Source organism: Bradyrhizobium sp. USDA 4532 (genome assembly GCF_024171315.1).
Lineage (GTDB): Bacteria > Pseudomonadota > Alphaproteobacteria > Rhizobiales > Xanthobacteraceae > Bradyrhizobium > Bradyrhizobium australafricanum.
Genome location: NZ_JALJZN010000001.1, coordinates 1519789 through 1743626 on the forward strand (window position 1 = coordinate 1519789; position 223838 = coordinate 1743626).

Below are 223838 nucleotides of genomic sequence, written 5' to 3' on the forward strand. Positions count from 1 at the left end.
GGTGGCTCGCAATGACGGCGAGAATTACGGCCGCAGGATCGCTGCGCCCGTCGTCGCCCGGCTCTCCAGGTCGATATGCGCCTTGGCCGCATCCTTCAGCGCATAGGCGTGGTTGATCGGCACATGCAGCTTGCCGTTGATCACGGCGGCGAACAGCGTGTCGGCGCCTTCGAGCAATTCCTTGCGGGTGCCGACATAGTCGTTGAGCTTGGGCCGCGTCGCGAACAGCGAGCCGTGGTTGTTGAGCTCGGCGAGCGGGAACGGCGGTACCGGGCCCGACGCGTTGCCGAAGGAGACGAACAGACCGCGTGGCCTGAGGCAGGACAGCGATCCCGGGAACGTGGTCTTGCCGACGCCGTCATAGACGACGTCGCAGAGCTCGCCGCGGCTGATCTGCTTGACGCGTTCGACGAAGTTCTCCTCGTTATAGAGGATGACGTGATCGCAGCCATTGGCGAGCGCGAGATCGGCCTTCGCCTTCGAGCCGACGGTACCGATGACATGCGCGCCGAGCGCCCGCGCCCATTGGCAGGCCAGCAGCCCGATGCCGCCCGCCGCGGCGTGGATCAGCACGCGATGGCCGTGCTCGACCTTGAAGGTCTTGTGCAGGAGATACCAGACCGTGAGGCCCTTCAGCATCAGCACGGCGCCCTGCTCGTAGGTGATATGGTCGGGCAGCTTGACGAGCTTGTCGGCCGGGATGACGCGCTCGGACGCGTAGCCGCCGAGATTGTAGTAGTAGGCGACGCGATCGCCGGGGTGGAAATTGGTCACGCCCGGACCCACGGCCAACACCTCGCCTGCAGCCTCATTGCCGGCAATGAACGGCAGGCCGGGCGCCTTGTAGAGGCCGGTGCGGAAATAGACGTCGATGAAGTTCAGACCGACCGCATGCTGGCGGATCCGGACCTCGCCCGTCCCCGGCGCGCCCACCTCGACGTCCTCGTAGGTCAGGACTTCCGGGCCTCCCACCTGGTGCACGCGCACAGCCTTGGTCATGTCGTCGCTCCCCTCAATATCAGCGTCAAGCGAGCGAATGCCATCGCGGCCGGCTTGTCAACCAAGCGGGCCGGAACCGGCTACGCCACGTTCCGGAAAAGTGGGAAGCGGCTTTCCCTCGCGACAAACGCGCTGCGTTTGCGCGGAGATCATGCCCATCAGCGCGCCGGCTTCCTGCGGTTGCGCTTGGCCATGACGTTGAACGCCTCGACCGCGGCCGAGAAGGCAATCGCGAAATAGATGTAGCCGCGCGGAATGTGGAATTTGAAGCCGTCGGCCACCAGCGCCACGCCGATCAGCACCAGGAAGGCCAGCGCCAGCATCTTGGTGGTCGGATGCTCCGCGACAAACCGCGCCACCGGTCCCGACGAGATGTACATGATGACGCAGGCGATCACGACCGCCGCGATCATGATCTCGATGTCCTGCGCCATGCCGATCGCGGTGATGATCGAATCCAGCGAGAACACCAGGTCGATAATGATGATCTGCACGATCACCCAGAAGAACGCGCTGGCGCTCGGCCTGTCGCCGGCTTCCGCCTCGCGCGCCTCGACCTCGCCGTGGATCTCATGGGTCGCTTTCGCGATCAGGAACAGGCCGCCGCCGATCAGGATGATGTCGCGCCACGACAGCGCGACGTCGCTGACTGATATCACCGGTTGGGTCAGCCCGATCAGCCAGACCAGGATCGAGAGCAGCAGAATGCGGAACACCAGCGCCAGCAGCAGGCCGATCTGCCGCGCGCGCTTGGCCTGCGCCGGCGGGATCCGCGACACGATCACCGACAGGAAAATCACGTTGTCGATGCCGAGCACGATCTCGAGCGCAGTCAGGGTCAACAGCGCCGCCCAGGCTTCCGGGCTGGTGATCAGTTGCATCATGCTCTGAAGGCTTTCATCCGGCGGATCACGGTATCGCTGCCGATGATGTAGACGGCGATGGCGCAGAGACCGAAGGTGATCGGGGCTCCGACCACGAAATCGTTGGCGAGCGTGTACATGCCGAGCAGCGCCCATGCGCCGAGCAGCCACAGCGTCAGCCAGCGCAGCCGCACCACACGCAGCGGATGCAGCACGTGGAACGGCGCGAAGGTCAGCACGATCAGGAGCGCGACCACGATCGTCGACAGCACGGGCGGCAGATGCAGCAGGAACAGGTAGAACGCCGCCGCATTCCACAGCGCCGGGAAGCCGCGGAAATGGTTGTCATCGGCCTTCATGCGGCGGTCGGCGAAATACAGCGCGCTGGAGACCACGATGCCGATGCCGAGGATCGGCGCCGCCAGCGGCAGCAGCATGCCGCTCGCGGTGATCGCATAGGCCGGCACGAACACATAGGTGACGAAATCAACCACCAGGTCGAGCACCTCGCCCGACCAGTTCGGCTGCAGCCGCACCACGTCGAGCCGGCGCGCCAGCGGGCCGTCGATCCCGTCGATGATGAGCGCGACCCCGAGCCAGGCGAACATGTTGGCCCAGTGCTCGCGCACCGCCTCCAGCATCGCCAGCAGCGCGACCCCGGCGCCGAGCGCCGTGAAAATATGAACGGTGAATGCGGCGGTCCGCATCCGTTCTGGCAACGCATCGGGCTGGCTCGAATGCTCCATCGGCCGAGTGCTATCAGGAATCGGACCGGTTTGCATATGCGGTCTTGCGGCGTTCCGCCGCGCAAAGCGTTGGAGACTCTTGGTGGTTACCGATGGCTTGAAAATCGGGCCAAGCATGTCAAATGTCCTGATATGACCGACAGCTCGCTGGATTATGACGTTATCGTAATAGGCGGCGGTCCGGCCGGATTAACGGCTGCGATTGCCCTTGCCGACGCAGGTGCGCGGACTGCGCTGCTGGCGCGCCGCGCGCCCTATGCCGACAACCGGACCACCGCGCTGCTCGGTGCCTCGACCGATATCCTGGATCGGCTCGACGTCTGGCGGCGCTGCAGCGACCGAGCGGCGGCGCTCAAGACCATGCGCCTCGTCGACGACACCGGCCGCCTGATCCGTGCGCCCGAGGTGCGCTTTTCGTCCGATGAGATCGGCCGCGAGCAATTCGGCTTCAACATCGACAACCGCTCGCTGGTCGCGGCGCTCGAGGACCGCGCCGGCGAAATGTCCGCGCTGACGCGGTTCGACGATGAAGCCGCCTCGGTGCGGCCGGACGATGCCGCGGTTACCGTGGTGACGCGGCAGGGCCAGTCGCTTCAGGCCCGGCTCGTGGTCGGTGCCGACGGGCGCAATTCATTGTCCCGCGAGGCCGCCGGCATCGAGGTGACAAGCCGCGAGCTCGGGCAGTCCGCCCTCACCTTCAACGTCACCCACACCCGGCCGCACCACAACATCTCGACCGAGTTCCACACCGAGCACGGCCCCTGCGTGTTCGTGCCGCTCAGCGGCGTCAGAAGCAGCGTGGTCTGGGTCTCGGCGCCCAAGGAGGCCGAGCGGCTGATGGCACTCGGCGACGACGAATTGTCGCTCGCCGCCGAGCGGCAATCGCATTCGATCCTCGGCCGCATCGAGGTCCAGGGCGGCCGTCACGTGTTTCCGCTCGCGATCGAGCGGCCGCGGCAATTCGCCAAGGACCGGATCGCGCTGGTCGGGGAATCCGCCCATGTGCTGCCGCCGATCGGCGCGCAGGGCCTCAATATGGGACTGCGCGATGCCGCCGATATCGCCGAGATCACCGGCCAGGCGATCGGTCGTGGCGAAGATCCCGGCGCGCCCAATGTGCTGTCGCGCTACCAGGCGGCGCGGCGCCCCGATGTCGCCAGCCGGACCTGGGCGATCGACATCGCCAACCGGTCGCTGCTGAGCGATTTCCTCGGCATGCAGACGGCGCGTGCTGCCGGCCTGCATCTGCTCGGCGCATTCGGCCCGTTGCGGCGCCTGGCGATGCGCGAAGGCCTCGCGCCGTCGTGGCGGCGGTGAGCAAAGCGTTTTCGAGCGAAGTGGGTACCGGTTCGCGTTAAGAAAATGCGTCAAATAAGAAGCGCGCCGATCAGGGAAACACCAGCCGTCCGCTCTGGATGAACCACATCACGCTGGTCAGCGTGACCACCGAGGCGAAGGTGCCGATCAGCACCGCGACCGACGCCGGCTCGATCCAGGTGTCGTTCTGCCGCGCGATCACGAACACATTGAGCGCCGGCGGCAGCGAAGCCATCAGCACCGCTGTCGCGGCCCAAGGCTGCGCGAACGGGCCGAACAGCAGCATCAGGCCGAACGCCAGCAGCGGATGGATCAAAAGCTTGATCGCGACCACGCCCGGGACCTCCCACGGCACCCGCTCGAACGGCCGCAGCGCCACCGTGATGCCGAGCACGAACAGCGCTGTCGGCGCGGCGGCGTTTTCCAGGAACTGGATGGTGCGATCGAGCGCGACCGGGATCGGGATGTGAAACGCGGCGACCAGCGCCCCGAACACCGCCGACATGATCAGCGGGTTCTGCACGATCTGTCGCAGCACCACGCCGAGTGCGTGCAGCAGCGAGGGATGGTCGCGGTCGGTGAGCTCGATCAGCAGCGGCACGATCGAGAACAGGAAGATGCTGTCGCAGCAGAAGATCAGCGCCGTCGGCGCCGCCGCCTTGGCACCGAGCACGGCGAGCGCGAGGCCAGGCCCCATATAGCCGATATTGCCGTAGGCGCCCGACAGGCCGGCCAGCGTCGCCTCGCGCAGCGTGAGCCCGCCGATCAGCTTGCCCGCGACCATCGCCAGGAAGAATGCGAGCACGGTTCCGAGCGTGGTGGCGATCAGAAATGGCGGGTTGTTCAGCTGCGCAAACGGCGTCTTGGACATGATCCCGAACAGCAGCGCCGGCAACGAAACGTAAAGCAGGAAGAAATTCATCCAGGCGAGCCCGCTCTCTGGCAAATCCTTGGCCTTGCCGCACGCATAACCGATGAAGATCAAGCCGAAATACGGCAACGCCAGATTGAGGATATCGATCATTCTGAAAGTAGTTTCTCGGCCGGATTTCGGGTCGTTTTTGCAGGGCTGGAATCGGTAAAGCGCGGGTTAATTCGGACCTTAGCCCCTAGCATCGGCCACAATGTTGGTCTATCGACGAGCCATGATCAAAGCGCGCACCGCCAAGTTTCAGATCGGGCAGATCGTCCGTCACCGGGTGTTCTCCTTCCGGGGCGTGATTTTTGATATCGACCCGGAGTTCAACAACACCGAGGAATGGTGGCTGTCGATCCCCGAGGACATGCGGCCCCACAAGGACCAGCCGTTCTACCATTTGCTCGCGGAAAACTCGGAGACCGAGTACGTCGCCTATGTCTCGGAGCAGAACCTCTTGCCCGACGAGTCCGGCGAGCCGATCCGGCATTCGCAGGTGGCGGAGATCTTCATCAAGGATAAATCGGGCGGCTACCGTCCGCGCAATCCCTCGCTGAACTGAGGTCCGGCGGCGCTCCGGCGAATGCCACGGCGTTCGCGCTGCCACGCTCACACCCCCTCGCGCCTGGCCAAGACAACCGCGATCGCCCAGACAACAAATCCCGCCAGCGCCAGCCCCGCGCCGACGAGGCCGGTCGACGTCCAGCCATAGCCGGCTGCGACCGCCATTCCGCCGAGCCACGGACCCAGCGCATTGGCGACGTTGAAGGCGGAGTGGTTGAGCGCCGCGGCGAGGCTCTGTGCCTCGCCCGCGACGTCCATCAGGCGGGTCTGCAACACGGTGGCGAGCGCCCCGCCCAGCCCGATCAGGAACACGTCGGCGGTCAGCGTCCAGAAATTTCCGGCCGCCAACGGATAGAGCGCGAGCGTCGCCGCCGACCACAGCAGGAGCCCGCCCGCGGTTGCCATCAGCGCGCGGTCGGCGAAGCGCGGCACGATGATGTTGCCGGCGGTGAGGCCGGCGCCGAACACGCATAGCGTGACCGGCACCAGCGCGGGCGAGGTGTGGGTCACCGCCAGCATGGTCGAGGCCAGGTAGGTGTAGACCGAGAACAGCCCGCCGAAACCGATGGCGCCGATCGCCAGCGTCAGCCAGACATGCTTGCGCCCGAGTGCCGACAGTTCGCGCAGTGGGCTCGCCTTGCTGTTGGCGGCATCACGCGGGGCGAAGATCAGGACCAGGACCGCGGTCAAGAGCGCGAGGCCGGCGACGATCGCGAAGGCCCAGCGCCAGCCGATCGCCTGCCCGACCCCGTTGGCGAGCGGAACGCCGATCGTGGTCGCGATGGTGAGCCCCAGCAGCACGCGGCCGACAGCCGCCGTGCGCTTGTCTGTCGGGACCAGCGAGGCCGCGACCAGCATGGCGATGCCGAAATAGGCGCCGTGCGGCAGCCCCGCCAGGAAGCGCAGCGCCAGCATGGCGTGATAATCGGGTGCGAGCCCCGAAAGGCCGTTCATCAGCGCGAAGAAACCCATCAGCGCGATCAGCAGCGTCCGCCGCGTCATGCGCGCCGACAACACCGCGATGACCGGCGCACCGACGACGACGCCGAGCGCGTAGGCGCTGATCGCGTGGCCGGCCTGGGGCTCGCTGACGTGCAGGTCGTGGGCGAAGAACGGCAACAGGCTCATGGTCGCGAATTCGGCGATGCCGATTGCGAAGCCGCCCATCGCCAGCGCGAGATGGACGATGCCGGGATGAAACGTTCCGGGGACGTTGTCCTGGCTGACGCGAACGCCAGCATCGACCGAAGCACCGCCGGCCGGCTGCTCCCGAGGCCGGGAGCGCAGTTCCCGCCGCTGCGTGCCGGCTTGCTGGGACATTGCGCGACTTCCATGACTGCGAGCGGCGGCCAGGATTCGCGGAAGAACCACGCGCGCATTCGCGCATCGAAGGCGCCGTTCGCGCTTTCGTCTGGCCTCCCGTATCGGATTTATGATTGTGCTTCGACGCCGGATTGGTCCGGACAAGGCACCAACGATGCGCGCTCATCGCGCGACGCAATCGAAGCACCCTTCGACGACCATCGCACACGATCTGCGCAATCACCAGCGCAGCAGGCTGCCAGCAGCCAGTCTGTTTCGCATGACAAAAAAGGCGCCCTTCCGGGCGCCTTTTAATCGCGATGATCTCGCGTTTTCTCGAACGCGTGATTGAAGTGCTTACTTGGCCGCCGGGTTGGCCGGCGCCGGAGCCTGCGCAGAGCCACCGCCGGCGCCTTCCAGCTTCTTGCGCTGCTCTTCGGCGCGCTTCTGCAACTCTTCCTGCAGCTTCTTCGAGTTTTCCTCGAACACCTTCGGATCGGTCGGCGGGCCGTCATAGGCCTTGGCGAATTCGGTGTTGAGCGGCAGCGGCAGCGTCAGCGGCGCGCCGTTGGAATTGATCGCCTGGACCACGAGGTTCTGGCCCTTCTTCATGTTGGCGATCAGCTCGGGCGTTGCTTCATAGTCGGACATGCAGCCGTTCTGGAAGCAGATCACATAGGGCGCCTGCTGCGGCGGGTTGCCGTCGACGATGATGCGGGTGCCGTGCACGAGCTGCATGCCGAGCGGCAGCGTGACGCGCAGGATCTTCTTCGGCTCGCCTTCCGGCTCGATGATCACGGCGGCGATCACCGGCTGGCCGGACTCGATGCGGCCGTCCTTGCCGGTGAAGCAGACCTGCTTGGCGTTGGCTTCCTGGCCCTTCAGGCAGAACTTGGTCCAGGGGGCGTAGATCAGCTGGATCTGCTGATCCTGCGCCGGCGGCTGGGCGGCCGCATTGGGCGGCTGGCCGGCGGCCGGTGCTTGGGCGGGCGCCTGGGCTGCCGGAGCCTTCGGAGCTGCCTTGGGTGCCGCCTTGGGCGCAGCCTTCGGTGCCGCAGGCGCCGGCGCTGCCGGCTGCTGGGCCCGAGCGGCAGGAACCAGGAGCGCTGCAGAGAATGCCGTCGCCGCCATCAGGGCAACAATTCGCCCATGCGGCCGGACCGGGGCGGCCAAGATACGGAAATTCATTGCGGAAAACCCTTTCTGAACGGAAGCCCGAAACCGCTGCAGGCGCCGACACATAGCCGTTTGGGCGGCTGTCTCCTAGTCAATTGAGGCGGATACGTGACAGGCGTTCCCGCCTTCGAATTGCACGCCTTCAATACAGCGGCGCGCGGAAAGATCAATGCCGACAAGCGGATTTGCGCCCATCTCGCGGCGAGTTTCAGCGGCCTGTGATAAACCTCCGGACGTGACGTTTCGCGAATCAAATCCGGCGCCTCACGCACGTGTTCCCGGGCACACTTGGCGCGCCGCATGGGCCGCCATCTGGCTGGTGTTGGGATTCCTGGGCTTGGGAGTCCTGACGAGCGGGCTGGTCCCTGCGGCCGCCGCCGAGAGCCACGCCATCGCGATGCATGGTGCCCCCGCGCTGCCACCCGACTTTACCCACCTGCCCTATGCCAATCCCGACGCTCCCAAGGGCGGCCGCCTGGTCCAGGGCGTGATCGGCACCTTCGACAGCCTCAATCCCCTGATCATCAGGGGCATCGCCGTGCAGCAGGTCAGGGGCTACGGCTATGAGCGCGGTTATGTCTACGAAAGCCTGATGGCGCGGGGCAATAACGAGCCGTTCACGCTGTACGGCCTGCTCGCGCGCAGCGTCGAGACCGACGACGCCAGAAGCTATGTGACATTCCACATCGATCCACGCGCCCGCTTCTCGGATGGCCGGCCGGTACTGGCCGACGACGTGCTGTTCTCGCTGGCGCTGCTGCGCGACCATGGCCGTCCGATGCACCGCCAGTATTATTCGAAAGTCGCAAAGGCCGAGGCGCTCGACTCGCTCACGGTCCGGTTCGATTTCGGCGGCGTGGCGGACCACGAATTGCCGCTGATCCTCGGCCTGATGCCGATCCTGCCGCGGCACGCCATCGACCCCGAAAAATTCGAGGAAACCACCTTGGCCCCACCGATCGGGTCCGGCCCCTACCGCGTGACGGCGGTCAAGCCCGGCGCCAGCGTCACCTTCACGCGCGACCCCAATTATTGGGGCCGCGACCTGCCCATCAACCGCGGCCTCTGGAACTTCGACGAGATCAGGCTCGATTACTACCGCGAGGCCAACGGCATGTTCGAGGCCTTCAAGCGCGGCCTGTATGATTTCCGGACCGAGACCGAGCCGTTGCGCTGGCACGACGGCTATGACTTCCCGGCGGCGCGCAACGGCGAGGTGATCCGCGACACCATCAAGATCGGCACGCCGCGGCCGTCCGAATTCCTGGTTTTCAACAGCCGGCGGCCGAAATTCGCCGACCTGCGGGTGCGTCAGGCACTGGCGATGCTGTTCGATTTCGAATGGGTCAACCGCAACTATTATTTCGGACTGTTCTCACGCGCCGGCGGTTTTTTCGCCGGATCGGATCTGTCCGCCTATGGCCGCCCCGCCGACGATCGCGAGCTCGAGCTGCTCAAGCCATATCTGTCGCACATCCAGCCCGATATCCTCGACGGCCGCTATCGTCTGCCGGTCACCGACGGGTCGGGGCGCGACCGCGGCCTCCTGCGCACTGCGCTCGCGCTGCTCGCCGAGGCGGGCTACGCGCTCGACGGCACGGTCTTGAAGCAGCGCTCGACAGGGACGCCGCTGCGCATCGAGATCCTGGTGACGACGCGCGAGCATGAGCGGATCGCCCTCGCCTATCAGCGCGACCTGAAGCGGGCCGGCATCGAAGCCGCGGTGCGGGTGGTCGACGCGGTGCAGTTCGAGCAGCGCCGGGTCGGCTATGACTTCGACATGATCCCCATCCGCTGGGACCAGTCGCTGTCGCCGGGCAACGAGCAGTGGTTCTACTGGAGCAGCCAGGCCGCCGATGTGCCGGGCACAAGGAATTACATGGGCGCCAAGGATCCCGCCATCGACGCCATGATCGCGGCGCTGCTCGCGGCGCGCGAGCGGCCGGCCTTCGTCTCGGCGGTGCGGGCGCTGGACCGGGCCCTGATGTCGGGCTTCTACGCTATCCCCCTATTTAACTTGGGAGAGCAATGGATCGCGCGCTGGAATCGGATAGAACGGCCTTCGACCACGGCGTTGACGGGCTACCTGCCGGAAACCTGGTGGCAGAAGCCCGCCGCGCAGTCCAAGTGATTTCCAAGTGATTTGCGACCCGATGCGGCATGACCTGGTCCGATCGAAGCGATGCAACCGACGTTGAACCTGTGAACCAGTCGATCACCTCGCCAACGCTCGATACCTTGTTCAAGCGCATTTTGGCGCGGCAACCCGAGGCGCTGGCGCTGGTCGACCCGCTCAACAAGCAGCGCATCACCGGACAGACCCGCAAGCGCCTGACCTATGCCCAGGCCGACCGCGCGATCTCGGCGATCGCCGCCCACTTCGTGCAGAGCGGATTGCCGGCCAACACGGTGATCGCCGTGCAGCTGCCCGGCACGGTCGAATTCGCCTTGACCGTCCTTGCCGCGCATCGGGTCGGCCTGGTGGTGGTGCCGCTGCCGCTGCTGTGGCGGCAGGCCGAGCTGACGTCCGTGCTCAACCGCACCGCGGCGCGGGCGATCGTCAGCTGCGGCCGGATCGACGGCGTCTCCTATGCCGACATCGCCATGAACGCCGCGGCCGAAGCGTTCTCGATCCGCCATGTCTGCGGCTTCGGGACCGATCTGCCCGAAGGCATGGCGTCGCTCGACCAGGCGATCCTGGAGGACTCCCGGGCCTCGCGCCCGATGATCCAGGACGGCCGCAAGCCGGCGCTGATCTCCTTCGACGTCACCAGCGAAGGTCTTCGTCCGGTGCCGCGGGCGCATTTCGGCCTGATAGCCGGCGGGCTCGCGATGTCGCTGGAGAGCGATCTGCCGCAAGGCGCCACCATCATGTCGGCATTCGCGCCGATGTCGTTCGCCGGCATCTGCGCGTCGCTGGTGACCTGGCTGCTGTCGGGCGGAACGCTGGTGCTGCACCACCCGTTCGACGAGGAAGCGTTCGAGACCCAGTTCAACGATCACACCTGCAACACGCTGATCGCGCCGGCGCAGCTCGTACTGCGGCTCGACGAGCGCGGCCTGTCGGAGCGCCTGCCCAGCCTGCGCACCGTGATTGGCCTCTGGCGTACGCCCGAGCAGGTTGCCTCCAGCGCGCACTGGAGCTCGCGGCGGGTGACCATGACCGACGTCTATCTGTTCGGCGAGGCCGGGCTGTTCGGCGCCCGCCGCACCGCCGAGGACGGATCGCCGGCCGTGATCAAGCCGGGGCCGCACAGTGCGCCGCGCGAAGCGCCCGGCGCATCGGTCGCCGGCGAGATCCTGCTGACGCCGAAGGGCACGCTCGGCCTGCGCGGCCCGATGGTGCCGGTCGCCGCCTATGCGCCGCCGCCTCCGCCCGGCGACAGCCTGATCGCGCCGCCGCCGCGCGATTTCGTCGACACCGAATATGCCGCGCGGGTCGATCGCGCAACCGGGGCCGTCAACATCACCGCGCCGCCGTCGGGGGTGATGACGGTCGGCGGCTACCGCTTCCTCGCCCAGGAGCTGCAGGAATGGTCGCGCCGCCTCGGCCAGGGCGCGCTGCTCACCGCATTGCCGGACCGTCTCAGCGGCCACCGGCTGGCCGGACGGGCACAGGACAATGCGCGCGCCCGCGACGCTCTCACAGAACTTGGGCTTAACCCTTTGATGGTCGAAGCATTTCGCGACCGTGGCGGCGCCGGGTTGAGTTAAAATCTTATCATTGTGTTAGTCTTATCATTGTGTTGACGCCGCATTAAGCCATGCGAACTAGCATCGCAGCCGTTGCTGATCTTAAGCATTGGTTTTCGAGCGTTCGAATGTCCCAGCAAGGTCCGGTCCTCATCGTATCGGCGTCGACAAAGCCGTCGTTTGCCGCAGCCCTCGATGAGACGAAACTCTTCCCGGTCGTGGTCACCGACTGGAACGAGGTCGGACGGGCCATCGAGCAGGTCAAGCCGGCCGCGATCATCGCGGCCGCCGAGGGGGTCGACTTCGTCACCCTGTCGGGCCTCGCCAAGCGCGCCGCCGCCCGTGCGCCGTATCTGCCGCTGATCGCGGTCGATCCCGCGACCACCCTGCCCGACACCGTGATCGCATTCTTCCAGAGCAAGGGTCTGCCGGATCGGCTGGTCGCCCGGCTCAACGCGTCCTTACGCGTTCGCGCGCTGCATTCTACCGTGATGCGCCGCCTGGTGCCGCCGGCACCGATCGCCCTGTCTGACATCGATCCGATCGGAGAGGCCACCGCGCTGTTGATCGGCCGCGGCGGCGCCTACCCGACGCTGTCGGTCGCGCTCGGCGAACGCGCCGGTGTGGTCGGCGCACTGAGCATCGAGGCCGCCGCCAAGCATCTCTCGAGCCGCGACATCGACGGCATCGTGCTGGCGGAAGGCTTCACGCCGCGGGTGATGGATGCGTTCCTGACCGTGCTGACCGAGGATGTCCGCTTCCGCCCGTTGCCGGTGATCGTCGCCTCGGGCGAGCTGACGCCGCGATACGAGCTGCCCAATCTCGAGATCGTCACGGCCGGGCCGACCCGCATCGCCGACATGGCGCTGCCGATGATCCGCCAGCACGCCTTCGAGGCGCGGCTCGGCCGCATGCTGAAGGCGATCGACGCCAAGGGCCTGATCGATGCCCGCACCGGCCTGCTCACCAAGGCCGCGTTCGAGCGCGACTTCGCGACCGCGGTCTACCAGACCGCCGAGCGCGGCGGCGCGCTCTCGGTGGCACGCTTCACCTTCGACAACACGCAGCCGCGCGCGCAGTTCGACGGCGCGCGGATCATCAGCCGGCTGATGCGCCGAGCCGATTTCGGTGCCGTGCATGACGAGCGCTCGCTGGTCGTGGCATTCGCTGGCACCGACCTGCGCAACGCGCAGGCGATCACGCGGCGATTGGCGAGCGTCATGCGCCACACCCAGAACGGCCGCCGCGACGCCCGCGCCGAGCCCGCCGTCAGCGTCGCAACGCTGATGCCGGGCGATTCCGCACTCTCGCTGCTGGGGCGGCTGTTCGGAGCGCCGGAGCGCGCGGCGTCGTAAGGCCCGCGGATTTTAGGGCACGGTCATCGCCGGCGTAGCATGACCGATCAAGCCGCTGCGATTTCAGTCCGGCAACAGCCCCATGCCCGCGGCAAGCAGCACGAGAGCCTCCATGATCATATGGGCGCAGAGCTGGGCGGCCATCCCCTGAACGTCCTGTGGCGGGCTGACCGTGTTGAAATCCATCGCGACGATATTCAAGCCTGAAAGGCTGCGCAGCAATTCGATCCCCTCGCGGGCCGACAGGCCTCCCCAGGCGGGCGTGCAGACGCCGGGAGCAACCGATGGATCGAACACATCCATGTCCCAGCACAGATAGACCGGCCGCGCGCCGACGACCTGGCTGAATTCCGCGACGGTCTGCGCGAAACCGCGCCGCATCAGCTCCTCGATCGTGACGACGCGAAATCCGAGCGACCGCGTATGTTCGAGCACACCCGGGCAATAGGTGAAACCGCGCACGCCGATGTGCCAGGATCGGCCGGCGTTCACCACGCCTTCCTGCGCCGCGTTGGTGAACTGCGTGGCCGCATTGTACCGATCGTCCGGCGTATACGGATATGCATCGGTATGGCTGTCGATATGCAGTGCGACGAGATCCTTGTGATACCGGGCGGCGGCGCGCATCAGCGGAAGCGAGACCGAACCGTCGCCGCCGATCCCGACCGGCACCGCGCCAAGCTCGAGAATCCGGCCAGCGGCAGCCTCGATCTTGACAAAGGCGTCTTCGATGCGTCCCGGCACCAAGGCAACATCGCCGGCATCGACTGCACCCAGCAATGACAGCACATCGACGTCGGCGAGCGACGGATGATAGCGGCGAATGAGCCGCGACTCCCGCCGGACCTCCAGGGGACCTTGCCGGGCGCCGACGCGGAACGGATGCGTGCCGCAATCGAACGGCACGCCGAGCACGGCAGCGCGGCTGCCCGGCCGCGGTAACCCCGCCGGCAATCCCATGAATGTTTCCGGACCCACGAAACCCGCCACGTCGCTCATTCTCTGTTCTCTCTTGTCAGCATGTCGAGGGCGGTCAGCGCGTGCACGCGCGACACCGTCGCCAGTTCGGCGATGTCAGCGTACTCGTCCGGCGCGCCCATGTTGTGAGGTGTCGGTCCATAGACGACCGTCGGGATTCCGGACATGCGAAACCAGCGCGCATCGGAGCCGCCGACGCGCATGTTGATCGCCGGCGCCCTGCCGATGATGTCCGTCGCCGCAGTTGCGCAGCGCGTGACGATCTCGTCACCGGGGCCGGTGTGATTGGGTTCGAAACAGCGCAACACGCGCCATGTGATCCCGGGCAGATCGAGCACCTCTCGCAACAGCGCCAAAACAGCTTCCGACGTGACGCCGACCGGCAGACGCAGGTCGATGGCCGCTCGCGCCTGGCTCGGCACCAGGTTCGGTGACGAACCGCCACTCACCGTTCCGATGTTGACTGTGACGCTCGACAGGACGTCGGCTTCGCCGGCGCCGCACAACGGTTCGGAGACAGGCCTTGCGCGGCGGATGGCATCCGCCACATTGACCGGCATCACAACCGCCAGGCTGCGCAGCTTACTCACTCTGTCCAGCGCTTCGCGCAAGCGATCGATCGCATTGATGCCGAGATGGACATGCGCGCCGTGCGCCGCGTAGCCCTCCGCCTCGATCTCGATCCAGAGGAATCCCTTCTCGCCGAAGCGCAGCACCATCGGCGAACCGGCGTCGCCAATGATCACGGCGTCTCCGCTGGCATGGGAGACCTGGTCGAGCAGGTATTTGGTGCCATACGGACCCATGCTTTCCTCGTCGCCGGCGAGCGTCAGCACCACCTCTCCCGCCCATGCCTCGCGCTGCTCGGCCAGTGCGGCCATCGCGGCCATTGATGCCGCAATGCCGCCCTTCATGTCAGCCGCGCCGCGGCCGTAAAGGCGGCCGCCCACGACCTCTCCGTCGGGATTGACCGACCAACTCATCCGCTCCCCCAACGGATAGGTGTCGAGATGGCCGTTGAACACGATGCGGCGGCCGGGGGCATGGCCTTTGATCCGCGCGACGACGTTGACGATCTCGGCTGTCCCCGGATGCAGCTCAACCGCAACGCCCGGCACATGCGCCCTGAGGAGATCGGCCGCCAGCGCCGCGACGGCGCGTGTGTCGCCGTCCGGATTTGGCGACGCCACTCCGATCAGCCGCATCGCCAGCTCGACGACCTGGCTGGTCCGATCGCTCGAAACCGCGCGGCGAACTCGATCAACGTTGTGCAAGGCGCGCTTCCCATATGCGGATTGAGTGGGTGAGCGGCCAGCAGATCGCGAAATACACCACCGCGATGAAGGTGAATATTTCCAGCGGCCTGAACGTTGACGACGACAACTCCATGCCGCGCCGCGTGACCTCGCCGACCGACACCACGGACGCAAGCGAGGAATATTTGATGAGCTGGACGAAATTGGCGGCCAGCGGCGGCAGCACGCTGCGAATCGCCTGCGGGCCAACGATCCGCACAAAGCTCTGCGCGGGCGTCAGGCCGAGCACCTGCGCCGCCTCGCGGTGCCCGACCGGAACGGTCTGGATGCCCGCCCTGAAGACCTCGGAGATGAACACCGCCGAATAGAGCGAGAGACCGAGGATCGACGCGGCCAGCGCATCGATCCTCACATTGAAGACGATCGGCAGCACGTAATAGACCCATAGCAGCTGCACGAGGATTGGCGTATTGCGGACGATTTCGCCGACCGAAAGCGCGATGATGCGCGCGATGCAGAAGCGGGACATCTGCATGATCGCGATGACGAGCCCCAACAGGGTCGCCACCACGAGCGTGACAATTGAAATGAAAAGGGTCATTTCCATGCCGGAGGCAAGAAAGCCCAGATTGTTCGGGATGACGTCCCAGCGAAAGCTGTAGCTTTGCATCTGATGTCTCAGGGCGCGACGATCGGTCCGAGCTTGTTCTTCTCGGCGGCGGCCTTGAGCCGGCCGTCGAGCTTGATGGTGCGTACGAACAGGTTCACGTAGTTCAGCCAGATCTGGTCACCCTGGTTCATGACGTACGCGTAAGGCGTCACGGACAGGTTTTCCGGCGGCGCCACCGTCGTAGTCCAGTCGAACTGGGCATTCATTTTGATCGAGGCCGGATAATCGGTCATGACGACGTCGACGCGTTGCGCCATCAGCTCAGCCTGGGTCGTGGCGGGAGGTGCGACCGCGACGGTCTTGGCGTTCTTGAAGTAGGACCGCATGAAGTTCTCGACATAGCTGCCGAGCGAGACGCCGGCGTTGACGCCCGGCTTGTCGATATCCGCCCAGGATGTGATCGGGCCGCCTTTGCGCACGACGGCATAGACGCCGCTCGTCAGATACGGGTCCGAGAACGCGACGGCCTGCGCACGCTTCATCGTCGCCCCGACGCCGAACATGCCGAGATCGCATTTGTTGGCCTGCAGGTCGGCGATGAAACTGCCAAAGCTGGTCTCCACATAGTCCAGCTTCACGCCCATGTCCTTGGCGAGTTCCTTGGAGAGATCGATGTCGATCCCCTCGAGCTGTCCGCTATCTGGATTGCGGAACGAAATTGAATAGTACATCGGCCAGATGCAGACCCTGAGTACCCCGCTCTTGGTGATCTCGTAGAGGCGCGACTGCGTCTGCTGGGCAGCCGCCGGCGTCATCGAGAGAAAGAGCGCGCAAACGAAGGCAAGTCGGCGCAGATTTGGCATGAGCTTCAATCTCCTGTCGTGCAGTGATCACTCGTCAAACTGATTGAGAAAGCGCTTGGCGCGCTCGGTTGTCGGCCGTTCGAAAAAGGCGGCCGGCGTGCCGTGCTCAACGATCATCCCCTCGTCCATGAACACGACATGGCTCGCCACGCGGCGGGCGAAGCCCATCTCGTGCGTCACCACGAGCATCGTCATGCCTTCGAGCGCGAGCGTGCGCATGACCTGCAGCACCTCGCGGCGAAGTTCGGGATCGAGAGCCGACGTCGGCTCGTCGAACAGGAGTATCTTCGGCTGCATGGCAAGCGCCCGGGCGATCGCGACGCGTTGTTGCTGGCCTCCGGACAGCCTGGCCGGATAGGCATCGCGCTTCGCCTCCATGCCGACCTTCTGAAGCAGCCGTTCGGCCGTGACGACCGCCTCATCCCGGCTGACCCCGCGCACGCGCATCGGGGCCTCGATGATGTTTCCCAGCACCGTCATGTGCGGCCACAGATTGAACTGCTGGAACACCATTCCGATTTCCGGCCGCACCTTGCGGGCAGCGAGCCGCACATCGGACGATGGCCGGGCCTGCGAGACCGTCGCCCCCTCCATCACGACGCGCCCGTCGGAAGGAGCCTCCAGCAGCGCCATGCATCGCAGAAGGGTCGTCTTGCCTGAGCCGCTTGGACCGATGATGCAGGTCGACTGCCCGGTGCCCAGCGCAAGATCCACGCCGTTCAGAACGGTGTGGGCGCCGAAGCGTTTGACCACCGCTTCGGCGGCCAGGACCGACGCGGCGCACGATGCGTGGCTTGTGTTCATCCCCGCAGACCCTCCAGACGACTTCATCTCGAAACATAAGCAAATATAATGCCAATGCTCGTCACGCTCAGATTGCGGTAACATTATCTGGAATTTCGCCGGCGTGGTGTGCGAAAATTCCTTGTATTATTGGCGTTTCCCTTCATGCTCATACCACGAGCGACATCGAAACGATATATAGATATTGGTTATGGATCGGCGTCTTGTTGAGATTTTTCATGCTGTTATGCAGCATCGATCGGCAACCGAGGCCGCGCGTGCACTCGGGGTATCGCAGCCGGCTGTGAGTGCGGCCTTGAAACGGCTGGAGGCAGATGTCGGGTTTGCGCTGTTTCGCCGGGAGAGCCGCCATATCGTGCCTACGCCGGAGGCGCATCTGTTGCACAATGAAGCGATCCGGGCGCTCGCCGGGTTTGCCGAACTGGAGGACGCCGCTGCCGGAATCTCCGCAGGCAAGCGCGGCGTTCTGACGATCGCGAGTCCGGGACCTGGGATAGTCTGGCTTCCAGGCGTCGTCAGCCGCTTCCAGCGCGAGCGCCCGTCAACAACGATCAGGCTCCTGACCCGAAGCTCCGAGAATGTCCGGAGCCTGGTGTCGGCACGTGCATTCGACTTCGGAGTCGCCGAGCCGCCGTTCGACCGCACCAATGTCGTATTGCGGCGCTACCGAATGTCCCTGGACTGCGTGATGCCTGCAACGCATGCACTGGCTGACCGGAAAGTCGTCACTCCCGATCTTCTCGAGCGACATGATCTGATCATTACCTCGCAGAGCCGATCGACCTATGCCGCGGTATCTCGCGCCTTCGAAGCCAGCGGTACGCCGTTTCATCCGGCGATCGAGTGTGAATTCTTTGCCGTCGCGCTCAACCTCGTCATCGATGGCGCGGGTGTCTGCCTCGTCGACGCGCTCAGCGCGTCCGAAACGCTCAGGCGAACCAGCGGAGCGAGCAAGCTTGTCGTCCGCCCCTTCGCGCCGGCGATCCACTACGAGGTCGGAGTCCTGAAGCCGACGATCGGCGAACTCAGCGTTCTCGCCGAGCAGTTCCTGAAACTGCTCGACGACCACGTTGCGCCCTATTTGATCCGATCCTGAGCCGAGGCCTGCGTCGGACCGCGTGTTAAGCCGCCTTCTTGCTCTCGGCGAGGTTGGCGAGCTGGCGCAGGATCTCGGTGGTGCCGGCGAGCCGCTCTTCCGGAGTATCCCATTCCTGGAAGAACACCACCTTCATGTCGGGCCGCACCTTGGCGGCCTGGCCGTGCTGGCGGATGAAGCTCACCAGCCGCTCCGGATGGGCAAAGCTGTTGTCGCGGAATGCGATCACGGCGCCCTTCGGGCCGGCGTCGACCTTCCCGACATTGGCCCTTCGGCAATAGGCCTTGATCGCCGCGACCTTGAACAGATAGCGCACCTCGTCCGGCAGCACGCCGAAGCGGTCGCGCATTTCGGCGGCGAAGGCGTCGATGTCCTCGTCGGTGTCGAGATCGGCGAGCCGGCGATACAGCGACAGCCGCACGCTGAGGTCGTTGACATAGTCATCGGGGATCAGGACCGGCATGCCGATCGTGATCTGCGGCGACCAGCGGTCGGCGGCCGGCTCGGCGACGCCGGCCTTGAGGTTGACGATCGCCTCCTCCAACATCGACTGGTACAGCTCGAAGCCGACTTCCTTGATGTGGCCGGATTGCTCTTCGCCGAGCAGATTGCCGGCGCCGCGGATGTCGAGGTCGTGCGAGGCGAGCTGGAAGCCGGCGCCCAGCGTCTCCAGCGACTGCAGCACCTTGAGCCGCCGCTCCGCCTGCGCCGTGATCTTCTGCTGTGCCGGCAGCGTGAACAGCGCATAGGCGCGCAGCTTGGAGCGGCCGACGCGGCCACGCAGCTGGTAGAGCTGGGCGAGGCCGAACATGTCGGCGCGGTGCACGATCAACGTATTGGCGTTCGGGATGTCGAGACCGGACTCGACGATCGTGGTCGAGAGCAGGATGTCGTACTTGCCGTCGTAGAACGCGGACATGATGTCCTCGATCACGGTCGGCGGCATCTGGCCGTGGGCGACCGCGACCTTCATCTCCGGCACGTTCTTGTCGAGGAAATCCTTGACGCCGGCGAGGTCTTCGATCCGCGGCACGACATAGAACGCCTGCCCGCCGCGGTAGCGTTCGCGCAGCAGCGCCTCGCGGATCATCAGGGGATCGTGGGGCGCGACGAAGGTGCGCACCGCAAGGCGATCGACCGGCGGCGAAGCAATGATCGAGAGCTCGCGGACGCCGGTCAATGCAAGCTGAAGCGTGCGCGGGATCGGGGTCGCCGACAGCGTCAGCACATGGACCTGGGCGCGCAACTGCTTCAGCCGCTCCTTGTGGCTGACGCCGAAATGCTGCTCCTCGTCCACGATCAACAGGCCGAGGTCCTTGAACTTGATGGTCTTGCCGAGCAGCGCATGGGTGCCAACGACGATGTCGACGTTGCCGTCGGTGAGCCCCTTCTTGACCTGGTTGAGCTCCTTGGTCGACACCAGCCGCGAGGCCTGCGCGACATTGACCGGGAAGCCGCGGAAGCGCTCGGTGAAAGTACGCGAGTGCTGACGCGCCAGCAGCGTGGTCGGCACCACCACCGCGACCTGCCTGCCCTCCAGCGCCACGGCGAACGCCGCGCGCAGAGCCACCTCGGTCTTGCCGAAGCCGACATCGCCGCAGATCAGCCGGTCCATCGGGCGGCCGATCTCGAGGTCCTTCAAGGTCGAGGTGATGGCCCCGAGCTGATCCTCGGTCTCCTCATAGGGGAAGCGCGCACAGAACTCGTCATAGACATGCGGCTGCAGCGGGAATTTCGGCGCCTCGTGCAGCTGCCGCTCGGCCGCGATCTTGATCAATTCGCCCGCGATCTCGCGGATCCGGTTCTTCAGCTTGGCCTTGCGTGCCTGCCAGCCGCCGCCGCCGAGACGGTCGAGCTCGACATTGGCGCTGTCGGAGCCATAGCGCGACAACAGCTCGATGTTCTCGACCGGCAGGAACAGTTTTGTTTCGGCGGCATAATGCAACTCGAGACAGTCATGCGGCGCGCCGGAGACTTCCAGCGTCTGCAGCCCGACGAAGCGGCCGATGCCGTGCTCGACATGGACCACGAGATCGCCGGTTGCAAGGCTCGTCACCTCCGAGATGAAATTGTCGAGCTTGCGGCTCGCCTTGCGCGGCCGCACCAGGCGGTCGCCGAGAATGTCCTGCTCGCTGATGACGGCGAACTCGTCGGTCTCGAAGCCGGATTCCATGCCGAGCACCGCCAGCATGGTTTCGTTGCGCGGCGTCGCCTGCACGATCCGCCAGGTGTTGACGCTGGTCGTGTTCAGGAGCTTGTGGTCGCGCAGCATCGCGCCCATGCGGTCGCGCGAGCCCTCGCTCCACAACGCGATCACCACCTTCTTGCGCTGTGACTGCAGCGCGCCGACATGGCCGACCACGGCCTCGAACACGTTGACATTGCTGTCGGCGCGTTCGGGGGCGAAGTTGCGGCCCTGCCGCGCGCCGGCGTCGAACACGTCGGGCGTGCCTTCGGGCACCGCGAACGGCGTCAGCCGCGCCAGCGGCGCATCGCCGAGCAGCTTGGTCCATTCGGCCTCGGTCAGATAGAGCTGGTCCGGCGGCAGCGGCTTGTAGACCGCGCCGCTGCCCGGATGCTCCAGCGCCTCGCGCCGTGCGTCATAGTAGTCAACGATCTGCGAGAAGCGTTCGCGCGCTGCGTCCTCGCCCTGCGGCTCGATCGCAACCGTCGCCCCGTCGAGATAATCGAACAGCGTGTCCATCCGCTCCTGGAACAGCGGCAGCCAATGCTCCATGCCGGGGTGACGCCGTCCCTCGGAGACGGCTTCATAGAGCTGATCGTCGCGCCCCGGCGCGCCGAACGCGGCGACATAGCCCATGCGGAAACGCCGGATGGTTTCGGTGGTGAGCTGGAATTCCGACACCGGCACGAGATCGAGCCCGCGCATGTCGAGTAGCGTGCGCTGGGTCTCGGCATCGAAGGTGCGGATCGATTCCAGGCTGTCGCCGAAGAAGTCGAAGCGCACCGGCTGGTCGAGGCCGGCCGGAAACAGATCGAGGATGCCGCCGCGCACGGCATATTCGCCGGGCTCGCGCACCGTGGACGAGCGGGTGTAGCCATTGTGCTCGAGCCAGGCCACGACCGAATCCATCGGCACCACATTGCCGGGCGCAACCGACAGCGCTTGCGCTGCGACCTGATCGCGCGCCGGGACCCGCTGCACGGCCGCATTCACCGTGGTGAGCACAATCAGCGGCTTGTCGCTGCCGACCAGCCGCGACAACTTGGCCAAAGCGGTGAGCCGTTGCGCCAAAATGCCGGAATGCGGCGAGACGCGGTCGTAGGGCTGGCAGTCCCAGGCCGGAACCTGCATCACGGCGATATCGGGCGCAAAGAACTCCAGCGCGCGGGCGAGCTGCTGCATCCGCGTGCCGTCACGGCACACCACGGCAAGGCTGACCGCCGGCCGCTTCGGCTGCGCCGCGATCGCGCGCGCCAGGTCGGAGATGACGAGCCCTTCGGCGCCCTCGGCGACGTTGGCGATGGTCAGCACCCGGCCGGGCGCGAGCATCGCGGCCGGTGATTTCATCGGCTGTTTCATGCGCTGGGATCCGCGACCCGGAACGACTTGATGCGGGCAAACAGCGCGGTGGCATATTCGGACGGCAGCACCTTGTCGCCGGTCAGCGCCGCATAGAGGTCGGGATCCGGGACCTCGATCAAATGCTCGAGCTCGCTGAGCTCGTGATCGGACAGCTCGCCAATGGTCGCGTCGGCGAAGCGGCCGAGGATCAGGTCCATCTCCCGGGTGCCGCGGTGCCAGCAGCGAAACAAAAGCCGCTTGCGGCGGTCATCGAGCCCGCTGCTCGATCGTGTCGATCCCGTCATGTCCCAAAATCCATCCAACGCCAAAAGCCCGGACGTGCCGGGCGGGCTTGATATAGCCATGGCGATGGCCGATGTCAGCCCTCATTCGCCGCGTTTTGGGGTTTCCCTGGGCGCATGCCGTCATTGCCGGGCTTGCGCGCCCGTCGAAGTCTTGGCGTAGACGGGACCGGCCGACATCAGCTCCAAAAAAAGACGTGGATGCCCGGCACAAGGCCGGGCATGACGGTGTGAAACGGTCTTGGATTCGTCGATGCGCCCAGCCCTGCTCAATCCGCTGTTTGCCCAGGTCACGACCCTGCAAGGGGTCGGCCCGAAGCAGGACAAGCTGCTGCGCTATCTGCTCGACCGCAGCGAGACGCCGCGGCTGGTTGACCTGCTGCTGCATCTGCCGGCGAGCGTGATCGACCGCCGCGCCCGGCCGAAGATCCGCGACGCCGCGGTCGGAACCATGGTGACGCTCGAGGTCACCGTCGACCGCCATCGCCCGCCGCCGCCGCGCAATTCGCGCGCGCCCTACCTTGTCTATGCCAGCGACGACACCGGCGACGTCGTGCTGACCTTCTTCCGTGCCCAGCCCGGCTATGTCGAGAAGCTGCTGCCGGTCGGCGAGAAGCGCTACGTCTCCGGCACGCTGGCGATGTATGACGGCATCCCGCAGATCGTGCATCCCGATCGCGTCGTCGATGAAGCGGGCTTTGCAAAACTGTCCGGCATCGATCCGGTCTATCCGCTGACCGAGGGGCTTGCGATCGGCTCGCTCCGCCGCGCCATCGCGCAGGCGCTGACCAGGCTGCCCGAGCTGCCGGAGTGGATCAGCCCCGAGGTGCTGCGCCGCTGCAACTTCCCGCCGATCAGGGAGGCGCTGACCCGCGTGCATGTGCCGGTCGAGCTGACCGATATCCTGCCCGACGGTCCGTTCTGGTCACGTCTCGCATTCGACGAGCTGCTGGCCGGCCAGCTCGCGCTCGCCCTGATCCGCGCCACGCTGCGACGCCCCAGCGGTGTGCGCAACGCCGGCGATGGTCATCTGCGCCGGAAGATCATCGATGCCCTGCCCTATGCGCTGACCAGGTCGCAGCAAGAGGCGGTCGCGGCAATCATCGCGGACCTGCAGCAGCCGGTGCGGATGCTGCGCCTCGTGCAGGGCGATGTCGGTTCCGGCAAAACCGTGGTGGCGCTGCTGGCTGCCGCCGCGGTTGCGGAAGCCGGCAAGCAGGCCGCGCTGATGGCGCCGACCGAAATCCTGGCGCGCCAGCACATCAAGACCATCGCACCGCTCGCCGAGAGCGCTGGCCTACGGGTTGCGATCCTCACCGGCCGCGAGAAAGGCAAAGAGCGCCGCGAGCTGCTGGCACAGCTCGAGGCCGGCGAGATCGATCTGTTGGTCGGCACCCACGCACTGATCCAGGACGACGTGATCTACAAGGCGCTGGCGCTTGCCGTGGTCGACGAGCAGCATCGCTTCGGCGTCCGCGAACGGCTCGCGCTGACCTCCAAGGGCGAGGCCGTCGACGTGCTGGTGCTGAGCGCCACCCCGATCCCGCGCACGCTGGTGCTCACATACTTTGGCGACATGGACGTCTCGGAGCTGCGCGAAAAGCCCGCCGGCCGCCAGCCGATCGACACCCGCGCGGTGCCGATGAGCCGGATCGAGGACGTCATGGACGGCGTCGGCCGCGCGCTCGGCGCCGGCAAGCTGGTCTACTGGATCTGCCCGCTGGTCGATGAATCCGAGGCCGAGGGCACCGAGCATCTCACCAACGCGACCGAACGTTTCGAGAGCCTGCAGAAGCGGTTCGGCGATCGCGTCGGTCTCGTGCACGGCCAGATGAAGGGCACCGAGAAGGACCGCGTGATGACGCAATTCGCCGCGCACGAGATCGGCCTCCTGGTCGCGACCACGGTGGTCGAGGTCGGCGTCGACGTGCCCGCGGCGACCATCATGGTGATCGAGAACGCCGAACGTTTCGGGCTTGCGCAGCTGCATCAATTGCGCGGGCGCATTGGCCGCGGCTCGGAGGCCTCGACCTGCCTGCTGCTCTACAAGGAGCCGCTCGGCGAGATGTCGAAGGCGCGGTTGAAAGTGATCCGCGAGACGACGGATGGATTCCGGATCGCCGAGGAGGATCTGAAGCTGCGCGGCGAAGGCGATGTGCTCGGCATCCGCCAGAGCGGCCTGCCCGGCTACCGCATCGCGCGCTCCGAAGTGCACGGCCAGCTCATCACCCAGGCCCGCGACGAGGCGCTGCGGATCATGAAGGACAACCCGAAGCTGAAGGGCGAACGCGGCGAAGCGCTGCGCGTCCTGCTCTACCTCTACGAACGCGACGAAGCCGTGCCGCTGATCGGCGCGGGGTAGCGGCCAGCCCCGTCATTGCGAGCGCTCTACCCAGCGTCATTGCGAGCGCAGCGAAGCAATCCATCGTTCCGCATATGCGGAAGCGTGGATTGCTTCGTCGCTCCGCTCCTCGCAATGACGGTATATACTTGCGGCTGGGGGACATCATGAAACAACCATGCGTCTACATCTTCGCCAACAAGCGTCACGGCACCGTTTACATGGGCGTTACCGCAACGCCCAAGCGTGCGTTTGAGCATCGCGAGGGATTGGTGAAGGGCTTCTCGGCCAAATATGGCTGCAAGATTCTGGTCTGGTACGAATTGCACAAAACCATGTACAACGCGATCACTCGTGAGAAGCAGATCAAGGCCGGCAGCCGCGCGAAGAAGATTGCGCTGATCGAGGCGCTGAATCCAGATTGGAACGACCTCTACGAGACGCTGATCTAGGTGTGCTCATCGCCCCTTCCCGCCGTCATTGCGAGCGTAGCGAAGCAATCCATCGGTCCGCATATGTGGAATCATGGATTGCTTCGTCGCTTCGCTCCTCGCAATGACGAGGATGGAGTTGGGCCTCTTATTCGACCTTGGCCGGCGCGGGCTGAGTTGCCGGCTGCAGCGAGGCCTGGTTGGTCGAAGCCTGGCTCGCAATGCGCGCAGCATTGGCCATGCCGGCGAGCGCCGCGGCGCGCTTCTGATCGGCGGTGCCGCCGGGCTGCACCACGCCGGCGGACATGATCAGCGTCGCGGCATCCTCGGTGCTCATTTCGATCTCGATGATCTTGCTCTTCGGCACGTAAAAGAAGAAGCCGGTGGTTGGGTTCGGCGCGCACGGCAGGAACACCGAGATGTGCTCTTCCGCTCCGGGCAGGCTAGCGGCAAGTTCGGCGCTCGGCGCCTGCGAGATCAGCACGATCGACCACATGCCGGGCGAGGGAAACTCGACGAGGCCGACGCGGCGAAAGCTCGAGCCGTTGCCGGAGAACAGCGTTTCGAACACCTGCTTGAGGCCACGATAGATCGCGCGCACCGCAGGGATGCGGCCAAGCAGCCGTTCGCCGAGATCGACCAGGGTTCGCCCGATCAGATTGGCGGTGAGGAAGCCGAGCAGCGTAAGCGCGATGACCGCGACGATCAGGCCGGAACCCGGCAGCCCGAATGGCAGATAGGTTTCCGGCCGGTAGGCCGTGGGCACGAACGGCCGGACCAGATTGTCGACCCAGTTCACGAACCACCAGGTCAGATACAGGGTGATCGCAACCGGTCCGGCCACCACGAGGCCGGTCAGGAAATAGTTGCGAAACCGCGCCATCAGCCCGCGCGGGGCATCCGGGGGCAATTCACCGGTCGAGGCGGGAGGCACTTGGTTGGAGGTCATTGCGGTTCCAGGGTCGTCGAAGCGGCCGTAGTCCACCACCCAGCTAAGCCATTCTGTCGCATTTTTGAAGGGCCGCGTGAAGCCGCGGCTTGCGACTATTCGACCGTGACCGATTTGGCCAGATTCCGCGGCTGGTCGACATCGGTGCCCATCACGACAGCGGTATGATAGGCGAGCAGCTGCACCGGAACGGCGTAGACCATCGGCGCGAAGGTCGCCCCCATGTCCGGCATCACGATCGTCACCAGCGACTGGATGGTCGCCTCCGCCGCGCCCTTGGCGTCGGTCATCAGGATGATCTTGCCGCCGCGGGCGGCGACCTCCTGCATGTTGGAGACGGTCTTCTCGAACACCTTGTCGTAGGGCGCGATCACCACGACCGGCATGTGCTCGTCGATCAGCGCGATCGGCCCGTGCTTGAGCTCGCCGGCGGCGTAGCCCTCGGCATGGATGTAGGAGATTTCCTTCAGCTTCAGTGCGCCCTCCAGCGCCAGCGGATAGCTGGTGCCGCGGCCGAGATAGAGCACGTCGCGAGACTTCGAGATCTCGCGCGCCAGCTTCTCGATCTGCACTTCAGTGGTCAGCGCTTCCGACATCAGGCGCGGAATCTCGACAAGGCCATGCACCAGCTTGGCCTCGTCGGCATCGGACAGCTCGCCGCGCGCCTTGCCGGCGGCGACCGCGAGCGAGGCCAGCACCATCAGCTGGCAGGTGAACGCCTTGGTCGAAGCGACCCCGATCTCGGGACCGGCGAGCGTCTGCAGCACGGTCTCGCTCTCGCGCGCGATCGTCGAGGTCGGCACGTTGACGACCGAGAGCGTGTGCGCACCCTGCGCCTTGGCGTAGCGCAGCGCCGCCAGCGTGTCGGCGGTCTCGCCCGATTGCGAGATGAAGATCGCAAGATCGCCCTTGCGCAGCGGTGCCTCGCGGTAGCGGAATTCGGAGGCGACATCGAGCTCGACCGGTAGCCGCGCCAGCCGCTCCAGCCAGTATTTCGCGACGAAGCCGGCATAGCTCGCGGTGCCGCAGGCGGTGACCGAGACGCGCTGGATATCCTTGAAGTCGAACGGCAGCTTCACCGGCATGGTGACGCGCTCGGTCGCCATGTCGACATAGCGCGCCAGCGTGTGCCCGACCACTTCGGGCTGCTCGTGGATCTCCTTCGCCATGAAGTGACGGTAGTTCGCCTTGTCGACCAGCGCCGTTGCCGTCGTGTGCTTGATCGCCTCGCGGTGGACGATGGCGTTGTCCTTGTCGAAGATCGTGGCGCCCTTGCGATTCAGCACCACCCAATCGCCGTCCTCGAGATAGCTGATCGTATCGGTGAACGGCCCGAGCGCGATCGCGTCGGACCCGAGAAACATCTCGCCTTCGCCATGGCCGACCGCGAGCGGCGGGCCGTTGCGGGCGCCGATCATCAGGTCATCCTCGCCGGCGAAGATGAAGCCGAGCGCGAACGCGCCGCGCAGCTGCGACAGCACCGCCCTCACCGCATCGATCGGCTTGACGCCGCCCTTCAGCAGATTGTCGACCAGATGCACCACGACCTCGGTGTCGGTCTCGGTCGAGAACGCCGCGCCCTTGGCCTCGAGTTCCTCGCGCAGCTCGCGGAAATTCTCTATGATGCCGTTATGCACCACGGCGACGCGCTCGGTGGCGTGCGGGTGCGCGTTGTTCTCGGTCGGCCGCCCGTGCGTGGCCCAGCGGGTGTGGCCGATGCCGGTATGGCCGCCGAGCGGCTTGGCCTCGAGCCGGGCCTCGAGATTCTTCAGCTTGCCTTCGGCGCGGCGCCGCGCCAGGCCGCCATTCTCCAGCGTGGCGACACCCGCGGAATCATAGCCGCGATATTCGAGCCGCTTGAGCGAATCCACCAATTGCTCCGCGACCGGAGCGCGTCCAAGAATGCCGACGATGCCGCACATGCGGTTCAATGTCCCCAAAAATCGCCGAAAATTTGCCAAAGCGGCGACACGGTCCCTTAACGGGAATCGCCGGCCGCAAGATACTCAATAATTATTGCCGATTGCGACAGTCTTAAACGGCAAGGTTGATGCGAAAGGCTGGTTAATCGGGGCTAACCATTTTGGCAAGAGCGCGTCAGCGCGGATCCGCCGGCGCGGGCCACGGTTTCGCCTCCCAGATCGTGGTCCATTCCTGACCCGCGCCGCACGCAGGCGCGCTGACCTCGACGCGAACCACGACAAAGCTTTCGCGATTGGTCACGTCTAGCCGATAGACATGCCGCAGGTGTGGGCTGGGACACAGGTCCGATCCGGTTTCGGCCTGAAACAAGCCGGCCTCCTCCCTCCATGTGATGAAACCCGGAGTGTCCGTCGTACCGAAGCCGTTCAGCGCGACGTACGGAAATTCCATCGGCTTTGGTCTGCTGACTCGGAAAGATCGAACGCGCGATGCGATCCGGTCACGGAAAGCCGACAGAACATCAGCGCGAGACGGTGCCCGGCCACTTTCATGAAGCGAACCGGCAACTTTTCGATGTCATCACTGTATTTGCAGCCGGATTGCTCGGCCGCAAGCGCGAGCATCCTTGGCACCAAGGCCGGATCGGAAATTTCAAAGTCCGTGCGTCCATTGGCAAGGCTGCTCCATTCGCGAAGCGCCTCGCGTCGTGCATTGATGCTCGCAGTTTCGTCGCCGCGCGCGACCGACACGAGCGGCGGACCGGCCGTGAGAAGACCTCCGAGCAGCACCTTGATCAATCCAGCGATCAGCCGCGCGCTCACGGTTCCCATCCCCGGCCACGCAGCCAGACCTCGCGGCACGTAACCAGCATGCCGAGCAGTCCGTTCTTGAGGAAAAACAGATAGAGCGCGAACAGCAGCACGAAGCTGGGCCGATCGTCGCCCCAGGAAACGAACTCAGGTTGGTCGTGTGTCTTCCGGGACAGCACCGCCAACTGTCCGGTCTCGGCCCATTGGTAGAGTCGTGCGGCGCTGAAGTACGTCACCAGGCTGCAAAAGACGCCAATCAGAACGGTCGCGGCATGTTTGCGCATGCCGTGTTTTGCCTTGTCGCCTCCTAAGAGCGATGAAACCGCAGACGGCAAACGTCGTTAACCGCATCAATATGTCATTAACGCCTTTCGGCGAGGCCAGCCGACGCTGGCGGTAGTCGACGCTCCCGGGACGCCCTAATGCTCCACCCGGTAGAGCCGCCATCGCTCCGGCACGCCTTTGAGCTGGTGCGCGCCGCGGTCCTTGAAGCGGATTTCGGACTTTGACATCAGGTCCTTGACCGCGCTCGAGACCAGCACTTCGCCGGCCCGCGCTTTCGCCGCGACGCGCGCGCCGATGTGAAACGCAAGCCCGATCACCTCCGCGCCACTCACCTTGTATTCGCCCGCGTGCAGTCCGACCCTGATCTCCAGCCCCAGCGTGCGCACGGACTCGCGGATCGCGGTCGCGCAACGGATCCCGGCTGCCGGCGCGCGGAACGTCGCCAGCAACCCGTCGCCCGTGGTCACGACTTCCTTCCCCCGCAAGGCCTTCAGCTCCCTGCGCACAGCGACATAGTAGTGGTTCATCACCGTCGCCCAGCGCGTGTCGCCGAGCCGCGCGGCCTTTTCGGTGGATCGGACGATATCGACATAGAGGATCGTGGCGAGCGCCTGCTTGAGCTGCGAGTCCCGGTCGGTGGTTCGCCGCCGGTTAGCGATATTCCCAGCCAGCGGTTCATAGCGATGGCTGCGTCGCCGCGCGATGGCGGCCTTGGTGTAGTCCTGGGCGCGCTGCACCGTGCGGCAGCGAATGGTTTTTTCCTGCGGTGGAAACGTCCAGTGGACCTTTCGCCTGTCGCCCGCGCCATCAACCTGCACGGCGCCCCATTTCAGGAAAACCGTCGAGCCGGCCCGTCGAATGCACCATGCCTTCGACGTGTATCCGGAAACGTTCGACTGATGGACTCCGATGCGAAGGAATTTTGGCATGAGCGTCCGGCCGATCGAAGGTCGTTTGGCAGCCTACCCAGGGTAAAGCGTAGCCATACATTCCCGCGTTGGCAACGTTGCAGGTTTGCGGTGTCAGTAGCTCGTGATCTGTCGCCTGTTTGTAGCTCGTGAAGTGTCGTGTTTTCGGTGCTCCGGAACAAGGGGGGCGCGATGGGCACGGCATCCATTCACGAGGGTGTACGACGGATGCGGTTTTCAGATTTGCTGGATCGGACGGAGGCGAAGGAACTGACGCAGGAGGCAGCTTCGGAGGTTCTTGGGATCAGTGTTCGGACGTTTCAACGCTGGGCGGAGCGCTATGAGGCGGAGGGCGACGACGGGCTTGTCGACCGCCGGCTGGGGCGTCGTTCGCCACGGCGGGCGCCGGAGGAGGAGCTGGAACGGATGCTTGCGCTGTACCGGGACAAGTACGCGGACTTCACGGTGAAGCACTTCCACGAGCAGATGCAAAAGCGGCACGACTATGTGCTGGGCTATACGGTGACGAAGCTGGCGCTGCACGCGGCGGGGCTGGTGCGGAAGGCTCCGAAGCGTTCGGCGCACCGCAAGAAGCGGCCGCGGCGGCCGCTTCGGGGCATGCTGCTGCACCAGGACGGATCGCGCCACGTTTGGATCGAAGGCCTGCCCGCGAGGGACCTGATCGTCACGATGGACGATGCGACCAGCGAGATCTACTCGATGGTGCTGGTCGAGGAAGAAGGAACGGCCTCGACCTTCCAGGCCTTGCGCGAAGTGATTGGCGAGCATGGCCTGTTCTGCGCGCTCTACACCGACCGCGGCAGCCATTATTTCCTGACCCCAAAAGCTGGCGAGAAGGTCTCGAAGACGCAACAAACCCAGGTGGGACGGGCTTTGTCGCATCTTGGGATCGAGCATATCGCAGCCTATTCGCCGCAGGCGCGCGGGCGCTCCGAGCGGGTGTTCGGCACCTTGCAGGACCGGCTGCCGAAGGAGCTGCGGCTTGCCGGGATCACGACGGTTGAGGCTGCCAACGCGTGGCTGAAGGCGCATTACATCCCCGGGCACAACGCCGCGTTTGCGATCAAGCCCGAACAGGAAGGCACGGCATTCGTGGCCGACCGGCATGAGGCCTGGCGCGAGGCGCTGTGCGTGATCGAGGAGCGAACCGTCGCCAACGACAATACCGTTGCATGGAACGGTCGGCGGCTGCAGTTGCCGCAGAGCCGGCTCAGACCTCACTTCGTCAAGGCCTTGGTGCGGCTCCATGAGTATCCCGATGGCACCGTCAGCGTGTTCCTTGGACCGCATCGATTGGCGAGGTTTGCGCCTGACGGACAGCAGATCAGCCCCGACGCGCTTCAGCCTGGCGGCGTGCTCGGAGCCGTCAAGGACAAGCCCTGGCGGGCGCGCAAGCGCGCGTCCTTGACCGCTCCTGCGCGCGCCGCCGTCGAGAAAGTGCGGGTCGGGGCGGAGAAACGGGCTTCAAGTCGAACAAAGAAACTCACCCACAGGGCTAAAACCGCCACAACAGCCGTGGCATGATCAATCAGGGAAAGCCGTCCCCGCCTTCCGGCTCCCCTGCAAATCAGACACGAAGGCGACAGATCACGAGCTACAAAAACACGACATCTTCACCCGCTACGGACACGTTGCAGGTTTGCGGACTATCGAGAATGCCGGACCGCGATGTCCGCGTCGGGTCCCGCACGCGGACGAAGGATCGTGTGAGGCAGCACCAAGGCTTCGTCAGCTCCGGAGGTCGCGGCCCTGCCCATTCGATGCAGCGTCGGCATCGACCGACAGAATTGCCGCGTCTTGCACGTCCGCTATCGGCTGCTCTGGATCGCGGAATCGAGCCGGGGTCAACCGGCTGCGGTCGACCGTCACGCCGAAGATGTCGAAGCGGTTGTAGTAACCGACCACGTCGTGAAACTGTTTCGGCTCGACGCAGCGATTGAGATCGATCTCCGCGTAGGCGATCCCCTCCTCGTCCTGCAATCCATCGCCGAAGACGCTGCCGGTCGGATCGACGAAGAAGCTCGCCGCACGTGGTGTCTGGTCGATCACGTCGGCGATCGTTCGATCGCGTTCAATGAGGAAGGCGCGCAGTGCCTGGTCCATGTAGCCGGCGGTGACGATCCCGAATACCTTGGCTTCGAAGCAATGGGCGCTGGCCCGGATGCGGTTGGCGGCCACGTTGTCGAAATTGCCGCCGCCTGCCGGGCGCCGGGTGGGCCACATCGGCGGCCAGCTCGAAATGTGCACCTGCTCGCCCTGCGCCATCAGCGCGAAGCGGGCCAATGGGTTGGTATTCTCGCCGCAAATCAACCCGCCGATCCGGCCCTGCCGCGTCTCCGCGACCTTGAGGCCCGCACCATCCCCTGACGACCACACTAGCTTCTCATAGAAGGTCGGAACCAGCTTGCGGTGATGGATGAGAATTTCTCCGGTCTCGCCGATCAGCAGGTTCGAGTTCCACAGCCCCCCGACGCTGACGGCCGAGCGCTCGCTGATGCCGATCGAGACCGTGACGCCGAGGGCGCGCGCCTCGGCGCAAAGCCGCGCCACTTCCGGTCCGTCCGCCAGCACGGATTGCTCCGCCATGCGCACGAACAGATCGTGGTTGTCGATTGGAGGCCACAGCGCAGCCCAGACCGGAAAGGCGGGAATATAGGTTTCGGGAAACGCGATCAGCGCGGCGCCGGCCCTGGCCGCCTCGCGAATGATGGCGATCGCCTTTTCGGTGGTCGCCCAGCTGTCGAGGAAGACGGGCGCGGCGTGGACGGCAGCAGCCTTGAAACGAGGAAGCATGTCGAAAATCCCGGCTAGGACTAGGGGAGCGAAGCGGTATCATCCCTGGCTTGCCGGCGTGCATGGGAATTGTCGCAAGGTCGGTTGCGAAGGATCGGAACCGCCACGCGCTGGAACGGGAATTGCTTTGCTGACAAGGGCCGCAATTTCAACGGCCGCAACCGGGAGGCAGGTGATGTTCGACACGATCAACTGGGACGATCTGCGGGTGTTTCTCTGCGCCGCCCGCGCCGGGAATTTGAGCCAAACGGCAAAGCGGCTGCGGCTCGACCATTCCACCGTCAGCCGGCGCATCGCCCAGATGGAAGCTTCGCTCGGGGTTGCGGTGTTCGAACGCCACCGCACCGGGCTCAAGCTGAACGAAGTCGGCGAGCGGCTGTTGCGCCATGCCGAGCGGGTCGAGAGCGCGGTGATCGCGATCCGCGAGGAGGCCAGCGCCAGCGACACCCAGGAGCTCGTCGGGACCGTGCGGCTCGCCACCATGGAGGGGATCGCCTCGCTCTATCTGGCGCAACGCTTTGCCAAGCTGCGACGCACCGCGCCACAGCTCACCGTCGAACTCGTCACGTCCGCCCAGACGGTCTACGTTCATAAGCGCGAGGCCGATCTGTTCGTGTCCTTCTTCCGGCCGCCCGGTCCGGGCCTGATCTCGGAGCGCATCGGCAAGTTTCGGCTCGGGCTATTCGCGAGCCAGGACTATCTCGACCACCACGGGATGCCCGCAAGCCTGCGCGACCTGCAGGATCATTGGTTCGTGTCCTATATCGAGGACCTGATCCAGGTCGACTCGGTGCGCTGGCTCGCCGATGTCATCGAAGAGCCGAAAATCGCCTTCCACTCCAACAGCATGATCGCGCAGATGAACGCCGCGGCGGGCGGCCTCGGCATCGTGATGCTGCCGAGCTTTGCCACAAGGGACCGGCCCGACCTGATACCGGTGCTGCCCGCTCTCACCGGCACCGTTCGCGAGGTCTGGCTCAACGTCCACAGCGACCTGCAATTCGCCCCGCGCATCCGCGCCGTCCGCGCCTTCCTGAAAAATACCCTGAAGCAGGATCCCGACATGCAGGTCACGCTGGCCGATGTCGTGCCGCAGCCGCGCACAGCAGATTGCAAAAATCCATAATTCCCTTCCGTCAGCCCCCGGCTGAAGCTCGTTCGATTGGCGCAAGCAGAGCGCGCTGAGTTTTTGAGGGAGCCGATATGAACGTGGTTATTCCCGGCAATGCCGATCCGGCGCCGAACGGCGGCGCATTGGCCAAGAAGCAGGCCGAGAAACTGGCCAAGAAGCGGCTGACAGTCGCGCTCGTTCTGAGCGTTGCGATGATCGTGATCTATTTCGGCTTCATGGGGCTTTTCGCGTTCGACAAGCCGCTGCTCGGCACCATTCTGATGCCCGGCCTGTCGCTTTGCATTGTGCTCGGCCCGCTCGTCATCATCTCTTCCTTCGTGCTCTGCCTGGTCTACGTGCTGTGGGCGAACCGGGTGTTCGACGCAGGCGTTCGCGAGCTTCGCTAAGGGGACAGGCAAATGGGCAGCAGCACGCTTTCGATCGGGTTCTTCTTCGCCTTCATGGCGTTGACGCTGGCGATCACCTATTGGGCTGCGCGGCGCACGCGCACCACCGAGCACTTCTTTGCCGCCGGCGGCCAGGTCACGCCGTGGCAGAACGGCTGGGCACTCGCGGGAGACTTCCTGAGCGCCGCGGCCCTGCTCGGAATTGCCGGCATCGTCACCTCGAACGGCTTCGACGGCATGATCTATTCGATCGGGTGGCTGGTCGGCTGGCCGATCATTCTGTTCCTGATCGTCGAGCCATTGCGCAATGTCGGCCGTTTCACCTTCGCCGACGTCGTGGCCTATCGCCTGCGCCAGCGCCCGGTGCGCCTCGCCGGCGCCATCGGTACACTTGCCGTGATCCTGTTCTACCTGATCGCCCAGATGGTCGCGACGGGATCGCTGATCAAGCTGCTGTTCGGCCTGCCCTACACCTGGTCGGTCGTCGTCGTCGGCAGCGTCATGCTGGTCTATGTGCTGTTCGGCGGCATGTTGGCGACGACCTGGGTGCAGGTGGTCAAGGCTGTGCTGCTGATGGGCGGCGGCATCCTGCTCGCCCTCCTCGTGTTGACCCATTTCGACATGAACCCGCTGAAGCTGTTCGCCGCGGCATCCGAGAAATACGGCACCAAGGTGCTGCAGCCGGGATCGAAGGTGGTCTCGGGTCAATGGGATGCCATCTCGCTCGGGCTCGGCCTGATGTTCGGAACCGCCGCGATGCCGCATGTGCTGATGCGGGCCTACACGGTGAAGGATTCCAAAGCCGCACGGCTGTCGATCCTCTATGCCACCGGCCTGATCGGCGTCTTTCATCTCATGGTCTTCATCATCGGCTTCGGCGCCATGGTGCTGGTCGGCGCCGAGGCGGTGGCCAAGGCCGGCGGCGGCGGCAACATGGCAGCGCCCCTGCTCGCACTCACCGTCGGCGGCAACGCGTTCTTCGGCTTCATCTGCGCGGTCGCGTTCGCGACCATGCTTGCCGTCGTCGCGGGGCTGACGCTGTCGGGCGTCGCCACGCTCTGCCACGACGTCTGGACCAATGTGATCAGGAGCGGCACCGCTTCGGAAGCCGAGCAGCTCAAGGTCGCGCGGGTCGCGACGGTTCTGATTTCCATCCTCGCCATCGGCCTGGGCATCGCGTTCGAAGGCCAGAACGTCGCGTTCATGGCGGGACTTGCGTTCTCGATCGCCTGCGCCGCCAACTTCCCTTCGCTCGTGCTCGCCATCACCTGGCGCCGCTTCACGACGCCTGCTGCCGTGGCGAGCATCCTCGTCGGCACACTGAGCTCGCTGGTGCTGATCTATCTGTCCCCGACCATCCAGGTCGACATTCTCGGCAAGCCGCTCGCCGCGGTCGAGCATCAATGGTGGTTCGTGTCGCTGCGCAATCCCGCGATCATCAGCATGCCGCTATCCTTTGCGGTCGCGATCCTGCTGTCGCTGGTGACACGGGAGAAGAACGCAAACCTCGCCTTCGACCAGATGCAGCGGCGCATCCTGCTCGGACCGGTAGAGCCGAACACCGACGAGCCGCGCCAGGCGAAGAATGCGGCATGAACCGGGTCAACCGATCGACGTTGCGATCAGCCCGTTGCGAACCCCGTCACCCGATGCGCATATGTGACTCACAGATCGCGCAACACATACAGTGTCGTCCCGGCGAAAGCCCATAGGCGCTAAGATAGTTTGATCATAGTCTGATAGTGGCGCTTATGTCTGGGTGGCTCGCGTAGATGTCGCCGGAGAGCGTGACTGGCTCTGCAGAGTAGAGCGATTGCGGGCTGTGGAATGATCGCTTGCCGTAGCGAAGCGACGAGCTGGCGCAGCAGACGCCACGTCACTGGGTGGGTCAGGCGGCGTCGGCCAAGCGGGGAGAGTCTTCGAGTTCGTCGACGAGCGGCTCGAGCAATAGAATGATCAGCAGATGAGCGAGGATATGGGGTCTGGCGGACCGCTCGTCGGTTCCGGGAGGTCCCTTCAGGCCAATCAGGCTTTTCAGCCGCTTGAAGCCGAGCTCAATGCGCCATCGCAGCCGATAGAGGGCGAGGATATCTGCAGTCGTGAAGTCCTCTGGCCTGAGTGAGGTCACCAGGATCACCCAATCTGCGGCGTCAAGTGTTTGCCTGGAGAGCTGATGACCTCCCTTTTGTGCAGTCCGGCGCGCCTTGCGTCGCGCAGCCGCAGCAGCTTGCGCCGGCTTCTTCGCGGCAACCAGACGCACTGCGAGCGGCGGCGCACCTGACTTGCGCTTTATCCAAATCGGCCGATCGATCAGGCCACGCGCCGAGGCGTTGCGCAGTTCGGCAGTGAGGTCAACAAGATTACCTTCGGCATCGAGCCAGCGCGCGCTCTTCCAGCCGGCCCGGATCACGAAGTCCGCATCGGCATCGACGAGATGCGCCATGCGCTCCGGTTGCAGATAGGCGCGATCGGCAAGACGGATCTCACCGGCAACCGCCGGTATCCGATCCAGCGTCTCGCCCGCTCGCTGATCGGTCAGTTCGAAGTGACCAAAGCGCTCCTGCGGAAGATCGAACGCGCTATGGATACGCCACACTGCGTTCTTGTTCCTGCCGCTCGTCCCAGCCTTGGGGACCGTCGTGGCGTCAACAATACGGATCAGACGACCGCGGCTCGCCTTCGGCGCCGCGGCGGCAAGCGCCTGCTCGACCAAGATTGCCAGCCAATCTCCGCACTGACGTAAGCGATACAACAGAGCCACGTTGGAGATATCGACAAGCCCAACCGACGTGGCCCATGCCGCCGTCAACCGCAGCCCTTTCTCACCAAGGCAATAAGCCAAGATCAGGCGCAGCAAGTCGACCGCATTGCTGATCTCCCGCGGACGGACAAACGCCTTCGTCTTGCGCGCGCTAATGTTCAGAGCCTCGGCTCCGCCAAGTCGGGCGACAACGCGCGCCCAATCTTTGTTCACAAGCGATTCGTGTGCCATTCCATCTTGGAATCACAAGCGAATCCAAGGCGCAAATCCTATTTTAGCGCCTTTGGGCGAAAGCCGGGACCCATAACCACCGACGGTCATTGCTTCACGATGCTGGAACGACGAGTCCTGTCCCCAACTTCCGCCGCGGAATATGGATCCCGGCTTTCGCCGGGATGACATTTTATGGTCGAGACAGGCTCGCAAATATGTCGCGAGAAGATCACTTCCCCTTCGCCGCCTTCTCCTTCAGCTTCGCCGTTCGGTAGCGCGCGGCGCCGCCTTCGCGGATGGACTGCTCGCTGCGCTCGAGCGCCATCGCATCGTCGGGAACATCCCTGGTGATCACGGAGCCCGAGCCGATATAGGCGCCCTTGCCGATCGTGACCGGCGCGACCAGCGACGTATTGGTGCCGATGAAGGCGCCCTCGCCGATCAGCGTCTTGTGCTTGAGGAAGCCGTCATAGTTGCAGGTGATGGTGCCGGCACCGAGGTTGGAATTGGCACCGACATGGGCGTCGCCGACGTAGGAGAGATGGTTGACCTTGACGCCGGCCTCCAGCCTCGAACCCTTGGTCTCGACGAAATTGCCGATCTTCACGCCGTCGCCGAGCGAGGTGCCGGGCCGCAGCCGCGCGTAGGGTCCGAGCTCCACCTTCTTGCCGATCGTGGCTTGGGTGATGTGCGAGAAGGAATGGATCACGGCGCCGTCGTCGATCGAAACGCCGGGTCCGATCACCACGAACGGCTCGATCGTGACGTCCTTGCCGAATTTGGTGTCAGCGGCGAGATAGACCGTCTCCGGCGCGATCAGGGTCACGCCGGCCTCGAGCGCCTGGTTGCGCAGCCGCGCCTGCATCACGGCCTCGGCCTCGGCGAGCTGCGCCTTGGTGTTGATGCCGCGCACTTCGTCTTCGCTGGTCTCGATCACGACGGCCTCCAGTCCGAGTTCCCTGACAATGCCGACGGCATCGGTCAGATAATATTCGCCCTTGGCATTGGCATTGCCGATCTTCTCGATGATCGCGAGCGCCTTCCTGCCGTCGAACGCCATCACGCCGGCATTGCACAGCGTGATCTTGCGCTCTTCGGCACTGGCATCGGCCTGCTCGCGGATCGCAACCAGCTTGCCGTTCTCGACCACCAGGCGGCCGTAGCCGGTCGGGTCTGCGGCATGGAAGCCGAGCACCGCAAGCGCCGCGCCGTCGCGCAGCGGCGCGCGCATGCGGGCGAAGGTCTCGGCCGAGATCAGCGGCGTGTCGCCGAATGCGATCAAGAGGTCGTCGGCGCTGCGGGCGATCGCCTCGCGCGCCGCCAGCACCGCATGCGCGGTGCCGAGCCGCTCGCGCTGCACGAAGGTCTGTGCGTCGGGCCGCACCCGACGCACCTCGTTGGCGACCGCCTCGTGGTCCGGGCCGATCACGACCGCCAGCTGCGACCCCTCGCCGGAGGCCGCGGCGTTGAGCACGTGCGCCAGCAGCGGCTGCCCGGCCACGGGGTGCAGCACCTTCGGCAGCGACGAGCGCATCCGCGTGCCCTCACCGGCCGCAAGAACCACTGTCAGGCTCGTTCGCGCAGTCATTCGCAATCCTCGATGTCGCGCGCAGTTCGCTGCGCAAAGCTGTCTTCGAGGCCGTCTTTAATTGTTTTCCCCGGCAGAAGAAACCGATTCGCCTCCGTGGCGCTCCGGATTCAAGTTCCCGGTCCATTTCCTGTTAATCTTTGCCTCGTGATTCGGCGGGCCTTGAGGAGGGCCAAGCGGGCTTTGGCCAAAGATCGCGACAATCTGGCGGCGGAATTCGACACCGAGAGCACCACCGGCTTTTTGGCCGAGGAGGATGCTCTGGATCGCCGCATGCTGTGGCGGCTCGGCTCGTGGGGCGTTGCCGCGGTCGGCGCCGTCACCGTCGCGGTGATGGCCAACCAGTCGGCGTTGACGCTGCGGCGCGACCAAGTTGCCGCAGCGGACCTCGCGCGACAGGCCCAGCAGTTGCAGACGCTGGCGAAGGAGAGCCACAACGAGACGCGCCGGCTGGCGTCTGCGATCGATACGCTCAACGGCGACCGCGACCGGCTGTATTCGCGCGTCACCACGCTGGAGCAGGGCCTCGACTCCGTGACCGGCGCGATCGCCAGGCAGCCGCCGGCACCATCGCCCTTGGCAGCGCCCGGTACCTCGCCCGCAACCGCCAGTTCGTCGCCCGCCGCCTCCGCGCCAACCGTTGCCGCCGTCGCAACGATGCCGACGGTCGCATTGGACAAGCCGGCGGCGATCGACAAGCTGCCCACAGCCGGCGACAGCAAGGCGACTGGGCCGATCGAGAAGCCGGTTGCGGCGGCCGAAAAGCCGGCAACGGCCGACAAGAAACCCGCGTCCGCGCCCGCCAAGCCGCAGGCCGCCGCGGAGAAGCCGCCAGCCTCCGACAATTCGCCGCCGAATTCCGCCACGGCCGCATCGATCGCAAGTCCAATGAGCGCCGCCGCGGCCGGCGCCGAGGATGCACCCGCTGCGCCGGTGCCGGTCGCGGACAAGCCGCTTGTCGACAAGCCGGTCCTGGCATCGCTCGATCCTGCGGCGAACAAGGCAACCGAAACCGTCAAGCCGCCGACCGCCAACGATGTCACCGTCGCACCGATCCCTCCGCTGGTGATCACAGCGGATCCGGACGCCGAGGACGATGCGCCGCAGGCACAGATCCACCGCACCGAGTTCGGCGTCGATCTCGGCACGGCCAACTCGGTCAATGGACTGCGCGCGCTGTGGCGCGGCCTGTTGAAGTCGAAGGCCAACGCGCCGCTGGCGGCGCTGCGGCCGATCATCGTGATCAAGGAGAGCAGCAACGGGCTCGGCATACAGTTGCGCCTGGTGGCCGGACCGCTGAACGACGCCGGCACCGCAGCCAGGATCTGCGCGGGCCTCAGCCTGGTGCAGCGGACCTGCGAGACGGCGATCTATGACGGCCAGCGACTGGCCCTCAACGAGCCGGCCGCCGGAGCCAAGCCGGCGCCGTCGCATCGCCGGGCCGTGCCGAAGCGCGCCGTCGCGCCGCCGCAGCAGCAGCAGCAGCAGCCGGTCGCCGAGGACAAGAAGCCGGAGCCGACCACGATCTCCTCGATATTCCGGCGGAACAGCCAATAATCATGTGAGCCAAGGGATTGTGGCCGGATTTTCAACCGATTTCGATGCTCCGACCGAACTTGTCCCGCAACCCGATCCCGACCATAGTGCCGCGATGACAAAACCTCCGTTCCGCCTCTCCCCCTATCAGGTCCAGTTCCTGATGGTCGTGGGCTTCGTCACCGTCGGCTACGCGCTCTACGTGCGCTATCTGGCAATCGAGTTCTCTCCCGTTGCGCTGGCCTGCGACGCCGGCGCGCAGACCATGCTCTGCAAGGCTCGCGCGCTGTCGACCGTACTGTTCAAGAACTCGGTGTTCGGGATCACCGCGCTGGTAATCGCGGTGCTCAACCTGACGCGGCCGTCGATCGTGCTGCTCACCGTCGGCTTGATCGCTGCGGGGCTCGGGATCGTGCTCTACAATGTCGTGCTGTCGGGGCTCGCGATCGGGCTGTTCATCCTGGGTTTTGCGCGGCCCGCGCCCGCCACAGCGTAGCGGCGAGCAAGAGGTACATCACGCAGGTCCAGTCCGACTGCCAGTTGATCGTGCCCTCGTTGTAGATCGTGTAGCCGGCGGCGATCACCAGCAGGCCGGCGAATACGGATTCCGCGAGCGGCCGGATGCCTTCCTTCGGACGGTTGAGCATGGTCAGGAGCGCGAATGGCACCACCGCCATGGTCAGCGAGGCATACGGGAAATCGCGGTAGCGCGGATCGAAGGTAAAGCCGAGCGCGGTTTCGGCAGCAATCACCGTGGTGATGATCAGCACAATTGCCAGCGCCGCGCCGATCACGCCCTTGCCGCGATAGTCGCGCGGCCCGACCAGCTCCAGGAAGGTCGGCAGCGACCGCCCGGCGATCAGCGCGTGAGCCGTCAGCAGCGGCGCGGCAATGCCCGCTGCGAGCAGCACGCCCCAATGCAGCCAGCCGCCGACGCCGTAGCTCTCGTAATACATCTTGTCGCCGGCAATCCCGAGCAGCGCCCCCGCCGTCGTGGCCGAAATGGCGACCGCGATCCAGGCCGACGGCCGCGGCGTCCAGGGCCGGCGGCGCAGCGTCAGCCAGGCCGCGAGGAATGTGGCGACGGACAGCGCCATGCCGCCCGCCATCTGCAGCTTCCAGTCCGGATAGTTCGTGATAGCAACGCCGGGCGGATATTTCACCTGCCGCTTGACCGAATCGAACAGGCCCCAATTGCCGCCGACGGTGCCCTCGAGCTTGCGCTTCCAGGGCTGGTCGTAGGCCTCGATCAGGTTGACCCGAAAGCCCTCGCGCTTGGCGAGGTCGAGGATCTCGGACACCACCCGCGCCTGGTTGGTGCGCGACGGCAATGCGCCCTCCCGCATCCGCCCCTGGCTCGGCCAGCCGGTCTCGCCGATCAGGATCTCCTTGCCCGGGAATGTCACCGCGATCCGCTTGCGGATATCGTCGACATGCGCCGCGGCGTACTTCGCCTTGACCGGGATGTCCTCCCAATACGGCAGGATGTGAATGGTGACGAAATCGACCGCGTCATAAATCTCGCGGTTCTTCACCCAGTATTCCCAGACGTCGGCATAGGTGACGGGAAGATTGCCCGCCGCCGCCTTCACTGCGCGGATGTTGCCGGCAAGATCGGTGGCGGTCATCTCGCCGCGCAGCAGCACCTCGTTGCCGACGATCAGCGAGGTGACGACGCCGGGATACTCCTTGGCGAGCCGCACCGCGATCGCGATCTGCTGCAAATTCTTGAAGCGGTTGCTGCTGAGCCAGATGCCTTGCATCACCTTCAGCCCGACCTTGGCCGCAACGCCGGGGACCTGGTCGAGGCCGTTCTCGATCGAATAGGTGCGCACGCAGTCGGTGACCTTGGCGAGATCGGTCAGATCCTGCTCGATCTGCTCGACTGGAATCTGCGTGGTGGGATCAAGCGGCGTCTGCGCGCCGCGGAACGGCGTATAGGACACGCATTGCAGCTTTGCAGCGGGATCGATCGGCGCGCGCACGAGCGTAATCGGCGTGGCGAGCCACCACCACACGGATGCAATCACGGCGAGCGAGATCAGGAGAAGCGCCAGCGGCGTACGAAGCGAAATCGGTTCCATCCTCCGGGGGACCGTCGAATTAGCCGGTCACAGCCCATCTGCCAAGAGCGGGATTAGGTCAATACCATGGTTGTCCTGCGACAGTTTTGCGCTGGGTCGATAAAGTTGTGAGTTTGCTGGACAAAATACCAAATTCCAGTCATCAGATTTCGCCAGAGTCTCCGCCGCACTGGAGACCTATTTGGACGGCATCACGCGAGCCGTTAGGATGATCCCGCGGGGGCAGGAACATTATCGGGGAATACATGCGTCGACGGCTGCTTGAGTTGAAGAACACTACTTTGCGCCATCTTGCCGTAACGGGCCTTGTCACGGGCCTTGCGCTCCTCATTGGGGCCGGCGGCGCGTTCGCCCAGAGCGGCACGCCGAATCCGCCGGATCAGGCGAAACAGCAGCCTGGACAGCCCGACGCCAACGCAAATGCCGCACGGGAAGCCAACCAGCGCAAGGTCGAGGAGTTCGTCGAGGCCCAGCAGGCCATCAACGGCCCGGCCGGCAACCCGGAATGCGTCTGGCTCGGCCGCCGCGTCGTCCGCTTGATGTGGAACGACGACCTCGATACCGCGTTCCGCCATCTCGACCTCTACGACCGGTTCGGCTGCCCCGGCGGCCACGTCCAGGCGGCGTTCCGCTGCCTGACCCGGTTCGGCGCCCAGATCGACGACAAGGTCCGCGGCAGCCTCGACGGCCGCATCCACGCCTGCTGGATCAATCCGGGCGCGCAGCCCCAGGCCGCGGCCGCCGCCGCTGCTCCCACCCCGGCGCCGGCGACGGCCGGCACCGCCGCACCGGCACCGGCAGCCTCGCCCTCGCCTGCACCGACCCCGTCGGCGTCACCTGCGCCGGCGTCGAAATAGCCATATCCCGCGACCGGGGTCCGGCCGCGATTTTTTCGCGGCTGGAACGGCTTGCGCCCTTAAAACGCCATCGCGGCACACCAGTTGTTAAATCGGATGGCGGAGATATCTTTCCCTCCGCTGTCGTGTTGGTCGAACCCAGGGGACGGGTTCGCTTAGTCCTCAATCTCAGGCCCCGTATGGTTTAACCGCGATGCGCGCCGTCGTCGCCGTCCTGTTGCTTGTCACCGCCGCCCACGCCGCCCTGTGGGGTCTCTTCCAGGAGAAGCAGTCGGCGCCCGATTTCCGTGGCACGCTGCCGAGTCTGTCCTACGCTCCGTTCGAGTCAGGCCACACCGTCGCAGACGTTGCCGCCGACACCGAGAAGGTGCGCACCGACCTGCGAAAACTGTCCACGCTCACCAAAGCGGTCCGCCTCTATTCGTCGACGGAAGGCAACGAGCTGGTGCCGCCGGTCGCCGCCGAGTTCGGCATGAAGGTCACGGTTGGCGCGTGGATCGACAAGGACGCCAACCGCAACAACCGTGAGATCGAAGCCGCGATCAACCTGGCCAAGCGCAACAGCAACGTCATCGGCATTGTAGTCGGCAACGAAACCGTGTTCCGCGGCGAGCAGGTGCCGCTGGAAAACCTCGGCTCGGTTCCGGAGATCGGCGTGCCGCCCGAGGAGTCCGAGAGGATTCTTCGCGAGGAAGCGCAGCGTCTTCACGACGCGGAAATGCAGCCGGATGAAAACGGCAGCAGCGGCTTGAGCAAGCGCGCTGAAGCGATCAAGTGGGCAGTCGCCGAAAACAACGTGCACCGGCTGATCAAGGTGATCCAGCGGGTCAAGAAGTCGGTCAACGTCCCCGTCACGACCGGTGAAATCTGGAACATCTGGCGCGACCATCCGCAGCTCGCCAACTCGTCCGACTTCGTCGCCGCGCACGTGCTGCCCTACTGGGAAAACTTCACCGACAAGCAGGCGGTGGACCAGGCGGTCGACCGCTACAATTTGTTGCGCGACTCCTTCCCCGGCAAACGCATCCTGATTGCCGAATTCGGCTGGCCGAGCCAGGGCTACAATCTGCGCAGCGCCGTTCCCGGCCCGTTCCAGCAGGCCACCGTGCTGCGCAACTTCGTCACCCGCGCCGAAGCCATCGGCATGGACTACAACATCGTCGAGGCGATCGATCAGCCCTGGAAGTTCTTCGAAGGCGGCGTCGGACCCTACTGGGGCATCCTCAATGCCGACCGCGAGCCAAAGTTCGCCTGGACCGGTCCGGTCACCGATCCGAACTACTGGAAGATCGCGCTGGTCGCCGTCCTGGTCGGCCTGTTCATGTCGCTACCGATCCTGCGGCTGGACCAGCCGACCGTGATGCAGGCGCTGCTCTTGTCGGCGGCCGCCAACGGCGTCGGCGCCTGGGTCGCGACCGTGTTCTCGTACTGGACGACGCACTACTTCGTCTGGGGCTCGGCCTTCGCGCTCAGCCTCGGCCTGGTGCTGCTGGTTCCGCTGGTGCTGATCGCGATGGCGCGGATCGAGGAGATCGCGGCGGTGGCGTTCGGCCGCGGCCCGCGCCGGCTGATCGGCAAGAGCGCGCCGCTCGCGCCCGCCACGATCGGCGAGAACGTCAAGTTTCCGAAGGTCTCGATCCACATCCCGGCCTATTTCGAGCCGGTCGAGATGCTGAAGCAGACGCTCGATGCGGTGTCGCGGCTCGACTATCCGAACTTCGAGTGCGTCTGCATCATCAACAACACGCCCGATCCCGACTTCTGGCGGCCGATCCAGGATCACTGCCGGCTGCTCGGCGAGCGCTTCAAGTTCATCAATGCCGAGAAGGTGCAGGGCTTCAAGGCCGGTGCGCTGCGCATCGCGATGGACCGCACCGCGGCGGATGCCGAGATCATCGGCATCATCGATGCCGACTACGTCGTGCATCCGGACTGGCTGAAGGATCTCGTGCCGGCATTCGCCGATCCGCGCGTCGGCCTCGTGCAGGCGCCGCAGGAGCATCGCGACGGCGATCGCTCGCTGATGCACTACATCATGAACGGCGAATATGCCGGGTTCTTCGACATCGGCATGGTCCAGCGCAACGAGTTCAACGCCATCATCGTGCACGGCACGATGTGCCTGATCCGCCGCGCCGCGATGGACAAGGCCGGCGGCTGGTCCTCTGACACGATCTGCGAGGACACCGATCTCGGCCTCTCGATCCAGCAGCAGGGCTGGCTCACGCACTACACCAATGTGCGTTACGGCGAAGGCCTGCTGCCCGACACCTACGAGGCCTTCAAGAAGCAGCGCCATCGCTGGGCCTATGGCGGCTTCCAGATCGTCAAGAAGCACTGGCGGCGCTTCCTGCCCGGCGCCAGCCGGCTGACGCCGGATCAGCGCCGCGAGTTCTCGCTGGGCTGGCTGAACTGGCTCGGCGCCGAAAGCCTCGGCGTCGTGGTTGCGATCCTCAATCTGATCTGGGTGCCGATCGTTGCCTTCGCCGACATCGCGATCCCCGACAAGATTCTGACGCTGCCGATCATCGCCTCCTTCATCGTCTCGCTGGTGCATTTCGTCGCGCTCTACCGGCTGCGCGTGAACATCAAGGCCGGTCAGATGTTAGGGGCCATGATCGCGGCGATGAGCGTGCAGTGGACGGTGTCGCGCGCGGTGGCGCAGGGCCTGATCACCGAGCATCTTGCGTTCGCCCGCACCTCCAAGGGCGGCCTGTCGCGGATGTCGATCGAGTTCCAGGCGTTCTGGGAAGCCGTGATCGGCGTGTTGCTGCTGATCGGCGCCGTCGTGCTTGTCGTCACCAACGGCTACAAGCAGGTGCGCGAGATCTACATCTTCGCCGGCGTCCTGGTGTTGCAGAGCCTGCCATTCCTGGCGGCGGTCTCCATCGCAATCCTGGAGAATTCGCGGATCAACGAGTTCGCATTCTGGCGCAACAGCGCGATCCGCACCGCGGAACTGATCGGGTTGCGCCCGGTCAGCCTGCCCTCGGTCGCCGCCCCGTCGCAGCCGGTCGGCTCGGAAATCCGCCGCGACAACTGAGCCAACTTCAAGAAGCGGCCCTAAGCACAGGCGCCGGAACAGCAAATCCGGCGCGTCGGTGCACAATTGAGCGCCCGTCGGCTATTGACCCGATGGGCCCTGCCCCCTACACAGCGCGGGCTGGAGCACGATCCGGAGCGGTTCACCGCTGGCGTCCGGATCTAATGTTCAGGTGAGTGAGCGCGTAGCTCAGGCGGTAGAGCACGTGACTTTTAATCATGGGGTCGAGGGTTCGAGTCCCTCCGCGCTCACCAAACAAATTCTGTCCAGCCCGGAGACATGGGTAACAGGTCGTACCTAAGACATGGGTGACAGCCTCGTGCCGAACGGGTTGTCGCGGGGTTGCAGGGTTTTCTGCTCCAGGTCGAAGTATCCCAAATCATAGTGCATGAAGCTGACGAGCCAAATGCCGTCGTCGACCTCCTTGATGCCGAGTTTTAGTCCAGCCAGCACGGTGGAGAGGTTGATGCGCTTGCGATGCAGGCAGAGCCGTCCACAGGCGGTGACGAGCACCTCGCGATCGTGGAGTGGTCTCCTGCTTGAGCGTGAGGTGCATGCGCTCGTGACGGCCGTTCTGCTGCGGATGGCCGGGCTTGATGCGTTCGATGGCAATGCCAAGCCGCAGCCACCACACCGAGAGCTTTGAGAGATTGAACAAGGCGTTGGGACTGGCAAACGGCACGCCATTGTCGGAGCGAATGGCGCGCGGCATGCCGCGCTCACGGAACAACCGCTCGAAGGCCGCAATGGCCGGCTCCTCGCGGGTGGAATCGAGCGCTTCGCACAACAGCAGGAAGCGCGAGGCATGGTCGGTGACGGTCAGCGGGTAGCAATAACGGCCATTGCCGAGCTTGAACTCGCCCTTGAAGTCGGCGCACCACAGATCATTGGGTCCGGCCCCCGCGGACAGAGGCGTGCCGCGCGCGCGGTGGCGCGGCACGCCTGCGCGCTTGACCAGGCCATGGCGATCGAGAACCGCATGGATGGTGCTCTTGGCCGGAACCCGGATATCGCCGTCGAGCCGCCGGACCAAGAGCTCACGGATCTTGCGCGCGCCCCAGTGCGGTTTCTCGGCTTTGAGACGAACAATCAGGCCCTCGATTGGCTCGGGGAGCTGATTGGCATAGCGCACCGGTCGCCGCGACCGATCGCATAGCGCCGCCGCGCCCTGTTCCCTGTAGCGATCGAAAATCTTGTAGCCGGTCTTGCGGGACACGCCGAACTCCCGGCAGACGTCCGTCATGGCCTCCCCGTCCAGCAGACGGGCGACAAAGCGAAGGCGCTCTTCCATCACCGAACTCGCTTTCCACGGCATCCACACCTCCCGCAGAACAAAAGCGGAAAGTGTAACCCATGTGTCCGGTACGAAATGTCACCTATGTCTCGGGCCGCTCAGAGCTTCTGCGGAGGGTCGTCGAGGCTCTTCCCACGAGGTTGGATGCGGACGGAACAGCCTACATCAATGCTCTGTTTCCGAATCCTCCGGGAACGAAAATCAGGGATCATTTCGATGCTTGGCTTGAAGGCAATCTCACGGAGTGGGATGTGCTGGATCACACCTGGCCTGTGCCGGGATATCAAGATTTGTTCTCCGAGCAGCCATTCCAAGGTGATATGAGCGCGTGGCGCTTTGGCGTGGTGAGTATGCGTCGATCGCGGATTGGCCGGGGTTGGTGGAAGGAAGTCGCAGGCAATGGCCTGTTTTTTCGAGAGGACGGAAGTTGCAGCGTAATCGCTGATCACGATGCCTACGGGCCACCTGCTGGAATATCGTAGGACACGCGGAACACGGCATCACTCCCGGCAGACGTCCGCCATGGCCTCCTCGTCCAGAAGACAGGCGACAAAGCGACGGCGCTCTTCCATCACCGAACTCGCTTTCCACGGCATCCACACCTCCCGCAGAACAACAGCGGAAAGTGTACCCATGTGTCCGGTACGAGATGTCACCGATGTCTCGGGCCGCTGAAACCATTTGAGCCAAGTAGTCCCCCTCCCAAACATTCGCGAAATTTCCGTGTGGCAGTGACATCGCTCTCGTGGTGTTTGGAAGCCGGCCCGGGCCCTGGCGCCGGCTCTTGTTCTTAATTTTGTGTGAACCAAGCCACAGTTGTTCGGCGTGATCTTTAGTAGGTTTTCGGCGCTGGGGATTTCAGGGCCCAGAGGCTGGAAGAACAGGGCGCCGCCGGGACAACTCATTTCGGGCCCGGCGGCGTAATTTTTCGGGACGGTCAGAACTGCAATCCCAATGCTCGGACCAGACGCATTCGGACGCCAACGGCTCGTTGCTCTCCCTGTCGCAGTCATCACGTTCGGCGTCGCTTGCGTCGAGCCTGCCTGCGGTTCTCCGGACCGGTCGGAGGCGCGTGTATTCCGGCATGAGCCTTGCTCTTTAGGTGGCGCAGGAAATTTCAGTGTCCCGGTTCAGGAACAAGCTGTCGCCGGATGTGTCTTTTGGAGACGAGCAGCTGGATTCATTGGGAGGTATCGTTGAGATACGCAGCGCCCCTACAGTCAAGGTTTGTCGTTCGGAGAGGAAGCACCGACTGGATGGTTTATGATCGAGAGCTCAAGGGACCAGCGCAGTTGAAGAAAGACGGCCACTTCGCCGAGAAGCTGACGAAGGAACAGGCCGAACACATAAAGCAGGCCTTGACGGACGCCCTTGAGCCCGAGCCGTAGGCAGAGCTGGATCGAATACCCCGATCGGTGGCGACACAAACCGCGAACAGATGACATCTGTGTTACCTCGTAAGGTATATGAACAGAGTTGGGCAAAGCGAACGAGGCGCGGCGAAATGGCGGCGCATCGGTGGAGCAATTAGGCCCTTGCGAAATTCAGCTTTGGCCACGGGACGTTCTGAGCGGGCCACGTCGCCGTTGGAAGGGAACGATCGGGGAACAGCTCAAGGCACAACGAAAACCGCCCCCCTCACAAAGTTTACCCCCGCGCCGAGGGGGAGCGCGACGCATGACGGCGCAAGCGCGCCGTTCAGCGCACAATTCGGAGCGAACATTCGGAACGCTGCTGGAGTTCGGCCGTCAAGATAACGGCAGTTCGCCCTGACCGCCTGTCCAGTCGATGATATCGAGCTGCATCCCTCGCTTCAGCATCTCGGCCTCGAGGCTGCCGGCATGCCGTTTCCACTCGGGCGTCGCGCGGACGCGGAATTTTGGCTCTTCGCCGGCTGCCTCGAATTCGTCGTCGGCTCTGAGCGCACCGCGGACGGCTTCGTACATCATCTTCAGGCTGGCGTCGGTGAAGGCGCCGTAGTCCATCGGTCGTCTCCCTTGACACTGTGGGACGCAAAAGGCCGCCACGTAGTCACTCGTGGCGGCCTTCTGCTAGCGGCCCATCCAGATGGCCTGAAACGACGTTGCGTGAGTCGGGTTAATGAAACGTTGTTCGTGCGGCGCGCACTCAGATAGCGATGCGGTCGAAGTCGATGGCTATCCTGCTGTTCGGGAAAGTCCTCGTCGCCTCCGCCAGAATGTCCTCGTCCGGATAGCGGCCGGAGATGTGCGTGAGGACGAGCTGCTTGACCCCGCTCCGCGCTGCGAGCGCGGCGGCTTCGCTGGCCGTCAAATGCCCGTAGTCGCGCGCGATGGCCGCGTCGCGCTCGAGAAACGTCGCTTCGATCACCAGCACGTCGGCGTCCCTGACGTGTTCAGCCAGCCCCTCGGTTGTTTCAGCATCACCGACAATGACGAGCTTCTTTCGCCCCTGGGCCGGGCCAAGCACCTGCTCCGGATCGATGGTGCGACCATCGTCCAGCTTCGCCTGCCGCCCCTCCGCCAGCTCCCGGCGAACCGGCCCATCAGGCACGCGCAGCGCCAGAAGCCGGTCCGGGAGGAGATGCCGGCGTATCGCGCTCTGAAAGGTGAAGGCGAAGCTGTCCGTATCCCGGTGGCGGACGGGAAAGCAATCGACGGTGAATTCGCCGGCGTCGAGGACTCGCCCCTCGCTTAACGGCACCAGATCAAGCGGGATCGGCGCTCTGCCCTCGCCCCACAGGCCTGCCAGCATCCGGACGACGACATCGAGCGTGCCTGGCCCGGCATGAATCGTCATCGCATCCGAACTTTGCCGCAACCGGAGGGTCGAAAACAGCCCGGGGATGCCGAGCACATGATCGAAATGCCCGTGGGTCAGCAGCAGGTGATCAAGCCGTCGAAAGCCGGCGCCGCTCCGCAGCAGCTGGCGCTGCGTTCCCTCGCCGCAATCGACCAGAATACGACTGCCGGCTGCCTCGACGAGAATGCCCGGGTGATTGCGCTCGGGAGACGGCACGCTTGCCGACGTTCCCAGAAAAGTCAGCGAGAACATCGCAGCACCTCGCCTTCCGACTGCCGACGGCGCCACGCCGCCGAGATCGCGCAATCTGATGGCAGCGTCGCCCGATGTGTTCAAGCATCTCGATGCCGACGACGGTGGACCGAAAGGTCCTGAAGCCGGCGGCTTTAGGCGCAGACCGCATCCGCGCCATCGGGATCGGTCGTCGTGACCGGCGCCCTCGTCACGCCCTCAACCGGTCACAGCCTCAAGCATCGAAACAGCTGCGCGAGCGCGGTGTTGGCGGATTGCGCGCGCCGTTCGACGATTTCGGCCGCGGCGGCGTAGTTGCGCGCCAGGATCTGGAGCGCGCGGCGGGCATCCGGCAGCGTGGATTGCTCCGCCATCTCCAGGCACTGATGCTCGAAATATCTGAGCTCCTCAAGTTCGGTCATTCGCGAATCGTCCGATCGGGTCCTTACATTTTCGAACTCAGTGCGCCAGCGCCCTAGTGAAAGTTTGGCAAGTTTGTTGCGGGGGACGCGCAATCTGGTCGGAGTGTTTCTGGACGCATGATTTGATGACCACCGCTCCGTGACCGATGCGAGGGTGAGCCGCGCGGATCGACAAGCGCGTGCAATCGTCTCACAATGCGGCGGGCTCGCTTGGCGAGCCTCGGAACACACGCGGTTGGTGCGGTATCGAATTGGCTTTGTTGGACCGATGAGGAAACGCGATTGGGCTTTCGTGGCGGCCTGTGTGGCAGGCGCGCTGCTGTTCGGCGTCTGGAGTTTCCAGATGGGTATCGCGTATCATCGATCCCAGCACGGCGCGACCGACCTCTCCAGTTCGCACCGGCGGAGCCAGGACGGCGCGTCCGCGCACAGCCCGGCCCGGCCGAAGGCGGATGATGGCGATCAGGCCGGGCAGCCGCGATAGACGCCACGATCGCGTTCGTCACCGCCACATCGCGTCGGACTAGGCCCAAGCCAGGCCTGCCATGCCGGCGGCGCCATCGTCATCTGTCTTCGCATGCGTGAGCCGCCTGCGGCGCGTGCTGTCCTTGGCGCGACGGTGACGAACGCCAAACCTGTGCAGCGCCATCGGCACATGCTGCATCACGCCGCGGACGAGACCGATAGCCTGTCTGACGACCGCCACAACCGTCGCAACCCGGGTAAAGAAGCCGATCAGGAAGATCATCGAGAAAATGTCGATATAGGCCAGCACATCGCCGACCAGCATCAGCTCGGGAGGAAGCGGAATCCGGTGCCAATAGGCGCCGATCACGATCGCAACCGGGATCAGCGCGATCAGCTTCCGCAACGTCAGCCGATCGAGCAAGGCGGCGAGCTCAACGACCAGGATCTGCCACAGCCAATCGCCAAGCGCGGCCGGCTTGTCGATCGTCCAAGTTTGCCACAAACGCTGCCACATCGCCGCTCCGCCTCCCCTTGCGCGCAATACCGGCGCGCTACGGCTTCGACGACGCCTCGCTGCCGCTGCCCTCGTCTGCGGCGCCCTGCGCATCAGCCGGGTCGGCCGATGGAAAGATGCGCTCATAATTCGCACGCGCCTCGCGGATCAGACGCGCACGCTCGCGTTCGGACTTCGAGATGAACCTGATGATCTCGCCCATATTCGCTCCAAGGCAGAAAAAATGATCCGACCGTCAGCTATGCAACCATCGTGCCCGACGGTCGCTTGGCCCGACCTCCTTGCACCGCTCAGCGGAACGCCCGCGGCGCCAACCGCTGCTGGCTGAAGGCAACGCGCGGATTGATGCCGCAATAGGCGTCGCGGCCCGACGCGGATGCCTGGCACTGCTGATAGGTCTGGTAGCCGCAATAGCCGGGATATCCCTCCTGCCGGCCCTGGATGCACCAGGGATACTCGTAGGGATCGGCCGCCGCAGGCGACGCGGAACCGACAATCCAGCTCGTTCCGAGCGCCGCGAACGCCAGAATTGCCCAATTCGTCCTGCGCATGATCGTGTTTCCTTGCTCAATCCGGCTCCCAGCCGCTGATCTAGGTACGGCGGCAGGATCTGCGAGGTTTCCGGGCACCGCCTCAAGAAGCTGTGACGATGGCTCAAAGCCCGGTCGCGCCACGGTGAGGACCGGCTGACCGGTCATCGGCCCCCGCGGCCTCCAGACCCGCTGCCCGCCGGGCCATCCCAGCGCATGTAGTTAACCGGCGCCTAATCGCAGATGCCCGGTTGAAATGTACGACTTAAGCGCGCCGCAAGGCGGCTGCCCTAGTCTCCCGCGCGGCTCAATGGACGACGACACCCGGAGAGGGCTCGTCGCACGGGGGATAATCATGCGCAGCACGCTCATTGCTTCAATGATCCTGTCACTTGCGGCCGGAGCGGCCGTTGCCGGACCACGAATGTCGGGGGCGTCCGAGGCGGCACCAAGCAGCGTCGAGAAATATCGCGGCTACGTCTTCGATCTCTCCGAGAACGCCGACCGCAAGGACGTCACCAGCATCGCCGACATGGTCCGCCGCCAGCTCGACGTCGTGGAAACCGCGGGCTTCAGCCCGAAGGTGTTGCAGTTCTTCCATCGCGTGCCGATCGTTGCGAGCGAGATGGCGTGTCTCGACGAAGGCGCGGCAGCGGCCTGCTATGGCTTGACGCCGCCGGAATGGGACCGCGGCACGACCCGCGACGTCACCATCTGGGATCACGACAAGCAGCAATGGACCAATTCGGATCCGCTCGCGCTTGCGCTCGATTCCGGCATCGGCATCATCAGGATGCGTCCGAACATGATGCGTTACGCGAAGGACCCGGTGCTGCTGCACGAATTCCTTCACGCCTATCACGCGCGGCTGATGCCGAACGGCTTTGAGAACAAGGGCATCAAGGGCTTCCTCAGCCAGGCCAAATCGAAGGAGCTGTTCGCCAAGGAGGCCTATGCGCTGAAGAACCAGCAGGAGTTCTTCGCGGTGACGGCGAGCATCTTCCTGGCCGGCAAGGATTCCGAGCACGAACCCTATACGCGCGCCACGCTGAAGGAGAAGATGCCGGACTACTACAAGTTCCTCGTCGGCCTGTTCGGCGCCGATCCCGATGAAACCGGCGTCACGCCGGTCGCATCGGCCAACTGAGCCCGGTATCCCACAAAAAAACGAGGCCCGGTGTGCCTAGGAGACCGGGCCTCGTTTCTGATGTCCCCCGCCTCGTGGCGGATCAGGTCTTGTCGTTACGCGACCTTGTCCGCGCGATCCATCCCGGATGATTACGGGGTCGGGCGCGCGCCGGCCTCACTTGCTGTAGCTGTAGAACCCCTGCCCGGTCTTGCGGCCGAGATGGCCGGCGTCGACCATCTCCCTCAGCAGCGGCGCCGGCCGGTACTTGGGGTCGTTGAAGCCGGTGTAGAACACCTCCATCACCGACAGCATCGTGTCGAGCCCGATCAGATCGGCGAGCGCGAGCGGGCCGATCGGATGGTTGCAGCCGAGCTTCATGCCGGCATCGATCTCCTCGGCGGTGGCAATGCCTTCCTGCAGCGCGAAGATCGCCTCGTTGATCATCGGGCACAGGATGCGGTTCACCGCAAAGCCGGGGCTGTTCTTCGCCGTGATCGCCACCTTGCCGACTCGCTTGGCGAACGCTTCGGCCTTGGCGACGGTGTCGTCCGAGGTCTGCAGGCCCCGGATCAATTCGAGCAGCGCCATCACCGGCACCGGATTGAAGAAATGCATCCCGATGAAGCGGTCGGGACGATCGGTCGAGGCTGCAAGGCGGGTGATCGAGATCGACGAGGTGTTGGTTGCGACCAGTGCGCTCGGCTTCAGCCCCGCACAGAGATCCTTCAGGATCTTGACCTTCAGCTCCTCGTTCTCAGTCGCGGCTTCGATCACCAGATCGCAGGCGGCGAGCTTGGCCTTGTCGGTGGTCGCATTGATGCGCCCGAGCGTCGCGTCGCGATCGGCCGCGGTCATCTTCTCCTTGGCGACCAGCCGATCGAGACTGCTCCCGACCGTCTTCAGGCCGCGCTGGACCGCCGCGTCGGAGATATCCACCATGGTCACGCCGAGGCCTGCCGCCGCGCAGATCTGCGCGATGCCGTTGCCCATGGTCCCGGCGCCGATAATGCCAACCGTCTCAATCATTGCGTTCGTCCCTCGTCGCTTGCGTGGCCGCGCGGCCGCATCGTCAAAAACGGCGGACCGGAGGGGTCCGCGGATGGCGCATGAATAGCAGTCCGGCCGCACGGCCGATACAGCGGAGGCTGGTATTCCGGTGAGGTCTATTCGGGGCGCGGCGGGACAGGCCGCCGTGGCGGAACAGCGGGCCGCGGCGGCGATAGGGTGCGCGGCGGTTCGGCCGCGCGCGACGGTTCGAGCACGCGGTTAAATCGGACGATCCACCAGGCCAGCCGCCCGTAGCTGCGGCGCAGCGCCGATCCAAATCCCTCGTCGATGTCCTGGTCACGATCCATACCCCTATCAATAACGTGCATCCTTGAAGGAACGGTGAGCGCCATCACGTGCCGCGCCGGCAATCGTTAGGAAGCTGGCAACTATTTCGCGCAAGCCTCGGTTGACGGCGTGGGCGCCGTAATCTCCCGGATTGCGTGCGAGAGACATTGCGCCGCAGCATCGCCATGCCGGTGCGACTCGCATTTTGTTGATCGAATTTTCCGCGGCGCGCCGCGACACAAGGACATTAGACGACGAGGGCTACGCCCATGCTTGCTGAAAAATTCTTTTTGGTGCTCGAGACATTGCTCAACGGCCAGACCCATTCCGACGGAAGCCCCCGCGTGGTGAGCACCGCGCCCCACATCCCGGTCGAGCTTCCGCGCGAAGGCCAGCCGAAACGCAGCCCCCGCTAGGCCGCTTGCTGGCGGCAGGTGGTCGCCAAGGCCGATCTGGAGTCGCCGCGGCCACGTTGCTGCGGAATGCTGATCGCGACGTTTGCCTCCGCCAGTTGGCCCGTCGTGACGCACGAAGCCATTTGGCCGGAGCGGCTCCTCCGCTCGTGATCCAGCTCATACTACACCGCTCCCGCAACGACGTGGTGCCGCCGTGGACGATAAGACCGACAGCAAGACCGATTTCGGAAGCATCGCCGTCGCAATCTGCGTCGCCGCCTACATCGCGATCATGCTGGCTTATCTCGCCCAATACGATCTCGGCCTGACCGCCGCGCAGACGCGCCATCTCTCGATGCTCGCGGCGCTGTCCCTCGCGCTGCCGGTCGCGCTGGATTTGCTGCGCACCGGGCCCGGCGACGCTCGCTGACGCGGGCACGAACAAGCCTGCCGCCTCCGATCTGCCCTGCCGCAAACGCGCCCGCGCAACATAGCGCTAGGTGAAGCGACGCGAATCAGCGTTACTTTGCAACTGATCGCTTCGTGGGATTTGGCGGCATGACCCAGCCCGACGTGTTTGATCAGAAGGTTCTGGATCAGAACATTCGCGAACTGCAGGAATGGCTGCGCAAGGCCTGGCAGCAACTCGCGGACCCCTCGCTCACCGCCTTCTCCCGCCGCGAATTGCGCAACCAGATGAAGCAATGCAACGCCGATTTGCGCGTGCAACTGCAAGCCGCCTCCAAACGAATGCTGATGCAGCCCGCCTCATCGGGCAGGAGGTTCGCCAAGCCGCCGCTGCGGATCCTCGCCTAGGCATGATGCCAGCGCGCCAAAATGCCGCGATCTCCTGCTGCATGCTGGCCATACGCACCCTCTGCTTGTGCAGGGACGTCCGACAAGGCACAGCAAAACCGCTCCGGTATGCCTATATTGGGTCGTGTAGCGGCCAACGCCGCCAATGTTTAGGTACTCCCGTGCTATATCTGGAACTTGCGATCGTGGCGGTCTTGATCGTCGTCAACGGTCTGTTGTCGATGTCGGAGCTCGCGATCGTTTCCTCGCGTCCGGGGCGTCTCGCGGCGCTGGTCGAACGAGGCGTCAGCGGTTCGCGCCGCGCCCTTGCACTGGCCTCCGATCCCGGCAAGTTCCTCTCTACGGTGCAGATCGGCATCACGCTGATCGGCGTGCTGTCGGGCGCCTTCTCGGGCGCAACGCTCGGCCAGCGTTTGACGCAATGGCTGTTTGAGCTCGGCGTGTCCCCAAGTGTCGCCGACGCGGTCGGCGTCGGCCTCGTCGTCGGCGTGATCACCTATGCCTCGCTGATCGTCGGCGAGCTGGTGCCGAAGCAGATCGCATTGCGCGATCCCGAGTCGATCGCGGTCAAGGTCGCTCCGGCCATGACCATGATGGCGCGGCTGTCGCTGCCGCTGGTGTGGCTGCTCGACCGTTCCGGCAAGTTGCTGCTGTGGGTGCTCGGCCATCGCGAGGATGCACAGGACCGCGTCAGCGAGGACGAGATCAAGACGCTGGTGGTGGAGGCCGAGAACGCCGGTGTGCTCGAGCCCGGCGAAAAGGAGATGATCGCCGGCGTGATGCGGCTCGGCGATCTGCCGGTCGGCGCCGTGATGACGCCGCGCCACGAGGTCAGCCTGATCGACCTCGCCGCTCCCGCGGCCGAGATCCTGGCGACGCTGCAAAAGAGCAGTCACTCGCGCTGCGTGGTGTTCGACGGCAACCGCGACCATGCGCTCGGCATCGTGCAGGCCAAGGACGTGCTCGACGTCTACCTCGCGGGCCAGACGCCCGACATCCGCGCGCTGACGCGCGATGCGCCGATCATTCCGGAGACCGTCGACGCCCGCGACGTGGTCGCGATCCTGCGCGACTCCAGAGTGCATATCGGCCTCGTCCACGACGAGTACGGCACCTTCCAGGGCGTCGTCACCAGCGCCGACATCCTCGAGGCCATCGTCGGTGCCTTCCACACCGAGGAAGGACCGGCCGAGCCGGCCTATGTCCGGCGCGCCGACGGCTCCTACCTGATCTCCGGTTGGATGCCGGCGCTGGAATTCAGCGAGCTGCTCGGCATCACGCTGCCATCGCCGCGGCCCTACCAGACCGCGGCCGGCTTCCTGCTGCATGAATTCGGCGCGATCCCCGATGTCGGCGCGAAAACCGCCGCGCAGGGCTGGGAATTCGAGATCGTCGACCTCGACGGCCGGCGCATCGACAAGGTTTTGGCCAGCAAGCAGCCGGCGGCCTGACATTTGCCACCCGGCCGTCCTGTTGATAAGGGGCAAGACAGCGAAACAGGCCGCCGCGGTATGCTATCGGCATAGCGGCGGCCCGAGCAATCCCCGAGTAAACCCCACGGAATAGATCCCGATGCGCATTACCCTTGTCGGTTCCCGCCATTTCGGCGTGACGACCCTGAACATGCTGCGCGAACACCACGTCACGCTGGTCAGGGTGGTCGTCCATGACGGCGAGGACCGGCTGGCGGCAGCGGCCAGGGCGGCCGGCATCGAAGTCGTTGTCCAGGCTGATCCCAAGCTGGTGACGGCCGCCGAGATCGCGCCGGACACCGACCTGATCGTGACCGCCCACAGCCATGCCCGGGTCAGCAGGGAGGCGCTTGCCGCGTCCCGGCTCGGCGGCATCGGATACCACCCGTCGCTGCTGCCGCGCCACCGTGGCATCGCCGCGGTGGAGTGGACCATCAAGGAAGGCGATCCGATCGCCGGCGGCAGCATCTATCACCTCGCCGACCGCATGGACGCCGGCGCGATCGCCGCGCAGGACTGGGTGTTCGTCAAGAAAGGCGAGACCGCCCGCGAGCTCTGGGAGCGCGCGCTGGCGCCGCTCGGTTTGCGTCTGCTCGCCCAGGTCATCGACTATGGCAAGGTCAACGGCTCGCTGCCGGCCAAGGTCCAGGATGAGCAGTTCGCGACCAAGGCGCCGAATCTGAGCCCTGGCAAACACTAACCGAGCTAGAGTACAACAATACCTCGTTCGGAAAAGCCATGCTCGGATTTTCCGTTCCTGATCCGGAACCGAATTCACCATGATGTGTTTGAGTTCACAGGAACATTTGGGGACTCCCGCGACGCAGCAAATTTTGAACACATTGTGACAGGATAAGCCGCGTCATCACACGAAATTACAGGGATTTGATTCATGCGTTCGATCCGCATTCGCGACCTGATTTTGGTCACTTCGGTCGCTTCGGCTGCTGCCCTCACCGCTGCTCCCGTGTCCGCTCAGCAGCCTTATGACGGGCTTTGGAACGTCACCGTCGTCACCAAGACCGGCAGCTGCGAACCGTCGCAGAGCTCGACCGTGACCGTCGCTGAAGGAAAGATCTCGGCACAGGGCGCGGCGATCTCCGGCACCGTCGGCAGCGGGGGACTTGTGCGAGTCTCGATCAATGGTGCATATGCGAACGGACAACTCAGTGGCAACTCCGGATCGGGGAAGTGGAATGGGGCATCAGCTGGCGTACCATGCAGCGGCCGATGGGAAGCATCCCGTCAGTAAGATCACCAGCCTATCAAGTTTCTTTGCCATCGCGCGGCGGCCAGCATTTGCAGCCGCCGCGTTTTTCGTGACCGCACTCGCAAGTACCACGGGCCATGCCCAGTCCGGCCCGTTCGCCGGCATGGCGGGCACCTGGTCGGGCGCCGGCTCGGTCACGCTGGACGACGGCTCCAGCGAGCGCATCCGCTGCCGGGCGACGTATCACGTCGGCGGGCCCCGGATGACCATGAGCCTCACCTGCGCCAGCGACGCTTACAAGTTCAACCTAGCGGCCGATGTGCAGGCCGAAGGCAGCGTGGTCAGCGGCAATTGGAGCGAGTCCAGCCGCAATGTCAGCGGCTCGTTGCAGGGTCGCGGCGGCGGCGGCAACTTCCAGGTCGTTGCCAGCGCTCCCGGCTTCAACGCCGATATCTCGATGCGCACCACCGGCAACAAGCAGGCCGTTACCATCAGGGCTGACAGCCAGTTCCGCGGCGCCAGCATCACGCTGTCGAAGTAATCGATCCGAACTCCAACCTGGAAAGCCCTCGAGTCATCCCCGAGGGCTTTTTGTTTACGCCCCAGCGGTGCTATGCCGCAGGCACGAATGCGGTGACCTCGATCTCGACCTTGGCGCGCTGATCGACCAGCCCGTCGATATAGAGCAAGGTGGACGGCGGGAAATTGCGCCCGAGCGTCTCCTTCCACGCCGCGCCGATACCGGCGCCCGCGGCCTCATATTCGCTGCGGCTGGTCAGGTACCAGGTCAGGCGGACGATGTGCTCGGGGCCAGCACCGGCCTCATTCAACAGCTTGATGATGCGCTTCAACGCGGTGCCGACCTGGGCGGCCATCTCGGGGGCGTAGTCGCCCTTCTCGTCGCCGCCGGTCTGCCCCGCCAGCACGATCCACTTGCCGGGCGCGTCGAACGCGACACCGTGCGAGAAGCCGCGGGGTTTCGACCATTCGGCCGGTTGCAAGACGCGCATGAGCAGATCCTCCTTTTTGGCGTTCGTCATTCCGGGATGGCTCGCAGAGCCAGACCCGGAATCTCGAGATCCCGGGTTCGCCCGTTTCACGTGCGCCCCGGGATGACAGCGTAGTCGATGCTGCTTAGCAGAGATCGCGTGGGTGACGCATCACCGCGCAGACGGAATTGCGCGTTGCAAATTCATGGCAGCTCGCCGATACCGGGCACCCCTCCTCCGCCGTTCCCCGTCATGGATCGCACGCCCTCAAAGACCCGCGCAGCATTGTGGATGTCCGGCTGGCTCGCGCTGATGCTGATCGTGGCGGTGGCCGGCCGCGAGGCGACGCGCGAGGTCAACGTCTTCCAGCTGATGGCCGTGCGCGGCGTGCTCGGCTTCGCGATGCTCTATCCGCTGATCCACATGAATGGCGGGTTTGCGATCGTGAAGACGGCACGGGTGCACGTCCATATCGTGCGCAACCTGATCCATTTCTGCGCGCAGCTCGGCTGGTTCTTTGCGCTGACATTGATCCCGATCGGCCAGGTGGTCGCGATCGAGTTCACGATGCCGATCTGGACCGCGATCCTTGCGGCGAGCTTTCTCGGCGAGCGGATGACGCTGTGGAAGATCGTCGCGATGGTGCTTGGGCTGGTCGGCGTGTTCGTGATCGTGCGGCCGGCGGCCGGCGCGATCAATCCGGGCCAGCTGATCGCGCTCGCCGCGGCGGTCGGCTTCGGCATCTCGGTCGCCGTGGTCAAGTCGCTGACGCGGACCGAGCAGACGCTGACGATCATGTTCTGGATGCTGGTGGTGCAATCGCTCGCGAGCATCGGGCCTGCGGTCTATGTCTGGACCTGGCCGCCGCTCTCGACCTGGGGCTGGCTCGCCGTGATCGCGTTCTGCGGCACGTTCTCGCACTATTGCATGGCACGCGCCCTGCTCCACGCCGACGCCACTGTCGTGATCCCGATGGATTTCGTCCGCGTGCCGCTGACGGCGATCGCCGGCTGGCTGATCTATGCCGAAAGGCTCGATGTCTACACGGTGCTCGGCGCGGCCATGATCCTGGCCGGCAACCTCATGAACCTGAAACCGACCGCAAGGAAGCCGGCGCGCGCGAGGTGACGCTCGCGCCATGCGCGCGCAGCGTCGCCGCGCCCCGCCAGCCAAAGCCCGGGGATCGTCCCAGGCCTCCTGGTTTCGAAAGCGTGTTACTTTCCGGCGGCCTTGCGCAGCGCCGCGTTGATGCGATCCTGCCAGCCGGGGCCGCCCTCCTGGAAATACTCCAGCACGTCCTGATCGATCCGCAGCGTGACCTGCTCACGGACGCCGGGGACAGCGACGGTCTTTGGCACCGCGTCCGCGACCTTGGTGGTGGCGCGCTTGAACGCCGCCTCGGCTTCGCTGCGCGCATCGTTCAGGGTTCGCGGTCGCCTCGGCTGGTCAGCCATATGCTGGATTCCTGTGTCTCAGATTCCTTCAAACAGTACCGTAGAGAGATAGCGCTCCGAGAATGACGGCACAATCGCCAGAATGGTTTTGCCGGCGGTTTCCGGCCGCTTGCCGATCTGCAAGGCGGCAGCGATCGCGGCACCCGACGAGATACCGCCGGGGATGCCTTCGTTGCGCGCCAGCTCGCGCGCGGTCTCGATCGCGGTCGCACTGTTGATCTTGACGATCTCGTCGATCACCGAGCGGTCGAGGATGTCAGGGATGAAGCCCGCGCCGATGCCCTGGATCTTGTGCGGCGTATGCTGGCCACCCGACAGCACCGGGCTCTCTTCCGGCTCCACCGCGACGACACGCAATGATGGCTTGCGCGGCTTCAGCACCTGGCCAACGCCCGTGATGGTGCCGCCGGTGCCAACGCCGGCAACGAAGTAATCGATGTTGCCGCCGGTGTCGTTCCAGATCTCCTCGGCGGTGGTGCGGCGATGGATCTCGGGATTGGCGAGGTTCTTGAATTGCTGCGGCATGACAGCGTTGGGCGTCGTGCGCACCAATTCCTCCGCGGTCGCGATCGAGCCCTTCATGCCCTGCGCGGCCGGGGTCAGCACAATCTCCGCGCCGAGAAAGGCCAGCATCCGCCGCCGCTCGATCGACATCGATTCCGGCATGACGAGCTTGAGCCGATAGCCGCGCGAGGCCGCGACATAGGCAAGCGCAATCCCGGTGTTGCCCGAGGTCGGCTCGATCAGCACGGTGTCGGCGTTGATGATGCCGGCCTTCTCCATCGCCACGATCATCGCCGCGCCGATGCGGTCTTTCACGCTGGCTGCCGGATTGAAGTATTCCAGCTTGGCGAGGATCGTCGCGTTGACGCCAGCCGCCTGCGGCAATCTGCGCAGCCGCACGATCGGCGTAGAGCCGATCGCATCGACGATGGAGTCAAAGACGCGGCCGCGTCCGGGTTGCACTGCACTCGTTGTCGACGGCGCGTCCATCAAGCGGCTCCTGTAGCGGATGTGCTGGGAATATGCGGTCTTGTCTCATTAGAAGCAGCGCACCATGGCACGCAAGTGAGAAACCGCCGCAACGCGAATTCGTTGCATCGCAAAATAGAACCTACGCAAATAACGTAAAACCTACGCATTTGTGTTGCGACAAGGTCAAACAAATGGGTTTATATACTTTCGTCAGGTGCAGCTCAGAACGCAAAGGAGGTCACATGCCAGCTCTCGCTGAAGTTCTGTCGACCACAGCGTCCAGGCCCGATCCGCGCGGCTGCGATTTGCCGACCTGTCCGGTGTGTGCGGACTCCATGGTGGCGGCGGAAGCCTCCGCGTACCTGTTCGACAATTTGATCAGCTATCTCTGGACCTGCGACAACTGCGGTTACGGGTTCGTTACCAAACACGCGGTGAAACCGATCGTGTGCAACTGATCACACAGCTCATCTTGGAGCGATGTCACCGCGCGCCCAACCGGCGCGCGTTTTCGTTCTGAAGTCCTCGAACGTGCCGTTCGCCACCGCATCGCGGATGCCCTGCATCAGCTGCTGGTAGTAGGCGACGTTGATTTCGGACAGCAGCATTGCCCCAAGTGTTTCGCCTGATCGAACCAGGTGATGCAGATAGGCACGCGAATAGCCGCTCGCCGCCGGCCACGGGCTCTCTTCATCGAGCGGGCGCGGATCGTCGACGTGCCGGGCGTTGCGCAAATTGATCTGCCCGAAGCGGGTGAACGCCATGCCGTGGCGTCCGTTCCGTGTCGGCATCACACAGTCGAACATGTCGACGCCGCGCGCTACCGCCTCGAGGATGTCCTCCGGCGTGCCGACGCCCATCAGATAACGCGGCCGATCGACCGGGAGCGCCGGCGCGGTCTCCTCGATCATCGCCAGCATCACCGCCTGCGGCTCGCCGACCGCGAGCCCTCCGATCGCGTAACCGTGAAAGCCGATGTCGGTCAGCCCGCGTGCGCTGGCGTGCCGCAAATCCGGGACGTCGCCGCCCTGTACGATGGCGAACAGCATGTAGCCGTCCGGCGCCGCCTCGAAGGCGCGCTTGGAGCGCTCTGCCCAGCGCAGCGACAGCTGCATCGCGCGCTCGATGTCGGCGCGCTCCGCCGGCAACCGGACGCATTCGTCCATCTGCATGGCGATGTCAGAGCCGAGCAGCCGCTGCACCTCGATCGAGCGCTCCGGCGACAGCTCGACCTTAGTGCCGTCGATATGCGAGCGGAAGGTCACGGCCTTCTCGGTCACCTTGCGCAGCTCCGAAAGCGACATCACCTGGAAGCCGCCGGAATCCGTCAACATCGGGCCGCCCCAGCCGGTGAAGCGCTGCAGGCCGCCAAGCCCGGCAATGCGCTCGGCGCCCGGGCGCAGCATCAGGTGATAGGTGTTGCCGAGCACGATATCGGCGCCCGCATCGCGCACCTCGCGCCAATGCATGCCCTTCATCGCGCCCGCGGTGCCGACCGGCATGAAGGCGGGCGTCCGCACGAGGCCGTGTGGCGTGGTCAGGCGCCCGGTGCGGGCGGCGCCGTCGGTCGCCAGCAGTTCGAAATGATTGGGAAGAGTCATGCGGCTGCTTATTGCGTGTCGCCGGTGCCCGATCAACCCGTCGGATTGCGGCCCTCGCGCGACTTCGTGAACACGGACGACCGGCCGGATGCCGGCCTTGCATCATCAGCCCCGTTAAACAAAACGAAACAGTGTCGTTTTATGACGACAATAGAGCAACCGGCTTCCCGCAGCGACGTCGATCCGCGAACGTGACTGGCAGACATGGTCTTACCCCCTAGCGCCCGGCCCGCCGGCGCCGGCCTTTGGATAACGGCCGCCCGCGCGATCCGGCAAGCGATCCTGCTGTGCGGCCTCGCCTTGGCGCTTTCGGCCTGCAGCTCGCTGCCGCGGATGCCCTACACGGCCGCCGACGCCGCCAATTCGCGGGTGCTCGACCTCGACGGGCTGCGCCGCTATGCCGACGAGCCGGCGTCAAAATTCAAGCTCGAGAAGAGCGACCTCGCCCCGATCAAGACCTACCTCGCCCTCTCCGGCGGCGGCGCCGACGGGGCTTATGGCGTGGGCGTCCTCAACGGCTGGACCGCGGCCGGCAACCGCCCGGCCTTTTCGGTTGTCTCCGGCGTCAGCACCGGCGGACTGATTGCGCCCTTTGCCTTCCTTGGCCCGCGCTACGACGACACGCTGAAGGAGGTCTACACCTCGGGCATCGCGGAAAGCCTGCTGCAGGATCCGAGCCTGATGCGGGTGCTGTTCGGCTCCGGGCTGTTCGGCAACAAGCGGCTGCGCGAACTGGTGGCGCGTTACGTCGGTCAGGACATCCTGAGCGAGGTGGCGCGCGAAAACGCCAAGGGCCGAAAGCTCCTGATCGTCACCACCGATCTCGACACCCAGCGCACGGTGATCTGGGACATGGGGCGAATCGCCGCTGTCGGAACGCCCGAGGCGCTGCAGCTGTTTCGCGACGTGATGGCCGCCTCCGCCAGCATCCCGCTGGTGTTTCCGCCGATCATGATCGACGCCGAAGGCCAGGGCCGCCGGTTCCAGGAGATGCATGTCGACGGCGGCGTGACCGCGCCGGTGCTGACATTGCCGGATGCGCTGCTGTTCCGCGAGCGCGGCTGGCCCCCAACAGCCGCATGAACATCTACATCCTCGTCAACAAGAAGCTCGAGGGCAACTTCGAGCTGGTCTCGAACTCGACGATCGAGGTCGCCTCCCGCAGCATTTCCGCGATCACGCAGGCGCAGACACGCTCCGTGATCCTCTCGACCTATGACTTCGCCCGGCGCAACCGGCTGGGTTTCCATCTGTCCTACATCGAGCGCGGCTATCCGGCGCCGGAAACGCAGGGCTTCGACACCGCCTATATGCGCGCGCTGTACCAGTACGGATACGACAAGGCCGCCGCCGGGCAGGCCTGGACTGCAACGCCCCCTTAAGCGGCCTGCTCCCGGTACCGCGCGAATGGACGAATCCGCACGGCGCGGGTTATAGACCGGACAGACCCGTCCGATGCACAACGAGATGAATGGGCAAATGGGATTGACGGCAACCAAGGCCAAGGTGGCCAAGCGCGGCGTGATCAAGTCACGCGGCGGCCGGCCGACGCGGGACGCTGCGATCGAGCGCGACCAGCGGCTGATCGAGGTCGCCACCCGCCTGTTCCTCGAGCGCGGCTTCGATGCGACGTCGATCGACGCGGTGGCCGAGGCCGCCCGCGTCAGCAAGCCCACCGTCTACGGTCAGTATGGCGACAAGCGCGGCCTGTTCGCCGCGGTGCTCCGCCGCGAGATCGCCCGCTGGCTTGCCCCGCTCGCCGCCGCGGCAGCCGAAGCGCAGGCCGGCGGCAACTGCGACGGTTCGGTCGAGGAACGGCTGACCGAGCTCGGACGCCAGCTATTGGTGCTGAATTGCAGCGCCGACTCCATCGCTTTCAGCCGGATCCTGACCGCGCAGGCAATTAATTTCCCCGAGGTCGCCAAGCTTGCCGTCGACGAGGGCTGGTCGAAAGCGGTGTCCACCACGGCGGATTTCTTCGACCATCTGGTCGATAAAGGCGTTCTCGATCTCGAGGACACCACAATCGCCGCCGAGACATTTCTCAACATGGTGGTCGGCCACACCCACCGGATGGCAACATTCGGAATTCCGATCGACATGAAGACCGCCGAGACCCGGATGGAAGTCTCGATCCGGCTGTTTCTCGCCGGCGCCGTCGGGCCGCAGGACCGGCTTCGCGATGCGGCCAAAGAGGCGATCAAGGAAGCGACGAAGGCGCGCCGCCGCCCGGCCCGCTGACAGTTTTAGGATCGTTGCATCGCCTCACACGTTGTCGTGATGAGCCTTGAAGGAAACAGAACGAAACCGTATTGTTTAGTTGCAATGAGACGCGAAACCCAAGTTCAGCCCCCCAACGGTTTCGTGTCGCCTTGTCACTTCGATCGTCAGGACGGAGCTGCCGCCATCGCTCCGTCTGAACGTTCGGCGGCCGACCTCTGACTAACAAAGGTCGGCCGCACTTTCTCTGCCCGGGCGGCGGTTCGACGCGACGGATGCGACCATGACGACGGGACGATTACACGCACTGCGGCATTGGGTATTCGGCACGCGGCTGCTGGCAACCGCGCTCATTGCCCTGCCCTTCGCGACGCCGGCGCACGCGATCACGAGCTCAACGGCTGCAGCACTTACCCCGCAGGATAACGACACCGCGCTCGATGCGCACACGGTTCGCCGCGAGCTCGACAGCTTCCAGGCGGCCCAGATCTCGCTGCGCAAGGCGATGGCGATTGCGGAGGCGCTGCATTCCGGTTCGATAACCGCCGACATCAGCTTCGACGGCGCGTCGGAGCCTGCGGTCTACCGGGTCAAGACCATGCAGCAGGACCGCATCTGGCGGCACGCCATTGACGCGGCGACCGGCGAAGTGGTGGGTGGCGAGGCCGCCGCGCCGCTGAAGTCGCTCGGCACCGAAGACCGTGACAACCTCGCCGTGCTGAGGGCGCTCCGGCATCGCCTCGCCGACGCCGTGCGGGTGGCCGAGCGCACGACCTCCGGAAAGGCGATCAGCGGTGGCCTGATGCGCGAACGCGGCAAGCTCAATTTCGTTATCGTCGTGCTCGCCGGCAGCGACCTGAAAGAGGTGATCCTCGAACCGCCCGGCGCGCGCAGGCGCTGAGGCCGGCGCGGCACTCGCCAAGTTTTCTCTCGCCAAGTTTTCGCCCAAAAGCCGTTGACGGACGCCGATCTGTCCCGCATAAGTCCGCTCCATGATCACCGCGACCAAACGCACCAGCAAAACCACCAAGCCCTCCGGGGCCTCGGGAGGCGTGCGCGCGTAGTCGGTCGAACCGCATCATCTCTACCCGAAGCCCCGCCTGATGAAGGTCCGGGGCTTTTTTGTTGCCTGAAATACAACTCGAATGGAGGACAATGTGAGTAACGATCCCGTCGTCGCGATTGTCGGCGTCACCGGTGCCGTCGGCGCCGAATTCATCGCCACCATGGACAAGCGCGGCTTCCGCGTCGGCAAGCTGAAGGCGCTGGCGAGCGCCCGCTCGGCCGGCAAGACCATCAGCTTCCGCGGCAAGCCGATCGTGATCGAGGAACTGACCGAGCGCGCCTTCGAGGGCGTCGACATCGCGCTGTTCTCGGCCGGCAGCGGCATCTCCAGGAAGTTCGCGCCGCTTGCGGTGAAGTCCGGCGCCGTCGTGGTCGACAATTCCTCGGCGTTCCGGATGGATCCGAACGTGCCGCTGGTGATCCCCGAGATCAACGCCAACCGCATCCGCGACCACAAGGGCATTATCGCCAACCCGAACTGCGCCGCCATCACCGCGCTGGTGCCGCTGTGGCCGATCCACCAGAAGAACCGCATCAAGCGCGTGATCATCTCGACCTACCAGGCCGCGAGCGGCGCCGGCGCAGCTGCGATGGAGGAGCTCGTCGAGTCCACCCGCGCCAATCTCAACGGACAGGTCTACACCCCGAAGGTGATGCCGCACCCCTACGCCTTCAACCTGTTCAACCACAACACGGCGATCGATCCGGAGACCGGCTACAACGACGAGGAGACCAAGGTCATCAAGGAGACCCACAAGATCTTCGAGGACGAGAAGATCGCGGTCGGCGTTACCTGCGTGCGGGTGCCTGTGCTGCGCGCGCATTGCGAGTCGATCACCTTCGAATGCGAGAAGCCGATCACCGAGGACCAGGTGCGCGCGATGATGGCGCAGGCGCCGGGCGTCAAGGTCGTCGACGATCGCGCCAAGAACTACTTCCCGATGCCGATCGATGCCTCCGGCCAGGACGACGTGCTGGTCGGCCGCATCCGCAAGGATCTCAGCGACCCCAGCGGTCACTCGATCTCGATGTTCGTCGCGGCCGATCAGCTGCTCAAGGGCGCCGCCCTCAACGCGGTGCAGATCGCCGAGCTGCTGCCCGAACGCGCGATGGCGTGAATGCAAGAACCGTCATCCCCGCGCAATGGCGCAGCCATTGTCGCTGGAGGAGCCCGCGCGGCGGGCGTCTCGAAGGATGCATCGGCCCCAGTCGGGCCGTCGCCCTTCGAGGGCCGCTGAAGAAGCGGCCGCCTCAGGGTGACGGTGAAGCAACCGTGCTTGCGGAGCTAGCCTCGCGCGCGAAACAGCAAACACGCATCGCCATACGAATAGAACCGGTAGCCGTCCCTGATCGCATGCGCGTAGGCGCCCTGCATCGTCTCGAGGCCGGAGAAGGCCGAGACCAGCATGAACAGCGTCGAGCGCGGCAGATGGAAGTTGGTCAGCAAAATATCGACCGCGCGGAAGCGGTAGCCCGGCGTGATGAAGATCGAGGTTTCCGCCGCAAACGGCTCGATAGTGCCGTCGGCACTGGCGGCACTTTCCAGCAGGCGCAGCGACGTGGTGCCGATCGCGACGATCCGGCCGCCTTTTGCGCGCGCGGCATTCAAGGCGGAAGCGGTCTCGGCGGTGATGCAGCCCCACTCGGCATGCATCTTGTGCTCCGAGGTCTCCTCGGTCTTCACCGGCAGGAAGGTCCCTGCCCCGACATGCAGCGTCAGGCGGTGCAGCTCGACACCGCGGCTCTTCAGCGCGGCCTCCAAGGCCGGCGTGAAATGCAGCCCCGCCGTGGGCGCTGCGACCGCGCCCTCATTGGCGGCGAACATGGTCTGGTAGTCGCTGACGTCCTTCTCGTCAGGCTTGCGCTTGGAAGCGATGTAGGGTGGCAGCGGCGTGGCGCCGACATCGGCGATCGCCTGGTCGAGCATCGGACCATGGAACGAGAATGACAGCGTCACCTCGCCCTCCTGCCCCTTGGCCTCGACCTCTGCATCGAGATTGCCGAGCAGGCACACCCTGCCCTCATTGCCGAAGCGGATGGTGTCGCCGGGGCTGAGCTTCTTCGCCGGCTTCACCAGCGCCTGCCAGCGTGAGCCGTCGAGCCGCTTGATCAAGGTCGCCTCGATCTTCGGTTCGGTGTCGCGCCCGATGCGGCGGCCCTTGAGTTGCGCCGCGATCACCTTGGTGTCGTTGACGACGATCTGATCACCCGGCTCCAGCCACCGCGGCAGGTCGGCGATCGCGGCGTCGCGCAGCACGCCGCCCGGATGCACCACCAGCATCCGCGCGGCATCGCGCGGGCTCGCGGGGCGAAGCGCGATGCTTTCCGGGGGCAGTTCGAAGTCGAAGAGGTCGGTGCGCATGGCGGTGACTAATACTTCAGCGCCGTCATTCCGGGGCACGCGAAGCGTGAACCCGGAATCTCGAGATTCCGGGTTCGATGCTGCGCATCGCCCCGGAATGACGGAGTGTTTGACTTACGCCGCGTCGGCGGCCATGCGCGCCTTGACGATCTTGTCCGGATCCTTCACCGGCTCGCCGCGCTTGATCTTGTCGACGTTCTCCATGCCCTCGGTGACCTTGCCCCAGACGGTGTACTGGCCGTTGAGGAACGAGGCGTCGTCGAAGCAGATGAAGAACTGGCTGTCGCCGGAATCCGGATTGGCGGCGCGGGCCATCGAGGCGGTGCCGCGGACATGCGGCTCCTTGTTGAATTCGGCCTTCAGCTTCTTGCCGGAGCCGCCCATGCCGGTGCCCTGCGGGCAGCCGGTCTGCGCCATGAAGCCGTCGATCACGCGGTGGAATACGATGCCGTCGTAGAAGCCCTCGCGCACCAGCTCCTTGATCCGCGCGACGTGGCCGGGCGCGAGATCCGGGCGCATCTCGATCGTGACCGGGCCCTGGGTGGTTTCGAGGATCAGAGTATTTTCGGTAGCAGCCATGCTCGCTTCTCCTGGCTTCGGGGTGGATACTTCTTATTCCTGAACGGGATCGCGAATGGGCGGCCGGCGACTGCGCCGCCCAGGCTCTCGGTAAATGGCAACGGCGTGCAGCGTTGCAACGTCTCCATCACCGCGATCCGGTATGCAATCCGGTCGTTGTCGGTCGCCTCCTGCGATTCATAGCTGATCCTGGGATGCCCGAGGATCGCGCCCTCGCGGTTGAAGCTGACAATGACGGTGATGTCGATCGGGCCGGCCTTGTCTGCCGGCGGCGGCCGCCAGCAGCGGTGGATGGCAAGAACAACGTCCTTGATCGTATTGAGTTGCTCCGGCTCGGCCTGCACCGGTGCGGTCAGCGTCAGGCAAACCAGCGGCGCGGCGAACCAGGCGAGTGGTTTGCAGCGCGCCGCCATGCGGATCACTTGATGTCGGATGCGACCTGCACCTTCACCATCTTGTCGGGATCGGTGACGGCTCCACCAGGAGAGCCCGCAGACGCCTTCTTCAGCTTGTCGACCACGTCCATGCCCTGCACCACCTCGCCGATCACGGTGTACTGGCCATTCAGGCTCGGCCCGTCGGCGAACATGATGAAGAACTGCGAATTGGCGCTGTCGACGCTGTCGCCGCGCCGGGCCATGCCGACGATGCCGCGCTTGAACGGGACCTGGGAGAATTCCTGCTTCAGGTTCGGATATTTCGAGCCGCCGGTGCCGTTGAAGTTCTGGCCGTCGCCGGTCTGCGCCATGAAGCCGTCCATTACGCGATGGAACGGCACGTTGTTGTAGAAGCCCTCGCGCGCCAGCTGCTTGATGCGCTCGGCATGCTTGGGCGCGATATCGGTGCGCAGCTTGATGACGATGCGGCCCTTGGTGGTGTCGATCACGATCGCATCGGCCTTGTCGAGATTGGCCGGCAGCGGCTGTGCGACCGCGGGCACGACGCAGAGCAGCGCAGCAACGAATGCAAGAATGCGGATCATGGCAACTCCGGAGCTTTAACGTTGGGGTGTGGCAGGCCGCCGGGATCAGCCGGCGAACTTGGCCTTCAGGCTAGCTGCGACTGATGACGGCACGAATGAAGAGAAGTCGCCGCCCATCTGGGCGATTTGGCGCACCAGTGTGGCGGTGATCGGGCGGACCGCAACCGACGCCGGAACGAACACGGTATGCACCTCGGGCGCCATGGCCTCGTTCATGCCGGCAAGCTGCATCTCGTAATCGAGATCGGTGCCGTCGCGCAGGCCGCGAATCATCAGCGTGGCCTTGGCCGCGCGCGCCGCTGCGACCGTGAGATTGTCATAGGTCGCGCTCTCGAAGGCGCAGCCTGCCTGCTGGGCGATGGGGCCGAACACCTCATGGACCATGGCCAGCCGTTCCTCGGTGGAAAACAGCGGCTTCTTGCCGGGATGGACGCCAATGGCGACGATCAGGCGGTCGCAAAGGAAGACGGCCTGTTTCACCACGTCCAGATGGCCGTTGGTGACGGGATCGAAGGAGCCGGGATAGATCGCGATACGGGACATGGTCCCTCCTAACCCGCCCGGCTCTCCCCGGCAAGCCGCCCGGGTTCCATTGCTCGCTCGGAACAAATTTCCAGTCGTCCAGTGAACGAGTCCTGGGATGCCAGCGTCTACGGGGTGAATGTTTCGTCGGCCGTTGGCGGACGAAACAAAACCGGCCCGCGACGAAACCATTTCCCGCGGTGGCGAAGACACCAGGAAACTTGCGGCCGGTAGACATTGGACAACGAAACGACGGGCCCGGGCGGCCCGATCAACTGGGGACCGTCATGATCAAGGCACTTTCCGCCATCGCTGTTGCCGCGTTCATTGCCGCCGCGCTCACCGTGCTGCCGGGCTTTGCGCCGCAGGTCGAAGCCTCCACCCCGCAGCCGCTGGCCAAGAGCGACCGTCTCGACGTCCACCCGGTCGGCAAGGACTGCTCGCAGCAGGCCTGGCCGAATTTCGAGGCCGCGTGCCTGCGCAGCGCCGGCAACAAGACAGTGGTTCGCGAAGCCCGCCTGGTCACCGCCGACCGTACCCCGTAGCCCGTAGTCGAGCGACGTCCCTCGTCAGCCCGGCGTAAGGTCAGGCCGTCACACAAAACCCAATGGTAATTTGCGACGTCCCGTCGCAGACTATCGTCTAAGGCGCCCGGCCGGATGACCCGGCGCGCGCAAGACACCGGGGGATTGCCGTGACGAGTACGCCCGCCATCGTTTCTTCTGGCCACCCCCCGTCCAGTCCGATCCCGGTTGCCGTCACGCTCGGTGCCCTGGGCGTCGTCTATGGCGACATCGGCACCAGCCCCCTCTATGCCCTGAAGGAAGCCGCCAAGGCCGCCACCCATGGCGGTCCGCTCACCGAGAGCGCGGTGCTCGGCGTGGTCTCGCTGATCCTGTGGGCGCTGATCCTGATCATCTCGATCAAATACGCGATGCTGATCCTGCGCGCCGACAACCGCGGCGAAGGCGGCATCGTCGCGCTCTTGGCGCTACTCTCGGCGCGCAACGCGGCGCCCGGCACCTGGCGCGCCCATCTTCTGGTGGTCGGCCTGATCGGCGCCGCCCTGCTCTATGGCGACGGCGCGATCACGCCGGCCATCTCGGTGCTGTCGGCGATCGAGGGCCTCAAGGTCGACGCGCCCTCGCTGACCCCTGCGGTGGTGCCAATCACCGTCGTGATCCTGATCGGCCTGTTCATGATGCAGAAGCAGGGCACCGGCTTCATCGGGAGGATCTTCGGCCCGGTGATGCTGTTCTGGTTCGCCGTGCTGGCAGCGCTCGGCATTCACGGCATCGTCAAGGCGCCCGGCGTGCTGGTTGCGCTGAGCCCACTCTATGCATTCGATTTTCTGATCCATCAGGATTTTCACGTCAGCTTCGCCATCCTCGGCGCCGCCTTCCTCGCGGTGACCGGCGGTGAGGCGATGTATGCCGACATGGGGCATTTCGGCCGCTTTCCGATCCGGCTCGCCTGGTTCGCCGTCTGCCTGCCCGCTCTGGTGCTGAACTATTTCGGCCAGGCCGCGCTGTTGATCACCGACCCGACCGCGATCGAAAACCCGTTCTTCCAGCTGTCGCCGGACTGGTCGCATTACCCGCTCGTCCTGCTCGCGACCATTGCCACCGTGATCGCCTCGCAGGCCATCATCTCGGGTGTGTTCTCGCTGACCCAGCAATCGATCCAGCTCGGCTTCCTGCCGCGCATGCACATCGAGCACACCACGAGCGATGCCATCGGGCAGATCTACGTGCCGCTGGTGAACTGGCTGCTCGCCGCGGGGACACTCGGCGCGGTGCTCGCCTTCGGCACCTCGGACGCGCTCGCCGGCGCCTACGGCATCGCAGTGTCGCTGTTGATGGCGATCACCACGCTGCTTGCAGCGCTGGTCGCGATCCAGTGGGGCTATTCGCCCATCATCGTGATCGCCGTGAACGGCTTTTTCTTCATCATCGACGCGATCTTCTTTGCGGCGAACTCGACCAAGCTGTTCGAAGGCGGCTGGTTCCCGCTGCTGCTCGCCGCTGCGGTGGCCTTCCTGATGCTGACCTGGCGCGGTGGCGTGAAACTGGTCGAGACGGCGCGCAGCAAGCTGCGTCAGCCGGAAGAAGATCTGATCGAGACCGCGGTCAACAAGTGCCACAGCCGGCTGCCGGGCACCGCCATATTCCTCGCCTCCGCCCCTAACGGCGTGCCGCTTGCCTTGACCCAGTTCGTTAAGCACAACCACGTGCTGCACCAGCGCGTGCTGCTGGTCACCGTACAGATCGAGGAATCCCCCCGCATCCCGGACGAGGATCGCGTTGTGGTTCACGACGTCACCCCGGGCATCATCCGCGTCATCCTGCGTTACGGCTTCATGCAATATCCGACCGTTTACGAAGGGCTAAAGCTCGCCTGTCGTCAGGGCAAACTGCCCGGTCTCCGTCTGACCGATGTGACCTACTACATCGGCCGCGAGACCATCATCCCGCGGGAAGACATTCCGGGCATGTGGGTGTGGCGGGAATCGCTGTTCGCGTTCCTGCAGCGCAACGCCGAACGGTCGGCGGCGTTCTTCGGCGTGCCGACCGGACAGGTCGTGGAATTCGGGACGGAGATCGAGATCTAGTCCCACAGCCCGGATGCGGACATGTCAGACGATCCGCCTCTTCAGCTGAAGCCGCGGCTGGCGATTCCGATCGATCAGGCTCAGGCGATCATCGATCGGATTGCGCCAGGCGCGCGCGTGGCAGGCATCACCGAGCTACGCGGCGGCGAGATCAGCACGATCCTCCAGATCACGCGGGCTGACGCGCCAAGCTGCATCCTCAAGGTCTACCCCGCCCAGCTGCAATGGAAGATGGCGAAGGAGGTCTATGTCCTCGGTCTTCTGCGCGACGCCGGCATTGCCATTCCCCGCATCCTCATAGCCGACGACAGCCGCGCGCTGATCGACTTCAATTTTGTGCTGATGAGCAAGCTCGACGGCGTCGTGCTCGGCAACCGCGAGGCGGCGCCGACGGATCAGGAGCTGTTTTCGATCTACGCCGCCATGGGCACGGCACTCCGCCGTATCAATGGCATCACGCTCGACAGCTTCGGCTATATCGGCCCGCACGGCGTCTGGACGTCGTACCCGACCAACCGCGCCTACATGTCCGCGCAGTTCGCGCGGGCTCCCGATGGCCGCCTCGTCGGCGCCCGCGGGCATAATTCATTCGGGCAATCCCGCCCTCCGAAGCCCCTCGATCAACAGCTGCGCGTTTGGGTACCCGCCCCTGGCGATCATTGCGGAAATTGTAAAGGCGGGATCGAGCTGAAGCAGGAGCGCCGCCGCCTCGCGCGCCTCCGCGTCGCGTCCGAGATGAGCGAACGCGGACGCGAGACAACGGTAGGCCAGCGAATAGGAGGCATTCTGGCGCCGGCATTTATTCGCTGCGGCAATGGCCTCGTCAAAGCGGCGAAGCTCGATGAAGGCCATCCCCATCCCAACAAACGTGATGGGTAGCCGCGGGTCTAACGGGCTCAGGCGGATGGCGCGTTCAAAACTCCGGACCGCTTCATCGGGAAGCCCGGCAACTCTGTAGACGCTGCCTCTGGCGGTCCATGCGCGATATGAATTCGGATTGAGAGCGACCACCCGGTCGGCCAATTCGATCTCACTCTCACAATCGCCGACCATGTACGCCGAGGTGAGGGAAACCCAGGCTAATGTTTCCGCATCACCATCGTCGATGCTCAATGCCAGGCGAAGCAGCCGGACCGCTTCCTTGCGGTCAAATTGAGGATCGACGGCATGCCCCCAAAGGATGTTCTGCATGTGAGCGAGACCTGCCAGAGCGGCGACAAAGCCGAACCGGGGATCAAGCTCCAAAGCACGATGCGCCAGCCTGATCGCCTCGGCCAACCCGTCGGCGGTCATCAGGTAATGCTGCTGCATGGCGCGGAGATAGAAATCATAGGCGGTGAGGTTCTCTGGTCGCCGTGCCGACAGGCCGATTTCGATCTGCAGCAATTTTGGTTGAATGGCCGAGACGACGGCGACGGTCACCTCGTCCTGGAGAGCGAATATGTCCGTCAGGTCACGCTCGAACCTGTCTGCCCAGATGTGCGTTCCGGTAACCGCATCGATCAACTGCCCGGTGATGCGAACCTTCCCCGCGGCCTTGCGCACAGACCCCTCAAGGACATAGCGGACGCCGAGCCTGCGGCCGACCTCCTTGATATCGACCGCCCGGCCCTTGAAGGTAAAACTCGAATTTCGGGCGATCACGAACAGCCATTTGAAGCGCGACAGCGCCGTGATGATTTCCTCGACCATTCCGTCCGCGAAGTATTCCTGCTCGGGGTCGCCGCTCATATTCTCGAACGGCAGCACGGCGATCGACGGCTTGTCAGGGAGCGCCAGAGCTTGCGCGCTGTCGACCGGCGGCTCGGTCGGGGCGCTAGCGGGATGGCCCGCGTTTATCCTCAATCGCCACGCGCGCATCGGCTCAGCAATGTTCTTCAGGTTCTGCGAGCCCATGTCCTCGAACACGGCATCGACCTTGCCGCGGATTTGACGTTGCGCATCGTCCGAGATGCAGATCCCGCCGGGCTCCGCGATCCCTTCAAGGCGGGCGGCGATATTGACGCCGTCTCCAAAGATATCGTTTTCATCGACGATGATGTCGCCGACGTGGATGCCAATGCGGAATTCGATCCGCTTGAGTTGCGGCACCGTGGCATTTCGCTCGGCCATTCCGCGCTGGACCTCAATGGCGCAACGCACCGCATCCACGACACTGCCGAACTCGGCGAGCATGCCGTCGCCCGTGTGCTTGACGACCTTGCCACGGTGTTCGCTGATCTTGGGATCAGCGAGTCCACGCAGACACTCCCTCAGCCGGACGTGTGTCCCTTCCTCGTCCAGGCCGGTCAACCGACTATATCCGGCCACATCAGCCGCCAGGATAGCTGCAAGCCGCCGCTCAACGCGATGATCGGTCACAACGGCCTCCCGAAATCGGTAGATCCGCCGGACCCCATCAAAGCATAGGGCGTTGCCCTTGGGCTAGGGGCGTAAGGCAGGCCGCCGGATTTCGCGGAGCCTGTCAACGGGGCGCGCATGTTGTGCGCGCCCCGTTGGCTGCATTCGGGCTGGGGGTTCTCCGAAACGGCGGCGCTAGCCGCCGTTGCCGTTCTCGCCGTTTTCCTCTTCAGGAATGTGCTCGACCGAGACCACGTGCTCGTCCTCGGCGGTGTCGAACACGATCACGCCCTGGGTCGAGCGGCCGGCGACGCGGATATCGGCCACCGGGCAGCGGATCAGCTGACCCTTGTCGGTGACCAGCATGATCTGGTCGGCGTCCTCGACCGGGAACGACGCCACCAGGTTGCCGTTCCGGTTGTTGACGCTCATCGCGACGATGCCTTTGCCGCCGCGGCCGGTGGTGCGGTACTCGTAGGACGAGGTCCGCTTGCCATAGCCGTTGACGGAGACGGTCAGCACCACCTGCTCGGCCGCCGACAGTTCGGCATAGCGCTCCTGCGACAGCTGGATCGCATTCGCTGTCTCCTCGCCCTCGGCCTCGACCGGCTCCTCGGTCGCGGCCTCGCCGGCCACGGCGCGGCGCATCTTCAAATAGGCCGAGCGCTCGTCCGACGTGGTCTCGACATGGCGCAGGATCGCCAGCGAGATCAGCTTGTCGGCCTCGGGCAGCGCAATGCCGCGCACGCCCATCGAGGTGCGGCCGGTGAAGACGCGCACATCGGTGACCGGGAAACGGATGCACTGGCCGCCGGCGGCGGTCAGCAGCACGTCGTCATGCTCGGTGCAGATCTGGACGTCGACGATCGCCTCGCCTTCCCCGAGCTTCATGGCGATGATGCCGGAACGGCGCACGTCGACGAAGTCGGACAGCTTGTTGCGGCGAACGGTGCCGCCGGTCGTCGCGAACATCACGTCGAGATTGGCCCAGGAGGATTCATCCTCCGGCAGCGGCATGATCGTCGTGATGCGTTCGCCCTGCTCCAGCGGCAGGATGTTGATCAGCGCCTTGCCGCGCGCGTTCGGCGCGGCCATCGGCAGCCGCCAGACCTTCTCCTTGTAGACCTGGCCGCGCGACGAGAAGAACAGCACCGGCGTGTGCGTGGACGCCACGAACAGGCGCGAGACGAAATCCTCGTCGCGGGTCTGCATCCCGGCGCGGCCCTTGCCGCCGCGGCGCTGCGCCCGGTAGGTCGACAGCGGCACGCGCTTGACGTAACCCGCATGCGACACGGTGACGACCATGTCCTCGCGCTGGATCAGGTCCTCGTCCTCGACCTCGCCTTCCTGCTCGATGATCACGGTCTTGCGCGGGGTGGCGAACTGCTGCTTCACCTCGGCCAGTTCGGTCTTGACGATGCCCTGCACGCGGGCGCGCGAGCGCAGGATGTCGAGATAGTCGGCGATCTCGGCCGCGAGCTTGTCGAGCTCTTCGGAAATCTCGTCGCGGCCCAGCGCGGTCAAGCGCTGCAGGCGAAGGTCGAGGATGGCCCTGGCCTGCTCCATCGACAGCCGCAGCGTGCCGTCCTCGTTGATGCGATGCCGGGGATCGTCGATCAGCGTGATCATCGCCTCGACGTCGCGTGCCGGCCAGTCGCGTGACATCAGGGCCTCGCGCGCGGTGTTCGGATCGGGCGAGGTCCGGATGACGCGGATGATCTCATCGATGTTGGCGACCGCGATCGCGAGGCCGACCAGGATGTGGGCGCGGTCGCGCGCCTTGCCGAGCAGGAACTTGGTCCGCCGGGTCACCACCTGCTCGCGGAACGCGACGAAGATGGTGAGCAGGTCCTTCAGATTCATCGTCTGCGGACGGCCGGAATCCAGCGCCAGCATGTTGGCCGGGAAATTGGTCTGCAGCGGTGTGAATCGGTAGAGCTGGTTCAGCACCACGTCGGGCACCGCTTCGCGCTTCAGCTCGATGACGACGCGATAGCCGTCACGATCGGACTCGTCGCGCAGGTCCCCGATGCCCTCGATCTTCTTCTCTTTGACGAGATCGGCGATACGCTCGACCATCGTCGCCTTGTTCACCTGATAGGGAATCTCGGTGATGATGATCGCTTCGCGATCCTTGCGGATGGTGTCGATCGTCACCTTGCCGCGCATCACGATCGAGCCGCGGCCGAGGTGGTAGGCGCTGCGAATGCCCTGACGGCCGAGGATGACGCCGCCGGTCGGGAAGTCCGGTCCGGGAATGATGTCGATCAGTTCGTCGATCGTGAGCGCCGGATTGTCGATCAGCGCCACGCAGGCATCGACGACCTCACCGAGATTGTGCGGCGGGATATTGGTCGCCATGCCGACGGCGATGCCGCCCGCGCCATTGACCAGAAGGTTCGGGAACCGGGCCGGCAGAACCGACGGCTCTTGCTCGGAGTTGTCGTAGTTCGGCTGGAAATCGACCGTTTCCATGTCGATGTCGGCCAGCACGGCGAGCGCCGCCCGGGTCAGCCGCGCTTCGGTATATCGATAGGCGGCCGGCGGATCGCCGTCGACCGAACCGAAATTGCCCTGGCCGTCGATCAGCGGCACGCGCAGTGAGAAATCCTGCGCCATGCGGACCATCGCGTCGTAAATCGACTGGTCGCCATGCGGGTGATATTTACCGATCACGTCGCCGACGACGCGGGCGGATTTGACGTATTTCTTGTCCGGCGTATGTCCCTGCTCATGCATCGAATAGAGGATGCGCCGGTGCACCGGCTTGAGCCCGTCGCGCGCATCGGGCAGCGCACGCGACACGATCACGCTCATCGCGTAATCGAGATAGGACTTCTTCATCTCGTCGAGGATGGAAACGGGACGAATATCTGAGGGTCCCGGCGGCTCGCCGGGCTTGTGGTCGTCGTTATCGGACAAAGGGGAAATCCGGTCGGTTCTGCTGGGGAATCATATAGCCCATCAGGGGCCTGATAACCACCCTTGCGCGGCTCCGGCAAGCCGTTTTTCCGTTCGTTTTTTCATGCACTTACGGGTGGAGCACCGAGGTTCCGGCTGCCTGGTCGGGAAGCGCGTGGCGAATGGCGAATAGCGGATGGAAAAATCCCTATTCGCCACTCGCCAGTGGCAGTTCGCCTCGCCAGTCAGTGGCCGAAAACCACTGCGTGCATGATCCGCCCGGGCATCAAGGTGAACAGTCCGGCGATGAGCAGCGCGCCGAAGAAGATGCCGATCATCGTGAACCTGTGGCGGCGGACATTGTGGCTCCGTGCGGCCGTGACGCCGAGCGCCAGCATGGCGAGCGAGAAGATCGACAGCAGGTGGATCGGGCTCCAGGGACCGACCAGCTGGATCTGATGGATCCAGAACGAGCTTCCGGCGACCACCAGCATCAGGATCACCCAGATCCAGCCCAGGGTCCGGTGCGGCAGCGTGCCCTTGGGGGCGGCGAGCTGGATGGAGCCGAGCACGAAGGCGGCCATCGCGGCAAAGGCGTGGAGCAGGATCGCAGGCGCGGCGTCGAGCAATGGCGCGAGGCTCATGATGGCCGGCCCTCGGGTGAAGCTCGCGGCCAGGCATCAAATGCCGCAGGCCAATGTAAATATCATTTACATCAGGCTGTGTCAAAGTCCAGGGAACCCGCATCCCCTTACGTCGAACCACCGACGTTCTGACAGAGAGTTACCGGGTTATCCTCATATTCCACACGAGGAAATTGCTGGTGCCGATCGCAACGACCGTTCCGGGAAATGATCTTCACGGAACGGCGCCTGACGGAATCGACGGAAGCGCGACCGCTGCTCAGAACGGGATGTCGTCGTCCATGTCGCTGTTGCGGCTGCTGCCACCACCCGCGGCGACGGCGCGGCGCGGCGCCGAGCTGACTGGTCCGGCCGAACCGAAATCGCTGCCGCCATCATCGGAGAAGCTGCTGCCCCCACCGCCACGCCCGTCGAGCATGGTGAGGTTGGAGTTGAAGCCCTGCAGCACGACTTCGGTCGAGTACTTCTCGACGCCGCTCTGGTCGGTCCATTTGCGGGTCTGCAACTGCCCCTCGATGTACACCTTGGCGCCCTTCTTCAGATACTGCTCGGCGACCTTGCAGAGGCCCTCGTTGAAGATCACGACGCGGTGCCACTCGGTCTTTTCCTTGCGCTCGCCGGTGCCCTTGTCGCGCCAGGTTTCCGAGGTGGCGATGGAAAGGTTTGCGATCGGACGGCCGTCCTGCGTCCGCCGGATTTCCGGATCCTTGCCGAGGTTTCCCACCAGGATCACCTTGTTCACGCTTCCTGCCATCGCATCATCTCCACTCAAAAACCGGGCGTCCGGACATTCGGCCGCCACTCTCAACCTTCGCCACTTACGCCGCAGGCGTCGTGGATGACCCTATACGCCGGTGCCGGCTCGTCGCCTTTGCCGTCTCGCGGTTATCCACGGATATCGGGATATAGCACCGGATCCGGCATCGTTCCAGTTTTGTTCGCCACAACCATCCGTAGAAGCGGCGAGTGCCGTCAGAGCGGCAGTCGATCTCGGTGCAGGCCGACGCTCGGCAGCAAGATTTAGAAAAACAACAAACAAATCAGCAGCTTGCCTTATCGATACTTCTCCCGCGAGTGTTGCATTTGGGAGACTGCGTTTTCGGTTGAATCAGCGTATAGCTCCAACCATGGCGCGGGCGCTCGCGTCTGGGATCGTGCTTCGGGACCGTTTGGAAGCCGATCGGGGTGCTGGGGGATTGATAATGAAGAAGTTTTTGCTCGGTACGGTTGCTCTGATTGCGTTTGCTGCGCCTGCCGCGGCTGCCGATCTCGCTGCGCGCCCGTACACCAAGGCGCCGCCGCCCGTGGTTGCCCCGATCTATGACTGGACCGGCTTCTACATCGGCGCCAACGGCGGCTGGGGCTCGAGCCACAATTGCTGGGACCAGCTCCCGGCCGGCATCTTCCTCGCATCAGATGGTTGCCATGATGCAACCGGCGGCGTCGCCGGTGGCCAGATCGGTTATCGCTGGCAGGCTGGCGCCTGGGTGTTCGGCCTCGAAGCGCAGGGCGACTGGGCTGACCTGAAGGGCAGCAACAACAGCGCGATCTTCCCGGGCCTGTTCACCAACCAGTCCAAGATCGACGCGTTCGGCCTGTTCACCGGCCAGATCGGTTACGCCGTCAACAACGTGCTGCTCTACGCCAAGGGCGGCGCGGCGCTGACCGACAACCGCTTCAACACCTACTTCACCCCAACCGGCGTGCTGGTCGGCAGCGCCAGCGACACCCGCTGGGGCGGCACCGTCGGCGCCGGCATCGAAGTCGGCTTCGCGCCGAACTGGACCGCGGGCATCGAATACGACCACCTGTTCATGCAGGACAAGACCTATAACCTGATCGCCCCCAACGGCACGCTGAACAGCACCATCCGCGATCGCCAGGACGTCGACCTCGTTACCGTCCGCGTGAACTACAAGTGGGGTGGTCCGGTCGTCGCGCGCTATTGATCGCGCCAGGCCGATTGATCCAGACGAAAGGCCGGCCTCGCGCCGGCCTTTTTGTTTGCGCCTGTTTGTGCGCCGGCTTTTTCGTTGCGTGTGCACGCGCACCTCACCGGGGCCGTTTTCGGTGCGTTGTGGTTTCGCGGATACACACGTTCCGGCATTTCTCTGTAGAAGCACCAGCACGTCACGCGACACTGCTGTGACGCTCTCTTCAAGATATCTGAAGGGACAACAAGAAAATGGGACTGGGACTTTGAAAATGAGGACTGTTTTGCTGGCCTCGGCCGGCATGTTTGCACTGAGCGCTTTTGCACCGGCAATGGCCGCCGACATGGCGGCACGCGCGCCTTACGTGAAGGCTCCGCCGCCAGCCGCGATCTACAACTGGACCGGCTTCTACGTCGGTGGCTTCGGCGGCTACGCCAGCGAGAACTCCGGCACCCCGAGCATGGAAGGCGGCTTCGGCGGCGGCACCATCGGCTACAACTGGCAAGCCGGCAACATCGTGTACGGCCTCGAGGTCGACGCCGCAGGCGCTGACATCGACGCATCGGTCTCCGCGCTCGGCGTCACCGCCCGCAGCAAGATCGACTCGCTCGGCACCGTGCGCGGCCGCCTCGGCTTCGCCGTCGACAAGGTGCTGTTCTATGGCACCGGCGGTTACGCCTGGGCCAACAACGAGGTCAGCGTCACCGCGCTCGGCGTGACCGCCTCGCAGAGCAACTTTCACTCCGGCTGGACCGTCGGCGCCGGCGTCGAGGCGTTCATCGCGCCGCAGTGGTCGATCAAGGGCGAATACCTGTATCGCAGCCTCGACAGCGAGAACTATTTCGGCGTGCCGTCCGGTACGCTCGAGCTGCACAGCGCCCAGTTCGGCGTCAACTATCACTTCGGCGGCCCGATCGTCGCCAAGTACTAAGCCTGAGCGAATTGCCTGACCGCCATCGGCGGTCAGATCGCACTGGCCGGCCTAGCGCCGGCCTTTTTGCGTAAGCGCGTTTTCGAGCGAAGTGAATTGCGGTTCGCGTCAAGAAAACGCGTCACAGCAGGAATCCAGAGCTCCCGTTCCGATCCCATCGAAGCGGGAAAAGGCTCTAGCGGAACCGGCGCTGCTGACGGCTGCTGCCATCAGGCAAACTATCCGTTGATGGACGCGACTCAGCACTGGAAATTGTCGACCGTTCTTCCTACGTTCCAGTCTTCACACCCCATCGGCGCAAGGTCCCGGCATCACCGGCGATGCGCGCCCAAAAGGCGCCAAGCATGCGCCCGGAACTGTCGCTATGGATGAAGTGCTCAAGGCGAAGCGCCAACAGAACGCCGGCTCCTCATCGCGCGCCATCACGATCCGTGGCGCGCGCGAACACAATCTGAAGAACATCGACGTCGAGATTCCCCGCGACAAGCTCGTGGTGTTCACCGGCCTGTCCGGCTCCGGCAAATCGTCGCTCGCGTTCGACACCATCTATGCCGAGGGCCAGCGCCGCTACGTCGAATCGCTGTCGGCCTATGCGCGCCAGTTCCTCGAGATGATGCAGAAGCCGGATGTCGACCAGATCGACGGCCTGTCGCCGGCGATCTCGATCGAGCAGAAGACCACGTCGAAGAACCCGCGCTCCACCGTCGGCACCGTCACCGAGATCTACGACTACATGCGCCTGCTCTGGGCGCGCGTCGGCGTGCCCTATTCGCCGGCCACCGGCCTGCCGATCGAGAGCCAGATCGTCTCGCAGATGGTCGATCGCGTGCTAGCGCTGCCGGAAGGCACCCGCCTCTATCTGCTGGCGCCGGTCGTGCGCGGTCGCAAGGGCGAGTACAAGAAGGAGCTCGCCGAGTACCTCAAGAAGGGCTTTCAGCGCGTCAAGATCGACGGCACCTTTTACGAACTGTCCGAGGCGCCGGCGCTCGACAAGAAATTCCCGCACGACATCGACGTCGTGGTCGACCGCATCGTGGTGCGTCCCGACCTCGCCCAGCGCCTCGCGGAAAGCTTTGAGACCGCGCTGAAGCTCGCCGAGGGCCTCGCCGTGATTGAATATGCCGACGCGCCGGCGGCGGCCGCCCAGGACGACAAGAAAGAGGACAAGAAGAAAACCGCCAAAATCCACGACAAGAGCGGGCCCGAGCGCATCCTGTTCTCGGAGAAGTTCGCCTGCCCGGTCTCCGGGTTCACGATCCCCGAGATCGAGCCGCGCCTGTTCTCGTTCAACAACCCCTATGGCGCCTGTCCGGCCTGCGGCGGCCTCGGCGTCGAGCAGCATATCGACGCGGACCTGGTCATCCCCGACAAGGAGCTGACCTTGCGCAAGGGCGCGATCGCGCCCTGGGCGAAATCATCCTCGCCCTACTACATCCAGACCCTGACCGCGCTCGGCAAGCACTACAAGTTCACGCTCGACACCAAGTGGAAGGACCTCACCAAGAAGGTCCAGAACGCGCTGCTGCACGGCTCCGGCGACGACGAGATCAAGTTCTCCTATGAGGACGGCGTCCGCTCCTACGACACCAAGAAGCCGTTCGAGGGCGTCATCACCAACATCAACCGCCGCTACCGCGAGACCGAGAGCGAGTGGGCGCGCGAGGAACTCGGCAAGTATTTCTCCGACGTGCCCTGCGAAGGCTGCAACGGCCACCGCCTGAAGCCGGAGGCGCTGTGCGTCAAGATCGGCGGCAAGCACATCGGCGAGATCTCCGAGCTCTCGGTCAAGCGCGCCGGCGAATGGTTCGAGACGGTGCCGGAGGCGCTGAACGCGCAGCAGAACGAGATCGCAACGCGCATCCTGAAAGAGATCCGCGAGCGCCTGACCTTCCTGCTCGACGTCGGCCTGAACTACCTGACGCTGTCGCGCTCCTCCGGCACGCTGTCCGGCGGCGAGAGCCAGCGCATCCGCCTCGCCTCGCAGATCGGCTCGGGCCTCACCGGCGTGCTCTACGTGCTGGACGAGCCGTCGATCGGCCTGCACCAGCGCGACAATGCCCGCCTGCTCGACACCCTGAAGCGGCTGCGCGACCTCGGTAACACCGTGGTCGTGGTCGAGCATGACGAGGACGCCATCCGCCTCGCCGATTATGTGCTCGATATCGGGCCCGGCGCCGGCATGCATGGCGGCCACATCGTCGCCGAAGGCACGCCCGACCAGATCATGCGCAATCCGAAATCGCTGACCGGCAAGTATCTCACCGGCGAGTTGTCGGTGCCTGTGCCCGACCGGCGGCCGCCGAACCACCGGCGCACCATCAAGGTCGTCAACGCCCGCGGCAACAACCTCAAGAACGTCTCGGCCGAAATCCCGCTCGGCCTGTTCACCTGCGTGACCGGCGTCTCCGGCGGCGGCAAGTCGACGCTGTTGATCGACACGCTGTACCGCGCCATCGCCCGCAAGCTGAACAACGCCAGCGAGGGCGCGGCGCCGCACGACCGCATCGAGGGCCTCGAGCACATCGACAAGATCATCGACATCGACCAGTCGCCGATCGGCCGCACGCCGCGTTCCAACCCCGCGACCTATACCGGTGCCTTCACGCCGATCCGCGAATGGTTCGCCGGCCTGCCGGAGGCGAAGGCGCGCGGCTACGAGCCCGGGCGCTTCTCCTTCAACGTCAAGGGCGGCCGCTGCGAGGCCTGCCAGGGCGACGGCGTCATCAAGATCGAGATGCACTTCCTGCCCGACGTCTACGTCACCTGCGACACCTGCAAGGGCAAGCGCTACAACCGCGAGACGCTGGAGGTGCTGTTCAAGGGCAAGAGCATCGCCGACGTGCTCGACATGACGGTCGAGGAAGCCGCCGAATTCTTCAAGGCGGTGCCGCGCGTGCGCGAGACCTTCCAGACCCTGCACCGCGTCGGCCTCGACTACATCCATGTCGGCCAGCAGGCGACGACGCTGTCGGGCGGCGAAGCCCAGCGCGTCAAGCTGGCGAAGGAGCTGTCAAAGCGCGCCACCGGGCGCACGCTCTACATCCTGGACGAGCCGACCACCGGCCTGCACTTCCACGACGTCGCCAAGCTGCTCGAGGTGCTGCACGAGTTGGTCGCCCAGGGCAACACGGTGGTGGTGATCGAGCACAATCTCGAGGTCATCAAGACCGCCGACTGGGTCATCGACCTCGGCCCCGAAGGCGGCGACGGCGGCGGCGAGATCGTCGCCTGGGGCCCGCCCGAGGACATCGTCAAGGCCCCGCGCAGCTACACCGGCAAGTTCCTGGCTCCGGTGCTGAAGAAGGCGAACAGCAAGCCGAGGAAGAGCTCAGCGAGCGAGGCGGCGGAGTGACACAGGCCGGGTGAGCGAGCCGCAAACATTCATCTCGTTCGAAGATGAGGGCGCGTCGTCCCCTGCAGCGGTGCGCGCCAGCATCCTTGAGAATGTGACGAGCAAAGCGGCGCTCTTGGCCACGCTCGCTGCACAGCTCGAATTTCCCGGTTACTTTGGGAGCAATTGGGATGGGTTCGAGGAATGAATCCGCGATCTCTCGTGGTTGCCGCACGGTCCCGTGCTTGTAATGCATGCTGATGTGCGGCTGGTTGGCGACCTGCCGAACGCGATGACCTACGTTGCGATACTGAATGACGCTGCTCGCAAAATGTCAGGATCGAAAGACCATCCGCTTTCGGTTGCATTTCCCCTCAGATATCGCGACCAGGTCATGTGGCTGCTTCGAGCAGACCAGGCCCGTAGCAAGTAGCCTGGATGAGCGAAGCGATATCCGGGGCCTCTCGCGGCCAACAATGACCGGTCCCGCATATCGCTTCGCTCATGCGGGCTACACACTTAGCTCCCACGGCAGGTGGCGATCTGCCAGACGTTGGCCCAGGCATCCCGCACCATCGCGCGTCTGTCGCCATAGGGCGTATCCGCAGGCGGCTCGATCGATTCAGCGCCTGCCGCGATCGCCCGCCGATAGGTCTCGTCCGCGTCTCGAACATAGACGTAGAGAAAGGCCGACATCGCCTCGCGGACGCCTCCGCCGTCGCTGATCAGGATGATCGAGTCTCCGATCCGGATTTCCGTTGGCGCGCCGGAGCGCACTTTGCCCTGCGCATCGAAAACGTCTCGAAGAAATCTGGCCAAGCCAGTGAGGTCGCGGGTGACAATTCGCGGTATGACGGAAGGCCAGCCGGCGGGCTTGAATTGGGGCATGTGCCTGACTTAGTAGCCCGCATGACCGGAGCGATATGCGGGGTCTATCAGCCGAACAAGTTGACCGCTCCCGCATGTCGCTTCGCTCATGCGGGCTACGGTCTCTCAACCGCTCTGCTACACCGCCCAATAGTTCGGGTGCGTGTACGATCGCGAGCGGTCGCCCCAGTCGAATTCGTCGCCGTCGAATTCGGAGGGTCCTGACCGCAGATCATCCAGCGTCACCTCGGCCTCGAAGGCCTGCCGCACAGGATCGAATCGCAGCGCGGTCCATCTGACGGGATAGTGGTGGTGGGTACTCAGCACGCCTCCGGTCTTGATGATGGCATAGGCCACCGTTCCGCTCACCTTGTCGAGCATCAGCCGCTCGATCGACCCGAGCTTGGCGCCATCGCGCCCGAAGACGCAGACATGCTCGACCCGGTCACTGGGCACCAAGGTATGATGCATGGCATCCTCCCTGTGTTCCGCTTATTTGCCCGATAATATATGCCTGCCGCGCTGGTGAGCCAATGGGGCGCGGCTCGGCGACCGGCCGCAGGGGCCGGTTGGCTCTATCCTGCGGCGGCGGACGCTTGCACAATTTCGGAATAATAAAAACGTACCGCTGATTTGCCCGACGCGTCAAGTCGCTTTTCCGAGTCTCGACGGCAGCCTGCTCCTTTGCATGGGGTTGTTTTCGATATTTTGGGACACCCCACGCACCTTCCCCCTACTCCGTCCGTCTGAGGAACGCCCCGAACGCGCGCGGGCCGTCGCCGACCTTGACCTCGCCAATCACCTTCAGCTCGGCGGCGTCGATCATGCTCAGCGTGTTGCTTTCCCAGTTCGCGACCAGGATGCGCTTGCCGTCGGCGGTCGCCTCGATGCCTTCGGGGTAATCGCCGACCGTGATCCGCTTCACGGGCTGCAACGTCGCGAGGTCGAACACGCTGACCTTGCCGTCATACTGGTCGGTGACGAAGCCGCGGCCCTGCGCCAGCGCCACCGCGTAGGGGCGCAGGCCGACATGCACGCGGCCGATCTCGCGCGCGGTCGCGACGTCGATCACCGAGACGTCGTTGGTGCCGACATTGGCGGTGTAGGCACGCTTGCCATCGGCATCGATGGTGACACCAAACGGCCGACTCCCGACCTTCACGATCCCCCTCAGCTCGCGCGAGGCGGTATCGATGATGGAGACGCTGTCATCGTCGCGATCCGCCGACAGCAGCAGCAGCCCATCCGGTGTCACCGCCAGCCCGGACGGCGATGCACCGACCGCGATACTTGCGACGACACGCTGCTCTCTGGCATCGATCACCCGCACCGCGGCGGCGTACCAGTCGGCGACATAGACCATCGCGCCATCGGGCGCGACCGCGATGCCGAGCGGCCCGCCGCCGACATCGACCCGCCCCACGACCTTTCGCGCCGGCGCGTCGACCACCGTGACCGCCTTGGCATCCGGGCTGGTCACATAGGCGAAGCGGCCGTCATTGCTGACGGCAACGCCCGCCGGCTTGCCGCCGATCGCGATGGTCGCGACCGGCTTCGAGGTCGCGAGATCGACCACCGTGAGATCGTCGCTGAGCTGGTTGGTGACGAACGCCTCCTCGGCGCGCGCGGCGCCGAGGCTGGCAAGCAGCGCGACGAGCGCAATCGCGCGCACGGCTAAAGCCCGACGAGATTGGGACAAACCATCATCGCGCTTTAGCTCCTCGTCTTGAGCATGATCTTGTCGGAAAACCGCTTCGCACTTTTCCGGATCATGCTCAGGTCCCGCTCTCGATCTTCTTCTTCAGCGCTTCGAGCCCGGTCTTGTAGAGCCCGCTCACCGCCTTCACCGCGGCCTCGTCGCTCAGCTCCGGCGGCGGGTCGTTGTTGGGAAAGCCGCGATAGAACGCGCCGGCCCATTCCAGCTTCGACTTGCCGTCCGGCGCCGGCGACACCGTCAGCGTCGAGGAATAGTTGGTGACCGGCAGCACCTTCACGTCGACCGCCGTGATCCGGTACGAATAGCTCATCATCTCTGGTTCGTATTTGTAGAGCTCCTCGTCGATGGTAATGCCGGGCGCCAGTGTCAGCCGCCGTGTGGCGCCGATCTCGTTGCCCTTCTCGCCCTCGGTCTTGGCGACACCGGCAAGCCAGCTCATGTCCTGGAAATTGCCGATCACCGCCCACACCTTGGCCTGCGGCGCATCGATCTCGATGGATTCCCGCACCTTCTGGCGGGTCGGCCCATGAGCCCAAACGGCCCCCAACACGGCCAATGCCGCCACCACCACGAAAGTCCGTGCGATCGTCCGCCTCATCCTTGGTCCTCTCCCGATGTCTGTCGGCCCTGCGCCGCCTGGCGCATGCCGCAGTTTATGATTGGAGGTTCTAGACTAGACCGGCAACCTGCTTCTTGCACCAGAGCGAACTCGCACCCGCCGGCTTCCCCGGGAGGCAAGCCTGCCGGGCAGCGGCGTCAGTCCTCGATCGCCGCCTCGACGAACCCCTTGGGGTCGTCGCAGAACTCGCGCATCAGCCGGTAGTGATCGGTGTCCCTCAGGCCCACCGGCTCCAGCGCGTATTTGCTCAGCCGCAGCAGCGTCGCATTCGGATAGGCCATCAGCACCGGCGAATGCGTCGCCATGATCACCTGGCAGTGGCCGGTGCCGTTCATCCGGTGCAACAATTTGAGGAATTCGATCTGCCGCGACGGCGACAGCGCGGATTCCGGCTCGTCGAAGATGAAGATGCCCTGCCGCTGGCAACGCTCGTTGAAGAAGCGCAGGAAGCCCTCGCCGTGGGAATAGGACAGGAAGTTCGGCGGCACGTCTCCGACATCCAGCGCGGCCTCGTCGACGTAGCGCGCCACCGAGAAAAAACTCTCGGCGCGGAAGAACCAGCCATTCGTGATCTTAGGTAGCCAGCTGGCACGCAGCGCCGACGCAAGCGAGCCGCCCATCTTCTCAACGGCATTGCCATGGTCGACCGCGCGATAGCCCTTGCCGCCGCCGGCGTCGTCATAGCCGGCCATCACGGCGATGCCTTCGAGCAGCGTCGATTTGCCGGTGCCGTTCTCGCCGACGATGATCGTGATCGCCTTGTCGAAGCTCAGCTCGAAATCGTCGCGCAGCAGCGGCAGTACGAACGGATAGGCATCGCGGTTCGGAATTCGCGCAGGATCGAGCCAGACCCGCTTCAGATACGGCGCAGGCATGTTGATCGGGCGGTTTCGTCTGGCCATGTGCGCGGATCCGGGGAAACAATGGCGGGCGGCCCAGTTTATGATAAGAGCCCGCAACAATCCTAGATGGCCGGATGCCCCATGCCCAGCAAGTCTTACGCACTCTTCCGCAAGGCGATCCTCAACGAACAGCAAGCGGTCTGCATCTATGACGGCCGGCCGCGCGAACTCTGCCCGCACATCATCGGCCACAACAAGAGCGGTGAAGAGGTCGTGCTGGCCTGGCAGTTCGGCGGCTCGAGCTCGGGCCAACTGCCGCAATGGCGCTGCCTGCGGCTCGCTCACGTCAGCGACATCAGCCTGCGCAACGGCCCTTGGCACGAGGGCGGATCGCATCGCACCGAGCAGACCTGCGTCAGCGAGATCGACCTCGACATCAACATCCATGTCCGCAAGCGGAGGTGAGCGGCCCCTGCGCCCCCTGGTCAAGAGAGGGCGGCGAAGGCGGCAAGCCTCGGACAATTCATGTCGCGAGAATGCGGATATGTGACTCGCAGATCGCGCAACAAATTAGGTGTCGTCCCGGGCAAGCGAAGCGCGACCCGGGACCCATAACCACCGAAGGTCATTGTTGCATAACGCTTGAGCCACAGCTCGCTTCGACAACGAATGTCTGTGGTTATGGGACAGCGGAGGCCGCGGCGCGATATCGGCTCCGGCGAACGCCAGGACGACCGCCGGGAGAAAGCGCCCGCCCCTACGGCTGCTCCGCCTCCGCCAGCACCTCCAGCGCCAGCTCCATCGTCATCAGCACCGGATTGTCGCCGCGCACCAGGCGTCCCTCGGCGATGCCGCCGAGATAGTCGACCAGCGCGATGTCGAGCTCGGCATGCAGCCGGCCATCCGCGTCCGGTGCGATCTCGCCCGCGGTCACCGCGAGCTCGGTCGCGAACGGCACCACGCTGTGGCCGTCGGTGAAGACGGCGCCGATGGTCGAGCCGACGCCGCCATGCAGCCGCGCGCGCAGGATGCCGTGCTGGCGGCAGAAGGCTTCCAGCGCGCAGGCAAAATCCTGGTTCGGCCGCAGCCGCAGCGCGAAGGCATGGCTCGTGGTCCTGGCCCCACGCGGCTCGGCTGCGACCGGACCGAACAGCTTGAAATTGGTTTCGCTGTCCGCCTCGGCCAGGAACGTCGCGCCGTCAATCCCGAACGCGTTCACCTCGAACGGCTCGGCGACAATGGTTTCTTCCGGCAGCATGTGGCCGCCATTGAAACGGCCGTCGGCCTCAGTCCACAGGCCGTGGCAATGAAAGAACGGCGCGCCGTCGCGTTCGCCGAAGGTCAACGCCGCCAGCTTGAGCCGGGTCACGCCGTCGGGACGGAACGTGTCGCTGTAGAACGCAGCGTTGACGCCATCCTTCGACAGCGCCGGCATCACATAGGCGAACGGCCCGAGCGCGCCGCTTTTCGCGCTCAGGACGCCGCTGCAAAAGCCCTCCGCCGCAAAGCCGCGGCGCACGGCTTCGAGCAAGGGAATGCCGGCCTCGAGCACGAATGAAAAGGCGCGGCCGCGCGCCCTGACCCATTGGATGCGCTCTGGATGCGGAGCGCCAGGCTGGGCGATGCTGCGCATCGCCTCACGCGCCCGTCGATTTGGCGATCACTTCGAGCAGCCCGCGCGCCTCGAGCTCGTCGCGGATCAGCCGCTTCGGCACCTTGCCGTAGCCGGACTTCGGCAGCGCCTCCCAGAAGAAGAAGCGTTTCGGCATCTTGTAGCGCGGCACTTTTGGCGCGAGATGGGCGGCAAGCTCCGCCTCCGCGACCGCCTCGGTGCCCTCGCGCGCGACGCAGACGGCGACGCCGACCTCGCCCCAGAAGGGATCGGGCACGCCGAGCACCGCGACCTCGCCGACCGCGGGATGGGTCAAGAGCTTCTCCTCGATCTCGCGCGGATAGATGTTGGAGCCGCCCGAGATGTACATGTCGGAGGCACGGCCGGTGATGTAGACGAAGCCCTCCTCGTCCATGTGGCCGAGGTCGCCGGTGCGGAACCAGCCGTCGCGAAACGCCTTCGCATTGGCCTCGGGGTTGTCGTAGTAGCCCGCGAACACGCCGGGACCGATCACGCAGATCTCGCCGGTCTCGTGCGCCTTCAGCTCGCTGCCATCGTCGCCCTGGATCGAGACCTGCATCCCGGTGCGCTCGAAGCCGCAGGTGCCGATCCGCGCATGCGGCCCGTCCTCGGGATCGTGAAGTCCGGGCGGCAGCACCGTGATGTTGCCGGTGACCTCGCCGAGGCCGAAATACTGCACCAGCACGCCGCCGAGCTTGTTCAGCGCCGCCTTCTGGTCCTCGCGATACATCGGCGCGCCGGCGTAGATGATGTAGCGCAGCGAGGAATGGTCGTGCTGGTCGGCGGCGGGATGCTCGACCATCATCTTCAGGATGGTCGGCACCGTGAACATGTTGCTGACGCGATGCTTGGCGATCAGCCGGAAGGCTTCGGCGATGTCGAACTTCTCCGACGGCAGCAGGATGGTCGGCACGCCGCGCGCGGTCTGCACCAATTGATGTACGCCGGCGCCATGCGATAGCGGCGCCACCACCAGCGAGGCGTCCTCTTCCGTGGTGCCGGGCATCAGGTCAGCGAGATGGTTGGTGATGACGAAGGCCATCTGGCCATGGGTCAAGACCGCGGCCTTGGAGCGGCCGGTGGTGCCGGAGGTGAAGAAGAACCAGCAGGGATCGTCATAGTCGACGGCAACGTTCTCGACCACAGCGCCGGCGTGCTTGGCGATGACATCGCCGAGCGTCGCCTCGCCGAACGTGCCCTCCTCCCCGATCTGCCAGACGAATTCGAGCGCGGGATTGGCGGCCGCCTTGGCATGTTCGGGGAAGTCGGCGTGGCACAGAAACGCCTTGGCGCCGGAGGCCGCCGCGAGATAGGCGACCTCGTCCGGCATCAGGCGGAAATTGGTCGGCACCCAGACCGCGCCGAGCCGGAAGGCGGCGAACATCGACCAGAACATCTCGTCGCAGTTCTTGGAATGCACCAGGATGTGGTCGCCCTTGACGATGCCGCGCGCGGCCAATGCCGCCGCCAGCGCCGAGACGTTCTGGTCGATATGGCGCCAGGACCAGGCCTTCTCGTTCCAGATGAAGCCGGGGCGATCGCCGTGGCGGCGGGCGTTCTGGGTCAGGATGTAGGCGAGGTTCATGACCCGGCGCGATACCCGCGCGATCCCGCCGCGCGGCGCGGCAGCAGCCGTCCCGCTCATTGCCGCCCCGCCGATACGCACAACAGACAGGGCAAGGTCAGGACGATCATCGGGTGTTTCCTCGGTCAGAACCGGGCGTCTTCAAGCGCCGCAAGGGATTGGTACCGCCCGGTTTATCGCCAAGCCGCCGCCTTCGGCAAGGCCCGACGGGCGCGGCCCGATGATACCGCGCGCCGGCGGCGGTCAACCCGTTGTTTTCTGCCCAGCCCGCTACTGCGGGTGCTTGGCGAGTTCCTGCTCGCTCAGGTTCCAGTCCTGCCACAGCTGCAACGCGCCTATAAAGGCGACCAGCGCGCCGAGCAGGATGTGCCAGAACTGCAGCGCGTGGTCCTCGGCGTAACCAAAGACCATGGGCGATGCCATCAGCCAGAGACCGAGCAGGATGCTGGCCACCTCCTCCCAGCGGTGCAGCGCGACATATTCGAGCTGGGCGATGCCGAGCACCAGCATGCCGACGATGAAGCTGTTGAGGACGAGGTGGCTGCGCTCGATATCGACAGCGCCGCTCACCTGCATCGGAAACCAGGGCGAGACCATGATCAGCACGCCGAGCAGCATGCCGAGCCAGTCCTCCCAGGGACGGTGTGTGTTGAAGAAACGATTGTCCGACATGACGAACCTCCTCCGACAAGAGGCATACGTCGGCGGCCGGCTCCGCCACTCCGTACCAGACGACCATCCAGCCGCATCAGGGGCGTATGTCTGTCATCAAACGTAATCGAACTGCATCCATCCGCAAGGCCCGTCCCGCGTATGTGCGACACGGCAGGAGCGATCGTTGCCGGCAAGATGTCACCGCGCTCCGCCGAGCCGCGCCAGCGCTCCCTTGGCGCTCTGCAAATCGGGCTGCAGCTCGAGCGCCTTGCGGAAATCGGCCGCCGCGCCCTTCTTGTCGCCGAGCCGCAGCTTGGCCTGGCCGCGATTATTCCAGGAATAGACGTCGTTCGGATCGTATTGCAGCGCCTTGTCGTAATCGGCGAGCCCGCCCTTGTTGTCCCCTTGAAAGAGACGGATCATGCCGCGGTTGCGCCAGCCGCGCGCATCGGTCGGCGCGATCCTCGCAGCCTCGCCATAGTCGGCGGCGGCGCGATCGAGCTGCTCGGTATCGCGATAGACATTGCCGCGGTTGATGTAGGCGAGCACGTTGGGCTCGAGCTTGATCTCGGTGGTGAAGTCGGCGATCGCATGCGCCGCGTCGCGCTTGCGGTAGTAGACGAACCCGCGATTGCCATAGGCGGTGGCGAGCTGCGGATTGTATTTGATGGCGAGGCTGAGATCGGCCAGCGCGCGGTCGAGATCGCCCTTGTTGAGCCAGGCATCGCCGCGATTGTTGTAGGCCAGCGCAAATGCCGGATCGATGCGGATCGCCTCTTCGTAATCGGCAATCGCATGATCGAGATCGCGCTTGAAGGCGTAGACGCGGCCGCGATTGGTATAGGCGCAGGCGTAGGCGGGATCGAGCTTGATGGCCTCGTTGAGGTCGGCGAGCGCTGCATCGAGCTCGCGCTTCTCGGTCAGCCCATGGCCGCGATTGCAATAGGCCCCGGCCAGCCGCTTGCCGGTCTCGGTCTTGCCGTCGATCACCGTGGTGCAGGCGGCCACGCGGTCGCCGGGCGCCGTCGTCAGGCCGACGCAGGTCTGCCAGCTCGGATCGTCGCCGGCGGCGGCTTGCGGCGGGTCTGGAAGCGTCAACGCGGCGCCGAGCAACACGGCGGTCAGGCAGGCCAAAATGCGCATATCGTCAATCCACAAATGCCAATTTGCGGGTTGGTCGCGGCTTTGCATCGGCGGGTTCACACGCTTACATCAGGGCCTGCGAATCAACCGGGATTTTGCGATGGCCGCCGTCCGCGACAACAGGGACCAAAACCGCTTCGAACTCGACACCGAGGGCGGCCTCGCTTTCGCGAATTACCGGCGGACGCCCGCGGCCGTTATCATCACCCATACCGAGACACCGCGCGCCCTGCGCGGCCGCGGCATCGCATCGGAGCTGGTCAAGGGTGCGCTGGATCTGATCCGCGCCGACGGCCACAAGGTGATCGCCAGCTGCGGTTTCGTGGTGGATTACCTCAACAAGCATCCGGAATACGCGGATCTTGCAGGTTAGAGCCCTGCCCCTCAGACGATCTTGATCGACATGTCGGGCAGGCCCTCGAGCTTGCACAGCAACACGTCGCCCTTGACGACCGGGCCGACGTTCTCCGGCGTACCGGAATAGATGATGTCGCCGGCCTTCAGCTCGAAGGCCTCGGAAAGCTTCGCGATCTGCTCGGCGACGCTCCAGATCATGTTCTTCAGATCCGAGCTCTGCCGCACCGTGCCGTTGACCGCGAGCGATATCGCACCTTGCGTGAAGTGGCCGGTCTTATCAGCCGGATGGATCGGCCCCAGCACTGCGGCATGATCAAAGCTCTTGCCGATCTCCCACGGCTTCTTTTCCGCCGCCATGCCGTTCTGCAAATCGCGCCGCGTCATGTCGAGGCCGAGCGCGTAGCCATAGACGTGATCGAGCGCCTTGTCGGCCGGAATATTGGTGCCGCCGGATTTCAGCGCGGCGACCAGCTCGACCTCGTGGTGATAGTTCTTGGTCAGCGACGGATAGGGATGATCGGCGACCGTGCCGATCGCGACATTCTGGATCGCGTCGGTCGGTTTCTGGAAGAAGAACGGCGGCTCGCGGGTCGGATCGGAGCCGCGCTCGATCGCATGCGCCGCGTAGTTGCGGCCGATGCAGTAGATGCGGCGGACCTGGAACACTTCGCTGGCGCCAACGATCGGGATCGTCACCGCCGGTACCGGAAACATCGCCTTCGACGCGGTCTCGGCATGGGCCGGCGCGGATTGCGCGGCGGCGCCGGCCAGTGCGAGGGCGCCGGTCGCAAGCATCGTCCGGCGATCGAGATCAGTCATGAGCGTTCTCCTTCTTGTTCGCCGATCTATAGATGCTCGCCGATCCATAAAAAAGGCCCGCGCTGGCGCGGGCCCTGGCCGTGTGCGGGATGATGATCCGCTCAGTGCTTGATGTCCGGGGGCAGCTTGCCGCCATTGGCCGCGAGCTTCGTCATCACCTGCTTGTGCAGCCAGATGTTCATGCTGGCGGAATCGCTGGTGTCGCCGGAGTAGCCGAGCTCCTTGGCGAGCTCCTTGCGCGCCGACAGGCTGGAGTCGATGTCGAGCGCCTTCATCAGGTCGACGATCGAGGTGCGCCATTCGAGCTTCTCGCCCTTCGCGGCCACCGCCTTGTCGAGAATGGGGGCGACGTCAACGGACTGCGCGGGCGCTGCGCCGGCCGGCACCGCTGCAGGAGACGACGATGCACTGCCGGATCCACCGGCGGGAGCTGCGCTTGTGGCCGATCCGCCTGCGGGCGCGGCGCTGGCGCTGCTACCGAAGATCGCGCCCATGATTTTTCCGAAAATGCTCATCGTTCGCTCCCAAGACTGTTGAGATGTGAAAGCCAGACGGCGCTGGGACGCCTGACCGCGGTCGCAGTTGAAGTCTATAGCCCCCTCCATAGCTTGCCAATGCGACATTCACTTAAGCGTGAGTGCTTTTGCCACGGTTTGGGAGTAGCCTTGCCGAACAGTTCGCGACACGGCCAGTTCCCTGCTCTGTCTTTCGCGTCTGGCTTGATCGTGATCGCTTCGAGAGGCGGCAGGTTTGTGCCCGCGTGCCGGGCGCCAGATGCGACCGCCCAGAGGGAGACAACGACCATGGCCACGTCATACCAAGGCAATGTCAGTTCGATGACGCAGAGCGGACAAGGCGCCGCGTCTGCGCCGGTCATCCGCACCATCGGCCTGTCCGATTTGCATCATGCGCTGCGTCTCGGCTGGGAAGACTTCAAGGCGGTGCCAAGTCACGCCATCGTCCTCTGCCTGATCTATCCGGTGCTCGGCCTCGTGCTTGCGCGCACCGTGCACGGCTATTCCGTGCTGCCCCTGCTGTTTCCGCTGGCCGCGGGCTTTGCCCTGCTCGGCCCGTTTGCCGCCATCGGCCTCTACGAAATGAGCCGCCGCCGCGAGGACGGCGGGGAAGCATCTGCCTGGGATGCCATGGAGGTATTCCGCTCACCGTCATTCGGCGCGATGCTTGGGGTCGGAACGCTGCTTTTCGCACTGTTCGTGACCTGGATCGCCACCGCCCAGGCCATCTACACGGCGGTGTTCGGCTATGAGACCGCGGCCAACATTCCCGATTTTGCCGCGCGCGTGCTGACCACCCAGCAAGGCTGGTGGCTCATCGTGGTCGGCTGCGGCGTCGGCTTCCTGTTCGCGCTCGTCGCGCTTTGCATCAGCGTGATCGCCTTCCCCATGATGCTCGACCGCCAGGCGACCGCCGGCGAAGCCATGGTGACGTCGATGCGCGCCGTCGCACAGAACCCGGTGCCGATGGCGGCCTGGGGCCTGATCGTCGCGGTGCTGCTGGTGCTGGGCACGATCCCGTTCTTCCTCGGGCTTGCCGTGGTGATCCCGCTGCTCGGTCACGCCACCTGGCATCTCTATCGCGAGGTCATCGTCAAGGATCCGAATGCGCGGCCGGTGATCCCCGAACCGCGCGAGCGCAAGCCTGCCGCGGACTTCCCGGCCAATCTGTTTCCGTGGCGGCGCAGCGATCGCGGCTAAGCGCCGCTAACCCGGATTCGTAAACGTCAAAGCAACCGCCGGCCGATATGTTCGGCCGGCGGTTTGTCGTTCAGGATCGTCAAATGGGTGTGAAACTGGCGTGGCATTTGCAGCGCGGCCTGAGAAAAAGCGGCTCGGTCACGAGCCTTGTTTTGGCCGCTGTTGCCGCGAACATACCCGCCGCCTTGCGCGACCAATCGATGACATCGCAGACTCCGGAGTGAATTGCTTATGACCTCTCGCTCTTGCTTTCGCACGCTCGCCATCGGCGCGTGGCTCCTGACCTCGACGGCATCGGCGCTGGCCGCTCAATGCGGCACGGGCACGTTCGAATCCTGGCTCGACGATTTCAAGAAAGAGGCTGCGACGAAGGGCATTTCGCAGAACGCGATCCAGGCCGGGCTGGCTGGCGTCACGCAGGACAAGGCGATCCTCGCCCGCGACCATTCGCAGCAGGTGTTCAGCCAGACCTTCGAGCAATTCTCGAGCCGCATGGTGCCGCCGCGGCTCAATCGCGGCTCCGACATGATGAAGCGCTACGGCTCGGTGCTGTCGCGAATCGAGGAGGCCTACGGCGTACCGGGCGAAATCCTGGTCGCGATCTGGGGACTGGAGACCGATTTCGGCGTCAACACCGGAAAGTTTCCGACCATACGTTCACTGGCGACGCTCGCCTATGATTGCCGCCGCTCCGACATGTTCAAGGCCGAGTTGATGGATGCCTTGCGCATCGTCGAGCGCGGCGATCTGCCGCCGCAGGAGATGCGCGGCGCCTGGGCCGGCGAGATCGGCCAGACTCAATTCATGCCGTCGTCCTACATCAAGTTCGCGGTCGACTTTGACGGCAACGGCAAGCGCGACCTCCTGCACAACGTGCCCGACGTGCTGGCGTCGACGGCGAACTACCTGAAGAGCTATGGCTGGAAGAAGGGCAAGGGCTGGGAGCCCGGCAGCGAGAATTTTGCGGTGATCCAGCAGTGGAACAAGAGCGAGGTCTACGCCAAGACGATCGGCTACTTCGCCACCCAGCTCGCCAAGGCTCCGTAGCGCTTTCACACCAGCTTGCGTGGCGCAGCGAGCCAAGGACGAGGCCACCCTTCTGCTCTGACTAGATCAAAGCCGGTCCAGCTACGGATGAATCAAAAAGGGCCGACTGCCCCAGGCAATCGGCCCCTATCGCCATGATCAAAACCTACTTCGCCATGCTGGCTTCGGCAGCCTTGCTGAGATGCGCGCCGCAAGCACCCCACTGGTTGTTCAGCATCGCGTCCTGAGCGAGCGAGACTTCCTTCTCCGCCGCGAATTTGACCTCATTGTCAGCCATAGCTTCGACTGCAGCTTCGGTCTTGCCGAGATTGGCACCGCTGCAGCCGAGGCCCGCGTGATGACGATGCGCGGCCTGAGCGGGAGCGACAGCGTAGGCAACGGCAGCCACGGTGGCTGCTGCGATCAATGTCTTAATCATGGGATGATCCATCTGTTGTTCTTGGACAGATCCCAGCGTGATTGCGGAATCTGCGGAACGATTATTCGCTGTTCCCGACACCGTTCAGAATGAACTTCGCGCGATACAAACGTGATGAGCGCTGCGCGCGCATCGCGCATGCGTTGCATAGTGTTTTGATTACATGTCGGTAAGGAAGCGGCGCCGCAATAGCTTTGCTCGACGTGTTCACTTCAATCGAGCTGCACTTCCGATAATCAGCAGCGCGTTCGCGCGGCAGGCGAAAATCTGAGCGGGCGGGAGGGGCCGAACTACCTCCGAGGTCAATGCGACTGATTGACGCTGCGTCCGCCTAGGTGCCAACCCCATCATGCTATGAATATTAAATCATTCATACGGCAATATTTCGCATGCGAATCACGCATGGAACACGCCGCCGTGATCTGGCGTCAGACGCGTGCCATCCCTTGACCGAACGGTCTGTAATTACCATATGATCGGCGTAGTTCAAGTCACTACCATTCTTCTAACTCACTGATCTCAAGAAGATTTTGACGCCGTCGCCCGGCTCTGCGGAACTTTGGTCCACTGGACCTGGCTCGATGCGCCAAACGGTTAACCGGAACTTACCGCCGCTATGCGTTTTGAGCTTAGCTGCATCGCAACATCGGAACTACCGCACTGCACTATATCATCTATATTCACTTCAACGATGAGGCTTTTGAAAAGCTGAATCTGAATTACTAGGAGACTACCATGTTGCTCTCGCTCATCCGCATGATCCAGGCTTTCCGGGATTATCAGCGCAATGTCAGCGAACTGTCCCAGCTCAGCGATCGCGAACTCGCCGATATCGGCCTCGACCGCTCGGACATTCCGCGCGTTGCCGCCGGCACCTACAACGGCTAATCGGCCGCAAGCCATCTGCTAAACGGATAACGCCCGCCTCCACAGCGGGCGTTGTCGTTTGTGGTGCGGTTTCAGATGCATATGAGATCAAAACGCGCTAACGCTGCGCGATGACACCGCATCAATCCCCTTCCCAACCCGTGCACATCGTGGGCGCGGGGCTCGCCGGCTCGGAAGCCGCCTGGCAGGTCGCCAATGCCGGCGTCCGCGCCGTGCTGCACGAAATGCGCCCGCACCGGATGACCGAGGCGCATCGGACCGAAGGCTGCGCCGAACTGGTCTGCTCGAACTCCTTCCGCTCCGACGATGCCGCCAACAACGCGGTCGGGCTGCTGCACGCCGAGATGCGGCGGCTGGGCTCCCTGATCATGCGCTCGGCCGACGCCAACCAGGTGCCCGCCGGCGGGGCGCTGGCGGTCGACCGCGACGGCTTTTCGGCCGCCGTCACCAAGGTGCTCAACGAACATCCGCTGATCGAGATCAGCCGCGAGGAAGTCGCAGGGCTGCCGCCGGCCGACTGGAGCAACGTCATCGTCGCGACCGGCCCCCTCACCTCGGCACCGCTTGCCGACGCCATCAGGCTTCTGACCGACGAGAGCGCGCTGGCATTCTTCGACGCGATCGCGCCGATCGTGCACAAGGATTCCATCGACATGTCGGTGGCCTGGTTTCAGTCGCGCTACGACAAGGTCGGCCCCGGCGGCACCGGCGCCGACTACATCAACTGCCCGATGACGAAGGAGCAGTATGACGCCTTCGTCGCGGCGCTGCTCGACGGCGAGAAGGTCGACTTCAAGGACTGGGAGACCAACACGCCCTATTTCGACGGCTGCCTGCCGGTCGAGGTGATGGCCGAGCGCGGTCACGAGACGCTGCGCCACGGGCCGATGAAGCCGGTGGGATTGACCAATCCGCATAACCCGACGGTCAAGCCGTATGCGATCGTCCAGCTGCGGCAGGACAACAAGCTCGGCACGCTCTACAACATCGTCGGCTTCCAGACCAAGCTGAAGCACGGCGCGCAGCAGCGCGTGTTCCGCACGATCCCCGGCCTCGAGAACGCGGAGTTCGCCCGCCTCGGCGGCCTGCATCGCAACACCTTCCTGAATTCGCCGAAGCTGCTCGACGGTCAGCTGCGTCTGCGCGCGCAGCCGCGGCTGCGCTTCGCCGGGCAGATGACAGGCTGCGAGGGTTACGTCGAGTCGGCCAGCGTCGGCCTGATCGCCGGCCTTTGTGCCGCCGCCGACATGCGCGGTGCCGCGCTGACGCCGCCGCCGGCGACGACCGCGCTCGGCGCGCTGCTCGGCCACATCACCGGTGGCCACATCGAAACGATCGAGGCCGGTTCGCGCTCGTTCCAGCCGATGAACATCAATTTCGGTCTGTTCCCGCCGCTGGCCAGTGCGCCGACCAAGAAGCCGGACGGCTCGCGGCTGCGCGGCAACGAGAAGACCGTCGCCAAAAAGCAGGCGATCAGCGCGCGCGCGCTCGCCGATCTCGACCACTGGATCGCAGAGCATCTGCGCGTTGCGGCAGCGGCCTGACAGTCATGAGCTTGCCGAAAGACGATGACGCCACCCTGTCGGTGCGGTGGAGCCAGGGCGTGCTGCTCAAGCGCGACGTGTTCTCGACCGTCGAGCGCGGCCGCTTCCGCGCCGATGACGGCGAGGTCGACGGCGTGCTGCGCCGGCTCGATCAGGTGCCGTTCTGGTCGTTCGCCCTGGCGCTGCATCTGTTCTCCCGCGAGCGCCGCGCGCTGACCTTGGCGCGCGACCTCGACGTCGGGCCGAAGCTGTTGTGGGCCGGCCGTCGCGCGCTGGTCCGTGGCTTCATCGACGGCGCGGCGCTGCATCTGGCGAAGCCGCACGGCGACGTCGCCTATTTTCGTTCCGCCAAGGCCGCGTTGCGCAAGCTGCATCGCGCCGGCATCTGCCACAACGATCTCGCCAAGGAGCAGAACTGGCTGGTCGGCCGCGATGGCCGCGCCTACCTCACCGACTTCCAGCTTGCCGCCTGCTTCAAGACCCGCAGCCGACTGTTCCGCATCGCCGCCTATGAGGATCTGCGGCATCTGTTGAAGCACAAGCGCAGCTACGCGCCGGAGGCGTTGACGCCGAAAGAGCGCAAGGTGCTCGCAAAGAAGTCCGCGGTCGCCAGCATCTGGCTCAAGACCGGCAAGAAGGTCTATCAGGCGATCACGCGCGGCATCTTCAATTTCACCGACCGCGAAGGCGGCGGCCGGAGGCTGGTCAACGACGCCCCGGTATTGATCGATCTGATCCGCAAGAATCCGCAGGTGCGCGACACCGCGATCGTCGCCTTTGCCGACCGGCGCGTCGGCGTCGGACTCTACGCCTTCGTCGAGGCGGACCAGTCCGCGCTGGAAAAGACGCTGCGCAACGAGCTTACCGCGGCCAGGGGCGTCAAGCCGCCCGAACACATCCAGATCGTGCACGCGCTGCCGCGCGATGCCGCCGGCAAGCCGCGCACCGAAATCCTGCAGCTCGTCGCCATGAACCAGATCGACCTGATCGAACCGATGATGCGCAGCGACGCCGATCGCGAGTTCCTCAAGGACATCCTCGAGCAACGCAAGAATTTGCGCGACCGCTTCAATTTTGAAGTCGCCGAGATGGACCGGCCGGCGGGTTAGAGCGCGCTTGTCGGCGCGTGGCCCTCGACAAACGTGGCGCGAAGCTTCACTCTTTGCGAGGGGTAGCGCGCTCAAGGGACAAGTTTAATGCCACTCACCCGTGGCCGGATCGGGGGATACAATTCCGAACGACTGGCGTTCGGATTCACCATGATGAACGGCGACCAGGAAATCGAATGCCAGATCAGCGACGCCGCACTGGACGAGTTGGCCGGCACGCGTGGAACGGCGAGCATGGCGCGGCAAGCCCAGTTCGTTGCGCTGCGCGACGCGGTCGAACAGATCGCATCCGACATCTATGACAGCGGCCCGATGGTCAAGGGCAGAACGATCCGGATCTTCACCAAGCACATCTCGAAGGAGCAAAGCTAGCGACCGAACTCCTCCGTGCGCGCGGCTCGCCACAACGTCCAGAGTGTGCGCAGGCGTGAAACCGGCTTCGGCAGGAACGGGTCGTAGTCGTCCCTCCTCGCCCGGTTCAGCTCGCGCCTGACATGGGCGAGCGGCAGGAAGATCGGCCTCACGCCGGACGGGACATCCGCAAGCAGCCCGAATGCGGTCTTGAGATGGCCCTGGGCCTCATCCGCAAGCTGATCGATGGCGGCACGGATGTTCGGCGTCACCTTGCCGGCAAACACCTCCTCCTTGCTGCCGCCGTGCTGCTGCAGCAGCTGTAACGGCAGAAACAGCTGATGCCGTGAGGCGTCGCGTCCGAACGAAGCGATGACCTGCGCCATGCCCTGGGCAAGACCCGCATGACGGGCCAGGTGATCAATCGCCTCCGACGGTCGCGCCACCACGCGCGTAGCCTGCGAGAACAGCACTGAGGCCGTGGCGTCGAGATAGCCCTCGAGCGCGGCCAGCGACGGCATCGGGTCGTTGTAGAGATCGAACTGGTGCTCCTCGACCAGCTGCGAGAATGGCGAGACCGGCAGACGGTGATTTCGGATCGTGTGCAGCAGTTCTGCCGCGACCGGATTGCCCTCGACGCCGCCATGGCCCGCACCGGCCAGCATGTCGGTCCACCATTGCAGCCGCATCTCGCCGGGCAGCGGCTGGCTGACCTGCTCGTGCACGCGCGAGACCTCGATGTTGAAGGCATAGATCGCAAGCATCGCCCGCCGTTCCGGACCCGGCAAGAACAGGGTCGACGCGTAGCGTACGAAGTCATGGCTCCGCACCAGATCGGCGCAGAAGGCCGCGCCGTCCTTCGGTGCCTCTGTCGCGCTCATGGCACCGCGATCAGCGCCGCCGCGACGCGACGCCGCTCGCCCAGCATGATGTTGTAGGTGCGGATCGCGGGTCCCGTCTGCATCGGATCGAGCACCACCTGCACGGCCCGCAGGGCCTCGCGCAGGCCCTTTGGCGGGACCCAGACGTCGGTGCCGGTGCCGACGATCAGCGTGTCGATCGCATTGGCGGCCGCGAACACCTTTTGCAGCGAGTATTCGTCGATCTCCTGCGGCCTGGTGACCGGCCAGGCCCAGATCGAGTCAGGCAGGCACAAGAGCGAGCCGCGGTGCGACATATCGGCAAACGCGAAGCCGCCCTTGCCGTAGGCCTCGATCGGCGCCGACCTCGGAAGATGGGGAGCGTCCGAGGAGTTGCTCATGACCGGCTACTTCTTGGCTGCCGCCGTGTCCGGCTTCTTGGCCGGCGCGTCCTGCGCCGCGTCTCCACCCCGCGTGGTGTGAACACCGAGATAGATCAAAATCGGCGCCGCGATAAAGATCGATGTGTAGGTGCCGACCAGCACCACGCCGAACATCATGACCGCGGTGAAGCTGTGGATCGCCTGGCCGCCGAACAGCAGCAGCGCGAGCAAAGCCAGCGTCACGGTGACGTGGGTGATGATCGAGCGCGACAGCGTCGAATTGATCGATTCGTTCAGCAGCTGCGGCATCGGCATCTTCTTGTAGCGCCGCAGCATCTCGCGGATACGGTCGTAGATGACAACGGTATCGTTGAGCGAATAACCGAGAATCGTCAGCAGCGCCGCGATGCTGGTGAGGTCGAAATCGACCTGGGTGATCGACATGAAGCCGATCGTGAGCACGATGTCGTGGACGTTGGCGATCATGGCGCCGAGCGCGAACTGCCATTCGAACCGGAACCAAAGGTAGATCAGGATGCCCATGATCGCGAACATCAGGCCGATCATGCCGTAGGCCAGCAGTTCGCCGGAGACGCGCGGTCCCACCACCTCGACGCGACGGTAATCGACGGATTCGCCGAGCGCGCCGCGCACTTTCGTCACCGCATCCTGCTGCGCCTTGTCGCCGCCGGGCTGCTCGGCGACGCGGATCAGGACTTCCGCCGGACCGCCGAACTGCTGAAGCTGCACCTCGCCGAGGCCAAGGCCGTTCAAGGTGGTGCGCATCGCGGCGATGTCGGCGGTGCCGGATTTCGCCTGCACCTCCAGCAGCGTGCCGCCCTTGAAGTCGATGCCGAAATTCAGGCCGTGGGTGAAGAACAGCGTGATGGCAAGGATCGAGAGCAGCGCCGAGATCGGGAAGCTGATGCGGCGAAAGCGGGTGAAATCGAAATGCGTGTCGTCCGGCACGATGCGCAGCGGCGGCAGCAGGCCGAGCGCCGCGACCACGGTCAGGACGGCGATCAGGATGCCAAGGCCAATGAGAACGGTATGGGTCACAACAGGCCTCTCAGATCGGCACGGTTTGCGGCCGCTTCCACCGCACCCAGCCGGCGACGATCAGGCGCGTCAGGGTAAAGGCGGTGAACACCGTGGTGATGATGCCGATGCCGAGCGTCACGGCAAAGCCGCGGACCGGTCCGGTGCCGATGTAGAACAGCACGGCGGCGGCGATGAAGGTGGTGATGTTGGAGTCGAGGATGGTCGCCAATGCCCGCTTGAAGCCGGCGTCGATCGCCGAGATCGCGTTGCGGCCGCCGCGCAATTCCTCGCGGATGCGCTCGTAGATCAGCACGTTGGAGTCGACCGCGATGCCGACGGTCAGCACGATGCCGGCGATGCCCGGCAACGTCAGCGTGGCGTTGAGCAGCGACAGCAGTCCGAAAATCATGGCGACGTTGATCGCCACCGCGATGTTGGCGAACACGCCGAACAGCCGATAGGTGATCAGCATGAACACGATGACCAGGATCGAGCCGACATAGGCCGCGAGTTCGCCCTTCTCGATCGAGTCCTGCCCGAGGCCGGGACCGACGGTACGCTCTTCGATCACGGTCAGCGGCGCCGGCAGCGCGCCGGCACGCATCAGGATCGCCAGATCGTTGGCCGACTGCACGGTGAAGCTGCCGGAGATCTGGCCCTGTCCGCCGGTGATCGGCTCACGGATCACGGGTGCCGAGATCACCTTGTTGTCGAGCACGATCGCAAACGGCTGGCCGACGTTTTCGGCGGTCGCCTGCGCAAATTTGCGCGCTCCCGACGTATTGAACTTGAAGCTGACGATCGCCTCGCCGGTGCGCTGGTCAAAGCCGGGCTGGGCATCGGAGAGCTCGCCTCCGGAAACCAGAACCTGTTTCTTGACGACATACGGAACCGGCGGCGGTGACGCGCTCATCAAGAGCTCGGAGTCCGGTGGCAGGCGGCCCTGCTGGGCCTGGTCCGGCGACACCGAGCTGTCGACCATGCGGAATTCCATCTTGGCGGTCTTGCCGAGCAGCTCCTTCAGGCGCGTCGGATCCTGCAGGCCCGGCACCTGGACCAGGATGCGGTCGGTGCCCTGACGCTGGATCACCGGCTCGACCGTGCCGAGCTCGTTGACGCGCCGTTCGACGATCTGGATCGATTGCTCGATGGTCTGCCGGATGCGCTCGGTGATCGCGGCCTGCGGGACCCTCAGACGGATCAGGCCGCCGCCGGCATCGGCAACCTCGAGGCTGCGCTGGCCGCTGGAGCCGAGCAGGCCGCCGAGCGGCTGCGACAGCTCGCGGAGCTTCGACAACGCCGTCGCCTGGTCGCCTTCCTTGGAGATGCGGACTTCCACCGCGTCGTTACGCGTGTTGAGGCCGGTGTAGCCGATCTTGGCTTCACGAAGCACCTTCCGGACATCGTCGCGGATCTGGTCGAGCTTCTCCTTCTTCACGTAGTTGGAGTCGACTTCGAGCAGCAGATAGGAGCCGCCCTGCAAATCGAGGCCGAGGACCAGGCGCCGCTGCGCCCAGGCCGGCCAGGTCTTCACCTGCGCTTCGGGGAAGAAATTGGGCACGGCGCACAGGCAGACCACCAGCGCTGTCAGGATAATCCCCAGCGCTCGCCACCGCGTGAAATACAACATCGAGTTGACCCGTCAGATTCCAAAAAGGCGCCGCGGCAATCAGCTCGCGGACGCCTCGTCCTTGGCGTCGCCCTTCGCCGGCTCACCCTTGGTACGCACACCAGAGATCATCTGGCGCATCTGGCGCACGCGAACGCCGTCCGAAATCTCGAACTCGATCTGGTCGTCGTCGACCACCTTGGTCACCTTGCCGACCAGGCCGCCCGAGGTCACCACGGTGTCGCCGCGGCGGATGTTCTTCACGAGGTCCGCATGGTCGCGCACCTTCTTCTGCTGCGGGCGCAGAATCAGGAAGTACATGATGACGAAGATCAGCGCGAATGGCAGCAGCGACATCAACATGCTGTTGGTGTCACCAGTCGCTCCAGCCTGGGCAAACGCAGGAGTAATCAGCATTCGGACGATCCTCGGATAAGACGGGAAAGAACCGGCAGCGGCCTCGGATTCGGGGCGGTATGGCGGTCCGGACAAATTCGCGCGGACTATAGCGGCCGCGGTCCCAATTGCAACGTTAACGGACCTTCATTTAGGGCGCTTGCGGGACCGCCGCCAGCCCGATAAGGCTGCGCCGTCAGGAACTGGACAAATGCCGAAAAAAGCCAAGAAAACGACCAGTAAAACAACCCGCAAAACCACCCCCAAGGCTGCTGCCAAGCGCGCTGAAAACGCCGCGACAAAACGCCCGGTAACGGCGCTCGACGGCGCAGCGGCCGAGCGGATCGCGAACGCCCTGGAGGTCATCGCCAGCCGCCTCGCGGACGCCTCCCCGGCCCTCGATCCGGCCGAGACCTTCGGCGCCGCGGACGCCTTCGTCTGGCATCCGGACGGGCGCCTCGCCCCGGTGCCGCGCGTCAGCCGCGTCGAGATCGGCCTGCTCAAGGGCGTCGATCGGATGCGCGATATCCTGATGGAGAACACCGAGCGCTTCGCCGACGGCCTGCCCGCCAACAATGCGCTGCTCTGGGGCGCCCGCGGCATGGGCAAGTCGTCGCTGGTCAAGGCCACCCATGCCAGCATCAATCTCGACCGCAAGCCGGCCGACCGGCTGAAGCTGATCGAGATCCACCGCGAGGACATCGAGAGCCTGCCCGGCCTGATGGAGCTGCTGCGCAGCTCCTCCTTCCGCTTCATCGTGTTCTGCGATGACCTCTCCTTCGACGGCAACGATGCCTCGTACAAGTCGCTGAAGGCGGTGCTGGAAGGCGGCATCGAGGGGCGCCCCGACAACGTCATCCTCTATGCGACCTCGAACCGGCGGCATCTGCTGGCGCGCGAGATGATCGAGAACGAACGCTCGACCGCGATCAATCCCGGCGAAGCGGTCGAGGAAAAGGTGTCGCTGTCGGACCGCTTCGGCCTCTGGCTCGGCTTCCACCGCTGCAGCCAGGACGAATACCTCGCGATGGTGAGGGGCTATTGTGACCATTACGGCATCAAGATCGCCGAGGACGAACTCGAGCGCGAGGCGCTCGAATGGTCGACCACCCGCGGCTCGCGCTCGGGCCGCGTCGCCTGGCAGTACACGCAGGAACTCGCAGGCCGGCTCGGCGTGCGGCTTAGTGGCAATTAACAGGAAATGGGAGGCATAGCCCTCCCGTCATCGCCTGTGTAGCCCGGATGAAGCGCAGCGCAATCCGGGATCGGTGCACGCCGCGGGTGAGCTCCCGGATTTCGCTTCACTCCATCCGGGCTACGCGGCTGAGCGGCAAGTAATCGTCGCTGCAATCGTCAAAACAAAACGGGGGATGCTTGCGCCTCCCCCGCTGTCTTTGTTGTGAGACTTGGAAGTCCCTTGAAGTCCCGACGCGTAGCTTACGCGCCGTTGAGGAACTGGAGCGGATCGACCGGCGACGATCCCTTGCGGATCTCGAAGTGGAGCTGCGGCGAACCCGCCTCGCCGGACTGGCCCGACTTGGCAATTACCTGACCGCGCTTGATGGTATCGCCGCGCTTCACCAGGATTTCGCTCGCATGGGCGTAGGCTGTGACGTAGCCGTTGGAATGGCGAACCAGCACGAGATTGCCGTAGCCCTTCAGCTCATTGCCCGAATAGGCGACGACGCCGTCTTCGGCCGCTTTCACCGGCGTGCCCTCGGGCACCGCGACGTTGATGCCGTCATTGACCTTGCCGTTGGTCTTCGAGCCGTAGGCGGTGATGACCTTGCCGCGCACCGGCCAGCGGAAGGTCGGCAACGCGCCGGTGGCCTCGCTCGACTTGGTGACGACGGGCGCTTCAGCGGCGGCCGCCGGCTGCTCGACCGTCGCGGTTGGCTGGACCAGCCGCGCGCTCTGCTGCGGCAACGCGGTTGCAACAACCTTCGGGGCCGCGACCGCCGGCGCCGGAGCCACGGCAGCAACCGGCGCGGCGGCAACAGGTTGCGCAACGGGCGCGGGTGCCGCCATCGCCGTCTTGGCGCCGGGCACCACGAGCTTCATGCCGAGGCTCAGCCGGGCCGACTGGTCGAGGTTGTTGGCGCGGGCGAGCTCGGCCACCGGGATGTGGTGCTGACGCGCGATGCTGTGCAGCGTGTCGCCGCGATTGACATAGTGGACGCCGGCGGGCGCGGCTGCCACGGCGACAGGGCGCGCGGCCGGTGCGGCCATTGCCGGCGCCGCGGCCGATGCGGTCGGACGCGGAATGACCAGCTGCTGGCCGGGCGACAGCGCGCGCGGTCCCTTGTAGCCGTTGGCGCGCAGGATCTCGGCGGTCGAGACGTTGTAGCGGCGTGCCAGCACTTCCAGCGTATCGCTGGTGCCGACGATGATGGTGGTGCCGTTGTGCCCGGCAGGGGCTGCGGCGACCGAATGCGGAACGGTGCCGGTGGATTCGATCTGCGGACGCGCGGGCGGCGGCGTGTAGGACGAGACCCCGCGCCCTCCTCCGGAGACGCCGGCATTGCCATTGGCGACCGGATAGGACTGCGGCGCCGCTGCGACCGGCGGCGGCAACGGCTGTGACTGGTATTGCGAATACTGCGGTTGCGTTCGCGGCCGCGCGTATTGCGGCAACTCGCGCGGCGGCGGCGCCTGCTGCACGGTGCCGGTCGGCTGCGGATCAAACGCAAACGGATTTTGCGAGTAGGAGTTTTGCGAGAAGCGCGACGACATATCGGCGCTGCAACCGGCAAAAGCCATGGACATCAGCGTCAGCACCGCAACCTGCGGTACGCGACGCGAGCGAAGCAACTCAACAACCCCAGACATGGTTACTCACTCGTACGCAACAAAAGACTGTTTTGAGTAAACACGTACCGAGTAAATAACCGCTTAACCCTGCGAATAAGGCGTTGGTGCCAAGCAGCAAATCGCCAAATTTACAATTCGCGCGCGATTCCCGGCAACGCCGGCACAAAGCGGACGTCGACCAATTCCTTGCGGTCGAAGCGGTTCTCGGTCCGCACCACGCGGACGAGGGTCTGGATACCCTGATGCGGCCCGACCGGGGCGATCAGGATGCCGCCGGGTTCGAGCCGCTCCAAGAGCTTCTCCGGGATCTGCTCCATCGCCGCGGTGACGATGATGCGGTCGAAGTCGCCTGCCCCAGCCGGAACGTCGAAGCCGTCCCCGAGCAGCACCTCGATATTGTAATAACCCAGCTTTTCGAGGCGCTTGCGGGCGCCGTCGGCCAGCGTCCGGTAGCGCTCGATGGTCAGCACCTGCTTGCACAACCGGGACAGCACGGCCGCCTGATAGCCCGAGCCGGTGCCGATTTCGAGCACGCGATGGTCCTTCTGCAGTTTCAACTGCTCGGTCATGTAGGCCACGACGAAAGGCTGGCTGATGGTCTGCCCACAGGCGATCGCAAGCGCGCTGTCGCGATAGGCCTCGTTACGATCGCGCGGATCGACGAAGACCTCGCGCGGCACCTCCTCCATCGTACGCAGCACCGCCTGATCGCTCACCCCACGCCGCCGCAGGGTCAGCTGAAACATCATTTTCTCGGTCGGATCGGGGTTCACGGCCATGTTCATCAGCGTCTCTGGGCGGCAGCGCGGAATCTTGCCCTCTAGTGTGCTGAATGCGAAGTTCGTGCGATTTCGCGGCAGCCACTTTCACGAACTTCGCATTCATAAAGCACACTAGAATCATAAGTTTGCTAGTGTCCTTATCGAATCCGAAGTTCGCTCCGAAGGTGCGGCAAATGATGCGAACTTCGGATTCGGGACACTAGATGCCATTGAAATCCGAAATACCGCGTTAAGGAAAAATTTCCCGTCGCGTTTTGTTCCCGGCCAGGAACCATCGCCAGATTTGGCATTGGCGCCGGCCCGGCCCCCTCACATATAATTGGCGGCGATGCGCAGTTAACGTCTGGGTGGCGCAGATCAGGGCGCTCGTAGGGCCAACACACCTCGTTGGCTGTTGGGCAAATCTTGCGCAGCAAAGCCCGCCAGCGAGATGCGGAAAACGCTGTGGCGCGCCGGAAAAGGACCAATTCCCGAACGTTTGCATTGCGCGCTGTAATGTTATTTGCGAGCCTGATTCAGGGAAGGGCAAGGATTCCATCATGACAGCGATACGGCCGGCGGGCTGTTCAGTTTTCCTCGTAGAGGACGAGGTCATGATCCGGATGATGGTCGCCGATATGCTGGAGGAACTCGGCCATAGCGTTGCGGCCGAGGCCGGCGAGATCGGCGAAGCGGTCAAGCTTGCGCAATCGACCGAATTCGACCTCGCGATCCTCGACGTCAACGTCAATGGCAAGGTGATCACCCCGGTCGCCGAACTGATCAACGCCCGCAACCGCCCCTTCATCTTCGCGACCGGCTATGGCTCGTCCGGCCTGCCTCCGGAGTATCGCGACCGTCCGGCGCTGCAAAAGCCCTTCCAGCTGGAAACGCTGGCCCAGGTGATCTCCAGCGCGATGAAGGGCGCGCCGGTCTAGCCGCAAGTTGCGCGCGTAGCCCGGATGGAGCGAAGCGTAATCCGGGGACTTCACAATACGGGTTCCGGATTTCGCTTCGCTCCATCCGGGCTACAGATTCCCCGAGGATTACTTCAGCGTATCAATCAGCGTTTCCGAAAATGCTTCATCGGTGCGGTCGAGCCGCAGCGGTGTGACCGAGACGTAGCGCGCCGCAAGCGCGGCGAGATCGGTGCCTTCGGCCGGCGCATCCATCATCGCCGCGCGCTCGAAGCCGATCCAGAAATACGGATTGCCGCGTCCGTCGTGACGGCGATCGATCTTCAGGAACCCCTGATTGCGCTTGCCCTGCCGCGTGATCCGGATGCCCTTCACGTCATCGGGCATGCAGGACGGGAAGTTGACGTTGATCACGGTGTTCCTGGGGACGCCGGCGCCGATCACCTTGCGGATGATGTCGGGCCCGAATTTCAGCGCGGTGTCCCACAGCGGCGCATTGCGCGTCTCAATCGAGAATTCCTGCGACAGCGCGAATGACGGAAAGCCCAGAATGGTGCCTTCGAGCGCGCCGGCGATGGTGCCGGAATAGACCACGTCCTCGGCGACGTTGCGGCCCTTGTTGACGCCGCTCAGCACGAGATCGGGCAGCTTGTCTCCGAGAATGTGGCGCGCGCCCATGATGACGCAATCGGTCGGCGTGCCGCGCACCGCGAAGTGACGCGGGCTGACCTCGCGCAGACGCAGCGGATCGTTGAGCGACAGCGAATGCGAGACGCCGGACTGATCGAGCTCGGGGGCAACGATCCAGACGTCGTCGGACAACGCGCGTGCGATCTGCTCGACGACCTGCAGGCCTGGAGCATGAATGCCGTCATCATTGGTGCAGAGAATTCGCATCCGTCAAAGTGCCTTTTGTTCCGATTCGGCGCGGGTATCGGCTTCTTGAGTTGACTGTCGTCTTAACCGGCTAGGGCCGCGGAGGCAAACCTGGCGATGGCCCGCGCCATCGTGCCGACGTCACGCGCCATGGACGGACAAATCGCGCGCTGCCGGCGATCTTGCGCTCGAACACCGGCCAGGCTGCTCTGGCCGGCCGCCGAACAACCGCGATCACGGGCGTTGGCCGCGGCGCCTCCGGCACTTTGACCCGTGGGGTCTGACGCAGTTCGGCCCCGAGCCCCCGGGACGCGACAGCTTCTGACCTTGGAGGCTCGGGCTTGGCAGGTTCAGGCTTGGCAGGTTCAGGCTTTGCTTCAACCTTGGGAGCTTCAGATTTGAGAGCTTCAACCTTGGGAGCTTCAACCTTGGGCGGCTCAACCCTCCGAGCTTCCGGCCTGGCCGGCTCAAGAGCAATTGGTGCGGTTTGGCGAGGCTCGGGCTCGGGAGGCTTCGGAAGCTCCGACGTGGGGAGCTCGGACTTGATGGGATCGGCCGTGATGGGATCGGCCTTGGCCGGCGCGGTCGTGAGCGACTCAGCCTTCGGAGCTTGTAACGCGCGAGACTCAGCCCTGGACGGTTCGGGGGCGACCGAAGCCGCTTGGGGGAGCTCGGACCGCGCCGGCTCGACCTTCCGAGGCTCAACCCCGAGCGGTTCGGGTTTGAGCGGCACCGGAGCGAGCGCTTCGCCCGGCGCCGTCGCAGCCGATTTCGATTTCAGCCTGGCCAGCAGCTCCTCGATCGAGGGCACCGATGTCGCGTCAAGCGGCGCGCGCGGCGCGGCCGGCGGCGTCGCCCGGACCGGCGGTGGCGGCGACGCAATCGGTGCAGGTGGTGGCGGCAGATCTGCCGGCGCCAATTGGGCGAACTTGCCGCGCGCGATCTCCAGCGCCTTGTCGAAGTCGGGCCTGTCGATCCAGGCCTTCGATTGCACCTCGGTCACGCGCGCGTCCCACAGGCGCGCGGCCTCGATGTCGTAATAGCCCATCTGCTTCTGATTGATCAGCTGCAGACCGTGGCCCGTGACGGCCCATTGTCGACCTAGCCAGTGGATGTCACGGTGCAGCGGCATCGCACTGGCCCTCGCCTCACATGCCGTGCTCGATGACCTTGAGCCCGCCCATATAGGGCTGCAGCACATCGGGCACCGCGATCGAACCATCCTGCTGCTGATAAGTCTCCATGACGGCGATCAAGGCCCGCCCGACCGCCGTGCCGGAGCCATTCAGCGTATGCACGAAGCGCGGCTTGCCGTCGGGGCCGCGATAGCGCGCGTCCATGCGACGGGCCTGGAAATCGCCGCACACCGAGCAGCTCGAAATCTCGCGATAGGCGCCGCCATCGCCCTGCCCCGGCATCCACACTTCGATGTCGTAGGTCTTCTGCGCGGAGAAGCCCATGTCGCCGGCGCACAGCGTCATTACGCGATAATGCAGGTCGAGCTTTTGCAGAACCTGCTCGGCGCAGGACAGCATGCGCTCGAGCTCATCCTTGCCGGCTTCCGGCGTCGTGATCGACACCAGCTCGACCTTTGTGAACTGGTGCTGGCGGATCATGCCGCGCGTATCGCGTCCCGCCGCGCCGGCTTCGGCACGGAAGCAAGGCGTCAGCGCGGTGAGCCGCATCGGCAGCTCCTTCTCGTCGAGGATGGATTCGCGCGCGAGGTTGGTCAGCGAGACTTCGGCGGTCGGGATCAGGCCGAGGCGCTCGCTGCGCAGATCGGCATTCGGCGACGCGAGCAATTCGCCCTTGATCGCCCAGAACTGGTCGTCCTCGAATTTCGGCAGCTGTCCGGTGCCGAACATCACGGCGTCGCGCACCAGCAGCGGCGGATTGATCTCGGTATAGCCATGCTCGCCGGTGTGCAGGTCGAGCATGAATTGCCCAATCGCGCGCTCGAGCCGCGCCAGCCCCTTCTTCAGCACGACGAAACGTGCGCCGGACAGTTTCGCCGCCGCCTCGAAATCCATATAGCCGAGCGCGGTGCCGAGATCGTCATGCAGCTTCGGCGCAAAGCCGTAGTCGCGCGTCTTGCCGTACACATGGTGCTGGACGTTGCCGTGCTCGTCGGTACCGTCGGGCACCTCGTCGAGCGGCAGGTTCGGAATCGACGACAGCTCTTTGGTCAGCTGTTCATCGGCCGTCTTCGCCGCCGCCTCGAGTTCTGGCATCGTGGTCTTCAGCTCGGCAACTTCAGCCATCAGCTTGGCCGCGCGCGCCTCGTCCTTTGCCTTCTTGGCCTCGCCGATCTCCTTCGAGGCCGCATTGCGCCGCGCCTGGGCCTTCTCCGACGCCAGGATCGCCGCCCGCCGCTTCTCGTCAATCGCCAGCAGCGACGGCGACAGGGCCTCTAACCCGCGGCGCTTCAGGCCGGCGTCGAAGGCTGTCGGGTTGTCGCGGATCGCTTTGATGTCGTGCATAAGTCAGTCCTGGCAGGCTATGCGTAAGCAACCAACATTGCGTTGGCAAACTACGGTTTGCAGTTCCACTACCACGACCGTCATCGTCAGCGAAAGCGGGTGATCCAGCATTCCAGAGACGTCGGCGTGTCACCGAGAAGCCGCGGCGTACGGGATACCCCGCTTTCGCGGGGTATGACACCGACTGTGAGGTGAAATCACCCTATTCGGCCGGATTGGTCGCCCCGGACGACGCATTCGAGGTCGCGGCCTTCTTCTCCACGATCCGGACCGCGATAATGGCGCCCTCGTAGAGCGCGAGCAGCGGGATCGCGAGCGAGGCCTGGCTCAGCACGTCGGGCGGCGTCAGCACGGCGGCGATGATGAAGGCGATCACGATGAAGTAGCGCCGCTTCTCCTTCAGCATCTTCGAGGTGACGATGCCGATGCGGCCGAGCAGCGTCAGGATCACCGGCAGCTGGAACGCGATGCCGAAGGCGAAGATCAGCGACATCATCAGCGAAAGATATTCGCCGACCTTGGGCAGCAGCTGGATCTGCGCGGTCTCCGCGCCGCCGGCCTGCTGCATGCCGAGCGAGAACCGCACCAGCATCGGCAGCACAACGAAATAGACGAGCGCCGCGCCCATCACGAAGAACACCGGAGTGGCGATCAAATACGGCAGGAACGCGTTGCGCTCATGCCGGTAGAGACCGGGCGCGACGAATTTGTAGATCTGGGTGGCGACGATCGGAAACGAGATGAAGCCGGCGCCGAACAATGCGAGCTTCAGCTGGGTGATGAAATATTCCAGCAGCGCGGTGTAGATGAACTTCGAATTCTCCGGCCCCGCGATCCAGACGAACGGCCAGACCAGCACGTTGTAGATCTGCTTGGCGAAGAAGAAGCAGATGATGAAGGCCACGCCGAAGCCGAGCAGCGCCTTGATCAGCCGCGAGCGCAGCTCGATCAGGTGATCCATCAAGGGGGCCTTGCTGGCCTCGATGTCTTCGGCGCTCATGACGCCCTCGCGTCCTTGAGCGCGTCGGGCTGTACCGGCGTCACGTCCTGCGGCGCAGGCTCGGCCTTCACCTCATTGGTGATCGCAAGCGGCTCGCTGGCTGCCGCGTGCGCCTCGGCCTCGACGAAGGTTTCCGGCGTCGGCTCGACGGGAGTCGTGGGCGTCACCGGTGTGTCACTTGACGCCACCGGTGCGTCGATTGCGGACGCGACCTGCGCATCGACCGGCTTGTCGATCTGCAGGGCGTCGCTGACGTCCTTCTGCAGCGAGGTCATAATGTTGCCGTTGGTGATGCCGGTTGCGGCCTCCTTGACCTCGTCAAAGCTCTTTTTGAGGTCGGCCATCTCGGCCTCGCGCATGGCTTCCTGGAATTGGCCCTGGAATTCGGAGGCCATCTTGCGGGCCTTGCCCATCCATTGCCCGACCATGCGCAGCACGCCCGGCAGTTCTTTCGGGCCGATGGCGATCAGCGCGACGACCGCGATGACGACCAGTTCACTCCACCCGATATCGAACATGAATTCTTCCGCCTAAGCGCGCCGCCATCGGCCCCATCGCTCCTAACAGGATCTGGGGCTGCCGGCGCCTTTTCTCAATCGGCGTCCATAGCGCGTCTGTGCGACGGCGTCACCGTTTCGCGCAAGAAAAAACGTCGAAATATGCGTCAGTACAAGCGCGTTAGACGGCCTTGCTGCCGACGTCCTGGCGCGCGGCCGACGTCGCCGCATTGTGATCGATCGACTTGGTGGGCTCGGTCTTCTCGGCGACCTTGTCGTCGTCCTGCATGCCCTTCTTGAAGGCCTTGATGCCCTGGGCGACGTCACCCATCAGATCGGAAATCTTGCCGCGTCCGAACAGCAGCAGGACCACTGCGATCACGACGATCCAGTGCCAAATGCTCAACGAACCCATCCTGCAACCCTCCAGAAATGGCCGGCGGACCGGCCTGAACTTTGCCGGAAGGTAGGCCCGCGGGGTGTCAAAAACAAGGACCTCGGCCGCGGCAAATCGCTGTCGCGGCTACGTAATATTGCTAGGCTTAACCGGGAATATTCAGGCCTTCTCGCCCTTGTCCTCGGTGGCGGCGTCATCACCCGCGTGGTCGGCGCGGTCTTCCGGCTCGCCGGTGTCAGGTTCGGCCGCATCCGCGTCAGAGGGAACGTCCGCCTCGACCTCCGCTTGGGCGGTCGTTTCGACCTCAGCAGTCCCGACCTCATCAGTCGTTTCTGCGTCGGCCTTCGGTTCCTCGGCTTCCAGCTCGACGGCCGGCGCCAGCAGCAGTTCCAGCGTATCACCCGGCTCGAGCGGCTCCTCGTCCTCCCGCAGCGTCGCGTCATCCGACGGCGACGGAACGGAAAATCCGGTCGGCAGACGCGAGTCGAGCAGACCCGTGCCCTTCAGCTCCTCGAGCCCCGGCAGGTCGCCGAGCGCTTCCAGGCTGAACTGCGACAGGAACGCGTCGGTGGTTCCGAAGGTGAGCGGACGGCCCGGCGTCTTGCGCCGGCCGCGCGGGCGGATCCAGCCGGTCTCGAGCAGCACATCGATCGTGCCCTTCGACGTGACCACGCCGCGAATCTCTTCGATCTCGGCGCGAGTCACCGGCTGGTGATAGGCGACAATCGCAAGCACCTCGATCGCGGCACGCGACAGCTTTCGGGTTTCGGTGCTTTCGCGCGTCATCAGCCACGACAGATCGCCGGCGGTGCGGAACGTCCACTTGTTGGCGACACGCACCAGGTTGACGCCGCGCGGCGCGTATTCCGCCTGCAGCTGCGCGAGCGCCGCCTTGACGTCGACGCCGTCGGGCATCCGCTTTGCCAGCGTTGCCTGATCGATCGGCTCGGCCGATGCAAACAACAGGGCTTCCAGGAGCCGCAATTCCTCAGGACGCGCCACCGGATCCATAGGAGAAACCTCCTCCTCGGGCTCTTCTCTGCGCACTTCCGCCAAGCTTGCCATGGGCTTGCTCTCCTTCTTCCACTTACTCAACCGACAGGTCCGGCGCTGCCATTGCGGCCTGCGCTTGACGCTTTCGGAAATAGATCGGCGCGAACGCCTGCTTCTGGTTGATCTCCATCTCGCCCTCGCGAACCAGCTCGAGGGCGGCAGCGAAGCTCGATGCGAACACCGTCGCCTTCTGGGTGGGATCGGCGACGTAATTCATCAGATACTCGTCGAGGCAGCTCCAGTCCTCGGCGATGCCGACCAGCCGCTCCAGCGACGCACGCGCTTCGGCCAGCGACCATACGGTACGCTTTTGCAGATGAACCGTCGTCAGCACGCGCGACTGGCGCTGCGTGGCGTAGGCCGACAGCAGGTCGTACAGGGTCGCGGTGAACTTCGGATGCTTGATCTCGGCGATCGATTCCGGATTGCCGCGCGGAAAGATATCGCGCTGGAACTGGGGCCGGTTCATCAGCCGGTTCGCCGCCTCGCGGATCGCCTCCAGCCGGCGCAACCGGTTGGCGAGCGCGGTCGCCATTTCCTCGGCGCTCGGCCCCTCCGCGCTCGGCGGCTCGGGCAGCAGGAGCCGCGACTTCAGGAACGCCAGCCACGCCGCCATCACCAGATAGTCGGCCGCAAGCTCGAGGCGAATCTTGCGGGCAGCCTCGATGAACGAAAGATACTGGTCGGCAAGCGCAAGGATCGAGATCTTCGACAGGTCGACCTTCTGCTGCCGCGCCAGCGTCAACAGCAGGTCGAGCGGGCCCTCATAGCCCTCGACGTCGACCACCAGCGCCGGTTCGCCCTCGGCGAGGTCGGCCGGCCGCCCGGTATCAAACGAAAGAATTTCAGCGGTCATGCCGTCCCTACCCGATCCAACAACGCATCCAGTTCAGCCCGTGCCGCCTGCCGGTCGAGCGGCTCAGGCGGCTTGCGCGCGGCGAGCGTCGCCTTGGCGCGCTCAAGCGCCTTGCCGGTCAGTTCCGGCGTTTCGCGTGCGACCTCGCGCATCTCGTCAATATTGCCGTTGCAGTGCAGAACCATGTCGCAACCGGCGGTGACGATGGCGCGGGTCCGCTCGGCAATCGATCCGGCCAGCGCATTCATCGACACGTCATCACTCATCAACAAACCCTGGAACCCGATCAGGCCGCGAATCACCTGTTCGATGATTGTCGCAGAAGTCGTCGCCGGATGGACGGGGTCCAGCGCGCTAAACACAACATGTGCAGTCATGGCCATCGGCAGGTCCGCAAGCGGCTGGAACGCGGCAAAATCGGTCCGTTCCAGCTCGGCCCTGGCGGTATCAACGGTCGGAAGCCGGAAATGGCTGTCCGCTGTGGCCCGGCCATGGCCGGGAATATGCTTGAGAACCGGCAGTACCCCGCCCTGTTCCAGCCCGTCCGTGACCGCGCGGGCGATTGCCGCGACCTTGCCGGGTTCAGTTCCATAGGCCCGGTTGCCGATCACCGCGTCCGCCCCGGCCACGGGAACATCGGCCAAGGGCAGGCAATCGACGGTGATTCCGAGATCGGTCAGATCGGCCGCAATCAGCCGTGAACTGAGCCGGGCTGCCGCAAGCCCGAGCTTCGGATCGATGTCGTAGAGCGCCCCAAAGCTCGCGCCCGGCGGATAGGCCGGCCAATGCGGCGGGCCGAGCCGCTGCACCCGCCCGCCTTCCTGGTCGATCAGGACCGGAGCATCGGAAACGCCGACTGCGGACCGGAGTTCCTCAACAAGAGCCGCCACTTGGGCAGGACTCTCGATGTTGCGCTTGAACAGGATGAAGCCCCATGGCCGCTCGGCGCGAATGAATTCGCGTTCGGCGTCGTTGAGGATCAGCCCGGATATGCCCGTGATGAATGCGCGGTTCGTCATTCGGCCGATTAGGCCGTATGCAGCTCACGGGTCAAGGAAACGGCCTTTAATTTCTTTGGATGAGGCACTGCGGTCCACCCGCCGACATCAGGCTCTTGCACAGCTGGCTCGCCTCTTCCGAGGACGCGAACGGGCCCGCGAAGGCGCGGTAGTAGACGCCTTTCTCTCCGAGATCGACGCGCTTCACCACCAAGGGCTGCGAACCGAGCACGTTGCGATACTTGCCCTGCAGCGTCCGGTACGACGCCTGGGCGTCCGCCTCGTTCTTCTGCGAGGAGACCTGGACCAGATATCCGCCGCCCCCAACCGGAGCCGCCGAGGTCGAGGCCACCCGGGTCGGAGGTGCGGCCGGAGCCGCCTCAGCCTGGCCGGGAACAAGCGACATTGGCGAGTTGACGCTGGCGTTGGCCGCAGCCGGGTTGCCGCGCGACACCGGAGACTTCGCCGCCGCCGGAGGCTTCGCCGGCACGGTTGCGGTGGCCTGCGTGCCATCGGACGTATCGCCCTTGACCGAAAGCGTGCGGACCTTGCGCGGCTCGTTGTTCGGCAACGTGCCGTTCGCGGTGATCGGCGCCGGCGCCGGCTGTGCCGTCTGCACGCTGGCGGGCGGCGGTGGATTCGCATTGGCGTTCAGCGGCGGAAACACGACGCGCGGTCCGGCGGTCTTCGAATTGACGTCGACCGGCGTCTCTTCGCGCGACACGATCTTCTCGGTGCCGTCGCCCGTCGCCATGCGGTCCGGCGTCTTGGCCGGCGCGTCGGCCTGGGCCGGGATCACCTTGGTCGGCGTGTTGTCAGCCTTGATGATCGGCGGCTCACCGCTGCGGGGCGAACCGACGTAGGTCCGGTAGGCATACGCGCCACCGACACCGAACACGCCGAGCGCCAGCACCGCGGCGACCGTTATCAGGCCGCTGCGCCGCCGGCGGGGCTCGGGTTCTTCCTCGTAGGCCTCCTCATAGGCATAGGGATCGTCCGGATAGGCGGGATCGCGCTGCAGGTCCTGCTCGCCGGCTTCCAGCTGGCCGTAGAGCGCGTCGTCATAGCGCGACGGATCCTGACTCTGACCGCCACTCTGATAGTGCGGCTTCTCGTCAAATGCCTCCGGCTGCCGAGGGGCCTCGACCGGCCGATACTGCGCCACCGGCGCGGGCGCGGGCTGCGCCTGCTGAGCCGCGTAGCGATGCAACGGATGCACCGGCTTCGGCTGGTAGTCCTGCTCGGGCTCTTCGTCTTCGATGTTCTGCACGGGAGGCGGAGCGACAGCCTCCTGCCGCGCGCGCTGCATCCAGGGCGGCGGGCCCGCGGGCGGCGCATCCTCGTCCGCGGCCTGCGGCTCGTACTGTTGCGGCCGCGCGTTGGCGCGCGACTGCAGCGGTCGCGGCGGTGGCTTGTTCGCGCTGCCGAAGGGATCCGTCTGGCCGATCAGCCGTGCCAGTTCGGCAAGCGGATCGCTGTCGGCCTTGGAAGCCGTGTCGGCGGGAAAATGTCGGTCCTGATATCGATCAGCCATTGTGATCATGCATCCCCTTCGGGACAGCGCCAAGATCGCCGGCACAGCCGGTCCGAACGAGTTGGCCCCTGCCAGATGCCCTCACAAATCCCCACTCGTGAGGGCCTAATGCCCCTGCCTACCGCATCTCGGTCGGAGCGTGGACGCCTAGAACAGCTAAGCCCGATGCCAGAACCGAGACGACGCCCTGAACCATTGCCAGTCGCGCCCTCGTGATCTCTGCATCATTATTGATAATGAAGCGTAAATAGGGCAAATCGCGCCCCTTGGTCCAAAGCGCATGAAATTCACTGGCCAAATCATAGAGATAAAAAGCGATTCGGTGCGGCTCATGTGCCACCGCGGCAGCCTCGATTATCCGCGGATAAAGCGCAAGCCGCTTGAGCAGTTCGAGCTCGGCCGGGTCGGTCAGCCGCTCGACCGTAGCATTACGGAGATAGGCCAGCCGGGCCTCATCGGTCTCGGGCAGATCGGGAACCGCTTCCTCCCGCGCGTTGCGGAAGATCGAATGGCCGCGGGCGTGGCCGTACTGGACGTAGAACACCGCGTTGTCTTTTGACTGCTCGATCACCTTGGCGAGGTCGAAATCGAGCACCGCGTCGTTCTTGCGGAACAGCATCATGAATCTGACAGCGTCGGAGCCGACCTCGTCGACCACCTCGCGCAGCGTGACGAATTCGCCGGACCGCTTCGACATCTTCACCGGCTCGCCGTCGCGCAGCAGCTTCACGAGCTGCACGATCTTGACGTCGAGCACAGCCTTGCCCGCGGTCACCGCCTTCACGGCGGCCTGCATGCGCTTGATGTAGCCACCATGATCGGCGCCGAACACGTCGATCAGATTGGTGAAGCCACGCTCGAATTTGTAGCGGTGGTTGGCGATGTCGGATGCGAAGTAGGTGTAGGAGCCGTCCGACTTGATCAGCGGACGATCGACGTCGTCGCCATAGGCGGTGGCGCGGAACAGCGACTGCTCGCGGTCCTCGTAGTCCTCGACCGGCTTGCCCTTCGGGGGCGGCAGGCGGCCCTCGTAGATGTCGCCCTTGGCGCGCAGGAAATCGATGGTCTCGGCGACCTTGTTGTTTCCTGACGTGATAAGCGAGCGCTCGGAGAAGAACACGTCGTGATGGATATTGAGCGCGGCGAGATCGCCCTTGATCATCTCCATCATCATCGCGATGGCCTTGTCGCGCACGATCGGCAGCCACTCGGCTTCGCTCATGTCGAGCAGCTTCTTGCCATATTCCTTGGCGAGTGCCTCGCCGACCGGCACGAGGTAATCGCCGGGATAGAGCCCTTCCGGGATCGCGCCGATGTCCTGGCCCAGCGCCTCGCGGTAGCGCAGGAACGCCGAGCGCGCGAGCACATCGACCTGAGCGCCGGCGTCGTTGATGTAGTATTCGCGGCAGACGTCGAAGCCCGCGAATTGCAGCAGGCTGCACAGCGCGTCGCCGAACACGGCGCCGCGGCAATGGCCGACATGCATCGGTCCGGTCGGGTTGGCCGAGACATATTCGACATTGACCTTCTCGGCCTTGCCGATGTCGCTGCGCCCGTAAGCCGAGCCGGCGGCCAGCACGGCACGCAGCGCGTCCGCCCAGACCTGCGGCTTCAAGGTCAGGTTGATGAAGCCGGGCCCGGCGACATCGACCGAGGCCACCAGCGCATCGGCGCGCAGCCGCTCGGCGATCTTGTCGGCGAGCTCGCGCGGCTTGGCCTTGGCATCCTTGGCGAGCACCATCGCGGCATTGGTCGCCATGTCGCCATGGCTGGCGTCGCGCGGCGGCTCCACCACGACGCGGGACAGATCGATGCCGGCGGGCCAATTGTCCTCGGCTGCGACAGCGGCACAGATCGCATGCACGCGCGTCAGCATGTCGGCAAAAAGGTGTGGTGAAGTAGTGGTGTCGGCCATGGCAGGGCGCTAACGCAAATCCGGGGTCGAGTCAAAAAGCCTTTGGTGCTCGATCAGGGCGAAACGGTCGGTCATCCCGGCAATGAAATTGCCGATCCGCCTGTTCCGAGCGCTTCCGGTCTCCTGCACGCTGCCCTCGATCCATTCCGCCGGCAGGTCTTCAGGCGATTGCTGGTAGCGCTCGAACAGATTGCGGACCACCTCCTCCGCCTCCCCCATCACCAGCATCACCCGCTTGTGGCGATACATCCGCCGGAACAGGAACGCCTTGATCGCCGCCTCCTGCTCCGCCACCTCCGACGGAAACGCGATCAGCGGGGTATTGTGGTGGCGCACGTCGTGCGCCGATTGCGGCTGCGCGGCCGCGAGGCGCCGGCTCGCCTCGTTGAAGACCGCGCTGATGAAGTGTGAGATCAGCTCACGGACCAGTTCGGCGCCGCGCCGGACCTCGTCGAGCCCGGGATAGTGGCGGTCGATCTCGGCGATGATCTCAGCGGTCAGCGGCATCTCCTTGAGGTCGTCGACCGCGAACAGGCCGGCACGCAGGCCGTCATCGATATCGTGCGCGTCATAGGCGATGTCGTCGGCGAAGGCCGCGATCTGCGCCTCGAGCGAGGCATAGCTCCAGAGCTCGAGGTCGTGGCCCTTGTTGTAGTCGGCAATCCCGATCGGGATTCCACTTACCAGGTAGCGGCCGGCGGGTGCGCCACCGCGCTCGGTCAGCGGACCGTTGTGCTTGACGATCCCCTCGAGCGATTCCCAGGTCAGGTTCAGCCCGCCGAATTCGGGGTAGCGATGCTCCAGCGAGGTGACGACCCGCAGCGCCTGCGCATTATGGTCGAAGCCGCCGTCATCCCTGAGGCATTCGTCGAGCGCCCGCTCCCCGGCATGGCCGAACGGCGGATGGCCGAGGTCATGCGCCAGCGCCAGCGTCTCGGTCAGGTCCTCGTCGACCCCGAGCTGGCGGGCCAGCGCCCGGGCGATCTGCGCGACCTCCAGCGAATGGGTCAGCCGCGTGCGGTAGTGATCGCCTTCGTGGAAGACGAAGACCTGCGTCTTGTGCTTGAGGCGGCGGAACGCGGTGGAATGAATCACCCGGTCGCAGTCGCGCCGGAACGGGCTCCGGGTCCGGCTCGGCGGCTCCGCGACCAGCCGGCCGCGGCTGCGATCGGGGTCGCAGGCATAAGGCGCGCGGGGGGCAGCCATTCCGACCGACACTGTATTTTAGTCCTTATCCATTTGATTCCATGGTCCGACGCACTTAACTATGACTGAGGCGGCCGACCAAATGAATTGGGGATGACGCCGGGCCTGATCCGGATCGGATCATGCTCAAATAGGGTTTCGGAGACCGACATGACTGCTGCCATCACCGTCAGCGAACGGGCCGCCCGCCGGATCGGGCAGATCCTCAGCAAGGAAGGCGAAGGCGCCAAGCTGCGCATTTCGGTCGAGGGCGGCGGCTGCTCCGGTTTCCAGTACAAGTTCGACGTCGAGCGCACCCAGGCCGATGACGACCTCGTGATCGAACGCGACAGCGCGGTGGTGCTGATCGATCCCGCCTCGGTCCCGTTCCTCGCGGGCTCGGAGGTCGACTTCGTCGACGACCTGATCGGCGCCTCGTTCCGCGTCGTCAATCCGAACGCCACCGCCTCCTGCGGCTGCGGCACCAGCTTCTCGATCTAACGCTTCGCGATCCCGGGCGGTTTCTCCCGGCGCGCCGGTTTCCGGCTCGCGCCGAATGCTCGGCTATTCCGCCGCGACCACCTGCGGCCGCTCGACGTCGCCGCCCGCCTCGGCTTGCGGGTCGAGCTTGCGGCGCAGCCTGCGGTCGATGCGGTCGAGATAGATGTAGATCACCGGCGTGATGAACAGCGTCAGCAGCTGCGACACGCAGAGGCCGCCGACCACGGCGACGCCGAGCGGTTGACGCAGTTCGGCGCCGGCACCCGCGCCGAGCGCGATCGGCAGCGTGCCGAAGATCGCCGCGAACGTCGTCATCATGATCGGACGGAAGCGCAGCAGTGCCGCCTCGCGGATCGCGTGCTCGGCGCTGAGGCCGACGCGGCGACGCTCCAGCGCGAAGTCGACCATCATGATCGCATTCTTCTTGACGATGCCGACCAGCATCACGATGCCGATCATCGCAATCACAGACAGCTCCATCCCGAACATCATCAGCGTCAGGATCGCGCCGATACCGGCCGACGGCAGGCCGGAGATGATGGTGATCGGGTGGATGAAGCTCTCGTAGAGAATGCCGAGGATCACGAAGGCTGCGAACACCGCGGCGAGGATCAGCACGCCCTGCCCGCGCAGCGAATCCTGGAACACCTGCGCGGTGCCGGAGAAGCCGGTCACAATCGTCGGCGGCAGGTTCGCGGTCTGCTCGAGTTCGGTGATCTTGTCGACCGCGTAGCCGAGTGAGGTGCCCGGCGCGAGGTTGAACGAGATCGTCACCGCCGGCTGCTGGCCCTGGTGGTTGATCTGCAACGGCCCGACCGTCGGCACCAGCCTCGCCACCGCATCCAGCGGAATGGTCTGGTTGTTCGCGGTCTTCATGTAGAGCTTCGAGAGGTCGGACGGATCGACGCGGAACTGCGGCTGCACCTCGAGGATGATCTGGTAGTCGTTCGACGGCATGTAGATGGTGCCGACCTGCCGCGCGCCATAGGCGTTGTAGAGCTGGTTGCGGACCTGATCGACGGTGACGCCGTAGACCGCCGCCTTCTCGCGGTCGATGTCGACCGTCATCTGCGGGTTCTTGATGTACAGGTCGGTGGTAACGTCGAGCAAGCCCGGAATCTTCTCGATCTTGTCGCGCATCTCGGGCGCCAGCCGGTACAGCGCCTCGGTATCGCCGCTCTGCATCACATACTGATACTGGCTCTTGGAGATGCGCCCGCCGATGCTGAGGTTCTGGATGCTCTGGAAGAACGCCTGCATGCCCGGGATCTCGCGCGCCTTCTGCCGCAGACGGCCGATCACCACGGTGGCGTTGTCACGCATCTTCTGCGGCTTCAGCGCGATGAACAGACGGCCGTAATTCGCCGTCGGATTGGGACCGCCGGAGCCGACCGTAGAGTTGATGTACTCTATCGCCGGATCGGTCCGCAGCACCTCGACCAGCGCCTGCTGGCGCACCTTCATCGCCTCGAACGAGGTGTCGGTCGCAGCCTCCGTCACGCCGATCAGAAAGCCGGTGTCCTCCTGCGGGAAGAAGCCCTTCGGCACGATCATGTAGAGGTAGACGGTGCCGCCCAGCGTAGCCAGCGTCACCACCAGCATCAGGGCCTTCTTGGCCAGCACCCAATCCAGCGCCCATTCATAGGCCCGCAGCCAGGCCTCGAACATCGCCTCGAACGCCCGCAGCACGACGTTCGGCCGCTTGGTCGCGTCATGCGCGCGCAGCACACGGGCGCACAGCATCGGCGTCAGGGTCAGCGACACGAAGCCGGAGACGATGATCGCAACCGAGATCGTCACCGCGAATTCGCGGAATACGCGGCCGACGATGCCGCCCATCAGCAGCACCGGGATGAACACGGCGATCAGCGAGAAGGTGATCGAGATGATCGTGAAACCGATCTCGCGGGCACCCTTCAGCGCCGCCTCGAACGGCTTCATGCCGTGCTCGATGTGGCGGACGATGTTCTCCAGCATGACGATGGCGTCGTCGACCACGAAGCCGACCGAGAGCGTCAGCGCCAGCAGCGTCATGTTGTTGATGGAGTAGTCCAGCGCGTACATCGCCGCGCACGTGCCGAACAGCGAGATCGGCACCGCGAGCGCCGGGATGAAGGTGGCAGAGGCCGAGCGGAGGAACAGGAAGATCACGAGGATCACGAGGCCGATCGCGATCAGCAGGGTCTCCTCGACGTCGCTGACCGCCTGGCGGATCGAGACCGAGCGGTCCATCATGACCTGCATGGTCACCGAGGGCGGGATCGCGGCGCGCAGCGCCGGCAGCTTGGCCAGCACGGCGTCGACCACCGCCACGGTGTTGGCGTCGGGCTGCTTCTGGATCGCGAGCACGATCGCCCGCTCGTCGTTCATCCAGGTCGCGATCTTGTCGTTCTCGACGCTGTCATAGACCTTGGCGATCTCGTCGAGCCGGACCGGCGAGCCGTTGCGCCAGGCGACATAGATCTGGCGGTAGTCGGCCGCCTTGTCCATCTGGCCGGAGGCCTGCAGCGCGACGTCCTGCTTGGGGCCATTCAAGGTACCGACCGGCGTCGACGAATTGGCGCGCGACACCGCGGCGCGGATATCCTCCATCGAGACGCCGCGCGCGGCGGCGGCCTCCGGATCGGCCTGAACGCGGATGGCGAATTTCTGCGCGCCGTAGATCAAGACCTGGGCGACGCCCGGCAGCTGCGACAGTGCCTGCCCGATCGTGATGTCGCCGTATTCGTTGACGCTCGACAGCGGCAGCGTCGCCGAGCCGAGCGAGACGAACAGCACCGGGAAGTCCGCCGGGTTCACCTTTCGGAAGCTCGGCGGGATCGTCATCTCGATCGGCAGCCGTCGTTGCGCGATCGTCAACGCGGTCTGCACGTCGAGCGCGGCGGCATCGATGTTGCGGTTGAGGTCGAACTGGATGGTGATGACGCTCGTGCCCTGCGAGGAGTTCGAGGACATCGAGGAGATGCCGGCAATGGTCGAGAGCTGGCGCTCGATGATGCCGGCGACCGAGGCCGCCATGGTGTCGGCGCTGGCGCCGGGCAGGGTCGCGGTCACCGCGATGGTCGGGAAGTCCACCTTGGGCAGCGCCGAGACCGGCAGCAGGCGGAAGCCGAACACGCCGAATGCGATGATCGACGCCGTGATCAGCGTCGTCATGACCGGGCGGCGGATGCAAAGCTCGGAGAGCGTCATCGGTCAGGCTCCGGCCTTGCGCGCCCGCAGTTCAACCCGCGATCCCTCCGAGAGCAGCAGCTGGCCGTCAACGACGACGCTTTCATCGCCCGCCAATCCGTCTGAGATCACCGAGCTGCCCTGGAAGGTGCGATCGACCTTGACCGGCCGAACCTTGGCAACGCCGTCCTTGACGACGAAGACGAAATTGCCGTTCTGGCTGCGCTGCACCGCGACCGTCGGCACCACGACCGCGTCTTCGCTGCGGATGATCAGCTTGGTCTGCACGATGGTGCCGGGCCAGAGCGTCTCGCTCTCGTTGTTCATGATGCCGCGCACGGTCACCATGCCGGTGGTCGCGTCGACGGCGTTCTCCACCATCGCGACCTTGCCGCGCTCGGAGCGCTGGTGGCCGGGAATGGTCGCGATCACCTTTGAATCGCCCTTCCCCATGGCGTCGCGCAGATCGACCAGCGCCCGCTGCGGAATCGCGAAGGTGACGTAGACCGGTGCCATCTGGTTGATGACCGCGAGCGGCTGGGTGTCGGCGGGGCGGACGAAGTTGCCGACCTTGACGTTGGCGGCGCTGATCCGTCCCGCGAATGGTGCGCGGATGACGGTGTAGCTCTTCTGGACGCGGAGGTTCTCCAGCGCGAAGCGGTCGGCCTTGATGGTGCCGATCAGGACGTCGGACTGGGTCTTGGCGTTGTCGAGGTTGACCTGGGTGGTCGCACCCTTGCCGACCAGTTCGGTGTAGCGGCGGAGGTCGCGCTGCGCGCCCTCGAGCTGGGCCTGGTCGCGGGCCAGGACGCCCTCGGCCTGTTCGATCTGCGCGTCGATCTGCCGCGCGTCGAGGGTGAACAGCAGGTCGCCTTCATTGACCCTGGCGCCGTCCTCGAAATGCACCGAGACGATGGTGGTCTCCAGCCGCGACTTCAGCGCCACGCTGGAGATCGGCGTGACCTGTCCAATGGCATCGACATCGACCGGAACCGATTTGCGTTCCGCCTTAGCGAGATCCACGGACACCACGCGCGGCCGCGCCGTCCCTTGCGCGGTGGCGGCGCCGCCACCCATCCATGAAGTGCGGGTCATGTAAGCCGCCCCGGCCGCAATGCCGAGAACAGCGACAGTCAGAACCAAATTGCGTTTTTTCATAAGTTTTGCACGTGCGCCGCCGGCTTCCCTTGAAGGCCGGGTGCGCGTCGTCACTCCCCCATCGGCAATTGTTGCGCCTTGTTTCCTGAGAGGGTTAGCACAGGCGGACCGCCCATGGTATGCCACCTAAGTGAAATAGTGCGGCTTCAATCCGGTGATTTGCATGCGCATCGCCGGACGTTTTGAGTAACCGGGCCGCATCCGTTCTGCTTCATTGAGCTTTCGAATCGCGACCTTATGTCCACCTCCGTCCTTGTCTGCCCCTGGGAAGAAGCTCGCGAACGCTCCCGTGCCATCCGCTACAGCGTCTTCGTCGAGGAACAGCGGGTGCCGGTAGAATTGGAATGGGACGACATGGACGCATCGAGCTGGCATGCGCTGGCGTTCGCCGACGACGGTGCGCCCTTGGCCACGGGCCGGCTGTTGCCGGACGGTCATATCGGCCGCATGGCCGTGCTCAAAGCTGCGCGCGGCACAGGCGTAGGCGCCCGCGTGCTGGACGCGCTGATGGCCAAGGCGGCCGAACTCGGCTATCCGGAACTGATCCTCAACGCGCAGACGCACGCGGAGCCGTTCTACGCACGCGTCGGCTTCGAGCGCATCGGCGCGGAATTCGAGGAGGCCGGCATCCCGCACATCGAGATGCGGAAGCGCCTGGTCTAAGCGGGGCGGCGCTCGGTCACGTGCCCCCACAATGAAGGAAGTCCGATGGCAGTTCGCATCGCTACGTGGAACGTCAACTCGGTCCGGCAACGGATCGAGCTTCTGGTCAGCTGGCTGAAGGAGTGCTCCCCCGACATCGTCTGTCTGCAGGAGATCAAATGCGTCGATGATGCGTTTCCCCGCCTCGAGGTCGAGGCGCTCGGGTACAATGTCGTCACCCACGGCCAGAAGACCTTCAACGGCGTCGCGCTGCTGTCGAAGCTGCCGTTCGACGAAACCAAATCGGGCCTCGCCGGTGACGACGAGGACGCACATGCCCGCTTCCTCGAGGGCGTCGTCACGCTGAAGCAGGGCGTGATCCGGGTCGCGTGCCTTTATCTGCCCAATGGCAACCCCGCCAATACCGACAAATATCCGTACAAGCTCAAGTGGATGTCGCGGCTTCTTGAGTATTCGAAGGAGCGGCTGAAGGCCGAGGAGCCGTTGATCCTGGCCGGCGATTTCAACGTCATCCCGGCCGCGCGCGACGTCTACAATCCCGCCGCCTGGGCCGATGACGCCCTGTTTCGGCCTCAGACCCGCGAGGCCTTCCAGTCGCTGCTCGGCCTCGGCCTGACCGACGCGCTGCGGGCGGTCAATGACGAGCCGGGCCAGTACACTTTCTGGGACTACCAGGCCGGCGCCTGGCAAAAGAACTGGGGCCTGCGCATCGACCACCTGTTGATGTCGGCACAAGCGAGCGACCGGCTGATCGACGTCGGCATCGACAGCTATGTGCGGGCTTGGGAGAAGCCGTCCGACCATGTCCCGGTCTGGGCCGATCTCGATTTCGAGATCGCCTGACCCCGCCGGCCGGCGGGAAGATCAATCCCGGCGGCCCTGCACCCAGTGCTCGAGCATCTGCAGCGCCATCGCGCGATCGTCCTCGGAGGCCTTGGCGATCGCCCGGTTGTAGCTTTCCTTGATCCAGGCCTCATCCGGCGTCGCGCTGTCGCGCGCCAGCGTCAGCCACATCAGGCCGCGGGCCCGCTGCGGCGGCAGGCGGTCGCCGTTGAACAGCATCTGGCCGAGCAGCGCCTGCGCCTGATGCTGGCCCTTCTGGGCGGCAAGCCCGAGCCAGCGCGCGCCGTAGCGGAAGTCGTCCCGCGAGGCGTCCGGCGTCTTCAGGTAGAGCCGGGCAAGGTCGTATTGGGCGTCGGCATTGCCGAAATAGGACGCGGCATAGGAGAACATCTCCCGCGCCCGCTCGGTGTCCGCCTTCACCTTGGAATTGGGAATGCCGCTCAGATAGTAGCGGCCGAGCGCGACGAAGGCGTTGGCCACGATCGAGGCCTGCGGTGCCGACGGCGAATCCTCGGCATGCGCATTGGCGATCCGGCTGAAATATTCGAAGGCGCGCATGTCGTCCTGGATGACGCCGTCGCCCTCGGCGTACATCTTGCCGAGCTTCCACTGCGCGACGGGGTGGCCGCCTTCGGCCTGGTACTGCAGCGTGCTGAACGACGAGGTCGGCGAGGTCGCCGCAGGCGCCACTGGAGTGGCGGCCCGTTTCAGCGCGCCGGCGGTCCCCGGCTGCGGGGAAACCACAGGAAGAACCGTATCTTGTGGGTTGACCGGTGCGCCGTCGAATCCGAATCCGGGGCCCGCCACCGGGATGGCCCCTAACGCAAACGCCAATATCGTACGCCTAAACGTCCGCATAACACTGTTTCTCGTACGCGCCACCCGGATGGGTGACTGCGCCATCCACCGCCGGCCCCACTTGCTCGGCGTACTTCCACAGCGCACCAGATGTATGGTTCGTCGCGCGAGGGGCCCATTTGGTCTTACGATTTGCGAGTTCGGCGTCGCTCAAATTTACGTTAAGGGTGCCGGCGACCGCATCGATCTCGATGATGTCGCCGTCTTGCAACAACCCGATCGGCCCGCCGACGGCCGCTTCAGGTCCAATATGTCCGATGCAGAAGCCACGGGTGGCGCCGGAGAACCGGCCATCGGTGATCAGGGCAATCTTGCCGCCCATCCCCTGCCCGGTCAGTGCCGCCGTGGTCGCCAGCATCTCCCGCATGCCGGGACCGCCCTTCGGCCCCTCATAGCGGATCACGATCACCTCGCCTTCCCTGTAGGTGCGCTTCTGCACCGCCTCGAAGGCGTCTTCCTCGCGGTCGAAGCACCGGGCCGGACCGGTAAACCTCAGGTTGGACATTCCCGCGACCTTCACGATCGCACCCTCCGGAGCGAGATTACCCTTTAGCCCGACAACGCCACCCGTCACGGTGATCGGATTGTCGGCGGGCCGCACCACATCCTGGTGCGGATTCCATTTCACGCTTTTGAGGTTTTCGGCGATCGTTCGGCCAGTGACGGTTAGGCAATTCCCGTGCAGGTGGCCATTGTCGAGCAGCGTCTTCATCAGCAGCGGAATGCCACCTACTTCAAACATGTCTTTGGCAACATAACGGCCGCCCGGCTTCAAATCCGCGACGTAAGGAGTCTTTTTGAAGATTTCGGCAACGTCGAACAAATTGAATTTAATGCCGCACTCATGGGCGATCGCCGGCAGGTGCAGCGCAGCATTGGTCGAACCACCTGAGGCTGCAACCACGGCCGCAGCATTTTCAAGGGCTTCGCGGGTGACGATGTCGCGGGGCCGGATGTTTTTCTCGATCAGCTCCATCACCTTCTCGCCGGCGGCGGCGCAGAAGGAGTCGCGGATCTCGTAGGGCGCCGGAGCCCCGGCGGAATACGGGAGCGCGAGGCCGATCGCCTCGGAGACGGTCGCCATGGTGTTGGCGGTGAACTGGGCGCCGCAGGCGCCGGCCGACGGGCACGCCACCCGCTCGATCTCGTCGAGGTCCTCGTCCGACATGGCGCCGACCGAGTGCTTGCCAACCGCCTCGAACATGTCCTGGACGGTGACCGGCTGGCCGCGGAAGTTGCCGGGCAGGATCGAGCCGCCATAGATGAAGATCGACGGAACGTTGAGGCGGACCATCGCCATCATCATGCCCGGCAGCGACTTGTCGCAGCCGGCGAGCCCGACCAGCGCGTCATAGGAGTGGCCGCGGACCGTCAGTTCGACCGAATCGGCGATGCATTCGCGCGACGGCAGCGACGAGCGCATGCCGTCATGGCCCATTGCGATGCCGTCGGTGACGGTGATGGTGCAGAACTCGCGCGGCGTGCCACCGGCCGAGGCCACGCCCTTCTTCACCGCCTGCGCCTGGCGCATCAGCGAGATGTTGCAGGGAGCGGCTTCATTCCAACATGAAGCAACGCCGACAAAGGGTTGATGAATCTGGGCTGTCGTCAGCCCCATCGCGTAGAGATAGGACCGGTGCGGAGCGCGTTCGGGCCCTTCCGTCACGTGACGGCTGGGCAGCCTGCCCTTGATGTTCGTCTTGGCGTCCATCGCGACCCTGTTCCCGGCGCTCTTTCCTCCATCAACGCCGGAACCCGAAAAAATGTCCCGCCGTCGGAGCGCTGGCTATTCAGCTACGTGAATATCCTTTCATGTCGGGGTGTGGCTAAAAAGCGGCGCGACTACGGACCGGGTGCTTTTAAGGTTAAATGTTCAGGCATCGTTGCAACATCGCAACAATCGTGGCCGCCGCGCAACCATGTATTATCAGTCCTTATAGGGACCTGACGGGGACCCGACCACCTGCAATTTGCCCGGCGGCCAGCTTCGGTGGCGACGGAGGTGACCAGCACTCCGTGCGATTCCTGCCGTGCTCCTTGGCCTGGTAGAGCGCCGCATCGGCAGCCTTCATTAGGGCATCGATCCCCGGCATGCTTGTGAGCGCCTCGGCAACGCCGATGCTCACCGTGAGTGATACCGGCCGATCATCCGCACCCACCGTCAGCGCTTCCGCCCTCTTGCGGATGCGTTCGGCGACGGTTCGGGCGCGCGACAATGTGGTCTCCGGCAGCAGGACGGCGAACTCCTCGCCTCCAACGCGGCCGACGACGTCGGACTTGCGCTTGCCCCGAATGCATATCCCGGCGACAGCCTTGATGGCCTCGTCACCGACCGCATGTCCGAAGCGGTCATTGATGCTCTTGAAGTGATCGATATCGACCATCAGCACGGATACCGAACGATAGTAGCGCTGGAACCGGCTCCACTCCGCATCCAGCGTCGTCAGGAAGTGCCTGCGGTTGAACAATCCGGTGAGCGGATCGGTGGTCGCGAGCACCTCCAGCTGCCGTGCGTTGCGTACGAGATCGGTCACGTCGACGAAGGTCAGCATGCGACCGCCGTTTGCCATCGTCGAGCAATGGATCCTGATATGGCGACCGTCCGGCGTCTGCACGTCGCGCTTGTGATCGCCTGCCTTGATCTCCGCAATCCGCTTCGCAGGAAAGGCCCTGATCTGCTCCGGGGTCGCGCCCGTCGGAGCGGCGCGGCGGTTGCGCGTGAGCAGCGTGATGTATGCCGGATGCCGCGCGACCTCCTCCTCGCTCACCTCCCAGAATTCCCGCATTCGCCGATTGAGGAAGATCGCATTGAGATCGCGGTCGAGCAGGACGACGCCGTCCTCCACAGTCTCGAGCGCGCCGGTCAGCACCTTCAGCTTGTCGGACGCGCGCACGATGTCGGTCACGGGCGTGTAGCTCACCATCCGGCCGCCGTCGGGCAGCGGCGTGCACTGACATCGAACCACGTCGCCATTGCTGCGCCTGAGATCGATCGGGCTCGGGTCCCCGACGTTCACGAGGCGGACGCGCTCGGCAACATAGGCTTCGAGTTGCGCGGCCGGCAGCTCGTAGGCCATCGTCTTGCAGCCGTGATGCATCAGGTCGGTGAAGCTGGGGTTGCGGTCGGCCACCTCGTCCGGAAGCCGCCACATGTTCCGAAACGCGCGGTTGATGAACTGGGCCTTCAGCTCCACGTCCAACAGCAGGATGCCGACGGGTATCTGATCGAGCGCCGCGCGCAGCGCCAGCATGTGCCCGCGCAGAATATCGCCGCTGCGCCGCTCCGGAATGGCGGCCGGCGCAGGAGCGGCAGGCGTGGGCGCCGCAGCGTTGGCCTGCTGCTCTTCAAAAGCCAGGCCGAGCTGGCGGTCCGATTGCCACAGCCGTTTGCATGGCTTCACCTGATTGCTGCCGACGAGCAACAGTTGAATGTGATCGGGAATGCCAACGACACTTTCGAGTTCCACGGTGGCGCCCGTCTCCGTGAGCTGGCGGACCGTGCAGTCGAAGGCCGACCGGCCGAAGTTGAAGACGATCTTTCCGGCCAGAAACGTTCGGCCGCGGGAAGCTGACACCTGTCCGGACATAGCGAGAATCCACCTGGAGCAATTGCGAGCCCCTCACCTCAGCACGTTTGAGTCACCAAGCCATGAACGCTTTCCGGAGGGTTTATCGGGAGCCGAGCCGATGACGCCGGCTGTGTGCGCCGCAAAACGGGTTCCATTCGGTGGAAAGGACTCGCTCGTAGGGTGGAGCGAAGCGATACCCATCATTCGCGCCGCGGATACTGAATTGATGGGCTTCGCTGCGCGCTACCGATCCGATTACGGCTCCGCCGCATCGTCCTCATATCCGAGCGCTTCGATTTGCCTCCGGAATTCCTCGAAACGCTCATGCGCTTCCGCCTTCGCTGTTCGAGCTACGGCGGACAAGTCGCTCCCATCAATCGGTCAAAGTCACTGCCGGGAAGAATTTAGTTCTACCCCATAATTATGCTGTGTTAGACACAGTCCGAGTAGTAGCGTCGCAACTCCCTCAGTAACAGTGTCAGGGAAACGCCCGCCATGTCTGCTCTCCAAGCAAAGCTGGAACGATTTGAGATCCTCGCCGACGAATGCGAGCTGATCGCTAGCAGGACGCTGGATGGGAGCAACCGCGAGCTATACCAGCGGCTGGGCGGGCACTATCGCGAGCTGGCGACCGATATGAGGGCCGTGATCGCGACGATCAATGCTCCTGCGGCGTAAGAAAAAGGGCCGCTCGAAACAACAAGCGGCCCAAGTCTAGGGAGGAAACGCCCTCAAGGAGGGCGGCGATAGCGCGAGGCGCTGTCGCACGCTACGCATATGGGTTGAGAGTCCAGCATCGGGAGCCCAGACTGCGCAAGCCAGAGGCGCGACTATGAGCCTTGAATCTGCGCTTCGCAGCGCATAACTCCCAACGCGACCGCCGACGATTGAGGCGGCTACGATCCCAAATCGCTCCAAGCATCCCACAATTTACGATTTGGCGAGCCGCGTGCGCTTCGCGTTGAGCGCGGACGCAACACGGCTGACCGGCGGACGGCCGAGCAAGCCGGCCATCTCGTTGGTCGCGGCCAGCAGTCTGTCCATATCGATCCCGGTCTTCACGCCCATGCCCTCGAGCATGTAGACGACGTCCTCGGTCGCAACGTTGCCGGTGGCGCCGGGGGCGTAGGGGCAGCCGCCGAGCCCCCCGGCGGCGGCATCGATGACGCGAACACCCTCTTCCATGCCGGCATAGAGATTGGCCAGCGCCTGGCCGTAGGTGTCGTGGAAGTGCATCGCAAGGTTGCCGACCGGCAACTCGGAACCGACCGCACGCAGCATCTGTTTGGCCTTCAGCGGCGTGCCGACGCCGATGGTGTCGCCAAGCGAGATCTCGTAGCAACCGAGATCCCACAGCGTCACCGCGAGGTCGGCGACCGCCTTCGGCTTGATCTCGCCGTCGAACGGACAGCCGAGCACACAGGAGATGTAGCCACGCACCTTGACGCCGTCGGCCTTGGCGCGCGCCAGCACCGGCTTGAAACGCTCGATCGATTCCGCGACCGAGCAATTGATATTGGCGCGCGAGAAGCCTTCGGAGGCCGCCGCGAACACCGAGACCACCGCGGCGCCGGCCGCGCGCGCGGCGTCATAGCCCTTCTCGTTCGGAACCAGCACGTGGAATTCGGCGCCCTTGATGTGGCTGACGCCGCGCAGCACCTGGTCAGAGCTCGCCATCTGCGGGATCGCCTTCGGCGACACGAAGGCGCCGACCTCGACGGTATTGAGCCCGGCCGCCACCAGCGCCTCGACGAAGGCGATGCGCGCCTCGACGCTGACCGGCGTCTTCTCGTTCTGCAGGCCGTCGCGCGGCCCCATCTCGACGAGCTGGATCTGATCGCTCATGATGCGGCCGCAGGTTCGACTTCGGCAAGCTCGACGCCCTCGCCGACGATGTCGCCGACCTTGCATTTGAGCTTCTTCAGCAGCCCGGCATAGGGCGCGCGCAGGGTCTGCTCCATCTTCATCACTTCCAGGGTGAGGATCGGGGCGCCCTTCTCCAGTGTCGCGCCCTCCTCGGCCAGCAGCGCCACCACCGTGCCCGGCAAGGGCGCCACGATCTTGTCCTCGCCGACCTGCTCCTCGCTCTCGCCGCCGAACGGATCGACCCAGTGCAGGTCGAAGCGGCCGTTGCGGGTGCGCAAGTAAAGCTCGTGGCCCTCGATGACCGAGGCTATACTCGACTTGAGGCCGTTGAGCGTCAGGTCGAAGCCGTCATCGCCGGCTGACGAGATGGCGAAGACGAGTTCGCGCCCGCCGACGGAGAGCGTCGACGGTCCGTTGCCATAGTGCAGCGTGATGGTCTGGGCAGGCTCATGGCCCTGCCGGAACGAAAACACCCGCTGACGGCGGCCGACCGGCATCCAGCCGAAGGCCTGCCAGGGCGAGTTGGCCTCGCGTCGCGCCGCCTTCTGCTCGTCGTTGACGATCGCGGCCACCGCCGCGCAAAGCTCGAACTCGCCGGCCGTGCCCGTGCTCGATGTCAGGTTCTTCAGCTCGCGCTCGATGAAGCCGGTGTCGATCGCATTGGCTCGCGTATCCTTGTGCGTCACCAGCGCCGACAGGAACGGGATATTGGTGACGATGCCGCGGACATCGGTCTCCTGCAGTCCGCGATTGAGCTTGTCGATCGCGCCCTCGCGCGTCGGCGCCCAGGCGATCACCTTGGCGAGCATCGCGTCGTAGTACGGCGAGACGTTATCGCCGCTGCGATAGCCGGCATCGATGCGCAGGCCGTCGCCTTCCTGTGGCGTGCGCCAGGTCTTGATGCGGCCGACCGAGGGCATGAAGTTCTTCTGCGGGTTTTCCGCGTAAACGCGCGCCTCGATGGCATGCCCGTTCAGCCTGATCTCGTCCTGCTTCAGCGGCAGCGCCTCGCCGAAAGCGACGCGGAGCTGCCATTCAACGAGATCGACGCCGGTGATCAGCTCGGTGACGGGATGCTCGACCTGCAGGCGGGTGTTCATCTCGATGAAGAACACGTCCTTGCCGTCGGAGACGAACTCGATGGTGCCGGCGCCGATATAGTTGACCGCGCCGGCGGCCTTGCGGGCGGCCTCGCAAACCGTCTCGCGTTGCGCGGCGTTCAGCGTCGGCGACGGCGCCTCCTCGATCACCTTCTGGTGGCGGCGCTGCAGCGTGCATTCGCGCTCCCACAGCGAGAGCAGATTGCCGTGGCTGTCGCCGATGATCTGCACCTCGATGTGGCGCGGGTTCTGCACGTATTTCTCGATCAGCATGCGGTCGTCGCCGAACGCCGCCTTGGCCTCGCGCTTGGCGCTGGTGATCGCGGCCGTGAGCTCAGCCGCCGAATTGACCACACGCATGCCGCGGCCGCCGCCGCCGGCGGACGCCTTCACCAGCACCGGGAAGCCGATCCGGTTGGCGGCCTCCGCCAGCGTCGCCTCGTCCTGGGCCTCGCCGTGATAGCCCGGCACCAAGGGCACGCCGGCCTTCTCCATCAGCGCCTTCGAGCCGGACTTCGAGCCCATCGCCGTCATCATCTCGGCGGTCGGACCGACGAACACCAAACCTGCTTCAAGACAGGCCTGCGCGAACTCGGCATTTTCAGACAGGAAGCCGTAGCCAGGATGCACCGCCTCGGCGCCGGTCTCCTTGGCGGCGGCGATGACGCGCTCGATGTTGAGATAGCTGTCGCGCGCCCGGGCAGGCCCGAGCAGCACGGCCTCGTCGGCGAGCGCGACATGCATCGCGTCGCGGTCGGCCTCGGAATAAACCGCGACGGAGCGCAGCCCCATGGCGCGCGCCGAGCGGATGACGCGGCAGGCGATCTCGCCGCGGTTGGCGATCAGAAGCGTGCGAAAACGCCGGGTGAGTTTTGAGCGGTCCATGATCAGATCCTGGGTCACATCCTGAACAGGCCGAATTTCGTCGGCTCGATCGGCGCATTCGCCGCCGCCGAGAGGCCGAGCCCGAGCACGAGGCGCGTATCGGCGGGATCGATCACGCCGTCATCCCACAGCCGCGCCGTGGCGTAATAGGGATTGCCCTGCTTCTCGTATTGCGCGCGGATCGGCTCGCGGAACTTGTCTTCCTCTTCCGCCGACCAGCTCTCGCCCTTGGCCTCGATGCCGTCGCGCCGCACCTGGCTCAGCACCATCGAGGCCTGCTCGCCGCCCATCACCGAGATGCGCGCGTTCGGCCACAGCCAGAGGAAGCGCGGGCTGTAGGCGCGGCCGCACATGCCGTAATTGCCGGCGCCGTAGGAGCCGCCGATCACGACGGTGAATTTCGGCACCCCGGCGGTGGCGACCGCCGTCACCAGCTTGGCGCCGTCGCGCGCGATGCCGCCGGCCTCGTACTTCTTGCCGACCATGAAGCCGGTGATGTTCTGCAGGAACACCAGCGGAATGCCGCGCTGGCAGCACAGCTCGATGAAATGCGCGCCCTTCAGCGAGCTCTCGCTGAACAGGATGCCGTTGTTGGCGATGATGCCGACCGGATAGCCAAAAATATGGGCGAAGCCGCAGATCAGCGTGGTGCCGTAGAGCTTCTTGAACTCGTCGAATTCGGAGCCGTCGACGATCCGCGCGATGATGTCGTGCACGTCGAACGGTTTTCTGCCGTCGGCGGAGACCACGCCATAGATCTCCTCGGCCGGAAACAGCGGCTCCTGCGCAGGGCGCATGTTGAGCTGTGCCTTCACCGGCTGCTTCAGCGTGCCGACGATGCGGCGCGCGATCCCGATCGCGTGGGCATCGTTCTGGGCGTAGTGATCGGTCACGCCGGACTGCCGGGAGTGGACATCGGCGCCGCCGAGTTCTTCGGCGGTGACGACCTCGCCGGTCGCGGCCTTCACCAGCGGCGGACCACCAAGGAAGATCGTGCCCTGGTTGCGTACGATGATGCTCTCGTCGGACATCGCCGGCACATAGGCGCCGCCCGCGGTGCAGGAGCCCATCACGATCGCGATCTGCGGGATGCCCTGCGACGACATCTGGGCCTGGTTGTAGAAGATGCGGCCGAAATGCCGTTCGTCGGGAAAGATCTCGTCCTGCAGCGGCAGGAAGGCGCCGCCGGAATCCACCATGTAGACGCAGGGCAGATTGTTCTGCCGCGCGATGTCCTGGGCGCGCAGATGCTTCTTCACCGTCATCGGGTAATAGGTGCCGCCCTTGATGGTGGCGTCGTTGGCGACGATGATGCATTCGCGGCCCGCGATGCGCCCGACGCCGGTGATCACGCTGGCCGAATGCACGTCACCGCCATAGAGCCCGTTGGCGGCGAGCGGCGACAGCTCGAGAAATGCGGTGCCGGGGTCGACCAGGAGATCGACGCGATCGCGCGCCAGCATCTTGCCGCGCGAGGTGTGCCGCTTGCGCGAGGTCTCGCCGCCGCCGCCGGCCACCTGGTTGAGCTTGCCGCGGAGCTCCGCGACCAGGCCGCGCATCACCTCGGCGTTGCGGGCAAATTCAGAAGATGTGGGATCGATCGTCGAATGAAGCGGCATCGGTGTTTGCACGTTTCGTTGGAGTATCGGTGGGGTTCAAGGTCAATCATCGTGCCGGGGTGAGCACAACTGCCACCACTGGTGCGGTGACAGCCCCTCACCCCGCCCCTCTCCCCGCAAGCGCGGGCGAGGGAGAAGACATCAGGCTGTCTTGGCGAACAGTTCGCGGCCGATCAGCATGCGGCGGATCTCGCTGGTGCCGGCGCCGATCTCGTAGAGCTTTGCGTCGCGCAGCAAGCGGCCGGTGGGATAATCGTTGATGTAGCCGTTGCCGCCGAGCAGCTGGATCGCATCCAGCGCGCATTGGGTGGCCTTCTCCGCGGCATAGAGGATGGCGCCGGCGGCGTCCTCGCGCGTGGTCTCGCCGCGATCGCAGGCCTTCGCCACCGCGTAAACATAGGCGCGCGAGGCGTTCATCGTGGTGTACATGTCGGCGACCTTGCCCTGCACCAGCTGGAACGAGCCGATCGGCTCGCCGAACTGCTTACGCTCGTGCACGTAGGGCAGCACGACGTCCATGCAGGCCTGCATGATGCCGATCGGCCCGGCCGCCAGCACCGCGCGCTCATAGTCGAGACCACTCATCAGCACGTTGACGCCGCGGCCGACCTCGGAGAGCACGTTCTCCTCCGGCACCTCGCAATCCTCGAACACCAGTTCGCAGGTGTCGGAGCCGCGCATGCCGAGCTTGTCAAGCTTCTGCGCGGTGGAAAATCCCTTCATGCCCTTTTCGATGATGAACGCGGTGATGCCGCGCGGGCCGGCGTTCGGATCGGTCTTGGCGTAGACCACCAGCGTATCGGCGACCGGGCCGTTGGTGATCCACATCTTGTTGCCATTGAGGACGAAGCGGTCGCCCTTCTTGTCGGCGCGCGTCTTCATCGAGACCACGTCCGAGCCCGCCTGCGGCTCCGACATCGCGAGCGAGCCGACATGCTCGCCCGAGATCAGCTTCGGCAGGTATTTGCGCTTCTGTGCCTCGTTGCCGTTGCGGCGGATCTGGTTGACGCAGAGGTTGGAATGCGCGCCGTAGGACAGGCCGACCGAGGCCGACGCCCGCGAGATCTCCTCGACCGCGATGCAGTGCTCGAGATAGCCGAGGCCCGAGCCGCCATACTCCTCCTCGACGGTGATGCCGTGCAGGCCGAGCGCGCCGATCCTGGGCCAGAGGTCGCGCGGAAACTGGTTGCTGCGGTCGATCTCGGCGGCGCGCGGCGCGATCTCGTTGGTCGAGAAATCATGCACCGTCTCGCGGATCGCATCTGCGGTCTCGCCAAGGTCGAAATTGAAGATTGCCGCCTGGTTCGAGGCCATGATCCCTCCCGTGAGATTCATCTTGCAATTAAACGATCATACGTTTTTTTCTTGGCTTCGCAAGCAATCGTGCTATGGTTTGTGCGCGAAATCCGCAGTTCATTGAATTCACTGGGATTTCATGCGATATACATACGGTCGTTCGCTTGTTTCCTGGTCCTCCCTGGCAAGCCAACACCCTCCGAGGCCCCGATGGCACGCACGATCGGCTCACACGGCCCCACCACGCTGGAGGCGATCCGCAAGGCCGGCGTGCGCCTGATCTTCGAGCACGGCTACGAGGCCATGAGCCTGCGCCAGCTCGCCGCCGAGGTCGGCATCCAGGCGGGCTCACTCTACAACCATATCTCAACCAAGCAGGACCTGCTGTTCGATCTGGTGCAGGACCATATCAACGATTTGCTGCGCGAGCTTGACCTTGCGCTCGAGGGCAAGGCCGATCCGGGCGAGAAGCTGCGCGCCTTTGTCGCGTTCCACGTCACCTATCACATGACCCGCAAGCGCGAGGTCTTCATCGCCAATTCCGAGCTGCGCAGCCTCGATGCGAAGAACTACGACGCGGTGGTGGCGCTGCGCGGCGCCTATGAGCAGCGGCTGGCGCAGATCCTCACCGACGGGGTGGCGGACGGCGCGTTCGAGGTGGTCGACATCCAGGTCGCGACCTTCGCGATCCTGGCGCTGCTCACCGGGCTGTGCACCTGGTACCGCCCCGGCGGCCGGCTGACCCGCGACGCCATCATCGCGGCGCATGAGAAGCTGGTGCTGTCGGGCGTGGCGCCGCGGGCTGCGATCGGCCAGGCGAGCCACGGCAGCGACAGCCGGCGCGCCGCCGTGGCGGGCTCGTGACCGTGACCGAGCGCCCACAGCTCGATGACATCGATCTGCGGATCCTGTCCGAGTTGCAGCGGGACGGCCGGATCAGGATCAACGAGCTCGCCGAGCGGGTCGGCATCACTGCCCCGCCTTGCCTGCGCCGGGTTCGCGCCCTGCGCAGCCGCGGCGTGATCCAGGCGATCCGCGCCACGCTGGACGAGCGGCTGCTCGGCTATGAGGTGACGACCTTCGTGCTGATCCAGCTCGACAGCCAGACCCTGAGCGCGATCGAGGCGTTCGAGGCTGATGTGGCGGCCGTGCCGCGCTTCCTGCAATGCTGGCGGATCTCGGGCGATGCCGACTTCATGCTCCGATGCGTCGCGCCCAGCGTCGACGAGATGCGCCAGCAGCTGCTGCAATTCGCCGGCCTGCCCAATGTGCGTAAGATCAGAAGCTTTCCGGTGCTCGGCGTCTCCAAGGACGCGCCGCTGCCGATCCCGGGCGCCCTCGCCGCGCCCGCGGCGAGCTGATCGGGCGCTAGTCTGGACTTAGTGGGTCCAACCTTAGTGGGTCCAAGGCTCCCAGCGGCGGAACGCGAAATTGTCGGCATAGGCGATCTGGCGGTGCGCCGAATCCTTCGGCTCGATCACCTGGTAGGCGATGCCCTTGCGCTCGCAATAGGCGACCGCCTCTTCCTTGGTCTCGAACTGCAGCGTCAGCTGCTGCTTCATGTCGGTGGACGAGGTCCAGCCCATCAAAGGCTCCACGGAGCGCGGCTGCTCCGGCTCGTAGTCCAGTTGCCACTCTTTGGTCTTGGCACGTCCCGATTGCATCGCGTTTTTGGCGGGCTTAAAAATGCGTGCGGTCATGGATGGTCGGCCCCGTGGGATGTGCGACATGGAAGCGATTTGAAGGAAACCGCCGGGATAGTATAGAGACACCTATCAACGATCTGATCGGTGATTCCTCGATCTCGGAGGCAGCCTTCGCCGGACCGGTATAGTCATTCTACCGCGCTGTGACAATCTGGCCTCGGGAGGCTTCCCTTAGCAGTCCCCCGGGCCCGCGGCGCGATCTTCTCGACAAGCATCACCTCGAGGAAACGGCGCGCCATGGAAATCCACGCTACCCTGCCCGAAAAAGGACGTGACCTCCGGCTCGACCTGTTCCGCGGGGTCGCGAACTGGGCGATCTACCTCGATCACATCCCCGACAACGTCGTGAACTGGATCACGACGCGGAATTACGGCTTCAGCGACGCCGCGGACCTGTTCGTCTTCATCTCCGGCTACACCGCCTCCTTCGTCTATGCCCGCATGATGCTGGAGCGCGGCTTCATCGTCGGCGCCACCCGGCTGACCAAGCGGGTCTGGCAGCTCTATGTCGCCCACATCATCCTGTTCGTGATCTACATCGCCTCGATCAGCTATCTGGCGCTGCGCTTCGGCGATTCCGAGATCATCAACGAGTTCAACGTCGCCGGCCTCGTCGACAACGCCACCGAGACGCTGCGCCAGGGCCTGTTCCTGAAATTCAAGCCGGTCAATCTCGACGTGCTGCCGCTCTATATCGTGCTGATGGGCCTGTTCCCCCCGGTGCTGTGGTTCATGCTGCGGCGGCCGAACTGGACCATGGCGGCCTCGCTCGTGCTGTGGCTGGTGTCGCGCCACCAGGGCTGGAACCTGCCGGCCTACCCGGCCGGCAGCTGGTACTTCAATCCGTTCGCCTGGCAGGTGCTGTTCGTGTTCGGCTCATGGTGCGCGATGGGCGGCGCCCGCAACAACATGCGCATCATCAACTCGCGCTACACGCTGTGGTTTTGCATCGCCTATATGATCTTCGCGCTGATCATGACGATGGCCGGGCGCTTCCCGGACTTCGGCGCCATGTTCCCGGACTGGCTCTATTCGGCCTTCAACCCGAACGACAAGACCAACCTCGCGCCGTATCGCTTCCTGCACTTCGTGGTGATCACGGTGCTGGTGATCCGCTTCATCCCGAAGGACTGGGCGGCGCTGGAGTGGAAGGTGTTCGATCCCCTGATCGTCTGCGGCCAGCAGTCGCTGGCGGTGTTCTGCGTCGGCGTGTTCCTGTCCTTTGTCGGACATTTCGAGCTCTCGATGAGCTCGGGCTCGCTGTTCGCGCAGATCTTCGTCAGCATCTCCGGCATCGCGATCATGACGATCGTGGCCTATTACATCTCGTGGTCGAAGCGGCAGGACAAGCCGGTCAAGCCGCCGGCGGCAAAACCCACGGCGCCGGCGAAGGCGGCGTAAGTCCCTTATTTTTGAGCAAGGCCGCGCAAACGCTTCGCGTTTGTCGCGGGGAAAACCGCTTCGCACTTTTCCGGGCCATGCTCTAGAGCATTTTCGGTTCTGATTGAATCAGAACCGAAGCTCTAGATTCTTGTTTTGACGCGTTTTCTTCACGCGAACCGGTGCCCACTTCGCTCGAAAACGCTCTCTAGCCGCCGCGACTGGTATCCTGCGTCGTCGAGGAGACGATGGTGGCGACGTCGCCGAACGTCGTCATCACGGGCGTGACGACCTTGTGCATGGCGGTCTTCGACACCAGCGTGTCATGCATCACGAGGTTGTCGATCCCGGTGGTGAGGAAGCAACTCACCGCGTCCTGCGGCGTCTCGATGATCGGCTCGCCCTTGACGTTGAACGAGGTGTTGATCAGGACCGGCACGCCGGTCAGCGCCTCGAACTCCTTCAGCAGGCGATAGAGCATCGGGTTGGTCTCTTCCCGCACGCTCTGCACCCGCGCCGAACCGTCGACATGCACGATCGCCGGGATCTTGTCGCGCCATTCCGGCCGCACCGGCTTTGCGATCAGCATGTAGGGCGAGTCCTCCTCGCCTTCGAAGATCTCCTTCATGCGCTCGGCCAGCACGATCGGCGCGAACGGCCGGAAGGCCTGGCGGTGCTTGACCCGGCTGTTGAGGATATCCTTCATCTCGGCCCTGCGCGGATCGGCGATCAGGCTGCGGTTGCCGAGCGCGCGCGGACCGAACTCGGAACGGTCCTGAAACCAGCCGATCACGCGCTGGTCGGCGAGCAGCTTTGCGGTGTCGCGGCAGATATTGTCGCTGCGCTTCGCGTCGACCTGGATGCGCACCAGGAAGCTTTGCAGCGCGGCGGCCACCTCGGCGTCGCTGTAGCGCCGCCCGACATAGGCGTGGTCCATCACGAACGAGCGGCGCTGCTTGAGCACCTCGAGCCAGCCGTAATAAGCGCAACCAATCGCGATGCCGTCGTCGCCGGCGGCGGGCTGGATCCAGATGTTTTCGAAACCCGACTCGCGCGCGATGCGCCCGTTGGCCACGCAGTTCAGCGCGACGCCGCCGGCGATGCAGAGATTTTTCGCCCCCGTGGTCTCGCGCAGCCAGCGCGCCCGCGCCAGCAGCACGTTCTCGGTATCGTCCTGCACCCGCCAGGCGATGTCCTCCCAGTGCCGCATCGTCGGGCTCTTGTCCCAGCTGCCGCTGTCGAGCACGAAGGGCTGCTGGTTCTCGGCGCCCCAGAACGGCACGTGCAGCTTGCCGTCCTTCATCTCGAGCAGATGGCCGACCTGCTCATGGCGGCCATAGGGCGCCAGCCCCATCAACTCGCCGCACTTGTTCCAGTCGCCGAACACATAGGTCGAGACCCGGCTGTACAGCGCCCCCAGTCCCGGCATGTTGTAGAACTCGTCCGACAACAGCCCCCGCGCCGGCTCCATCCAGACCTTCTTCAGGCATTCGAGCCTGGCGTCGTCGAACCTGTAGTAGCTCTCGGACTCGCGGGCCAGCGGCGACGCCTCATCTTCGGAGCAGGACTCCATCGCGTCGGCCCGATAATTGCCGACGCCGTCGACGATCATCACGACGCCGTCCTTGAATGGGGACACCGCGAACGCGCTGTAGGCATGCGCGAGGTGGTGCGAGATCGACACCACCTTGTCGGATTTGGAACGAAACAGCGGGTGCTTGATTGCCTCGTTGCGTTCGGCGATCGGCAAGAAGCCCGGCATATCCTGGTGGAGCATCCGCTCCTCCATCTCGGGCACCGGCAGGATGTAGCTGTTGCGCACCACGAGATCGACGTCGTCGAGGGTGATGCCCTCGGCCGACAGGCAGTAGTCGACGACTTCCTTGTAGAAGCCGGAGGCGTGCTTCTCGCGGGTGATGCGCTCCTTGGAGATCGCGTAGGCGATCGCGCCGTCACGCAGCAGGCAGGCGCTGACGTCATGGTCGTAGACGTTGAGACCAAGGACGTAAGTGTGTTGTTTCGGCATGGGCACTCTTTGGAAGGATACAGCAACGCTCAGAGAACAGGATCGTGTCGACTTCAAGTTCTCGCCGGCATTTTCCGAGGTTCTCAAACCTCTGCTTCTGCGATGCACAAATCAAATCGGCGCAACGCAAGATGAACAGAATGAACGGCGGATGAACGACAAGATGAGCGCAGCAACGACAGCATCCTCTGCAGGCGGGACTGTAACTTGACCTTACCTGTTGGTCTCAATAGAGTCGTTAAAGCTCGCAAGAACCTTAGTGAAAATATTGTCTTAGCATGCACGAACCGAATGCCGGTGTCGCGCGTCTAAGCGAGACAGCCAGCATCAGTTCAGATGTTTGGAAGTGGACTGGAGATCTTCAGAATGACTAAACGCTACAATATCCTGACTCGTTGCCTGGCAGCAGTCGCTTTGTTGTTCGTCTATGTCGCAAGCACCTCCGCCATCCTGGTCGGCGCCACTACGTCGTCTGCGCAAGCGCAATGGCGCGGACGCGGCGGCTGGGGCTATCGCGGCGGCGGCTGGGGTCGCGGCCGCGGATGGGGTTATGGTCGCGGCTATGGATACGGACGCGGCTATGGCTACTACGGTGGTGGGCCCCGTTGCTGGTGGACCCCGCGTGGCGTTCGCGTTTGCCGGTGGTAACAACCGCCCGGTCGACACAAGCGATATTAAAGACATGAAATCAGGTGCGTCGTTCCCGACGCACCTGATTTGCTTTTTGGGGTTGGTTCACCTGCCGGGCTTGGCTCAGCTGCGGCACGCAAGAAAGAGCCCGGAGACGCCGGGGCTCTAGTCACGGGAGAGAACGCTTCCGAAATCGGGACGCGAGGACGAGCCGGCGGCCCGATCACCCAATGCATCTACTGCGTGCATTAAAGCAGATTCGGCTGCCTCAGGCTGTAGCCGTGCCGCAACAACCCGCCGTAATGCACAGCCTGTCCACCGGTTCCCGAAGCTGGCCGATCACAACCCCGGCGCGCCTAGCCGTCGAGGATGGCGACCGCCCTCGTCCAGCCCGCCGACGCGCGCTCGATCTTCACCGGGAAGCACGACACCATGAATCCGGTCGACGGCAGCTGCTCGAGATTGTGCAGCTTCTCGATGTGGCAGTAACCGATGTGCCGCCCGGCCTTGTGGCCTTCCCAGATCAGGCTGGCGTCCCTGGTCTCGGCGTATCTCTTCGCGGTGAAGACGAACGGCGCGTCCCAGCTCCAGCCGTCGATGCCGGTCAGCCGCACGCCGCGCTCGAGCAGATACATCGTCGCCTCGTAGCCCATGCCGCAGCCCGAATTGACGTAGTCGGGCTGGCCATATTTCGCGCCCGCGCTGGTGTTGACGACGACGATCTCGAGCGGCGACAGCGTGTGGCCGATGCGCTTCAGCTCGGCTTCGACATCCTTGGCGGTCGCGACATAACCGTCAGGCAGATGGCGGAAGTCGAGCTTCACGCCCGGCTGGAAGCACCACTCCAGCGGCACCTCGTCGATGGTCCAGGATCGCTCGCCGCGGTTCATGGACGGATGGAAATGCCAGGGCGCATCGAGATGCGTGCCGTTGTGGGTGGAGAGCGAGACCTGCTCGACGGCCCAGCCCTGTCCGTCGGGCAGGTCCTCCGCCTTCAGTCCATCGAAGAACTGCAGCATGCGCGGCAGCCCCTGCTGGTGATCGATATACTGGATGGTCGGATGGTTGCCGGGCGGATCGGCCGGAACGTCGTTCTGCAGGGGAACGGAGATATCGATCAGTCTGCGCGCCATGGTGCTTTTCTCGCGGATTGGTCTTGTCGGGCCGAACTACCCTGCCAGCGCGCGCGCGTTATCGGCAAGCCACATCCGCTCGAGATCGCGCAGCTCACGATGTCGTGGCTTGGACTGCGGCAAGGCGGCGCAACGTTGAACCTATCCCCCGCCGGCACGACCCATTGGCACTGGGGATTTCAGGGCCCAGTATTTCGACGGCGCCGTCTGGACGAGCATATTCCGTCCAGGCGGCGTTGTTGCCTCAGGCGAGACAATCTCGGCCGAAGCTTGGTTACCCGTACCGGAACGCTGTTCACGCACAGAGAGCCACAGAAACAATACGTGTGCTCATTTCGCGCGGATTGCTGGTGGTGTTGCCACGCCGATACAGAGATACCCCCGCAACGATGCTAACCAACCTGCATCTGAACCAAGACGGGGTTGCGTCGTGTCGGGATTTGATCACTGGAACGGTGCAAATAGAGCCTACTCGTCCGCCGAAGCGCCACATCTGCGCGATGAGCAGCAGCAGTTCGACCGCTATCACAAATTCGACGACCCCATCTCGCGACCGCCGGAGGGTGGCTCAAGAACCGTGATCCTCGATCGCTACAACCCGCCGGCTCGTTGATCTGGTCAGCGCCCGGGCGGCTGAAGTTGCGAGCAGTGGAGCGCGGGGGCTTCGGTCCCGCGCTTGCTATTTCAGGGTGCCAACTGACCGCGATTTGTGGACCAGGTCAGGCGCGAGTGCCGAGCACGCGCCGACCATAAACATCGCGTCCGCCTCATCTACCGACGGAGCGTCTCTGTTAAGTCTTTGATTGGGATGGTCGGGGCAGCTGGATTCGAACCAACGACCTGCAGTACCCAAAACTGCCGCGCTACCAGGCTGCGCTATACCCCGACATTTCCGAGAAGCCCCGTGGATACACGCTTCAGCCAGCGCCAGCAAGGCACCGGTGCGGGGCTTCGTGCGGCGAATCCGGCATCGGTTTCCGCCCGGAAATCGCGTCGAAACCGGCTGCTAACGGCCGCCGAACAGCGGATGGGCAACCCGGTCGCCGGGCTGGATGCCGTATTTCTGCGCGGTCCCGGCAATCACCTCGAGCACGCCCTTGGCGAGCCCGCGCGACGGAATGATCCGGGTCGAGAGCGGCTCGGTGTTTTCCGCGATCCGCAGGATGCGCCCGTCGGCGCGGATGAAGATCATGTCGAGCGAGATGTAGGTGTTCTTCATCCACATCGACACTTCCTGCTCCGGTGAGAAGTCGAACAGCATGCCTTTGCCGTCCGCGAGCTCCTTCCGGTACATCAGGCCGGTCTCCTTCTCCTGCTCTGTGGTTGCCATTTCGACCGAGAAGACGTGCACGCCCGATTTGGTGACGATCTCGAGCGGCTGGACGCTGGCAGCCTGCGCGGCCGGAGCCAGCAGCGCACCGAACATGATCACGAGGCAGGCCATCAGCCACGAACGATGGCGCCCAACAATGCGAACGAAATTCATCGACAAATACTCACACCGGGGAAGATTTTCCGGCGGACCCTAACCCGACGATTGCGGCAAATGCCAGAGCCGAGAATGCTCGCCGGCGGCTCACGTTTCCGTCAGGGAGGATCAGACCCGGATCAGTGCGAGGACAGCGCCGACGGACCGGTCTCCGGGTGGATCTCGGCGGCCATCATGCCCTTGGAGCCGGGCCCAAACCGCACCAGCACGTACTGGCCGGGGCGCAGTTCGGTCATGCCGAAGCGGCGCAGCGTCTCCATATGCACGAAGATGTCGGGCGTGCCCTCGCCGCAAGTCACGAAGCCGAAGCCGCGCAGCCGGTTGAACCACTTGACCTGCGCGCGCTCGAGCCCGCTTGTTGCCGTCACCGTGACATGGGTGCGCGGCGGCAGCATCTGCGCCGGATGGATTGCCGTCGATTCGTCCATCGAGACGATGCGGAAAGCCTGGTAGCCCTTCGCGCGCTGCACGCATTCGACGACCAGCCGCGCGCCTTCATAGGCGGTCTGATAACCGTCGCGCCGCAGCACGGTCACGTGCAGCAGGATGTCGGGCCAGCCATTGTCGGGGACAATGAAGCCGTATCCCTTCGAGGCGTCGAACCATTTGATGACGCCGGAAACTTCGACGAGGTTGGCCGCTGCGTCGCCGAGGCCTGAGAAAGCATCCATCGCCGGATCGCGTGGCGCGCTTCCATACTCGCCTTGACCAATCCTGCTTTGCCCAACTCCGCCCATCGGCGGTCCGCCGAGCTTCTTGGACTCAAATCCGTCCGACCCCATGACCCCGGACCCCACACATCAAATGCAGATCGCCGTCGTTGCGGCGCACCCTGTACACGCTGCTCTCCATGACCAACTCACTCGGACTGATTTGGACGCGGCGCGAATCTCTCAACCAAAAGATAACACTCCCGCTTGCGGGGCATAGCTAAAAAACGATTCTTGCGGGAACTATGAACAGACTTGCAGAGCCGCGAATCAATCAGGCATCAATTGCCTACGAAAGGACCAAGCGTGTCGCCGATGTCGTGGCGGATCACCAGATCGGCGATGTCGTCCTGATCGGTCGGCTCGTTGTTGATGATCACGAGCCGCGCACCGCTCTCCTTCGCCATCATCGGAAAGCCTGCGGCGGGCCACACCACAAGCGATGATCCGATCGCCAGAAACAGGTCGCAGTGCCGGGAGAGTTCCGCCGCGCGGCGCATCGCATCCTCGGGCATCGATTGCCCGAACGAGATCGTCGCGGTCTTCACCGGATCGCCGCAGTCCGCGCAGTCGGGGGCGCTGCCCGTCTTGTCGAACTGCTGCTTCACCCACGACAGCTCGTAGTCCTTGCCGCAGCCGATGCAGCGGCCATAGGTCGTGTTGCCGTGCAGCTCGATCACGTCGTCGGCCTTGAAGCCCGACGCCTGATGCAGATTGTCGATGTTTTGCGTGATGATGCCGGGAACCTTGCCGGCCCGGTAGAGCGACGCAAGCGCGCGATGCCCACGACCGGGTTTGGCCGCCGCAAACGTCTGTTCCATCGCAAAGCGGCGCCGCCAGGACTCGTCGCGCGCGTCCTGGCTGGCGACGAACTCGTCGAACGGAATTGGTCGGTTGCGGGTCCACAACCCGCCGGGCGAGCGGAAATCGGGAATGCCGCACTCGGTGGAGATGCCCGCCCCGGTGAAGGGCACGATGGACGACGCCTCCGCAATCATGTTGCCGAGCTGCTCGACGCCGCTGCGCAAGTCTTTTGCGATCACTAAAAACAATCCGGTTGGCCGCAGCGACTATAGCACGGCCCGACCGATTGCGAGCTCAACCGTTGCGCGAGCGATCGGCTGCGAGCGGCGTGTCTTGATCGATCGGCTTGCGATCAGCTGCGTCGGCGCCTCCGCTTGGTCGCTCTTCCAGCGCCTCAGCATCATCACATTCCTGCACTGGCTGCTCCGCATTGACGCCCAATTCGCCGACGCCAATGCGCCCGGGACAGGACCACGGCCAGGAGGATGGGCATGACCGATCAGGAAGACCGCGTCGCGCGCGAGCGCGAGGAGATCGTCGCACGCGTTGCCAGCTTCAGGGCGACGCAGCAGAAGTTCGAGCGCGATCGCCAGGAATATTACGACAACACGCTCGGCAATGCCTGGAGTGGATTTCAACGCAAGACCGCTTGACGCAAGACCGCTTGATGTCCTTGCCAGGCGACCGCGTTCATGGTCCGGGCGCCATGAGGCGCAAGTGAGAAAGCCCCGAGCGGCGTGCTCCGGGCTTATGGCTATTGCCAGTGCCGCCGTGCGATGGTTGCCGCAAACGCAGTTCCGGTTCCCTCGAGCGTTTTCCGTTCCGATCGGATCGCTCGAAAACGCGCCAGCCATACGATAGCGCAAAGCTACCATCGGTTAGCGCTGGAACAAAAATACAACCTCAGAGATTAGCTTGGCGGTGAACGAGGTTGGCATCAATGCCGGCATGGATGGAACTGCTGCTTAACGTGATGGGCTTTGCCGGCTTCATCGGCATCGCGATGTATCACAAGCATCCGAATGGGAAGCTGCCCGACTGAGCGTCGGCGGCGCGTCTCGGCTTGCCGCTCCCCCGGCTTGCCGTCTTCAGTTTGCCTTCCGGGCCTCTCCCGCGGTCCGGACCAACCGGTCCGACTTCACCAGCACTTTGCCGCTCTCCGGCTGCGGCCGCAGCCAGAAGCTGATCACGACAAAAGCCGAGCAGAACAGCAGCCCCACCACCATCACGCGCCGGTGGGTCGGTCGATCAGCACTGTGGAACGATGGCATCATGGCTGTCACCCGCAGCCATCCCAATCGCAATCGCAGGTGGAGACAACACGATGCTGCTCTTAACCTAACCAGGTAGGGTTAGCGGTGGCCGGGTAACGCCTCGTCCGGATCTCCCGATCGGCGGCCGCAGCGGGATTCACAGCGATATCCCCTGCTTGTCCGCAGCAAATCCACAACGCCAGCGGGTCCAATTATCCAACGAAATACGCATCTTGCTGCGCGCTTGTCCACAGCCTCGCGCCGCGTGCGCGCATTCAGGCATCGGCGAGCCATTTCAGGGTGGCCCGGAAACCCAGGCTGCGGGTTCCAACCAGCACGGTTCCGAACACCTCAGCCTCGTCGCCGCTGAATGTGCCGGAGAACCCGCTCGTCACTTCCTGTCCGGCGAACAGCGGACGGGTGAACGGGTCCGCGAAGGGCGAATGCTGGTTGGTGCTGAGATGTCCCTTCCAGGTGCCCTCGCCGGCCGTATAGGCCCCGATTGACCAGAAATATGGCCCGCCGCCGATCAAGAGACCGTCGCGCAGGATCAGGATGCCGCTGTCGCGGCCCCTCACGCCGTCGGTCATGTGGATGTGGATCGAATAGAGCCCGTTCTTCATCGATCGCGCCGCCCGGTCCTGGCGGCCCGCAGTATGGCTCCAATCCGGCCGGCGTGCGAGGCCGATACCGCCCGGCCCTCCGAATCGGCGCAAAAAGGCAGCTCCCCGGGCGCTTACAAATCGTTAAGAAACCCCTGACAAGGTTCGATCCTCCGGAGGGAGAGAGCCATGCTCGTATACCCCGTACCTGTCGAAGTGACGCAAGCCAGAGTGCAGCTCGTCGTCGACCAGACGGCGAAGGAGCAGCCGCGCATCATCAATGAGGATGTGCTGGATGTCTTCGCCGCGAAGAACCAGGCCGACCGTGAAGCGGTCGAGACCATCCTCGACATCAAGGTGTGAGAGCGGCAGTAGCCGACAGGAACCTCTCGACTGCGCACGGGTCATCCTGGTGACGCCAGGAGGCACCCATGTGCAAGCTGATCGCGGTCACCGTCTTCACCCTGATATGCGGCGGGGCCTTTGCCCAGGATATTGGTCCAGCGCCGCAGAGCGGCATGGAACGGCCTGAAAACACCAACGGAGCCACTCAGAGCGGCGCGATGGACACCACGGGGATGGATGTGAAGCGGGCCAACAAATCCGAGATGAAGAACACGGCAAAGGGCGCGGCAAAAAGGGACGACGCAAAAAAGTAGGTTCCCACGACGGAACGTCCGGGAAGCTGCGACCTTAAAAAACGACCTTGAAAAAAAGACGCGACCATCAAAAAAAGGAAGGAACGAGTCTCTCGTTCCGCCGTTATTTTGGCGAGCGGTACAACGAGGGAGAAATCCACCGGAAATATCAGCTCAACAAGCCCCGTCAGCTTACTTCGGTAACTGGCGGGGTTTTGTTTTGTGGAGGCGCCCATGTACGCCCTGTTCCGCGGCAAGACTCAGCTCGGAAGATCGTTCGCGACGGAGAAGGAAGTTTGGGAGGCGGCGCTGATCGACGGTCTTGTCGAGGATGTTCCGGTCGCAGACGAACTCGGTGGCCAGATCCTGCCCGCCGGCTATCGCGTCGAGCGGGTCGATGAATACGAGCCGTAGCCCGATTGGAAACCCGGACGTTCCTGACGCCGGTCAGCCAATTGGAGGAACCAGCCGGCCGAAACGACATGCACATCGCGCGTGGTGCCGACAGCTCACCGCCCTGTCGGCTTTGGAAGGCCCCGCGAATCCCCCTCGCGGGGTCTTTCTTTTGAACCTTTCGCGCGCCGCGAAGACATAAAGGGCGCTGGGGGATTTCAGGGCCCAGCATCCGGCGCAGCGCTGTGGGACGAACATACTCCGTCTACGCGGCGCTGTTGCATTTTACAAATTCAACCTTAAGTTTGGTGTCCAACAGTTGACGGCTCACGCCCTGAGAGATCCCCAGTCCGTCAGCTGGGAAAGCCCCGCATCCAGCCTGCGGGGCTTTCTATTTTCCGGACCCAGGAACCTTCCGCGCGCAGCGACATTGTCTGCCCGGTTGCCGGCACGATCTCCCCAAGGCCGGTCGGCATAGACCTCGCGAGCCCACTCGCGGGGTTTTGCGCTTTAGAGGCCGTCCAACCTCGCGCGTCCTTGATTGGCCGTGATCGGCAATCGGTGCGATAGAGGCCGCGCCTCCAAGGCTCGACCACAAGCCCCGTCCCAGAAATTTCGCTGGGCGGGGCTTTCTTGCATCCGCTGCTGCGCAAGCGTGTCGCGGCGCGTCCCGTCCATATCCGGCCGCGTGATCGCGCGGCGCAACCGGAGCCAACGCTCGCGAAGGCGTGAGCATGCAAAGGCGAAATGCGATCGGCAAAACTCGCGCTAACCCCTGCCCCGCGTCGCGTTTTGCTGCTATTCCTTGCCCCGTCTCGCCCGAGCCCAAACAAAATCTCTGAATCTGCAGGAGGATAAGAAAATGCGCTATCTGCACACCATGCTGCGCGTCCGCAATCTTGATGTCGCGATGAAATTCTATCAGGACGCGCTGGGGCTGAAGGAAGTGCGCCGCATCGACAATGAGAAGGGCCGCTTCACGCTGGTGTTTCTCTGCGCAGAGGAAGACCTCCATCTGCTCAAGTCCCTGCCGCAGACCCGCGGCGCGCCGCTTGTCGAGCTGACCTACAATTGGGATGAGGAGAAATACGGCGAGGACCGCCATTTCGGCCATCTCGCCTACGAGGTCGACGACATCTACGCGACCTGCGAGAAGCTGATGAAGATGGGCGTCACCATCAATCGTCCGCCGCGCGACGGCAACATGGCGTTCGTGCGTTCGCCCGACCTGCACTCGATCGAGATCCTGCAAAAGGGCGAGCCGAAAGCCCCGGCCGAGCCGTGGGCATCGATGCCGAACACCGGCCATTGGTAAACACCGCGCCCGCTCCTACGTTCCTGTCGGCGTTTCGCCCTTGCTGAAGCGCCGAACGATCGCGAGGAACGCGACACGATCGTTGACGTTGCTCCCTCACAAGCATGCGAGGAGGCAACGATGGGAAGAGGAATTTTGCTTTGGCTGTTGGGTGTGCCGATCCCGGTGATCATCGTGTTGTGGTTGTTGTTCGGTCACTGACGGCGTCTTGATGCATCGCTATCAACAAGGCTCTGCCGCTATGCGGTGGAGCCTTTTTTTGCTCTCGGTACAATTCACCCCGCGCTTTTCCCCGACGCTTCAGCTATGAACGCGCGCAAAGCACAACAGCGGGAAGAAACGCGTGATGGACGGTAAGCCGCAACTGACGATCTGGGGTCGGGCCAACTCGGTCAACGTGCAGAAGGTGCTCTGGTGTCTCGCCGAGCTCGACCTCCCCTATCAGCGCATCGATGCCGGCATGCAGTTCGGCAAGAACGATCAGCCCGACTATCTCGCGATGAATCCGAATGGCCGCGTCCCGACGCTGGTCGACGGCGACTATGTGCTGTGGGAATCCAATTCGGTGATGCGCTATCTCTGCATGGCCTATGGTCATGGCGCGCCGCTCTATCCGCAAGCGCCGAAGGCGCGCGCCGCCGTCGACCGCTGGCTCGACTGGACGCTGTCGACGCTGCAGCCGGTCGACCGGCCGGTGTTCTGGGGGCTGGTGCGCACGCCGCCGGAGAAGCGCGATATGGTCCAGCTCCAGAAGGACGCCGATGCCGAGGGCGTGGTGTGGCGCGTCGTCGAGGCGCAGCTTGCAAGGCGCCGCTTCATCGAGGGCGATCAGTTCACGATCGCCGACATCGCGCTCGGCGCCTTTGCGCGGCGCTGGCTCGGCGTCGAGGGCGTCACCAAGCCGAAGCTGCCCCATCTCGAACGCTGGTTCGGTGAGATCGCGGGGCGGCCGGCCTTCGTGCGCTTCATCGCGCCGCCGATGTCGTGAGCGCGGGAGGCAAGCCGCTCAACGCCCGCCGCTGGACATCCCGCCACCGACGCTGACGGCGCCACCGAGCTTCACGCAGGTGTCGGAGCCCTCCACCTTGACGAAGCCGGGTCCGTACGATGCGCATGGATTGCTCCGCGTCGCGGATTTCGACGGCAAGGTTTTGCCGGCGTCCGTGGGCATCTGGAAATTGCGGCGGTCGCCCTGCTGCGCGAACGCGGCGGCGGGAAGCAGGACGGCGATGATGGCAATGCAGGTCTTGCGCATCCGGCCTTTTATCCCACGCCGCCGGACGAGGCTAGCTCATGATGCGATCGGGAAGGATCGCAGCATGAGCTAGCTCTTTTCTTGAGCATGATCTGTTCGGAAAACCGGATCCACTTTTCCGGATCATGCTCTACCGCACGAACTTGACGCCGAACGTCCTGCCCTCGCGCCACACCACTTCGCAGGCGCGCCCGGTGCGGGCGTCGCGCGAGAACGCCAGCCGCAGCTTTGCCGGCAGCGTGTTGTTGTCCTGGACCGTGATCTTGGCGCCCGACGAGGACATGTCCTCGACCACGCAGGGCCGCGCGGCAAATCCGCCGTCGAGCGTGATCCAGCCGGATTGGCGCAGCGATTTGCGCGTTTCGCGCTTCCTGGTCCCTGGAGACATCACATCATCCCGAGCCTAGCCGTATCGCCGCTAACTTACCAAAGGGTTGCGAAACAGCTGCGGATTGCAGCGATCCGCCGACCCGTGCACAACGGACGAGACGGCGCGGCGAAAGCGTCCGTCCGAGCACAATGCGTTGAGTTGGCTGGATTTCCGGCTGGCCATGATGGCGCTCCCTAGCGGAATCGAACCGCTCTCTCCACCGTGAAAGGGTGGCGTCCTAACCGATAGACGAAGGGAGCAAAACTCCCGGCAAATCAATACGTTAGACGTGAGATGCGCCGGACTGGCCACGGCCCTCAAGCCGCGACGGGCGAACGTATAGTGGCGATTGGCCGGGCGGGCAAGCGTTCAGAACGCTTTTCCCGGCTTGCAGGTCACAGGGAAGGACATCTGGAGATCACCTGCAGGACAATCCGGCCTCGATCGAGGTCCAGAAGCCGCAATGCGTCGGCACATGCGCATGCGCCCGCGAGCCCCCGACGTGAATCAGGATTGCGGCAGCAAGCGCGACGACGACGACGGGAACAATGAATCTTCGGATCGACATGGGCCTGCGCATCGACCGACATCGTGGCCTAACTAAGGCCTGCGAGCCGGCTGGATGTCCAGGAACAGCGCTCAGCGCCAGCCGCTAGTGATTGCTGGCGACGTCCTGACGATTATTCGGCTGCGCCGCCACAGGCGTCCGCTTGATGCAGGTGCTGCAGATCACGAGCTTGCGCGCCAGCCGGTCGTCGGCATCCGCTTCCGACAGTCGCGCCGGCGATGTCTCCGCCACCGCAGGCGACGCATTCCGCGCATGGCGCCGCGGCTGCGGGAGATTGGGATCCTGTCCGGCACCGTCCCAGGCCAGCGGACCTGTCCCCGGCGGCGGCGTGGTCATGCTGTATTGCTGCGAGACCTGCGCGCAGGCGCCGACAGCGATCGGAAGAAACAGCACAGCGGCCTTGCGAGCCCAGTTCCGGAATGCAGACATGATCACACTCTCACGCTATTCGTACTGCGACCTAAGAGCAGAACCGCTAAGAAATCGTTTGCCCTGATTGTTCCGTCGCATCCAACCGCGTCGGCATCAAGACGGGATTGAGGCGCCAAGGCGCAAATCAAGACGGCAATCCGGAGTCCAATCATGCCAGGCATCAACGGTCGCTTCGACGGCAAGCGCGTGCTCGCCGATCTCAACGCGCTGCGCGCGATCGGCGCCTACAAGACCGGCGTGCACAAGCCGACATTCTCGGAACCGCATCTGCGCTCGCTCGACTGGCTCGCGACGCGTTTGCCCGACGCCAATCTCACCGCAACGATCGACGGCATCGGCAATGTGCTCGGCTCCAGCGCGAAGGCGGGGCCAAAACTGCTCGCCGGCTCGCACCTGGAGAGCCAGAACCATGCGGGCTGGCTCGATGGGCCGCTCGGCGTGATCTACGCGCTCGAGGCGGCGCGCGTCATCAACACCGACCCGGACGCGAACGGCGCGGTCGAGGTCGCCGCGTGGTGCGACGAGGAAGGACATTTCGGCAGTTTCCTCGGCAGCCGGTCGTTTGTCGGCGCGGTGACCGAAGCCGACATCGACGCAGCCCGCGACCGCTCCAGCGATCGCACCATGCGCGATGCATTGCGCGACGCAGGCTTCGCCGGCCGCCCGCGCCTTAATGCCGAGGCCAGCCGCCATATCGGCTATCTCGAAGCGCATATCGAGCAAGGCGACACGCTGGAAAGCAGCGGACTCAAGATCGGCGTCGTCACCTCGATCGTCGGCATCTGGCAGTACCGCATCACGTTCGCCGGCGAGCAGAACCACGCCGGCACCACGCGGATGGCGGTGCGCAGGGACGCCGGCCTCGGGCTGGCGCGGTTCTGCGTCGCGATCGACGACAGCTTCCCTGCCCTGTCGGGACCGCGCACGGTGTGGACCACCGGCCGCATCACGCTGGACCCAGGCGCACCGAGCATCATTCCAGGCGGCGCCGAGATGCTATTCCAGATTCGCGACGACGATCCCGAAGTGATCGGCCGCCTCGAACAACAGCTGCATCGCCTGGCGGCCGAGGCCACCGCTCAGGGCCGTTGCGGTGTGAAGGTTGAGCGCATCCGCACCGGGGTGCCCGCGATGATGACGCCTGCATTCCAGGATGCGATCGAAGCCGCGAGCGCAGCCTGCGCCGGCGGCAAATCGATCCGCATGCCGAGCGGCGCCGGCCATGACGCCCAGGTCCTCGCCACCATCATGCCGGCGGCGATGCTGTTCGTGCCGTCGATCGGCGGCATCAGCCATCACTGGAGCGAGAACACCGACGACGCCGATATCGTCACGGGTGCCGAGGTCTTTGTCGAAACCTGCCGGCGCCTGCTCGCAGGTTAGATCGCCTTCAGGTCGGACCGCCCCGGTTGCCCGACTTCAGCGAAGCCAACGCGTGCGAGTCCTGCACGGTGCTTCTCCTTGCGGTGAAGAAGACGTACAGCAAGCAGATGTCGATCAGGATCGTGCCGGCCATGACGCTGTAGGCCCACGGGCTTTCCATCAGCTTCACTTCGATCAATACGCGCGACAGGCCGAATCCCACGACCCACGCATCAAAGCTCATGCAGATCCGGCGAAACGTCTCGGCGTCCAGCCGCCGGATCAGCCAGGCACCGAGCGGTATGCCGAGGACAACGCAGGGAACGAGCACAAACAGGATGCTCCGGCTCTCGTCGATGAACAGACCGAGCTTGTAATACGCGATTGCAGTAAGGCTGGACTCCGTCACCCGAACCAGTGCGAGACCGGCCCGAAACTCATCTTTGACGAGGCCCTGATTGTTGAAGAGGATCGCCAGCGGCGGGCCCGAAATGGTCGTGACCGAGTACAAGATCCCGAGCATCGTTCCGAAAGGCAAACAGACCAGCCATTTCGACTGGATCGGCCTCCGCCAACCGGCCGCCTGCAGCAGAATGAGCGGCAGAATGATCGAGTAGGTGGCGAACTTGGTCCAGCCGGGCTGAAGCGACGTCAGCGCAAAGGCTCCGACCGCGATGCCGGGCAGCATGCCGATGAGAATAGGCAGCACGCGCCGCCACACGGCCGGAACGCCGCTCAGATTGATGCACAGGACATACAGATTGACGAAGACTTCGACGATGACCACCGCGGGATTGAGGACGCGGTTGGTGTAGAAGACGAGTGCGACCGGCACCGTGAGCGAGGAAAACCCGTAACCAAGCGCGCCATTTACAAACGCCGCAAACAGCGCGATCACGGCAAGAACGATCACAGCAAAATCAATCGAAAGCATCTCTGGCTTTTACCGGATCGGTCGCCTTGCCCACCGCATTATAGCCCAACGACGGGGACGCGGTGCCGAAAGCTGATCGGACCCACAGGCCGCGATCCCGGAATCGTCGGGCTACCAAAGCTCCTGCGCCTGGAACGCCATGGACCTGGCGCTTGGCAGGAACCTGTCCGGGAGCCGCCCTCGGCCCTTAGCTGATCAAGGTCCGCAACGGCACTTTCCAACCCGCTTTCGTAAGGCACCGTGGCATATTGGTCACGAGAACGGCATCAGACCGATTTGCAATCCGCTGAACTTGCTGCCATTTCTTCGGCACGCATCGCTTTGGTGCCATTAAAGGGGCCCGTCCGGCTCATGTTGTTGCTTGAGTCGCTTCCAACCGTCATCGGCGCCGCCGCCATTGCCCCCGCATTGCTGGTGTTGTGGCTGGTCATCGCCGCTGACGAGCGCCCCGGACCGCCGGTTCAGGTGTGGCTCGCCTTCGTGCTCGGCGCGGCCAGCATCTCCCTGCTCGGCTTGGCGCGAATTCCGTTCAATGCGCTGCTTGCCATTCCCGACAATCCCTGGGCGACGCAGGCGGTGCGTGCAGCTTTCGGAGTCGCGGCACCGGAGGAGATCGTCAAGGTGCTCGTCATCGTCGTCATCTCGACGCGGCGCCGCGCCTTCGCCGATCCGATGGATACGGTGGTCTATGGCGCGGCCGCCGGACTTGGATTTGCCGCCTATGAGAACCTCGCCTATCTGGTCCAGCACAAGGACATGTGGCGCGCGCTCGCGGCATTGCGCAGCGTGCTCACGGTGCCGTTCCACGGCGCGCTCGGCATCATCGCCGGCGCCTATCTTGCGATCGCGCGCTCCGGCGGCGCGCTCGGCGCTTACCGGGGTCACCGCGACTGGGCGCGCATGACGAATTGGGCGCTGGTGCTGGTCGCGCCGGTCGCGCTGCACGCGGCGTTCGATTTTCCGCTGCTCGCGCTCCAGCGCATCCCCGATCTCGGCTCGACCACGCGGCTGCTGCTCGGCTCGGCCAGCGTGCTGATCGGCTTCTCCTCGATCGGCTTTGCAATCCGCCTGGTGCGACGCCTCGGCAAGCATCATGCGCCGCGCACCGACGTTGCGCGCGAGCGGCTCAGCCAGCTGCGGCGGATGTGGGCGCTGCTGCTGATCGGCGGCGGCGCCGGCTTTGCCGGCGTCTCCTTCCTGCTCACCTCGCTGCATCATTGGTACGTCAATCCCGAGCGCAATGCGTCGTTCATCCTGGTCCCGATCGGCTTCACCTCGATCCTGATCGGACTGGCGCTGCTCATCGCGACCACCGCCGTCTACTTCCTCGGCCGCAACCGGATGCGGACCGCCTCGGAGGGCTTTCCGTCCGCTCCCGGTCAAAGCTAGCGCCCCGGCCGGCACCGCTCCCCTTGCAAAACAACCTCGGCGGGTTCAGGGAGAGACACAGACCAGGCGCGAGAGGACGATGGGGCACAACTACAAGAATTATCGGCCGGATATCGACGGCCTGCGGGCCGTTGCCGTCTCGTTGGTCGTGCTCGGCCACGCGTTCCCGCAATATGTTCCCGGCGGTTTCGTCGGGGTCGACATCTTCTTCGTCATTTCCGGCTACCTGATCACCGGGATCATCTATAGCGACATTCAGAACGGGAGCTTCAGCCTTGCGACGTTCTATGCGCGTCGCATTCGCAGGATTTTTCCCGCCCTGATCGTCGTCTTGATCGCCGCCTTCATCGCCGGATGGCAACTTCTGATGCCGAGCGAGTTGGTGGCCCTTGGAAAGGAGATTGCGGCAGGCGCGGGTTTCTCGGCAAACCTGCTGTTCTATTCGGAGGGTGGCTATTTCGATGCGGCCGCGCAAACGAAGCCGCTGCTCCATCTCTGGTCGCTCGGCATCGAGGAACAGTTCTATCTTGTCTGGCCTTTGCTGCTGTGGGCGCTGATGCGATGGCGGATCGCCGCCGCCGCTCCCCTTGCCCTGATCTTCATCGCATCGCTTGTCGCAAATATCCTGGTCGTTCGAACCAACCCTGAAGCCGCATTCTACCAGCCGTTCACGCGGGCGTGGGAGCTCGCGGCCGGAGCATTGGTGGCCGTCTGCCTGCCCAACGGATTCTCCGCGGCGCGCGACCTTCTCGGATGGTTCGCGCTCGCGGTGATCGCTGCGGTAACCGCATTCTATTCGCCCTCCATGACCTACCCCGGGATCGCAGCGGTGGCGCCGGTCGCCGCAGCTGCCGCCCTCATCATGTCAGGTCGCAATCGATTTCTCTCGACGCGTACCGCGGTCGCGATCGGGCTGATGAGCTATCCGCTCTACCTCTGGCATTGGCCGATCCTGGTTTTTGCGGCGAGCTTCAAAGGTCGTCCCCTGACTTTGGCCGAGAACGGGCTGGCCGTTGGGGCCAGCTTCATTCTGGCCTGGGCAACCTATCGCTACGTCGAGCGCCCAATCAGGTTCGGGCAGTGGCGGGTGGCGCCGGTCCTTGCGGCATCGATGGTGGCCGTTGCATCGGTGGGAGCATTGGCGATCGTCGACGGCTTTGCCTTTCGGCTTCCGGCGATCGTTCGCGAAGCCGGCGCCATGACCGTATCCAGGGACTTCCTGAGATACGGCGAATGTCATATCTCCGCTTCCGCCGATCCCGCGTTTGATCCGAGTTGCGTTGACGCCAGCAAGCGCCCGCTTGTTTTCGTATGGGGCGATTCGACCGCCGGCATGCTTGCCGCCGGGCTGCGGCAAGTCCAGGGCGATCAATTCGGGTTAGCCCAGCTCACCGTCAATTCCTGCCCGCCACTCTTCACCGCGCAGGCCGAGACCATTCCGTTTTGTGTTCAAACCAATCGCCACATCGTTGCTGCGGTTGCCCGCTCGCACCCCGATGTCGTGCTTCTGCACCTGGCGTGGAGCAAAGAACCCACCGCCGACGATCTCCGCCCGACGATTGTCGCCCTCAGACAGGCCGGCGCCGCCCGTGTCATCCTGGTCGGCCCTGTCCCCGTCTGGACCGACACGGTGCCCCATCTGACGGTGCAATATTTCCTGCGCCATCATACATTGATCCCGGAACGCAGCCACGATGTGCGATCGACCAAGCAGACTGACGACAGGATTGGGCAGCTCGCCGCCGATCTCGGGATCGAATATCTGTCGCCCTATGACGAGCTCTGCAACGCGGACGGATGTCTGACGAGGGTCGGGACCAGCGCAAACGACCTGGTATCGGCCGACTTCCTGCATCTGTCGCCGCGCGCCTCGCGATATCTGGCGGCCAGGCTTGTGCCAAGGATTCTGGCTGTCGAAAACCGCCATGCAGAAAGATGAGCGCACAGCTATTGCCGCCGCAACTGACGGGCTGACCATTTATAACCGGTTAGGATAGACTGCACACGCGCAGATCCGGAGAGCCGCGATGACCCTGTCCAACGACCTCGACAAGCTGCGATCGAAAATGCAGGCCGCGGTGAAGGCGCACTGGAAGGCGTTCCTGTTCGAAGGCATCCTGCTGGTGATCCTCGGCATCGCCGCGATGATCGTGCCGACCTTCGCGAGCCTCGCCGTCACCATCTTCCTCGGCTGGATGTTCCTGATCTCAGGGATCGGCGGGCTGATCGTGACGTTCTGGGCGCGCAACATGCCGGGCTTCTGGTGGTCGCTGATTTCGGCCGCGCTCGCCGTGCTGGCCGGCATGGTGCTGCTCGCCCGTCCGATGCAGGGTGTGCTGACGCTGACCATCGTGGTCGGCGCCTATTTCGTCGCCGAGGGCGTCGCCACCGTCATGTACGCGCTGGAGCACCGCCGCGAATTGTCGGGACGCTGGTCCTGGCTGCTGATCGCCGGCCTGATGGACATCGTGATCGCCTTCTTCATCATCGCGGGCTTGCCGGAATCCGCGGGATGGGCGATCGGCCTCCTCGTCGGCCTCAATCTGATGTTCGGCGGGGCGACCCTGATCGGCATGGCGTTGGCGGCGCGCAACACCTGACGCCGAACCGCGGGGGGCTTGCATTTGGGGGGTGACAGCCCCAAATCCCTGCGCTATAGAGCCGCCCCATGATCACCGTCGCCACCAGCTATTTTTGGTACTTTAGCTACGACAGCTCGCTGGCGGCAGGAGGATCGCGCTCAATCTGAAGAATTGCAGCAAACGTCCAAAACAAGCCGCCAGACCTGGCGGCTTTTTTGTGTGCCGGCAGGTCCCGAAATCCAAAGGAGCCAGCCGTGTTGAGTACGACAGACGATCTTCGCATCAAGGAATTGAAAGAGCTCAGTACGCCCGAGGAGGTGATGCGGGAGGTCCCGCGCACCCTGACGGCGACCCGGGTGGTGATGGGCGCCCGCAACGCCGTCCACGCGATCCTGAACGGCACCGATGACCGCCTGCTGGTCGTCGTCGGCCCCTGCTCCATCCACGATCCCGCGGCGGCCGTCGATTACGCCGAGCGCCTCGCCAGCCTGCGCGAACAGCTCGCCGACCGCCTCGAGATCGTGATGCGGGTCTATTTCGAGAAGCCGCGCACCACCGTCGGCTGGAAGGGGCTGATCAACGATCCCGATCTCGACGGCAGCTTCGACATCAACAAGGGCCTGCGGCTCGCCCGCAACGTGCTGTCGGCGGTGAACAATCTCGGCCTGCCGGCCGGCACCGAATTCCTCGACATGACGACGCCGCAATACATCGCCGATCTGGTTTCCTGGGCCGCGATCGGCGCGCGCACCACCGAGAGCCAGATCCATCGCGAGCTGGCTTCCGGCCTGTCCTGCCCCGTCGGCTTCAAGAACAGCACCGACGGGGGCGTGCGGATCGCGGCGGACGCGGTGAAGTCGGCCTCGCACCCGCATCACTTCATGGCGGTCACCAAGGGCGGCCGTTCAGCGATCGCCGCGACCAGCGGCAACGAAGACTGCCACGTCATCCTGCGTGGCGGCCGGGCGCCGAACTATGATGCCGCGAGCGTCGATGCTGCCGCCGCCGAGCTCGGCCGCGCCGGTGTCGCGGCGCGGCTGATGATCGACACCAGCCACGCCAACAGCAGCAAGAAGCCGGAGAACCAGCCAGCGGTTGCCTCCGACATCGCGCGCCAGGTCGCAGGCGGCGAACAGCGCATCATCGGCGTGATGATCGAGAGCAATCTTGTCGCGGGACGCCAGGACGTCGTGCCAGGCAAGGCGCTGACCTACGGCCAGAGCATCACGGATGGCTGCATCGACCTCGGGACGACGGCTGACGTGTTGAAGCAGCTGGCCGATGCCGTCGACGCAAGGCGCAGCGTGCGGCGTGACGGCCTGCAGGAGCGTTCGGCCTGACGCGGCCGAACGGATTGAGCGTTGCCGGCGGGGCGAATATCGCGCCTCGCCGGTCAGCTGCGTGGGTTAGCAACCGCGGCAGATGCTCTTGATCTTCCTGTCGAGCGCCGCGTCTTCCTTGTTGGCTTGACTGTTCGGATCGCTGATATTCTTCTCGCTGCCAACGTCGCCGCGGCGCGGCTGACGATGTCCGATCGGCGCCTCCGGGACCGTCCCGCCCTTCTGCATGGAGGACGATCCGCCCTGTTGCTGCGCCCAGGCTTGGGAGATGCCAAGCTGGGGCGCTCCGGCCGCAACCATCATCAGAGCCATCAACAAAACTGTCTTCCGCATCTCGCGTCTCCGCTTCTCAACCCTATCGCGCCCGTTCCGGCACCTCGACGGTAGCACAGTTGCGTCGCCCCTGCGCTGCGCAATCCTGTACCTTCCGTATATCGGCCATCGTGCCAAGGAGCCAGATTCCCGCGGCGACCAGCACCACAAAGAAGCCGAACATCACAGCATTTTCGATGCTGCGGTTGCCCTCATCCTCGGGCGGCTCCTGCCGTCCGTCCCCGGCCCCGCTCATCGCCGCCTCAGGATTGCGGCGGGTAAAGATGAACGTCACCACAATAATCGACGATACGGTAGCGCCGTTCCATCGGATCTTCACGTTCGCGGGAAGCCGGCTGCGACAAATAGCTCGGGCCGATCGGCGCCTTGCCGTGGCCGCCGGGGATGTCGAGCACATAATCCGGCTGACAAAGTCCGGACACACGCCCGCGCAACGCCCGCATCAGTTCCTGCCCGGCTTCGATCGTGGTGCGCAAATGCGCTGTGCCGGGCGCAAGGTCGCCGTGATGCAGATAATAGGGCTTGATCCGGCACTCGACGAAGCCGCGCATCAGCGCCTCGAGCGTCGCAGCATCATCATTGACGCCGCGCAGCAGGACGGACTGGCTTACCAAGGGAATGCCGGCGTCTGCAAGGCGCGCGCACGCTGCGCGGGCATTGTTGCTCAGCTCACGCGGATGGTTGGCATGGATCGCAATCCAGGTCGTCGCGCCTTCGACCCGCAGTGCCGCGATCATCTCGGGATTGATACGGCCCGGATCGGCGATCGGAACACGGGTGTGGAGGCGAACGATCTTCACATGATTAATGTCGGCGAGATCGGCCATGATCTCGGTCAGCCTGCGCGGCGACAGCATCAAGGGATCGCCGCCGGTCAGGATGACTTCCCAGATCTCCGGATGGCTGCGGATGTAATCCAGCGCCGCACGGTAGGCGTCATCGGACAAGGCCGAGGCCTTTCCCGGCCCGACCATTTCGCGCCGGAAACAGAACCGGCAATACACCGCGCAGACATGGACGAGCTTGAACAACACCCGATCGGGATAGCGATGCACGATTCCGGCGACCGGCGAATGCGCTTCGTCGCCGATCGGATCGGCGTTCTCGCCCGGCTGCTCGACGAGTTCGTCGGCGCTCGGGATGAACTGCCGCGCGATCGGGTCGGCGGGATCGGCCGGATCAATCAGCGCGGCGAGCTCCGGCGTCACCGCGACCGCGTAGCGCGCAGCAACCCGCTCGAGCCCGGCCAGTGCTGCGACCGGCGCGAGCCCGGCATCGACCAGCTCGCGCGGCTGTCGCAGCGTCGCCGCCAGTTTTGGATCGATCCTGTTCATGTCTCTCCCGCAGGCGGCGTCCAGACCACCTGATCAATTCGTGGCGCGCCGCTCGCGAGCATCACCAGCCGGTCGAAGCCGAGCGCGACGCCGCTGGCCTCCGGCATCTGGCCGACCGCGGCAAGGAAATCGTCATCGAGCGGATAGCGCTCGCCATAACGGCGGGCCTTCTCATCCATCGCTGCGGTGAAACGATGGCGCTGCTCGGCCGCGTCGGTCAGCTCGCCGAAGCCGTTGGCGAGCTCGACGCCGCAGGCATAGACCTCGAAACGCTCGGCGACGCGCTGATCGCCGGCCTTGGTGCGCGCCAGCGCGGCCTCTGGCGACGGATATTCGAACAGCACCGTCAGACGGCCCTGTCCCAGATGAGGCTCGATATGCTCGACCAGCACCTTGCTGAAGATATCGGACCAGGTGTCGTCATCTGCAACCCGCACCCGCGCTGCTGCAGCCGACGCCAGCGCTTCGCGGTCGCCTTCGCCGCCTGAGATCGTCGCCAGGAGATCGATGCCGGCGAAGCGCTCGAAACCTGCCGCGACCGTCAACAACTCCGGCTCCGCAAACGGATCGGCCGTCCTGCCGCGGAATGAAAACCGGCCGATCCCGGTCGCCTGAGCCGCATGGGCGATCACCACGATCGTGTCGGCCATGATGGCGTCATAGCCGGCATTGGCGCGGTACCATTCCAGCATCGTGAATTCGGGCAGATGCAGGTCGCCGCGCTCGCGGTCGCGGAACACCCGCGCGAACTCGTAGATCTTCGGCTCGCCGGCCGCGAGCAGCTTCTTGCAGGCGAACTCCGGCGAGGTGCGCAGATAGCGGGGCGCATGTGAGCCATCGGCCTGCCTGAGCTCGGTGCGAGGAGCGTGCAGATGGGTCTCGTTGCCCGGCGAGATCTGCAGGATCGCGGTCTCGACCTCGGCAAATCGCTGCTCCTCGAACCAGGCGCGCAGCGCTCGCGTGATCGCCGTCCGCGCCTGCAGGAACGGCCTGCGGTCGGCATAGCGCTGCGGCATCCACCAGGGCGACGGCCGGTCATGAGCTGTCATCGCCAGAGCATCCTCACGGATTCAACATCAACGAGCCGCCATCCGCACTCAAGAGTCCCGCGCAACCGATTGATTCCACACAAATTCATAAGCCTACACAGCCCGAGCCTCCGCGGAACGCAGCGAGGCTGATCCCTTCTTGTCGAAAGACGCGCACCTTGTCCATGCGCGCGCGTGGCTGAACCTGAACCACGGCTCGCGCGTCCCATCCGCAGTTTCGCTGAAACGGATGAGCCCATGGCCGAAAAATAGGGCCGATCGGGACGGCCGGGACGGTTGGCAACCTTGCGAATTCGGCCGCAAAAGACTGGCATCTCAGGGACAAATCAGTATGTTGCAGCCCGAAATCGCCGCCATGGCCGAGGGGCTGCCGATCCGGTTGGCGCCCTTAGGCTCTCAAATTCAGGAAAACACCTTTGAAAGTCATCGCCAGTTCCATCCGCAAGGGCAACGTCATCGAGCAGGACGGCAAGCTCTATGTGGTCCTGTCCGCCGAGAACATCCATCCCGGCAAGGGCACCCCGGTCAGCCAGATCGAAATGCGCCGCATCGGCGACGGCGTGAAGGTTTCGGAGCGCTACAAGACCACCGACCAGGTCGAGAAGGCCACCGTCGAGGACCACAACTACAACTACCTCTATGAAGATGGCGACGGCTTCCACTTCATGAACAACGACAACTACGACCAGGTCCAGGTCTCCAAGGAGATCGTCGGCTCGTCCGCGCCGTATCTGCAGGAGAACATGACCGTGAAGCTCTCGATGCACGAGGGCAACCCGGTCGCGATCCAGCTGCCGCAGCGCGTGACGCTGGAAGTGGTCGAGACCGAGCCTGTGACCAAGGGCCAGACCGCCTCCTCGTCCTACAAGCCGGCCATGCTGTCCAACGGCCTGCGCACCGGCGTGCCGCCGCACATCACCACCGGCACGCGCATCGTGGTCATGACCGAAGACGGTTCCTACGTCGAACGCGCCAAGGACTGAGCGCTTGAGGCGCGGTGGGATTTGAAATGAATCGTCACCGCGCCTCAACTTGTTGGTTAAGCATCAACTTTAGCGAAAACCGCTACACACTTTTCCGGAACTTGCTTTAGTCTTACGGGCGATCCGACATGAGCCCGGGGTGTGCAGTGAACAGGAAGGTGGTCAGCTTCGTCAGTTGCTGGCTGGCAGCCCTGCTCTCGCCTCTTCCCGGCGCCCATGCCGACGAATTCCGAACGCCATCGATCTCGGCCATGCGGGTCGAATGGCGCGCCGTGCTCGACCAGCTGCGGCAGGAGATCGGCAGCCGCCCGGCCATCGCCGCCGGCTTCACTTTCGCAGGCCAGCGCCGCGTGCCCGCCACCGATCCGCGGGCGACGCCTGCGCTGGTGCAGTTGAACGCGGTGACAGCGCCGCTGTTTCCCGGCATTGCGCAGAGCCCGATCCCGGTGCTGCTGCCGCTCGACCCCGCAAGCTATCTCGACGCGCGGCAAAACGGTGCGCTGGACAGCCTGTCGATCGCGCGCTACCAGGCCGACTTCCGCGCGGTCGATTTCTTCCATGCCGGTGCATCGGGCTACGATGCCGTGTTCTCGCTCGACCCCGGCGCCGGCGACGGCCTGCCGCCGCGGACATTTGCAAAGCCGGTCGAGGTGCAGATTTCCGGCTCGATCCTGGTTTACGACCTCGCCGACCGGCTCGGCGGCAAGGGCGAGCCGGTCAGGACGCTGGCCGCGCAGTTTCCGGACCTGCGCCGCTTCATTCGCGAGGGCTATGTCCGCTACGCCTTCACCCGCTTCGGAATTCCCTATGTCGTCTCGATCCAGTGCCTCGACAGCGCGCCGCGGCCGAAGCGGCTGGCCTGCCGCGAGGCCTATCCGGTCGCCGAGCGGTTTCTGAGGGCCCTGCGCATTGTCGGCGGCCAGCCGTCACGGCCACGCAGCGACGTCGCCTCCGACATCGCCGAGCGGCCGGCCGCGCAATCCGCCGACTTCACCTACCACCCGAGCGGCGACATCGTCGCGGGCAGCGGCGGCCGCAGGCAACAAGGCGGCCACGCCGACTTCACCGTCTATTCGCAGATCCGCTTTCCGCTCGAGAAGGCGCCGGCCTTCGCCCACTCGCAATCCTTCGCCAAGCGCAAGCCCGGCGCGGCCATCGACACGTATCCCTGGCAAGACAATTTCTGCGAGGCGCGCAGCTTCGAGGTCGGCCAATGCGCCAGCGGCTACGGCCATCAGGGCCAGGACATCCGCCCCGGCGCATGTCCTGTCGACAGCAAAGATGGCTGCGACCCCAAGCAGCAGGCGGTCGTTGCGGTGCGCGACAGTATCGTGATCCGCTCGGCGCAGCAGCAGGCCGCGACGTTGCAGGTCAACACCCGCACCGAGCATGTCCGCTTCCGCTACATGCACATGAACCCGTCAGTGATGGATGCAGACGGCCTGCTCAACGGACGCCGCGTCAGCGAGGGCGAGAAGATCGGCGTGGTCTCGAACTATCTCGACCACCCCAACGGCACATCGCGGCATCTGCATTTCGACGTCCAGCTGTTTACGCGCGACGGCTGGCTGTGGGTCAATCCCTACACCACGCTGGTGTCGGCCTATGAGCGGCTGATCCGTGGCCGCGGCCGCGAGATCGGACCGGAGCCCGGGCTTGCAGCCGCCGTGGCCCATGCCCTGCCCGACGACGTCGTGCATCGCATCGACACCCAGGAAGGCGGCGGCAATTAGAGTGTTGTCGAGCGAAGGGGACACCGGTTCGGGGCGCACTGCCAAAATATCGAAAACAACCCCATGCAAAGTAGCCGGCGGCTGCCGTCGTTCGACACGACAACTTGACACGTCGGGCAAATCAGCGGCATTATTCCATTATTCCGAAATTGTGCAAACGCCCACCGCAGGTTCCATTCGGAATCGCATCGATGCGCGCCATGTCGCGGCGACAATTGCCAGCTTGAATGATCATGATGGAAGCAGCAATCCGCGGGAACCTGTCCCGCTTTGACCGTCGGACGCAAGTCTCTATCAGATGCCCATTCAGGCTGGACCACAACCAAGCATGCTCTCGACCTTCCGCTGGTTCTTTCTTTCGGTGAAAGGCCGCATCAGCCGGCAGGAATTCGGCCTGGGATTTTTCGGTCTCGTGCTGGTCGACATGCTCATCATTCGCATCGGCGTAAGGCTCGACCACGGTCCGCGGTATTATGACAGCAGCCCGCCCGCCGACGACCTGTCCGTCCTGCGCTTGCTGCTCATGTTGTCGTTGTGGCCGTTCGCCGCGATCCTGGTGAAGCGGCTGCACGACCTCAACGTCTCGGGCTGGTGGGCGCTGACGATCCTCGCCGTTCCCCACCTCGCCGCCGCGCTGCACGTCAAATACTGGGTCCCCTATCTGGCGCTCGTCGCAACGCTGAGCGTGCTGCCGGGATCGAAGGGTGACAACCGGTTCGGCCGCGACCCGCTGGCGCGCGCCGGCATCTAGCGCCCTCCGCCGTGGTTGCGATCAGTCGATCTCCATCGCAGCCAACGCCTCCTTGACGCGCCTCTGAGCGTCCGCGGGCAGCGGCAATATCGGACGTGGAGGCTCGGCCGCGCAGACCCCTCTGAGATTGGCAAGTGCGTAGACAACACGCAGACTGGAATATGTCCTGAACAGATCCCAAATCGGCTGCAGACGCGCGTTGAACTCTCGCGCCCGGGCCGCATCGCCGCTCCTCGCGGCGCGAACGATGTCCACGCAGACCTTCGGGAAGATTCCTGCGACAACGCTGTACCAGGTATCTCCGCCCGCCAGCAGCGCCTCGGTGCAATTCCAGTCGGCGCTGTAACCCAACGCAACGCCGTCCGGAACCACAGCCCGCAATTCCCTGAGATGGCCCGCCACGGTCGAAGCATCCAGCGCCGGACTTTTCACCGCGACGATTCCCTCGACCCGGCTCAGACGGCCGATGAGAGCCGGCGTGAATTGAAAATGAGTCGTTCCGGGATTGTCATAGATGCAGATCGGCAACCCGCTCTCGCGGGCCACGGTTTGAAAATGCTCAAAGACCTCGTCATCGGTTAGCGGGGTATAGGAAACCGCCGCCAACAGGCCCGCCGTCGCGCCGGCATCACGCGCATCTTGAGCCAGCCGCACCGCATCGTCGGTGCGCAGTGCGCCGATGCCAACCAGTATTGGTGTGTTGCCGGCCGCCGAGGCGATGGCCGCTTGCACGGCGCGCCGCCGCTCATCACGGCTGAAATAGGGATATGAGCCGGTACTTCCGAGCAGCCCGACCGAATCCACCTTCGCCGCAATCAAGGGGTCGAGCAAGGCGCGGAGCGCGCCTACATCGACCCGCCCATCCCGGCTCGAAGGTGTTATCGGGAAGGCAGAGAGCCCCTTCAGGCTGATCATCGATTTGTCCCTCGTCGGCAACCGTCGCCGCAACGTGTCGTGCAATCAATCGACACGCCCCGTTGCGCGCAAGGTCCAGTTTCACGCGAACTGGGCACCAAACTGGTCCAGTGCGCACGTCTTGCAGAAACGAGCGCCCAACCGATCGCTATTCGAGCATCGTGGTCAGCTGCGCGCCCTCGTCCGCCACGAACACCGCGATCAGTTCCGCCGGCTCCGTCGTGCTCGCATTGGCCGAGACCATGTGGGTCGAGCCCGGCGGCTCGAAGAACGACTGGCCGACCTTGAAGGTCTCGACCGGCCCGTCGCCGAGCTGGGAGCGGATTTCACCCTTGGTGATGTAGGCAGTCACCGAACCGGAATGGCGGTGCGGCGGCGTGAAGCCGCCGGGACCATAGAACACGCGCACCACCGTGACACGCTTGCCCGCCACATTGGGCAGCGCGTGCGAGGTGATGACCTCGACCTTGTCGAGCGGTGACGCCGCATTGGCGCTGGCGCACAGCGGCGCGATCACAGAAGAGATCGCGTCCATCGGGGTCGGCACTGCCTTGCCGATCACGAAGGCGGAGGCCAGTCCCGCGATCACGGCCAGCGCGACCGGCCGCGGCGGCCGCGCGAATGGAAGGGATGGTGTCATTGCCATCGAGGTCATTGCTTTTCTCCCTGTCGGTTGCCGTTTGATCCGCCTCGACGTTACGAAGCCGCCGCGTCCGCACGCTGCCGGCGCGGCGGCGGCGTCCAGCGATAGGCCGCGCCGAACCGGTTCCAGACATTGATCGATGCGATCGCCGAGGTCAGGTAAGTCAGCTCCTGCTCGGAGAATTCGGTGGTGGCCTGCGCATAGACCTCGTCGCTGACGCCGTTCGGCAGGGTCGTCAACGCTTCGGTCCAGGCCAGCGCGGCGCGCTCGCGCGGCGTGAACTGCGGTGCCTCGCGCCACACCACGACGAGATTCAGCTTGTCGGCGGGCACGCCGAGGCTCTCGCCCTGCAGGATGTGATACTGCACGCAGAACGCGCAGCCGTTGATCTGCGAGGCGCGCAGCTTGACGAGTTCGAGCAGCTGCTTGTCGAGGCCGGCCTTCGCCGCGAACTGGCCGAGCGCGCGCACCGCGGCGAAGACGTCGGGCGCGAGCTTCTCGAAGTCGGTGTATTCCTTGCGGGCATGTGACATTGGCCTGGCCTCATGTTATCAGTGTACTGAGATATTATCAGAGCTCTGATATCGTCGGCAAGATGCGGGCATCGGCAAAGGCGGCAGCACGCGACATGGCGGCAATGCGGAAACGAGGCAAATCGGGCACCGCCGAGCGGCGCCCGGTCGGAAAAGCCGCCGGTCGACGGGCCGCAGCGAATGCGGGATCGAGCGCAGGCGACGTCATGTTCGCCCCTTCCGTTCCGGCGCCGGGCGAAGGCAAGCGCGGCGAGCAGGGCTATCTCGCCTATCTGCTGCGTCAGGCCCACGCGGCCTCGCGGCTGTCGATGGAGCGCCAGCTGGGACAGCTCGGCGTCACCTCGCCGCAATTCGTCGTGCTGACGATGCTGAAAGCCTATCCGGGGCTCTCAGGCGCCGATCTGGCTCGCGTCGCGCTGCTGACCCCGCAGACCGTGAGCGTGATCATCCGCAACCTCGAGCGCGACGGCGCGATCGGCAAGACGCCGCACCCCGTCCACGGCCGCGTGTTGCAATGGACCCTGACCGGCCATGGAACCGCGCTGCTGGAGAAATGCCGGCAGATCGCCCAGGCCCAGGAGCGGCGGCTCGCCGCTAGCCTCGACGCGAGGTCGGAGCAAATTGTCCGGCAATGGCTGTCAAAAATCGCCACAGATTTGCAAGACACATAGCTCCTGCGGCGGCGTGGCTTTTGGCTCACCCGATCGGCGCCGCTACACTGGCCCGATGAAACAGCCTGATTCTCCGAAATCCCCTGCCCGCCGCGCCGCCCTTAAGGCCGGGCTCGCGGCCGGCGTGGTGCTCGTCAATCCGCTCGGCGCGCTCGCGGCCGCCCCTCCGGGCTTCGACCAGTGGCGCGACAATTTTCGCGCTCGCGCGCTCGCCAAGGGCATTTCGGAGGCGACCTGGAATCGCTGCATGGGGCGGATCGAGCCCGACATGAGCGTGTTCAGGCAGATGCGCAACCAGCCTGAATTCCACGAGCAGATCTGGCAGTACATCAACCGCCGCGTCTCCGACTGGCGGGTCATTCACGGCAAGGAGGCGCTGAAGAAGAACGAGGCGCTGTTCGGCCGGATCGAACGCGATTTCGGCGTCGAGCGCGGCACGCTGCTCGCGCTGTGGGGCGTCGAGTCGGCCTATGGCGATCCGCTGGTGCAGCAGAACCACATGACGCCGGTGTTTCCCTCGCTGGCGGCGCTCGCCTGGAACGAGCCGCGTCGCAAGGCCTATTGGGAGACCGAGTTGATCAACGCGATGAAGATCGTGCAGCGCGGCTGGAGCACGCCCCAGGAGATGAACGGCTCCTGGGCCGGCGCGATGGGTCATTCGCAGTGGATGCCGGAAGTCTGGCTCAATGTCGGCTTCGACTATGACGGCGACGGCAAGGTCTCGCCGTTCGGCCGGCCCGACGACGCGCTGGGCTCGACCGCGAAATATCTCGTCAACCGCGGCAAGTGGCACCGCGGCGAGCATTGGGGCTACGAGGTCCGCGCGCCCGGCGGCGGCGGCAGCGGCAGCCGCACCTATGCGGCCTGGGCCAGCGCCGGCGTCGTCAGAGCCGACGGCCAGCCGTTTCCGCAGCCGAACGCATCAGCGCAACTGTGGATCCCCGTCTCGGGCGGCCCGGCCTTCCTGCTCGGTCCGAACTTCAATTCGGTGAAGAGCTACAACCCGTCGATGAACTACGCGCTGGCGATCTGCCATCTCGGCGATCGCTGCCTCGGCGGGCCGCCCTTCATCCAACCCTTCCCGGGCTCGGAGCGCGCGCTGACGCTCGCCGAGGTGCAGGAGATGCAGACGCGGCTGACCAAGGCCGGCTTCGACACCGGCGGCACCGACGGCCGCGTCGGCAACGACACCATGAAGGCGATCAAGGATTTTCAAATCAAGACGGGCCTGTTGCCCGCCGATGGTTACGGCGGGCTCAAGGTGCTGGCGCGGTTGCGCCAAGGCGGCTAGCCATCATGCGATCCGCGTAGCCCGGGTGAGCGAAAGCGATACCCGGGGACGCATTTCCCGCATATCGCTCCGCTCATGCGGGCTACGACAGTTCGCTCCTACCGGCTCGCAGGCTGCCGCACGACGCCGCCGGCATTCATGCCGCCGTCGATCACGAGCTCGCTGCCTGTGACGTAACGCGACGCGTCGGAAGCGAGATAGAGCACGCCCTGGGCGATCTCGATGGCCTGGCCGGCGCGGCCCAGCGGTGTGGCGAACCTCGCGCGCTCCTCCGGATCGATCGGCGCGTTCTGGCCGGCGCCGGTCGCGCCGGTCGGGATCTTGCCCCAGATCGGCGTGTCGATGATGCCGGGATGCACCGAGTTGACGCGGATGCCGTCGCCGATCTGCGCGCATTCCATCGCGATCGACTTGGCGAACAGCCGCACCGCGCCCTTCGTCGCGCTGTAGCCGGAGAGCGTCGCCGCGCCGCGCAGGCCGGCCAGCGACGACATCATGATGATGGAGCCGCCGCCATGCTTGCGCATCAGCGGCAGCGAGTGCTTCACCGACAGGAATACGCCATCGATATTGATGGCGGTCTGGCGGCGCCAGTCCGCGAGCGACATCTCGACAATCGAGGGCGCTCCGATGCCGATGCCGGCATTCGAGACCATGATATCGAGGCGGCCATGGCGCTTGCCGATCTCACTGATGATTTCGATCCAGCGCTCCTCGCTGGTGACGTCCTGCGGCAAGAAGGTCACGTTCCGCCCGGCCTTGGTGAGCCGCGCGGCGAGCTCGGGTCCCCTCAACTCATCGATATCGGTCGCAATAACGGTCGCGCCTTCCTGCGCGAGCAATTCAACGATGGCCTCGCCAATGCCCGATGCGCCGCCGGTCACCAGCGCAACCTTGCCTTCAACCTGTCCTGACATGTCCTCTCCCAACGTTTCTTATCGGATCACCGTCGGGCCCTGATCCGGCACCGCGACGTCGAGGACACGGAATTGCACACGTTCGGTGCCTTGCCAACGGTCGACCGCAAGAGAGCCCGCCACGTGCAATTGCTGGCCGCGATTTTGCGTCAAGGCGCTGCCGAGCTTCTGTCCGACGGAACGGAACGCGATACCGTTGACGATGGAGCCGTCGCCTGACTTGAAGCGCAGCCGCAGATGCGCCTGCCCGACTTCGTCGGCATAGACCAGCTGATGCGACGGCAGCGCGATCACCGGTTCCGGATTGGCGCTGCCGAACGGGCCAGCACGATTGAGTGTCGCGGCGAACTCCGGCGTCACCGCGCGCGCGGTCACGGCGCCGTCGATGAACAGCTCGTTCTCGTGCCGCGAATTGGCGACGTCGGCCGCCAGCGCGCTCTCCATGTAAGCGCGGAATTCGGCGAGCTTCTCCTTGCGCAGCGTGACGCCGGCCGCCATCGCGTGCCCGCCGCCCTTCATCAAAAGGCCGTCGTGCACCGCCTGCCGCACCGCCTTCCCGAGATCGACGCCGCCGATCGAGCGGCCCGATCCGGTGCCGATGCCGCCGGGCTCCAGCGCGATCGCGAACGCAGGACGCGCGAACTTCTCCTTCAGCCGCGCCGCCACAAGCCCGACCACGCCGGGATGCCAGCCTTCCGCCGCGGTGACGATGACAGCGCCCTTGTCCTCGAGCCCGAGCGAAGCCAGCGCCTCGGCCTCGGCCTGCGCCTCGGCCGCCTGCTCGATCACGCGCCGTTCGGCATTGAGGCGATCGAGCTCGGCCGCGATCCGCGCAGCTTCCGAGATATCGCCTTCGAGCAATAGTCGCACGCCGAGATCGGCGCGCCCGATCCGGCCGCCGGCATTGATGCGCGGTCCCAGCATGAAGCCGAGATGCCAGGCCTCCGGCGGGCCGTTCAGGCGCGCGACATCCATCAGCGCGGTGTGGCCGACATGGTCGCGGCGACGCATCGCGATCAGGCCCTTGGCGACGAAGGCCCGGTTGAGCCCGATCAGCGGCGCGACGTCGGCAACGGTGCCGAGCGCGACGTGATGCAGCACGCTGAGCAGGTCGGGCTCCGGCATCTCGCCGGTCCAGAAGCCGCGCTGGCGCAGTTCGCGATTCACCGCGACCAAGGTCACCAGCACGAGGCCGACCGCTGCGAGATGGCCGAGCCCCGAGAGATCGTCGGGCCGGTTCGGATTCACCAGTGCGTCGACCTCGGGCAACACATCGCCGGTCTGGTGATGATCGATCACGACGACCGACATCCCGAGCTTCCTGGCTTCCGACAGCGGCTCGATGCTGGTGGTGCCGCAATCGACCGTGACCAGCAGCGTCGCGCCCTTCGCCGCCAGCGCACGCACGGCGTCGACGTTCGGCCCGTAGCCTTCGAAAATGCGGTCGGGAATGTGGATCAGCGGGTCCAGCCCGCAATGGCGCAGATGCCAGGTCAGCAGCGCGGCCGAGGTCGCACCGTCGACATCATAGTCGCCGAAGATCGCAACCTTCTCGCCGCGCACCGCGGCATCCGCGATGCGCTTGGCCGCGTGCTCCATCTCGGTGACCGTGTGAGGATCCGGCATCAGCTTGCGGATGGTCGGGTCGAGGAAGTCGGGAACCTCGTCGATCCCGACGTCGCGCCCCGCCAGCACGCGCGCCAGCATTTCCGGCAATTGATAGCGCTGCACGATCGCGAGCGCCCGCGCCGCCCCGCGCGCATCCAGCCGGTCGCGCCAGAGTTTTCCGGTCAGCGACCGCGTCACGCCGAGGAACGCCTGTGGCGCCTCGACGGGCAGTGCGGATGCGTGCAGCGTCATGAGCCCTTCCGAACAGAGCGTTTTCAAGCGAAGTGGGCACCGGTTCGCGTGAAGAAAACGCGTCAAACAAAAATCCGGAACATCGGTCCTGATCCAATCAGGGCCGATGCGTCCGGCAGGAATCGTAACGCTTCGATGATTTGTGGACCAGTTCTAGCAGCCCATTCGGCTGGCGATTTCCCCGAAATCCTTGGCCACGATGTCCCACTCGCCGGTGGCCTCGAAATCGTACTTCTGCAGCGGACCGTATTCGGTCGGACGCGCCACGAAGGCGGTCTTCAGGCCGAGCTTCTGCGCGTGCTTCAGGTCGTAATTGTGGGCGGCGACCATCATCACCTGCTCCGGCGGCAGGCAGAGCAGCTTCGCGGCGCCGAGATAGGTTTCCGGATCGGGCTTGTAGTGCTCGAACAGTTCGGCCGACATCACGAGGTCCCAGGGCAAGCCTGCGAACTTCGCCATGTTGGTGAGCAGCGCGACGTTGCCGTTGGAGAGCGGCGAGATGATGTATTTGGTCTTCAGCCGGGTCAGGCCGGCGACGCTGTCGGGCCACCCGTGCAGGCGATGCCAGCCCAGCGTCAGATGCTGCAAATCGGCCTCACTCAGCCCCTTGATGTCGAATTGCGCGACGAGTTTTTCCAGCGAGCGGCGGTGCAATACGTCGAGGATGACGTAGCCGTTCTGCGGGTTCTTGCGCACCTCGTCCATCGAGGCCGCATAGACCGCGCGCCAGCCGTCGACCAGCGCCGTCCAATCGGCCTTGATACCGCGCGTCTCGCCCCATCTGGTGAAGTCGTTGATCAGGCTGGTGCGCCAGTCGACCACGGTCCCGAACACGTCGAACACCAGCGCCTTGACCCCGGACAGATCGGACATGCGCGTCTCCCTTGTTGTTGTTTTTGGTCCGTCGTTCCGGGGCGATGCGAAGCATCGAACCCGGAACCTCGAGATTCCGGGTTCGCGCTTCGCGCGCCCCGGAATGACGGTTGTTGTAGGCTCGTCCTCAATCCAGGTGGAATTTCTCAAGCTGCCGATGTTCGGCCTTGATGTAGCGCACGGTGCCGGTGACCGAGCGCATCACGACCGTCTCGGTCTCGATCACGTCCTTCTTGAACTTCACGCCGGTCAGCAGCGAGCCGGTGGTGACGCCGGTAGCGGCGAACAGGCAGTCGCCCTTGGCCATGTCCTCGATGCCGTAGATCATCTTCGGATCGGTGACGCCCATCTTGTGCGCGCGCTCGCGCTTCTCCTCGGTGTCGAGGATCAGGCGGCACTGCATCTGGCCGCCAATGCAGCGCAGCGCGACCGCCGCGAGCACGCCCTCGGGCGCACCGCCGGTGCCGATATACATGTCGACACCGGTCTCATCGGGCTTGGCGCAGTGAATGACGCCGGCGACGTCGCCGTCGGTGATTAGTTGCACGGCAGCGCCGGTCGAACGCACGCTGTTGATGATGTCGGCATGGCGCGGACGATCGAGCACCAGCACGTTGATGGCGGTCGGGTCGACGCCCTTGGCCTTGGCGAGCCGGCGGACATTGTCGGCCGGCGGCGCGTCGAGCTCGATCACGTTCTTGGCGTAGCCCGGGCCGATCGCGATCTTCTGCATGTAGACGTCGGGCGCGTGCAGCAGCGTGCCGCCATCGGCCATCGCCATGGTGGCGATCGAGCCCGGCATGTTCTTGGCGCACAGCGTGGTGCCCTCGAGCGGGTCGACCGCGATGTCGACCTTGGGGCCGGCATTGAGGCCGACCTTCTCACCGATGAACAGCATCGGCGCCTCGTCGCGCTCGCCCTCGCCGATTACGACCGTCCCCTCGATCGGCAGCTTGTTGAGCTCGCGCCGCATCGCGTCGACCGCGGCCTTGTCGGCGGCCTTCTCCTGGCCGTGGCCGCGCAGCCGCGCGGCCGACACCGCCGCGCGCTCCGTCACGCGCACGATTTCGAGCGTCAGGATGCGCTCGAGCAGCATCTGCGGCGGAACGGAAATATGGGTCGACATCGGCGTACTCCTTAAGCCTCTGGGACAGGCCAGCCTGCCCGCATCAATCGTCTCACGCCCGACCCGTTCAGGCCATGCGCTAGTTTTTCTCGATCCGGATCACCTGCGGCCGGCCGCTGATGACCTTATCGCGCTGCACTGCGGCCAGCGCACGATGCACGGCATCCTCGCTGGTCGCATAGGTAATCAGAATGACCGGGACCGGTGAAGGTTTTTTGGCCGCACCGTTCACATCGACGCCATCCGGGTGCCGTTGCACGATGGATTCCAGAGATATCTTCTGTTCCGCCAGCCGGGTGGCGATTGTTGCGGCAGTGCCTGCAAGATCGCGCGCCATCAGGCGGATATAATAGCCACCCTCATGGCGTTCCATCGGCGCCTTGGTGGTGTCGCGCAACCGCTCCACCGGACGGCCGAACGGCTTGGCGCGGATGCCGCGGGCGACGTCGGCGATGTCGGCGACCACGGCGGAGGCCGTCGCGCCGCCGCCGGCGCCCGGCCCCACCAGCGTGATCGGCGGAATCCCCTCGCCGTCGATCGCGACAGCGTTGGTGACGCCCATCACCTGCGCGATCGAGGATGATTTCGGCACCATGGTCGGATGCACGCGCTGTTCAATGCCCTTTGCCGTGCGCACCGCGACGCCGAGCAACTTGACGCGGTAACCGAGTTCCGCGGCGGCCTTGAGGTCTTCCGGCGTGATCGAGGAGATGCCTTCGACGTAAACCGCGCTTTCCGCAACCTTGGTTCCGAAGGCGAGGCTGGCCAGGATCGCGAGCTTCTGCGCGGTGTCATGACCATCGACGTCGAACGACGGGTTGGCTTCGGCATAGCCGAGACGCTGGGCGTCCTTCAGACACTCCTCGAACGATAGGCCCTCCTGCTCCATCCGGGTCAGGATGTAATTGCAGGTGCCGTTGAGGATGCCGTAGACGCGGTTGACGCTGGTGCCGGCGAGGCCCTCGCGCAGCGTCTTGATGACCGGGATCGCCGCACCGACCGCCGCCTCGAAATTCAGCGCGCCGCCATGCTTCTCGGCAGCCGCGGCGAGACGCAGTCCATGCTTGGCGATCAGCGCCTTGTTGGCGGTGACGACCGACTTGCCGGCCTTCAGCGCGGTCTCGATCGCGGACAGCGCGGGATCTCCAGCGCCGCCCATCAATTCGACGAAGCAGTCGATATCGGGATCTTCGGCGAGCGCCTCGGGGCTCTTCGCCCAGGCGATGCCGCGCAGGTCGAGGCCGCGCTTCTTGGCTTTCGAGCGCGCCGTGACCGCGACGACGCGAACGCCGCGGCCGCTGCGCTCGGCCAGCGCACGTCCTTGCGTTTCGATGAGGCGGACGACATCGGCACCGACGGTGCCGAGCCCCGCTATGCCCACGTTCAGGGGTGCGACCATGGATTTAAGGGACCTGGAGATTAAGCAACCTGGAAGGATTAGCGTCGGTTGGCGAGAGGAACGACGTTGTGCAACGTTTCGATGCCGCTTTCAAGGAAGCGGCGCACGCCGCGCGCAGCCTGCCGGATGCGCTGCTCGTTCTCCACCATCGCGATGCGGACATAGCCCTCGCCATGCTCACCGAACGCCACGCCGGGCGACACCACGACGCCGGATTTCTCCACCATCAGGGTCGCGAACTGCATGCTGCCGACCGCCTCGAACGCCTTGGGCAGCGGCGCCCAGGCGAACATCGAGGCCTGCGGCGGCGGAATGTCCCAGCCGGCGCGACCAAATGACTCGACCAGCGCATCGCGGCGCTTGCGGTAGGTGTCGCGCATCTCGCGGATGCAGTCGTCGGGACCGTTCAGCGCCGCGGTCGCCGCCACCTGGACCGGCGTGAACGCGCCGTAATCGAGATAGGATTTGACCCGCGCCAGCGCCGCGATGATCCGCTCATTGCCGACCGCAAAGCCCATGCGCCAGCCGGCCATCGAGAACGTCTTCGACATCGAGGTGAACTCGACGGTGACGTCGATCGCGCCGGGCACCTGCAGCACCGACGGCGGCGGATTGTTCTCGTCGAAATAAACCTCGGCATAGGCGAGATCGGACAGGATGAAGATGTCGTGCTTCTTCGCGAACGCGACGAGATCCTTGTAGAAGTCGAGGTCCGCGACGTAGGCTGTCGGGTTCGACGGATAGCAGACGATCAGCGCGATCGGCTTCGGGATCGAATGGATGATCGCCCGCTCGACCGCCTCGAAGAACTGCGGCGTCGGCTCCGAGGGCACCGAGCGGATCACGCCGCCCGCCATCAGGAAGCCGAAGGCATGGATCGGGTAGCTCGGATTGGGGCACAGCACGACGTCGCCCGGCGCCGTGATCGCCTGCGCGACGTTGGCAAACCCCTCCTTCGAGCCGAGCGTCGCAACCACCTGGGTGTCGGGGTTGAGCTTGACGCCGAAGCGGCGCGCATAATAGGCGGCCTGGGCCTTGCGCAGGCCGTTGATGCCGCGCGAGGCCGAGTAGCGGTCGGTCCGCGGCTTGCCCAGCGTCTCCTTGAGCTTCTCGATCACATGCGGCGGGGTCGGCAGGTCCGGGTTCCCCATACCCATGTCGATGATGTCGGCCCCGGCGTTGCGCGCGGCCGCCTTGGCCTGGTTGACCTTCTCAAAGACATAAGGCGGCAGACGGCGAATGCGGTAAAAATCTTCCATGGGACCCTTGCTCCGACAACCGCGATGCCAGAATCGACCCCCTTGGCGTAGTTTGCGGAAGCCGGCTCGGCCTCTGACAGAAATCGCACTGAATCAATGACTTAGAGCGAATTCAGGCGCACGATCTGGGGGCTGCGGCCGGATCTGCGGTTGAACTGGGTTTCTTTTAGCACGGACACCGGGCGGCGCCAGCGCTGATCGGCCGTTTGTCGGGCGCTACTTCCCGCTTTGGGCAGCCGTCGAGGCCTGGCGCGCGCGCGCGGCAATGAGCTCCTGCTCGATCTTGGCCTGGTCCGCCGGCTTGATCGTCGGGTCGGCGCGGTCGGGCGGAAGATCATGGACCGGCAGGTAGCCGGCGGCGTCCTTCTCGCGCGCCGGCGCATCGGCCGGCATCGTCATATCGGCGATCGTGCTCGAGCACCCGCTCAGCGCCACCAACGACGCGAGCAGCACTGCGGCCGCGAGCCCCCTGTTCATTCGATCGATCGGCATGCGCCGAATTGTCCCCAACAAGCTAGCGCGCACGTCGCACGTTGCCGACACGGGTCGCACTGGTACGAGCCTTGCAGCGTCCCGCTGCGTTAATTTCGACTTTAGCGTTTCAAACCATTGTCGCCCGAAACGCTTAAAGCGGGAACACCAAAAGCGACCCCTGAGGCTTCAATATGACGGAACAAAGATTTTTTCTCGCACCGCAACAGAGCGAAATGCTGGATTTTGACTGATTTGCGTTGCCGCACCGCGCGATGACGCCCTCCAAACGACGCGATATTGTACCTCAGATGAGCAACGTTAGTACCGACACCCAGGCCACCCCGAAATTCAACGCCGAAGCCTTCGCCATGAACATCGCGCGGGCGATGGAGAGCAGCGGCCAGGCGCTGGCAGCCTATCTCAAGCCGCGCCAGACCGGAGAAGTCCGCGACAAGCCGCCGAATGAGCTCGGTGAGGTCATCAAGACCTTCAGCGTGATCGCCGAATACTGGCTGTCCGACAAGGAGCGCGCCTCGTCGCTGCAGATGCAGCTCGGCAAGGACTATCTCGATCTCTGGGGCTCGGCGGTGCGCCGCATGGCCGGCGAGGCCGATGCCAAGCCGGCGATCGCCCCGGCCCCGCGCGACAAGCGCTTCCAGGATCCGGAATGGAAGTCGAACCAGTTCTTCGACTTCATCCTGCAGCTCTATTTGCTGACCGCGAAATGGGCGCAGCAGCTGGTCCATGACGCCGACGGGATCGATCCCCACACGCGCAAGAAGGCCGAATTCTACGTCCAGCAGATCACCAACGCGCTGGCGCCGTCGAATTTCGTGCTGACCAATCCGGAGGTGCTGCGCGCCACCGTCGAGACCAATGGCGACAATCTGGTGCGCGGCATGAAGATGCTGGCCGAGGATATCGAGGCCGGCCACGGCACGCTGCGGATCCGCCAGTCCGACTCGAGCAATCTCGAGGTCGGCGTCAACATGGCGACGACGCCGGGCAAGGTGATCTTCCAGAACGAGCTGATGCAGCTGATCCAGTATTCGCCGGCGACCGAGAACGTGCTGCGCACGCCGCTGCTGATCGTGCCGCCCTGGATCAACAAGTTCTACATCCTCGATCTGCGCCCCGAGAAATCCTACATCAAATGGTGCGTCGACCAGGGCATCACGGTGTTCGTGATCTCCTGGGTCAATCCGGACAAGGAGCTCGGCAAGAAGACCTGGGCCGACTACATGACCGAAGGCCCGCTGACGGCGATGGACGTCATCGAGAAGGTCACCGGCGAGATGAAGGTGCATACCGCCGGCTATTGCGTCGGCGGCACCCTGCTCGCCTCGACGCTCGCCTATCTCGCCGAGAAGCGCCGCCAGCGCGTGACGTCGGCGACGTTCTTTGCCGCGCAGGTCGACTTCACCCATGCCGGCGATCTCCTGGTGTTCGTCGACGAGGACCAGATCTCGGCGCTCGAACGCGACATGCAGGAATCCGGCGTGCTCGAGGGCAGCAAGATGGCGATGGCCTTCAACATGCTGCGCTCGAACGACCTGATCTGGTCGTATGTCGTGAACAATTATCTGAAAGGCCAGACGCCGTCCTCGTTCGACCTGCTGCACTGGAATTCGGATGCGACGCGGATGCCGTCGTCGAACCACTCCTACTACCTGCGCAACTGCTATCTGGAGAACCGGCTGTCGACCGGCACCATGGTGCTGGACAACACGCTGCTCGATCTGTCGAAGGTGAAGGTGCCGGTCTACAACCTCGCCGCCCGCGAGGATCACATCGCGCCGGCGGAATCGGTGCTCTACGGTTCGCAGTTCTTCGGCGGCCCGGTGAGATATGTGCTGTCCGGCTCCGGCCATATCGCCGGCGTGGTCAATCCACCCGCGTCGAACAAGTACCAGTACTGGACCAACGACAACATCAAGGACATGAAGCTCGCCGACTGGCTGAAGGGAGCCGAGGAGCACAAGGGCTCGTGGTGGCCCGACTGGCGCGGCTGGCTGGAAAGCCATGACCCGGAGACGGTCCCGGCGCGCATGGTCGGCTCCAACGGCACGCAGGTGCTCGAGGACGCCCCGGGCAGCTATGTCCGCGTCCGCGCGTAGCGCCAACTCTTCCGCTCAGCTATAAACAGACGGTCCCGACGGTCGGGAATCGAATTCACGTGAGGGGGAGACGATGACGCGCGAACTGTTCTGGCTGTCACTGACGGTGATCCTGACCGGGCTGTTGTGGATCCCCTACATCATCAACCGCTGCCAGGTGCGCGGCCTCTCCGCCGCCATGGGCAACCCCTCGCGCAACGACAAGCCGCACGCGGAATGGGCCAACCGGCTGATGTTCGCCCATGACAACGCGGTCGAGAACCTCGTGATCTTCGCGCCGCTGGTCCTGATCCTCAATGCGGCCGACTATTCCACCAAGTGGACCGTGCTCGCCTGCGCCGTCTATTTCTGGGCGCGCGTCGCACACCTGATCGTGTACACGCTCGGCCTGCCGGTGTTCCGCACCCTGGCTTTTACGGTCGGCTTCCTCGCCCAGGCGGTGCTGGCGCTCGCGATCTTCAAGGTCCTCTGATCCAGATATTCCCGCCGGTTGCGGCGACAGCCGCGCCGGCGCGGCCTCAACTACCCGCCCTTGCGCACCACGATGTGCAGCATCGTCGCGGGCGCCTCGTCAAAGCTCTTGATCTCGCTGGTGTCGGACGAGACTTGCGTCCACGCCCCTGACGCGGCGTAGGTCGCAGCGAGCCAGTCCGCCGCGGGATAATTGTAGTAGCGGCCGATGCTGTCGCGGCCATCGCCATGGCCGATCTTGTAGCTCGCGTAGAAAACGCCACCGGGTTTCAGCGCCCGATGGATGCGGCCGATGATGTCGGCCAATTCGTCGCGCGGCACGTGCAGCAGGCAGGCGCTGGCCCAGACGCCGTCATAGGCTTCGCGGTCCTCGAGCTCATCGAACAGCATCGCCTCGACGGGATGTTTGATGCGGCGCGCCGCGACCTCGGCCATCTCGGGCGACCCGTCGGTCGCACGCAGCACAAAGCCTTCGGCGAGCATGACGGCGGCATGATTGCCGGCGCCGCAGCCGAGTTCGAGGATCGCGCCGCCCGGCGGCAGCAGCTTCAGAAAGCCGATCAGCCGGGTGGACGGGGCTTTCGCCCACCCGGCATAGGCCTCGGCATTGCGCCGATAGAACTGCAGCGTGGCGTCGTCCACGATCCGCGTCGCCGTCAGCTGTCGGCCAGCCCGAGCATCAGCCGCATGTTCTGGACCGCGGCACCCGAGGCGCCCTTGCCCAGATTGTCGAGCCGCGCGACCAGCACCGCCTGGTGGTGCTTGTCGCTGGCGAAGACGTAGAGCTCGAGTTGGTTGGTCTCGTTGAGCGCCTCCGGCTCGAGCCGCCCGCCCTTGGCGGCCTCGTTCTGCAGCGGCATCACCGAGACATATTTGCTGCCGGCGTACCATTTCGCCAGAGTCGCTTGCAGATCGGTACCATCAGGCTTGCCCGGCAGCGCGTCGAGTTGCAGCGGCACCGAGACCAGCATGCCCTGCCGGTAGTTGCCGACCGACGGGATGAAGATCGGCCTTCGCGTCAGGTGCGAATAGAGCTGCATCTCCGGAACGTGCTTGTGCTCGAAGCCGAGGCCGTAGAGTTCGAAGGCCGGCGCCGAGCCGTCCTCGAAGCTGGCGATCATCGACTTGCCGCCGCCCGAATAGCCGCTCACCGCGTTGACGGTGACGGGATAATCCGCCGGCAGCACGCCGGCATCGACGATCGGCCGCAGCAGCGCGATCGCGCCGGTCGGATAGCAACCCGGATTGGAGACCTTCTTCGCGTTACGGATCTTGTCGGCCTGGTCGGGCGCGAGCTCAGGAAAACCGTAGGCCCAGTCGGGCGCAACGCGATAGGCCGTCGAGGCGTCGAGCACTTTCGGCGCGGCATTGCCCATCGTGTCGATCAGCGCCACAGTCTCCTTGGCGGCCTCGTCAGGCAGGCAGAGGATCACGAGATCCACCTCCTCCATCAGCGCGCGCTTGGCGCCGGCATCCTTCCGCTTGTCCTCGGCGATGTGCTTCACCGCAACGTCGCCGATCGAGAGCAGCCGCTCCTGGATGCCGAGGCCGGTCGTGCCGGACGCGCCATCGACGAACACGGTGGCCTTGGTCGCACCGCTCCTGGTTTTCGGTTGGTTGGTGTCGGTGAGGGTCATGGCACGTTCCTTTCGAGCTCGTTCGTTTCGTTTAACACATCTGGCCGCGCCTGCGCCGCCAACGGGGATAAGCAGTTATCCTTAGATTGAGCGCCCCTCGCCAGCGACAACAACCCCCGCTCATGGAAACAGCGCGATCTGCTCCAGTCCGGTGGTTTCGGGCAAGCCGAACATCAGGTTCATGTTCTGGATCGCCTGTCCGGCCGAACCCTTCACAAGATTATCGAGCGTCGAGAGCACGATGGCGCGGTTCTTGATCCGGTCGGCGACGACGCCGATCTGAACATAATTCGAACCACGCACGTTCTGCGTCTGTGGCAGCACACCCTTCTTCGTCACATATACGAACGGCTCGTTGGCGTAGGCCCTTTCCAGCTCGGCGCGCAAATCGTCCGGCGTAGCCCCGTTGAGCTTGACATAGGATGTGCAGAACTCACCCCGCGCCATCGGAATGAGATGCGGGGTGAAGTTCACCGTCACAGCCGAGCCAGCGGCCGCGCCAATCTCCTGCTCAATCTCCGCCGAGTGTCGATGGCTTCCGATCGAATAGGGCGACAACCCTTCGCCGGCCTCGCTGAACAGCGTGTTCTGCTTCAGTCCGCGTCCGGCGCCGGTGACGCCCGACTTTGCGTCGATGATGATGTCGTCGACGTCAATCAGCTTTGCCTTCGCCAGCGGAACAAGCGCCAGCAGCACCGCCGTCGGATAGCAGCCGGGACAGGCTACCAGCCGCGCGGCCGTGACCTCCTCCCGGTAGAGTTCGGTCAGCCCATAGACCGCCTCGTCCTGCAATTCGAGCGCCCGGTGCTCATGCCCGTACCATTGCGCGTAGCTGTCTTTGTTGCGCAGCCGGAAATCCGCGGACATATCGAGGATCTTGATTCTGGGATTGGCTTTCAGCACCGCGGCGATGATCTCTTGCGTCGTCCCGTGCGGCAGTCCGCAGAACACGGCATCGAGCCGCGTCCAGTCGACCTTTTCCCATTCCACGAGTTTTGGCAGGTCGAGCATGAAGAAGTGAGGAAACACCTCGCTCATCGTCTTGCCGGCATGGGTGTTAGCGGTAAGCGCGGTGATTTCGGCATTCGGGTGCCGCGCCAACAGGCGCACCGCGTCGGCGCCGGTGTAGCCGGACGCGCCCAAAATTCCGATTTTCTTCTTCGTCATTGCTCGCTCCTCGGAAGCGTAGTCATCTCGGTCTGTATCAGCGCGAAAGCCTGCGGGCGCACCTCGCGCATCAAGGCCGCGATGTCTTGGGCACCGGGTTCGGCCTGCAAAGCGAGCGTGTTGCCGACCGCCGCGAAATCGGTTTCAGACTTGTGCTGGTTCAGCTTGAAGCTGCCCTCCACCTCTTCCACCATCATCTCGAGACCCACGATGGCCTTCTTCATGGTTTCCAGCCTCGCGGCGGTCATCTTGCCCGACACCCACGGCTTTTTCGGCAGCAGCCGGTCCTCGAACTTGGCGCTCAGCGCGTCGATCTGAACGGCAAGCTCGTCATCCGACAACGTCCGCACCGGCCCGGTCAGATGCACCGCCTGATAGAGCCAGGTCGGCACCTGATCGGGTGACACGTACCAGTCCGGCGAAACATAGGCGTCGGCGCCGGTAACGGCCAGCAGCCAAGGTGACCCGCCCGCCAGCTTTACCAGCGGATTGTGACGGGCAACATGAAACAGCGCCCGCGGCGTCCCGTCGGCGGCGTAAGTCAAGTAGAACGGGAGCGCGGAGGCGATCGGCTTGCCGCCGTCCCACGCGCAGGCCATGCCGAAACCACGCGCTTCCGCGAAGGCAAGGCTCGCGGCACGGTCAGGCTTGAAGGGCGGTGGCGTATACATGGTCAAAGCTCCTGCATGACGAAGGAGCCGCCAGATCGAACCGCGTGTCTTTTTCAGGAGAGCGCCGCGGGATCGGGTCCGGCGGCAGAGGCGATGGTCTTAAACGCGAGCGACCGCCCATACCGCGATAATGCGGCGGCGGCGGGCAATGATGATGGTCGCGGCGTTGATCATGGCCGCGGCTATAAGGCCGCGCCCCCTTGACGTCAAGTTGTTGCTTGTCATTCCGGGGCGATGCACAGCATCGAACCCGGAATCTCGCGCTAGGACCTCCAGATTCCGGGGTTCGCGCTCCGCGCGCCCTCAGGTGCGCAATGGCGCACCGGGGAATGACTGGCTAGATCGCCGGATTCCACGGTGCCGGCACGACGCGATAGCCGCTGCCGTCCTTCACCACATGGCCGAGGCCCGGGAACGGATAGTGGAAGCCCTGCACCTGGAGCCGCTCGGCAACCACCATGTCGTAGATGCGCCGGCGGGTCTTCTCCGCCACGTCGCCGTCCTGGTCGAAGAACGCATGCCAGCCGGGGTTGGTCGCGAACAGGTTCGGATTGTTGGTGACATCGGACTGGATGAAGACCTTGTCCGGGCCCGAGGCCAGCACGTAGGAGGTGTGGCCCGGCGTGTGGCCGACGGTCTCGACCGAGGTCAGGCCCGGCGCGATCTCCTTGCCCCACTCGTACGGCGTGACCTTCTTCTTCAGGCCGGCTTCGAAGATATTGCGGTTGTTCTTGAACAGGCCCTGCATGCGGCCGGCCGGCGCCCGGCTCATCTCGCCGTCGTCCATCCAGAACTTCCACTCGGTCGCCGGCACCAGCACCTCGGCATTCGGGAATGCCGGCGTGCCTTCGGCGGTCAAGAGGCCGTTCACGTGGTCGCCGTGGAAGTGCGAGATCACGACCATGTCGACATTCCTGGGATCGAAGCCGGCGGCGACGAAATTGTCGGCGAACAGGCCATTGGCGCCCTTCGTGCTGGCCTTCGCCAGCGCACCATTGCCGGTGTCGATCACCACCAGCTTGCCGCCGGTGTTGAGCACCAGCGGTGCGAACCAGATCGTCATCATGTCGCGCGGCATGAACGCCTTCTCAAGCGCCGCGTTGACGTCGTCCCGCTTTGCATTGGAGATGAAGGAGTCTTCCAGCTTGAAGACATTCTTGCCATCGGACACAACGGTGACGAGGATGTCGCCGACCTTGTAACGATAGAAGCTCGGCGCCTGCTTGTCGGCAACCGGCGCCACAGCGCCCGCAGGAACGGTTGATAGCAACGGTGCGGCGGCGATGCCGGCAGCGCCGGCGAGAGCATGACGTCGTGTCAATTCCATGTGCTGTCCTTCCAAGTGAAACTGCGCCCGATGAATTCGCGCCCGGTGGGCGCGGTTGTATCAGCGTTTCGATACTCGCGCGATGCCGACAGCTCGAGCGGTTACCCTCCCGCCTAACCCCTGCAGGTCGGCCTTATTCCGGAGCTTGCTACACCACCCGCCACACCCACTCGATGGCATGGGCAATGACGTCGCCGAACAGCAGCAGTGCCGCCGACCAGACCAGCGCGGAGACGAAATTGGCGATCTGGAATTGCCAGTACGACATCTCGAAAATGCCGGCCGCAAGCGGCACCGAGGCGCGCAGTGGACCGAAGAAGCGGCCGATGAAGATGCTGGGCACGCCCCAGCTCTTCACGAAGGCCTCGCCCCGCGGCAGGATCTCCGGGTAGCGCGACAGGGGCCACATCTGCGCGACCTGCTCCTTGTAGCGATAGCCGAACCAGTAGGAGACCCAGTCGCCGAGCGCGGCACCAACGCCGCCCGCGATCCAGATCGGCCAGAAGCTGATCCCGCTGACGCCGATCAGGGCGCCGATCGCGACCAGCGCGCCCCAGGCCGGAACCAGCAATGAAATGAAGGCGAGCGATTCAGCGAACGCCAGCAGCATGACGATCGGAGCGGCCCAGGCCTGGTGGTGCCGCACGAATTCGGCCAGGGCCCGCGCAAGGTCTTCCATCTCGTCGTGTGCCTTCCCGCTCCGTTGAACCTCGAATGAACCTTTCTAGCGGCACGCAGCCTAAGAACAGGTAAGCCAGCCGATTGCGTGACATCAAGTCACAAAGGCGGGGATCGACCGTGATTTCCCGTAAGGCCCCTGAGGTCCAGGTTGGCATCTCCCTCACAAGAAAAAGGAATTACTGGATGATCGGATCGCTGATGATGTGCGTGAGCGTTCTCGTCCTGCTGTTCGGAATGCTCGCGGGCATCGCCATGGGTATCCAGCACGACTTCACGTTGGGACCGGCGCATGCGCATCTCAATCTGGTCGGCGGCGTGCTGCTGTTCCTGTTCGGCCTCTACTACCGGCTGGTGCCGGAAGCGGGCAGCATGCTGCTCGCCAGAATCCAGGGCTGGCTGCATATCGTCGGCGGCGTCCTGTTCCCGGCCGGCGTGGCCGCCGTGCTGCTGAAGGGACCGTCGTTCGAGGCGGCGCCGATCGTCGGGTCACTGCTGGTGGTCGCCGCCATGGCCCTGTTCACGGTCATTGTAATCCGCACCTCGCAGGCGTAATCGCGGTTTCCTATCTATGGGGATGGCCGGGCTCCAGGGCGCGGCCGTCCCCATTGGCAGCCCATCCGTGGCATAGTCAGAGCAACCGATTCGCCGCGCCGTGACCGGCGCGTCACTTGAAGAACCATGGCCAAATCATTGAAGTCGAACGCCAAAAGTAAATCTGCCGACGATCTGTTCGGAGCCCCGGAACCGAAGGGACGCGCCCCGGCGAAGGCTGCTTCGCGATCCGCTGGAAGCGCCGAAGCCGGTTATACGGCGGCTGACATCGAGGTGCTGGAAGGGCTGGAACCGGTCCGCCGGCGCCCCGGCATGTATATCGGCGGCACCGACGAGAAGGCCCTGCACCACCTGTTCGCCGAGGTGATCGACAACTGCATGGATGAGGCGCTGGCGGGCCACGCCACCTTCATCGACGTGGAGCTGACCGCCGACGGCTTCCTGACCGTGACCGACAATGGCCGCGGCATTCCGGTCGACCCGCATCCGAAATTCCCGAAGAAGTCGGCGCTCGAAGTCATCATGTGCACGCTGCACTCGGGCGGCAAGTTCGACTCCAAGGTCTACGAGACCTCGGGCGGCCTGCACGGTGTCGGTGTCTCCGTGGTCAACGCCCTCTCCTCGCGGCTCGAGGTCGAGGTTGCGCGCAGCGGGCAGTTGCATCGCATGACCTTCGAGCGCGGCCACCCCAAGGGCAAGCTCGAAGACCTCGGCAAGGTCAACAACCGCCGCGGCACGCGCATCCGCTTCAAGCCGGACACCGACATTTTCGGCGCCAAGGCGGCTTTCAAGCCGCAGCGTCTGTTCAAGATGACGCGCTCGAAGGCCTATCTGTTCGGCGGCGTCGAGATTCGCTGGCACTGCGACCAGGAGCTCCTGAAGGGCGTCGAAGACGTCCCGTCGGAAGCCAAGTTCCACTTCCCCGGCGGACTGAAGGATTATCTGGCCGCGGCGATCCACGCCGATACGCTGGTGCATCAGGATATCTTCTCCGGCAAATCCGGCCGCAGCGGCGCGCATGGCGCCTGCGAATGGGCCGTGGCCTGGACGGCCGATGCCGACGGCTTCCTGTCGTCCTACACCAACACGGTGCCGACGCCCGATGGCGGTACGCATGAATCCGGCCTGCGCAGCGCATTGTTGCGCGGTCTGAAGGACCACGCCGAACGCGCGGGCCAGGGCAAGCGCGCGGCGTCCATCACCTCGGAAGACGTGATGGTGGGCGCGGCCGTGATGCTCTCGGTGTTCGTGCGCGAGCCTGAATTCCAGGGCCAAACGAAGGACCGCCTCGCCACCGCCGAAGCGCAGCGCATCGTCGAACAGGCGATGAAGGATCCGTTCGATCACTGGCTGTCAGGCAATCCGAACCAGGCCAACCGGCTGCTCGATTTCGTGATCGATCGCGCCGAGGAGCGGCTGCGCCGCCGCCAGGAAAAGGAGACCGCGCGCAAGACGGCCGGCAAGAAACTGCGTCTGCCCGGCAAGCTCGCCGACTGCTCCGACGCCGGTACCGAAGGCTCTGAGCTCTTCATCGTCGAAGGTGACTCGGCCGGCGGCAGCGCCAAGCAGGCGCGCGACCGCAAGACGCAGGCCGTGCTGCCGCTGCGCGGCAAGATCCTCAACGTCGCCTCTGCCGGCAAGGACAAGCTGACCGCCAACGCGCAGCTCTCCGACCTCGTGCAGGCGATCGGCTGCGGCACGCTCGCGCATTACCGCGAAGAGGATCTGCGCTACCAGCGCATCATCATCATGACCGACGCCGACGTCGACGGGGCGCACATCGCATCGCTCCTGATCACCTTCTTCTACCGGCAGATGCCGCGGCTGATCGACGAAGGGCACCTCTATCTGGCGGTTCCGCCACTCTACAAGCTGAAGCACGGCACCAAGTCGATCTACGCCCGCGACGACGCGCACAAGGACGAGCTGCTGAAGAGCGAGTTCAACGCCAACGCCAAGGTCGAGGTGAACCGCTTCAAAGGCCTCGGCGAGATGATGCCGGCGCAGCTGAAGGAAACCACGATGGATCCGGCCAAGCGCACGCTGCTGCGCGTGGTGCTGCTGGCCGACGATCGCGAGGGCACCGCCGACTCGGTCGAGCGGCTGATGGGCACCAAGGCCGAAGCCCGCTTCGCCTTCATTTCCGACAAGGCCGAATTCGCCAGCGACGACCTACTCGACGTCTAGGCCCAACCGATTGATCTGAAATGAATTTCCGGCCGCCCCCAGATTGGGGCGGGCGTTGCCATTTTGCCCGTTCGGAGAGCCCCAGTGGCTTCGTTTTCGGCCGGATGTGTCTCACCAGCAACAGCATTTCCGGCGGAACCACGTATAGTTCGACCATGAGTTTCGGGAATCGGTGCCAGCGCACTCCCCTGAGCGACCTGATCGAACGCTAGTCGAGGATTTGGATATGAAGAAGATTTTGCTCGCTCTGACCGCGGTTGCTGCGATGACGGCATCGGCGTCGGCTGCCGATCTGGCCGCCCGCCCCTACACCAAGGCTCCTGCCCCGGTTCCGGTCGCTCCGAGCTGGACCGGCTTCTACATCTTCGGCGGCGGCGGCGGCGGCGTCTGGGATGCTGACACGGGCGTCCAGTCGACCGTTACGGGTGCGCCGATCCTCGGCTTCAACCAGCGCCAGGGCGGCGATGGCTGGTACGGCACCGTCGGTGCCGGTTATGACTGGCAGACCGCCAACAGCTGGGTCATCGGCGTGTTCGCCGACGGTCAGTTCGGCAGCCTGAAGGGCACCATCCAGGATCAGGGTCCGTTCGTCGCCGGCAACATCAAGAACGACTACAGCTGGGCGGCTGGTGCGCGCCTCGGCTACCTGATCGCGCCGAACGTCCTGTCCTACGTCAACGCCGGTTACTCCAGCTCGCACTGGAAGGGCACCACGCTGTTCAACACCGCGAGCGCGCTTCCCTCGGGTCTGCACACCAACGACTTCGATCGCGGCGGCTGGTTCGTCGGCGGCGGCGTCGAGAACAACCTGAACATCTTCGGCATCACCGCGCCGGGCTGGTTCATGAAGACCGAGTATCGCGCCGCTTACTACGACAACAAGAACATCTCGGAGCTGGTCGACGGCACCAACCTCTCGAACGGCCGCGACATCACCTTCAAGCCGCTTGTCCAGACCATCAGCACCTCGCTGGTCTACCGTTTCAACTGGACCGGTCCGGTTGTCGCCAAGTACTGAGCTGCGTACTGATCCCTGCTGAGATAGCAGAGCAAAAGCCCCGGCATTGTCCGGGGCTTTTTTGTTGCCCGAACGTCATGGAAATCGCCCGACGCGCAAGCCCGCCGGCGCAGGGCGGACCGGCTGTGGCCGATCTGGTCAGCGCCGTGACGATCGGGCACTCTCGCGCCCGGTTCAAACCTCAACGGACAACAACAATGAAAAACGGACAGTTTGATCTCTCGGGCCGGGTCGCCATCGTCACCGGCGGCAATGGCGGCATCGGGCTTGGCATGGCGCGCGGCCTGGCGGACGCCGGCGCGGCGGTTGCCGTGGTCGGCCGCAACGAGGCGAAGTCAAAGGCCGCCGTCGAGGATCTCGGCAAGCGCGGCGCCAAGGCGATCGCGGTGGCAACCGACGTGACCGACAAGGCCGCCGTCGCGGCCATGGTCGAACGGGTCGTTCGCGAGCTCGGCCGGATCGACATTCTCGTCAACAACGCCGGCATGAGCATCCGCAAGCCTCCGCACGAGCTCGAACTGGAGGAGTGGAGCAAGGTGATCGACACCAACCTCACCAGCGCGTTCATGTGCTCGAAGGCGGCTTATCCGGCGCTCAAGGCGTCGGGGCACGGCAAGATCATCAATATCGGCTCGATGATGTCGATCTTCGGTGCGAGCTTCGCCGCGGCCTATGCCGCGAGCAAGGGCGGCATCGTACAGTACACCCGCGCCTGCGCCAACGCCTGGGCTCCCGACAACATCCAGGTCAACGCCATCCTGCCCGGCTGGATCGATACCGACCTGACCAAAGGCGCGCGCCAGCAGGTGGCCGGGCTGCACGAGCGCGTGCTTGCGCGCACGCCGGCGGCACGCTGGGGGGCGATCGACGACTTCGCCGGCATCGCCGTGTTCCTGGCGTCGCCGGCGTCGGACTTCGTCACCGGCACCGCGATCCCCGTCGACGGCGGCTATTCGGTGATGGCCTGAAAACACGGGCGCTCTTCCGGTCGCGCGGCGCGCAGTTCAGCCCGCGGCCGGCGAATGCACGTGCTCCGGCCGCACCCCGACGGCGACCAGACGTGCGGTGAGGCCCTGCAGCCAGGGCATTGCCGTGATCAACCGCAGCGCCAACGGCACCGGCTGATCGCCGGCCTTCAGCGCCGCGCTGATGATGTTGTTCTGCGCAATCACCTGCATGCGCTGCGTCACGCGCACCGGGAATTCGCGGCGCCGCCGCACCGCATCGAGCTCGTCTTCCGACGGCACGCCGTGAACGAGCTTCGCCGCCAGGATGTTGGCGGTCGCGACCGCATCCTGCACCGCGAGGTTGACGCCGACGCCGCCGATCGGCGACATCGCATGCGCGGCGTCGCCGATGCAAAGCAGGCCGGGACGGGTCCAGCGCGTCAGGCGATTGATCGCGACCGTGAGCAGCTTGACGTCGTCAAAGCTCTTCACGTCGGCAAGGCCGGCCTTGAGGATCGGCGCCAGCCGCAGCACGTCGTCGAGCAGCGCCGGCAATCCCCTCGCCTTCACCGCCTCGTATTGGCCCTTGGCGATCACATAGGCGCATTGCCAGTAGTCGCCGCGATCGAACGTCACCATCATCTTGCCGTGCTCGACGCGGGCGAACAAATTCTCGGTCTCATCCGGACGCCGGCCGACGCGAAACCACAAAACGTCCATCGGCGCGCCGATCTCCTCGACGTCGAGGCCGGCGCGCTCGCGCACGATCGAATGACGTCCGTCGCAGCCGACGGTGAGATCCGCCTCGATCTCGACCGGGCCGTCGAGTGTGTTCGCGTGCACGCCCGCGACAGCATCGCCGCGCCGGATCAGATCGGTCGCCTCGGCCTTCATCAGCACCTTCAGCGAGGGGAAGCGCTTGCCGCTCTCGCGCAGGTAATTGAGGAAGTCCCACTGTGGCATCATCGCGATGAAGGGGTATTTGACGCTGAGGCGGCGGAGATCGGCGATCCGCACCGAGGTGCCGCCGAACATGCCGTCGAGCGTCTAAATGTCCTGATGCGGCAGCTTCAGGAAGCCGTCGATCAGGCCGAGTTCGTCCATCACCTGCAGGGTCGACGGATGCACGGTGTCGCCACGGAAGTCGCGGAAGAAGTCGGCGTGCTTCTCCAGCACCACGACATCGACTCCGGCGCGTCCGAGCAGATAGCCAAGCATCATGCCGGCCGGCCCACCACCGACCACGCAGCAGCGCGCCCTGATCTGACGCGTGTTCGGTCCTGCCGGATTGCCTGCATCCATGATGCCGTCCTCACCGCTGCCTCGCCCCTCAGAATCCGATTGTAACGCGGATCTGGCGGCAAGGATGCAAGGCTATCGCCTGAAGGTCTTGATTTCCGACACGCTGCCGTCGCGATAGGTCAGCTCGACCGAGACCGCCCTGGTCTGCGGCGCAAGCTTCAGATAAGGCTGCGCGTCAGACGGGATCGCGCTGGGATCGCGCGAATTGCAGGATGGCATCTTCAGGACCTTGTCCGGCACCGCGGTGTCGATGCCGATGCGCACCTCGCGGATCGCGCAGCGATACGACATCAGGTGCGTATAGTAGACCAGCAGCCCGTTGAACTCGCGGAATGACAGCCAGCTGGTCGCGGTCATGTCGAGGATCTTGCGCTGGTCGCGGATCAGCGCGGCGTCGGGATCGAACTTGATCGGGAACGGCCCCTGCATCATGCCTTGCGTATCGACATAGCGAATCTCGATCGTTGCGGCCGGCGCATCGGCCGGCAGCTCGACCGACGGATTGGGCATCCGCTTGCGCGTGCGCGGATCGAGCGTGTCGATGAAGCCGGTTTCGCGGAAATCGCCGCTGTCGCCGATCCGCCAGGAAATCCCGAGCGTCGGATCGGCGATCGAGAACACCACGGTCCAGCCGCCATTGTGCCGCGAGAAGCTCGCGATCGGCGCGTTGATCGAATCCTCCTTAGGCAGCTTCGGCACCGCGACCGGCGGCAGCGCGGCCACCTGCTGCGGCGGCGCGGACGGCTTGGTCGCCTCGGCCTGCCCCTTCGCGATCCCGTTCAGGAAGACATCGTCGACCATCTGGTCGAAATAGACCGGGATCTGCTTGTGCTTCACGGTCTCGGCCATCTCACTGACCAGGCGCCGCGTGCGCTGCGCGACCTGCACGAGATTCTCGCCGGGCTGCAGCAGCTCCTTGGCGAAGGTCCGCGTGAATACCGAATTGGGATTGGCATCATCGTTCGAAAGACGGTCGAGCGCGGTCTGGCGCGGCCCCGCCGAGAACACCGAGAACACGCCCTCCGGCAGTTGCGTCATCGGCGCGAGGCCACCGCCGCCGGCGACCGCGCGCGTGCCGGCGCGCTCGAACGGATTGTTGCGGCAGGCGTCGAACACCAGGATCGAGGTGCGCGCCTTCTTGTTCTGCAAGCGCTCGACGATGCGGTCGGCGAGAACAGAGGCGTCGCGCACCAATTCCTCCTGCCCTTCGGTGGCGGCCGGCACGTCGGTCGGTAGCAGGAAATTCTGGCCGGCGATCTCGAAGCCGTGGCCGGCATAGAAGAAGAACGCGGTATCGCCGGGTTCGACGGCGCGGTCGAACGCGAGCAGCGTCTCGGAGAACGCCTGCCGGTTGAGGTTCTCGGCTACCATGACGCTGAAGCCGAGCTGCTTCAGCGTGTCGCCCATGGTGCGGGCGTCGTTGACCGCCTTCTGCAGCCTGGGCACGTTCCTGTAGTCATTATTGCCGATCACCAGCGCGACGCGCTTTTCGGCCTGGGCGGGTGCGGCCGATGCGACAAATGCAACCGCCCAAAGGATCGCCGAAAGTCTCGAAAGCCAGCTCTTCATCCCGTTTCCCCGCCTGCACGACAAATGCGCCGCCCGTGCGACCGCCGTCTAATAGTCGGACCAGCCGTTTCGCCGGTTCAAGGCCGGCCGCGGACGGCCGTTCCGGCCGGCCACGCCAGGCCGAAATGAGGGATCCGATTTGTCTTAGGTCAAGTTTCTTTTTACGGCCCGCGTGATAGATTCGAAGCTCCATCCGGTTCGAGCTCTCCGCACGTCGCAACGGCTTTTCCGTGCACACATGGTCTACTGATCAAGTCGATCCCAAGGATCGCTTCGACTATTGGCGCGAGGTCCGCGCCAAGGGGCTGTTCGGCGTCACCGCCGAGTTGGAAGCCGACCGGCGCCGCGACTTCTTCGGCGAGTTCTCGCTGCGCAAGCTCGGCGATGCCGGGCTGGTCGAGCTGCGGGCCTCGCCGTACCGCGTCGAGCGGCGCACGGGCGACATCGCCGATGCGGCCAGCGACAGCCTGTGCATCTACCAGCAGCTTGGCGGCGGCGGCTGGTTCGGCGGCGCGCGGCTCGATGAATTTGCCGTTCGCGACGGCATGTTCGCGACCAGCTATTCGGACCTGCCCTATCGCACTGTCCCCCTGCACGATGACGGCTTCCACCTGCGCATCATCAAGGTCCCGGTGGCCAACATCGTCCCGCCGGGCGCCGAGCTCGGCGAACTCGTCCCCAGGCCCGTGCAGGATGAGACCGCGCTGCGGGCCCTGCTGGAAGCATGCTTCCGCGACCTCATCGAAAGCAATGATGCCGCGGCGGCGGGCACGGCGCCGACGGTGCAGGCGCTGGCGCATATCGCGCTGATCGAGCGCGGCATCATGCGGCCGAAGAGCCGGCTCGCGCAGCAGGCCTTGCGAACCGCCCATTTGTCGCTGGCCCGGCGCCTGATCCGGCGCCACCTGGCGCGTGCGGCGCTGTCGCCAACCCTGATTGCCGGCCTGCTCGGCATCTCGGTCCGTCACCTGCACATCCTGTTCGAGGAAACCGAGATGAGCTTCTCGGAGACCGTCACCGCGCTCCGGCTCGAGCAAAGCCGCCGCCTGCTCCGCGAGCAGCCCAGGCAGACGATCGCCGAGGTCGCCTTTGCCTGCGGCTTCGAGAGCCTTGCGACGTTCTACCGCCTCTTCAATGCATCCGAATCCATGACACCGGGCGACTACCGCGCGCGAACGGCCTGAGCGCCCGTCCGGACCGGCCGGGACACCGCGCTCGCAGTTTGCCGAGCTCCGCCGCGCCCCCTTCACTCCTTGAACTTCACACCGCCGCGCGATCCGACGTTCGTTGAACCGAAGTGATCAGCCTGCGCGCATTGAGAAGATATTTTCCGGCCATTTCGCCAGAACCACTGCGGCGCTTCGCCCGGGTTCGGCACCGCAAATTTCCTTACCGACGACGCGCGCGCTCATGCAGAGCGAGGGATCAGTCACGATGCGCGGTAAGCACGGGGATCACAGCCAGGAAACGCCAGCTACAGGCGCGACGCGCATTTATCTCGATGCCGCGGACCTGCGAGCGGATCAAATCCCGGCATCTGAGCCAGCCCGTCAGGGCTCAGCGGCGACCGGCAATCACGGCTGGACGCCGCTGCTCGAAGCTTGCCTCGCCGACTTCAAGGAAGCGACGAAGGCCGGTGATACCGCTTGCATTCCTGCGCTGGTCAAGATCGTGGCGGACCTTGCGCTGATCGAGCGCGGTGTGATCAGGCCGGGCAGCCGCCGGGCGCAGCAGGCGCTGCGCGTCGGCCGGCTCAGCCTCGCGCGCCACCTGATCACGCGCCATCTTGCCAAGCCAAGCCTGTCGCCAGGGATGGTCGCCGGCATGCTCGGCGTCTCGGTCCGCTACCTGCACGTCCTGTTCGAGGCGACCGGGGCAAGCTTTTCGCAGACCGTCACCGCCCAGCGCCTGAGCGAGAGCCGAAGGTTGCTTTGCGAGAAGCCGCCGCGGCCGATCGCCGACATCGCCCTCACCTGCGGGTTCGGCAGCCTCGCTACCTTCTACCGGATATTCGGCGATTCCGAAGGCCTGACGCCCGGCGGATTCAGGATGAAAAACAGCGCGGAGGCCCCCGCTGTGACCTCGCCGTCCGGGGCGGGGGTCGTGATTCATTTGACCGCCAAATGACGAAAAGACGCGTATTTCAGTCAAAACGTTAAGCTTTTTCGGCCATCCGGCTGGTTCCAAGATTGACTTTACCGCTTTCGCCCCTATGTTGCGGGCAACGCGGCCCTCGGATCGAAACGCGATTCGTCAGGTTTGCCGTCCGTCGGCGTTAGTCAGAGCCCCCGAGCTTTATAGAAAAGCGAGCCGTTTCGGGGCCGAACGCGACAGCCTTTTACCTGCGATGCCGAACGGCGGTTTCGACCAGAGGCTCAATGTCTTTTTCCAATCTAGGCCTGTCCGATAAGGTCCTCGCCGCAGTTGCGGCCACCGGTTACACCAATCCCACTCCGATCCAGGAACAGGCAATCCCGCACGTTCTCGCCCGGCGCGACGTCCTCGGCATTGCCCAGACCGGCACCGGCAAGACCGCTGCCTTCGTTCTCCCGATGCTTACCCTGCTCGAGAAGGGCCGCGCCCGGGCACGGATGCCGCGCACCCTGATCCTCGAGCCGACCCGCGAGCTTGCCGCGCAGGTGAAGGAGCAGTTCGACAAATACGGCGCCGGTCAGAAATTGAACGTGGCGCTCCTGATCGGCGGCGTCTCGTTCGGCGACCAGGACTCCAAGCTGATGCGCGGCGTCGACGTCCTGATCGCTACGCCCGGCCGCCTGCTCGACCACACCGAACGCGGCGGATTGCTGCTCACCGGCGTCGAGCTGCTGGTGATCGACGAAGCCGATCGCATGCTCGACATGGGTTTCATCCCCGACATCGAGCGCATCTGCAAGCTCGTCCCGTTCACGCGGCAGACCCTGTTCTTCACCGCGACGATGCCTCCGGAGATCAGCCGCATCACCGAGGCCTTCCTGCACAATCCTGCGCGGATCGAAGTCTCCAGGCCCGCGACCACCGCCGTCACCGTGACGCAATTGCAGGTCCCGGCCGGTCGCGAAGCGCATGACAAGCGCGAGATCCTCCGCCGCCTGCTGCGCGATGCCAAGGATCTCAACAACGCGATTATCTTCTGCAATCGCAAGCGCGAAGTCGCCGTCCTTCACAAGTCACTCCAGAAGCACGGCTTCAGCGTCGGTGCCCTGCACGGCGATATGGATCAATCCGCCCGCACCGCGGCCCTCGATCAATTCCGGAAGGGCGAGATTCCGCTGCTCGTCGCCTCCGACGTCGCCGCCCGTGGTCTCGACATTCCCGCGGTGAGCCACGTCTTCAATTTCGACGTACCGCACCACCCCGACGACTATGTCCACCGCATTGGCCGTACTGGCCGCGCCGGACGCACCGGTACTGCGATCTCCATCGTCACCTCGCTCGATAGCAAGTCGATGACCGCGATCGAGAAGCTGATCGGCCAGCCGATCCCGCGCGCTGAGGGCGACTACACCGTTCACAGCGAAGCCTCCGACGAGGACGCCGCGCCGCGCCGCTCGCGTGGCCGCGAAGGTTCGCGCGATGGTGCCCGCGGCGGCCGCAAGCCGCGCCGCGAGCGCGAGGCGCGCCACGGTGAACGCGAGCCGCGTCACGGTGAACGCGAAGCGCGTCACGAGCGGGAGCCCCGCGAGGAGCGCGCAGCGAAGCCGGAGCGTGAACCGCGCCACGGCCGCAATTCGGCTCCGCAGGCCGCTCCGTCGCACGTGCCGTCGATCGGGCGTGCCGAGCCACGGCGGCCGCAGCGCGAGGTGGACCATGAGCCCGCCGATCATTCGCACCTGCCCGCCTTCCTGCTACGACCTGTGCGCGCACGCGCATAAGGCCTGCTCTGATGCCGCCGCGCCAGCGGCGGTATTCCGGACACTTCTGTTACCGCCCACGACCGGCGCACGCGCTGATTCCTCAGCGTTTGAAGCAAATGCGCCCAGTTTGCGCCTCGCACCAAAGCGCGATGAGATTTGCGCGAAGCGTCATCGCGCCTTAGCTCGTTGTTTGTGCATGATCTTTTCGGAAAACCGCTGCGCACTTTTCCGGATCATGCTGTAGCGAGCAAACGAAAAGCGCCCGAAAGTGGCGCTCAAGGCGGACAAACATCGGGCGCGCCGCATGGTCGCCGCAGCCGGCTTCCCCGTAGTTCCACTGTTTACCTTGCCTTCACTCTCGTCCCGTACCCTCGCCCCAATAGTTTAGTCATTGCTGCCGGGTTTAATCGGCATTGCGTGCATTGAGGACGTGACAGTGGTCAAGCTGCTGGACGAACACGAACGTACGTTGGCCTTTGCCGAAGTCGCGCTTGGCCAGATCCGCTCGCTTCGCCAGACCGCAGTCCCCCGCAACTATGAAATCTGGTACGTCTACGCGACCGGATACAACGCGCCGCTCAACAAGGTCATCAACGAGACGCTGGCGCGCAGTGGCAAGCTCTCTGAATCCGATCTCGAGCAGATCTACGAAACCTACCTTTCGCACATCAAGACCTCGGACCGCATCGACAAGGTCGGCGCGCGCGTCATCGGCGAGATCGACGCCGTCATGAAGCTGATCACCGATGCGCTCGGCGTGTCCGCGACCTATGACGCCAGCCTCGTCGGCGCCAGCGATAAGCTTGCGAGCGCGACCACCCGCGATCACATCAAGGCAATCGTCGATAGCCTGGCGAAATCGACGCGCGAGATGCGCGAGACCAATCAGGCATTGGAGAACCGGCTCGCGCTGTCGAAGTCGGAGATCAGCGACCTGCAGCATAGCCTCGAGGCGATCCGTGCCGAGAGCCTGACCGATCCGCTCACCGGCCTCGGCAACCGGAAATATTTCGACCGCTCGGTCGACATGGCGGTGCAAGCCGCACTCGCCAGCGGCGAGCCGCTGTCGCTCCTGATGTTCGACATCGACCACTTCAAATCGTTCAACGACTCCTACGGCCATCTCACCGGCGACCAGGTGCTGCGGCTGGTGGCACAGTCGCTGAAGCAGAACATCAAGGGCCAGGACATCACCGCCCGCTATGGCGGCGAGGAATTCGCAGTGGTGCTTCCCAACACGGCGCTGCGGCAGGCGCTGACGGTCGCCGACCACATCCGCCGCGCCGTGATGGCCAAGGAGCTGAAGAAGAAGTCGACCGGCGAGATCCTCGGCCGCGTCACGATCTCGGTCGGCGTCTCCATGCTGAAGCCGACTGACGACACCGACTCGCTGATTGAGCGCGCCGACGCCTGCCTCTATGCCGCCAAGCGCGCCGGCCGCAACCGTGTGATCTGCGAGGCCGATCCGGAATACAGCACCGAGATCCAGACCCGCGTGGCGTGAGCCGCATATGCGGGTCTGCGGATTGCTTCGTCGCCCATGCTCCTCGCAATGACATGGACAAATTCGCTCATCCTTTCAGGGTGATGGGGATGCAGCGCAATCTCTCCCCTCGTCGTCCCGGCGAAAGCCGGGACCCATAACCACAGGGTTGAGTTGTTAGAAGGTTGTGGCCCCAGCGTCGTGCAACAATGACCTTCGGTGGTTATGGGTCCCGGCTTTCGCCGGGACGACATCGAGCATGTTGCGTCATCGAGAGGCATACATTCACGGTCTCTCAGGATCGGGACCGATTCTTTCCTGTGCGCTTCTTCCGAGCCGAAGATTGCTTCGCAGTCGCCTTGCTCGCGGCCACCTTCTTCCCTGCGGTCTTCCTGCCCGCAGTCTTCTTCGCAGGCGCCTTCGACTTTCGCGCAGCCGCTCGTTTCCTCGGCCGCTTGCGCAGGGCGGCGCGCTGGGCGGCGCCGAGTGCCGACCGTGCCCAGACTGCGAGTTCTTCCGAATCATCGAACAGCCGTGCCGGCAGCTGCCAGTAGGAGTTCACCGTGACGGTCTTCGACCGTGTCTGATACTGGAATGGCCCGCAGCCCTCCGCCTCAAATTGCGGGATGGTCTGCTCGTCGGCACGAAAGTAGAGCCCGGCACGCAAGGCGAGCGCGAAGTTAGTGCCGTCCGCGGAGATGCCGTAGCCGGAGAACATCCGGCGCAGCGTGACCGGGCCGAAATCGGCGAACAGGTCGGTGAGGAATTCGCGGTCCATGTGCCGATCGCCCCCGTTTCTGTCGCCTCATGGTAAGGAGCACGTCTCCATCCATGTCATTGCGAGCGTAGCGAAGCAATCCATCGCGCAACAAGCGGAAACATGGATTGCTTCGCCACGCTCGCAATGACGGGCAACACAGGTGCCGATCACACAACAATCGATATGCGGACGTCTCTAGACCGTGGCCGGCTTGAGCTGCACCGATTCGCCGCAGCCGCAGGCGGAGACCTGGTTCGGGTTGTTGAACACGAACTGGGCCTGCATTTTGTCGGCCACATAGTCCATCTCGGTTCCAAGCAGGAACAGCACGGCCTTCGGATCGACCAGGATCTTCACGCCCTTGTCCTCGACCACTTCATCGGTCGGACGGATCTCGTGAGCGTATTCGACGGTATAGGACTGTCCGGCGCAGCCGCCATTCTTGATGCCGACGCGCAGCCCGACGATCTCGGAATCCGCGCGCTTGGTCAGCTCGGTGATCCGCTCCGCGGCGGCATCGGTCAGTTTCATGACCTGCGGGCGCGGCCGCTTCGGCTTGGCCGGGGTTGGTGAAGCTTGCGTCATGTCACTCATGTGGTCAGTCCCAGCGGCAAATCAATTGCCGATCTTCTTGAGCCTAAGTCCAATCCGTAAAGGTTCTTGATCAGAACCTTTACCTCTTGTTCTGACGCGTTTTCTTCACGCGAACCGGCATCCACTTCGCTCGAAAACGCTGCGACGCATCACCACATATTGAGGACGAGGCGCGCCTCGTCCGACATCCGGTCCGGCGTCCAGGCCGGATCCCACACCAGGTTGACGTTTACGACGCCGACGCCGGGAACGCTGGCGACCGCGTTCTCCACCATCTGCGGCAACTCGCCGGCGGCCGGGCAGTTCGGCGTGGTCAGCGTCATCATGATGTCGACCGAGCGATCATCCTTGAGATCGACCTTGTAGATCAGGCCGAGTTCGTAGATGTCGGCCGGGATTTCCGGGTCGAACACCGTCTTCAGCGCCGCGACGATCTCGCCGCTCATGCGCTCGGTCTCCTCCGCCGGCAGTGCCGAGGTGGTTTCCATGGTGGCCGTCTTGACTTCGGCTGTATCGGTCATGCGAACAATTCCCGCGCCTTGATCAGCGCCTGCGCCAGATGGTCGACTTCTTCCCTGGTATTATACATCCCGAAGGATGCACGGCAGGTGGCCGTCACGTTGAACCGCTCTAAAAGCGGCATCACGCAATGCGTGCCGGCGCGCACCGCAATGCCCTGACGATCGATCACGGTCGCGACATCGTGGGGATGCGCGCCCTTCATTTCGAACGAGATCACGGGGCCCTTGTTGCGCGCGGTTCCGATCACCCGCAGCGAGTTGATCTCGCGCAGGCGCTCCTGCGCATAGGTGAGAAGCTCATGCTCATGCGCGGCGATACGCTCCTTGCCGATCGAATTGACGTAGTCGATCGCAGCCCCCAGCCCGATCGCCTCGACGATCGGCGGCGTCCCGGCCTCGAACTTGTGCGGCGGATCGCCATAGGTGACCCAGTCCTTGGCCACCTCACGGATCATCTCGCCGCCGCCGTTGAACGGCCGCATCGCCACCAGATGCTCGTGCTTGGCATAGAGCGCGCCGATGCCGGTCGGTCCGTACACCTTGTGACCGGTAAAGGCGTAGAAATCGCAATCGAGGTCCTGGACGTCGATCGGCAGGTGCACCGCGCCCTGTGCGCCGTCGACCAGCACCGGGATGCCGCGAGCGTGCGCCAGCCGGATCACCTCCTTGACCGGAACCAGCGTGCCGAGCGCGTTCGACATCTGGGTGATCGCGACGATCTTGGTACGCGGGGTCAGAAGCTTCTCGAACTCCTCGATCAGGAAGTTGCCCTCGTCGTCGACCGGTGCCCACTTGATCACGGCACCATGGCGCTCCCTGAGGAAATGCCAGGGCACGATGTTGGAGTGGTGCTCCATGATCGAGAGGACGATCTCGTCACCCTCCTTGATGTTCACCCCGCCCCAGGACGACGCCACCAGGTTGATCGCCTCGGTGACGTTGCGGGTGAAGACGATCTCTTCATTGCGGCGGGCGTTGATGAACTGCGCGACCTTGCCGCGGGCGCCCTCATAGGCCTCGGTCGCGGCGTTGGCGAGGTAATGCAGGCCGCGATGCACGTTGGCGTATTCGCTCTTGTAGGCCTCGGTCATGCGGTCGAGCACCGCATTCGGCTTCTGCGCCGAGGCCGCGTTGTCGAGATAGACCAGCGGCTTGCCGTAGACCTGCATGGCGAGCGCCGGGAAATCCTGCCGCACCAGTGCGACGTCGTAACTGCCGTTGGCGACCGCCTTGTGCATGCTCACGCCCTCGCCTGAAGCCAGCGCTGCGCGGTGGCAATTGCGACCTCGCGCAATGCGTCGCTGGCGATGGTCTCGATCGCCTCGCCGACGAAGGCCTGGATCAGGAGCGCCTGCGCTTCCTTCTCGGGCAGTCCGCGGGCGCGCATGTAGAACAGCAGGCTTTCGTCGAGCGCGCCGGTGGTCGCACCGTGACCGCAGGTGACGTCGTCCGCGAAGATCTCGAGTTCGGGCTTGTTGTCGGCCTCCGCGTCGTCGGACAGAAGCAACGCACGGGTCATCATCTTGGCGTCGGTCTTCTGCGCGTCGGGGCGGACGATGATGCGGCCCTGGAACACCGAATGGGCGCGGTCGTCGACAACGGCACGGAAGATCTCGCGGCTCGCGCAGTGCGGCACCGCGTGATCCATGAATAGCGTGGTGTCGGCGTGCTGCTTGCCGTTGATCAGATTGACGCCGTTGGTCTCGACCGTCGAGCCCTCGCCGGCGCAGGTCACCGCCAGCTGATAGCGGCTGACATGACCGCCCGAGGTCAGGCCGAAGGTGTTGAAATGGGCATGCGCGCCGAGCGACACCGTCGCCGAGGAAATGTTGAAGGCATCGACGCTGTCTTCGACCAGGCGCACGTGATCGAGCCGTGAATTGTCACCGATCGCAACAACCAGTCCGTCATGGGTCTGGTAGGCCTTGGCGCCGTCGGCGGCGAGACAGCTCTCCACCAGCGTCACGCCGGTATCGCGGCCGAGCCGGAGCAGCGACCGCGTGAACGTCGAGGCCGGCGCAGTGCCGGATGCGACATGCACGATGTGCAGCGGCTGGGTCAGCACCGTGCCGTTGGCGACGTCGATGACGACCCCGTCGGTCGCCATCGCGCCATTCAGCGCGATCATGGGGTTGGCGACATCAGACGCGAGAGCCTGTGTCGCGACGATCTCGTCGCCGGCTTCCAGCGCGAGGCGCAGCGGATTGATCGAGAGCCCTTTCTCCAGATCTCGCCAATCGGAGAGATCAGGCGCGAACGCGCCGTCGACCAGCACCAGACGCCGGACGCCTTCGATCGCGCGGGCCTGTACGACGGCCCTGGCGCGGCTCAGCGCGGCATCATCCGGTGCCGCCGCGAGCGGCAGCACCTCGCGCATCAGCGCGCGCAGGTCGGTGTATTTCCAGTCCTCGATCCGGCGATGCGGCAGGCCTGATCGTTCATAAGCCTCGAAGGCCTGGCGCCGCTGATCGGCGATCTTGCCCTCGCCCGGCAGACGGTTGCGCACCACGGCGAATGCATCGCCCAGCGCGCGCCCGGTCTCGGTCTTTGCAACAACGTTCATCACAAAACCCGCGTTTGTCAGGCAGCGTCTTCGAACTGCGCGTAACCGGACTCTTCCAGCTCCAGCGCCAGTTCCTTGCCGCCGCTCTTCACCACCCGGCCCTTCGACATCACGTGCACGAAGTCCGGCACGATGTAGTTGAGCAGCCGCTGATAGTGGGTGATCACGACCATCGCGCGCTCCGGCGAGCGCAGTGCGTTGACGCCGTCGGCCGCGATCCGCAGCGCGTCGATGTCGAGGCCGGAATCCATTTCGTCGAGGATGCAGACGGCCGGCTCGAACAGCGCCATCTGCAGAATCTCGTTGCGCTTCTTTTCGCCGCCGGAGAAGCCGACATTGACGCCGCGCTTCAACATGTCCTGCGGAATGTTCAGCGACTTGGCGACCTCGCGGACCTTCTTGAGGAAGGCCGGCGACGAGATCTCCTCCTCGCCGCGCGCCTTGCGCTGGGCGTTGAGCGCCGCGTGCAGGAAATTCCAGGTGGTGACGCCGGGGATCTCGACCGGATACTGGAACGCCAGGAACACGCCCTTGGCGGCGCGCTCGTTGGGCTCCATCTCCAGCAGGTCCTCGCCCCTGAACAGGATCTGCCCGCCGGTGACTTCATAGCCCGGCTTGCCGGCGATGACGTGGGAGAGCGTCGACTTGCCGGAGCCGTTCGGCCCCATGATCGCGTGCACCTCGCCCGGGTTCACCGTGAGCGACAGCCCGTGGAGGATCTCACGCTCCTCGACACGAACCTGCAGATCTTTCACTTCAAGCAGAGACATCTGATTTTTCCTGAGCATCACCCCGAGGCGCGTCGGCCGCGCCGTTGGCGGGATGGATTAGCCAACCGAACCTTCAAGGCTGATCGAGATCAGCTTCTGCGCTTCCACCGCGAACTCCATCGGCAGTTGCTGCAGCACGTCCTTCACGAAGCCGTTGACGACGAGGCCGACGGCTTCCTCCTGCGAGAGCCCGCGCTGGATGCAGTAGAACAGCACGTCCTCGGAAATCTTCGACGTCGTCGCTTCATGCTCGAACGTCGCCGAGGAATTCTTGGCCTCGACATAGGGCACGGTGTGCGCGCCGCATTTGTCGCCGATCAGAAGCGAGTCGCAGGCGGTGTAGTTGCGCGCGCCGGTGGCCTTGCGGTGCGCGCTGACCAGGCCGCGATAGGTGTTCTGCGACTTGCCGGCGGCGATGCCCTTGGAGATGATCCGGCTCGACGTGTTCTTGCCGAGATGGATCATCTTGGTGCCGCTGTCGACCTGCTGGAAGCCGTTCGAGATCGCGATCGAGTAGAACTCGCCGCTCGAATTGTCGCCGCGCAGGATGCAGCTCGGATATTTCCAGGTGATCGCCGAACCGGTCTCGACCTGGGTCCAGGAGATCTTCGAATTGCGACCACGGCAGTCGCCACGCTTGGTGACGAAATTGTAGATGCCGCCCTTGCCTTCCGAATTGCCCGGGTACCAGTTCTGCACCGTCGAATATTTGATCTCGGCATCGTCGAGCGTGACGAGCTCGACCACGGCGGCGTGCAGCTGGTTCTCGTCGCGCTGCGGCGCGGTGCAGCCCTCGAGATAGGAGACGTAGGAGCCCTTGTCGGCGATGATCAGCGTGCGCTCGAACTGGCCGGTGTTGCGCTCGTTGATGCGGAAATAGGTCGACAGCTCCATCGGGCAGCGCACGCCCGGCGGCACGTAGACGAATGAGCCGTCGGAGAACACAGCCGAATTCAATGTCGCGAAGTAGTTGTCCGAGGTCGGCACCACGGTGCCGAGATATTTCTGCACCAGCTCGGGATGCTCGCGGATCGCCTCCGAGATCGGCATGAAGATCACGCCGGCTGCCTTCAGCTCCTTCTGGAAGGTGGTCGCAACAGAAACCGAATCGAACACGGCGTCGACCGCGATCTTGCGGTTCGGCGTCTGCTCGCCACCGGGCGGCGGCTCGACGCCCTCGAGGATCGCGACCTCGCGCAAGGGGATACCGAGCTTCTCGTAGGTCTTGAGGATTTCCGGATCGATCTCGTCGATCGAGGACAGCGTCTTCTTCGGCTTCGGCGCCGCGTAGTAGTAGATGTCCTGGTAGTCGATCTTCGGATAGTCGACGCGCGCCCAGGTCGGCTCGGTCATGGTCAGCCAGCGGCGATACGCCTCCAGGCGCCATTCCAGCATCCAGGCCGGTTCGTTCTTCTTTGCGGAGATGAAGCGGACGGTGTCTTCCGACAGCCCCTTCGGGGCCTTGTCGGACTCGATCAGCGTCTCAAACCCATATCGATACTGGTCGACGTCGATGCGCCGGACGCGCTCGACCGTCTCTTGTACAGCAGGCATTCAATCCTCCGCTCGCGGTTTCAAGGACCGCGGTGGATCTCAAGTTCCGAAAATCTCTTACGATGCTTTGATGACGAAATCCGCTTAGAACAGTTCAAGCTGTGTTTCGTCGTCCCCCTTAACTAAGGTATCGGCGAGCTTTCGCCAAGCCTTGAGGGTCAAATCCACGTCTGTCTCCGTGGTAGACCAGCCAAGACTAAGCCGCACCGCTCCCTGGGACACCTCCGAACGGTATCCCATTGCCTCCAGCACGTGGGACGGCTGGACCTTGCCCGAGGAGCAGGCGGAACCGGACGAGACCGCGATTCCCCCAAGGTCGAACCCGATGACCGCCGTCTCGGCCTTCATTCCGGGCGCCGTGAACAGAACGGTATTAGGCAACCGCTTGACGTCATCGGAGAACACCAGCACGTCCGGCGTCTGCCGCAGCCCGTGCTCGAGCCGGTCGCGCAGTCCCCTGACGCGGGCTGCATCGGCCTTCAGCGCCGCCATCGCGGCCTTGGCGGCCGCACCGAACCCGGCGATGCCGGCGATATTCTCGGTCCCTGCCCGCCGCCCGAGCTCCTGCCCGCCGCCGCGCAGAAACGCCTCAAGGCCCTCGACGCCCTCGGCGAGCACCAGCGCGCCTGCGCCCTTCGGTCCGCCGATCTTGTGCGCCGACAGCGTCACCAGGTCGGCCTGCGTCGAGGCCAGATCGAACGGGATCTTGCCGAACGCCTGGATCGCATCGACATGCAGCAGCCCGCCAGCCGCATGGACGATTTCGGCGACATCAGCCACCGGCTGAATGGCACCGGTCTCGTTGTTCGCCAGCATCACCGAGACCAGAGCCGGCGGACCATCGGCCAGCAGTGCGCGCAGATGGTTGAGATCGATCACACCGGCGCGTGTGACGTGGATTGCGGCGGTCGCCTCCGTCGCAAACCGACCGCCCGCGAGCACGGACGCGTGCTCGATCGCCGACACCAGGAGCCGCTGCACCGGCGCGCCCGCAGCGCGGCGCAATCCCGGCGTCAGTGCGAGCGCATTGGCTTCGGTCCCACCGGAGAGAAACACCACGTCCCGCGGCCGGCCGCCGACCGCCTTCGCCACGGCATTGCGGGCATCCTCAAGCAGCCGTCGCGCCCGCCGTCCCTCGCTGTGCACCGAGGACGGGTTGCCGATCAATTCCCACGCCGCAGCCATCGCCGCCTTCGCCTCCTGGCGAAGCGGCGTGGTGGCATTCCAGTCGAGATAGACGCGATCGTCCATGGAGCTATCCGCGGCAACCACCATGGTTGCGGCCTTCACTGCGAGATAACGACAGTTAACGACCGAGACCAGATCAGACTTCACCGGCACGGGAGATTTTTCCCGCGCGGCGGGAGCCTCGCGCTGCAGCCAGACACGGCGTTCGCGGTCCCCCAAGCGCGATCGCATTTTGACAGACTGAAACTTCAGGTAGCCTCCGAAGCAATCCGGCCGTGTCGATCCGGATCGCCGTCGCCGCGTCGGCAACGTGCGCGTCGCGACGCGGATTCGCGACCGCCAAGCGGCACAATTTCCTTGATTTTTGCCCCTTGCGTCATGCTAGAAGGCCTCCAGCGTGCCGCGCGGCGGTGCCTGCGCCGATTTCATCACGAGCTGCTCTGTTTGCGAACCGTCGCTGAAGATGGCTCCAACCGGTTGATTGATCGACGTCAATCAAGGGAACGCGGCAATCAAGGGAACACAATGCCTGAAGTCATTTTCACCGGCCCTGCTGGCCGCCTCGAGGGCCGCTACCACCCGGCCAAGCAGAAGAACGCGCCGATTGCGATGATCCTGCATCCGCATCCGCAGTTCCACGGCACGATGAACCACCAGATCGTCTATCAGTGCTACTACGCGTTCGCGCATCGCGGCTTCTCGGTGCTGCGCTTCAACTTCCGTGGCGTCGGCCGCAGCCAGGGCTCGTTCGATCACGGCACCGGCGAATTGTCCGACGCCGCGAGCGCGCTCGACTGGGCGCAGGCGATCAATCCGGAGGCCCGTGCCTGCTGGGTTGCGGGCTTCTCGTTCGGCGCTTGGATCGGCATGCAGCTTCTGATGCGCCGGCCGGAGGTCGAGGGATTCATCTCGATCGCGCCGCCCGCCAATCTCTACGACTTCTCGTTCCTCGCGCCCTGCCCGTCGTCGGGCCTGATCGTGCACGGCGACAAGGATGCCGTGGTGCCGCCCAAGGACGTCAACACGCTCGTCGAGAAGCTGAAGACGCAGAAGGGCATCGTGATCGACCAGCAGGTCATCCCCGGCGCCAACCACTTCTTCGACGGCAAGCTCGAGCCGCTGATGGAGACGGTGACCGGCTATCTCGACATGCGTCTCGCCAACGTGCGCTGACGACGCCGACCTTGTAGCCCGCATGAGCGAAGCGACGTGCGGGTCGCGGCCGACAAGACCCCGGATATCGCTGCGCTCATCCGGGCTACGGCACTGACCTATTCCGGCGCCAGCTTCAGCGCCGCAATCCCGACCAGCACCAGCGCAATCCCCGCGACCTTCATCGGGTTCAAGGCCTCGTTGAACAGCAGCACGCCCATGGCCAGCGTGCCGGCCGCGCCGATGCCGGTCCACACCGTGTAGGCGACGCCGACACCGAGCACCTGCAGCGCGCGTCCGAGCAGGAACACGAACGCGGCGAGCAGCAGCAGCGAGACCAGCGTCCAGCCGAGCCGCGTATAGCCTTCGGCATATTTCATCGAAATCGCCCAGCCGACGTCCAGCAGGCCGGCGACGACGAGCGCGATCCACGCAACCGAATGCGACATGGCTTACGCGGCGAGCTTCAGCATATGCGCGCGGTGGCCGACCAGGAACGCATGCAGCAGCGCCGGATAGTCAGGCGACACCGCACTGCGTACGCTCGGCCGCTGTGCCAGCGCGCTGCGCCAGGCGCGAAGTTTTGGCCTGTGCGTGAAAACAGCGAGATCGGTCAGCTGGTCGAACAGATCGAAATAGCGGAAGATCGGCGCGAACACCGCATCCACCAGACTGAAATTCTGGCCAGCGAAGAACGGACCAGCGCCGAGTGCGGCCTCGACGCGCGCGAATTTTGCCACGACCGCCTGCCGCTTGCTCTCGAAGGCCGCGGCATCGGTGGCAGTCTCGATCCCCCAGAGATCGCCGAGAATGGCCGAGCCGAACTCCATCCAGGCGCGATGCTCGGCGCGGACAAGAGGATCCTGTGGGTGCAGCTTCGCCCCTGCCTGCGTCTCCTCGATGTACTCGCAGATCACGTTGCTCTCGAACAGCGCGACCTCCTTGCCGTCGTCGCGCGTCACCACCAGCACCGGCACCTTGCCGAGCGGCGAGATCTTCAGGAACCAGTCCGGCTTGCTGGCGAGATCGATGTCGATCCGCTCGAACGGCACGCCCTTCTCACGCAGCGCGATCACCGCGCGTTGCACATAGGGGCAGAGCTTGTGGCTGATCAGTTTCAGGGCGGCCATGACGAACCTCGCGTTCAATGCAACTGCATCGAATTAAATGCAGCGGCATGGAACTGTCAAGGTAGATGCATTTGCATCTAAATCACGGTCGCGCGATAATGCCCCCGGTCATCGGGATCGGCACCCCCGTTGTGGCAGGGTAGCTCAGAGGCAGGCCCTTCATGCCGCGCGCGGCAAGGAAGCCGAACGCCTGCGCCTCGATCGCATCCGCCGCCCAGCCGAGCGCCTCGGCCGGCTCGACGGTCGCCGGCGCGAGGCGCTCGCGCAGCATCCGCAGCATCGTGAGGTTGGAGGCGCCGCCGCCACAGATGATCCAGCTTTTCGGCTGTTTCGGCAGCAGCGGCACGACGCGGGCGATGGCCGCGGTCGTGAAGGCGGTCAACGTCGCGGCGCCATCGGCCGGCGCCACGGCGCCGAGCTTGAGACTGGCGAAGTCGTTGCGGTCGAGCGATTTCGGCGGCGGCAGCGCAAAGAACGGCAGCTTCAGCGCCTGTGCGATCCAGGCGTCGTCGGGCTTGCCCATTGCGGCGAACTTGCCGGCGGTGTCGAACGGCTGATGCATCTGACGGAACATGAAGTCGTCGAGCAGCGCATTGCCCGGCCCGGTGTCGCAGGCGATCAGCGTGTCCGTGCCGTCGATATACGTGATGTTGGAGACGCCGCCGATATTGACCACGACGATCGGCCCCTCGCGGTTCAGCGATTGCGCCAGCGCGCGGTGGTAGACCGGCACGAACGGCGCGCCCTGCCCGCCGGCCTCGACGTCGGCGGCACGGAAATCGTGCATCACCGGAATGTGGATCACCTTGGCGAGCGCTAGGGCATCGCCGATCTGCACCGTCAACCTCCGCTCGGGGCGATGCAGCACGGTCTGGCCATGGAACCCGACGATGTCGATATCCTGGGCCGAGATCCGGTGCTGTGCCGTGAAGCTGGCGACCGCCTCGGCATGGGCCGTGGTGACGGCCTGCTCGGCCTGCCGCAAAATCCCCGGCCGGGCGTCGCGCCGCGACAGATGGACCGCCTCCGTCAGCGCCTGGCGCAGCAGGCTGCGCTCGCCTTCGGTATAAGGCCGATAGCCCGAGGGGCCGAAGGCCTTGATCTGGCGGCCGTCGGTCTCGATCAATGCCACGTCGACCCCGTCGAGCGAGGTGCCGCTCATCAGACCGAGTGCCGTTAACATCATGCTGGAAGCGCCCCAGCCGGGAACCCCCGGCTTGTCTCAAACAAGTACATCCTATAATGCCACTGCGCGTCCGCCTGCGGCAGCCTCAAGCATCAAGGTTCCGCAAATAGATGCAAAAACCGTAAAACAAGAATGATCTGGCTCGCCGACAAATGACTGCATTTAAATCGGATTTCCTGAACACTTTACAGGAACGCGGCTTCGTCCACCAGTGCTCCGATTTCGAGGGCCTCGACGCGCTCGCCGCGAAGGGCCAGGCGACCGCCTATGTCGGCTATGACTGCACCGCGCCGTCGCTGCACATCGGCAACTTCCTCACCATGATGATGCTGTACTGGCTGCAGCAGAGCGGCAACAAGCCGATCACGCTGATGGGCGGCGGCACCACGATGGTCGGCGATCCCTCCGGCAAGGACGAGACGCGCGCGATGCGCACGGTTGCGGAGATCGAAGCCAACAAGGCCTCGATCCGCGGCGTGTTCGCCAAGGTGCTGCGTTACGGCAATGGGCCTTCCGACGCCATCATGCTCGACAATGCCGAGTGGCTGACCAAATTGAACTGGATCGAGATGCTGCGCGACATCGGCCGGCACTTCTCGGTCAACCGCATGCTGACCATGGACTCGGTGCGGCTCCGGCTCGAGCGCGAGCAGGAGATGAGCTTCATCGAATTCAACTACATGGTCTGCCAGGCCTACGACTTCGTCGAGCTGTCGCGCCGCGCGGGCTGCCGGCTGCAGATGGGCGGCTCCGACCAGTGGGGCAATATCGTCAACGGCGTCGATCTCGGCCGCCGCATGGGCACGCCGCAGCTGTTCGCGCTGACCACGCCGCTGCTCACCACCGCCTCCGGCGACAAGATGGGCAAGACCGCCAAGGGCGCGGTGTGGCTCAACGCCGACCAGTTCTCGCCCTACGATTTCTGGCAGTACTGGCGCAATGTCGAGGACGCCGACGTCGTCAAGTTCCTCAAGCTGTTCACCATCCTGCCGATGAGCGAGATCAGCAAGCTTGCGGCGCTGGCCGGCGGCGAGATCAACGAGGCCAAGAAGGTGCTGGCGACCGAAGCGACCGCCCTGCTTCATGGCCGCGATGCAGCGAACGAAGCCGCCGAGACCGCGCGCCGCACCTTCGAGGAAGGTGCGCTGGCCGAAACCTTGCCGACGGTGGAAATTCCGCGCGGCGAATTTGAAGCCGGCGTCGGCGTGCTGGTCGCCTTCGTCAAGGCCGAGCTCGTCGCTTCCAACGGCGAAGCGCGCCGGCAGATCAAGGGCGGCGGCCTGCGCGTCAACGATGCAGCCGTGACCGATGAGAAGATGCTGCTGACTTCGGCCAATCTCACGCCGGAAGGCGTGGTGAAACTGTCGCTCGGCAAGAAGCGGCACGTCCTGCTGAAGCCTGCATAGGCGCATTCGCATTTGTCGGTTGTCGGGAGCGCGGAAAGCGCGCTCCCATCTTTCCGATGGACCAGACCACGCCTCCGAACGACACGCTTGCAACGCCGGCGAAGCAGTCCCGCGTCGCGCTGAACGTGCTCGCGCTCTGCTTCGTGCTGTCGGTGCTTGGGCGCGGCCTTAGCGACAGCTTCACCGTTTTCCTGAAACCGATCTCGGAAAATTTCGGCTGGGACCGCGCCTCTGTGGTGTCGGTCTACTCGCTGACCTGGCTCGCCAGCGGCCTGACCGCGCCACTGGTCGGACGCCTGTTCGACCGCTCGGGTCCGCGCCTGGTCTATGCGCTCGGCCTCTCGCTGCTCGGTTGCGCCTTCCTCGTCGCCTCGCGCGCGCAAGCGCTCTGGCAATTCCAGCTCAGCGTCGGCCTCTGCGTCGGTTTCGGCACCGCGCTGATCGGCAATGTGTCGAATTCGATCCTGCTCGGCCGCTGGTTCGGACCACGCCTGCCGACCGCGATGGCCGTGATGTATTCGGCGACCGGCGCGGGCCTGTTGCTGCTGTTGCCGCTGTCGCAGGTTCTGATCGACCGGATCGGCTGGCGCGAGGCCTATCAGGCGTTCGGCGTCGCCGCGCTCTGCCTGCTTGTTCCTCTGGTCTTTCTGCCGTGGCGGCTGCTCGCCGGCGGATCGCCGCATATCGTCAGAAAGGCAGAGGCTAGTCTGGCCGACGAAGGCTGGACGCTGCTCAGCGCGATGCGCCACCACGCCTTCTGGGCGCTGTTCTCCACCTTCTTCTTCACCGCGATCGCAATGTATGCGCTGACCGCGCAGATCGTCGCCTATCTGATCGATGTCGGCTTCCCGCCGCTACAGGCGGCAACCGCCTGGGGCTTCTCCGGCGTAGCCCTGTTCGTCGGCATGCTCGGCGTGTCCACCCTCGACGGCATCATCGGCCGCCGGCCCTCGGTGCTGTTCAGCTACGGCGTCTCGATCCTCGGCATCATTCTGCTCTGGCTGCTGCAGTGGTATCCGAACTACTGGCTGCTGACCGGCTTCATCATCTGCTTCGGCAGCATGATCGGCTCGCGCGGCCCGTTGATCACCGCGACCGCGCTGAAGATTTTTCGCGGCGAGCGCGTCGGTACGATCTACGGCACGATCATGATCGGCAGCGGTCTTGGATCAGGGCTAGGCTCATGGGGCGGCGGCCTGATCCACGACTGGACCCACAGCTACAATCCGCTGATCGTCTTCGCGCTGGTCAATGTGGTGCTCGGCCTGATCCCGTTCCTGGTGGTGCCGGCGCTGCGACGGTGAGTTCGGACGCGTCCGCTTGCCCCTGCGGAGGCGATGTGGAATCCGACACGAACGCATGCCGGCCTTGGGCCAACGCCTTTGGGCCGACAGGCGGCATTCGCGAAATGAAACAGGCCGCCAACAGCAGCGGCCCTAGTCGATGGCTCCAATTCCTTGATTGCGAGAACCGACTCGAGCAGGCTTGTAAGCCCGGAAGTCGATCCTCTGGTCCGGTACTGCTAGCCGCAGCGACGAACTCTCCGGACCGATCCGTCGTCACGCTCGATTGTGACGGTGCGGCATCCGCGATATCCGCGATCATACCCGTAGGCGCGATAAGCGGGTCGATCGTAGTCTCGGTAGTAACGGGGCTCCGGGCCCACTCTCACGCCGCCGAGCGGAGTATCAACGGCAACCTGAGCTGACGCGGGTGCAATGGAGATCGGCGTGGCCATAGCGAAACCGGCGACCGCCAGTACACCAGCCAATAACAGGGCTCTCATGAGAGTTCCTCCTGAGTTGTTGAATTGCTCTCCAACATCCCAGACAGGGCAAGGTTCCTGCGCGAACGTCATCCGGACGGCGGGCCGCTCGGACTTGGTCGCAGCCTCGGATGAATGCGGACAGGAACCCGCCGCCGCGCGTCAGCGCGCGATCTCAACCGACCTTGAAAGCAGGCGTCGACGAGCGAGCGTTCTAGTTGTTCGTCGTCGGCAGATCGTTCGGGCCGTACTGCTTGAACTCGAAGATCTTGCGCGTCAGGCCGGGCGCCAGCGCGGAGATCGGGTTGACGCGCAGCACCGGCGCGCTCGGCGTTCCCACCACTTCATACGTCACGCCGATCAGGCCTTCATTGCTGCCGGCGCCGAGGAAAATCCCGAAGAACGGGATCTGGCCGAACATGTTGTTCAACCCGTACATCGGAATGAAGGTGCCGTTCATCCGCACCTGGTTTCCGATATAGTCGATGCTGCCTTCGATGGTCGCGCCGATGGTCGGTCCCTTGACCACACCATTGCGGATCGAAAGCTGGCCGCTCTGGCGCGTGAATTCGGCGCGTAGCGCGTCGAACCCGATGCCGTTCTGGGTGCTGACCGGCCCGCCGGCAACGGCGCGATCGAGTTGGGTTTCGCCCTTCACCGAGAATCCGGTGATATTGATGAGCCCCTCCCTGGGGCTCGGCTCGGGAATCGGCGGCTCCATCGCGAGCGTAAGCTGGCCGCCGACCACCTTCGAATAGGTATCGATGAAGCGCAGGAACGCACCGGCGTCGCTGGTCTGCAGATAGATCACCTCGCGGCCCTGCTGGCGTCCGCGCATATCGACCGTGACGGGGGTGTCGCGGCCGACCTTGCCGCTCAGCGTGAACGCCTTGAAGAACCCGTTGCGGCGCGAGACCTTGGCGTCGACGCTGCGCAGCGCTTCGCCGTTGAATCCTGCGACCGCGCCGAGTTTCAGATCGACATCGAAATCGGTGGTCCTGGTCTTGCTCTTGGGATCGCTGTCGCGGCCGGAGATCGCCGACTTCAGGAAGCCGCGACCGTCGAACACGTCGCCGCGCATCGTCACCTTGATCACGCCGTCGGGACCGCGATCGGCCCGCAGCGAGGTCTTGTCGCCTTCCGACGGCGCGTAGGTCGGGAAGTACGCATTCATGAGATCGCCGTTCTGGTCGACCTCGAGCGCCCCCTTGATCGACACGCCTGCGCCGTCGATCGAGATATCCTCGAACCGGGTCGATTGCCCCTTCGGCACCACGTTGAAGGTCGCTTTGCCGGCACGGCCCTGCGCCTTGACCCAGCCCGGCAGGATGTTGTCGAGCTTGAGCTGGGTCAGGTCGGCCTCGACGCCCATCTTGGTGGTGGGATTGTCGCCGCTGCCAATCTTGCCGCTCAGCTTGATCGGGATCGCGCCCGAGACCGCGGGACCGAGATCAAGCCCGAGGCGCGCGCGGCTCGCATCATCCAGCGTCGCCTGCAGCTTGACGTCAGCGTCGCCTTCGGCCGGCTTGCGGTAGTCGAGCGAGGCCGCCTGCCCGTTGATCTTGACATCGCCCTTGACCTGGAAACCGGCATTGCTGGCGATCACCTTCAGCGCGTTGGCTTCGAGCTTCTGGTTCATCACCAGCTTGTCGACGGCAACGCCGGCGATGTCGGCGGTGACCGAGTAGAGCGTATCGGCCTTGGTCAGCTCGCCCTTCACGGGCATGCCGAGGTTGATCGTCGCGGTGACGTTGCCCTTGCTGGCGTTGGGATCGATCGGCGGACCGGAGAGATCGCTGAGCCGGTCGGAGGCGAGAATTTCGGCGGCAGCCGGCACCGGACAGTCGACCCGGAACTTGACCTTCGACGGCGACGGCTTCGGCGCCATGTCCGGCACCTCGAAGGTGAAGTCCGACAGCGTGATCTTGCGGCCCGCCGGCGTGTCGGCAATGCCCTGGTTGATGGTCACGGTCGCGCTGCGTCCGGTCACCCTGGCCTTCAGATCCGCGTCATGCACCGCGGGCATCTGGTCCACCGGACGCACTGTGACACCGGAGGCGACAATGTTGACCGAGAGGCCGTCATCCGGAATCGGCGGTCCCTTGCGCGACAGGTTGTGCACCGGCGAATTGACGCCGACATCGATACGCTGGAGCGTGCCGCGGTCGATCCGCTCGAGCACCCATTCGCGAACCTCGGGCACGATGATGACCGGCCACATCCGTTTCAGGGCCGAGGCCGACATCGGCGTGCCGGCGAATCCGAGCTGCAGCCGCGGCTCGCCGGAATAGTCGATGCTGCCGGTTCCGGCGACGCCGATCTCGCCATTGGAGATGTCGGCCTGGGTCAGCAGCACGCGCTTCTTGTCGGTGTCGAACCGGAAGCCGATGTTGATGCGATTGAAGATCAACGGCGGTTCGTTCTTGTCGGCGCCGGCCAGCACGATGGTGCCGCCCGACAGGCCGGCCTGCCAGTCGGTGACGTTGTCGTTCGGCGGCTCGAGATGGCCGAGCAGCGTGATGCGGTTGGCGCCCGAGACGACCTTGATCGGCGCCAGCAGTACGCGCCGGCCCGAATCCCATTCCACGCTCATCTCGGCCGCATCGATCGGCATCGGATAGTCGGGCGTGTCGGTGTCGATGATGTTGCCGGCGCCGACATTGATCTTGCCGCGGAAGTATGTCGGCAGGCCGTCGCGGCCGAGTTCGCCCTTCATCTCGCCCGACAGCGGCAGGTCGGCGGTGTAGGTCAGATCCTTGGTCCGGAGCGCGAGCAGGATGTTCCGGGTGGAAACCTTGTCGGCTTTGATGTCGACCGAGCGCACGCCGTTCTGCTGCGGTCCGACCAGCACGCGCACCGACCAGGGCTTTGCGCCCTCCTCGCCGAAGCTGAGCGCGACGCCGCCGCCGCTCGGGCGCCGCAGGCTGAGGCTGATGTTCTC

At 64.7% G+C, this 223838-nt stretch carries 211 protein-coding genes, 3 tRNA genes and 5 pseudogenes (1 of these 219 running past the window's edge); 85 read left to right on the forward strand and 134 right to left on the reverse strand.

Annotation, left to right across the window (positions count from 1 at the left end; genetic code table 11):
* Window positions 1-24: 24 nt before the first annotated feature.
* From J2R76_RS07365 to pcsA, 3 genes are all read right to left on the reverse strand, one after another.
* On the reverse strand, window positions 25-999 hold the full coding sequence (locus tag J2R76_RS07365; protein ID WP_050384723.1) for a quinone oxidoreductase: 975 nt from the start codon (window positions 997-999) through the stop codon (window positions 25-27).
* A gap of 158 nt (window positions 1000-1157) precedes the next feature.
* Window positions 1158-1883: a TerC family protein gene (locus J2R76_RS07370; protein ID WP_141341302.1), complete on the reverse strand. Its 726-nt coding sequence runs from the start codon at window positions 1881-1883 to the stop codon at window positions 1158-1160.
* Window positions 1880-2608: a phosphatidylcholine synthase gene (gene pcsA / locus J2R76_RS07375; protein ID WP_057018701.1), complete on the reverse strand. Its 729-nt coding sequence runs from the start codon at window positions 2606-2608 to the stop codon at window positions 1880-1882. The genes J2R76_RS07370 and pcsA overlap by 4 nt, the downstream gene beginning before the upstream one ends.
* Window positions 2609-2740: 132 nt before the next feature.
* Here pcsA and J2R76_RS07380 point away from each other — a divergent pair, with 132 nt between their 5' ends.
* Window positions 2741-3925: a UbiH/UbiF family hydroxylase gene (locus J2R76_RS07380; RefSeq protein WP_141341304.1), complete on the forward strand. Its 1185-nt coding sequence runs from the start codon at window positions 2741-2743 to the stop codon at window positions 3923-3925.
* Between the two features lie 70 nt (window positions 3926-3995).
* Here the strand turns inward: J2R76_RS07380 and J2R76_RS07385 are convergent, their stop codons facing one another.
* Entirely contained in the window at window positions 3996-4949 is a 954-nt protein-coding gene (locus J2R76_RS07385; protein WP_057018703.1) for an AEC family transporter, read from the reverse strand.
* Window positions 4950-5070: 121 nt separating this feature from the next.
* Between J2R76_RS07385 and hspQ the strand changes: the two genes are divergently transcribed.
* Window positions 5071-5403, forward strand: coding sequence for a heat shock protein HspQ (gene hspQ / locus J2R76_RS07390; RefSeq protein ID WP_021081543.1), 333 nt, complete (start codon window positions 5071-5073; stop codon window positions 5401-5403).
* A 47-nt stretch (window positions 5404-5450) separates the two neighbouring features.
* Here hspQ and J2R76_RS07395 read toward each other — a convergent pair whose 3' ends face one another.
* Both J2R76_RS07395 and J2R76_RS07400 read right to left on the reverse strand, forming a co-directional pair.
* On the reverse strand, window positions 5451-6725 hold the full coding sequence (locus tag J2R76_RS07395) for an MFS transporter (protein ID WP_200844480.1): 1275 nt from the start codon (window positions 6723-6725) through the stop codon (window positions 5451-5453).
* A 339-nt stretch (window positions 6726-7064) separates the two neighbouring features.
* On the reverse strand, window positions 7065-7895 hold the full coding sequence (locus J2R76_RS07400; protein ID WP_141341306.1) for an invasion associated locus B family protein: 831 nt from the start codon (window positions 7893-7895) through the stop codon (window positions 7065-7067).
* 385 nt (window positions 7896-8280) lie between these two features.
* On the opposite strand from J2R76_RS07400, the gene J2R76_RS07405 reads away from it, so the two are divergent.
* The 3 genes from J2R76_RS07405 to J2R76_RS07415 all read left to right on the forward strand — a co-directional run bounded on the left by J2R76_RS07405 (window position 8281) and on the right by J2R76_RS07415 (window position 12931).
* On the forward strand, window positions 8281-10014 hold the full coding sequence (locus tag J2R76_RS07405) for an extracellular solute-binding protein (RefSeq protein WP_246786658.1): 1734 nt from the start codon (window positions 8281-8283) through the stop codon (window positions 10012-10014).
* A 29-nt stretch (window positions 10015-10043) separates the two neighbouring features.
* The gene (locus J2R76_RS07410) at window positions 10044-11597 is read left to right on the forward strand and encodes a class I adenylate-forming enzyme family protein (RefSeq protein ID WP_141341308.1); all 1554 of its coding nucleotides are present in this window, start codon (window positions 10044-10046) and stop codon (window positions 11595-11597) included.
* A gap of 107 nt (window positions 11598-11704) precedes the next feature.
* A complete protein-coding gene (locus J2R76_RS07415; protein ID WP_057018705.1) occupies window positions 11705-12931 on the forward strand; it encodes a hypothetical protein in 1227 nt (408 codons plus the stop codon).
* Window positions 12932-12994: 63 nt separating this feature from the next.
* Here J2R76_RS07415 and J2R76_RS07420 read toward each other — a convergent pair whose 3' ends face one another.
* The 5 genes from J2R76_RS07420 to J2R76_RS07440 all read right to left on the reverse strand — a co-directional run bounded on the left by J2R76_RS07420 (window position 12995) and on the right by J2R76_RS07440 (window position 17442).
* The gene (locus J2R76_RS07420) at window positions 12995-13930 is read right to left on the reverse strand and encodes an arginase family protein (RefSeq protein WP_018271602.1); all 936 of its coding nucleotides are present in this window, start codon (window positions 13928-13930) and stop codon (window positions 12995-12997) included.
* The gene (locus J2R76_RS07425) at window positions 13927-15027 is read right to left on the reverse strand and encodes a M20/M25/M40 family metallo-hydrolase (protein ID WP_253623896.1); all 1101 of its coding nucleotides are present in this window, start codon (window positions 15025-15027) and stop codon (window positions 13927-13929) included. Before J2R76_RS07425 ends, J2R76_RS07420 begins: the two co-directional genes overlap by 4 nt.
* Window positions 15028-15169: 142 nt before the next feature.
* Window positions 15170-15835 (reverse strand): amino acid ABC transporter permease, encoded by a 666-nt coding sequence (locus J2R76_RS07430; RefSeq protein WP_141341309.1) that lies wholly within the window; start codon window positions 15833-15835, stop codon window positions 15170-15172.
* 8 nt (window positions 15836-15843) lie between these two features.
* Window positions 15844-16638: an ABC transporter substrate-binding protein gene (locus J2R76_RS07435; RefSeq protein WP_141341311.1), complete on the reverse strand. Its 795-nt coding sequence runs from the start codon at window positions 16636-16638 to the stop codon at window positions 15844-15846.
* A 27-nt stretch (window positions 16639-16665) separates the two neighbouring features.
* Window positions 16666-17442 (reverse strand): amino acid ABC transporter ATP-binding protein, encoded by a 777-nt coding sequence (locus tag J2R76_RS07440; protein ID WP_038386315.1) that lies wholly within the window; start codon window positions 17440-17442, stop codon window positions 16666-16668.
* 190 nt (window positions 17443-17632) lie between these two features.
* On the opposite strand from J2R76_RS07440, the gene J2R76_RS07445 reads away from it, so the two are divergent.
* Entirely contained in the window at window positions 17633-18538 is a 906-nt protein-coding gene (locus tag J2R76_RS07445; RefSeq protein WP_076828905.1) for a LysR family transcriptional regulator, read from the forward strand.
* A 25-nt stretch (window positions 18539-18563) separates the two neighbouring features.
* Here the strand turns inward: J2R76_RS07445 and mfd are convergent, their stop codons facing one another.
* Entirely contained in the window at window positions 18564-22082 is a 3519-nt protein-coding gene (mfd, locus tag J2R76_RS07450) for a transcription-repair coupling factor (RefSeq protein WP_141341312.1), read from the reverse strand.
* Window positions 22079-22369 (reverse strand): succinate dehydrogenase assembly factor 2, encoded by a 291-nt coding sequence (locus J2R76_RS07455; protein WP_141341314.1) that lies wholly within the window; start codon window positions 22367-22369, stop codon window positions 22079-22081. Before J2R76_RS07455 ends, mfd begins: the two co-directional genes overlap by 4 nt.
* A gap of 250 nt (window positions 22370-22619) precedes the next feature.
* On the opposite strand from J2R76_RS07455, the gene recG reads away from it, so the two are divergent.
* Together recG and J2R76_RS07465 are read left to right on the forward strand one after the other, a co-directional pair.
* Entirely contained in the window at window positions 22620-24728 is a 2109-nt protein-coding gene (gene recG / locus J2R76_RS07460) for an ATP-dependent DNA helicase RecG (protein WP_141341324.1), read from the forward strand.
* 146 nt (window positions 24729-24874) lie between these two features.
* Window positions 24875-25159 (forward strand): GIY-YIG nuclease family protein, encoded by a 285-nt coding sequence (locus tag J2R76_RS07465; protein WP_141341326.1) that lies wholly within the window; start codon window positions 24875-24877, stop codon window positions 25157-25159.
* 127 nt (window positions 25160-25286) lie between these two features.
* Here the strand turns inward: J2R76_RS07465 and J2R76_RS07470 are convergent, their stop codons facing one another.
* From J2R76_RS07470 to J2R76_RS07495, 6 genes are all read right to left on the reverse strand, one after another.
* Window positions 25287-26087 (reverse strand): DUF502 domain-containing protein, encoded by an 801-nt coding sequence (locus J2R76_RS07470; RefSeq protein ID WP_057018726.1) that lies wholly within the window; start codon window positions 26085-26087, stop codon window positions 25287-25289.
* 95 nt (window positions 26088-26182) lie between these two features.
* Complete coding sequence (gene glmS / locus J2R76_RS07475; RefSeq protein ID WP_141341328.1) at window positions 26183-28009, reverse strand: glutamine--fructose-6-phosphate transaminase (isomerizing); 1827 nt, start codon at window positions 28007-28009, stop codon at window positions 26183-26185.
* A gap of 175 nt (window positions 28010-28184) precedes the next feature.
* Window positions 28185-28460: a hypothetical protein gene (locus J2R76_RS07480; RefSeq protein ID WP_253623897.1), complete on the reverse strand. Its 276-nt coding sequence runs from the start codon at window positions 28458-28460 to the stop codon at window positions 28185-28187.
* Complete coding sequence (locus J2R76_RS07485) at window positions 28436-28831, reverse strand: hypothetical protein (protein ID WP_253623898.1); 396 nt, start codon at window positions 28829-28831, stop codon at window positions 28436-28438. The genes J2R76_RS07480 and J2R76_RS07485 overlap by 25 nt, the downstream gene beginning before the upstream one ends.
* A complete protein-coding gene (locus J2R76_RS07490; RefSeq protein WP_057018715.1) occupies window positions 28828-29103 on the reverse strand; it encodes a hypothetical protein in 276 nt (91 codons plus the stop codon). Before J2R76_RS07490 ends, J2R76_RS07485 begins: the two co-directional genes overlap by 4 nt.
* Before the next feature lie 135 nt (window positions 29104-29238).
* Window positions 29239-30033 carry an adenylate/guanylate cyclase domain-containing protein gene (locus J2R76_RS07495; protein ID WP_057018716.1) on the reverse strand — a complete coding sequence of 265 codons (795 nt, stop codon included), beginning with the start codon at window positions 30031-30033 and terminating at the stop codon, window positions 29239-29241.
* Window positions 30034-30240: 207 nt separating this feature from the next.
* On the opposite strand from J2R76_RS07495, the gene J2R76_RS07500 reads away from it, so the two are divergent.
* Window positions 30241-31557: an ISNCY family transposase gene (locus J2R76_RS07500; RefSeq protein WP_253623899.1), complete on the forward strand. Its 1317-nt coding sequence runs from the start codon at window positions 30241-30243 to the stop codon at window positions 31555-31557.
* Window positions 31558-31761: 204 nt separating this feature from the next.
* On the opposite strand, the gene J2R76_RS07505 is transcribed toward J2R76_RS07500, so the two are convergent.
* Entirely contained in the window at window positions 31762-32826 is a 1065-nt protein-coding gene (locus J2R76_RS07505; RefSeq protein WP_141341331.1) for a carbon-nitrogen hydrolase family protein, read from the reverse strand.
* 175 nt (window positions 32827-33001) lie between these two features.
* Here J2R76_RS07505 and J2R76_RS07510 point away from each other — a divergent pair, with 175 nt between their 5' ends.
* The 3 genes from J2R76_RS07510 (at window position 33002) to J2R76_RS07520 (ending at window position 35940) form a co-directional block, all read left to right on the forward strand.
* Complete coding sequence (locus tag J2R76_RS07510) at window positions 33002-33952, forward strand: LysR family transcriptional regulator (protein ID WP_253623900.1); 951 nt, start codon at window positions 33002-33004, stop codon at window positions 33950-33952.
* 77 nt (window positions 33953-34029) lie between these two features.
* Window positions 34030-34344, forward strand: coding sequence for a DUF485 domain-containing protein (locus J2R76_RS07515; RefSeq protein WP_141341333.1), 315 nt, complete (start codon window positions 34030-34032; stop codon window positions 34342-34344).
* Window positions 34345-34356: 12 nt separating this feature from the next.
* Complete coding sequence (locus J2R76_RS07520) at window positions 34357-35940, forward strand: cation acetate symporter (RefSeq protein ID WP_141341335.1); 1584 nt, start codon at window positions 34357-34359, stop codon at window positions 35938-35940.
* A 292-nt stretch (window positions 35941-36232) separates the two neighbouring features.
* On the opposite strand, the gene J2R76_RS07525 is transcribed toward J2R76_RS07520, so the two are convergent.
* Window positions 36233-37336 (reverse strand): IS4 family transposase, encoded by a 1104-nt coding sequence (locus J2R76_RS07525; RefSeq protein WP_076824845.1) that lies wholly within the window; start codon window positions 37334-37336, stop codon window positions 36233-36235.
* Window positions 37337-37547: 211 nt separating this feature from the next.
* A complete protein-coding gene (gene glmU, locus J2R76_RS07530; protein WP_076828914.1) occupies window positions 37548-38906 on the reverse strand; it encodes a bifunctional UDP-N-acetylglucosamine diphosphorylase/glucosamine-1-phosphate N-acetyltransferase GlmU in 1359 nt (452 codons plus the stop codon).
* 183 nt (window positions 38907-39089) lie between these two features.
* On the opposite strand from glmU, the gene J2R76_RS07535 reads away from it, so the two are divergent.
* Together J2R76_RS07535 and J2R76_RS07540 are read left to right on the forward strand one after the other, a co-directional pair.
* Complete coding sequence (locus J2R76_RS07535; protein ID WP_141341337.1) at window positions 39090-40463, forward strand: hypothetical protein; 1374 nt, start codon at window positions 39090-39092, stop codon at window positions 40461-40463.
* A gap of 94 nt (window positions 40464-40557) precedes the next feature.
* On the forward strand, window positions 40558-40938 hold the full coding sequence (locus J2R76_RS07540) for a hypothetical protein (protein WP_016844836.1): 381 nt from the start codon (window positions 40558-40560) through the stop codon (window positions 40936-40938).
* Here the strand turns inward: J2R76_RS07540 and J2R76_RS07545 are convergent.
* Complete coding sequence (locus tag J2R76_RS07545; RefSeq protein WP_141341339.1) at window positions 40898-42526, reverse strand: beta-(1-6) glucans synthase; 1629 nt, start codon at window positions 42524-42526, stop codon at window positions 40898-40900. The two genes, J2R76_RS07540 and J2R76_RS07545, sit on opposite strands and share 41 nt — an antisense overlap.
* Before the next feature lie 245 nt (window positions 42527-42771).
* Between J2R76_RS07545 and J2R76_RS07550 the strand changes: the two genes are divergently transcribed.
* The 3 genes from J2R76_RS07550 to J2R76_RS07560 all read left to right on the forward strand — a co-directional run bounded on the left by J2R76_RS07550 (window position 42772) and on the right by J2R76_RS07560 (window position 46680).
* Window positions 42772-43383, forward strand: coding sequence for a hypothetical protein (locus J2R76_RS07550; protein WP_057018479.1), 612 nt, complete (start codon window positions 42772-42774; stop codon window positions 43381-43383).
* Between the two features lie 193 nt (window positions 43384-43576).
* Window positions 43577-46426: a glycosyltransferase gene (locus tag J2R76_RS07555; RefSeq protein WP_076828919.1), complete on the forward strand. Its 2850-nt coding sequence runs from the start codon at window positions 43577-43579 to the stop codon at window positions 46424-46426.
* 178 nt (window positions 46427-46604) lie between these two features.
* Window positions 46605-46680, forward strand: a tRNA-Lys gene (locus J2R76_RS07560).
* Between the two features lie 43 nt (window positions 46681-46723).
* Here J2R76_RS07560 and J2R76_RS07565 read toward each other — a convergent pair.
* The 8 genes and pseudogenes from J2R76_RS07565 to J2R76_RS07600 all read right to left on the reverse strand — a co-directional run bounded on the left by J2R76_RS07565 (window position 46724) and on the right by J2R76_RS07600 (window position 52687).
* Window positions 46724-47741: pseudogene (locus J2R76_RS07565) on the reverse strand (DDE-type integrase/transposase/recombinase).
* 1199 nt (window positions 47742-48940) lie between these two features.
* Window positions 48941-49165 carry a hypothetical protein gene (locus J2R76_RS07570; RefSeq protein WP_158074204.1) on the reverse strand — a complete coding sequence of 75 codons (225 nt, stop codon included), beginning with the start codon at window positions 49163-49165 and terminating at the stop codon, window positions 48941-48943.
* 303 nt (window positions 49166-49468) lie between these two features.
* Window positions 49469-49705, reverse strand: a complete 237-nt coding sequence (locus J2R76_RS07575; protein ID WP_057018484.1) for a hypothetical protein — start codon at window positions 49703-49705, stop codon at window positions 49469-49471.
* Between the two features lie 142 nt (window positions 49706-49847).
* Window positions 49848-50753: a ribonuclease Z gene (locus J2R76_RS07580; RefSeq protein WP_057018604.1), complete on the reverse strand. Its 906-nt coding sequence runs from the start codon at window positions 50751-50753 to the stop codon at window positions 49848-49850.
* 206 nt (window positions 50754-50959) lie between these two features.
* Window positions 50960-51154, reverse strand: coding sequence for a hypothetical protein (locus J2R76_RS07585; protein WP_016846119.1), 195 nt, complete (start codon window positions 51152-51154; stop codon window positions 50960-50962).
* A gap of 523 nt (window positions 51155-51677) precedes the next feature.
* Window positions 51678-52136: a hypothetical protein gene (locus J2R76_RS07590; protein WP_092083366.1), complete on the reverse strand. Its 459-nt coding sequence runs from the start codon at window positions 52134-52136 to the stop codon at window positions 51678-51680.
* A 37-nt stretch (window positions 52137-52173) separates the two neighbouring features.
* The gene (locus J2R76_RS07595) at window positions 52174-52338 is read right to left on the reverse strand and encodes a hypothetical protein (protein WP_016846117.1); all 165 of its coding nucleotides are present in this window, start codon (window positions 52336-52338) and stop codon (window positions 52174-52176) included.
* A gap of 88 nt (window positions 52339-52426) precedes the next feature.
* Window positions 52427-52687, reverse strand: a complete 261-nt coding sequence (locus J2R76_RS07600) for a DUF3551 domain-containing protein (RefSeq protein ID WP_057018487.1) — start codon at window positions 52685-52687, stop codon at window positions 52427-52429.
* A gap of 334 nt (window positions 52688-53021) precedes the next feature.
* Here J2R76_RS07600 and J2R76_RS07605 point away from each other — a divergent pair, with 334 nt between their 5' ends.
* The gene (locus tag J2R76_RS07605; protein WP_200844441.1) at window positions 53022-53813 is read left to right on the forward strand and encodes a hypothetical protein; all 792 of its coding nucleotides are present in this window, start codon (window positions 53022-53024) and stop codon (window positions 53811-53813) included.
* A 156-nt stretch (window positions 53814-53969) separates the two neighbouring features.
* On the opposite strand, the gene J2R76_RS07610 is transcribed toward J2R76_RS07605, so the two are convergent.
* The gene (locus J2R76_RS07610; protein ID WP_141340401.1) at window positions 53970-54821 is read right to left on the reverse strand and encodes a 3-hydroxybutyryl-CoA dehydrogenase; all 852 of its coding nucleotides are present in this window, start codon (window positions 54819-54821) and stop codon (window positions 53970-53972) included.
* A 578-nt stretch (window positions 54822-55399) separates the two neighbouring features.
* On the opposite strand from J2R76_RS07610, the gene J2R76_RS07615 reads away from it, so the two are divergent.
* The 7 genes from J2R76_RS07615 (at window position 55400) to J2R76_RS07645 (ending at window position 59564) form a co-directional block, all read left to right on the forward strand.
* Window positions 55400-55546, forward strand: a complete 147-nt coding sequence (locus J2R76_RS07615; RefSeq protein ID WP_176936926.1) for a hypothetical protein — start codon at window positions 55400-55402, stop codon at window positions 55544-55546.
* 193 nt (window positions 55547-55739) lie between these two features.
* Window positions 55740-55955: a hypothetical protein gene (locus J2R76_RS07620; protein ID WP_141340403.1), complete on the forward strand. Its 216-nt coding sequence runs from the start codon at window positions 55740-55742 to the stop codon at window positions 55953-55955.
* Between the two features lie 128 nt (window positions 55956-56083).
* Window positions 56084-56341 (forward strand): hypothetical protein, encoded by a 258-nt coding sequence (locus J2R76_RS07625; RefSeq protein WP_141340404.1) that lies wholly within the window; start codon window positions 56084-56086, stop codon window positions 56339-56341.
* Between the two features lie 161 nt (window positions 56342-56502).
* Window positions 56503-57792: a hemolysin family protein gene (locus J2R76_RS07630; protein ID WP_141340405.1), complete on the forward strand. Its 1290-nt coding sequence runs from the start codon at window positions 56503-56505 to the stop codon at window positions 57790-57792.
* Window positions 57793-57913: 121 nt separating this feature from the next.
* Window positions 57914-58513, forward strand: coding sequence for a formyltransferase family protein (locus J2R76_RS07635; protein WP_018271570.1), 600 nt, complete (start codon window positions 57914-57916; stop codon window positions 58511-58513).
* Between the two features lie 192 nt (window positions 58514-58705).
* The gene (locus J2R76_RS07640; RefSeq protein ID WP_076828571.1) at window positions 58706-59065 is read left to right on the forward strand and encodes a hypothetical protein; all 360 of its coding nucleotides are present in this window, start codon (window positions 58706-58708) and stop codon (window positions 59063-59065) included.
* Window positions 59010-59564 carry a hypothetical protein gene (locus J2R76_RS07645; protein ID WP_076828573.1) on the forward strand — a complete coding sequence of 185 codons (555 nt, stop codon included), beginning with the start codon at window positions 59010-59012 and terminating at the stop codon, window positions 59562-59564. Before J2R76_RS07640 ends, J2R76_RS07645 begins: the two co-directional genes overlap by 56 nt.
* Before the next feature lie 70 nt (window positions 59565-59634).
* On the opposite strand, the gene J2R76_RS07650 is transcribed toward J2R76_RS07645, so the two are convergent.
* Entirely contained in the window at window positions 59635-60033 is a 399-nt protein-coding gene (locus tag J2R76_RS07650; protein ID WP_057018605.1) for a RidA family protein, read from the reverse strand.
* A 231-nt stretch (window positions 60034-60264) separates the two neighbouring features.
* On the opposite strand from J2R76_RS07650, the gene J2R76_RS07655 reads away from it, so the two are divergent.
* Complete coding sequence (locus tag J2R76_RS07655) at window positions 60265-61140, forward strand: DMT family transporter (protein WP_141340406.1); 876 nt, start codon at window positions 60265-60267, stop codon at window positions 61138-61140.
* An 86-nt stretch (window positions 61141-61226) separates the two neighbouring features.
* On the opposite strand, the gene J2R76_RS07660 is transcribed toward J2R76_RS07655, so the two are convergent.
* Both J2R76_RS07660 and cysK read right to left on the reverse strand, forming a co-directional pair.
* Window positions 61227-61466, reverse strand: a complete 240-nt coding sequence (locus J2R76_RS07660) for a BrnA antitoxin family protein (protein ID WP_050400483.1) — start codon at window positions 61464-61466, stop codon at window positions 61227-61229.
* 18 nt (window positions 61467-61484) lie between these two features.
* Window positions 61485-62459 carry a cysteine synthase A gene (gene cysK, locus J2R76_RS07665; protein ID WP_141340407.1) on the reverse strand — a complete coding sequence of 325 codons (975 nt, stop codon included), beginning with the start codon at window positions 62457-62459 and terminating at the stop codon, window positions 61485-61487.
* Window positions 62460-62683: 224 nt separating this feature from the next.
* Here cysK and J2R76_RS07670 point away from each other — a divergent pair, with 224 nt between their 5' ends.
* Window positions 62684-62899, forward strand: a complete 216-nt coding sequence (locus tag J2R76_RS07670; RefSeq protein ID WP_028332087.1) for a hypothetical protein — start codon at window positions 62684-62686, stop codon at window positions 62897-62899.
* A 9-nt stretch (window positions 62900-62908) separates the two neighbouring features.
* Here J2R76_RS07670 and tgt read toward each other — a convergent pair whose 3' ends face one another.
* Window positions 62909-64042, reverse strand: a complete 1134-nt coding sequence (gene tgt / locus J2R76_RS07675; RefSeq protein WP_057018496.1) for a tRNA guanosine(34) transglycosylase Tgt — start codon at window positions 64040-64042, stop codon at window positions 62909-62911.
* Between the two features lie 333 nt (window positions 64043-64375).
* On the opposite strand from tgt, the pseudogene J2R76_RS07680 reads away from it, so the two are divergent.
* The 4 genes and pseudogenes from J2R76_RS07680 (at window position 64376) to J2R76_RS07695 (ending at window position 68445) form a co-directional block, all read left to right on the forward strand.
* Window positions 64376-65424, forward strand: a pseudogene (locus J2R76_RS07680) (patatin-like phospholipase family protein).
* Between the two features lie 97 nt (window positions 65425-65521).
* On the forward strand, window positions 65522-66283 hold the full coding sequence (locus J2R76_RS07685) for a TetR/AcrR family transcriptional regulator (protein WP_141340408.1): 762 nt from the start codon (window positions 65522-65524) through the stop codon (window positions 66281-66283).
* Between the two features lie 262 nt (window positions 66284-66545).
* A complete protein-coding gene (locus J2R76_RS07690; RefSeq protein ID WP_076828582.1) occupies window positions 66546-67163 on the forward strand; it encodes a PepSY domain-containing protein in 618 nt (205 codons plus the stop codon).
* 244 nt (window positions 67164-67407) lie between these two features.
* Window positions 67408-68445, forward strand: a complete 1038-nt coding sequence (locus J2R76_RS07695) for an aspartate-semialdehyde dehydrogenase (protein ID WP_141340409.1) — start codon at window positions 67408-67410, stop codon at window positions 68443-68445.
* A gap of 167 nt (window positions 68446-68612) precedes the next feature.
* Here J2R76_RS07695 and queA read toward each other — a convergent pair whose 3' ends face one another.
* The 5 genes from queA to coaD form a co-directional block, all read right to left on the reverse strand.
* Window positions 68613-69689 (reverse strand): tRNA preQ1(34) S-adenosylmethionine ribosyltransferase-isomerase QueA, encoded by a 1077-nt coding sequence (gene queA / locus J2R76_RS07700; RefSeq protein ID WP_141340410.1) that lies wholly within the window; start codon window positions 69687-69689, stop codon window positions 68613-68615.
* A 114-nt stretch (window positions 69690-69803) separates the two neighbouring features.
* Window positions 69804-70268: a peptidylprolyl isomerase gene (locus J2R76_RS07705; protein ID WP_016846097.1), complete on the reverse strand. Its 465-nt coding sequence runs from the start codon at window positions 70266-70268 to the stop codon at window positions 69804-69806.
* Complete coding sequence (locus J2R76_RS07710) at window positions 70244-70681, reverse strand: hypothetical protein (protein ID WP_057018502.1); 438 nt, start codon at window positions 70679-70681, stop codon at window positions 70244-70246. Before J2R76_RS07710 ends, J2R76_RS07705 begins: the two co-directional genes overlap by 25 nt.
* A 5-nt stretch (window positions 70682-70686) precedes the next feature.
* Window positions 70687-71250, reverse strand: a complete 564-nt coding sequence (locus tag J2R76_RS07715; RefSeq protein WP_028332096.1) for a peptidylprolyl isomerase — start codon at window positions 71248-71250, stop codon at window positions 70687-70689.
* A 45-nt stretch (window positions 71251-71295) separates the two neighbouring features.
* Complete coding sequence (gene coaD / locus J2R76_RS07720; RefSeq protein WP_057018504.1) at window positions 71296-71793, reverse strand: pantetheine-phosphate adenylyltransferase; 498 nt, start codon at window positions 71791-71793, stop codon at window positions 71296-71298.
* Window positions 71794-72059: 266 nt separating this feature from the next.
* Here coaD and J2R76_RS07725 point away from each other — a divergent pair, with 266 nt between their 5' ends.
* From J2R76_RS07725 to J2R76_RS07735, 3 genes and pseudogenes are all read left to right on the forward strand, one after another.
* The gene (locus tag J2R76_RS07725; protein WP_057018505.1) at window positions 72060-72317 is read left to right on the forward strand and encodes a hypothetical protein; all 258 of its coding nucleotides are present in this window, start codon (window positions 72060-72062) and stop codon (window positions 72315-72317) included.
* 167 nt (window positions 72318-72484) lie between these two features.
* Entirely contained in the window at window positions 72485-74383 is a 1899-nt protein-coding gene (locus J2R76_RS07730; RefSeq protein ID WP_057018606.1) for a potassium transporter Kup, read from the forward strand.
* 21 nt (window positions 74384-74404) lie between these two features.
* Window positions 74405-74854: pseudogene (locus tag J2R76_RS07735) on the forward strand (phosphotransferase family protein); the annotation flags it as partial.
* Between the two features lie 114 nt (window positions 74855-74968).
* Here J2R76_RS07735 and J2R76_RS07740 read toward each other — a convergent pair.
* The 4 genes from J2R76_RS07740 to J2R76_RS07755 all read right to left on the reverse strand — a co-directional run bounded on the left by J2R76_RS07740 (window position 74969) and on the right by J2R76_RS07755 (window position 81022).
* Window positions 74969-76744 carry an adenylate/guanylate cyclase domain-containing protein gene (locus tag J2R76_RS07740; protein ID WP_141340412.1) on the reverse strand — a complete coding sequence of 592 codons (1776 nt, stop codon included), beginning with the start codon at window positions 76742-76744 and terminating at the stop codon, window positions 74969-74971.
* A gap of 174 nt (window positions 76745-76918) precedes the next feature.
* Window positions 76919-79645 carry a DNA gyrase subunit A gene (gene gyrA, locus J2R76_RS07745; RefSeq protein WP_141340413.1) on the reverse strand — a complete coding sequence of 909 codons (2727 nt, stop codon included), beginning with the start codon at window positions 79643-79645 and terminating at the stop codon, window positions 76919-76921.
* A gap of 224 nt (window positions 79646-79869) precedes the next feature.
* Window positions 79870-80268 carry a DUF2306 domain-containing protein gene (locus J2R76_RS07750; RefSeq protein ID WP_253623901.1) on the reverse strand — a complete coding sequence of 133 codons (399 nt, stop codon included), beginning with the start codon at window positions 80266-80268 and terminating at the stop codon, window positions 79870-79872.
* 259 nt (window positions 80269-80527) lie between these two features.
* Entirely contained in the window at window positions 80528-81022 is a 495-nt protein-coding gene (locus tag J2R76_RS07755) for a single-stranded DNA-binding protein (RefSeq protein ID WP_057018508.1), read from the reverse strand.
* A gap of 448 nt (window positions 81023-81470) precedes the next feature.
* On the opposite strand from J2R76_RS07755, the gene J2R76_RS07760 reads away from it, so the two are divergent.
* The 4 genes from J2R76_RS07760 to J2R76_RS40775 all read left to right on the forward strand — a co-directional run bounded on the left by J2R76_RS07760 (window position 81471) and on the right by J2R76_RS40775 (window position 86672).
* Window positions 81471-82217 carry an outer membrane protein gene (locus J2R76_RS07760; RefSeq protein ID WP_076828596.1) on the forward strand — a complete coding sequence of 249 codons (747 nt, stop codon included), beginning with the start codon at window positions 81471-81473 and terminating at the stop codon, window positions 82215-82217.
* A 256-nt stretch (window positions 82218-82473) separates the two neighbouring features.
* Window positions 82474-83133, forward strand: a complete 660-nt coding sequence (locus J2R76_RS07765) for an outer membrane protein (RefSeq protein WP_076828598.1) — start codon at window positions 82474-82476, stop codon at window positions 83131-83133.
* 364 nt (window positions 83134-83497) lie between these two features.
* Window positions 83498-86485 carry an excinuclease ABC subunit UvrA gene (gene uvrA, locus J2R76_RS07770; protein WP_141340415.1) on the forward strand — a complete coding sequence of 996 codons (2988 nt, stop codon included), beginning with the start codon at window positions 83498-83500 and terminating at the stop codon, window positions 86483-86485.
* A 10-nt stretch (window positions 86486-86495) separates the two neighbouring features.
* Window positions 86496-86672 carry a barstar family protein gene (locus tag J2R76_RS40775; protein ID WP_141340416.1) on the forward strand — a complete coding sequence of 59 codons (177 nt, stop codon included), beginning with the start codon at window positions 86496-86498 and terminating at the stop codon, window positions 86670-86672.
* Between the two features lie 311 nt (window positions 86673-86983).
* Here the strand turns inward: J2R76_RS40775 and J2R76_RS07780 are convergent, their stop codons facing one another.
* The 5 genes from J2R76_RS07780 to J2R76_RS07800 all read right to left on the reverse strand — a co-directional run bounded on the left by J2R76_RS07780 (window position 86984) and on the right by J2R76_RS07800 (window position 90569).
* Window positions 86984-87283: a glyoxalase/bleomycin resistance/extradiol dioxygenase family protein gene (locus J2R76_RS07780; RefSeq protein ID WP_200844442.1), complete on the reverse strand. Its 300-nt coding sequence runs from the start codon at window positions 87281-87283 to the stop codon at window positions 86984-86986.
* A 186-nt stretch (window positions 87284-87469) separates the two neighbouring features.
* Window positions 87470-87802 carry a PRC-barrel domain-containing protein gene (locus J2R76_RS07785; protein ID WP_141340418.1) on the reverse strand — a complete coding sequence of 111 codons (333 nt, stop codon included), beginning with the start codon at window positions 87800-87802 and terminating at the stop codon, window positions 87470-87472.
* 262 nt (window positions 87803-88064) lie between these two features.
* The gene (locus J2R76_RS07790) at window positions 88065-89003 is read right to left on the reverse strand and encodes a cytochrome D1 domain-containing protein (RefSeq protein ID WP_141340419.1); all 939 of its coding nucleotides are present in this window, start codon (window positions 89001-89003) and stop codon (window positions 88065-88067) included.
* A 103-nt stretch (window positions 89004-89106) separates the two neighbouring features.
* Window positions 89107-89646 carry an SRPBCC family protein gene (locus J2R76_RS07795; RefSeq protein WP_141340420.1) on the reverse strand — a complete coding sequence of 180 codons (540 nt, stop codon included), beginning with the start codon at window positions 89644-89646 and terminating at the stop codon, window positions 89107-89109.
* 158 nt (window positions 89647-89804) lie between these two features.
* The gene (locus J2R76_RS07800; protein ID WP_141340421.1) at window positions 89805-90569 is read right to left on the reverse strand and encodes an AAA family ATPase; all 765 of its coding nucleotides are present in this window, start codon (window positions 90567-90569) and stop codon (window positions 89805-89807) included.
* A gap of 81 nt (window positions 90570-90650) precedes the next feature.
* Between J2R76_RS07800 and J2R76_RS07805 the strand changes: the two genes are divergently transcribed.
* On the forward strand, window positions 90651-90974 hold the full coding sequence (locus J2R76_RS07805; protein ID WP_141340422.1) for a hypothetical protein: 324 nt from the start codon (window positions 90651-90653) through the stop codon (window positions 90972-90974).
* 292 nt (window positions 90975-91266) lie between these two features.
* Here the strand turns inward: J2R76_RS07805 and J2R76_RS07810 are convergent, their stop codons facing one another.
* From J2R76_RS07810 to J2R76_RS07825, 4 genes are all read right to left on the reverse strand, one after another.
* Window positions 91267-92142 (reverse strand): PCC domain-containing protein, encoded by an 876-nt coding sequence (locus J2R76_RS07810; RefSeq protein WP_229189818.1) that lies wholly within the window; start codon window positions 92140-92142, stop codon window positions 91267-91269.
* Between the two features lie 4 nt (window positions 92143-92146).
* Complete coding sequence (locus J2R76_RS07815; protein WP_141340424.1) at window positions 92147-93787, reverse strand: acyl-CoA synthetase; 1641 nt, start codon at window positions 93785-93787, stop codon at window positions 92147-92149.
* Window positions 93788-93997: 210 nt separating this feature from the next.
* Window positions 93998-94399, reverse strand: coding sequence for an SPW repeat protein (locus J2R76_RS07820; protein WP_057018520.1), 402 nt, complete (start codon window positions 94397-94399; stop codon window positions 93998-94000).
* 180 nt (window positions 94400-94579) lie between these two features.
* Complete coding sequence (locus tag J2R76_RS07825; RefSeq protein WP_057018521.1) at window positions 94580-95524, reverse strand: tetratricopeptide repeat protein; 945 nt, start codon at window positions 95522-95524, stop codon at window positions 94580-94582.
* Window positions 95525-95624: 100 nt separating this feature from the next.
* On the opposite strand from J2R76_RS07825, the gene J2R76_RS07830 reads away from it, so the two are divergent.
* The gene (locus J2R76_RS07830) at window positions 95625-95897 is read left to right on the forward strand and encodes a GNAT family N-acetyltransferase (protein ID WP_141340425.1); all 273 of its coding nucleotides are present in this window, start codon (window positions 95625-95627) and stop codon (window positions 95895-95897) included.
* An 11-nt stretch (window positions 95898-95908) separates the two neighbouring features.
* Here the strand turns inward: J2R76_RS07830 and J2R76_RS07835 are convergent, their stop codons facing one another.
* Both J2R76_RS07835 and J2R76_RS07840 read right to left on the reverse strand, forming a co-directional pair.
* Window positions 95909-96700, reverse strand: a complete 792-nt coding sequence (locus J2R76_RS07835; RefSeq protein ID WP_141340426.1) for a fumarylacetoacetate hydrolase family protein — start codon at window positions 96698-96700, stop codon at window positions 95909-95911.
* A 101-nt stretch (window positions 96701-96801) separates the two neighbouring features.
* Window positions 96802-97215: a DUF3597 domain-containing protein gene (locus J2R76_RS07840; protein ID WP_057018523.1), complete on the reverse strand. Its 414-nt coding sequence runs from the start codon at window positions 97213-97215 to the stop codon at window positions 96802-96804.
* A gap of 288 nt (window positions 97216-97503) precedes the next feature.
* Here J2R76_RS07840 and J2R76_RS07845 point away from each other — a divergent pair, with 288 nt between their 5' ends.
* The 3 genes from J2R76_RS07845 (at window position 97504) to J2R76_RS07855 (ending at window position 99462) form a co-directional block, all read left to right on the forward strand.
* Complete coding sequence (locus J2R76_RS07845; RefSeq protein WP_076828616.1) at window positions 97504-98415, forward strand: DUF2189 domain-containing protein; 912 nt, start codon at window positions 97504-97506, stop codon at window positions 98413-98415.
* Window positions 98416-98498: 83 nt separating this feature from the next.
* On the forward strand, window positions 98499-98639 hold the full coding sequence (locus J2R76_RS07850; RefSeq protein ID WP_156436338.1) for a hypothetical protein: 141 nt from the start codon (window positions 98499-98501) through the stop codon (window positions 98637-98639).
* 7 nt (window positions 98640-98646) lie between these two features.
* Window positions 98647-99462, forward strand: a complete 816-nt coding sequence (locus tag J2R76_RS07855; protein WP_057018524.1) for a lytic transglycosylase domain-containing protein — start codon at window positions 98647-98649, stop codon at window positions 99460-99462.
* A 145-nt stretch (window positions 99463-99607) separates the two neighbouring features.
* Here the strand turns inward: J2R76_RS07855 and J2R76_RS07860 are convergent, their stop codons facing one another.
* A complete protein-coding gene (locus J2R76_RS07860) occupies window positions 99608-99892 on the reverse strand; it encodes a hypothetical protein (RefSeq protein ID WP_057018525.1) in 285 nt (94 codons plus the stop codon).
* A 723-nt stretch (window positions 99893-100615) separates the two neighbouring features.
* Here J2R76_RS07860 and J2R76_RS07865 point away from each other — a divergent pair.
* From J2R76_RS07865 to J2R76_RS07880, 4 genes are all read left to right on the forward strand, one after another.
* On the forward strand, window positions 100616-100768 hold the full coding sequence (locus J2R76_RS07865; protein WP_016846063.1) for a DUF1127 domain-containing protein: 153 nt from the start codon (window positions 100616-100618) through the stop codon (window positions 100766-100768).
* A 110-nt stretch (window positions 100769-100878) separates the two neighbouring features.
* Window positions 100879-102312: a methylenetetrahydrofolate--tRNA-(uracil(54)-C(5))-methyltransferase (FADH(2)-oxidizing) TrmFO gene (gene trmFO / locus J2R76_RS07870; RefSeq protein ID WP_141340427.1), complete on the forward strand. Its 1434-nt coding sequence runs from the start codon at window positions 100879-100881 to the stop codon at window positions 102310-102312.
* A 5-nt stretch (window positions 102313-102317) separates the two neighbouring features.
* Window positions 102318-103421 carry a serine/threonine protein kinase gene (locus J2R76_RS07875; RefSeq protein ID WP_141340428.1) on the forward strand — a complete coding sequence of 368 codons (1104 nt, stop codon included), beginning with the start codon at window positions 102318-102320 and terminating at the stop codon, window positions 103419-103421.
* Window positions 103422-103508: 87 nt separating this feature from the next.
* Window positions 103509-103793, forward strand: a complete 285-nt coding sequence (locus tag J2R76_RS07880) for a DUF1488 family protein (protein WP_141340429.1) — start codon at window positions 103509-103511, stop codon at window positions 103791-103793.
* On the opposite strand, the gene J2R76_RS07885 is transcribed toward J2R76_RS07880, so the two are convergent.
* From J2R76_RS07885 to yajC, 5 genes are read right to left on the reverse strand one after another with little or no spacing between them, the layout of a single operon-like run.
* Window positions 103790-104653, reverse strand: a complete 864-nt coding sequence (locus J2R76_RS07885) for a phytoene/squalene synthase family protein (protein ID WP_141340430.1) — start codon at window positions 104651-104653, stop codon at window positions 103790-103792. The two genes, J2R76_RS07880 and J2R76_RS07885, sit on opposite strands and share 4 nt — an antisense overlap.
* Window positions 104650-105033 carry an Mth938-like domain-containing protein gene (locus J2R76_RS07890; RefSeq protein ID WP_141340431.1) on the reverse strand — a complete coding sequence of 128 codons (384 nt, stop codon included), beginning with the start codon at window positions 105031-105033 and terminating at the stop codon, window positions 104650-104652. The genes J2R76_RS07885 and J2R76_RS07890 overlap by 4 nt, the downstream gene beginning before the upstream one ends.
* Window positions 105034-105039: 6 nt before the next feature.
* A complete protein-coding gene (secF, locus tag J2R76_RS07895) occupies window positions 105040-106074 on the reverse strand; it encodes a protein translocase subunit SecF (protein WP_141340432.1) in 1035 nt (344 codons plus the stop codon).
* Between the two features lie 10 nt (window positions 106075-106084).
* A complete protein-coding gene (secD, locus tag J2R76_RS07900; protein ID WP_141340433.1) occupies window positions 106085-107686 on the reverse strand; it encodes a protein translocase subunit SecD in 1602 nt (533 codons plus the stop codon).
* A 39-nt stretch (window positions 107687-107725) separates the two neighbouring features.
* On the reverse strand, window positions 107726-108082 hold the full coding sequence (gene yajC, locus J2R76_RS07905; protein ID WP_026192737.1) for a preprotein translocase subunit YajC: 357 nt from the start codon (window positions 108080-108082) through the stop codon (window positions 107726-107728).
* 190 nt (window positions 108083-108272) lie between these two features.
* Between yajC and J2R76_RS07910 the strand changes: the two genes are divergently transcribed.
* The gene (locus J2R76_RS07910; protein ID WP_141340434.1) at window positions 108273-109256 is read left to right on the forward strand and encodes an ATP-binding protein; all 984 of its coding nucleotides are present in this window, start codon (window positions 108273-108275) and stop codon (window positions 109254-109256) included.
* Between the two features lie 242 nt (window positions 109257-109498).
* On the opposite strand, the gene J2R76_RS07915 is transcribed toward J2R76_RS07910, so the two are convergent.
* Both J2R76_RS07915 and J2R76_RS07920 read right to left on the reverse strand, forming a co-directional pair.
* Window positions 109499-110890 carry a LysM peptidoglycan-binding domain-containing M23 family metallopeptidase gene (locus tag J2R76_RS07915; protein WP_076828627.1) on the reverse strand — a complete coding sequence of 464 codons (1392 nt, stop codon included), beginning with the start codon at window positions 110888-110890 and terminating at the stop codon, window positions 109499-109501.
* 110 nt (window positions 110891-111000) lie between these two features.
* A complete protein-coding gene (locus J2R76_RS07920; protein WP_057018533.1) occupies window positions 111001-111657 on the reverse strand; it encodes a protein-L-isoaspartate(D-aspartate) O-methyltransferase in 657 nt (218 codons plus the stop codon).
* A 536-nt stretch (window positions 111658-112193) separates the two neighbouring features.
* On the opposite strand from J2R76_RS07920, the gene J2R76_RS07925 reads away from it, so the two are divergent.
* The gene (locus J2R76_RS07925) at window positions 112194-112571 is read left to right on the forward strand and encodes a response regulator (protein WP_026192734.1); all 378 of its coding nucleotides are present in this window, start codon (window positions 112194-112196) and stop codon (window positions 112569-112571) included.
* Window positions 112572-112679: 108 nt separating this feature from the next.
* Here the strand turns inward: J2R76_RS07925 and surE are convergent, their stop codons facing one another.
* The 12 genes and pseudogenes from surE to J2R76_RS07985 form a co-directional block, all read right to left on the reverse strand.
* Window positions 112680-113447: a 5'/3'-nucleotidase SurE gene (surE, locus tag J2R76_RS07930; protein WP_028332131.1), complete on the reverse strand. Its 768-nt coding sequence runs from the start codon at window positions 113445-113447 to the stop codon at window positions 112680-112682.
* A gap of 70 nt (window positions 113448-113517) precedes the next feature.
* Window positions 113518-114558: a hypothetical protein gene (locus J2R76_RS07935; RefSeq protein ID WP_141340435.1), complete on the reverse strand. Its 1041-nt coding sequence runs from the start codon at window positions 114556-114558 to the stop codon at window positions 113518-113520.
* Between the two features lie 16 nt (window positions 114559-114574).
* Window positions 114575-115906: a serine--tRNA ligase gene (gene serS / locus J2R76_RS07940; RefSeq protein WP_141340436.1), complete on the reverse strand. Its 1332-nt coding sequence runs from the start codon at window positions 115904-115906 to the stop codon at window positions 114575-114577.
* A 202-nt stretch (window positions 115907-116108) separates the two neighbouring features.
* A complete protein-coding gene (gene tatC / locus J2R76_RS07945) occupies window positions 116109-116906 on the reverse strand; it encodes a twin-arginine translocase subunit TatC (protein ID WP_038381092.1) in 798 nt (265 codons plus the stop codon).
* Window positions 116903-117424 (reverse strand): Sec-independent protein translocase protein TatB, encoded by a 522-nt coding sequence (gene tatB, locus J2R76_RS07950; protein ID WP_141340437.1) that lies wholly within the window; start codon window positions 117422-117424, stop codon window positions 116903-116905. The genes tatC and tatB overlap by 4 nt, the downstream gene beginning before the upstream one ends.
* Before the next feature lie 160 nt (window positions 117425-117584).
* Window positions 117585-117818, reverse strand: coding sequence for a twin-arginine translocase TatA/TatE family subunit (locus J2R76_RS07955; RefSeq protein WP_016846882.1), 234 nt, complete (start codon window positions 117816-117818; stop codon window positions 117585-117587).
* 156 nt (window positions 117819-117974) lie between these two features.
* A pseudogene (scpB, locus tag J2R76_RS07960) lies at window positions 117975-118865 on the reverse strand (SMC-Scp complex subunit ScpB); the annotation flags it as partial.
* 22 nt (window positions 118866-118887) lie between these two features.
* Complete coding sequence (locus tag J2R76_RS07965; RefSeq protein ID WP_050420355.1) at window positions 118888-119709, reverse strand: ScpA family protein; 822 nt, start codon at window positions 119707-119709, stop codon at window positions 118888-118890.
* Window positions 119706-120728 carry a beta-N-acetylhexosaminidase gene (gene nagZ / locus J2R76_RS07970; RefSeq protein WP_141340438.1) on the reverse strand — a complete coding sequence of 341 codons (1023 nt, stop codon included), beginning with the start codon at window positions 120726-120728 and terminating at the stop codon, window positions 119706-119708. The genes J2R76_RS07965 and nagZ overlap by 4 nt, the downstream gene beginning before the upstream one ends.
* A gap of 46 nt (window positions 120729-120774) precedes the next feature.
* Window positions 120775-122241: an SPOR domain-containing protein gene (locus J2R76_RS07975; protein WP_076828729.1), complete on the reverse strand. Its 1467-nt coding sequence runs from the start codon at window positions 122239-122241 to the stop codon at window positions 120775-120777.
* Between the two features lie 118 nt (window positions 122242-122359).
* Window positions 122360-124156 carry an arginine--tRNA ligase gene (gene argS / locus J2R76_RS07980; RefSeq protein WP_141340439.1) on the reverse strand — a complete coding sequence of 599 codons (1797 nt, stop codon included), beginning with the start codon at window positions 124154-124156 and terminating at the stop codon, window positions 122360-122362.
* 9 nt (window positions 124157-124165) lie between these two features.
* Window positions 124166-125374 carry a deoxyguanosinetriphosphate triphosphohydrolase gene (locus J2R76_RS07985; protein ID WP_141340440.1) on the reverse strand — a complete coding sequence of 403 codons (1209 nt, stop codon included), beginning with the start codon at window positions 125372-125374 and terminating at the stop codon, window positions 124166-124168.
* A 138-nt stretch (window positions 125375-125512) separates the two neighbouring features.
* On the opposite strand from J2R76_RS07985, the gene erpA reads away from it, so the two are divergent.
* The gene (gene erpA / locus J2R76_RS07990; protein WP_016846874.1) at window positions 125513-125842 is read left to right on the forward strand and encodes an iron-sulfur cluster insertion protein ErpA; all 330 of its coding nucleotides are present in this window, start codon (window positions 125513-125515) and stop codon (window positions 125840-125842) included.
* A gap of 63 nt (window positions 125843-125905) precedes the next feature.
* Here erpA and J2R76_RS07995 read toward each other — a convergent pair whose 3' ends face one another.
* On the reverse strand, window positions 125906-129034 hold the full coding sequence (locus J2R76_RS07995) for an efflux RND transporter permease subunit (RefSeq protein WP_141340441.1): 3129 nt from the start codon (window positions 129032-129034) through the stop codon (window positions 125906-125908).
* Window positions 129035-129037: 3 nt separating this feature from the next.
* Window positions 129038-130171: an efflux RND transporter periplasmic adaptor subunit gene (locus tag J2R76_RS08000; RefSeq protein ID WP_057018545.1), complete on the reverse strand. Its 1134-nt coding sequence runs from the start codon at window positions 130169-130171 to the stop codon at window positions 129038-129040.
* A gap of 237 nt (window positions 130172-130408) precedes the next feature.
* Between J2R76_RS08000 and J2R76_RS08005 the strand changes: the two genes are divergently transcribed.
* Together J2R76_RS08005 and xth are read left to right on the forward strand one after the other, a co-directional pair.
* Window positions 130409-130834, forward strand: coding sequence for a GNAT family N-acetyltransferase (locus J2R76_RS08005; RefSeq protein WP_057018546.1), 426 nt, complete (start codon window positions 130409-130411; stop codon window positions 130832-130834).
* A 45-nt stretch (window positions 130835-130879) separates the two neighbouring features.
* Complete coding sequence (xth, locus tag J2R76_RS08010) at window positions 130880-131677, forward strand: exodeoxyribonuclease III (RefSeq protein WP_076828641.1); 798 nt, start codon at window positions 130880-130882, stop codon at window positions 131675-131677.
* A 21-nt stretch (window positions 131678-131698) separates the two neighbouring features.
* Here xth and J2R76_RS08015 read toward each other — a convergent pair whose 3' ends face one another.
* From J2R76_RS08015 to J2R76_RS08025, 3 genes are all read right to left on the reverse strand, one after another.
* Window positions 131699-132535: a tetratricopeptide repeat protein gene (locus J2R76_RS08015; RefSeq protein WP_026192730.1), complete on the reverse strand. Its 837-nt coding sequence runs from the start codon at window positions 132533-132535 to the stop codon at window positions 131699-131701.
* Complete coding sequence (gene ilvD, locus J2R76_RS08020) at window positions 132522-134246, reverse strand: dihydroxy-acid dehydratase (protein ID WP_018271516.1); 1725 nt, start codon at window positions 134244-134246, stop codon at window positions 132522-132524. The genes J2R76_RS08015 and ilvD overlap by 14 nt, the downstream gene beginning before the upstream one ends.
* 223 nt (window positions 134247-134469) lie before the next feature.
* Entirely contained in the window at window positions 134470-136122 is a 1653-nt protein-coding gene (locus tag J2R76_RS08025) for a sensor domain-containing diguanylate cyclase (protein WP_253623902.1), read from the reverse strand.
* A 477-nt stretch (window positions 136123-136599) separates the two neighbouring features.
* Between J2R76_RS08025 and J2R76_RS08030 the strand changes: the two genes are divergently transcribed.
* Window positions 136600-136782: a hypothetical protein gene (locus J2R76_RS08030; RefSeq protein ID WP_016846867.1), complete on the forward strand. Its 183-nt coding sequence runs from the start codon at window positions 136600-136602 to the stop codon at window positions 136780-136782.
* A gap of 252 nt (window positions 136783-137034) precedes the next feature.
* Here J2R76_RS08030 and J2R76_RS08035 read toward each other — a convergent pair whose 3' ends face one another.
* From J2R76_RS08035 to J2R76_RS08050, 4 genes are all read right to left on the reverse strand, one after another.
* The gene (locus tag J2R76_RS08035; protein WP_076828643.1) at window positions 137035-137949 is read right to left on the reverse strand and encodes a hydroxymethylglutaryl-CoA lyase; all 915 of its coding nucleotides are present in this window, start codon (window positions 137947-137949) and stop codon (window positions 137035-137037) included.
* Window positions 137946-139955, reverse strand: a complete 2010-nt coding sequence (locus J2R76_RS08040) for an acetyl/propionyl/methylcrotonyl-CoA carboxylase subunit alpha (RefSeq protein ID WP_076828731.1) — start codon at window positions 139953-139955, stop codon at window positions 137946-137948. Before J2R76_RS08040 ends, J2R76_RS08035 begins: the two co-directional genes overlap by 4 nt.
* A gap of 14 nt (window positions 139956-139969) precedes the next feature.
* Complete coding sequence (locus tag J2R76_RS08045) at window positions 139970-141574, reverse strand: carboxyl transferase domain-containing protein (protein ID WP_038386820.1); 1605 nt, start codon at window positions 141572-141574, stop codon at window positions 139970-139972.
* Between the two features lie 141 nt (window positions 141575-141715).
* A complete protein-coding gene (locus J2R76_RS08050; RefSeq protein WP_028332150.1) occupies window positions 141716-142888 on the reverse strand; it encodes an isovaleryl-CoA dehydrogenase in 1173 nt (390 codons plus the stop codon).
* 192 nt (window positions 142889-143080) lie between these two features.
* Here J2R76_RS08050 and J2R76_RS08055 point away from each other — a divergent pair, with 192 nt between their 5' ends.
* Both J2R76_RS08055 and J2R76_RS08060 read left to right on the forward strand, forming a co-directional pair.
* Entirely contained in the window at window positions 143081-143734 is a 654-nt protein-coding gene (locus tag J2R76_RS08055; protein ID WP_076828648.1) for a TetR/AcrR family transcriptional regulator, read from the forward strand.
* 2 nt (window positions 143735-143736) lie between these two features.
* A complete protein-coding gene (locus J2R76_RS08060) occupies window positions 143737-144231 on the forward strand; it encodes an Lrp/AsnC family transcriptional regulator (RefSeq protein ID WP_057018554.1) in 495 nt (164 codons plus the stop codon).
* 33 nt (window positions 144232-144264) lie between these two features.
* On the opposite strand, the gene J2R76_RS08065 is transcribed toward J2R76_RS08060, so the two are convergent.
* Entirely contained in the window at window positions 144265-144570 is a 306-nt protein-coding gene (locus tag J2R76_RS08065) for an ETC complex I subunit (RefSeq protein ID WP_016846428.1), read from the reverse strand.
* 243 nt (window positions 144571-144813) lie between these two features.
* Here J2R76_RS08065 and J2R76_RS08070 point away from each other — a divergent pair, with 243 nt between their 5' ends.
* A complete protein-coding gene (locus tag J2R76_RS08070) occupies window positions 144814-145977 on the forward strand; it encodes an OpgC domain-containing protein (protein ID WP_050384313.1) in 1164 nt (387 codons plus the stop codon).
* 187 nt (window positions 145978-146164) lie between these two features.
* Here J2R76_RS08070 and J2R76_RS08075 read toward each other — a convergent pair whose 3' ends face one another.
* The 6 genes from J2R76_RS08075 to J2R76_RS08100 all read right to left on the reverse strand — a co-directional run bounded on the left by J2R76_RS08075 (window position 146165) and on the right by J2R76_RS08100 (window position 152987).
* On the reverse strand, window positions 146165-147982 hold the full coding sequence (locus J2R76_RS08075; RefSeq protein ID WP_076828650.1) for a carbamoyltransferase C-terminal domain-containing protein: 1818 nt from the start codon (window positions 147980-147982) through the stop codon (window positions 146165-146167).
* Between the two features lie 986 nt (window positions 147983-148968).
* Entirely contained in the window at window positions 148969-149745 is a 777-nt protein-coding gene (locus tag J2R76_RS08080; protein ID WP_076828652.1) for a cyclase family protein, read from the reverse strand.
* 809 nt (window positions 149746-150554) lie between these two features.
* Window positions 150555-150631: transfer RNA gene (locus tag J2R76_RS08085), tRNA-Pro, on the reverse strand.
* Window positions 150632-150751: 120 nt separating this feature from the next.
* Window positions 150752-151231, reverse strand: coding sequence for a DUF192 domain-containing protein (locus tag J2R76_RS08090; RefSeq protein WP_057018558.1), 480 nt, complete (start codon window positions 151229-151231; stop codon window positions 150752-150754).
* A 122-nt stretch (window positions 151232-151353) separates the two neighbouring features.
* Window positions 151354-152016, reverse strand: a complete 663-nt coding sequence (locus tag J2R76_RS08095; RefSeq protein ID WP_057018559.1) for a cold-shock protein — start codon at window positions 152014-152016, stop codon at window positions 151354-151356.
* Window positions 152017-152225: 209 nt separating this feature from the next.
* Window positions 152226-152987: a Sir2 family NAD-dependent protein deacetylase gene (locus J2R76_RS08100; RefSeq protein ID WP_076828654.1), complete on the reverse strand. Its 762-nt coding sequence runs from the start codon at window positions 152985-152987 to the stop codon at window positions 152226-152228.
* Window positions 152988-153239: 252 nt separating this feature from the next.
* Between J2R76_RS08100 and J2R76_RS08105 the strand changes: the two genes are divergently transcribed.
* Entirely contained in the window at window positions 153240-153401 is a 162-nt protein-coding gene (locus J2R76_RS08105) for a hypothetical protein (RefSeq protein WP_162832435.1), read from the forward strand.
* 435 nt (window positions 153402-153836) lie between these two features.
* Here the strand turns inward: J2R76_RS08105 and J2R76_RS08110 are convergent, their stop codons facing one another.
* Together J2R76_RS08110 and J2R76_RS08115 are read right to left on the reverse strand one after the other, a co-directional pair.
* On the reverse strand, window positions 153837-154022 hold the full coding sequence (locus tag J2R76_RS08110; protein WP_057018561.1) for a hypothetical protein: 186 nt from the start codon (window positions 154020-154022) through the stop codon (window positions 153837-153839).
* A 254-nt stretch (window positions 154023-154276) separates the two neighbouring features.
* A complete protein-coding gene (locus J2R76_RS08115; protein WP_244558847.1) occupies window positions 154277-154717 on the reverse strand; it encodes a GrlR family regulatory protein in 441 nt (146 codons plus the stop codon).
* Between the two features lie 75 nt (window positions 154718-154792).
* Between J2R76_RS08115 and J2R76_RS08120 the strand changes: the two genes are divergently transcribed.
* From J2R76_RS08120 to J2R76_RS08140, 5 genes are all read left to right on the forward strand, one after another.
* The gene (locus J2R76_RS08120; protein ID WP_018271496.1) at window positions 154793-154966 is read left to right on the forward strand and encodes a hypothetical protein; all 174 of its coding nucleotides are present in this window, start codon (window positions 154793-154795) and stop codon (window positions 154964-154966) included.
* 68 nt (window positions 154967-155034) lie between these two features.
* Complete coding sequence (locus J2R76_RS08125; RefSeq protein ID WP_076828658.1) at window positions 155035-155262, forward strand: hypothetical protein; 228 nt, start codon at window positions 155035-155037, stop codon at window positions 155260-155262.
* Between the two features lie 213 nt (window positions 155263-155475).
* On the forward strand, window positions 155476-155655 hold the full coding sequence (locus tag J2R76_RS08130; RefSeq protein WP_141341102.1) for a hypothetical protein: 180 nt from the start codon (window positions 155476-155478) through the stop codon (window positions 155653-155655).
* A gap of 841 nt (window positions 155656-156496) precedes the next feature.
* Complete coding sequence (locus J2R76_RS08135) at window positions 156497-156949, forward strand: VOC family protein (RefSeq protein ID WP_016844600.1); 453 nt, start codon at window positions 156497-156499, stop codon at window positions 156947-156949.
* 346 nt (window positions 156950-157295) lie between these two features.
* Window positions 157296-157937: a glutathione S-transferase family protein gene (locus J2R76_RS08140; protein ID WP_057018564.1), complete on the forward strand. Its 642-nt coding sequence runs from the start codon at window positions 157296-157298 to the stop codon at window positions 157935-157937.
* Window positions 157938-157955: 18 nt separating this feature from the next.
* Here the strand turns inward: J2R76_RS08140 and J2R76_RS08145 are convergent, their stop codons facing one another.
* The 5 genes from J2R76_RS08145 to J2R76_RS08165 form a co-directional block, all read right to left on the reverse strand.
* Window positions 157956-158204: a hypothetical protein gene (locus tag J2R76_RS08145; protein WP_057018565.1), complete on the reverse strand. Its 249-nt coding sequence runs from the start codon at window positions 158202-158204 to the stop codon at window positions 157956-157958.
* 130 nt (window positions 158205-158334) lie between these two features.
* A complete protein-coding gene (locus J2R76_RS08150) occupies window positions 158335-158592 on the reverse strand; it encodes a PilZ domain-containing protein (protein WP_057018566.1) in 258 nt (85 codons plus the stop codon).
* 167 nt (window positions 158593-158759) lie between these two features.
* A tRNA-Glu gene (locus J2R76_RS08155) sits at window positions 158760-158834 on the reverse strand.
* 158 nt (window positions 158835-158992) lie between these two features.
* On the reverse strand, window positions 158993-159142 hold the full coding sequence (locus J2R76_RS08160; protein ID WP_016844593.1) for a hypothetical protein: 150 nt from the start codon (window positions 159140-159142) through the stop codon (window positions 158993-158995).
* Between the two features lie 84 nt (window positions 159143-159226).
* Entirely contained in the window at window positions 159227-159571 is a 345-nt protein-coding gene (locus J2R76_RS08165; RefSeq protein ID WP_141341101.1) for a hypothetical protein, read from the reverse strand.
* A 153-nt stretch (window positions 159572-159724) separates the two neighbouring features.
* Here J2R76_RS08165 and J2R76_RS08170 point away from each other — a divergent pair, with 153 nt between their 5' ends.
* A complete protein-coding gene (locus tag J2R76_RS08170) occupies window positions 159725-160957 on the forward strand; it encodes a Zn-dependent hydrolase (protein ID WP_057018568.1) in 1233 nt (410 codons plus the stop codon).
* Between the two features lie 7 nt (window positions 160958-160964).
* Here the strand turns inward: J2R76_RS08170 and J2R76_RS08175 are convergent, their stop codons facing one another.
* Complete coding sequence (locus J2R76_RS08175) at window positions 160965-161870, reverse strand: sulfite exporter TauE/SafE family protein (protein ID WP_253623903.1); 906 nt, start codon at window positions 161868-161870, stop codon at window positions 160965-160967.
* Window positions 161871-162221: 351 nt separating this feature from the next.
* Here J2R76_RS08175 and J2R76_RS08180 point away from each other — a divergent pair, with 351 nt between their 5' ends.
* From J2R76_RS08180 to J2R76_RS08195, 4 genes are all read left to right on the forward strand, one after another.
* The gene (locus J2R76_RS08180; protein WP_028342108.1) at window positions 162222-163259 is read left to right on the forward strand and encodes a PrsW family glutamic-type intramembrane protease; all 1038 of its coding nucleotides are present in this window, start codon (window positions 162222-162224) and stop codon (window positions 163257-163259) included.
* A gap of 79 nt (window positions 163260-163338) precedes the next feature.
* Entirely contained in the window at window positions 163339-165198 is a 1860-nt protein-coding gene (locus tag J2R76_RS08185) for an acyltransferase family protein (RefSeq protein ID WP_141341100.1), read from the forward strand.
* A gap of 88 nt (window positions 165199-165286) precedes the next feature.
* Complete coding sequence (locus J2R76_RS08190; RefSeq protein ID WP_057018572.1) at window positions 165287-165859, forward strand: HdeD family acid-resistance protein; 573 nt, start codon at window positions 165287-165289, stop codon at window positions 165857-165859.
* Window positions 165860-166095: 236 nt separating this feature from the next.
* Entirely contained in the window at window positions 166096-167181 is a 1086-nt protein-coding gene (locus tag J2R76_RS08195) for a 3-deoxy-7-phosphoheptulonate synthase (protein ID WP_057018573.1), read from the forward strand.
* A gap of 66 nt (window positions 167182-167247) precedes the next feature.
* Here the strand turns inward: J2R76_RS08195 and J2R76_RS08200 are convergent, their stop codons facing one another.
* From J2R76_RS08200 to epmA, 4 genes are read right to left on the reverse strand one after another with little or no spacing between them, the layout of a single operon-like run.
* Window positions 167248-167493, reverse strand: a complete 246-nt coding sequence (locus tag J2R76_RS08200) for a hypothetical protein (protein ID WP_225644401.1) — start codon at window positions 167491-167493, stop codon at window positions 167248-167250.
* Window positions 167494-167536: 43 nt separating this feature from the next.
* Complete coding sequence (locus J2R76_RS08205; RefSeq protein ID WP_225644190.1) at window positions 167537-167788, reverse strand: hypothetical protein; 252 nt, start codon at window positions 167786-167788, stop codon at window positions 167537-167539.
* Window positions 167757-168848: a lysine-2,3-aminomutase-like protein gene (locus J2R76_RS08210; RefSeq protein ID WP_141341099.1), complete on the reverse strand. Its 1092-nt coding sequence runs from the start codon at window positions 168846-168848 to the stop codon at window positions 167757-167759. Before J2R76_RS08210 ends, J2R76_RS08205 begins: the two co-directional genes overlap by 32 nt.
* Complete coding sequence (gene epmA, locus J2R76_RS08215) at window positions 168845-169897, reverse strand: EF-P lysine aminoacylase EpmA (protein WP_141341098.1); 1053 nt, start codon at window positions 169895-169897, stop codon at window positions 168845-168847. Before epmA ends, J2R76_RS08210 begins: the two co-directional genes overlap by 4 nt.
* A gap of 416 nt (window positions 169898-170313) precedes the next feature.
* On the opposite strand from epmA, the gene efp reads away from it, so the two are divergent.
* The 3 genes from efp (at window position 170314) to J2R76_RS08230 (ending at window position 173364) form a co-directional block, all read left to right on the forward strand.
* Window positions 170314-170880: an elongation factor P gene (gene efp, locus J2R76_RS08220; protein ID WP_016844580.1), complete on the forward strand. Its 567-nt coding sequence runs from the start codon at window positions 170314-170316 to the stop codon at window positions 170878-170880.
* 128 nt (window positions 170881-171008) lie between these two features.
* Window positions 171009-172613 (forward strand): peptidoglycan DD-metalloendopeptidase family protein, encoded by a 1605-nt coding sequence (locus J2R76_RS08225; RefSeq protein ID WP_141341097.1) that lies wholly within the window; start codon window positions 171009-171011, stop codon window positions 172611-172613.
* 328 nt (window positions 172614-172941) lie between these two features.
* Window positions 172942-173364: a DUF805 domain-containing protein gene (locus J2R76_RS08230; protein WP_159109549.1), complete on the forward strand. Its 423-nt coding sequence runs from the start codon at window positions 172942-172944 to the stop codon at window positions 173362-173364.
* Window positions 173365-173385: 21 nt separating this feature from the next.
* On the opposite strand, the gene J2R76_RS08235 is transcribed toward J2R76_RS08230, so the two are convergent.
* From J2R76_RS08235 to J2R76_RS08245, 3 genes are all read right to left on the reverse strand, one after another.
* Window positions 173386-174279, reverse strand: a complete 894-nt coding sequence (locus tag J2R76_RS08235; RefSeq protein ID WP_141341095.1) for a dihydrodipicolinate synthase family protein — start codon at window positions 174277-174279, stop codon at window positions 173386-173388.
* A gap of 148 nt (window positions 174280-174427) precedes the next feature.
* Entirely contained in the window at window positions 174428-174934 is a 507-nt protein-coding gene (locus tag J2R76_RS08240) for a cupin domain-containing protein (RefSeq protein WP_141341094.1), read from the reverse strand.
* Between the two features lie 41 nt (window positions 174935-174975).
* A complete protein-coding gene (locus J2R76_RS08245; RefSeq protein WP_057018579.1) occupies window positions 174976-175455 on the reverse strand; it encodes a carboxymuconolactone decarboxylase family protein in 480 nt (159 codons plus the stop codon).
* A gap of 206 nt (window positions 175456-175661) precedes the next feature.
* Between J2R76_RS08245 and J2R76_RS08250 the strand changes: the two genes are divergently transcribed.
* Both J2R76_RS08250 and J2R76_RS08255 read left to right on the forward strand, forming a co-directional pair.
* Window positions 175662-176126: a MarR family winged helix-turn-helix transcriptional regulator gene (locus J2R76_RS08250; RefSeq protein ID WP_246786882.1), complete on the forward strand. Its 465-nt coding sequence runs from the start codon at window positions 175662-175664 to the stop codon at window positions 176124-176126.
* Between the two features lie 55 nt (window positions 176127-176181).
* Entirely contained in the window at window positions 176182-177417 is a 1236-nt protein-coding gene (locus J2R76_RS08255; protein WP_141341091.1) for a lytic murein transglycosylase, read from the forward strand.
* Between the two features lie 98 nt (window positions 177418-177515).
* Here J2R76_RS08255 and J2R76_RS08260 read toward each other — a convergent pair whose 3' ends face one another.
* The 7 genes from J2R76_RS08260 to J2R76_RS08290 all read right to left on the reverse strand — a co-directional run bounded on the left by J2R76_RS08260 (window position 177516) and on the right by J2R76_RS08290 (window position 185343).
* Window positions 177516-178334 carry an SDR family NAD(P)-dependent oxidoreductase gene (locus J2R76_RS08260; RefSeq protein WP_076828684.1) on the reverse strand — a complete coding sequence of 273 codons (819 nt, stop codon included), beginning with the start codon at window positions 178332-178334 and terminating at the stop codon, window positions 177516-177518.
* 18 nt (window positions 178335-178352) lie between these two features.
* Complete coding sequence (gene recJ / locus J2R76_RS08265; RefSeq protein WP_141341090.1) at window positions 178353-180194, reverse strand: single-stranded-DNA-specific exonuclease RecJ; 1842 nt, start codon at window positions 180192-180194, stop codon at window positions 178353-178355.
* A 153-nt stretch (window positions 180195-180347) separates the two neighbouring features.
* Window positions 180348-181067, reverse strand: a complete 720-nt coding sequence (locus J2R76_RS08270) for a haloacid dehalogenase type II (RefSeq protein ID WP_057018584.1) — start codon at window positions 181065-181067, stop codon at window positions 180348-180350.
* A gap of 127 nt (window positions 181068-181194) precedes the next feature.
* Window positions 181195-182193 carry a class II fructose-bisphosphatase gene (gene glpX / locus J2R76_RS08275; protein ID WP_050420275.1) on the reverse strand — a complete coding sequence of 333 codons (999 nt, stop codon included), beginning with the start codon at window positions 182191-182193 and terminating at the stop codon, window positions 181195-181197.
* Between the two features lie 79 nt (window positions 182194-182272).
* Window positions 182273-183592: a homoserine dehydrogenase gene (locus J2R76_RS08280; protein ID WP_057018585.1), complete on the reverse strand. Its 1320-nt coding sequence runs from the start codon at window positions 183590-183592 to the stop codon at window positions 182273-182275.
* A gap of 38 nt (window positions 183593-183630) precedes the next feature.
* Entirely contained in the window at window positions 183631-184851 is a 1221-nt protein-coding gene (locus J2R76_RS08285) for an LL-diaminopimelate aminotransferase (RefSeq protein ID WP_016842955.1), read from the reverse strand.
* A 216-nt stretch (window positions 184852-185067) separates the two neighbouring features.
* On the reverse strand, window positions 185068-185343 hold the full coding sequence (locus J2R76_RS08290) for a hypothetical protein (protein ID WP_057018586.1): 276 nt from the start codon (window positions 185341-185343) through the stop codon (window positions 185068-185070).
* 290 nt (window positions 185344-185633) lie between these two features.
* On the opposite strand from J2R76_RS08290, the gene J2R76_RS08295 reads away from it, so the two are divergent.
* Complete coding sequence (locus J2R76_RS08295) at window positions 185634-187442, forward strand: alpha/beta hydrolase (RefSeq protein WP_076828693.1); 1809 nt, start codon at window positions 185634-185636, stop codon at window positions 187440-187442.
* A 73-nt stretch (window positions 187443-187515) separates the two neighbouring features.
* The gene (locus J2R76_RS08300) at window positions 187516-187914 is read left to right on the forward strand and encodes an MAPEG family protein (protein WP_076828695.1); all 399 of its coding nucleotides are present in this window, start codon (window positions 187516-187518) and stop codon (window positions 187912-187914) included.
* 50 nt (window positions 187915-187964) lie between these two features.
* Here J2R76_RS08300 and J2R76_RS08305 read toward each other — a convergent pair whose 3' ends face one another.
* From J2R76_RS08305 to J2R76_RS08330, 6 genes are all read right to left on the reverse strand, one after another.
* Entirely contained in the window at window positions 187965-188555 is a 591-nt protein-coding gene (locus J2R76_RS08305) for a bifunctional 2-polyprenyl-6-hydroxyphenol methylase/3-demethylubiquinol 3-O-methyltransferase UbiG (RefSeq protein ID WP_057018589.1), read from the reverse strand.
* A 14-nt stretch (window positions 188556-188569) separates the two neighbouring features.
* Complete coding sequence (gene argC / locus J2R76_RS08310) at window positions 188570-189550, reverse strand: N-acetyl-gamma-glutamyl-phosphate reductase (RefSeq protein ID WP_076828697.1); 981 nt, start codon at window positions 189548-189550, stop codon at window positions 188570-188572.
* 120 nt (window positions 189551-189670) lie between these two features.
* Window positions 189671-190717, reverse strand: a complete 1047-nt coding sequence (argC, locus tag J2R76_RS08315; RefSeq protein WP_057018591.1) for an N-acetyl-gamma-glutamyl-phosphate reductase — start codon at window positions 190715-190717, stop codon at window positions 189671-189673.
* Complete coding sequence (locus tag J2R76_RS08320; RefSeq protein WP_076828700.1) at window positions 190714-191388, reverse strand: FMN-binding negative transcriptional regulator; 675 nt, start codon at window positions 191386-191388, stop codon at window positions 190714-190716. The genes argC (J2R76_RS08315) and J2R76_RS08320 overlap by 4 nt, the downstream gene beginning before the upstream one ends.
* 337 nt (window positions 191389-191725) lie before the next feature.
* Window positions 191726-192715, reverse strand: coding sequence for an MBL fold metallo-hydrolase (locus tag J2R76_RS08325; RefSeq protein WP_076828702.1), 990 nt, complete (start codon window positions 192713-192715; stop codon window positions 191726-191728).
* Between the two features lie 148 nt (window positions 192716-192863).
* The gene (locus tag J2R76_RS08330; RefSeq protein ID WP_028332199.1) at window positions 192864-193394 is read right to left on the reverse strand and encodes a DedA family protein; all 531 of its coding nucleotides are present in this window, start codon (window positions 193392-193394) and stop codon (window positions 192864-192866) included.
* Window positions 193395-193597: 203 nt separating this feature from the next.
* Here J2R76_RS08330 and J2R76_RS08335 point away from each other — a divergent pair, with 203 nt between their 5' ends.
* The 4 genes from J2R76_RS08335 (at window position 193598) to J2R76_RS08350 (ending at window position 198121) form a co-directional block, all read left to right on the forward strand.
* Window positions 193598-193948, forward strand: coding sequence for a hypothetical protein (locus tag J2R76_RS08335; protein ID WP_244558850.1), 351 nt, complete (start codon window positions 193598-193600; stop codon window positions 193946-193948).
* Window positions 193949-194074: 126 nt separating this feature from the next.
* Window positions 194075-196135: a DNA topoisomerase IV subunit B gene (gene parE, locus J2R76_RS08340; protein ID WP_076828704.1), complete on the forward strand. Its 2061-nt coding sequence runs from the start codon at window positions 194075-194077 to the stop codon at window positions 196133-196135.
* Window positions 196136-196361: 226 nt separating this feature from the next.
* The gene (locus J2R76_RS08345; RefSeq protein WP_076828706.1) at window positions 196362-197153 is read left to right on the forward strand and encodes an outer membrane protein; all 792 of its coding nucleotides are present in this window, start codon (window positions 196362-196364) and stop codon (window positions 197151-197153) included.
* A 197-nt stretch (window positions 197154-197350) separates the two neighbouring features.
* Window positions 197351-198121 carry an SDR family NAD(P)-dependent oxidoreductase gene (locus tag J2R76_RS08350; RefSeq protein ID WP_016842941.1) on the forward strand — a complete coding sequence of 257 codons (771 nt, stop codon included), beginning with the start codon at window positions 197351-197353 and terminating at the stop codon, window positions 198119-198121.
* A 36-nt stretch (window positions 198122-198157) separates the two neighbouring features.
* Here J2R76_RS08350 and J2R76_RS08355 read toward each other — a convergent pair.
* A pseudogene (locus tag J2R76_RS08355) lies at window positions 198158-199402 on the reverse strand (FAD-dependent oxidoreductase).
* Between the two features lie 72 nt (window positions 199403-199474).
* Window positions 199475-200971, reverse strand: a complete 1497-nt coding sequence (locus J2R76_RS08360) for a caspase family protein (protein WP_141341088.1) — start codon at window positions 200969-200971, stop codon at window positions 199475-199477.
* A 230-nt stretch (window positions 200972-201201) separates the two neighbouring features.
* Here J2R76_RS08360 and J2R76_RS08365 point away from each other — a divergent pair, with 230 nt between their 5' ends.
* From J2R76_RS08365 to J2R76_RS08380, 4 genes are all read left to right on the forward strand, one after another.
* Window positions 201202-202155 (forward strand): helix-turn-helix transcriptional regulator, encoded by a 954-nt coding sequence (locus J2R76_RS08365; protein ID WP_076828710.1) that lies wholly within the window; start codon window positions 201202-201204, stop codon window positions 202153-202155.
* 250 nt (window positions 202156-202405) lie between these two features.
* Window positions 202406-203098, forward strand: coding sequence for a helix-turn-helix transcriptional regulator (locus J2R76_RS08370; protein ID WP_309143530.1), 693 nt, complete (start codon window positions 202406-202408; stop codon window positions 203096-203098).
* Window positions 203099-203349: 251 nt separating this feature from the next.
* Window positions 203350-204843: a DEAD/DEAH box helicase gene (locus tag J2R76_RS08375; protein ID WP_057018600.1), complete on the forward strand. Its 1494-nt coding sequence runs from the start codon at window positions 203350-203352 to the stop codon at window positions 204841-204843.
* 418 nt (window positions 204844-205261) lie between these two features.
* Window positions 205262-206329 carry a GGDEF domain-containing protein gene (locus J2R76_RS08380; RefSeq protein WP_076828716.1) on the forward strand — a complete coding sequence of 356 codons (1068 nt, stop codon included), beginning with the start codon at window positions 205262-205264 and terminating at the stop codon, window positions 206327-206329.
* Between the two features lie 274 nt (window positions 206330-206603).
* Here J2R76_RS08380 and J2R76_RS08385 read toward each other — a convergent pair whose 3' ends face one another.
* The 8 genes from J2R76_RS08385 to J2R76_RS08420 form a co-directional block, all read right to left on the reverse strand.
* A complete protein-coding gene (locus J2R76_RS08385; protein WP_076828718.1) occupies window positions 206604-207086 on the reverse strand; it encodes a TfoX/Sxy family protein in 483 nt (160 codons plus the stop codon).
* Window positions 207087-207263: 177 nt separating this feature from the next.
* On the reverse strand, window positions 207264-207653 hold the full coding sequence (locus J2R76_RS08390; protein ID WP_050384272.1) for an iron-sulfur cluster assembly accessory protein: 390 nt from the start codon (window positions 207651-207653) through the stop codon (window positions 207264-207266).
* Between the two features lie 158 nt (window positions 207654-207811).
* Window positions 207812-208183, reverse strand: a complete 372-nt coding sequence (locus J2R76_RS08395) for an SUF system Fe-S cluster assembly protein (protein WP_016845787.1) — start codon at window positions 208181-208183, stop codon at window positions 207812-207814.
* Window positions 208180-209427, reverse strand: a complete 1248-nt coding sequence (locus J2R76_RS08400; protein WP_253623904.1) for a cysteine desulfurase — start codon at window positions 209425-209427, stop codon at window positions 208180-208182. Before J2R76_RS08400 ends, J2R76_RS08395 begins: the two co-directional genes overlap by 4 nt.
* Window positions 209424-210746, reverse strand: coding sequence for a Fe-S cluster assembly protein SufD (sufD, locus tag J2R76_RS08405; protein ID WP_076828720.1), 1323 nt, complete (start codon window positions 210744-210746; stop codon window positions 209424-209426). The genes J2R76_RS08400 and sufD overlap by 4 nt, the downstream gene beginning before the upstream one ends.
* Before the next feature lie 17 nt (window positions 210747-210763).
* On the reverse strand, window positions 210764-211516 hold the full coding sequence (gene sufC, locus J2R76_RS08410) for a Fe-S cluster assembly ATPase SufC (protein ID WP_076828722.1): 753 nt from the start codon (window positions 211514-211516) through the stop codon (window positions 210764-210766).
* Between the two features lie 57 nt (window positions 211517-211573).
* Entirely contained in the window at window positions 211574-213070 is a 1497-nt protein-coding gene (gene sufB, locus J2R76_RS08415; RefSeq protein WP_038380064.1) for a Fe-S cluster assembly protein SufB, read from the reverse strand.
* Between the two features lie 84 nt (window positions 213071-213154).
* Complete coding sequence (locus J2R76_RS08420; protein WP_253623905.1) at window positions 213155-214321, reverse strand: cysteine desulfurase family protein; 1167 nt, start codon at window positions 214319-214321, stop codon at window positions 213155-213157.
* 462 nt (window positions 214322-214783) lie between these two features.
* Between J2R76_RS08420 and J2R76_RS08425 the strand changes: the two genes are divergently transcribed.
* Entirely contained in the window at window positions 214784-215431 is a 648-nt protein-coding gene (locus tag J2R76_RS08425) for an alpha/beta hydrolase (RefSeq protein ID WP_016843213.1), read from the forward strand.
* A gap of 98 nt (window positions 215432-215529) precedes the next feature.
* On the opposite strand, the gene J2R76_RS08430 is transcribed toward J2R76_RS08425, so the two are convergent.
* The 3 genes from J2R76_RS08430 to J2R76_RS08440 form a co-directional block, all read right to left on the reverse strand.
* Window positions 215530-215859, reverse strand: coding sequence for a multidrug efflux SMR transporter (locus tag J2R76_RS08430; RefSeq protein WP_028332217.1), 330 nt, complete (start codon window positions 215857-215859; stop codon window positions 215530-215532).
* 3 nt (window positions 215860-215862) lie between these two features.
* On the reverse strand, window positions 215863-216540 hold the full coding sequence (locus J2R76_RS08435) for a glutathione S-transferase family protein (RefSeq protein WP_253623906.1): 678 nt from the start codon (window positions 216538-216540) through the stop codon (window positions 215863-215865).
* An 82-nt stretch (window positions 216541-216622) separates the two neighbouring features.
* Complete coding sequence (locus J2R76_RS08440; protein WP_253623907.1) at window positions 216623-217726, reverse strand: anhydro-N-acetylmuramic acid kinase; 1104 nt, start codon at window positions 217724-217726, stop codon at window positions 216623-216625.
* 152 nt (window positions 217727-217878) lie between these two features.
* Here J2R76_RS08440 and tyrS point away from each other — a divergent pair, with 152 nt between their 5' ends.
* Entirely contained in the window at window positions 217879-219132 is a 1254-nt protein-coding gene (gene tyrS, locus J2R76_RS08445) for a tyrosine--tRNA ligase (protein WP_253608780.1), read from the forward strand.
* A gap of 56 nt (window positions 219133-219188) precedes the next feature.
* Window positions 219189-220436, forward strand: coding sequence for an MFS transporter (locus J2R76_RS08450; RefSeq protein WP_253623908.1), 1248 nt, complete (start codon window positions 219189-219191; stop codon window positions 220434-220436).
* A 675-nt stretch (window positions 220437-221111) separates the two neighbouring features.
* Here J2R76_RS08450 and J2R76_RS08455 read toward each other — a convergent pair.
* Window positions 221112-223838: the 3' portion of a DUF3971 domain-containing protein gene (locus tag J2R76_RS08455; RefSeq protein WP_253623909.1), read on the reverse strand. 975 nt of this gene lie beyond the right edge of the window; the window shows 2727 of its 3702 coding nt (coding positions 976-3702); the start codon falls outside the window, past its right edge; its stop codon occupies window positions 221112-221114.

Excerpts from the sequence above, each read along its gene's own strand:
- J2R76_RS07365 (WP_050384723.1), bottom strand. The coding sequence starts at position 999 with ATGACCAAGGCTGTGCGCGTGCACCAGGTGGGAGGCCCGGAAGTCCTG.
- J2R76_RS07370 (WP_141341302.1), bottom strand. The coding sequence starts at position 1,883 with ATGATGCAACTGATCACCAGCCCGGAAGCCTGGGCGGCGCTGTTGACC.
- pcsA (WP_057018701.1), bottom strand. The coding sequence starts at position 2,608 with ATGGAGCATTCGAGCCAGCCCGATGCGTTGCCAGAACGGATGCGGACC.
- J2R76_RS07380 (WP_141341304.1), top strand. The coding sequence starts at position 2,741 with ATGACCGACAGCTCGCTGGATTATGACGTTATCGTAATAGGCGGCGGT.
- J2R76_RS07385 (WP_057018703.1), bottom strand. The coding sequence starts at position 4,949 with ATGATCGATATCCTCAATCTGGCGTTGCCGTATTTCGGCTTGATCTTC.
- hspQ (WP_021081543.1), top strand. The coding sequence starts at position 5,071 with ATGATCAAAGCGCGCACCGCCAAGTTTCAGATCGGGCAGATCGTCCGT.
- J2R76_RS07395 (WP_200844480.1), bottom strand. The coding sequence starts at position 6,725 with ATGTCCCAGCAAGCCGGCACGCAGCGGCGGGAACTGCGCTCCCGGCCT.
- J2R76_RS07400 (WP_141341306.1), bottom strand. The coding sequence starts at position 7,895 with ATGAATTTCCGTATCTTGGCCGCCCCGGTCCGGCCGCATGGGCGAATT.
- J2R76_RS07405 (WP_246786658.1), top strand. The coding sequence starts at position 8,281 with ATGCATGGTGCCCCCGCGCTGCCACCCGACTTTACCCACCTGCCCTAT.
- J2R76_RS07410 (WP_141341308.1), top strand. The coding sequence starts at position 10,044 with ATGACCTGGTCCGATCGAAGCGATGCAACCGACGTTGAACCTGTGAAC.
- J2R76_RS07415 (WP_057018705.1), top strand. The coding sequence starts at position 11,705 with ATGTCCCAGCAAGGTCCGGTCCTCATCGTATCGGCGTCGACAAAGCCG.
- J2R76_RS07420 (WP_018271602.1), bottom strand. The coding sequence starts at position 13,930 with ATGAGCGACGTGGCGGGTTTCGTGGGTCCGGAAACATTCATGGGATTG.
- J2R76_RS07430 (WP_141341309.1), bottom strand. The coding sequence starts at position 15,835 with ATGCAAAGCTACAGCTTTCGCTGGGACGTCATCCCGAACAATCTGGGC.
- J2R76_RS07435 (WP_141341311.1), bottom strand. The coding sequence starts at position 16,638 with ATGCCAAATCTGCGCCGACTTGCCTTCGTTTGCGCGCTCTTTCTCTCG.
- J2R76_RS07440 (WP_038386315.1), bottom strand. The coding sequence starts at position 17,442 with ATGAACACAAGCCACGCATCGTGCGCCGCGTCGGTCCTGGCCGCCGAA.
- J2R76_RS07445 (WP_076828905.1), top strand. The coding sequence starts at position 17,633 with ATGGATCGGCGTCTTGTTGAGATTTTTCATGCTGTTATGCAGCATCGA.
- mfd (WP_141341312.1), bottom strand. The coding sequence starts at position 22,082 with ATGAAACAGCCGATGAAATCACCGGCCGCGATGCTCGCGCCCGGCCGG.
- J2R76_RS07455 (WP_141341314.1), bottom strand. The coding sequence starts at position 22,369 with ATGACGGGATCGACACGATCGAGCAGCGGGCTCGATGACCGCCGCAAG.
- recG (WP_141341324.1), top strand. The coding sequence starts at position 22,620 with ATGCGCCCAGCCCTGCTCAATCCGCTGTTTGCCCAGGTCACGACCCTG.
- J2R76_RS07465 (WP_141341326.1), top strand. The coding sequence starts at position 24,875 with ATGAAACAACCATGCGTCTACATCTTCGCCAACAAGCGTCACGGCACC.
- J2R76_RS07470 (WP_057018726.1), bottom strand. The coding sequence starts at position 26,087 with ATGACCTCCAACCAAGTGCCTCCCGCCTCGACCGGTGAATTGCCCCCG.
- glmS (WP_141341328.1), bottom strand. The coding sequence starts at position 28,009 with ATGTGCGGCATCGTCGGCATTCTTGGACGCGCTCCGGTCGCGGAGCAA.
- J2R76_RS07480 (WP_253623897.1), bottom strand. The coding sequence starts at position 28,460 with ATGGAATTTCCGTACGTCGCGCTGAACGGCTTCGGTACGACGGACACT.
- J2R76_RS07490 (WP_057018715.1), bottom strand. The coding sequence starts at position 29,103 with ATGCGCAAACATGCCGCGACCGTTCTGATTGGCGTCTTTTGCAGCCTG.
- J2R76_RS07495 (WP_057018716.1), bottom strand. The coding sequence starts at position 30,033 with ATGCCAAAATTCCTTCGCATCGGAGTCCATCAGTCGAACGTTTCCGGA.
- J2R76_RS07500 (WP_253623899.1), top strand. The coding sequence starts at position 30,241 with ATGCGGTTTTCAGATTTGCTGGATCGGACGGAGGCGAAGGAACTGACG.
- J2R76_RS07505 (WP_141341331.1), bottom strand. The coding sequence starts at position 32,826 with ATGCTTCCTCGTTTCAAGGCTGCTGCCGTCCACGCCGCGCCCGTCTTC.
- J2R76_RS07510 (WP_253623900.1), top strand. The coding sequence starts at position 33,002 with ATGTTCGACACGATCAACTGGGACGATCTGCGGGTGTTTCTCTGCGCC.
- J2R76_RS07515 (WP_141341333.1), top strand. The coding sequence starts at position 34,030 with ATGAACGTGGTTATTCCCGGCAATGCCGATCCGGCGCCGAACGGCGGC.
- J2R76_RS07520 (WP_141341335.1), top strand. The coding sequence starts at position 34,357 with ATGGGCAGCAGCACGCTTTCGATCGGGTTCTTCTTCGCCTTCATGGCG.
- J2R76_RS07525 (WP_076824845.1), bottom strand. The coding sequence starts at position 37,336 with ATGGCACACGAATCGCTTGTGAACAAAGATTGGGCGCGCGTTGTCGCC.
- glmU (WP_076828914.1), bottom strand. The coding sequence starts at position 38,906 with ATGACTGCGCGAACGAGCCTGACAGTGGTTCTTGCGGCCGGTGAGGGC.
- J2R76_RS07540 (WP_016844836.1), top strand. The coding sequence starts at position 40,558 with ATGACAAAACCTCCGTTCCGCCTCTCCCCCTATCAGGTCCAGTTCCTG.
- J2R76_RS07545 (WP_141341339.1), bottom strand. The coding sequence starts at position 42,526 with ATGGAACCGATTTCGCTTCGTACGCCGCTGGCGCTTCTCCTGATCTCG.
- J2R76_RS07550 (WP_057018479.1), top strand. The coding sequence starts at position 42,772 with ATGCGTCGACGGCTGCTTGAGTTGAAGAACACTACTTTGCGCCATCTT.
- J2R76_RS07555 (WP_076828919.1), top strand. The coding sequence starts at position 43,577 with ATGCGCGCCGTCGTCGCCGTCCTGTTGCTTGTCACCGCCGCCCACGCC.
- J2R76_RS07570 (WP_158074204.1), bottom strand. The coding sequence starts at position 49,165 with ATGTCATCTGTTCGCGGTTTGTGTCGCCACCGATCGGGGTATTCGATC.
- J2R76_RS07575 (WP_057018484.1), bottom strand. The coding sequence starts at position 49,705 with ATGGACTACGGCGCCTTCACCGACGCCAGCCTGAAGATGATGTACGAA.
- J2R76_RS07580 (WP_057018604.1), bottom strand. The coding sequence starts at position 50,753 with ATGTTCTCGCTGACTTTTCTGGGAACGTCGGCAAGCGTGCCGTCTCCC.
- J2R76_RS07585 (WP_016846119.1), bottom strand. The coding sequence starts at position 51,154 with ATGACCGAACTTGAGGAGCTCAGATATTTCGAGCATCAGTGCCTGGAG.
- J2R76_RS07590 (WP_092083366.1), bottom strand. The coding sequence starts at position 52,136 with ATGTGGCAGCGTTTGTGGCAAACTTGGACGATCGACAAGCCGGCCGCG.
- J2R76_RS07595 (WP_016846117.1), bottom strand. The coding sequence starts at position 52,338 with ATGGGCGAGATCATCAGGTTCATCTCGAAGTCCGAACGCGAGCGTGCG.
- J2R76_RS07600 (WP_057018487.1), bottom strand. The coding sequence starts at position 52,687 with ATGCGCAGGACGAATTGGGCAATTCTGGCGTTCGCGGCGCTCGGAACG.
- J2R76_RS07605 (WP_200844441.1), top strand. The coding sequence starts at position 53,022 with ATGCGCAGCACGCTCATTGCTTCAATGATCCTGTCACTTGCGGCCGGA.
- J2R76_RS07610 (WP_141340401.1), bottom strand. The coding sequence starts at position 54,821 with ATGATTGAGACGGTTGGCATTATCGGCGCCGGGACCATGGGCAACGGC.
- J2R76_RS07615 (WP_176936926.1), top strand. The coding sequence starts at position 55,400 with ATGCTTGCTGAAAAATTCTTTTTGGTGCTCGAGACATTGCTCAACGGC.
- J2R76_RS07625 (WP_141340404.1), top strand. The coding sequence starts at position 56,084 with ATGACCCAGCCCGACGTGTTTGATCAGAAGGTTCTGGATCAGAACATT.
- J2R76_RS07635 (WP_018271570.1), top strand. The coding sequence starts at position 57,914 with ATGCGCATTACCCTTGTCGGTTCCCGCCATTTCGGCGTGACGACCCTG.
- J2R76_RS07640 (WP_076828571.1), top strand. The coding sequence starts at position 58,706 with ATGCGTTCGATCCGCATTCGCGACCTGATTTTGGTCACTTCGGTCGCT.
- J2R76_RS07645 (WP_076828573.1), top strand. The coding sequence starts at position 59,010 with ATGGGGCATCAGCTGGCGTACCATGCAGCGGCCGATGGGAAGCATCCC.
- J2R76_RS07650 (WP_057018605.1), bottom strand. The coding sequence starts at position 60,033 with ATGCGCGTCTTGCAACCGGCCGAATGGTCGAAACCCCGCGGCTTCTCG.
- J2R76_RS07655 (WP_141340406.1), top strand. The coding sequence starts at position 60,265 with ATGGATCGCACGCCCTCAAAGACCCGCGCAGCATTGTGGATGTCCGGC.
- J2R76_RS07660 (WP_050400483.1), bottom strand. The coding sequence starts at position 61,466 with ATGGCTGACCAGCCGAGGCGACCGCGAACCCTGAACGATGCGCGCAGC.
- cysK (WP_141340407.1), bottom strand. The coding sequence starts at position 62,459 with ATGGACGCGCCGTCGACAACGAGTGCAGTGCAACCCGGACGCGGCCGC.
- J2R76_RS07670 (WP_028332087.1), top strand. The coding sequence starts at position 62,684 with ATGCCAGCTCTCGCTGAAGTTCTGTCGACCACAGCGTCCAGGCCCGAT.
- tgt (WP_057018496.1), bottom strand. The coding sequence starts at position 64,042 with ATGACTCTTCCCAATCATTTCGAACTGCTGGCGACCGACGGCGCCGCC.
- J2R76_RS07685 (WP_141340408.1), top strand. The coding sequence starts at position 65,522 with ATGGGATTGACGGCAACCAAGGCCAAGGTGGCCAAGCGCGGCGTGATC.
- J2R76_RS07690 (WP_076828582.1), top strand. The coding sequence starts at position 66,546 with ATGACGACGGGACGATTACACGCACTGCGGCATTGGGTATTCGGCACG.
- J2R76_RS07695 (WP_141340409.1), top strand. The coding sequence starts at position 67,408 with ATGGAGGACAATGTGAGTAACGATCCCGTCGTCGCGATTGTCGGCGTC.
- queA (WP_141340410.1), bottom strand. The coding sequence starts at position 69,689 with ATGCGCACCGACCTCTTCGACTTCGAACTGCCCCCGGAAAGCATCGCG.
- J2R76_RS07705 (WP_016846097.1), bottom strand. The coding sequence starts at position 70,268 with ATGGCTGCTACCGAAAATACTCTGATCCTCGAAACCACCCAGGGCCCG.
- J2R76_RS07710 (WP_057018502.1), bottom strand. The coding sequence starts at position 70,681 with ATGGCGGCGCGCTGCAAACCACTCGCCTGGTTCGCCGCGCCGCTGGTT.
- J2R76_RS07715 (WP_028332096.1), bottom strand. The coding sequence starts at position 71,250 with ATGATCCGCATTCTTGCATTCGTTGCTGCGCTGCTCTGCGTCGTGCCC.
- coaD (WP_057018504.1), bottom strand. The coding sequence starts at position 71,793 with ATGTCCCGTATCGCGATCTATCCCGGCTCCTTCGATCCCGTCACCAAC.
- J2R76_RS07725 (WP_057018505.1), top strand. The coding sequence starts at position 72,060 with ATGATCAAGGCACTTTCCGCCATCGCTGTTGCCGCGTTCATTGCCGCC.
- J2R76_RS07750 (WP_253623901.1), bottom strand. The coding sequence starts at position 80,268 with ATGAGCCTCGCGCCATTGCTCGACGCCGCGCCTGCGATCCTGCTCCAC.
- J2R76_RS07755 (WP_057018508.1), bottom strand. The coding sequence starts at position 81,022 with ATGGCAGGAAGCGTGAACAAGGTGATCCTGGTGGGAAACCTCGGCAAG.
- J2R76_RS07760 (WP_076828596.1), top strand. The coding sequence starts at position 81,471 with ATGAAGAAGTTTTTGCTCGGTACGGTTGCTCTGATTGCGTTTGCTGCG.
- J2R76_RS07765 (WP_076828598.1), top strand. The coding sequence starts at position 82,474 with ATGAGGACTGTTTTGCTGGCCTCGGCCGGCATGTTTGCACTGAGCGCT.
- uvrA (WP_141340415.1), top strand. The coding sequence starts at position 83,498 with ATGGATGAAGTGCTCAAGGCGAAGCGCCAACAGAACGCCGGCTCCTCA.
- J2R76_RS07785 (WP_141340418.1), bottom strand. The coding sequence starts at position 87,802 with ATGCATCATACCTTGGTGCCCAGTGACCGGGTCGAGCATGTCTGCGTC.
- J2R76_RS07795 (WP_141340420.1), bottom strand. The coding sequence starts at position 89,646 with ATGAGGCGGACGATCGCACGGACTTTCGTGGTGGTGGCGGCATTGGCC.
- J2R76_RS07800 (WP_141340421.1), bottom strand. The coding sequence starts at position 90,569 with ATGGCCAGACGAAACCGCCCGATCAACATGCCTGCGCCGTATCTGAAG.
- J2R76_RS07805 (WP_141340422.1), top strand. The coding sequence starts at position 90,651 with ATGCCCAGCAAGTCTTACGCACTCTTCCGCAAGGCGATCCTCAACGAA.
- J2R76_RS07810 (WP_229189818.1), bottom strand. The coding sequence starts at position 92,142 with ATGCGCAGCATCGCCCAGCCTGGCGCTCCGCATCCAGAGCGCATCCAA.
- J2R76_RS07815 (WP_141340424.1), bottom strand. The coding sequence starts at position 93,787 with ATGAGCGGGACGGCTGCTGCCGCGCCGCGCGGCGGGATCGCGCGGGTA.
- J2R76_RS07820 (WP_057018520.1), bottom strand. The coding sequence starts at position 94,399 with ATGTCGGACAATCGTTTCTTCAACACACACCGTCCCTGGGAGGACTGG.
- J2R76_RS07825 (WP_057018521.1), bottom strand. The coding sequence starts at position 95,524 with ATGCGCATTTTGGCCTGCCTGACCGCCGTGTTGCTCGGCGCCGCGTTG.
- J2R76_RS07830 (WP_141340425.1), top strand. The coding sequence starts at position 95,625 with ATGGCCGCCGTCCGCGACAACAGGGACCAAAACCGCTTCGAACTCGAC.
- J2R76_RS07835 (WP_141340426.1), bottom strand. The coding sequence starts at position 96,700 with ATGACTGATCTCGATCGCCGGACGATGCTTGCGACCGGCGCCCTCGCA.
- J2R76_RS07840 (WP_057018523.1), bottom strand. The coding sequence starts at position 97,215 with ATGAGCATTTTCGGAAAAATCATGGGCGCGATCTTCGGTAGCAGCGCC.
- J2R76_RS07845 (WP_076828616.1), top strand. The coding sequence starts at position 97,504 with ATGGCCACGTCATACCAAGGCAATGTCAGTTCGATGACGCAGAGCGGA.
- J2R76_RS07850 (WP_156436338.1), top strand. The coding sequence starts at position 98,499 with ATGGGTGTGAAACTGGCGTGGCATTTGCAGCGCGGCCTGAGAAAAAGC.
- J2R76_RS07855 (WP_057018524.1), top strand. The coding sequence starts at position 98,647 with ATGACCTCTCGCTCTTGCTTTCGCACGCTCGCCATCGGCGCGTGGCTC.
- J2R76_RS07860 (WP_057018525.1), bottom strand. The coding sequence starts at position 99,892 with ATGGATCATCCCATGATTAAGACATTGATCGCAGCAGCCACCGTGGCT.
- J2R76_RS07865 (WP_016846063.1), top strand. The coding sequence starts at position 100,616 with ATGTTGCTCTCGCTCATCCGCATGATCCAGGCTTTCCGGGATTATCAG.
- trmFO (WP_141340427.1), top strand. The coding sequence starts at position 100,879 with ATGACACCGCATCAATCCCCTTCCCAACCCGTGCACATCGTGGGCGCG.
- J2R76_RS07875 (WP_141340428.1), top strand. The coding sequence starts at position 102,318 with ATGAGCTTGCCGAAAGACGATGACGCCACCCTGTCGGTGCGGTGGAGC.
- J2R76_RS07880 (WP_141340429.1), top strand. The coding sequence starts at position 103,509 with ATGCCACTCACCCGTGGCCGGATCGGGGGATACAATTCCGAACGACTG.
- J2R76_RS07885 (WP_141340430.1), bottom strand. The coding sequence starts at position 104,653 with ATGAGCGCGACAGAGGCACCGAAGGACGGCGCGGCCTTCTGCGCCGAT.
- J2R76_RS07890 (WP_141340431.1), bottom strand. The coding sequence starts at position 105,033 with ATGAGCAACTCCTCGGACGCTCCCCATCTTCCGAGGTCGGCGCCGATC.
- secD (WP_141340433.1), bottom strand. The coding sequence starts at position 107,686 with ATGTTGTATTTCACGCGGTGGCGAGCGCTGGGGATTATCCTGACAGCG.
- yajC (WP_026192737.1), bottom strand. The coding sequence starts at position 108,082 with ATGCTGATTACTCCTGCGTTTGCCCAGGCTGGAGCGACTGGTGACACC.
- J2R76_RS07910 (WP_141340434.1), top strand. The coding sequence starts at position 108,273 with ATGCCGAAAAAAGCCAAGAAAACGACCAGTAAAACAACCCGCAAAACC.
- J2R76_RS07915 (WP_076828627.1), bottom strand. The coding sequence starts at position 110,890 with ATGTCTGGGGTTGTTGAGTTGCTTCGCTCGCGTCGCGTACCGCAGGTT.
- J2R76_RS07920 (WP_057018533.1), bottom strand. The coding sequence starts at position 111,657 with ATGAACATGGCCGTGAACCCCGATCCGACCGAGAAAATGATGTTTCAG.
- J2R76_RS07925 (WP_026192734.1), top strand. The coding sequence starts at position 112,194 with ATGACAGCGATACGGCCGGCGGGCTGTTCAGTTTTCCTCGTAGAGGAC.
- surE (WP_028332131.1), bottom strand. The coding sequence starts at position 113,447 with ATGCGAATTCTCTGCACCAATGATGACGGCATTCATGCTCCAGGCCTG.
- J2R76_RS07935 (WP_141340435.1), bottom strand. The coding sequence starts at position 114,558 with ATGCCGCTGCACCGTGACATCCACTGGCTAGGTCGACAATGGGCCGTC.
- serS (WP_141340436.1), bottom strand. The coding sequence starts at position 115,906 with ATGCACGACATCAAAGCGATCCGCGACAACCCGACAGCCTTCGACGCC.
- tatC (WP_038381092.1), bottom strand. The coding sequence starts at position 116,906 with ATGAGCGCCGAAGACATCGAGGCCAGCAAGGCCCCCTTGATGGATCAC.
- tatB (WP_141340437.1), bottom strand. The coding sequence starts at position 117,424 with ATGTTCGATATCGGGTGGAGTGAACTGGTCGTCATCGCGGTCGTCGCG.
- J2R76_RS07955 (WP_016846882.1), bottom strand. The coding sequence starts at position 117,818 with ATGGGTTCGTTGAGCATTTGGCACTGGATCGTCGTGATCGCAGTGGTC.
- J2R76_RS07965 (WP_050420355.1), bottom strand. The coding sequence starts at position 119,709 with ATGACCGCTGAAATTCTTTCGTTTGATACCGGGCGGCCGGCCGACCTC.
- nagZ (WP_141340438.1), bottom strand. The coding sequence starts at position 120,728 with ATGACGAACCGCGCATTCATCACGGGCATATCCGGGCTGATCCTCAAC.
- J2R76_RS07975 (WP_076828729.1), bottom strand. The coding sequence starts at position 122,241 with ATGGCTGATCGATATCAGGACCGACATTTTCCCGCCGACACGGCTTCC.
- argS (WP_141340439.1), bottom strand. The coding sequence starts at position 124,156 with ATGGCCGACACCACTACTTCACCACACCTTTTTGCCGACATGCTGACG.
- erpA (WP_016846874.1), top strand. The coding sequence starts at position 125,513 with ATGACTGCTGCCATCACCGTCAGCGAACGGGCCGCCCGCCGGATCGGG.
- J2R76_RS07995 (WP_141340441.1), bottom strand. The coding sequence starts at position 129,034 with ATGACGCTCTCCGAGCTTTGCATCCGCCGCCCGGTCATGACGACGCTG.
- J2R76_RS08000 (WP_057018545.1), bottom strand. The coding sequence starts at position 130,171 with ATGAAAAAACGCAATTTGGTTCTGACTGTCGCTGTTCTCGGCATTGCG.
- J2R76_RS08005 (WP_057018546.1), top strand. The coding sequence starts at position 130,409 with ATGTCCACCTCCGTCCTTGTCTGCCCCTGGGAAGAAGCTCGCGAACGC.
- xth (WP_076828641.1), top strand. The coding sequence starts at position 130,880 with ATGGCAGTTCGCATCGCTACGTGGAACGTCAACTCGGTCCGGCAACGG.
- J2R76_RS08015 (WP_026192730.1), bottom strand. The coding sequence starts at position 132,535 with ATGCGGACGTTTAGGCGTACGATATTGGCGTTTGCGTTAGGGGCCATC.
- ilvD (WP_018271516.1), bottom strand. The coding sequence starts at position 134,246 with ATGGACGCCAAGACGAACATCAAGGGCAGGCTGCCCAGCCGTCACGTG.
- J2R76_RS08025 (WP_253623902.1), bottom strand. The coding sequence starts at position 136,122 with ATGTCCGGACAGGTGTCAGCTTCCCGCGGCCGAACGTTTCTGGCCGGA.
- J2R76_RS08030 (WP_016846867.1), top strand. The coding sequence starts at position 136,600 with ATGTCTGCTCTCCAAGCAAAGCTGGAACGATTTGAGATCCTCGCCGAC.
- J2R76_RS08035 (WP_076828643.1), bottom strand. The coding sequence starts at position 137,949 with ATGAGCGATCAGATCCAGCTCGTCGAGATGGGGCCGCGCGACGGCCTG.
- J2R76_RS08040 (WP_076828731.1), bottom strand. The coding sequence starts at position 139,955 with ATGGACCGCTCAAAACTCACCCGGCGTTTTCGCACGCTTCTGATCGCC.
- J2R76_RS08045 (WP_038386820.1), bottom strand. The coding sequence starts at position 141,574 with ATGCCGCTTCATTCGACGATCGATCCCACATCTTCTGAATTTGCCCGC.
- J2R76_RS08050 (WP_028332150.1), bottom strand. The coding sequence starts at position 142,888 with ATGGCCTCGAACCAGGCGGCAATCTTCAATTTCGACCTTGGCGAGACC.
- J2R76_RS08055 (WP_076828648.1), top strand. The coding sequence starts at position 143,081 with ATGGCACGCACGATCGGCTCACACGGCCCCACCACGCTGGAGGCGATC.
- J2R76_RS08065 (WP_016846428.1), bottom strand. The coding sequence starts at position 144,570 with ATGACCGCACGCATTTTTAAGCCCGCCAAAAACGCGATGCAATCGGGA.
- J2R76_RS08070 (WP_050384313.1), top strand. The coding sequence starts at position 144,814 with ATGGAAATCCACGCTACCCTGCCCGAAAAAGGACGTGACCTCCGGCTC.
- J2R76_RS08075 (WP_076828650.1), bottom strand. The coding sequence starts at position 147,982 with ATGCCGAAACAACACACTTACGTCCTTGGTCTCAACGTCTACGACCAT.
- J2R76_RS08080 (WP_076828652.1), bottom strand. The coding sequence starts at position 149,745 with ATGGCGCGCAGACTGATCGATATCTCCGTTCCCCTGCAGAACGACGTT.
- J2R76_RS08090 (WP_057018558.1), bottom strand. The coding sequence starts at position 151,231 with ATGAATTTCGTTCGCATTGTTGGGCGCCATCGTTCGTGGCTGATGGCC.
- J2R76_RS08095 (WP_057018559.1), bottom strand. The coding sequence starts at position 152,016 with ATGGGGTCGGACGGATTTGAGTCCAAGAAGCTCGGCGGACCGCCGATG.
- J2R76_RS08105 (WP_162832435.1), top strand. The coding sequence starts at position 153,240 with ATGACCGATCAGGAAGACCGCGTCGCGCGCGAGCGCGAGGAGATCGTC.
- J2R76_RS08110 (WP_057018561.1), bottom strand. The coding sequence starts at position 154,022 with ATGATGCCATCGTTCCACAGTGCTGATCGACCGACCCACCGGCGCGTG.
- J2R76_RS08120 (WP_018271496.1), top strand. The coding sequence starts at position 154,793 with ATGCTCGTATACCCCGTACCTGTCGAAGTGACGCAAGCCAGAGTGCAG.
- J2R76_RS08125 (WP_076828658.1), top strand. The coding sequence starts at position 155,035 with ATGTGCAAGCTGATCGCGGTCACCGTCTTCACCCTGATATGCGGCGGG.
- J2R76_RS08130 (WP_141341102.1), top strand. The coding sequence starts at position 155,476 with ATGTACGCCCTGTTCCGCGGCAAGACTCAGCTCGGAAGATCGTTCGCG.
- J2R76_RS08135 (WP_016844600.1), top strand. The coding sequence starts at position 156,497 with ATGCGCTATCTGCACACCATGCTGCGCGTCCGCAATCTTGATGTCGCG.
- J2R76_RS08140 (WP_057018564.1), top strand. The coding sequence starts at position 157,296 with ATGGACGGTAAGCCGCAACTGACGATCTGGGGTCGGGCCAACTCGGTC.
- J2R76_RS08145 (WP_057018565.1), bottom strand. The coding sequence starts at position 158,204 with ATGCGCAAGACCTGCATTGCCATCATCGCCGTCCTGCTTCCCGCCGCC.
- J2R76_RS08150 (WP_057018566.1), bottom strand. The coding sequence starts at position 158,592 with ATGTCTCCAGGGACCAGGAAGCGCGAAACGCGCAAATCGCTGCGCCAA.
- J2R76_RS08160 (WP_016844593.1), bottom strand. The coding sequence starts at position 159,142 with ATGTCGATCCGAAGATTCATTGTTCCCGTCGTCGTCGTCGCGCTTGCT.
- J2R76_RS08165 (WP_141341101.1), bottom strand. The coding sequence starts at position 159,571 with ATGTCTGCATTCCGGAACTGGGCTCGCAAGGCCGCTGTGCTGTTTCTT.
- J2R76_RS08170 (WP_057018568.1), top strand. The coding sequence starts at position 159,725 with ATGCCAGGCATCAACGGTCGCTTCGACGGCAAGCGCGTGCTCGCCGAT.
- J2R76_RS08175 (WP_253623903.1), bottom strand. The coding sequence starts at position 161,870 with ATGCTTTCGATTGATTTTGCTGTGATCGTTCTTGCCGTGATCGCGCTG.
- J2R76_RS08180 (WP_028342108.1), top strand. The coding sequence starts at position 162,222 with ATGTTGTTGCTTGAGTCGCTTCCAACCGTCATCGGCGCCGCCGCCATT.
- J2R76_RS08185 (WP_141341100.1), top strand. The coding sequence starts at position 163,339 with ATGGGGCACAACTACAAGAATTATCGGCCGGATATCGACGGCCTGCGG.
- J2R76_RS08190 (WP_057018572.1), top strand. The coding sequence starts at position 165,287 with ATGACCCTGTCCAACGACCTCGACAAGCTGCGATCGAAAATGCAGGCC.
- J2R76_RS08200 (WP_225644401.1), bottom strand. The coding sequence starts at position 167,493 with ATGGCTCTGATGATGGTTGCGGCCGGAGCGCCCCAGCTTGGCATCTCC.
- J2R76_RS08210 (WP_141341099.1), bottom strand. The coding sequence starts at position 168,848 with ATGAACAGGATCGATCCAAAACTGGCGGCGACGCTGCGACAGCCGCGC.
- epmA (WP_141341098.1), bottom strand. The coding sequence starts at position 169,897 with ATGACAGCTCATGACCGGCCGTCGCCCTGGTGGATGCCGCAGCGCTAT.
- J2R76_RS08225 (WP_141341097.1), top strand. The coding sequence starts at position 171,009 with ATGAGCCCGGGGTGTGCAGTGAACAGGAAGGTGGTCAGCTTCGTCAGT.
- J2R76_RS08230 (WP_159109549.1), top strand. The coding sequence starts at position 172,942 with ATGCTCTCGACCTTCCGCTGGTTCTTTCTTTCGGTGAAAGGCCGCATC.
- J2R76_RS08235 (WP_141341095.1), bottom strand. The coding sequence starts at position 174,279 with ATGATCAGCCTGAAGGGGCTCTCTGCCTTCCCGATAACACCTTCGAGC.
- J2R76_RS08240 (WP_141341094.1), bottom strand. The coding sequence starts at position 174,934 with ATGACCTCGATGGCAATGACACCATCCCTTCCATTCGCGCGGCCGCCG.
- J2R76_RS08245 (WP_057018579.1), bottom strand. The coding sequence starts at position 175,455 with ATGTCACATGCCCGCAAGGAATACACCGACTTCGAGAAGCTCGCGCCC.
- J2R76_RS08250 (WP_246786882.1), top strand. The coding sequence starts at position 175,662 with ATGTTCGCCCCTTCCGTTCCGGCGCCGGGCGAAGGCAAGCGCGGCGAG.
- J2R76_RS08255 (WP_141341091.1), top strand. The coding sequence starts at position 176,182 with ATGAAACAGCCTGATTCTCCGAAATCCCCTGCCCGCCGCGCCGCCCTT.
- J2R76_RS08260 (WP_076828684.1), bottom strand. The coding sequence starts at position 178,334 with ATGTCAGGACAGGTTGAAGGCAAGGTTGCGCTGGTGACCGGCGGCGCA.
- recJ (WP_141341090.1), bottom strand. The coding sequence starts at position 180,194 with ATGACGCTGCACGCATCCGCACTGCCCGTCGAGGCGCCACAGGCGTTC.
- J2R76_RS08270 (WP_057018584.1), bottom strand. The coding sequence starts at position 181,067 with ATGTCCGATCTGTCCGGGGTCAAGGCGCTGGTGTTCGACGTGTTCGGG.
- glpX (WP_050420275.1), bottom strand. The coding sequence starts at position 182,193 with ATGTCGACCCATATTTCCGTTCCGCCGCAGATGCTGCTCGAGCGCATC.
- J2R76_RS08280 (WP_057018585.1), bottom strand. The coding sequence starts at position 183,592 with ATGGTCGCACCCCTGAACGTGGGCATAGCGGGGCTCGGCACCGTCGGT.
- J2R76_RS08285 (WP_016842955.1), bottom strand. The coding sequence starts at position 184,851 with ATGGAAGATTTTTACCGCATTCGCCGTCTGCCGCCTTATGTCTTTGAG.
- J2R76_RS08290 (WP_057018586.1), bottom strand. The coding sequence starts at position 185,343 with ATGCCGATCGATCGAATGAACAGGGGGCTCGCGGCCGCAGTGCTGCTC.
- J2R76_RS08295 (WP_076828693.1), top strand. The coding sequence starts at position 185,634 with ATGAGCAACGTTAGTACCGACACCCAGGCCACCCCGAAATTCAACGCC.
- J2R76_RS08300 (WP_076828695.1), top strand. The coding sequence starts at position 187,516 with ATGACGCGCGAACTGTTCTGGCTGTCACTGACGGTGATCCTGACCGGG.
- argC (WP_076828697.1), bottom strand. The coding sequence starts at position 189,550 with ATGACCCTCACCGACACCAACCAACCGAAAACCAGGAGCGGTGCGACC.
- argC (WP_057018591.1), bottom strand. The coding sequence starts at position 190,717 with ATGACGAAGAAGAAAATCGGAATTTTGGGCGCGTCCGGCTACACCGGC.
- J2R76_RS08320 (WP_076828700.1), bottom strand. The coding sequence starts at position 191,388 with ATGTATACGCCACCGCCCTTCAAGCCTGACCGTGCCGCGAGCCTTGCC.
- J2R76_RS08325 (WP_076828702.1), bottom strand. The coding sequence starts at position 192,715 with ATGGAATTGACACGACGTCATGCTCTCGCCGGCGCTGCCGGCATCGCC.
- J2R76_RS08330 (WP_028332199.1), bottom strand. The coding sequence starts at position 193,394 with ATGGAAGACCTTGCGCGGGCCCTGGCCGAATTCGTGCGGCACCACCAG.
- J2R76_RS08335 (WP_244558850.1), top strand. The coding sequence starts at position 193,598 with ATGTGCGTGAGCGTTCTCGTCCTGCTGTTCGGAATGCTCGCGGGCATC.
- parE (WP_076828704.1), top strand. The coding sequence starts at position 194,075 with ATGGCCAAATCATTGAAGTCGAACGCCAAAAGTAAATCTGCCGACGAT.
- J2R76_RS08345 (WP_076828706.1), top strand. The coding sequence starts at position 196,362 with ATGAAGAAGATTTTGCTCGCTCTGACCGCGGTTGCTGCGATGACGGCA.
- J2R76_RS08350 (WP_016842941.1), top strand. The coding sequence starts at position 197,351 with ATGAAAAACGGACAGTTTGATCTCTCGGGCCGGGTCGCCATCGTCACC.
- J2R76_RS08360 (WP_141341088.1), bottom strand. The coding sequence starts at position 200,971 with ATGAAGAGCTGGCTTTCGAGACTTTCGGCGATCCTTTGGGCGGTTGCA.
- J2R76_RS08370 (WP_309143530.1), top strand. The coding sequence starts at position 202,406 with ATGCGCGGTAAGCACGGGGATCACAGCCAGGAAACGCCAGCTACAGGC.
- J2R76_RS08375 (WP_057018600.1), top strand. The coding sequence starts at position 203,350 with ATGTCTTTTTCCAATCTAGGCCTGTCCGATAAGGTCCTCGCCGCAGTT.
- J2R76_RS08385 (WP_076828718.1), bottom strand. The coding sequence starts at position 207,086 with ATGGACCGCGAATTCCTCACCGACCTGTTCGCCGATTTCGGCCCGGTC.
- J2R76_RS08390 (WP_050384272.1), bottom strand. The coding sequence starts at position 207,653 with ATGACGCAAGCTTCACCAACCCCGGCCAAGCCGAAGCGGCCGCGCCCG.
- J2R76_RS08395 (WP_016845787.1), bottom strand. The coding sequence starts at position 208,183 with ATGACCGATACAGCCGAAGTCAAGACGGCCACCATGGAAACCACCTCG.
- sufD (WP_076828720.1), bottom strand. The coding sequence starts at position 210,746 with ATGAACGTTGTTGCAAAGACCGAGACCGGGCGCGCGCTGGGCGATGCA.
- sufC (WP_076828722.1), bottom strand. The coding sequence starts at position 211,516 with ATGTCTCTGCTTGAAGTGAAAGATCTGCAGGTTCGTGTCGAGGAGCGT.
- sufB (WP_038380064.1), bottom strand. The coding sequence starts at position 213,070 with ATGCCTGCTGTACAAGAGACGGTCGAGCGCGTCCGGCGCATCGACGTC.
- J2R76_RS08420 (WP_253623905.1), bottom strand. The coding sequence starts at position 214,321 with ATGGACGATCGCGTCTATCTCGACTGGAATGCCACCACGCCGCTTCGC.
- J2R76_RS08425 (WP_016843213.1), top strand. The coding sequence starts at position 214,784 with ATGCCTGAAGTCATTTTCACCGGCCCTGCTGGCCGCCTCGAGGGCCGC.
- J2R76_RS08430 (WP_028332217.1), bottom strand. The coding sequence starts at position 215,859 with ATGTCGCATTCGGTTGCGTGGATCGCGCTCGTCGTCGCCGGCCTGCTG.
- J2R76_RS08435 (WP_253623906.1), bottom strand. The coding sequence starts at position 216,540 with ATGGCCGCCCTGAAACTGATCAGCCACAAGCTCTGCCCCTATGTGCAA.
- J2R76_RS08440 (WP_253623907.1), bottom strand. The coding sequence starts at position 217,726 with ATGATGTTAACGGCACTCGGTCTGATGAGCGGCACCTCGCTCGACGGG.
- tyrS (WP_253608780.1), top strand. The coding sequence starts at position 217,879 with ATGACTGCATTTAAATCGGATTTCCTGAACACTTTACAGGAACGCGGC.
- J2R76_RS08450 (WP_253623908.1), top strand. The coding sequence starts at position 219,189 with ATGGACCAGACCACGCCTCCGAACGACACGCTTGCAACGCCGGCGAAG.